The organism is Kribbella sp. CA-247076 (assembly GCF_050942445.1).
Taxonomy (GTDB): domain Bacteria; phylum Actinomycetota; class Actinomycetes; order Propionibacteriales; family Kribbellaceae; genus Kribbella.
The window spans coordinates 6,022,039-6,242,679 of record NZ_CP192051.1; the positions used below are offsets into that span (position 1 = coordinate 6,022,039).

230 protein-coding genes and 3 tRNA genes (2 of these 233 cut by a window edge) are annotated in these 220,641 nt (G+C 69.4%); 92 read left to right on the top strand and 141 right to left on the bottom strand.

All coding sequences use genetic code 11. The features are described from left to right. Nucleotides 1-363, top strand: partial view of a DUF4307 domain-containing protein gene (locus ACQPYZ_RS28420; RefSeq protein WP_433161456.1) — the 3' portion only. The gene continues 111 nt to the left of window position 1, outside the view; only the last 363 of its 474 coding nucleotides appear in the window; its start codon lies off the left edge, out of view; its stop codon occupies nt 361-363. 4 nt (nt 364-367) lie between these two features. Here the strand turns inward: ACQPYZ_RS28420 and ACQPYZ_RS28425 are convergent, their stop codons facing one another. Next, nucleotides 368-1,711, bottom strand: coding sequence for a hypothetical protein (locus ACQPYZ_RS28425; RefSeq protein WP_433161457.1), 1,344 nt, complete (start codon nt 1,709-1,711; stop codon nt 368-370). 321 nt (nt 1,712-2,032) lie between these two features. On the opposite strand from ACQPYZ_RS28425, the gene greA reads away from it, so the two are divergent. Continuing rightward, a complete protein-coding gene (greA, locus tag ACQPYZ_RS28430) occupies nt 2,033-2,545 on the top strand; it encodes a transcription elongation factor GreA (protein WP_433161458.1) in 513 nt (170 codons plus the stop codon). 60 nt (nt 2,546-2,605) lie between these two features. Here greA and ACQPYZ_RS28435 read toward each other — a convergent pair whose 3' ends face one another. From ACQPYZ_RS28435 to ACQPYZ_RS28450, 4 genes are all read right to left on the bottom strand, one after another. Beyond that, nucleotides 2,606-3,046: a VOC family protein gene (locus tag ACQPYZ_RS28435; protein ID WP_433161460.1), complete on the bottom strand. Its 441-nt coding sequence runs from the start codon at nt 3,044-3,046 to the stop codon at nt 2,606-2,608. Beyond that, nucleotides 3,043-3,657, bottom strand: a complete 615-nt coding sequence (locus tag ACQPYZ_RS28440; RefSeq protein ID WP_433161462.1) for a TetR/AcrR family transcriptional regulator — start codon at nt 3,655-3,657, stop codon at nt 3,043-3,045. The genes ACQPYZ_RS28435 and ACQPYZ_RS28440 overlap by 4 nt, the downstream gene beginning before the upstream one ends. A gap of 94 nt (nt 3,658-3,751) precedes the next feature. Continuing rightward, nucleotides 3,752-4,609: an ABC transporter permease gene (locus ACQPYZ_RS28445; RefSeq protein WP_433161464.1), complete on the bottom strand. Its 858-nt coding sequence runs from the start codon at nt 4,607-4,609 to the stop codon at nt 3,752-3,754. Continuing rightward, nucleotides 4,606-5,586 carry an ATP-binding cassette domain-containing protein gene (locus ACQPYZ_RS28450; protein ID WP_433161466.1) on the bottom strand — a complete coding sequence of 327 codons (981 nt, stop codon included), beginning with the start codon at nt 5,584-5,586 and terminating at the stop codon, nt 4,606-4,608. Before ACQPYZ_RS28450 ends, ACQPYZ_RS28445 begins: the two co-directional genes overlap by 4 nt. A gap of 171 nt (nt 5,587-5,757) precedes the next feature. Here ACQPYZ_RS28450 and ACQPYZ_RS28455 point away from each other — a divergent pair, with 171 nt between their 5' ends. Continuing rightward, a complete protein-coding gene (locus tag ACQPYZ_RS28455) occupies nt 5,758-7,008 on the top strand; it encodes an MFS transporter (RefSeq protein WP_433161468.1) in 1,251 nt (416 codons plus the stop codon). Between the two features lie 83 nt (nt 7,009-7,091). Here the strand turns inward: ACQPYZ_RS28455 and ACQPYZ_RS28460 are convergent, their stop codons facing one another. After that, entirely contained in the window at nt 7,092-8,333 is a 1,242-nt protein-coding gene (locus ACQPYZ_RS28460) for a hypothetical protein (protein WP_433161470.1), read from the bottom strand. Between the two features lie 152 nt (nt 8,334-8,485). Further along, a complete protein-coding gene (locus ACQPYZ_RS28465) occupies nt 8,486-9,979 on the bottom strand; it encodes an MFS transporter (protein WP_433161471.1) in 1,494 nt (497 codons plus the stop codon). 88 nt (nt 9,980-10,067) lie between these two features. On the opposite strand from ACQPYZ_RS28465, the gene ACQPYZ_RS28470 reads away from it, so the two are divergent. After that, entirely contained in the window at nt 10,068-10,511 is a 444-nt protein-coding gene (locus tag ACQPYZ_RS28470; protein WP_433161473.1) for a MarR family winged helix-turn-helix transcriptional regulator, read from the top strand. After that, the gene (locus ACQPYZ_RS28475; RefSeq protein ID WP_433161475.1) at nt 10,504-11,538 is read left to right on the top strand and encodes an alpha/beta fold hydrolase; all 1,035 of its coding nucleotides are present in this window, start codon (nt 10,504-10,506) and stop codon (nt 11,536-11,538) included. The genes ACQPYZ_RS28470 and ACQPYZ_RS28475 overlap by 8 nt, the downstream gene beginning before the upstream one ends. Here ACQPYZ_RS28475 and ACQPYZ_RS28480 read toward each other — a convergent pair whose 3' ends face one another. The 11 genes from ACQPYZ_RS28480 to ACQPYZ_RS28530 all read right to left on the bottom strand — a co-directional run bounded on the left by ACQPYZ_RS28480 (nt 11,539) and on the right by ACQPYZ_RS28530 (nt 21,920). Further along, entirely contained in the window at nt 11,539-12,345 is an 807-nt protein-coding gene (locus ACQPYZ_RS28480) for a carbohydrate ABC transporter permease (protein WP_433161477.1), read from the bottom strand. It lies immediately after the preceding gene. Further along, entirely contained in the window at nt 12,342-13,220 is an 879-nt protein-coding gene (locus ACQPYZ_RS28485) for a carbohydrate ABC transporter permease (RefSeq protein WP_433161478.1), read from the bottom strand. The genes ACQPYZ_RS28480 and ACQPYZ_RS28485 overlap by 4 nt, the downstream gene beginning before the upstream one ends. Then, a complete protein-coding gene (locus ACQPYZ_RS28490; protein ID WP_433161481.1) occupies nt 13,217-14,560 on the bottom strand; it encodes an extracellular solute-binding protein in 1,344 nt (447 codons plus the stop codon). Before ACQPYZ_RS28490 ends, ACQPYZ_RS28485 begins: the two co-directional genes overlap by 4 nt. Nucleotides 14,561-14,569: 9 nt before the next feature. Continuing rightward, nucleotides 14,570-15,772 carry a threonine ammonia-lyase gene (ilvA, locus tag ACQPYZ_RS28495; protein WP_433161482.1) on the bottom strand — a complete coding sequence of 401 codons (1,203 nt, stop codon included), beginning with the start codon at nt 15,770-15,772 and terminating at the stop codon, nt 14,570-14,572. A 36-nt stretch (nt 15,773-15,808) separates the two neighbouring features. After that, on the bottom strand, nt 15,809-16,549 hold the full coding sequence (locus ACQPYZ_RS28500) for a hypothetical protein (RefSeq protein ID WP_433161484.1): 741 nt from the start codon (nt 16,547-16,549) through the stop codon (nt 15,809-15,811). Nucleotides 16,550-16,632: 83 nt separating this feature from the next. Then, entirely contained in the window at nt 16,633-17,673 is a 1,041-nt protein-coding gene (locus ACQPYZ_RS28505) for a hypothetical protein (RefSeq protein WP_433161485.1), read from the bottom strand. A gap of 73 nt (nt 17,674-17,746) precedes the next feature. After that, nucleotides 17,747-18,550: an ABC transporter permease gene (locus ACQPYZ_RS28510; protein WP_433161487.1), complete on the bottom strand. Its 804-nt coding sequence runs from the start codon at nt 18,548-18,550 to the stop codon at nt 17,747-17,749. Beyond that, nucleotides 18,550-19,332, bottom strand: a complete 783-nt coding sequence (locus tag ACQPYZ_RS28515; protein ID WP_433161489.1) for an ABC transporter permease — start codon at nt 19,330-19,332, stop codon at nt 18,550-18,552. The genes ACQPYZ_RS28510 and ACQPYZ_RS28515 overlap by 1 nt, the downstream gene beginning before the upstream one ends. Beyond that, complete coding sequence (locus tag ACQPYZ_RS28520) at nt 19,332-20,279, bottom strand: ABC transporter ATP-binding protein (protein WP_433161490.1); 948 nt, start codon at nt 20,277-20,279, stop codon at nt 19,332-19,334. Before ACQPYZ_RS28520 ends, ACQPYZ_RS28515 begins: the two co-directional genes overlap by 1 nt. Before the next feature lie 52 nt (nt 20,280-20,331). Then, nucleotides 20,332-21,060: an SDR family oxidoreductase gene (locus tag ACQPYZ_RS28525; RefSeq protein WP_433161492.1), complete on the bottom strand. Its 729-nt coding sequence runs from the start codon at nt 21,058-21,060 to the stop codon at nt 20,332-20,334. Nucleotides 21,061-21,110: 50 nt separating this feature from the next. After that, a complete protein-coding gene (locus ACQPYZ_RS28530) occupies nt 21,111-21,920 on the bottom strand; it encodes a CPBP family glutamic-type intramembrane protease (protein WP_433161495.1) in 810 nt (269 codons plus the stop codon). Nucleotides 21,921-22,155: 235 nt separating this feature from the next. Here ACQPYZ_RS28530 and ACQPYZ_RS28535 point away from each other — a divergent pair, with 235 nt between their 5' ends. Then, the gene (locus ACQPYZ_RS28535) at nt 22,156-22,737 is read left to right on the top strand and encodes a MarR family winged helix-turn-helix transcriptional regulator (protein WP_433161497.1); all 582 of its coding nucleotides are present in this window, start codon (nt 22,156-22,158) and stop codon (nt 22,735-22,737) included. After that, nucleotides 22,734-24,344 (top strand): MDR family MFS transporter, encoded by a 1,611-nt coding sequence (locus ACQPYZ_RS28540; protein ID WP_433161499.1) that lies wholly within the window; start codon nt 22,734-22,736, stop codon nt 24,342-24,344. Before ACQPYZ_RS28535 ends, ACQPYZ_RS28540 begins: the two co-directional genes overlap by 4 nt. 59 nt (nt 24,345-24,403) lie before the next feature. Here the strand turns inward: ACQPYZ_RS28540 and ACQPYZ_RS28545 are convergent, their stop codons facing one another. Genes ACQPYZ_RS28545 through ACQPYZ_RS28555 form a run of 3 tightly spaced genes read right to left on the bottom strand, consistent with a single transcriptional unit; the run spans nt 24,404 to nt 28,367 of the window. Further along, complete coding sequence (locus tag ACQPYZ_RS28545) at nt 24,404-25,807, bottom strand: AI-2E family transporter (protein WP_433161501.1); 1,404 nt, start codon at nt 25,805-25,807, stop codon at nt 24,404-24,406. 31 nt (nt 25,808-25,838) lie between these two features. Next, nucleotides 25,839-27,209, bottom strand: a complete 1,371-nt coding sequence (locus ACQPYZ_RS28550; protein WP_433161502.1) for a glutamate mutase L — start codon at nt 27,207-27,209, stop codon at nt 25,839-25,841. A gap of 3 nt (nt 27,210-27,212) precedes the next feature. After that, nucleotides 27,213-28,367, bottom strand: a complete 1,155-nt coding sequence (locus ACQPYZ_RS28555; RefSeq protein ID WP_433161503.1) for a cystathionine gamma-synthase — start codon at nt 28,365-28,367, stop codon at nt 27,213-27,215. 243 nt (nt 28,368-28,610) lie between these two features. On the opposite strand from ACQPYZ_RS28555, the gene ACQPYZ_RS28560 reads away from it, so the two are divergent. From ACQPYZ_RS28560 to ACQPYZ_RS28585, 6 genes are all read left to right on the top strand, one after another. Further along, on the top strand, nt 28,611-29,192 hold the full coding sequence (locus tag ACQPYZ_RS28560) for a hypothetical protein (RefSeq protein ID WP_433161504.1): 582 nt from the start codon (nt 28,611-28,613) through the stop codon (nt 29,190-29,192). A gap of 10 nt (nt 29,193-29,202) precedes the next feature. Then, nucleotides 29,203-30,819, top strand: a complete 1,617-nt coding sequence (locus ACQPYZ_RS28565; RefSeq protein WP_433161506.1) for a hypothetical protein — start codon at nt 29,203-29,205, stop codon at nt 30,817-30,819. 138 nt (nt 30,820-30,957) lie between these two features. Continuing rightward, on the top strand, nt 30,958-31,539 hold the full coding sequence (locus ACQPYZ_RS28570) for a hypothetical protein (protein ID WP_433161508.1): 582 nt from the start codon (nt 30,958-30,960) through the stop codon (nt 31,537-31,539). An 11-nt stretch (nt 31,540-31,550) separates the two neighbouring features. Next, a complete protein-coding gene (locus ACQPYZ_RS28575) occupies nt 31,551-32,711 on the top strand; it encodes a hypothetical protein (RefSeq protein WP_433161510.1) in 1,161 nt (386 codons plus the stop codon). Nucleotides 32,712-32,897: 186 nt separating this feature from the next. Beyond that, nucleotides 32,898-33,329 carry an SRPBCC domain-containing protein gene (locus ACQPYZ_RS28580; protein WP_433161511.1) on the top strand — a complete coding sequence of 144 codons (432 nt, stop codon included), beginning with the start codon at nt 32,898-32,900 and terminating at the stop codon, nt 33,327-33,329. After that, on the top strand, nt 33,319-33,675 hold the full coding sequence (locus tag ACQPYZ_RS28585; protein ID WP_433161513.1) for an ArsR/SmtB family transcription factor: 357 nt from the start codon (nt 33,319-33,321) through the stop codon (nt 33,673-33,675). The genes ACQPYZ_RS28580 and ACQPYZ_RS28585 overlap by 11 nt, the downstream gene beginning before the upstream one ends. Before the next feature lie 55 nt (nt 33,676-33,730). Here the strand turns inward: ACQPYZ_RS28585 and ACQPYZ_RS28590 are convergent, their stop codons facing one another. Then, complete coding sequence (locus tag ACQPYZ_RS28590; protein WP_433161514.1) at nt 33,731-34,960, bottom strand: endonuclease/exonuclease/phosphatase family protein; 1,230 nt, start codon at nt 34,958-34,960, stop codon at nt 33,731-33,733. Between the two features lie 103 nt (nt 34,961-35,063). Continuing rightward, nucleotides 35,064-35,666, bottom strand: coding sequence for a TetR/AcrR family transcriptional regulator (locus ACQPYZ_RS28595; RefSeq protein WP_433161516.1), 603 nt, complete (start codon nt 35,664-35,666; stop codon nt 35,064-35,066). A gap of 110 nt (nt 35,667-35,776) precedes the next feature. On the opposite strand from ACQPYZ_RS28595, the gene ACQPYZ_RS28600 reads away from it, so the two are divergent. Then, complete coding sequence (locus tag ACQPYZ_RS28600) at nt 35,777-37,936, top strand: MMPL family transporter (RefSeq protein WP_433161518.1); 2,160 nt, start codon at nt 35,777-35,779, stop codon at nt 37,934-37,936. A gap of 71 nt (nt 37,937-38,007) precedes the next feature. Here ACQPYZ_RS28600 and ACQPYZ_RS28605 read toward each other — a convergent pair whose 3' ends face one another. Continuing rightward, nucleotides 38,008-38,667, bottom strand: a complete 660-nt coding sequence (locus ACQPYZ_RS28605) for a YczE/YyaS/YitT family protein (RefSeq protein WP_433161519.1) — start codon at nt 38,665-38,667, stop codon at nt 38,008-38,010. A 62-nt stretch (nt 38,668-38,729) separates the two neighbouring features. On the opposite strand from ACQPYZ_RS28605, the gene ACQPYZ_RS28610 reads away from it, so the two are divergent. Both ACQPYZ_RS28610 and msrA read left to right on the top strand, forming a co-directional pair. After that, nucleotides 38,730-40,160: a PLP-dependent aminotransferase family protein gene (locus ACQPYZ_RS28610; RefSeq protein ID WP_433161521.1), complete on the top strand. Its 1,431-nt coding sequence runs from the start codon at nt 38,730-38,732 to the stop codon at nt 40,158-40,160. A 185-nt stretch (nt 40,161-40,345) separates the two neighbouring features. Continuing rightward, the gene (gene msrA / locus ACQPYZ_RS28615; RefSeq protein WP_433161522.1) at nt 40,346-40,984 is read left to right on the top strand and encodes a peptide-methionine (S)-S-oxide reductase MsrA; all 639 of its coding nucleotides are present in this window, start codon (nt 40,346-40,348) and stop codon (nt 40,982-40,984) included. 56 nt (nt 40,985-41,040) lie between these two features. Here msrA and ACQPYZ_RS28620 read toward each other — a convergent pair whose 3' ends face one another. Further along, nucleotides 41,041-41,817, bottom strand: a complete 777-nt coding sequence (locus ACQPYZ_RS28620) for a class I SAM-dependent methyltransferase (RefSeq protein WP_433161524.1) — start codon at nt 41,815-41,817, stop codon at nt 41,041-41,043. Nucleotides 41,818-42,073: 256 nt separating this feature from the next. On the opposite strand from ACQPYZ_RS28620, the gene ACQPYZ_RS28625 reads away from it, so the two are divergent. Continuing rightward, on the top strand, nt 42,074-42,838 hold the full coding sequence (locus tag ACQPYZ_RS28625; protein WP_433161525.1) for a hypothetical protein: 765 nt from the start codon (nt 42,074-42,076) through the stop codon (nt 42,836-42,838). Here the strand turns inward: ACQPYZ_RS28625 and ACQPYZ_RS28630 are convergent. Then, on the bottom strand, nt 42,835-43,362 hold the full coding sequence (locus ACQPYZ_RS28630) for a DinB family protein (RefSeq protein WP_433161526.1): 528 nt from the start codon (nt 43,360-43,362) through the stop codon (nt 42,835-42,837). The genes ACQPYZ_RS28625 and ACQPYZ_RS28630 overlap by 4 nt on opposite strands. Nucleotides 43,363-43,452: 90 nt before the next feature. Here ACQPYZ_RS28630 and ACQPYZ_RS28635 point away from each other — a divergent pair, with 90 nt between their 5' ends. Together ACQPYZ_RS28635 and ACQPYZ_RS28640 are read left to right on the top strand one after the other, a co-directional pair. Beyond that, the gene (locus ACQPYZ_RS28635) at nt 43,453-44,277 is read left to right on the top strand and encodes an alpha/beta fold hydrolase (protein ID WP_433161528.1); all 825 of its coding nucleotides are present in this window, start codon (nt 43,453-43,455) and stop codon (nt 44,275-44,277) included. A 9-nt stretch (nt 44,278-44,286) separates the two neighbouring features. Further along, entirely contained in the window at nt 44,287-44,790 is a 504-nt protein-coding gene (locus ACQPYZ_RS28640) for a GNAT family N-acetyltransferase (RefSeq protein ID WP_433161529.1), read from the top strand. Between the two features lie 37 nt (nt 44,791-44,827). On the opposite strand, the gene ACQPYZ_RS28645 is transcribed toward ACQPYZ_RS28640, so the two are convergent. Next, the gene (locus tag ACQPYZ_RS28645) at nt 44,828-46,300 is read right to left on the bottom strand and encodes a M28 family metallopeptidase (protein WP_433161531.1); all 1,473 of its coding nucleotides are present in this window, start codon (nt 46,298-46,300) and stop codon (nt 44,828-44,830) included. A 132-nt stretch (nt 46,301-46,432) separates the two neighbouring features. Here ACQPYZ_RS28645 and ACQPYZ_RS28650 point away from each other — a divergent pair, with 132 nt between their 5' ends. Next, entirely contained in the window at nt 46,433-47,194 is a 762-nt protein-coding gene (locus ACQPYZ_RS28650) for a DinB family protein (RefSeq protein ID WP_433161533.1), read from the top strand. Here ACQPYZ_RS28650 and ACQPYZ_RS28655 read toward each other — a convergent pair. From ACQPYZ_RS28655 to ACQPYZ_RS28670, 4 genes are all read right to left on the bottom strand, one after another. Further along, nucleotides 47,183-48,019, bottom strand: a complete 837-nt coding sequence (locus ACQPYZ_RS28655) for an AAC(3) family N-acetyltransferase (RefSeq protein ID WP_433161535.1) — start codon at nt 48,017-48,019, stop codon at nt 47,183-47,185. The two genes, ACQPYZ_RS28650 and ACQPYZ_RS28655, sit on opposite strands and share 12 nt — an antisense overlap. Nucleotides 48,020-48,127: 108 nt before the next feature. Further along, nucleotides 48,128-48,529, bottom strand: coding sequence for a nuclear transport factor 2 family protein (locus tag ACQPYZ_RS28660; protein WP_433161537.1), 402 nt, complete (start codon nt 48,527-48,529; stop codon nt 48,128-48,130). Next, nucleotides 48,522-49,784, bottom strand: a complete 1,263-nt coding sequence (locus ACQPYZ_RS28665; RefSeq protein WP_433161539.1) for an MFS transporter — start codon at nt 49,782-49,784, stop codon at nt 48,522-48,524. The genes ACQPYZ_RS28660 and ACQPYZ_RS28665 overlap by 8 nt, the downstream gene beginning before the upstream one ends. Nucleotides 49,785-49,877: 93 nt before the next feature. Beyond that, nucleotides 49,878-50,360: an NUDIX domain-containing protein gene (locus ACQPYZ_RS28670; protein WP_433161542.1), complete on the bottom strand. Its 483-nt coding sequence runs from the start codon at nt 50,358-50,360 to the stop codon at nt 49,878-49,880. A gap of 16 nt (nt 50,361-50,376) precedes the next feature. Between ACQPYZ_RS28670 and ACQPYZ_RS28675 the strand changes: the two genes are divergently transcribed. After that, a complete protein-coding gene (locus ACQPYZ_RS28675; RefSeq protein ID WP_433161545.1) occupies nt 50,377-51,150 on the top strand; it encodes a hypothetical protein in 774 nt (257 codons plus the stop codon). On the opposite strand, the gene ACQPYZ_RS28680 is transcribed toward ACQPYZ_RS28675, so the two are convergent. Beyond that, the gene (locus ACQPYZ_RS28680; RefSeq protein ID WP_433161548.1) at nt 51,139-52,539 is read right to left on the bottom strand and encodes an FAD-binding oxidoreductase; all 1,401 of its coding nucleotides are present in this window, start codon (nt 52,537-52,539) and stop codon (nt 51,139-51,141) included. The two genes, ACQPYZ_RS28675 and ACQPYZ_RS28680, sit on opposite strands and share 12 nt — an antisense overlap. A 169-nt stretch (nt 52,540-52,708) precedes the next feature. Here ACQPYZ_RS28680 and ACQPYZ_RS28685 point away from each other — a divergent pair, with 169 nt between their 5' ends. Together ACQPYZ_RS28685 and ACQPYZ_RS28690 are read left to right on the top strand one after the other, a co-directional pair. Beyond that, nucleotides 52,709-53,947, top strand: a complete 1,239-nt coding sequence (locus tag ACQPYZ_RS28685; protein ID WP_433161550.1) for a lactate racemase domain-containing protein — start codon at nt 52,709-52,711, stop codon at nt 53,945-53,947. Between the two features lie 35 nt (nt 53,948-53,982). After that, nucleotides 53,983-55,440: a flavin-containing monooxygenase gene (locus tag ACQPYZ_RS28690; protein WP_433161553.1), complete on the top strand. Its 1,458-nt coding sequence runs from the start codon at nt 53,983-53,985 to the stop codon at nt 55,438-55,440. Between the two features lie 233 nt (nt 55,441-55,673). Here the strand turns inward: ACQPYZ_RS28690 and ACQPYZ_RS28695 are convergent, their stop codons facing one another. Beyond that, the gene (locus ACQPYZ_RS28695) at nt 55,674-57,047 is read right to left on the bottom strand and encodes a cystathionine beta-synthase (RefSeq protein ID WP_433161555.1); all 1,374 of its coding nucleotides are present in this window, start codon (nt 57,045-57,047) and stop codon (nt 55,674-55,676) included. Between the two features lie 77 nt (nt 57,048-57,124). On the opposite strand from ACQPYZ_RS28695, the gene ACQPYZ_RS28700 reads away from it, so the two are divergent. Next, the gene (locus tag ACQPYZ_RS28700) at nt 57,125-58,144 is read left to right on the top strand and encodes an SGNH/GDSL hydrolase family protein (RefSeq protein WP_433161558.1); all 1,020 of its coding nucleotides are present in this window, start codon (nt 57,125-57,127) and stop codon (nt 58,142-58,144) included. Between the two features lie 114 nt (nt 58,145-58,258). Next, nucleotides 58,259-58,489 carry a DUF4287 domain-containing protein gene (locus ACQPYZ_RS28705; protein WP_132148165.1) on the top strand — a complete coding sequence of 77 codons (231 nt, stop codon included), beginning with the start codon at nt 58,259-58,261 and terminating at the stop codon, nt 58,487-58,489. Nucleotides 58,490-58,604: 115 nt separating this feature from the next. On the opposite strand, the gene ACQPYZ_RS28710 is transcribed toward ACQPYZ_RS28705, so the two are convergent. Further along, a complete protein-coding gene (locus ACQPYZ_RS28710) occupies nt 58,605-59,402 on the bottom strand; it encodes an ABC transporter permease subunit (protein ID WP_433161559.1) in 798 nt (265 codons plus the stop codon). Then, nucleotides 59,399-60,118 (bottom strand): ABC transporter ATP-binding protein, encoded by a 720-nt coding sequence (locus ACQPYZ_RS28715; protein WP_433161560.1) that lies wholly within the window; start codon nt 60,116-60,118, stop codon nt 59,399-59,401. The genes ACQPYZ_RS28710 and ACQPYZ_RS28715 overlap by 4 nt, the downstream gene beginning before the upstream one ends. Before the next feature lie 74 nt (nt 60,119-60,192). On the opposite strand from ACQPYZ_RS28715, the gene ACQPYZ_RS28720 reads away from it, so the two are divergent. Next, the gene (locus tag ACQPYZ_RS28720) at nt 60,193-60,741 is read left to right on the top strand and encodes a helix-turn-helix domain-containing protein (protein ID WP_433161561.1); all 549 of its coding nucleotides are present in this window, start codon (nt 60,193-60,195) and stop codon (nt 60,739-60,741) included. A 61-nt stretch (nt 60,742-60,802) separates the two neighbouring features. Here the strand turns inward: ACQPYZ_RS28720 and ACQPYZ_RS28725 are convergent, their stop codons facing one another. After that, the gene (locus tag ACQPYZ_RS28725) at nt 60,803-61,645 is read right to left on the bottom strand and encodes a Bax inhibitor-1/YccA family protein (protein ID WP_433161562.1); all 843 of its coding nucleotides are present in this window, start codon (nt 61,643-61,645) and stop codon (nt 60,803-60,805) included. A gap of 186 nt (nt 61,646-61,831) precedes the next feature. On the opposite strand from ACQPYZ_RS28725, the gene ACQPYZ_RS28730 reads away from it, so the two are divergent. Then, on the top strand, nt 61,832-62,290 hold the full coding sequence (locus ACQPYZ_RS28730; RefSeq protein WP_433161564.1) for an N-acetyltransferase family protein: 459 nt from the start codon (nt 61,832-61,834) through the stop codon (nt 62,288-62,290). Continuing rightward, complete coding sequence (locus ACQPYZ_RS28735; protein ID WP_433161565.1) at nt 62,280-63,020, top strand: class I SAM-dependent DNA methyltransferase; 741 nt, start codon at nt 62,280-62,282, stop codon at nt 63,018-63,020. The genes ACQPYZ_RS28730 and ACQPYZ_RS28735 overlap by 11 nt, the downstream gene beginning before the upstream one ends. On the opposite strand, the gene ACQPYZ_RS28740 is transcribed toward ACQPYZ_RS28735, so the two are convergent. Further along, nucleotides 62,996-63,379, bottom strand: coding sequence for an ester cyclase (locus ACQPYZ_RS28740; protein WP_433161567.1), 384 nt, complete (start codon nt 63,377-63,379; stop codon nt 62,996-62,998). The genes ACQPYZ_RS28735 and ACQPYZ_RS28740 overlap by 25 nt on opposite strands. A gap of 216 nt (nt 63,380-63,595) precedes the next feature. Between ACQPYZ_RS28740 and ACQPYZ_RS28745 the strand changes: the two genes are divergently transcribed. Both ACQPYZ_RS28745 and ACQPYZ_RS28750 read left to right on the top strand, forming a co-directional pair. After that, nucleotides 63,596-64,906: an NAD(P)/FAD-dependent oxidoreductase gene (locus ACQPYZ_RS28745; protein WP_433161569.1), complete on the top strand. Its 1,311-nt coding sequence runs from the start codon at nt 63,596-63,598 to the stop codon at nt 64,904-64,906. Nucleotides 64,907-65,011: 105 nt separating this feature from the next. Continuing rightward, nucleotides 65,012-65,464 (top strand): nitroreductase/quinone reductase family protein, encoded by a 453-nt coding sequence (locus ACQPYZ_RS28750; protein WP_433161571.1) that lies wholly within the window; start codon nt 65,012-65,014, stop codon nt 65,462-65,464. On the opposite strand, the gene ACQPYZ_RS28755 is transcribed toward ACQPYZ_RS28750, so the two are convergent. From ACQPYZ_RS28755 to ACQPYZ_RS28765, 3 genes are read right to left on the bottom strand one after another with little or no spacing between them, the layout of a single operon-like run. Next, complete coding sequence (locus tag ACQPYZ_RS28755; RefSeq protein ID WP_433161573.1) at nt 65,461-65,904, bottom strand: GNAT family N-acetyltransferase; 444 nt, start codon at nt 65,902-65,904, stop codon at nt 65,461-65,463. The two genes, ACQPYZ_RS28750 and ACQPYZ_RS28755, sit on opposite strands and share 4 nt — an antisense overlap. 24 nt (nt 65,905-65,928) lie before the next feature. Then, complete coding sequence (locus ACQPYZ_RS28760; RefSeq protein WP_433161575.1) at nt 65,929-66,588, bottom strand: response regulator; 660 nt, start codon at nt 66,586-66,588, stop codon at nt 65,929-65,931. Continuing rightward, nucleotides 66,585-67,709: a sensor histidine kinase gene (locus ACQPYZ_RS28765; RefSeq protein ID WP_433161578.1), complete on the bottom strand. Its 1,125-nt coding sequence runs from the start codon at nt 67,707-67,709 to the stop codon at nt 66,585-66,587. Before ACQPYZ_RS28765 ends, ACQPYZ_RS28760 begins: the two co-directional genes overlap by 4 nt. Nucleotides 67,710-67,813: 104 nt before the next feature. Here ACQPYZ_RS28765 and ACQPYZ_RS28770 point away from each other — a divergent pair, with 104 nt between their 5' ends. The 3 genes from ACQPYZ_RS28770 to ACQPYZ_RS28780 all read left to right on the top strand — a co-directional run bounded on the left by ACQPYZ_RS28770 (nt 67,814) and on the right by ACQPYZ_RS28780 (nt 69,209). Beyond that, nucleotides 67,814-68,320, top strand: a complete 507-nt coding sequence (locus ACQPYZ_RS28770; protein ID WP_433161579.1) for a glycine cleavage system protein R — start codon at nt 67,814-67,816, stop codon at nt 68,318-68,320. Beyond that, entirely contained in the window at nt 68,317-68,865 is a 549-nt protein-coding gene (def, locus tag ACQPYZ_RS28775; RefSeq protein WP_433161582.1) for a peptide deformylase, read from the top strand. The genes ACQPYZ_RS28770 and def overlap by 4 nt, the downstream gene beginning before the upstream one ends. A gap of 263 nt (nt 68,866-69,128) precedes the next feature. Beyond that, nucleotides 69,129-69,209, top strand: a tRNA-Leu gene (locus tag ACQPYZ_RS28780). A 91-nt stretch (nt 69,210-69,300) separates the two neighbouring features. Here the strand turns inward: ACQPYZ_RS28780 and ACQPYZ_RS28785 are convergent. Continuing rightward, complete coding sequence (locus ACQPYZ_RS28785) at nt 69,301-69,639, bottom strand: tyrosine-type recombinase/integrase (protein ID WP_433161584.1); 339 nt, start codon at nt 69,637-69,639, stop codon at nt 69,301-69,303. Between the two features lie 429 nt (nt 69,640-70,068). On the opposite strand from ACQPYZ_RS28785, the gene ACQPYZ_RS28790 reads away from it, so the two are divergent. Next, nucleotides 70,069-70,491 carry a hypothetical protein gene (locus ACQPYZ_RS28790; protein ID WP_433161586.1) on the top strand — a complete coding sequence of 141 codons (423 nt, stop codon included), beginning with the start codon at nt 70,069-70,071 and terminating at the stop codon, nt 70,489-70,491. Between the two features lie 336 nt (nt 70,492-70,827). On the opposite strand, the gene ACQPYZ_RS28795 is transcribed toward ACQPYZ_RS28790, so the two are convergent. From ACQPYZ_RS28795 to ACQPYZ_RS28820, 6 genes are all read right to left on the bottom strand, one after another. Then, on the bottom strand, nt 70,828-71,331 hold the full coding sequence (locus tag ACQPYZ_RS28795; protein WP_433161589.1) for a DinB family protein: 504 nt from the start codon (nt 71,329-71,331) through the stop codon (nt 70,828-70,830). Nucleotides 71,332-71,423: 92 nt separating this feature from the next. After that, a complete protein-coding gene (locus tag ACQPYZ_RS28800; RefSeq protein WP_433161592.1) occupies nt 71,424-71,879 on the bottom strand; it encodes a hypothetical protein in 456 nt (151 codons plus the stop codon). Between the two features lie 314 nt (nt 71,880-72,193). After that, nucleotides 72,194-73,540 carry an MFS transporter gene (locus ACQPYZ_RS28805; protein WP_433161594.1) on the bottom strand — a complete coding sequence of 449 codons (1,347 nt, stop codon included), beginning with the start codon at nt 73,538-73,540 and terminating at the stop codon, nt 72,194-72,196. Nucleotides 73,541-73,618: 78 nt separating this feature from the next. Then, on the bottom strand, nt 73,619-74,416 hold the full coding sequence (locus ACQPYZ_RS28810; RefSeq protein ID WP_433161596.1) for a class I SAM-dependent methyltransferase: 798 nt from the start codon (nt 74,414-74,416) through the stop codon (nt 73,619-73,621). Between the two features lie 63 nt (nt 74,417-74,479). Continuing rightward, nucleotides 74,480-74,986, bottom strand: coding sequence for a uracil-DNA glycosylase family protein (locus tag ACQPYZ_RS28815; protein ID WP_433161598.1), 507 nt, complete (start codon nt 74,984-74,986; stop codon nt 74,480-74,482). 26 nt (nt 74,987-75,012) lie between these two features. Continuing rightward, nucleotides 75,013-75,615, bottom strand: coding sequence for a TetR/AcrR family transcriptional regulator (locus tag ACQPYZ_RS28820; protein ID WP_433161600.1), 603 nt, complete (start codon nt 75,613-75,615; stop codon nt 75,013-75,015). Nucleotides 75,616-75,681: 66 nt separating this feature from the next. On the opposite strand from ACQPYZ_RS28820, the gene ACQPYZ_RS28825 reads away from it, so the two are divergent. Then, nucleotides 75,682-76,359 carry a molybdopterin-dependent oxidoreductase gene (locus ACQPYZ_RS28825; protein ID WP_433161603.1) on the top strand — a complete coding sequence of 226 codons (678 nt, stop codon included), beginning with the start codon at nt 75,682-75,684 and terminating at the stop codon, nt 76,357-76,359. A gap of 139 nt (nt 76,360-76,498) precedes the next feature. Here the strand turns inward: ACQPYZ_RS28825 and ACQPYZ_RS28830 are convergent, their stop codons facing one another. From ACQPYZ_RS28830 to ACQPYZ_RS28860, 7 genes are all read right to left on the bottom strand, one after another. Further along, on the bottom strand, nt 76,499-77,332 hold the full coding sequence (locus ACQPYZ_RS28830; protein WP_433161605.1) for a uracil-DNA glycosylase: 834 nt from the start codon (nt 77,330-77,332) through the stop codon (nt 76,499-76,501). A gap of 122 nt (nt 77,333-77,454) precedes the next feature. After that, complete coding sequence (locus tag ACQPYZ_RS28835) at nt 77,455-78,372, bottom strand: exopolyphosphatase (RefSeq protein WP_433161607.1); 918 nt, start codon at nt 78,370-78,372, stop codon at nt 77,455-77,457. Between the two features lie 28 nt (nt 78,373-78,400). Next, nucleotides 78,401-78,883: a DUF501 domain-containing protein gene (locus tag ACQPYZ_RS28840; protein WP_433161609.1), complete on the bottom strand. Its 483-nt coding sequence runs from the start codon at nt 78,881-78,883 to the stop codon at nt 78,401-78,403. Beyond that, nucleotides 78,880-79,482 carry an FtsB family cell division protein gene (locus tag ACQPYZ_RS28845; RefSeq protein WP_433161611.1) on the bottom strand — a complete coding sequence of 201 codons (603 nt, stop codon included), beginning with the start codon at nt 79,480-79,482 and terminating at the stop codon, nt 78,880-78,882. Before ACQPYZ_RS28845 ends, ACQPYZ_RS28840 begins: the two co-directional genes overlap by 4 nt. 18 nt (nt 79,483-79,500) lie before the next feature. Further along, on the bottom strand, nt 79,501-80,781 hold the full coding sequence (gene eno, locus ACQPYZ_RS28850; protein ID WP_433161613.1) for a phosphopyruvate hydratase: 1,281 nt from the start codon (nt 80,779-80,781) through the stop codon (nt 79,501-79,503). Between the two features lie 39 nt (nt 80,782-80,820). Further along, entirely contained in the window at nt 80,821-81,366 is a 546-nt protein-coding gene (locus tag ACQPYZ_RS28855) for an RNA 2'-phosphotransferase (RefSeq protein WP_433161615.1), read from the bottom strand. After that, nucleotides 81,363-82,205: a LysR substrate-binding domain-containing protein gene (locus ACQPYZ_RS28860; protein ID WP_433161617.1), complete on the bottom strand. Its 843-nt coding sequence runs from the start codon at nt 82,203-82,205 to the stop codon at nt 81,363-81,365. Before ACQPYZ_RS28860 ends, ACQPYZ_RS28855 begins: the two co-directional genes overlap by 4 nt. Before the next feature lie 69 nt (nt 82,206-82,274). Between ACQPYZ_RS28860 and ACQPYZ_RS28865 the strand changes: the two genes are divergently transcribed. Next, nucleotides 82,275-82,790, top strand: a complete 516-nt coding sequence (locus ACQPYZ_RS28865) for a hypothetical protein (RefSeq protein WP_433161619.1) — start codon at nt 82,275-82,277, stop codon at nt 82,788-82,790. On the opposite strand, the gene ACQPYZ_RS28870 is transcribed toward ACQPYZ_RS28865, so the two are convergent. Then, nucleotides 82,707-83,474, bottom strand: coding sequence for a phosphotransferase enzyme family protein (locus tag ACQPYZ_RS28870; RefSeq protein WP_433161620.1), 768 nt, complete (start codon nt 83,472-83,474; stop codon nt 82,707-82,709). The genes ACQPYZ_RS28865 and ACQPYZ_RS28870 overlap by 84 nt on opposite strands. A 155-nt stretch (nt 83,475-83,629) precedes the next feature. Between ACQPYZ_RS28870 and ACQPYZ_RS28875 the strand changes: the two genes are divergently transcribed. Together ACQPYZ_RS28875 and ACQPYZ_RS28880 are read left to right on the top strand one after the other, a co-directional pair. Beyond that, a complete protein-coding gene (locus ACQPYZ_RS28875) occupies nt 83,630-83,863 on the top strand; it encodes a hypothetical protein (RefSeq protein ID WP_433161622.1) in 234 nt (77 codons plus the stop codon). Nucleotides 83,864-83,949: 86 nt separating this feature from the next. Then, nucleotides 83,950-84,291 (top strand): type II toxin-antitoxin system VapC family toxin, encoded by a 342-nt coding sequence (locus ACQPYZ_RS28880; RefSeq protein ID WP_433161624.1) that lies wholly within the window; start codon nt 83,950-83,952, stop codon nt 84,289-84,291. A 3-nt stretch (nt 84,292-84,294) separates the two neighbouring features. On the opposite strand, the gene ACQPYZ_RS28885 is transcribed toward ACQPYZ_RS28880, so the two are convergent. From ACQPYZ_RS28885 to ACQPYZ_RS28920, 8 genes are all read right to left on the bottom strand, one after another. Then, complete coding sequence (locus ACQPYZ_RS28885) at nt 84,295-85,287, bottom strand: MazG family protein (RefSeq protein ID WP_433161626.1); 993 nt, start codon at nt 85,285-85,287, stop codon at nt 84,295-84,297. A 9-nt stretch (nt 85,288-85,296) separates the two neighbouring features. Further along, complete coding sequence (locus ACQPYZ_RS28890) at nt 85,297-85,926, bottom strand: hypothetical protein (RefSeq protein ID WP_433161627.1); 630 nt, start codon at nt 85,924-85,926, stop codon at nt 85,297-85,299. A 26-nt stretch (nt 85,927-85,952) separates the two neighbouring features. Further along, entirely contained in the window at nt 85,953-89,582 is a 3,630-nt protein-coding gene (mfd, locus tag ACQPYZ_RS28895; protein WP_433161629.1) for a transcription-repair coupling factor, read from the bottom strand. Continuing rightward, the gene (gene pth, locus ACQPYZ_RS28900; protein WP_433161630.1) at nt 89,579-90,154 is read right to left on the bottom strand and encodes an aminoacyl-tRNA hydrolase; all 576 of its coding nucleotides are present in this window, start codon (nt 90,152-90,154) and stop codon (nt 89,579-89,581) included. Before pth ends, mfd begins: the two co-directional genes overlap by 4 nt. 37 nt (nt 90,155-90,191) lie before the next feature. Further along, on the bottom strand, nt 90,192-90,851 hold the full coding sequence (locus ACQPYZ_RS28905) for a 50S ribosomal protein L25/general stress protein Ctc (RefSeq protein ID WP_433161632.1): 660 nt from the start codon (nt 90,849-90,851) through the stop codon (nt 90,192-90,194). A gap of 234 nt (nt 90,852-91,085) precedes the next feature. Beyond that, nucleotides 91,086-91,847, bottom strand: coding sequence for a DUF1932 domain-containing protein (locus ACQPYZ_RS28910; RefSeq protein WP_433161633.1), 762 nt, complete (start codon nt 91,845-91,847; stop codon nt 91,086-91,088). A gap of 22 nt (nt 91,848-91,869) precedes the next feature. Next, nucleotides 91,870-92,511, bottom strand: coding sequence for a response regulator transcription factor (locus ACQPYZ_RS28915; protein ID WP_433161634.1), 642 nt, complete (start codon nt 92,509-92,511; stop codon nt 91,870-91,872). A gap of 25 nt (nt 92,512-92,536) precedes the next feature. Then, entirely contained in the window at nt 92,537-94,432 is a 1,896-nt protein-coding gene (locus ACQPYZ_RS28920) for a sensor histidine kinase (protein ID WP_433161635.1), read from the bottom strand. Between the two features lie 133 nt (nt 94,433-94,565). Here ACQPYZ_RS28920 and ACQPYZ_RS28925 point away from each other — a divergent pair, with 133 nt between their 5' ends. Both ACQPYZ_RS28925 and ACQPYZ_RS28930 read left to right on the top strand, forming a co-directional pair. Next, nucleotides 94,566-95,240, top strand: coding sequence for a hypothetical protein (locus ACQPYZ_RS28925; RefSeq protein ID WP_433161638.1), 675 nt, complete (start codon nt 94,566-94,568; stop codon nt 95,238-95,240). A gap of 73 nt (nt 95,241-95,313) precedes the next feature. Then, on the top strand, nt 95,314-95,793 hold the full coding sequence (locus ACQPYZ_RS28930; RefSeq protein ID WP_433161641.1) for a hypothetical protein: 480 nt from the start codon (nt 95,314-95,316) through the stop codon (nt 95,791-95,793). Between the two features lie 85 nt (nt 95,794-95,878). On the opposite strand, the gene ACQPYZ_RS28935 is transcribed toward ACQPYZ_RS28930, so the two are convergent. The 4 genes from ACQPYZ_RS28935 to ACQPYZ_RS28950 all read right to left on the bottom strand — a co-directional run bounded on the left by ACQPYZ_RS28935 (nt 95,879) and on the right by ACQPYZ_RS28950 (nt 100,332). Beyond that, nucleotides 95,879-96,859, bottom strand: a complete 981-nt coding sequence (locus ACQPYZ_RS28935; protein WP_433161642.1) for a ribose-phosphate diphosphokinase — start codon at nt 96,857-96,859, stop codon at nt 95,879-95,881. A gap of 14 nt (nt 96,860-96,873) precedes the next feature. Then, a complete protein-coding gene (glmU, locus tag ACQPYZ_RS28940; protein WP_433161643.1) occupies nt 96,874-98,364 on the bottom strand; it encodes a bifunctional UDP-N-acetylglucosamine diphosphorylase/glucosamine-1-phosphate N-acetyltransferase GlmU in 1,491 nt (496 codons plus the stop codon). A gap of 193 nt (nt 98,365-98,557) precedes the next feature. Then, complete coding sequence (locus tag ACQPYZ_RS28945) at nt 98,558-99,349, bottom strand: siderophore-interacting protein (RefSeq protein WP_433161645.1); 792 nt, start codon at nt 99,347-99,349, stop codon at nt 98,558-98,560. Continuing rightward, on the bottom strand, nt 99,346-100,332 hold the full coding sequence (locus tag ACQPYZ_RS28950) for an ABC transporter substrate-binding protein (protein WP_433161646.1): 987 nt from the start codon (nt 100,330-100,332) through the stop codon (nt 99,346-99,348). The genes ACQPYZ_RS28945 and ACQPYZ_RS28950 overlap by 4 nt, the downstream gene beginning before the upstream one ends. A gap of 114 nt (nt 100,333-100,446) precedes the next feature. On the opposite strand from ACQPYZ_RS28950, the gene ACQPYZ_RS28955 reads away from it, so the two are divergent. From ACQPYZ_RS28955 to ACQPYZ_RS28965, 3 genes are all read left to right on the top strand, one after another. Beyond that, nucleotides 100,447-101,238, top strand: coding sequence for a helix-turn-helix transcriptional regulator (locus ACQPYZ_RS28955; RefSeq protein WP_433169778.1), 792 nt, complete (start codon nt 100,447-100,449; stop codon nt 101,236-101,238). Nucleotides 101,239-101,268: 30 nt separating this feature from the next. Continuing rightward, a complete protein-coding gene (locus ACQPYZ_RS28960; protein ID WP_433161648.1) occupies nt 101,269-101,595 on the top strand; it encodes a VOC family protein in 327 nt (108 codons plus the stop codon). A 124-nt stretch (nt 101,596-101,719) separates the two neighbouring features. Further along, nucleotides 101,720-102,916 (top strand): epoxide hydrolase family protein, encoded by a 1,197-nt coding sequence (locus tag ACQPYZ_RS28965; RefSeq protein WP_433161649.1) that lies wholly within the window; start codon nt 101,720-101,722, stop codon nt 102,914-102,916. A gap of 200 nt (nt 102,917-103,116) precedes the next feature. On the opposite strand, the gene ACQPYZ_RS28970 is transcribed toward ACQPYZ_RS28965, so the two are convergent. Continuing rightward, on the bottom strand, nt 103,117-103,527 hold the full coding sequence (locus ACQPYZ_RS28970; RefSeq protein WP_433161650.1) for a hypothetical protein: 411 nt from the start codon (nt 103,525-103,527) through the stop codon (nt 103,117-103,119). A gap of 591 nt (nt 103,528-104,118) precedes the next feature. Between ACQPYZ_RS28970 and ACQPYZ_RS28975 the strand changes: the two genes are divergently transcribed. From ACQPYZ_RS28975 to ACQPYZ_RS29000, 6 genes are all read left to right on the top strand, one after another. Beyond that, complete coding sequence (locus tag ACQPYZ_RS28975; protein WP_433161651.1) at nt 104,119-105,120, top strand: acyl-CoA desaturase; 1,002 nt, start codon at nt 104,119-104,121, stop codon at nt 105,118-105,120. A gap of 57 nt (nt 105,121-105,177) precedes the next feature. Then, complete coding sequence (locus ACQPYZ_RS28980) at nt 105,178-105,819, top strand: TetR/AcrR family transcriptional regulator (protein WP_433161654.1); 642 nt, start codon at nt 105,178-105,180, stop codon at nt 105,817-105,819. A 168-nt stretch (nt 105,820-105,987) separates the two neighbouring features. Further along, complete coding sequence (locus tag ACQPYZ_RS28985; protein WP_433161655.1) at nt 105,988-107,172, top strand: sensor histidine kinase; 1,185 nt, start codon at nt 105,988-105,990, stop codon at nt 107,170-107,172. Between the two features lie 68 nt (nt 107,173-107,240). Further along, entirely contained in the window at nt 107,241-107,843 is a 603-nt protein-coding gene (locus ACQPYZ_RS28990) for a response regulator (RefSeq protein WP_433169780.1), read from the top strand. Between the two features lie 99 nt (nt 107,844-107,942). Then, a complete protein-coding gene (locus ACQPYZ_RS28995; protein WP_433161657.1) occupies nt 107,943-108,722 on the top strand; it encodes an ABC transporter ATP-binding protein in 780 nt (259 codons plus the stop codon). A 1-nt stretch (nt 108,723) separates the two neighbouring features. Further along, the gene (locus ACQPYZ_RS29000; RefSeq protein ID WP_433161660.1) at nt 108,724-111,186 is read left to right on the top strand and encodes an ABC transporter permease; all 2,463 of its coding nucleotides are present in this window, start codon (nt 108,724-108,726) and stop codon (nt 111,184-111,186) included. 1 nt (nt 111,187) lies between these two features. Here the strand turns inward: ACQPYZ_RS29000 and ACQPYZ_RS29005 are convergent, their stop codons facing one another. Together ACQPYZ_RS29005 and ACQPYZ_RS29010 are read right to left on the bottom strand one after the other, a co-directional pair. After that, nucleotides 111,188-111,535 (bottom strand): VOC family protein, encoded by a 348-nt coding sequence (locus ACQPYZ_RS29005; protein WP_433161661.1) that lies wholly within the window; start codon nt 111,533-111,535, stop codon nt 111,188-111,190. Next, nucleotides 111,535-112,332 carry a methyltransferase domain-containing protein gene (locus tag ACQPYZ_RS29010; RefSeq protein ID WP_433161662.1) on the bottom strand — a complete coding sequence of 266 codons (798 nt, stop codon included), beginning with the start codon at nt 112,330-112,332 and terminating at the stop codon, nt 111,535-111,537. Before ACQPYZ_RS29010 ends, ACQPYZ_RS29005 begins: the two co-directional genes overlap by 1 nt. 123 nt (nt 112,333-112,455) lie before the next feature. Here ACQPYZ_RS29010 and ACQPYZ_RS29015 point away from each other — a divergent pair, with 123 nt between their 5' ends. Further along, nucleotides 112,456-112,953: a MarR family winged helix-turn-helix transcriptional regulator gene (locus tag ACQPYZ_RS29015; RefSeq protein WP_433161663.1), complete on the top strand. Its 498-nt coding sequence runs from the start codon at nt 112,456-112,458 to the stop codon at nt 112,951-112,953. 552 nt (nt 112,954-113,505) lie between these two features. Here the strand turns inward: ACQPYZ_RS29015 and ACQPYZ_RS29020 are convergent. The 12 genes from ACQPYZ_RS29020 to ACQPYZ_RS29075 form a co-directional block, all read right to left on the bottom strand. After that, a complete protein-coding gene (locus ACQPYZ_RS29020) occupies nt 113,506-115,347 on the bottom strand; it encodes an ABC-F family ATP-binding cassette domain-containing protein (RefSeq protein WP_433161664.1) in 1,842 nt (613 codons plus the stop codon). 638 nt (nt 115,348-115,985) lie between these two features. Beyond that, entirely contained in the window at nt 115,986-116,390 is a 405-nt protein-coding gene (locus ACQPYZ_RS29025) for a hypothetical protein (protein WP_433161665.1), read from the bottom strand. 2 nt (nt 116,391-116,392) lie between these two features. Then, nucleotides 116,393-116,827: a hypothetical protein gene (locus ACQPYZ_RS29030; protein ID WP_433161666.1), complete on the bottom strand. Its 435-nt coding sequence runs from the start codon at nt 116,825-116,827 to the stop codon at nt 116,393-116,395. 182 nt (nt 116,828-117,009) lie between these two features. Further along, nucleotides 117,010-118,344: an RHS repeat-associated core domain-containing protein gene (locus ACQPYZ_RS29035; protein WP_433161668.1), complete on the bottom strand. Its 1,335-nt coding sequence runs from the start codon at nt 118,342-118,344 to the stop codon at nt 117,010-117,012. Between the two features lie 147 nt (nt 118,345-118,491). Next, nucleotides 118,492-118,953, bottom strand: a complete 462-nt coding sequence (locus tag ACQPYZ_RS29040) for a hypothetical protein (RefSeq protein WP_433161670.1) — start codon at nt 118,951-118,953, stop codon at nt 118,492-118,494. Nucleotides 118,954-119,352: 399 nt separating this feature from the next. Continuing rightward, nucleotides 119,353-119,610 carry a hypothetical protein gene (locus ACQPYZ_RS29045; protein ID WP_433161673.1) on the bottom strand — a complete coding sequence of 86 codons (258 nt, stop codon included), beginning with the start codon at nt 119,608-119,610 and terminating at the stop codon, nt 119,353-119,355. A 309-nt stretch (nt 119,611-119,919) separates the two neighbouring features. Then, complete coding sequence (locus tag ACQPYZ_RS29050) at nt 119,920-120,213, bottom strand: hypothetical protein (protein WP_433161674.1); 294 nt, start codon at nt 120,211-120,213, stop codon at nt 119,920-119,922. 369 nt (nt 120,214-120,582) lie between these two features. Then, nucleotides 120,583-121,038, bottom strand: coding sequence for a DUF4265 domain-containing protein (locus ACQPYZ_RS29055; RefSeq protein ID WP_433161676.1), 456 nt, complete (start codon nt 121,036-121,038; stop codon nt 120,583-120,585). A 232-nt stretch (nt 121,039-121,270) separates the two neighbouring features. Then, nucleotides 121,271-121,744 carry a hypothetical protein gene (locus ACQPYZ_RS29060; protein ID WP_433161678.1) on the bottom strand — a complete coding sequence of 158 codons (474 nt, stop codon included), beginning with the start codon at nt 121,742-121,744 and terminating at the stop codon, nt 121,271-121,273. A 349-nt stretch (nt 121,745-122,093) separates the two neighbouring features. Further along, nucleotides 122,094-122,501 (bottom strand): hypothetical protein, encoded by a 408-nt coding sequence (locus ACQPYZ_RS29065; RefSeq protein WP_433161680.1) that lies wholly within the window; start codon nt 122,499-122,501, stop codon nt 122,094-122,096. A 102-nt stretch (nt 122,502-122,603) separates the two neighbouring features. Next, the gene (locus ACQPYZ_RS29070; RefSeq protein ID WP_433161682.1) at nt 122,604-123,191 is read right to left on the bottom strand and encodes an RHS repeat-associated core domain-containing protein; all 588 of its coding nucleotides are present in this window, start codon (nt 123,189-123,191) and stop codon (nt 122,604-122,606) included. 65 nt (nt 123,192-123,256) lie between these two features. Then, nucleotides 123,257-125,155 carry a GTP-binding protein gene (locus tag ACQPYZ_RS29075; protein WP_433161684.1) on the bottom strand — a complete coding sequence of 633 codons (1,899 nt, stop codon included), beginning with the start codon at nt 125,153-125,155 and terminating at the stop codon, nt 123,257-123,259. A 280-nt stretch (nt 125,156-125,435) separates the two neighbouring features. On the opposite strand from ACQPYZ_RS29075, the gene ACQPYZ_RS29080 reads away from it, so the two are divergent. From ACQPYZ_RS29080 to ACQPYZ_RS29090, 3 genes are all read left to right on the top strand, one after another. Then, complete coding sequence (locus ACQPYZ_RS29080; protein ID WP_433161685.1) at nt 125,436-126,761, top strand: hypothetical protein; 1,326 nt, start codon at nt 125,436-125,438, stop codon at nt 126,759-126,761. 162 nt (nt 126,762-126,923) lie between these two features. Continuing rightward, complete coding sequence (locus ACQPYZ_RS29085; protein ID WP_433161686.1) at nt 126,924-128,264, top strand: class I tRNA ligase family protein; 1,341 nt, start codon at nt 126,924-126,926, stop codon at nt 128,262-128,264. Between the two features lies 1 nt (nt 128,265). Continuing rightward, the gene (locus ACQPYZ_RS29090) at nt 128,266-128,631 is read left to right on the top strand and encodes a hypothetical protein (RefSeq protein ID WP_433161687.1); all 366 of its coding nucleotides are present in this window, start codon (nt 128,266-128,268) and stop codon (nt 128,629-128,631) included. On the opposite strand, the gene ACQPYZ_RS29095 is transcribed toward ACQPYZ_RS29090, so the two are convergent. The 11 genes from ACQPYZ_RS29095 to ACQPYZ_RS29145 all read right to left on the bottom strand — a co-directional run bounded on the left by ACQPYZ_RS29095 (nt 128,621) and on the right by ACQPYZ_RS29145 (nt 138,221). Continuing rightward, a complete protein-coding gene (locus ACQPYZ_RS29095) occupies nt 128,621-129,559 on the bottom strand; it encodes a 4-(cytidine 5'-diphospho)-2-C-methyl-D-erythritol kinase (protein WP_433161688.1) in 939 nt (312 codons plus the stop codon). The genes ACQPYZ_RS29090 and ACQPYZ_RS29095 overlap by 11 nt on opposite strands. A gap of 11 nt (nt 129,560-129,570) precedes the next feature. After that, nucleotides 129,571-130,452: a 16S rRNA (adenine(1518)-N(6)/adenine(1519)-N(6))-dimethyltransferase RsmA gene (gene rsmA / locus ACQPYZ_RS29100; protein WP_433161691.1), complete on the bottom strand. Its 882-nt coding sequence runs from the start codon at nt 130,450-130,452 to the stop codon at nt 129,571-129,573. Nucleotides 130,453-130,468: 16 nt separating this feature from the next. Next, nucleotides 130,469-131,602, bottom strand: a complete 1,134-nt coding sequence (locus ACQPYZ_RS29105) for a ubiquitin-like domain-containing protein (protein WP_433161692.1) — start codon at nt 131,600-131,602, stop codon at nt 130,469-130,471. A gap of 218 nt (nt 131,603-131,820) precedes the next feature. Next, on the bottom strand, nt 131,821-132,435 hold the full coding sequence (locus ACQPYZ_RS29110) for a nitroreductase family protein (RefSeq protein ID WP_433161695.1): 615 nt from the start codon (nt 132,433-132,435) through the stop codon (nt 131,821-131,823). Nucleotides 132,436-132,445: 10 nt separating this feature from the next. Further along, nucleotides 132,446-133,360, bottom strand: a complete 915-nt coding sequence (locus tag ACQPYZ_RS29115) for a TatD family hydrolase (protein WP_433161697.1) — start codon at nt 133,358-133,360, stop codon at nt 132,446-132,448. 5 nt (nt 133,361-133,365) lie between these two features. Next, complete coding sequence (locus ACQPYZ_RS29120) at nt 133,366-133,803, bottom strand: SRPBCC domain-containing protein (protein ID WP_433161699.1); 438 nt, start codon at nt 133,801-133,803, stop codon at nt 133,366-133,368. A 66-nt stretch (nt 133,804-133,869) separates the two neighbouring features. Next, nucleotides 133,870-135,624, bottom strand: a complete 1,755-nt coding sequence (metG, locus tag ACQPYZ_RS29125; protein ID WP_433161701.1) for a methionine--tRNA ligase — start codon at nt 135,622-135,624, stop codon at nt 133,870-133,872. A gap of 41 nt (nt 135,625-135,665) precedes the next feature. Further along, entirely contained in the window at nt 135,666-136,964 is a 1,299-nt protein-coding gene (locus ACQPYZ_RS29130; RefSeq protein WP_433161702.1) for an RNA polymerase sigma factor, read from the bottom strand. Nucleotides 136,965-136,966: 2 nt separating this feature from the next. Then, a complete protein-coding gene (locus ACQPYZ_RS29135; RefSeq protein ID WP_433169782.1) occupies nt 136,967-137,347 on the bottom strand; it encodes a YciI family protein in 381 nt (126 codons plus the stop codon). 5 nt (nt 137,348-137,352) lie between these two features. Next, nucleotides 137,353-137,775: a hypothetical protein gene (locus ACQPYZ_RS29140; RefSeq protein ID WP_433161703.1), complete on the bottom strand. Its 423-nt coding sequence runs from the start codon at nt 137,773-137,775 to the stop codon at nt 137,353-137,355. Between the two features lie 29 nt (nt 137,776-137,804). Beyond that, the gene (locus ACQPYZ_RS29145) at nt 137,805-138,221 is read right to left on the bottom strand and encodes a DoxX family protein (RefSeq protein WP_433161705.1); all 417 of its coding nucleotides are present in this window, start codon (nt 138,219-138,221) and stop codon (nt 137,805-137,807) included. 156 nt (nt 138,222-138,377) lie between these two features. On the opposite strand from ACQPYZ_RS29145, the gene sigJ reads away from it, so the two are divergent. The 3 genes from sigJ (at nt 138,378) to ACQPYZ_RS29160 (ending at nt 141,085) form a co-directional block, all read left to right on the top strand. Next, nucleotides 138,378-139,322 (top strand): RNA polymerase sigma factor SigJ, encoded by a 945-nt coding sequence (gene sigJ / locus ACQPYZ_RS29150; protein WP_433161707.1) that lies wholly within the window; start codon nt 138,378-138,380, stop codon nt 139,320-139,322. Nucleotides 139,323-139,415: 93 nt separating this feature from the next. Further along, nucleotides 139,416-140,594 (top strand): NAD(P)/FAD-dependent oxidoreductase, encoded by a 1,179-nt coding sequence (locus tag ACQPYZ_RS29155; RefSeq protein ID WP_433161710.1) that lies wholly within the window; start codon nt 139,416-139,418, stop codon nt 140,592-140,594. Next, nucleotides 140,591-141,085 (top strand): nitroreductase/quinone reductase family protein, encoded by a 495-nt coding sequence (locus ACQPYZ_RS29160; RefSeq protein ID WP_433161711.1) that lies wholly within the window; start codon nt 140,591-140,593, stop codon nt 141,083-141,085. The genes ACQPYZ_RS29155 and ACQPYZ_RS29160 overlap by 4 nt, the downstream gene beginning before the upstream one ends. Nucleotide 141,086: 1 nt before the next feature. Here ACQPYZ_RS29160 and metG (ACQPYZ_RS29165) read toward each other — a convergent pair whose 3' ends face one another. Together metG (ACQPYZ_RS29165) and rsmI are read right to left on the bottom strand one after the other, a co-directional pair. After that, complete coding sequence (gene metG / locus ACQPYZ_RS29165; RefSeq protein ID WP_433161713.1) at nt 141,087-142,652, bottom strand: methionine--tRNA ligase; 1,566 nt, start codon at nt 142,650-142,652, stop codon at nt 141,087-141,089. 29 nt (nt 142,653-142,681) lie between these two features. Then, nucleotides 142,682-143,536 (bottom strand): 16S rRNA (cytidine(1402)-2'-O)-methyltransferase, encoded by an 855-nt coding sequence (gene rsmI / locus ACQPYZ_RS29170; protein ID WP_433161716.1) that lies wholly within the window; start codon nt 143,534-143,536, stop codon nt 142,682-142,684. Nucleotides 143,537-143,719: 183 nt separating this feature from the next. Between rsmI and ACQPYZ_RS29175 the strand changes: the two genes are divergently transcribed. Further along, nucleotides 143,720-145,270, top strand: a complete 1,551-nt coding sequence (locus ACQPYZ_RS29175) for a dolichyl-phosphate-mannose--protein mannosyltransferase (protein WP_433169784.1) — start codon at nt 143,720-143,722, stop codon at nt 145,268-145,270. A gap of 3 nt (nt 145,271-145,273) precedes the next feature. On the opposite strand, the gene ACQPYZ_RS29180 is transcribed toward ACQPYZ_RS29175, so the two are convergent. From ACQPYZ_RS29180 to ACQPYZ_RS29245, 14 genes are all read right to left on the bottom strand, one after another. Continuing rightward, entirely contained in the window at nt 145,274-145,948 is a 675-nt protein-coding gene (locus tag ACQPYZ_RS29180; protein ID WP_433161718.1) for a DUF1707 SHOCT-like domain-containing protein, read from the bottom strand. A 20-nt stretch (nt 145,949-145,968) separates the two neighbouring features. Further along, nucleotides 145,969-147,312 (bottom strand): MFS transporter, encoded by a 1,344-nt coding sequence (locus ACQPYZ_RS29185; RefSeq protein ID WP_433161720.1) that lies wholly within the window; start codon nt 147,310-147,312, stop codon nt 145,969-145,971. Then, nucleotides 147,309-148,118: a Rossmann-like domain-containing protein gene (locus tag ACQPYZ_RS29190; RefSeq protein WP_433161722.1), complete on the bottom strand. Its 810-nt coding sequence runs from the start codon at nt 148,116-148,118 to the stop codon at nt 147,309-147,311. The genes ACQPYZ_RS29185 and ACQPYZ_RS29190 overlap by 4 nt, the downstream gene beginning before the upstream one ends. Beyond that, on the bottom strand, nt 148,115-148,870 hold the full coding sequence (locus ACQPYZ_RS29195; protein ID WP_433161723.1) for a phytanoyl-CoA dioxygenase family protein: 756 nt from the start codon (nt 148,868-148,870) through the stop codon (nt 148,115-148,117). Before ACQPYZ_RS29195 ends, ACQPYZ_RS29190 begins: the two co-directional genes overlap by 4 nt. Before the next feature lie 10 nt (nt 148,871-148,880). Beyond that, nucleotides 148,881-149,939, bottom strand: coding sequence for a pyridoxal-phosphate dependent enzyme (locus ACQPYZ_RS29200; RefSeq protein ID WP_433161725.1), 1,059 nt, complete (start codon nt 149,937-149,939; stop codon nt 148,881-148,883). Then, the gene (locus ACQPYZ_RS29205; protein WP_433161727.1) at nt 149,936-151,480 is read right to left on the bottom strand and encodes an ABC transporter ATP-binding protein; all 1,545 of its coding nucleotides are present in this window, start codon (nt 151,478-151,480) and stop codon (nt 149,936-149,938) included. Before ACQPYZ_RS29205 ends, ACQPYZ_RS29200 begins: the two co-directional genes overlap by 4 nt. Before the next feature lie 47 nt (nt 151,481-151,527). Next, nucleotides 151,528-152,349 carry an ABC transporter permease gene (locus tag ACQPYZ_RS29210; protein ID WP_433161729.1) on the bottom strand — a complete coding sequence of 274 codons (822 nt, stop codon included), beginning with the start codon at nt 152,347-152,349 and terminating at the stop codon, nt 151,528-151,530. Next, nucleotides 152,346-153,284, bottom strand: a complete 939-nt coding sequence (locus ACQPYZ_RS29215) for an ABC transporter permease (protein WP_433161731.1) — start codon at nt 153,282-153,284, stop codon at nt 152,346-152,348. The genes ACQPYZ_RS29210 and ACQPYZ_RS29215 overlap by 4 nt, the downstream gene beginning before the upstream one ends. After that, nucleotides 153,285-154,817 (bottom strand): ABC transporter substrate-binding protein, encoded by a 1,533-nt coding sequence (locus tag ACQPYZ_RS29220; protein WP_433161733.1) that lies wholly within the window; start codon nt 154,815-154,817, stop codon nt 153,285-153,287. 199 nt (nt 154,818-155,016) lie between these two features. Continuing rightward, nucleotides 155,017-155,580, bottom strand: coding sequence for an NADPH-dependent FMN reductase (locus ACQPYZ_RS29225; RefSeq protein WP_433161736.1), 564 nt, complete (start codon nt 155,578-155,580; stop codon nt 155,017-155,019). Nucleotides 155,581-155,690: 110 nt separating this feature from the next. Then, a complete protein-coding gene (locus tag ACQPYZ_RS29230) occupies nt 155,691-156,176 on the bottom strand; it encodes a MarR family winged helix-turn-helix transcriptional regulator (protein ID WP_433161738.1) in 486 nt (161 codons plus the stop codon). Between the two features lie 39 nt (nt 156,177-156,215). After that, nucleotides 156,216-157,253: a copper resistance D family protein gene (locus ACQPYZ_RS29235; RefSeq protein ID WP_433161740.1), complete on the bottom strand. Its 1,038-nt coding sequence runs from the start codon at nt 157,251-157,253 to the stop codon at nt 156,216-156,218. After that, a complete protein-coding gene (locus ACQPYZ_RS29240) occupies nt 157,250-157,762 on the bottom strand; it encodes a copper resistance CopC family protein (RefSeq protein WP_433161742.1) in 513 nt (170 codons plus the stop codon). The genes ACQPYZ_RS29235 and ACQPYZ_RS29240 overlap by 4 nt, the downstream gene beginning before the upstream one ends. A 68-nt stretch (nt 157,763-157,830) precedes the next feature. Beyond that, complete coding sequence (locus tag ACQPYZ_RS29245) at nt 157,831-158,667, bottom strand: alpha/beta fold hydrolase (protein WP_433161744.1); 837 nt, start codon at nt 158,665-158,667, stop codon at nt 157,831-157,833. 39 nt (nt 158,668-158,706) lie between these two features. On the opposite strand from ACQPYZ_RS29245, the gene ACQPYZ_RS29250 reads away from it, so the two are divergent. From ACQPYZ_RS29250 to ACQPYZ_RS29260, 3 genes are read left to right on the top strand one after another with little or no spacing between them, the layout of a single operon-like run. Beyond that, complete coding sequence (locus tag ACQPYZ_RS29250; RefSeq protein ID WP_433161746.1) at nt 158,707-159,549, top strand: ROK family protein; 843 nt, start codon at nt 158,707-158,709, stop codon at nt 159,547-159,549. A gap of 31 nt (nt 159,550-159,580) precedes the next feature. Next, nucleotides 159,581-160,255 carry a pentapeptide repeat-containing protein gene (locus tag ACQPYZ_RS29255; RefSeq protein ID WP_433161749.1) on the top strand — a complete coding sequence of 225 codons (675 nt, stop codon included), beginning with the start codon at nt 159,581-159,583 and terminating at the stop codon, nt 160,253-160,255. Between the two features lie 51 nt (nt 160,256-160,306). Beyond that, nucleotides 160,307-162,523 (top strand): NADP-dependent isocitrate dehydrogenase, encoded by a 2,217-nt coding sequence (locus tag ACQPYZ_RS29260; protein ID WP_433161750.1) that lies wholly within the window; start codon nt 160,307-160,309, stop codon nt 162,521-162,523. Between the two features lie 110 nt (nt 162,524-162,633). On the opposite strand, the gene ACQPYZ_RS29265 is transcribed toward ACQPYZ_RS29260, so the two are convergent. From ACQPYZ_RS29265 to katG, 5 genes are all read right to left on the bottom strand, one after another. Beyond that, complete coding sequence (locus tag ACQPYZ_RS29265; RefSeq protein ID WP_433161752.1) at nt 162,634-163,620, bottom strand: response regulator transcription factor; 987 nt, start codon at nt 163,618-163,620, stop codon at nt 162,634-162,636. A gap of 67 nt (nt 163,621-163,687) precedes the next feature. Continuing rightward, the gene (locus ACQPYZ_RS29270) at nt 163,688-164,497 is read right to left on the bottom strand and encodes a hypothetical protein (RefSeq protein WP_433161754.1); all 810 of its coding nucleotides are present in this window, start codon (nt 164,495-164,497) and stop codon (nt 163,688-163,690) included. A 367-nt stretch (nt 164,498-164,864) separates the two neighbouring features. Then, nucleotides 164,865-166,301, bottom strand: coding sequence for a GuaB1 family IMP dehydrogenase-related protein (locus tag ACQPYZ_RS29275; protein ID WP_433161755.1), 1,437 nt, complete (start codon nt 166,299-166,301; stop codon nt 164,865-164,867). 81 nt (nt 166,302-166,382) lie between these two features. Beyond that, the gene (locus tag ACQPYZ_RS29280; protein WP_433161756.1) at nt 166,383-167,174 is read right to left on the bottom strand and encodes an alpha/beta fold hydrolase; all 792 of its coding nucleotides are present in this window, start codon (nt 167,172-167,174) and stop codon (nt 166,383-166,385) included. Between the two features lie 87 nt (nt 167,175-167,261). Next, entirely contained in the window at nt 167,262-169,481 is a 2,220-nt protein-coding gene (gene katG, locus ACQPYZ_RS29285; protein ID WP_433161759.1) for a catalase/peroxidase HPI, read from the bottom strand. Nucleotides 169,482-169,705: 224 nt separating this feature from the next. Between katG and ACQPYZ_RS29290 the strand changes: the two genes are divergently transcribed. Beyond that, nucleotides 169,706-170,410: a hypothetical protein gene (locus ACQPYZ_RS29290; RefSeq protein ID WP_433161760.1), complete on the top strand. Its 705-nt coding sequence runs from the start codon at nt 169,706-169,708 to the stop codon at nt 170,408-170,410. Nucleotides 170,411-170,688: 278 nt separating this feature from the next. Here ACQPYZ_RS29290 and ACQPYZ_RS29295 read toward each other — a convergent pair. The 8 genes from ACQPYZ_RS29295 to ACQPYZ_RS29330 form a co-directional block, all read right to left on the bottom strand. Next, a tRNA-Ala gene (locus tag ACQPYZ_RS29295) sits at nt 170,689-170,761 on the bottom strand. Between the two features lie 85 nt (nt 170,762-170,846). Beyond that, on the bottom strand, nt 170,847-171,668 hold the full coding sequence (sepX, locus tag ACQPYZ_RS29300) for a divisome protein SepX/GlpR (protein WP_433161762.1): 822 nt from the start codon (nt 171,666-171,668) through the stop codon (nt 170,847-170,849). 98 nt (nt 171,669-171,766) lie between these two features. After that, a complete protein-coding gene (locus ACQPYZ_RS29305; RefSeq protein WP_433161764.1) occupies nt 171,767-172,384 on the bottom strand; it encodes a GNAT family N-acetyltransferase in 618 nt (205 codons plus the stop codon). Next, entirely contained in the window at nt 172,384-172,872 is a 489-nt protein-coding gene (locus ACQPYZ_RS29310; protein WP_433161766.1) for a MogA/MoaB family molybdenum cofactor biosynthesis protein, read from the bottom strand. The genes ACQPYZ_RS29305 and ACQPYZ_RS29310 overlap by 1 nt, the downstream gene beginning before the upstream one ends. After that, nucleotides 172,869-173,297 carry a cyclic pyranopterin monophosphate synthase MoaC gene (gene moaC, locus ACQPYZ_RS29315; RefSeq protein ID WP_433169786.1) on the bottom strand — a complete coding sequence of 143 codons (429 nt, stop codon included), beginning with the start codon at nt 173,295-173,297 and terminating at the stop codon, nt 172,869-172,871. The genes ACQPYZ_RS29310 and moaC overlap by 4 nt, the downstream gene beginning before the upstream one ends. A gap of 140 nt (nt 173,298-173,437) precedes the next feature. Further along, nucleotides 173,438-174,664 (bottom strand): molybdotransferase-like divisome protein Glp, encoded by a 1,227-nt coding sequence (glp, locus tag ACQPYZ_RS29320; RefSeq protein ID WP_433161769.1) that lies wholly within the window; start codon nt 174,662-174,664, stop codon nt 173,438-173,440. A gap of 95 nt (nt 174,665-174,759) precedes the next feature. Continuing rightward, nucleotides 174,760-175,242 (bottom strand): N-acetyltransferase family protein, encoded by a 483-nt coding sequence (locus ACQPYZ_RS29325; protein WP_433161770.1) that lies wholly within the window; start codon nt 175,240-175,242, stop codon nt 174,760-174,762. 14 nt (nt 175,243-175,256) lie between these two features. After that, entirely contained in the window at nt 175,257-176,645 is a 1,389-nt protein-coding gene (locus ACQPYZ_RS29330; RefSeq protein WP_433161772.1) for a UTP--glucose-1-phosphate uridylyltransferase, read from the bottom strand. Nucleotides 176,646-176,711: 66 nt separating this feature from the next. Between ACQPYZ_RS29330 and ACQPYZ_RS29335 the strand changes: the two genes are divergently transcribed. From ACQPYZ_RS29335 to ACQPYZ_RS29345, 3 genes are read left to right on the top strand one after another with little or no spacing between them, the layout of a single operon-like run. Next, nucleotides 176,712-177,278: a 5-formyltetrahydrofolate cyclo-ligase gene (locus ACQPYZ_RS29335; protein ID WP_433161774.1), complete on the top strand. Its 567-nt coding sequence runs from the start codon at nt 176,712-176,714 to the stop codon at nt 177,276-177,278. Beyond that, nucleotides 177,271-178,179 (top strand): aminoglycoside phosphotransferase family protein, encoded by a 909-nt coding sequence (locus ACQPYZ_RS29340; protein WP_433161775.1) that lies wholly within the window; start codon nt 177,271-177,273, stop codon nt 178,177-178,179. The genes ACQPYZ_RS29335 and ACQPYZ_RS29340 overlap by 8 nt, the downstream gene beginning before the upstream one ends. Continuing rightward, nucleotides 178,179-179,243, top strand: coding sequence for a serine hydrolase domain-containing protein (locus tag ACQPYZ_RS29345; RefSeq protein ID WP_433161776.1), 1,065 nt, complete (start codon nt 178,179-178,181; stop codon nt 179,241-179,243). The genes ACQPYZ_RS29340 and ACQPYZ_RS29345 overlap by 1 nt, the downstream gene beginning before the upstream one ends. On the opposite strand, the gene ACQPYZ_RS29350 is transcribed toward ACQPYZ_RS29345, so the two are convergent. Then, complete coding sequence (locus ACQPYZ_RS29350) at nt 179,244-181,781, bottom strand: penicillin acylase family protein (protein WP_433161778.1); 2,538 nt, start codon at nt 181,779-181,781, stop codon at nt 179,244-179,246. A gap of 188 nt (nt 181,782-181,969) precedes the next feature. Here ACQPYZ_RS29350 and ACQPYZ_RS29355 point away from each other — a divergent pair, with 188 nt between their 5' ends. The 4 genes from ACQPYZ_RS29355 (at nt 181,970) to mscL (ending at nt 184,033) form a co-directional block, all read left to right on the top strand. Then, nucleotides 181,970-182,308 carry an FmdB family zinc ribbon protein gene (locus ACQPYZ_RS29355; protein WP_433161780.1) on the top strand — a complete coding sequence of 113 codons (339 nt, stop codon included), beginning with the start codon at nt 181,970-181,972 and terminating at the stop codon, nt 182,306-182,308. Nucleotides 182,309-182,416: 108 nt separating this feature from the next. Next, the gene (locus ACQPYZ_RS29360) at nt 182,417-182,764 is read left to right on the top strand and encodes a YciI family protein (RefSeq protein WP_433161781.1); all 348 of its coding nucleotides are present in this window, start codon (nt 182,417-182,419) and stop codon (nt 182,762-182,764) included. A 141-nt stretch (nt 182,765-182,905) separates the two neighbouring features. Then, nucleotides 182,906-183,526 carry an SAF domain-containing protein gene (locus ACQPYZ_RS29365; protein WP_433161783.1) on the top strand — a complete coding sequence of 207 codons (621 nt, stop codon included), beginning with the start codon at nt 182,906-182,908 and terminating at the stop codon, nt 183,524-183,526. A gap of 78 nt (nt 183,527-183,604) precedes the next feature. After that, nucleotides 183,605-184,033, top strand: a complete 429-nt coding sequence (gene mscL / locus ACQPYZ_RS29370; RefSeq protein ID WP_433161784.1) for a large conductance mechanosensitive channel protein MscL — start codon at nt 183,605-183,607, stop codon at nt 184,031-184,033. Nucleotides 184,034-184,127: 94 nt separating this feature from the next. On the opposite strand, the gene ACQPYZ_RS29375 is transcribed toward mscL, so the two are convergent. From ACQPYZ_RS29375 to ACQPYZ_RS29385, 3 genes are all read right to left on the bottom strand, one after another. Further along, complete coding sequence (locus tag ACQPYZ_RS29375; RefSeq protein WP_433161787.1) at nt 184,128-184,604, bottom strand: GNAT family N-acetyltransferase; 477 nt, start codon at nt 184,602-184,604, stop codon at nt 184,128-184,130. Nucleotides 184,605-184,671: 67 nt separating this feature from the next. Continuing rightward, complete coding sequence (locus ACQPYZ_RS29380) at nt 184,672-184,812, bottom strand: hypothetical protein (protein WP_433161789.1); 141 nt, start codon at nt 184,810-184,812, stop codon at nt 184,672-184,674. Continuing rightward, nucleotides 184,809-185,489 carry a hypothetical protein gene (locus ACQPYZ_RS29385; protein WP_433161791.1) on the bottom strand — a complete coding sequence of 227 codons (681 nt, stop codon included), beginning with the start codon at nt 185,487-185,489 and terminating at the stop codon, nt 184,809-184,811. The genes ACQPYZ_RS29380 and ACQPYZ_RS29385 overlap by 4 nt, the downstream gene beginning before the upstream one ends. Before the next feature lie 174 nt (nt 185,490-185,663). On the opposite strand from ACQPYZ_RS29385, the gene ACQPYZ_RS29390 reads away from it, so the two are divergent. The 5 genes from ACQPYZ_RS29390 (at nt 185,664) to ACQPYZ_RS29410 (ending at nt 190,295) form a co-directional block, all read left to right on the top strand. After that, nucleotides 185,664-186,269, top strand: a complete 606-nt coding sequence (locus tag ACQPYZ_RS29390; protein ID WP_433161793.1) for a hypothetical protein — start codon at nt 185,664-185,666, stop codon at nt 186,267-186,269. A 137-nt stretch (nt 186,270-186,406) separates the two neighbouring features. Continuing rightward, nucleotides 186,407-187,723, top strand: a complete 1,317-nt coding sequence (locus tag ACQPYZ_RS29395) for an alpha/beta hydrolase family protein (protein WP_433161794.1) — start codon at nt 186,407-186,409, stop codon at nt 187,721-187,723. A gap of 92 nt (nt 187,724-187,815) precedes the next feature. After that, nucleotides 187,816-188,295, top strand: coding sequence for a SigE family RNA polymerase sigma factor (locus ACQPYZ_RS29400; RefSeq protein WP_433161797.1), 480 nt, complete (start codon nt 187,816-187,818; stop codon nt 188,293-188,295). 12 nt (nt 188,296-188,307) lie between these two features. After that, nucleotides 188,308-188,910, top strand: a complete 603-nt coding sequence (locus ACQPYZ_RS29405; RefSeq protein ID WP_433161799.1) for an META domain-containing protein — start codon at nt 188,308-188,310, stop codon at nt 188,908-188,910. A gap of 134 nt (nt 188,911-189,044) precedes the next feature. After that, nucleotides 189,045-190,295, top strand: a complete 1,251-nt coding sequence (locus ACQPYZ_RS29410; RefSeq protein ID WP_433161802.1) for a S1 family peptidase — start codon at nt 189,045-189,047, stop codon at nt 190,293-190,295. Nucleotides 190,296-190,300: 5 nt separating this feature from the next. Here ACQPYZ_RS29410 and ACQPYZ_RS29415 read toward each other — a convergent pair whose 3' ends face one another. Continuing rightward, nucleotides 190,301-190,729 carry a DUF1761 domain-containing protein gene (locus ACQPYZ_RS29415; protein WP_433161804.1) on the bottom strand — a complete coding sequence of 143 codons (429 nt, stop codon included), beginning with the start codon at nt 190,727-190,729 and terminating at the stop codon, nt 190,301-190,303. A 118-nt stretch (nt 190,730-190,847) separates the two neighbouring features. Between ACQPYZ_RS29415 and ACQPYZ_RS29420 the strand changes: the two genes are divergently transcribed. Next, nucleotides 190,848-190,920: transfer RNA gene (locus ACQPYZ_RS29420), tRNA-Arg, on the top strand. A gap of 51 nt (nt 190,921-190,971) precedes the next feature. On the opposite strand, the gene ACQPYZ_RS29425 is transcribed toward ACQPYZ_RS29420, so the two are convergent. Then, entirely contained in the window at nt 190,972-192,168 is a 1,197-nt protein-coding gene (locus ACQPYZ_RS29425) for an IS481 family transposase (protein ID WP_433161807.1), read from the bottom strand. A gap of 761 nt (nt 192,169-192,929) precedes the next feature. Next, complete coding sequence (locus ACQPYZ_RS29430; RefSeq protein ID WP_433161808.1) at nt 192,930-193,217, bottom strand: hypothetical protein; 288 nt, start codon at nt 193,215-193,217, stop codon at nt 192,930-192,932. Between the two features lie 261 nt (nt 193,218-193,478). Here ACQPYZ_RS29430 and ACQPYZ_RS29435 point away from each other — a divergent pair, with 261 nt between their 5' ends. The 5 genes from ACQPYZ_RS29435 to ACQPYZ_RS29455 all read left to right on the top strand — a co-directional run bounded on the left by ACQPYZ_RS29435 (nt 193,479) and on the right by ACQPYZ_RS29455 (nt 197,182). Beyond that, nucleotides 193,479-193,781: a GAP family protein gene (locus tag ACQPYZ_RS29435; protein WP_433161809.1), complete on the top strand. Its 303-nt coding sequence runs from the start codon at nt 193,479-193,481 to the stop codon at nt 193,779-193,781. A gap of 415 nt (nt 193,782-194,196) precedes the next feature. Beyond that, nucleotides 194,197-194,586, top strand: coding sequence for a VOC family protein (locus ACQPYZ_RS29440; protein WP_433161811.1), 390 nt, complete (start codon nt 194,197-194,199; stop codon nt 194,584-194,586). Nucleotides 194,587-194,676: 90 nt separating this feature from the next. Then, the gene (locus ACQPYZ_RS29445) at nt 194,677-195,822 is read left to right on the top strand and encodes a 3-keto-5-aminohexanoate cleavage protein (protein ID WP_433161812.1); all 1,146 of its coding nucleotides are present in this window, start codon (nt 194,677-194,679) and stop codon (nt 195,820-195,822) included. 45 nt (nt 195,823-195,867) lie between these two features. Next, the gene (locus ACQPYZ_RS29450; RefSeq protein ID WP_433161813.1) at nt 195,868-196,194 is read left to right on the top strand and encodes a Rieske (2Fe-2S) protein; all 327 of its coding nucleotides are present in this window, start codon (nt 195,868-195,870) and stop codon (nt 196,192-196,194) included. Between the two features lie 556 nt (nt 196,195-196,750). Then, complete coding sequence (locus tag ACQPYZ_RS29455) at nt 196,751-197,182, top strand: YciI family protein (RefSeq protein WP_433161815.1); 432 nt, start codon at nt 196,751-196,753, stop codon at nt 197,180-197,182. 93 nt (nt 197,183-197,275) lie between these two features. Here the strand turns inward: ACQPYZ_RS29455 and ACQPYZ_RS29460 are convergent, their stop codons facing one another. Continuing rightward, nucleotides 197,276-198,742 (bottom strand): MFS transporter, encoded by a 1,467-nt coding sequence (locus tag ACQPYZ_RS29460; protein ID WP_433161816.1) that lies wholly within the window; start codon nt 198,740-198,742, stop codon nt 197,276-197,278. Between the two features lie 86 nt (nt 198,743-198,828). Between ACQPYZ_RS29460 and ACQPYZ_RS29465 the strand changes: the two genes are divergently transcribed. Further along, nucleotides 198,829-199,464, top strand: coding sequence for a TetR/AcrR family transcriptional regulator (locus ACQPYZ_RS29465; protein ID WP_433161818.1), 636 nt, complete (start codon nt 198,829-198,831; stop codon nt 199,462-199,464). Between the two features lie 23 nt (nt 199,465-199,487). On the opposite strand, the gene ACQPYZ_RS29470 is transcribed toward ACQPYZ_RS29465, so the two are convergent. Next, nucleotides 199,488-201,185 carry a S8 family serine peptidase gene (locus ACQPYZ_RS29470; RefSeq protein ID WP_433161819.1) on the bottom strand — a complete coding sequence of 566 codons (1,698 nt, stop codon included), beginning with the start codon at nt 201,183-201,185 and terminating at the stop codon, nt 199,488-199,490. A gap of 145 nt (nt 201,186-201,330) precedes the next feature. Between ACQPYZ_RS29470 and ACQPYZ_RS29475 the strand changes: the two genes are divergently transcribed. Continuing rightward, nucleotides 201,331-202,116 carry an isocitrate lyase/PEP mutase family protein gene (locus ACQPYZ_RS29475; protein WP_433161821.1) on the top strand — a complete coding sequence of 262 codons (786 nt, stop codon included), beginning with the start codon at nt 201,331-201,333 and terminating at the stop codon, nt 202,114-202,116. Between the two features lie 3 nt (nt 202,117-202,119). Here the strand turns inward: ACQPYZ_RS29475 and ACQPYZ_RS29480 are convergent, their stop codons facing one another. Further along, the gene (locus ACQPYZ_RS29480; RefSeq protein ID WP_433161823.1) at nt 202,120-204,879 is read right to left on the bottom strand and encodes a helix-turn-helix transcriptional regulator; all 2,760 of its coding nucleotides are present in this window, start codon (nt 204,877-204,879) and stop codon (nt 202,120-202,122) included. 85 nt (nt 204,880-204,964) lie between these two features. Beyond that, on the bottom strand, nt 204,965-205,204 hold the full coding sequence (locus ACQPYZ_RS29485) for a hypothetical protein (protein ID WP_433161824.1): 240 nt from the start codon (nt 205,202-205,204) through the stop codon (nt 204,965-204,967). Between the two features lie 154 nt (nt 205,205-205,358). Between ACQPYZ_RS29485 and ACQPYZ_RS29490 the strand changes: the two genes are divergently transcribed. Then, the gene (locus tag ACQPYZ_RS29490) at nt 205,359-206,171 is read left to right on the top strand and encodes an alpha/beta hydrolase (protein ID WP_433161826.1); all 813 of its coding nucleotides are present in this window, start codon (nt 205,359-205,361) and stop codon (nt 206,169-206,171) included. A 114-nt stretch (nt 206,172-206,285) separates the two neighbouring features. Here the strand turns inward: ACQPYZ_RS29490 and ACQPYZ_RS29495 are convergent, their stop codons facing one another. Further along, nucleotides 206,286-207,758 (bottom strand): alpha/beta hydrolase, encoded by a 1,473-nt coding sequence (locus tag ACQPYZ_RS29495; RefSeq protein WP_433161827.1) that lies wholly within the window; start codon nt 207,756-207,758, stop codon nt 206,286-206,288. A gap of 348 nt (nt 207,759-208,106) precedes the next feature. Between ACQPYZ_RS29495 and ACQPYZ_RS29500 the strand changes: the two genes are divergently transcribed. The 3 genes from ACQPYZ_RS29500 (at nt 208,107) to ACQPYZ_RS29510 (ending at nt 210,053) form a co-directional block, all read left to right on the top strand. Next, nucleotides 208,107-208,829: an LmeA family phospholipid-binding protein gene (locus ACQPYZ_RS29500; RefSeq protein WP_433161829.1), complete on the top strand. Its 723-nt coding sequence runs from the start codon at nt 208,107-208,109 to the stop codon at nt 208,827-208,829. A gap of 97 nt (nt 208,830-208,926) precedes the next feature. Next, the gene (locus ACQPYZ_RS29505) at nt 208,927-209,601 is read left to right on the top strand and encodes a PadR family transcriptional regulator (protein WP_433161831.1); all 675 of its coding nucleotides are present in this window, start codon (nt 208,927-208,929) and stop codon (nt 209,599-209,601) included. After that, on the top strand, nt 209,598-210,053 hold the full coding sequence (locus tag ACQPYZ_RS29510) for a DUF1707 SHOCT-like domain-containing protein (protein WP_433161834.1): 456 nt from the start codon (nt 209,598-209,600) through the stop codon (nt 210,051-210,053). The genes ACQPYZ_RS29505 and ACQPYZ_RS29510 overlap by 4 nt, the downstream gene beginning before the upstream one ends. Here the strand turns inward: ACQPYZ_RS29510 and ACQPYZ_RS29515 are convergent. Beyond that, the gene (locus ACQPYZ_RS29515; protein ID WP_433161835.1) at nt 210,041-210,430 is read right to left on the bottom strand and encodes a VOC family protein; all 390 of its coding nucleotides are present in this window, start codon (nt 210,428-210,430) and stop codon (nt 210,041-210,043) included. The genes ACQPYZ_RS29510 and ACQPYZ_RS29515 overlap by 13 nt on opposite strands. Before the next feature lie 35 nt (nt 210,431-210,465). Between ACQPYZ_RS29515 and ACQPYZ_RS29520 the strand changes: the two genes are divergently transcribed. The 3 genes from ACQPYZ_RS29520 to ACQPYZ_RS29530 all read left to right on the top strand — a co-directional run bounded on the left by ACQPYZ_RS29520 (nt 210,466) and on the right by ACQPYZ_RS29530 (nt 212,401). Then, on the top strand, nt 210,466-210,852 hold the full coding sequence (locus ACQPYZ_RS29520; protein WP_433161837.1) for a hypothetical protein: 387 nt from the start codon (nt 210,466-210,468) through the stop codon (nt 210,850-210,852). A gap of 104 nt (nt 210,853-210,956) precedes the next feature. Beyond that, a complete protein-coding gene (locus ACQPYZ_RS29525) occupies nt 210,957-211,586 on the top strand; it encodes a dihydrofolate reductase family protein (RefSeq protein WP_433161839.1) in 630 nt (209 codons plus the stop codon). Nucleotides 211,587-211,591: 5 nt separating this feature from the next. Further along, a complete protein-coding gene (locus ACQPYZ_RS29530) occupies nt 211,592-212,401 on the top strand; it encodes a PhzF family phenazine biosynthesis protein (protein ID WP_433169788.1) in 810 nt (269 codons plus the stop codon). An 8-nt stretch (nt 212,402-212,409) separates the two neighbouring features. Here ACQPYZ_RS29530 and ACQPYZ_RS29535 read toward each other — a convergent pair whose 3' ends face one another. Beyond that, a complete protein-coding gene (locus ACQPYZ_RS29535; RefSeq protein WP_433161841.1) occupies nt 212,410-213,465 on the bottom strand; it encodes a lipoate--protein ligase family protein in 1,056 nt (351 codons plus the stop codon). 29 nt (nt 213,466-213,494) lie between these two features. Then, nucleotides 213,495-213,767, bottom strand: a complete 273-nt coding sequence (locus ACQPYZ_RS29540) for a DUF1905 domain-containing protein (protein WP_433161843.1) — start codon at nt 213,765-213,767, stop codon at nt 213,495-213,497. Nucleotides 213,768-213,835: 68 nt separating this feature from the next. Here ACQPYZ_RS29540 and ACQPYZ_RS29545 point away from each other — a divergent pair, with 68 nt between their 5' ends. Then, nucleotides 213,836-214,459 (top strand): hemerythrin domain-containing protein, encoded by a 624-nt coding sequence (locus tag ACQPYZ_RS29545; RefSeq protein ID WP_433161845.1) that lies wholly within the window; start codon nt 213,836-213,838, stop codon nt 214,457-214,459. A gap of 105 nt (nt 214,460-214,564) precedes the next feature. Here the strand turns inward: ACQPYZ_RS29545 and ACQPYZ_RS29550 are convergent, their stop codons facing one another. From ACQPYZ_RS29550 to ACQPYZ_RS29560, 3 genes are all read right to left on the bottom strand, one after another. Continuing rightward, nucleotides 214,565-215,140 carry an adenylate kinase gene (locus tag ACQPYZ_RS29550; RefSeq protein WP_433169790.1) on the bottom strand — a complete coding sequence of 192 codons (576 nt, stop codon included), beginning with the start codon at nt 215,138-215,140 and terminating at the stop codon, nt 214,565-214,567. A gap of 116 nt (nt 215,141-215,256) precedes the next feature. Next, nucleotides 215,257-215,634 (bottom strand): VOC family protein, encoded by a 378-nt coding sequence (locus tag ACQPYZ_RS29555; RefSeq protein WP_433161847.1) that lies wholly within the window; start codon nt 215,632-215,634, stop codon nt 215,257-215,259. Continuing rightward, complete coding sequence (locus ACQPYZ_RS29560) at nt 215,635-216,018, bottom strand: YciI family protein (RefSeq protein WP_433161849.1); 384 nt, start codon at nt 216,016-216,018, stop codon at nt 215,635-215,637. It lies immediately after the preceding gene. 184 nt (nt 216,019-216,202) lie between these two features. Between ACQPYZ_RS29560 and ACQPYZ_RS29565 the strand changes: the two genes are divergently transcribed. The 3 genes from ACQPYZ_RS29565 (at nt 216,203) to ACQPYZ_RS29575 (ending at nt 220,050) form a co-directional block, all read left to right on the top strand. After that, nucleotides 216,203-216,979 (top strand): SDR family oxidoreductase, encoded by a 777-nt coding sequence (locus ACQPYZ_RS29565; RefSeq protein ID WP_433161850.1) that lies wholly within the window; start codon nt 216,203-216,205, stop codon nt 216,977-216,979. Between the two features lie 10 nt (nt 216,980-216,989). Beyond that, a complete protein-coding gene (locus ACQPYZ_RS29570; protein WP_433161852.1) occupies nt 216,990-219,671 on the top strand; it encodes an ATP-binding protein in 2,682 nt (893 codons plus the stop codon). A gap of 85 nt (nt 219,672-219,756) precedes the next feature. Beyond that, nucleotides 219,757-220,050 (top strand): hypothetical protein, encoded by a 294-nt coding sequence (locus tag ACQPYZ_RS29575; protein ID WP_433161855.1) that lies wholly within the window; start codon nt 219,757-219,759, stop codon nt 220,048-220,050. Here the strand turns inward: ACQPYZ_RS29575 and ACQPYZ_RS29580 are convergent. Further along, nucleotides 220,026-220,641, bottom strand: partial view of a DUF3800 domain-containing protein gene (locus tag ACQPYZ_RS29580; RefSeq protein WP_433161856.1) — the 3' portion only. The gene runs 347 nt beyond the window's last position; the window shows 616 of its 963 coding nt (coding positions 348-963); its start codon lies beyond the right edge, outside the window; the stop codon is at nt 220,026-220,028. The two genes, ACQPYZ_RS29575 and ACQPYZ_RS29580, sit on opposite strands and share 25 nt — an antisense overlap.

Below are 220,641 nucleotides of genomic sequence, written 5' to 3' on the forward strand. Positions count from 1 at the left end.
TCGCGCCGCCCGGTGATCATCGGCGTGGTCGCGGTGATCGTGGCCGTCGGGCTGGCGTGGCTGGTCTGGGCCGCCCTCGTGGGGTCGAACCCGCCGGTGACGTCGCGGCTGATCGGCTTCGAGATCACCTCGCCGACGTCCGCGAAGGCGACCGTCGAGATCGACAAGCGCGAATCCACCGAGGCGAGCTGCCGGCTGCAGGCCAAGGCCGCCGACTTCTCCATCGTCGGCGAACTGACCGTCACCGTCCCCGCCGACTCCCCCCGCCACCAAACCCTGACCCCCACCCTCACCACCCAACGCCCAGCCACCTCAGTAGTCCTGATCGGCTGCACCACCCCGGACAGCCCCCGACCGCACTGACGTCTCAGGAAGAGCCGTCGTACTTCTTGATCGCCGCGACAAGTGCGGTCTCGGTGACTTTGAGGTGTTTGCGGATGACCTGTTCCCGGGTTCCGGGGTCGTCGGGGCCCTTCGCGAGGTCGGCGTACAGCGCGTTCAGCGTGGCGAGGCCGTACTTGCTCACCAGATACTCCACGACGATCCAGCTGACGCCGTAGCTGTCCTCGTCGTACTCACCGTGGAAGACACCGTCGATCGGGAGCACCACGAGGGACGGGATCGCCTCGCTCAGTAGCTCCTGACGCCACTCGTCGACCTCGTCCTCGTTCCCACTCTGCTCGGCGAGGCGTTGCTCGACGTACATCGCGAACCCCTCCACGAGCCAGGTCGGTGCCGCGTTCCCCAGCGTCTTGTGGGCCGCGTGCGTGAACTCGTGCGCGAGCAGCATCCGGTCCGACCTGGTCCGCCAGGTCGGGTTGATGACCACCCGGCTGCCGGTGACCTTGAACTCCGTCGCCTCCGGATTCGCCGGCGTGTAGTTCGTTACCGCGACCGCGGCCGCGAGGTGTCCACCGGTCTGCCACTCAGGATCAATCGACCGGCGGTCGGACATCGCGATGACCACGATCCCCGGCACGGCGCGCCGGGCCGCCGACCGCACCGCCGGTAGGGCCGCCTGCGCCTCGCGGGCGAGTCGTTCCCCGTTGGCGCGCTCACCGGCCGGGACGATGACGAGTACGCCGGGTTTGCGTGCCACCTCGATCGCACCGAGGTCCCAGGGCTCGCGGTAGGCGTTGAGATCCGTCTCGGCGGCCAGGTCGTCATCGTCGACCAGGAGCCAGCGGCCGTGGCGTTCCGCGAAGGTGTAACCGAGCGGTACGGCGCGCGGTGCCGGGTCGATGCCGGCGATCTGGACCTGCATGAGGACGCGCACCGCCCGGGCAGTCGGTCCGTGCTGCGGCTGCGGTTCCGGCGCCCAATTGGCGTCGATCTGGTAGCTCACCCGGCTGAGGCCGAGCTTCCGCAGGTTGGAGAACACCAACTGCTCCCGCTGCCGAAGCTTCCGGTTCCCGGGGTCGAGGTCCTGGAGGTACTGCGGAAGCCGGCCGGACAGCACCGCCGAGGCCCTGGCCGTCAGGATGGGGGTGACGGCGGCGGAGAGTTGTTCCTCGGGAGACGGCGCGGAGGCGGTCGCCGTCGGCGTCGTACTCGCTGACCTGTCCGCCTCGCCACCGGACTCCTGCCGGCCGATCACCGCCCACGTCGCCGCCGCGGCCGTCACCGCGAGCACGGCGGCACCTGCGGTCCACAGCGACCGGCGCTTGCCCCGCTTCGTGGATTCGGTCGCCTGCGTCGGCTCGTCTGTCATCGCTGTCCCCCAGCTTGGTGGTCCCCCGCGGCCGGGCAACGACGATCCGGCCGGCAAAGACTACGCCAGGCCGGACGCCCACGCTCGCCGCGAAATGTCCACCATGCGGAAAACTGCAGGTCGAAGGCGGGCGGCAATCGGTTGCCAGCCGGCGGGCGCAGTCTGTGGAAAAACCGGGCGGCAAGCGGTTGCCGACCGTTTGTGGCGGTGGAGAACTGTGGGGTTCTGGGCCGGATCTTGCTAGGCTCGTTGGATTGGTCGCCGTCGACGACGGCGGCCAAGAGCATTTTCTGCCCATCCCACCGACACAAGGAGCAGCCCGTGACGCAGAGGATCGAAGAGGACAGCGTTGTCTGGCTGACGCAGGATGGTTACGACCAGCTGAAGTCCGAGCTCGAGCACCTCAAGGGCCCCGCCCGTGCCGAGATCACCCAGCGCATCAGCGAGGCCAGGGACGAGGGCGACCTCAAGGAGAACGGTGGCTACCACGCCGCCAAGGACGAGCAGGGCAAGATCGAGGCGCGCATCCGGCAGCTGGAGGACATGCTGCGCCGCGCCCGGGTCGGCGAGACCCCGAAGGCCGGCGCGAAGATCGGGCCGGGGATGAAGGTGTCGATCAAGTTCGCCGGTGACGACGACGTCGAGACGTTCCTGCTCGGCTCCCGCGAACTGCTCGCCCTGGACGCGTCGGTCGACATCGACGTGTACTCGCCGCAGTCCCCGCTGGGATCCGCGATCCTCGGGAAGAAGAAGGGCGACAAGGCCACCTACGAGGCCCCCAACGGCAAGGACGTGACCGTAGAGATCGTCAGCGCCGAACCCTTCACCGGCTGACCCACCCCAGCTTCCCAGCGCCCCGGTGGAAATCCACCGGGGCGCTGGTCGTGGTGCCGGTCAGCTCTGGCGTCTGGAAGGCGCGAAGAGTTCCAGCTGGATGTTGTCGTGGTCGCGGAAGACGAGGACAGAGGCGTACGGCTCGTCGGCGATCGGCGACTGGGTCAGGGGCTTGTCGGCGGTGTCGGAGCGGACCACGCCGTGCGCCTCCAGGTGATCCTGCCACTGCTCGAGGTCAGCCCTGCTGCCGACGGCGAAGCCGACGTGGTCGAGGCCGGTGGCGGTCTCCTGGCACAGCCTGCCGTCGTTGCCGTCATGGTGGTGCAGGGCGATCATCAACTGCTGGTCGGCGTCGGCCAGGATGCGGCCGACTCCGCCTTCGTGCGGGATGTCGAGCACCGGTTCGACACCGAACACGTCGCCGTACCACTGGACGCTGGCGTCCAGGTCGGTCACGGTCAGAGCGAGGTGGTGCAAGCTGGGCCGGGTCACGCTGGTCATGGTTCCCCCTTGTTCTCCTGGGTTTTCCCGCTCCTGGTCTGGGCGAGGAACATCCGCGTGACGTCCTCGGCGAGCCGGGTCCACCGGTCGCCACCGGGGTCGTTGGAGATCTGCTGGTCGACCAGACCGGTGGTCACCGCCGTCCAGATGTCGACGTTCCGCGGATCGTGCACGCCGTTGCGTGCGAGGAGTTCGCGGGAGGCGTCAAGAGCCCGCACCGCCAACCCGTAGGACTCCTGCGACGGCCTGAAACCGGGCACCGCGTGCTGGAAGAGCAGCTGATACCGCGGTACGTCGGCGACGCAGAACGCGATGAACGCCCGGATGTCGGCGAGCAGGTCCTGCTCCGGATCGTCCGTCACCGGCAGCGCGGCCTTCAGGTCGAGGAACGCCTGCGCCGCCTGGGCGAACATCGCGTCCAGGATGGCGTTCTTGGACTCGAAGTACGCGTACACCGTCGGCGTGGTGATACCTGCCCGCCGCGCGAGCTCACGCAGCGACAACGCGGCCAGGCCCTGCTCCCCCACCAGCTCCCAGGCGGCGTTCAGGACCGCGGCCCGGGCGTTCTCCCGCCGCGCCTCCCGCCAGTTCGCCGCCGGTTTCTTTAACACAGTTCGAAGTATTTGCACGCCGTACAAATCTTGTCAACGGTTCGGACGTGCGACGGCGGCCGGACGCGAGGTCCGGCCGCCGTGAGTGCTCGCTTCAGTGGCTCGTGGCGCTGCGGTATTTGCGGACTGCGAGGGGGGCGAAGATACCGATGATCACCGCGCACCAGATCAGGGAGAGCCAGACCGGGTGCTGGGCCGGGAAGCCGTCCGGGCTGGCGAACGGGGACGGGTTGCCGAACAGGTGCCGGCAGGCGGCGACGATCGAGGAGATCGGGTTCCACTCCGCCACCGGTTGCAGGCCGCTCGGCAGGTTCGGCGTCGGGACGAAGGCGTTCGACAGGAAGGTCAACGGGAAGAGCCAGATCAGCCCCGCCGAGGCGGCCACCTCCGGGCTGCCGACCGACAGGCCGATCAGCGCACCGACCCACAGCATGGCGAACGCGAACAGCAGCAGGATCCCGAACGCCGCCAGCGCCTGACCGAAGCCGTTGTGCCACCGCCAGCCGACGATGAACCCGCAGACCACCATCACGACCATCACGAACGCGTTGAACACCAGGTCACCGATCACCCGCCCGGCGATCACGCCGGACCGCGCCATCGGCAGCGACCGGAACCGGTCGATCAGCCCCTTCGACATGTCGTCGGCCAGCCCGACACTCGAGGAGGCGACCGCGAACGCCATCGTCTGCGCGAAGATCCCGGACATCAGGAACTCGCGGTACGCCTGCGCCCCGGGGAAGCCGGGGATCGGGATCGCGTTGCCGAACACGTACGCGAACAGCAGCACGAACATGATCGGCTGGATCGTCGCGTAGATCAGCATGTCCGGCGTCCGCGGGATCCGCTTCAGGGTCCGCCACGCCAGCACGCCGGCGTCCGTCACCGCCCGGCCGACCGGATTCACCCGCTCCGGCGCGTCGCCCGGCGTACGCTCGACCGTCGCGCTCATACCAGCTCCTCCTTCTGCTCGGCCTCGTGCCCGGTCAGGGTGAGGAACACGTCGTCCAGCGTCGGCCGCCGCAGCCCGATGTCGGCGATCCGGATGCCGGCCGCGTCGAGGGTGCGGATCACGTCGACCAGCGAGCTCGACCCGCCCGGCGCCGGCACGGTGACCCGCCGGCTGTGCTGGTCCAGCGTGGTCGCGTCCGGGTCGGTGATCCCGAGCGCACCCGTGAGCAGCTCGAGCGCGCGCTCGGCCTCGCCCTGATCGTGGACGACGACCTCGATCCGCTCGCCACCGACCTTCGCCTTGAGCTCGTCCGCCGTACCGCGGGCGATCACCGAACCGTGGTCGACCACCGCGATGCTGTCGGCCAGCTCGTCGGCCTCCTCCAGGTACTGCGTGGTCAGCAGAATCGTCACGCCTTCGCTCACCCGGTCACGGATGATCTGCCACAGGTCGAGGCGACTGCGCGGGTCGAGCCCGGTGGTCGGCTCGTCCAGGAACAGCACCTTCGGGTGCGCGATCAGTGAACCGGCCAGGTCCAGCCGGCGCCGCATGCCGCCGGAGTACGTCTTCAGGATCCGGTCGGCCGCCTCGGTCAGGTCGAAGACCTCCAGCAGCTCCTCGGCCCGTTGTTTCGCCTGCTGGGTGCTCAGCCGGTAGAGCCGGCCGAACATCCACAGGTTCTCCCGGCCGGTGAGCAGCTCGTCGACCGCGGCGTACTGACCGGACAGGCCGACCAGCGACCGGACCGTGTCCGCCTCCTTGACGACGTCGTGCCCGAGCACGCGCGCAGAGCCCTCCTCGGGCTCCATCAGTGTGGTGAGGATCCGGACCGTCGTGGTCTTGCCCGCACCGTTCGGCCCGAGCAGGCCGAGGACACTCCCTTCCGGCACGTCGAGGTCGATCCCGTCGAGTGCCTTCACCGTGTTCTTCCTGGACCTGAACGTCTTCACGAGGCCGGTCGCCTCGATTGCAGCCATGCCGCACGTCCCCCTTCTGGATGTGACGCAGGCCACCATCCTGTCGGAGGCCGCCGACAGTTTCGAGGCTTTTATCCCTGAGCTAACCCTGAGCGTGAAGTTGAGTCCTAAGGACTCAACTTTGTTGACAGTTGAGTCGACAGCGCTCAACTTGGCACCTACGGTCCGGGTATGAGCCCGAGCATCCTGCGCCATCCCGACTTCCGCCGCCTCTGGATCGCGGACCTGCTCAGCCAGCTCGGCACCCGGCTGAGCATGATCGCGATCCCCCTGCTCGCCGTCCTCACCCTCGACGCGACGACGTTCGAGGTCTCCCTGCTACGCACCTGCGAGACGGCTGCCTGGCTGCTGCTCGGCCTGTTCGCCGGCGCCTGGGTCGACCGGGTCCGCTGCCTGCCCGTTCTGGTGTTCGCCGATCTCGGGCGGGCGGTGCTCTTCGGCTCGATCCCGGTCGCCGCCCTGTTCGGCGTACTGACTCTGACGCAGTTGTACGTCGTACTCGTGCTGACCGGGGTCCTGTCCGTGCTCTTCGACGTGGCGCACAGCTCCTACCCACCGCGGTTGCTGGAGCCGGACCAGCTGCTGCCGGGCAACGCCAAGCTGGCCGCCAACCACTCCGTCGGCGCCGTGGTCGGAGCCGGGGCGGGCGGCGTACTCGTCCAGTGGATCGGTGCGGCGGTCACCATCGGGGTGGACGCCCTCAGCTTCCTGTGGTCGGCGATCTGGCTCCGCTCGATCCGTACGCCGGAACCCCGGCCGGTCAAGCCGGAGCGGCCGAACCTGCGACGCGAGATCGCCGACGGCATGCGCTACGTGTTCGGGCACCCGCTGCTGCGGCCGATCGCGCTGAACACCGCGGCCACGATGCTGTTCCAGGCCGCCGCCGGCGCGGTGATGATCGTGTTCCTCGTCCGGGAGATCCACCTGCAGCCGAGCACGATCGGCGTACTGAGCATGATCGGCCTGGCCGGTGCGATCGTCGCGTCCGGCCTGACCGAGAAGATCAGCACCCGGTACGGCGACGCGCGCACCCTGCTCGTGTCGTCGACGGGGATCGGCGTCGCGTTCACGCTGCAGGCGCTGACCGGGCCGGGCTGGCAGGTGAGCTGGTACGTGCTCGCCACCCTGCTCGCGGGCTTCTGCATCATCGTCAGCTACATCCTGCAGGTCAGCATCCGGCAACGCGTCTGCCCGCCGGAGCTGCAGGGCCGAGTCAGCGCCACCATGAGCTTCGTCGGCTGGGGCGCCGCTCCTCTGGGCAGCCTCCTGGGCGGGCTGTTGGGCACGGCCTTCGGCCTGCGCGCCACCCTCTGGATCGCCGGCCTGACCTCACTCGCCGGCACCGCGTTCCTCTATTTCTCCCCGTTCCGCACGCTGCGAACGGTGCCCACCACCGTCAGCCCGACCGAGAGCCGGGGCTGAACACAGCCGACGGGGAGCTTGAACACGTTATTTCGTGTGCAAGCCCCCCACCAGGTGTTCAAGGCCCCGAGAGTCGGCGGGGGTCAGTCGGAGATGATCTGGGCGGTGCCTACGAGGACCTCGACGTCGAGGGCGGCTCGGCCCCGGCCGATTTCCACGTCCTTGGACTGGCCGGTGACGGCGCCGGCCCAGGAGACGCGGCCGAGCTGGGACTCGGTGTGCACGCGTACGTCGGAGCCGCGGCGCAGGTTGACGTTGGCGGCGCCGGACTCGACGCGTACCCGGGACCGGCCCTTGGTGATCTGGGCGTCGAGATTGGCCGAACCCGCCTGAACCAGCAGGTCGATCGGGCCGGCCACGTCGGTGACCTTCGCGGTGCCGGCGGTCACGCGGACCCGGGTCAGACCGGGCAAGCGCTCGGCGTGGACGCTGCCGCCGGTGACCTCGACCTCGACGTGCAGGCTCGGGTTCACCCGGATGGACAGCTCCCTGGCCAGGCCGTTCACGTGCGACTTCAGGTTGGTCGGGTTGCGCAGCATGCTGAACCCGTCGATCGAGACGCCCATGTCGCCCTCGCTGCTGATCGCGAGGGTGTCGCCGTCGCGCTTGATCACGTGCGGTCCGTCCACCGCGACGCCGTTGATCGCCGGTTCGCCGATCAACCGGACGCGGCGTCCGATCGCCCGTACCGTCACCCGCTGGACACCCGCCGGCATCGGCACGTTGCTGTGCTCCTCCTCGACTTCTTCAACCTCCGCGGGCGCCTCGTCCACGACACTGTCCTGCACGTCGCTCTCGCCCACCGGCTCGACGACTACGGCCTCAGGCGCCGACGCCGGCTCGGCAGACTTCGGCGGCTCGGCGGCCGGCGACGGGTCCGCGGTCGGCGACGCCTCGGTGGACGGCGCCGGGTCAGCGGTCGGTGTCGGGTCTGCGGTCGGTGTCGGGGCGGAGGTCGCGGCGGCGTGCCGGCCCGCGGGTGCGGTGTCGGCGGCGTCCGGGGAGTCGACCGCGTCCGCCCAGACGGACGGCGACGGCAGGTCGTCCGCCGACGGCCACCCGGTCTTCCCCGCCGAGTCCGAGCCGGTCTTGTCCTCCGAGTCCGAGTCGGTCGCGTCCGGGGACTGCGATCCGGCGGTCGGCGAGGTCGCGGCGTCAGGCTCTTGAGCGACCGGACCGTCGACCGGTGCGGTCTCGCCCGTCCCGGCCGAGGTCGGCTGGAGGGCGGCGATCAGCGTGGCGCCTTCCGCGGTGGACAGGTGGCCCTTGGCGACCCGGTCGAGGATGTCCCGGACGCGCCGGTCGTAGTCGCTCTCGTTGCTCATGCCCCCAGTCCAGCACCCGGAGGGTCCGAAACCAATCGGGGATCGCCCCGAACCACGACGAACCCACCCTGAACGGACAGCAGTGCGGGCCACCCCGCGGCCCGCACTGCCCGTTCTCTATCACTTCACAGCCCGACGAGGGCTGGTTGTTGTCAGGCGGCCGGAGTCATCTCCTCCTTGGCCAGTTCCTTCTGTACGGCGGCCAGCTCGGCAGCCTCGATCGCCTCGGCCTCCCGCCGGGCCCGCAGACCCCGCAGACCGGTGAGCGCGATCACCAGACCCAGCGCGGAGATGCCGGTGACGACGGCGAGACCTGGCTTGTACGCCGAGAGCATCCCGGCCGTCGTGGTCACGCCGGCCGACTGGCTGCTGATGACGGCGGTCACGATCGCGAGCACGACCGCGCCACCGACCTGGTTGGAGGTGTTGAACAGCCCGGACGCCAGTCCCTGCTCGTGGTCCGGGACGCCGGACACCGCCTGGATGTTCAGCGCCGGGAACCCGATCGCGAACCCGAGGCCGATCAGCATGATGGTCGGGAACACGGTCGAGAAGTACGCCGACTCCGGCCCGATCCGCAGCGACAGCGCGTACCCGGCGACGAACAGCGCCATCGCGGCCACGATCATCGTCTCGGTGCCGATCCGGTCGGCCAGCTTGCCCGCGTTCGGCGACAGCGTCGCCACCAGCAGGCCGGCCGGCAGGAAGGCGAGCGCGGTCTCGAACGACGACCAGCCGAGCAGGTTCTGCAGGTACAGCGTGCCGATCAGCTGGAAGGCGACGTACGCCCCGAAGACCGTCAGGATGGCCAGGTTGGCCCGGCGCAGCGACGCGTTGCGCAGGATCCCGAGCCGGACCAGCGGATGCTTCGACCGCAGCTCGATCGCGACGAACGACGCCAGCAGTACGGCGGCCAGCGCGAACATCCCGATCGTCTGGAACGACACCCAGCCGGCGTGCTCCGCGCCGACGACGGCGTACACCAGTGACAGCATGCCGGCGGTCACGGTGATCGCGCCGGGGACGTCGTACCCGCCGACGGCGTTGTCGCGCGGGCTGTTCGGGATGAGCTTGATCGCGAACAGCAGCACGATCAGGGCGACCGGGCCGGGGGCCAGGAAGGTCCAGCGCCAGCCGACCTCGGTCAGCGCGCCGCCGAGGATCAGGCCCATCGAGAAGCCGCTGGCGGCGCAGGTGGTGAAGATGCTGAGGGCGCGGTTGCGGTCCGGGCCCTCGTGGAAGGTCGTGGTGATGATGGAGAGCGCGGCCGGCGCGGTGAACGCGGCGGCGACGCCCTTGACGAACCGCGCGGCGATGAGCAGTTCGGGGCTGGTGGCCAGTGAGCTCAGCATCGAGACCACGGCGAACACCGCGAGCGCGACCAGGAACACTCGGCGGCGGCCGAGCAGGTCGGCGGCACGCCCGCCGAGCAGCAGCAGGCCGCCGTACCCGAGCACGTAGCCGGTCACGACCCACTGCAGGGAAGAAAGGGGAACGCCCAGGTCGGCGCCGATGGACGGCAGGGACATGCCGACCATGGACACGTCCAGGCCGTCGAGGAAGATCACGCCGCAGACCACCAGAAGCGCGCCCCAGAGGCGCGCGTCCCAGGTCATGCGGGCCGGTGATGTGGTTTGCGTAGTCACGAGGGGAGACTATTCCATGCACGTGCATCTAATGTCTAGGCATTAAATGCGTTTGCATAGATTGCGTATGCATGATAACGTCCCCTCCATGACCGCCACGAAGGTCAGCGCCGGCCCTGGTGAGACCAGCGCTGATGTCAGGGAATGGCGTGAGCTGCTGGCCCGGCACGCCGACCTGACCTGCGCCCTCGACCGGGCCCTGCAGGCGGGTCACGAGCTCGGCATGAGTGAGTACGAGGTGCTCGAGCGGCTCGCCGAGCTGCCCGAACAGTCCGCGAAGGTGCAGACCATCGCGAAGTCGGTGCATCTCAGCCAGAGCGCGTTGTCGCGCGTGATTGGCCGGCTGGAGACCGCGGGTCTGGTCGAGCGGCACATGTGCCCCGAGGACCGTCGCGCCGTGAACGTCCGGCTCACCGAGGCAGGCCTGCGCCGCCAGACCGAGGCCCGGCCGACCCAGCGCCGCGTGCTCGCGGAGCGCCTGCACGCACCACTCGCCAAGACCTGCCAGCCCCTACCATCGGTGGATGGCTGACGAATCGCCCCTGACCGCCGACGAAGCCCGCGAGATCGTCGCGGACCTGCAGCGCATCGTCACGCCGGCCGGCATCCAGGAGAGCTACCAGCTCACAGCCGGAGGCGTCGACCACTGGGTCTACGCCCGCGGCCAGGATCGCTCGAATCCGGTGATCCTCTTCGTGCACGGCGGCCCGGCGTCGCCGCTGGCACCGACGTGGTGGCAGTTCCAGCGGCCGGTCGAGGAGTACTTCACCGTCGTCACGTACGACCAGCGCGGCGCCGGCCGCACCTTGCACACCACCGACCCCGACTCGATCGCGGACACCTTGCGGATCTCGCAGTACGTCGAGGACGCGATCGAGCTCGCCGAGCGGGTCAAGGACCGGTACGGCGTCCGCAAGGTGATCCTGATGGGTCACAGTTGGGGCACCGTGATCGGCATGTCCGCGGCCCTCGCCCGGCCCGACCTGTTCCACGCGTACGTCGGCATCGGCCAGGTGATCAACTCCCGGACGAACGAGGAGCTGTGCTTCCGGTACGCCGTCGACCAGGCCGAACGGCACGGTCACACCGAGGCTCTGGAGGAGCTCGCGTCGATCGCGCCGTACCCGGGCGACGAACCGCTGACCAGGGAGCGGATCATCGTCGCCCGGCGGTGGGCCCAGTACCGGGGCGGCCTGAGCGCCTACCGGGACGACTCGCTCTACTTCTTCCAGGGGCCGCTGCTCTCCCCCGAGTACACGCTGGACGAGACGGACACCATTGCTGAGGGCAACCAGTTCACCCTCGGCCGGGTCCTCGACGAGCTGCTCGAGGTCGACTTCACGGCGGTCACCGAGTTCCCCGTTCCGGTGCTGATGTTCATGGGCCGGCACGACTACACGACGCCGTCGCAGCCGCCCGCCGACTGGATCGACAAGGTCGAGGCGCCGTACAAGCAGGCCGTCTGGTTCGAGAACTCGGCGCATCTCGCGCCCTGGGAGGAGCCGGGCAAGACCCTCGTCAGCCTGTTGACCTACGTACGGCCGCTGGCATTCGACTGATCACTCGCGGACGGCGCCTTCCAGCATGCCGGCGATGAAGTGCCGTTGGAGGAACGCGTAGACGAGGACGACCGGCGTACCGACGATCACCGCGCCGGCGGCGAGCAGGGTGAAGCCGGACGTGTACTGACCGGAGAAGAACGCCAGGCCGAGCGGTGCGGTCCGCAGCGACTCGCTCGTCACCATCACCAGCGGGATGAGGAACTCGTTCCACGTCCACATGAACACCAGCACGACCAGCGTCACCAGCGCGGGCCGGGCCGGTGGCACCAGCACCTGCCACAGCGTCCGCCAACTGCCGGCGCCGTCCAGCCGTGCCGCCTCCACCATCGACCGGGACGCGGACCGGAAGTACGCCCGCATCCAGAAGGTGCCGAAGGCAACGGACTGGGCGACCTGCGGCAACGCGACCGCCCAGAAGGTGTCGGTCAGCCCGAGCGTGCGCAGGTCGAAGTACAGCGGTACGACGATCGCCTCGGTCGGCATCATGATCCCGAGCAGGAACAGGTAGAACAGCACCCCGGCGCCGCGGAACCGCATCGTGCCGAACGCGTACCCGCTGAGAATCGAGAGCAGCACGCTGACCACCACGACCGTCACCGAGACCGCGACACTCATCCGCAGGTAGGTGCCGAAGTGCCCGATCTCCCACGCCTTGCCGAAGTTCGCGAACCCGCTCGACCCGCTGCCCGCGTCGTCACGACCGAGCGCGGCCACCAGGATCGTCACGATCGGCCCGAGCGCGAACAGTCCGAAGACGGCCAGCAGCGCGTAGTTGCCGATCCGCTCGGCCGCCGACGCCCTCACGCAGTGCTCCGATCCGCCAGCCGGTTGACGCCCAACGTGATCACGAAGATCAGCACGGTCAGACAGACCCCAATCGCCGCCGCCGAACCGACCTGCCCAAGCTCGAACGCCCGGTGGTAGACCTCGTACGACGGGACGCTGGTCGAGGTCCCCGGGCCGCCGCTCGTGGTGATGTAGACCAGGTCGAACGTTCGTAGTGCGGCGATCACGGTCAACGTCACCGCGACCGCGATCTCACCGCGGACCGCCGGCAGCACGACCGCGAAGAACTCCGACACCGGCCCGGCACCGTCGAGCCGGGCGGCCTCGTAGCGCTCCCGGGGAATGCGCGACATCCCGGCGAGCAGCAGCACCGTCACCAGCCCGGTCTCGAACCACGTGCCGATCACGCCGACCGCCGGCAGGGCGAACGTGTAGTCCCCGAGCCAGCCGCGGGCGACCCCGTCCAGCCCGACCGCCCGCAGTACGTCGTTCAGCGGGCCGTCGGGCGCGTAGATGTGGCGCCAGGCAACGGCCACCACGACCATCGCAACCACCTGCGGCAGGAACACGATGGTCCGGAAGAACCCGAGCCCGCGTACGCGGGCCCGCTGCAGCACCGAGGCCAGCGCGAGCCCGATCAGCACCGGGAGGACCGCGTAGAACACGATCAGCACCAGCGCGTGCCCGAACGCGGCCCGCAGTCCGGCGTCCCGGACGACGTCCGCGTAGTTGCTCAGGCCGACGAACTTCGCCAGCGTGATCCCGTTCCACTCGAACAGCGACAGGTGCACCGCACGCATCAACGGGTAGAGCAGGAAGGCGCCGTACACGAGCAGCGCCGGCAGGACGTACAGGTACCCGATCCGGCGCGGCTCGCCGGGCGGTGCACTCACTTGCCGGCGAACTTGGCGTAGTCGGCCTCGAGCTTGGCCAGGAACTGCTGCGGGGTCGCCTTCTTCGCGAGCAGGTCCTGCAACGCCGCGCCGATGGTGTCGTACATGGTCGGCGTCGCGTAGTCGAGGTACGGCACCAGGGCCTCCTTGCCGACCGCCGTACCGAAGCTGCTGAAGATGTCACTGGCCAGCCCGGGCGGAGCCTGCTGCTCCGAGGTGTCGGCGATCGGCAGGTTGCCGGTGCTGGTGAGGATCTTCATCGCGTCCGGGCTGGTGATGAAGTTGATGTACGCCGCGGCCGCGTCCGCGTTCTTCGCCTTGCTGGTGATCGCGAACGGCAGCCCGGTCCCACCGGTGACGACCGGCTCGGCATCGGCCTGCTCCCCCGGCGGCAGCATGAAGCCGACCTTGTCACCGAGAGCCTTCTGCAGATCGGCCTGCAGCCAGGTCCCGGCGATCAGGAACACGCCGTTGCCCTTGCCGAAGTCCTGCCAGGCCGGGTCGTATCCCTGTCCGTTGAAGCCCTGGTTGAAGTAGCCCTTGTCCACCCAGGACACGACTGTCTCCGCGGCCTTCGTGTTCTCCGGTGTGTTCCAGGACGCTCCCGGCCGCCCGAACGCCAGCGTGGTGATCTGGTCGGCCGGCACGAACCGGTCCTGCACCGTGCCGAACACGTGGATCGCCGGCCACTTGTCCAGGTTGCCGAACTGCATCGGCACCTCACCGGCCGCCTTCGCCTTGGCCAGCGCGTCCTCGAACTCGGCCCAGGTCTTCGGCGGCTGGACGCCGAGCTTCGCCAGCTTGTCCTTGTTGTAGTAGAGGCCGACGACCTCGCCGACCTGCGGCAGGCCGTAGAGGTTGCCCTCGCCGAAGGTCTTTCCGTCGGCCGAGTAGCGCGAGTACTGCAGGACCGCGCCCGGATACCGGCTGCCCCAGTCGTAGGCCTTCGCCCACTCGTCCATCGGCACCAGCTGACCGGCCTTGACGAACTCGCCCATGTCGGAGCGGCCGTTGTTCGCCTGGACGACGTCCGGCGCGTTGTTGCCGGACAGCGCGAGCCGCAGCGTCGTCTTCAGGTCGTCGAACGACCGCGAGACCCGGTTGACCTTGATGTTCGGGTACTTCGCCTGGAACTGCTTCACCAACTCGGTCATCTGGGCCGCCTGGCCGCCGCGGACCTCCTGGTCCCAGACCGTCAGCTGGACGTCGCCGAGCGCGGCCGCGTCCGTCTTCACCGTGCTCAGCGCACTGCCGCCACCACTCGGGCTGTCGGATCCCGGCGTACAGGCCGCTGCCGTGAGCAACAAAGCTGCCGAGGCAGCGATGATCGTCTTCTTCACAAGGACTCCTCAGTTCAGCGTGTACGTGTACCCGTGGCCGGTCAGACCTGCCAATACCCGTTCACGGTGTTCCTCACCCCGCAGTTCGAGCTGCAGGGCGACCTCGACCTCGTCCAGGTTCAGCGTCTCGGAGATGCGCTCGTGCAGCACCTCGATGATGTTCGCGTCCAGGGCCGCCAGCTCGGTGAGCAGGGTCGCCAGACCGCCCGGGGTGTCCGGGATCCGCACCCGCAACGACAGGTAGCGGCCGGCCGCGGCCATGCCGTGCCTGATCACCCGCATCAGCAGCAGTGGGTCGATGTTGCCACCGGACAGCACGACCACGACCGGCGGCTTGAAGCGGGCCGGCTCGTCCAGTACGGCGGCCACCGCGGCGGCACCGGCCGGCTCGACCACGAGCTTCGCCCGCTCCAGGACCAGCAAGAGGGCCTTCGACAACGAATCCTCGCCGACCGTGCGCATCTCGCCGACGTACTGCTCGATCGCCGCGAACGGCACCTGGCCGGGCAACCCGACCGCGATCCCGTCGGCCATCGTGGACATCTCGTCCAGCTGGACCGGCTCACCGGCCGCGAGCGAAGGCGGGTACGCCGCGGCGCCGGCCGCCTGGACACCGACGACCTCGATCGGCATCCCGTCGCGCTGCAGGGCCGCCGCGATCCCGGCGATCAGACCGCCTCCGCCGGTCGGTACGACGACCGTCCGTACCTGCGGGCACTGCTCGACGATCTCCAGGCCGGTGGTCGCCTGCCCAGCCACGATGTCCTTGTGGTCGAACGGGTGGATCAGCACCGCGCCGGTCTCGGCCTCGAACTCCCGGGCCGCCCGCAGGCAGTCGTCGATCGACGTACCGACGAAGCGGATCTCGGCGCCGTACGCGCGGGTCGCCTTCTCCTTCGGGATCGGTGCGCCGTGCGGCATGAACACGGTCGCCTTGATGCCGAGGAGCTGCGCCGCCAGGGCCACACCCTGCGCGTGGTTGCCCGCGCTCGCCGCGACCACCCCGCGGTTCCGCTCGGCCTTCGACAGCCGGGCCATCCGGACGTACGCCCCGCGCAGCTTGAAGGATCCGGTGCGTTGCAGGTTCTCGCACTTGAGGAACACGTCCCCGCCGACGAGCTCGCTCAGCCAGCGGGAGTACTCCAGCGGCGTCGGCGCCACCACGTCGTGCAGCAGATCCGCCGCGCGGGCGATGTCCTTGGCATCGATCACGCCCTCACACTACGGCTGAGAGCGGTTACGCGCCGGTCATTTCGTGAGGACGGACAGCTGGTTGCGCATCACCCGGCGGACCGGCGGATCGAGGTGGCGGTCCCACTCCGGATGACGCTCACCGCGCAGCAGGGCGTAGTACGCGAGTGCCTCCGACAGCGCCGCCTCGCGCAGGTATCCGCGGGCCAGCGGTTGCTTGCCGCGGCCGTTCGGTCGTGGCCGCCGCTCGTACGCCGCGTTGGCCGCGAAGATCCCGAGTCCGTAGAACACGGTCAGCAGATCCGTCAGCGGCTCGTGGTCGGGCCGGTGCGCGAACGAGATCCGGCCGTCACCCAGCAACAGCTCGTGCCCGGCCTCGTGCGCGAAGATCGCGACCAGCGCGACCGGGTCGGTGGCCAGCGCCGGCGACAGGTGGATCTCGTTGCTCCGGACCCCACGGATCCACCGGCCGGACTGCTCCTTCACCAGCCCCCGGTACGCCGGTCGTCGTACGCCGTCGGCCACCAGGCCGAAGCTGAGCGCGCACTGCCCCGACGGCAGGTCCATCCGCTCCGCGACCCGCGCACACAACTCCTCCGCGGCCGCGAGACCACCGTCGTACCCGGGCGGGATCAGGTCGGGCGGCAGCACGATCGGCCGGAGCAGGACCTCACGCCCGAACTCGCTGATCAGCCAATCCATCGACGACCGGATCCACCGCCGCCGCCCACCCGGCAACCGCTCCCGCGGCGCCTTCAGCTCAGCCCGCCGCCGCAACACCCCGATCGGATTCCTCACCCGCCGAATCATGCCTGTCCGACGCGCCCACAGACCTCCGGGGTTCCCCAACGTCACATTCCACACACGACACGTAACCGGGCTCAGGACCAGTCCAGCAACCGGGAGCGCATCCGCATCCGCGGGGTCAGATCGACCTCGTTGCACCACTCCGGTACGAGCGGGTGCGCCGGATCCAGTTGGTGGCGGCGGAGGCAGTAGTAGGCCAGCGCCTCCGAGAACACCCGCTCGCCCAGGTAGCCGAGGCTGCTGAAGATCCGCTTCTCGCGCACGCGCTCCAGCGCAAGGTTGGTCTGGAAGATCCCGAACCCGTGGAAGACGCCGAACAGATCCACCAGCGCCTCGCGGTCCGGCCGGGTCCGATCGCCGAGACCGCCTCCGTCGAGCACCTCGTGCCCCAGTTCGTGCGCCGCCGCGGCGATCACGGCGGAAGGGTCCGCGAGGAGTTCGGGGCGCAGCAGGATCGCCGTGTGGTCCGGCAACGGATCGCGCAGCGTGGTCCAACAGGCGTTCGTCCCGCTGCCGGGCAGGGTGCCGCGCTCGGCATCGGCCTGGCGCTCCAGTTCCGCCCGCCGATCAGAGTCCTCCTCCGCCAGGATCCGTTGACAGCGCCGGACCTCCAGCCGCAGCTCCCGATCCGACATCGTGCCGATCTCGGGACCGAAGCCGGCCTGCCAGAGCGCGTCGATCTCCGCCTGCGGCATCGAGGCCTCGAGCCTGGTCGTCGCGGCCAGGCGGCGGGTATCGGCGACCGTCGCCGCCTGCTCCGACCCAGGCGGTGGTTCGGAGTCGGCGGCCTCGGTGAGCACCTGGTCGATCAACGTCCGGAGGTTGCGCGCGGCCAGGCTGCGGGCGGCGATCCGGACCTCCGCCATCCGGAAGCTGAACCGGATCCGGTCCGCGGGCACCTCCATCCGCGCGCAGACCTGCAGGCACAGCGCCCGGGCAGCCTCCTCCGAACCGTCGTAGTCCGCGGGAACGAACGTGCTCGGAAGCACTGTCGGCCGCAGCAGAGGTCCGGTCCCGAACTGCTCGACGAGCCATCCCATCGAGTCCTCGATCCACTGCCGGTGCCCACCCGGCAGCTCCATCCGCGGCCCGAGCAGCGCATCGACGCCCGCCATCTTCGTCCGCCACCTTCGCCACACCCCCAGAACGTTCATGCCGGTCCGACGACGGCCACGGCTGCGAAGTTTCCTACTTGAGCAGGAGCTTGCCGAGGCGGCGGGAGGCGACGTACATGCCGAGGGTGCCCATGGCGGCCAGGTAGAGGGCGTTGATCAGCAGGGACCAGCCGACGGCGCCGGTGGTGAAGGCTCGCTCGAGGACGACGCCCTGGTAGAGCGGGGTGATCTCGACCAGCCAGCGGATCGCGGACGGGTAGGTCTCGACCGGGTAGAAGGTGGCCGAGAACAGGAACATCGGGATGATCGCCAGCTGCACGAACTCGAAGTCCTGCCAGCTGCGCATGAACGTGGTCAGCGCCATCCCGGCGCCGGCGAACGCGAACCCGATCAGCACCGAGGCCGGCAGCGCGAGCACCGCCCACCACGACGACACCAACCCCATCCCGAGCATCACCAGGATGAACATCGCCGAGTAGCAGGCCCCGCGCAGCAACGCCCAGGTCACCTCGCCGGTCGCGACGTCCCACGGCCGCAGCGGCGTCGCCAGCATCGAGTCGTAGAGCTTGGCGTACTTCATCCGGAAGAAGATGTTGTACGTCGAGTCGAACACGGCCCCGTTCATCGCCGAGCTGGCCAGCATCGCGGGCGCGACGAAGGCGGCGTACCCGATCGTGGTGCCGTCGGACAGGGTGAAGTCGCCGACCAGCTGGGCGACGCCGACGCCGATCGACAGCAGGTAGAAGACCGGCTCGAAGAAGCCGGACAGGAAGACGATCCAGGACCGGCGGTACATGACGAAGTTGCGCTCGACGATGTGCCGGCCGCCGCCGAGCCGCAGCGGAACCGGGACGACCCGGGTGGTCAGCGTGGCCATCAGCCGACCAACTTCCTCGTGAAGCCGCGGACGGCGAGCCACGTGCCGACCACGAACCAGGCCAGCAGGTAACCGAGGTTGAGCAGCGTCATCCACGGATCGACCGTGCCCAGGCTGAGATCCCGGGACAGCTCGACGCCGTGCCACAACGGGCTGACGTACGCGAGCCACTCGATCCAGTCCGGCAACTGCGACACCGGGAAGAACGCCCCCGAGAACAGGAACGCCGGGACGACGCCGAACCGGAAGATCATCGCGAAGCCGGAGTCGTTCTCCAGCTTGGTCGCGTACGCCGCCACCGGCGCCGCGACCGCCATCCCGACCAGCAGCGCGACCGGCAGCCCGAGCAGACCCAGCGGCGACTCGAGCCCGCCGAACGCGGTGATCACCAGCAGGAACACCAGGCAGGTGCTGGTCACCCGGAAGGCGATGAACGCGAGCTGTCCGTAGACGACGTCCGCCGGCCGCAACGGCGTGGCGATCATCGAGTAATAGAACTTCTGCCACTTCAACCCGCTCATCACCGGGTACGTCGCCTCGCCGACGGCGATCTGCAGTCCGGTCGAGGCGAGCAGGCCGGGAGCGATGTACTGCAGGTAATTCACACCGCCGAGCGCGCCGGTCCCGTTGCTGTCGACGAACGAGCCGAGGCCGATCCCCATCGCGGCCAGATAGAGCAGCGGCAGCAGGAAACTGCTGACCAGCGTGCCCTTCCAGGTGCGTCGGTAGACGGTCAGCCAGTAGTCGAACTGGCGACGGCCGTTCTCCAGGGCGAGCGCCATCAGTCCACCAGCGTCCGGCCGGTGAGCCGCAGGAACACGTCCTCCAGCGTCGAGCGGCGGACCAGCACTGCGGCCGGCTCCAGCCCGCGCTCGTGGACAGCGGCGACCGCATGCTCGCCGTCGTCGGTGTAGAGCAGCAGGCGGTCGGGCAGGACCTCGATCCGCTGGGCGAGGTCCTCGACCTTCTCCGCGAGCGCGTCGTGGTCGGCCAGCATCACGTCCGGACCGAACCGCAGCTCGGTGACCTCACGGGTCGAGTAGTCGCGGATCAGCTGCGCCGGCGACCCCTCGGCCGCGATCAGGCCGCCGTCCATCACCACCAGCCGGTCGCACAACTGCTCGGCCTCGTCCATGTAGTGCGTGGTGATGATGAGGGTGACGCCGGCCTGCTTCAGCCGGAACAGCTTGTCCCACAACAGGTGCCGCGCCTGCGGGTCGAGACCGGTCGTCGGCTCGTCGAGCAGCAGCAGGTCGGGCTTGCTCACCAGCGACCGCGCGATCGTCAGCCGCCGCTTCATCCCGCCGGACAGCTCCTCGACCTTCACGTTCGCCTTCTCGGTGAGCGCGACGAACTCGAGCAGCTCGTCGGCCCGCAGCCGGCACTCCGCCCGGCTGAGACCGAAGTACCGCCCGTAGATGGTCAGGTTCTCCCGGACGGTGAGCTCGGTGTCGAGGGTGTCGTCCTGCGGACACACCCCGAGCCGCGCCCGGATCGACGGGCCCTCGGCCGACGGGTCCCGGCCGAGGATCCGCAGCGTCCCGCCGGTCGCCGGCGAGACCGCGCCGATCATCCGCATCGTCGACGACTTGCCCGCGCCGTTCGGCCCGAGGAAACCGAACGCCTCCCCACGCCACACGTCCAGGTCGATCCCACGGACCGCCTCGAAGTCGCCGTACGACTTCCGCAGCCCGCGAGCATGCACCAAGGCCTCCCGCTGCTCACTCACGAGCCCGACCCTAGACGTATCCCCGGACACTTTCTTGTCGTTTTGAGATCGGTCAGCCGCGACCGACGTAGGGCATGCCCGCCGCCATCACCGTCAGGGTGGGGACGGCGACCGACGTCGGCAGCTGCGCGATCCGCACCACGAAGTCGGCCACGACCTTCGGGTCGAACGTCGGCTCGGCGGCGACCGAGCCGTCCGCCTGGAGCACGCCCTGCGCCATCCGCTCGGTCATCGCGGTGGCCGCGTTGCCGATGTCGATCTGGCACGCGGTGATCCCGTGCGCCCGGCCCTCCAGCTCGAGGCCCTTGGTCAGACCACTGATCGCGTGCTTGCTCGCGGTGTAGGCGATGCCCTGCGGCCGCGGCACGTGCGCCGAGATCGACCCGTTGTTGATGATCCGCCCACCCTTCGGATCCTGCCGCAGCATCAGCGCGAAGGCGGCCTGCGCACACAGGAACGACCCGGTCAGGTTGGTGTCCACCACCCGCCGCCAGTCCGCCTCCGACACGTCCGGTACGGCGGCCGCCGGCGCACCCGTGCCCGCGTTGTTCACCAGTACGTCGATCCGCGCCAGCCCACCGAAGAACGCCCGTACGGCGTCCCCGTCGGCAACGTCGAGCACCGCGTACCCGACCGCCCCGCCCCCGAGACCGGCCGTCTCCTGCAACGTCTCCTCGGTCCGCCCGGTCACGATCACCTCGAACCCGGCCGCCGCCAGCGCGAGCGCCATCTCCCGCCCGAGCCCCGACCCACCCCCGGTCACCACTGCCACCTGCGTCATCCGCACGTCTCCCGCCGCTCGCCGAACCGGCGACCAGCATCGCAGGAAGCTCAGACTGTCGACGCTGTCGGGTAGCGGCGCCAGTACCAACCGACGGCCGCCGCCAACGCCGTCACGACCAGGACTTCAACCCAGACGCCGTTGCCGAGTGGTGGGACCAACTCCCCGGAAAGGTTCCAGGCTGCGTGCACCAGGATCGCCGCCGGCACTCCGCCGCGGAGGCGTTCGGTGACGAACAACATCACGTAGGTCAGCGGGAACAGTGCCAGGAAGAACGTCAGTCCCTCCTGCGTGAACAGGCCGTCGTCGTGCTGGCCGGTCCCGTCGAGGAAGTACAGCGGCACGTGCCAGAGACCCCACGCCGCACCGAGTACGGCGGTGGTCACCAGTTGCCCGTAGTACCGGCGCAGACGGGGCTGGACATAACCACGCCAGCCGAACTCCTCCGCGACCGGGCCCGCCAGGAAGGTGTAGGCCATCGCCCCGAGCAGTCCGCCGGCACCGGCGATCACGTCGGCCGCGTGGTCCGGAAGCTCCGGCAGTCCCCCGGTGAACGTCGTGGTGGCCAGTGGAGCGAGCGCGCCGAGCAGCACCGCGGCGATCGGCCACGTCCACGACCACCTCACGAGCCGGAGACGCGGCTCCCGTCGCCACAGCCACATGACCAACGCGGCCAGCGAGGGCCCGGACGCCGCCAGCGCGAAGACCAGCATCCCAGCGCCTTCGTCGACATCCGCGCCGGCCAAACCCAGGGCTGCCCACGGCAACCAGGTCAGGACCAGACAGATCGCACCGAACTCCAGCAGTCTGCGAACGGCAGTCGCGCCGTCCGTCGTCCGTACGTCGATCGCCGTCAGCATGCTGACAGCCTGGCCGGGGCGTACGGCGTGGGCGAGGGTGCCAGACCGACCATCGACGGTGGTGCCAGGTCCACCCGCGTCACAGAATCCACCGTCCCGACGTCACGTGGACGAGAGCGCGTCCGCTGCTGCGAGCAGTGACCAGCCTGCGACCGGGAGTAAATGAGTGGCAACTCACTTGGCGGTGTTGGAAACTCAATTGCGTGTATCACGCAAGCATGTATATGCTTGCAGCATGCAAGTGAATGACGCGTACTCCCCGCAGACCCCGGTCGAAGGGGTGCTGCACGCGTTCACCCGGGTCGGCCGGCGGCTGAAGGGCAAGCAGCCCGGCGACACGCTGGACCACAGCGCCCACGTGGTCCTGTTCGTGCTGCGCTGCAGCGGTGCGCTCCGGCTGTCCGACCTGGCGAGCCGGATGGAGCTCGACGCGTCCACCGCGAGCCGGCACGTCCGGTCGCTGGAGCAGCTCGGGCTGGTCCGCCGCTCCCCCGACCCCGACGACGGCCGCGCCTTCCGGGTCGAGCTGACCGAGCAGGGCCTCGCGGAGTGGGAAGCCGGCGCCCGCCGCCGGATGGAGCTGCTGACCGCCGCGATGGACGGGTGGTCGGACGACGACATCCGGACGTTCGAGCGGCTGATGACCCGGTTCGCCGACGGTGTCGCGAGCCTGACCGACACCGCCACCGACAACCGCGCCTGGGCCGACAAGGGCTGGGCCGCCGTCGCCCCGCGGATCCGGCCGGCCGCGGAACGCCGTACCGAAGAGGCCGAACGCCGTACCGAAGACGACACCACCCTGGAGAGCACCAGATGAGCACGACCGAGCCCGCCACCCCCGGCGGTGCCGCGCCTGACAGCGTTGCCGATGGCCCGAACTACCTGTCCCACAAGCAGATCCTGGTCGTCCTCGGCGGGCTGATGGCGGGCATGTTCCTGGCGGCGCTCGACCAGAGCATCGTCGGGACCGCGCTGCCGCAGATCGTCAGCGAGTTCAACAGCCTGGACAAGCTGTCCTGGGTGGTCACGGCGTACCTGCTGACCTCGACCGCCTCCACCCCGCTGTGGGGCAAGATCTCCGACCTCTACGGCCGCCGCCCGCTGTTCATCGCGGCGATCGTCACCTTCCTGGCCGGCTCGGTGCTGTCCGCGCTGGCACAGAACATCGAGATGCTGATCGGCTTCCGGGCCGTCCAGGGTCTCGGCGCCGGCGGCCTGATGTCGCTGGCCTTCGCCACCATCGGCGACGTCATCCCGCCGCGCGAGCGCGGGAAGTACATGGGGTACTTCGGCGCCGTCTTCGGCCTGTCCTCGGTGGCCGGCCCGCTGCTCGGCGGCCTGCTCACCGACGGCCCGGGCTGGCGCTGGATCTTCTGGATCAACCTGCCGATCGGCCTGGTCGCCCTGGGCATCGTCGCCGCCGTGCTGAAGCTGCCGCACGTGAAGCGGTCGCACAAGATCGACTACCTCGGCGCCGCGATCATCACCGGCGCGGTCACCACGCTGCTGCTGGCGATCTCCTGGAGCGGTCCGGAGAACGGCTGGGGCGCCGGGACCACGGTCGGCCTGCTGGCCGCGGCCGTCGTCCTGGCCGTCGGCTTCGTGTTCGTCGAGCTGAAGGTGGCCGAGCCGATCATCCCGATGGACCTGTTCAAGGGCCGGATCTTCTCCGGGTACGCCGGGTACGCGTTCCTGCTCGGCTTCGCGATGTTCGGTGCGCTGATCTTCCTGCCGCTGTACCTGCAGGCGGTCAAGGACCTGTCGCCGACCCGGTCCGGCCTGGCCCTGCTGCCGATGATCGTCGGCATCTTCTCCGCCTCCATCCCGAGCGGCCAGCTGATGAGCCGGAACGGCCGGTACAAGGTGTTCCCGATCATCTCCGCCGTGCTGGTCGGCGGCGCGATGGTGCTGCTGTCCACGCTGAGCCTGACCACGCCGTACTGGCAGCTCGCGATCTACATGTTCGTGATGGGCGCCGGCCTGGGCCTGTCGATGCAGATCACCGTCACCGCCGCGCAGAACAGCGTCCCCCGGCAGCACATGGGCAGCGCGACCTCGACGATGACGTTCTTCCGCTCGATGGGCGGCGCGATCGGTACGGCGGTGTACGGCGCCGTGCTGACCGGCCGGCTGAAGGACCACCTGACCGAGATCGTCCCGCACGCCACCCAGTCGATGGTCGACGGGCTGGCCAAGGCGGCGAACAGTGTCGAGGCCCTGCACGCGCTGAAGCCGCCGATGAAGGGCTGGGCGCTCGAGGGCCTGGTCCAGGCGATGGACGACGTGTTCCTGGTCTCCTTGCCGTTCCTGGCGATCGCCCTGGTCATCGCGATCGTCACGCCGGAGCAGCGGCTCGCCGGCCGTTCGGACGACACCAAGCCGGACGAGTCCGTCGAGAGCTCCGCAGCCGCCGCTCTGCACTGACACGCGGCTCGATATGAAGGGCCTCGCCGGGTTCGCCCGGTGAGGCCCTTCGCGTCGGTCTAGCCGTCGACGACCTCGGGTGAGGGACGTCTTCGGCGGGGTAGCTGACGGCGGGGTGGTTCCGGATCGACGTCGTTCCCGGCCAGGTGGTTGACGATGGCGTTCAGCACGGCGGCCGTCGGTACGGCGACCAGCGCGCCGACGATCCCGGCGATGATCACGCCGGTGGCGATCGCCAGGATGATGGCCAGCGGGTGCACGGAGACCGCCCGGCCGAGCAGGAACGGCTGCAGCACGTGCGCCTCGAGCTGCTGGACGCCGATCACCACCGCCAGCATGATGATCGCGACGATCGGACCCTTCGCCACCAGCGCGACCAGGACGGCGACACTGCCGCTGATCAGTGCGCCGACGACCGGGACGAACGCACCGACGAAGACCAGGATCCCGATCGCGCTGACCAGCGGCAGCCCGAGGAACGCGGCGCCGAGGGAGATGCCGATCGCGTCCACCGCGGCGACGATGATGGTGGCGCGGACGAACGCGGTCAGCGAGACCCACGCCTTCCGGCCGGAGGAGTCGGCCTTCTCCCGCGCCTGCCGCGGGAACAGCCGGACCACCCAGGACCAGATCTGGTCGCCCTGGTAGAGGAAGAAGAACAGGCAGAACAGCGCGATGAACAACCCGGCGAACACGTGGGTGGCCGTCGTACCCACCTCGGCCGCGCGCTGACCGAGCGCGCCGCCGGAGGTGACCTGGTCACGCAGCGAGTTGAACGCGTTGGTGATGTCCTGGTCGTCGAGGCCGAAGTTGATCCGGGCCAGGTCGCGGACCTCCTGGACGCCCTCGCCGACCTGGTCCGACAGGGTCTCGAACTGGCTCGCGATCTGCGTGCCGACCAGCGTGAGCAGACCGGCGACGAGGACGATCGTTGCGAGCACGGTGATCCCGGCCGCCGGGCCGCGCGGGATCCGCAGCCGCTGCAGTCCGTTGGTCACCGGCACGAGCAACGCCGTCAGCAGTACGCCGACGGTCACCGGGACGACCACCTCCGACAGGTAGCGCATCCCGTACCCGATCACGAGCACCGCGGCCACGATCACCAGGAACCGCCACGACCAGGCGCTGGCGATCTGCATCGCCGGCGTCACCCCGGTGTCGACCCGTCCGCGCGTGGACGCGACCACGAGATGGTCCTCCGCCGACTGCACGGACCCGCTGGACTCCCGCAGTACGTCGTTGTCCGCCACCGGACTCGGTTGGTCGCCGCCCACACTCGGCACGTCGGCGTCCGGCCCGATCTCCGGCACGTCGGCCTCCCGCTCGTCGCGGGGCGTCCCGTCCCCCCGCTCGTCGGGCGTCCTGTCCTCCCGCTCGTCGCGGGGTGCCGTGTCGTCCCGGCCGGCCGCCACGTCGGCTTCAGACGTGGTCGCCGAGCCGTCATGTCGTCCCGACTCGCTCATCACACCTCCGCAGCGTCCCTTGGTGCTGAGACTAGTGCCCGGCGCGGACCGATCCATGAATACGGGCTGCCAGGCCTTCGGCGGCCGTCGGGTCGAGATCCGCGAGCAGGCCGACGCCTGCGAGGACGTAGTCCTGGTCGACACCGATCGCGGCGCGCTCCGGGACCAGCCAGCCCTCCTCCTGCGCGTTCGCCGCGACCGCCCCGAGGATCCGCGCCGCCACCTCCGGTCCGTTGTGCCGCAGCACTCCCCCGGAGCCGACCAGCAGGTCCACCTCGCGCAGATCCTTCCCGGACCGCTCGACCACCCGTCCGCCCGGCCCGAACACGATCCGCTGCCGGCCCGCATGCCGCCTGAGCGCCACCGTCGCCGCGATCCGCGCCAGCGTCTCGTCGTACGACGCCTCGATCGCGTCGTCCGGCAGGTACGACGGCTCGTCGTGCCGACGTACCGCGGCCCGGCGCAGCGACTCGTCGTCCGGGACCAGGCCGGCCTCGACCCCCGCGGTCACCACGGGCACCGCACTCCATCGCATCCCGAGGTCGCCCTCGACCGTCCGGGTCACCGGATGGGTCGCGACCACCTCCCGCCCAAGGTTGGCGTCCTCCGGGTCGAGCTCGATCACCGAGTGCACGTCCGTCGTCGCCCCGCCGATGTCCACGACCGCCACGTCCCCGTGCAACCCGGCCAGCACCTCGACCCCGCGCAGTACGACGTCCGGCGTCGCGGCCCGGACCATCCGTGCGAAGCCGGGATCCTTCGACAGGTTCTTCCCACCGATCACGTGCCGGAGGAACATCTCCCGGATCGCCGCCCGCGCACCGTCCGGCGCGAACACCCCGATCTCCGGAACGACGTTGTCCGCGAGCACATGCGGTACGCCGGCGGCCGCGAGCGTCTCGTGGATCTCGGCCTGCGCGTCGACGTTGCCCGCGACCACGACCGGACGGCGCCAGCGATAGGTGGCCAGCGTGGTCGCGGCCTTGAGCAGGACGGCCGAGTTCCCGCCGTCGGTGCCGCCGAGCAGGAGGACCACGTCCGGACGGTCCGCGCGCAACGCCTTCAGCGACGTCGGCGTGAGTCCACCGTTGACCACGGCAACGACCCGGCCGCCGCTCGACAACGCGACCCGGCGGCCCGCCTCCGCGGTGACGAGCTCCTCGTTGCCGACGACACCGATCCGCAGACCGCCGCCCGCGCTGGAGCAGGCCAGCACCTCAGCGTCGGCGACCCCGCGATCGGCAGCCTCGAGGAGGGCACGGCAGGCATGCCAGCCGTCCATCACGTCGCTGCCGATGGTGGTGCGGTGCTCGGCCCGGGCGACCAGGTCGCCGGAGCCGGAGTCCACCGCGATCGCCTTGGTGAAGGTCGACCCGAAGTCGACCGCAACCACGAGTGCCACGGATCACGACATCGCGCGGTCGAGGTCCAGCAGCAGGTCGTCGATCGTCTCGATGCCGACGCTCAGCCGGATCAGGTCGGCCGGCACCTCCAGCGGCGTACCCGCGACCGAGGCGTGCGTCATCCGGCCCGGGTGCTCGATCAGCGACTCGACGCCGCCGAGCGACTCGCCCAGGGTGAAGACCTCGGCCTTGTTGCAGATGTCGATCGCCTGCTGCTCGCCGCCCGCGACCCGGAATGACACGATCCCGCCGAACCGCTTCATCTGCTTGGCCGCGGTCTCGCTGCCGGGATGTCCGTCGATCCCGGGGTAGAGCACCTGGGTGACGGAGCCGTGCCGCTGCAGGAACTCGACCACCCGCTCGGCGTTGTCGCTGTGCCGGTCCATCCGGACGCCGAGGGTCTTGATGCCGCGCAGTACCAGCCAGGAGTCGAACGGGCCGGCGACCGCGCCGATCGCGTTCTGGTGGAAGGCGATCGTCTCGGCCAGCTCGGTGTCGCGGACGATCAGCGCACCGCCGACGACGTCGGAGTGCCCACCCATGTACTTCGTCGTCGAGTGCACGACCACGTCCGCGCCGAGCTCCAGCGGCTGCTGCAGGTACGGCGAGGCGAACGTGTTGTCGACGACCAGGAGGGCGCCGGCGTCGTGCGCGAGCTGCGCGACCAGCGCGATGTCGGCGACGTTGAGCAGCGGGTTGGTCGGCGTCTCCAGCCAGACCACCTTCGTTTTCCCCGGACGGATCGCGGCACGGATCGCCTCCGGGTGGGTGACGGCGGCCGGGGTCATCTCGACGCCCCAGGTGCCGAGCACCTTGGCGAACAGCCGGAACGTGCCGCCGTACGCGTCGTCCGGGAACACCACGTGGTCACCCGGCACGCACACGGAGCGGATCAGCGTGTCCTCGGCGGCGAGACCACTGGCGAACGCGAATCCGCGGTTGCCCGCCTCGATCGCGGCGAGACACTCCTCCAGCGCGGTCCGGGTCGGGTTCGCCGACCGGGAGTACTCGTAGCCGTTGCGCAGCCCGCCGACGCCGTCCTGCTTGTAGGTGCTGGTCGCGTAGATCGGCGGCACCACCGAACCGGTGGTGGGGTCGGGCTCGTTCCCGGCGTGGATGGCGAGCGTCTCGAAGCCGTAGTGGTGTTCGGAGTTCACCGGACCAGCGTACGGCCTGGTCTGATCGGCCCGCGCACGCCGTCCACAGCAGGCACCGAGGGCCTGGGTAAGAGATGGATCCAGGTTGTCCACAGTCGCGTCGAACCCCCTGGCATCTGACCCGGCCCGCGCCCTACCGTTGCGGTCAGTGATTGCTGTCGCCGACGCAGGGTAGTCGCCCGGCCCGGCGCAGTAGTTGCCCTGGTCAACGCACGACTCCACGAGGAAGGACGACGGCGCCGGATGAAGACGCAAGCCAGGCCGCTGGACCAGGACGACCTGGCGATGGCGGACCTCGCCGAGGTTCGGGACTGGACCGCAATCGCCGGTCCGGACAACGACGACTCCGGCCCGCAGGTCGTCCGCGCCCTCGTCCACCGGGTGATGTCCCAGACCCCGTGGCGGCCGTGGCCGCTGGAGCCGGGCGAGGTGATCGCGGCCGAGATGGTCTCGTGGGGCTTCACCACTCCCAGGGGTACGACGATGATCGTGTTCGACGGCCTGGTCTTCTCCGACTGCCCGGACAGCGGCTGGTCGGCGTACGAGATCGGTCCGGACGACATCGCCGCCGCCGAGGCCGGGCTCGACCAGCACTGGCCGGAGCACCTCGCGCTCGCGACCCGGCACTGGGGACCGCCGGACTACGTCGGCGACGACAGCAGCCCGACGTTCGCCGACGAGTGGGAGCCGGGCGCCGGCGCCGGGCGGCGGCATCTCGCGGTCTGGCTGCGGCCGGGTGCGCAGATCCACCTGTACAGCAACAAGCCCTCCAAGGACCCGCTGACGACGTCTGTCGGGGTCAACTACGCCGTCTACATCGACTAGGAGACCCCGAATGAGCGAGCCCTCCCAGGAGCCGGGCCGGATCCGCCGCATGTCCAACCGCGTCTCCCGCTGGCGGAACACGCGGCGCGGTACGAAGACGCTCAAGGCCGCCTACGCCCAGGCCGCGCGGGACGCGAAGCGGATGGACCCGGTGGTCCGCGAGCGGATCGGCCGCGCCAACCTGACCAAGGCCGACCTCCAGATGCTCGCGGAGACCCAGGTCGCCGCGCAGTTCGGCGGGCAGCGGTACGGCGATCTGGCGCAGACGGTCGGCCAGGCGGCTGCCGACCGCGTCCCGGGCGGGCGGGCCAACCGGTTCTCCCGGTGGCGAGCCACCCGACGTGGGACGAAGGCGCTCAAGGCGGCGTACGCGCAGGCGGCCAAGGACGTGAAGAAGATGGATCCGGCGGTCCGCGAGTCGATCGGGCGGCACCGGATCACCCGGTCGGACCTGCAGGCGTTGTCGCAGGGGCGGATGGAGGAGGTCTTCCGTCCGGAGGGGCGGCCCGGGTTGTCGCCCCCTGCACAACAACAGGGTTCTGGTCCGGCACAGCAGCATGCCCAGCAGCCTGCCCAGCAGGAGCCGCTCGCCGACCAGATCCGGGCGGCGCAGCTCCAGCTGCAGGCGACCATGCTGCAGAACCAGCAGTTCCAGCTGCAGCTCGAGGCCATCCAGCAGCAGTTGCTGCAGGCCCAACTCGAGGCCCAGCAACGAATGCAGGCCCTGCAGCAACAACTCCGCGAAGCCCAGGAAGCCGCCCAACAGGCCGGCCTGCAAACCCCAGTCCAGCCCGAAGCCCAAACGCCGACCGGCCCCGAAACCCAGACGCCAACCGGCCCTGAAGCCCAGACGCCGACCGGACCCGAGGCACAGACCCCGACTGGACCTGAGGCACAGACGCCCGCTGAGCCCGCGGCGCAAACGCCGACCGGACCCGAGGCACAGGCACCCGCTGAGCCCGCAGCGCAGGCGCCGACCGGACCGGAGGCGCAGACGCCAGCCGGGCCTGAGGCACAAACGCCCGCCGAGCCCGCAGCGCAGACACCGACTGGACCCGAGGCACAGGCGCCGACCGGCCCCGAGGCTCAGGCACCCGCCGAGCTTGCAGCGCAGACACCGGCCGGGCCCGAGGCACAAGTGCCTGTCGAGCCCGCAGCGCAGACGCCGGATGGGCCTGAGGTGCAGGCGCCGGTGCGGTCTGGGGCTCAGGTCGACGTGCGGGGCTCGGGGCAGGTGGACGGACAGGCAGCTGGTCCGGTGCAGCCGGGCGACCAGCGGGCGGCGTGGGTTGCGTCGGGCACCGGTCAGGCGAACCACCAAGCCGTCCAGTACCGCCCGGGCCCGGATGCTCAGCAACCGCGGTCCGACGCGGAGCAGGCAGCCGTGGCCTCCAACGAACAGTGGTCCCCGGACCCGGCCGTCGCGCCCGACCAGTCGGCGCAGAGCCAGGCCGACGTGAAGGGCGACCTCGCGAAGCAGTTCGGCGCGGCGTTCGACGGCCGGACCCCGCCTCGCATCAGCAACGGGGAGCAGTCAGTCCCCGCAGGCGAGCGGCCGGCCGGCAACGAACACCACCGCCAAGCCGGCCAGTCGGCCACCCGGGACACCAAGACCACGGAGCGCTGACCCGAGCGCAGACCGCACAGAACAACTCATCCGACAAAAGCCTCCGGCCGCGGTGATCGACCGGAGCCTGATGAACCCGCCCGGCGCCTACCGTTGCCGACGCGGGGCCTGACACCTACGGAAGGAACAAGCCCGGAGATGAAGACCCAGGAGAGGCCGCTCGACGAGGACGACCTGGCCATGGCCGACCTCGCCGAGATAGCGGACTGGCGACCGATCGCCGGTCCCGACAGCGACGCGTCCGGCCCGGCCGTCGTACGCGCCCTGGTCCAGCGGGTGATGAACGCGACCGACTGGCAGCCGTGGCCGCTCAAGCCGGGGCAGCAGATCGAGCCCGAGCAGGCGTCCTGGGGGTTCACCACCCGGCGCGGTACGACGATGATCGTGTTCGACGGCATGGCGTTCGCCGACGTCCGGAACGCCGGCTGGTGTGCGTACCGGATCACGCCCGACGACATCCCGGCCGCGGAGGCCGGGCTCGACGAGCACTGGCCGGACCACCTGGAGCTGGCCCGCAAGCACTGGGGTGAGCCCGACTACGTCGGTGACGAGAGCAGCCCGACGTTCCTCGACGAGTGGGCCCCGGGCGCGGGCGCCGACCGCCGGCACCTCGCCGTCTGGGTCCGTCCGGGCGCGCAGCTGCAGCTCTTCAGCAACAAGCCGACCAGAGACCCGCTGACCGTTGCGGTGGGTGTCAACTACGCGGTCTACATCGACTAGGAGATCGACAGATGACGACACCACACCAGGGCTCCGCGCTGTGGGAACAGGGCAACTGGGGTCAGGCGATGGGCTGGCTCGCGGACCGCAGCCCCGAGGAGCAGCTCGCGCTGAAGAAGCTGATCGACAAGCAGCTGGAGCCGCCGGGCCGGATCCTCGGTGCGGTACTGCGGGCGCGTGAGGTGGCTCGGCAGACGGTGATCCGGCTGAGCGATGGTGCGCAGCAGCTGGCCAGCCAGGCACGGGAGTTCGGGCAGAACACCGCGACCCGGGCGGGCGAGGCGTGGCAGGCGACGACCAACCGGGCCAACGAGCTCGGGCAGCAGGCGGCGGGTGCTTACCGGACCGGCCGGGACGCGACGGTCGACGCCGCCCGGCAGGCCGCGGTCGCCGCCGACCTGGCGGCCACAGCTGCCACCGAGCGTGTTCAGGCCGCGGGCCGGGCGGTCGCCGAGGGCGCACAGACCGCGGGGCGGGCGGTTGCCGAAGGCGCGCAGACCGCGGGTCGCGCCGTGGCCGACCGTGCTCAGACTGCGGGTCGTGCGGTGGCGGCGGGTGCTCAGACCGTTGCCGAGGGCGCGCAATCTGCGGGCCGTGCGGTCGCGGAAGGTGCCCAGACCGCGGGTCGCGCGGTCGCTCAGGGAACCCAGGCCGCGGGACGAGCGGTGGCGCAGGGTGCGCAGAACACGGGGCGTGCGGTCGTCGACGGCGCTCAGAGCGCCGGTCGCGCGGTCGCGGAGACCGCGAGTCGCGTGACCCGGTGGGCGCAGGACACCCGGCGGTCGTACACCACTCGGCTCGCCAACGCCGCGCGGGCCGGCTACGAGCAGTTCCGGGTGGACCCGGACCTGAACCGGGCGAGCCCCGAGCGCTCCGACATCGACAGCCTGATCGCGCGCGCCCAGCGGATCGCGGACATGGACTCACCGGAGGCGCGCCAGGAGGCGTTCGCCGAGTTCACCCAGACCGCGGAGACCCTCCGCGGCCGCACCGGCGCCGCCGCCGACACCCGCGCCGCCATGGCAGCCGCCGGCACCGGCGTCACCCCGCCCAAGGTCAACCTCACCAAGCCCGACGGCACCCAACCCCAGCAGCAACCCTCCCAAGGCGCCGCGGAACGCACCACCGGCGTCCAAGGCCAAGCCCCCAAGGACCCAGGAATCACCAAGTAGTTCAGCGGTCCTGGACCACCGAGCAGTCCAGCAGTCCCGAAGCACCAACCATCCCGAACGCCGCCGGGCCGACCCGGCGGCGTTCGCTGTTCCGGTCGGCAAGCACCAGAAAGTCGCCCTTGACGCAACCAGCAGGTTGCAATAGATTATTGGGCAACTGAACGGTTGCTACTCATGGAGGTTGTGATGGGGTTTCCTGATCGGATCGAGCGGACGGTGGACATCGCGCACCCGCCGGCGAAGGTGTGGGCGGCATTGACGACGGCCGAGGGGCTCGGGACGTGGTTCGGCAACCAGGCGTCGATCGACCTGCGGCCGGGTGGTTCGGCCGAGATGACGTGGACCAGCGGCGACCACGCGGAGATGCGGATCGAGCGGGTCGAGGAACCGACCGCGTTCGGCTTCACCTGGCACATCTACGGTCTGCCCGCGGAGGACCCACGGCGTACGTACGTCGAGTTCACCCTCGAGCCCGTGGACGCGGGCACCCGGCTGACGGTCGTCGAGACCGGCTTCGCGCAACTGCCGGAGGACGACTACCGCAAGGCGTTCGACGGCAACACGCGGGGCTGGAAGTCCGAGATCGACGAACTGGTCGACTACCTGGATGCAGCCTGACATGCAGTCCGATCCGAGCAAGGCCGACATGGAGGCGGTGGCGGAGCAGGTGTTCGTCGCCCTGGCCGACCCGAGCCGGCGCAGCATCCTCGCCGCGCTGGCGTCGGGCGGTCCGGCGACGGCCACGGACCTGGCGAACCGCCTGCCGATCACCCGGCAGGCGATCGCCAAGCACCTGACGCTGCTCACCGATGCCGGCCTGGTGACCCCCGAGCACGGCGAACGCCGCCGCGTCCGCTTCCGCCTCCATTCGGCGCCGATGCAGGTGGCCCAGCAGTTCCTGGCCGCGATGGCCCGCGACTGGGACAGCCGCCTCGACGCCCTGAAGGACCACCTCGAGCGCTGACGCCAGGTTCACCTCGAGCTCTGACGCCAGGATCAGCTGAGCGCTGACGCCAGGGTCAGCGGTGGCCGGGCACGCGGACGTCGACCCACACGAGCCGGTGGTCGCTGGTCGGGAACGGGAAGACCCCGGTCAGGCGGGACAGCGGATCCGCCTGCACCGGCCAGAACACACCCGCTCCCACCGGCCGCAACTGGCGCGACGGCAGCACGTAGTCGGCGCGCAGGTTCCCTGGCGCCGGGCTGTCCGCGAAGTCCGCGGTGTCGTACTTCGGGTTGCCGCGATGCGATGCGTTCGCGCCACCCTGGAGTACGGCGGCCTCCGCGGCCCCGGCCGACCGCGGCCTCGGGTCGATGATCCGCGGGTGCTCGATCAACTGCTGGATCGAGCCCGGTACGGAGTCGCCGTCGAGCGGATCGCTGTTCTGGTCGCCCGCGATCACGAACGCGCTGCCCGGCCGCAGTCCGCCGTATCGGCCCTTGTCGTCATAGATGTACGACGACCGCTTGCCGGGCTGCACGTAGTCCGCCCAGAACCGGATCTCGTCGTGGTTGCGCCGCCCGTTGCGGTCCTCGGCGCCGTCGAAGGTGGGCGGCGTCGGGTGCGACACCAGGAAGTGCACGGTGCGCTTGCCGACCTTGATCGGCAGGTCCCAGTGGGACTTGCTGGAGAGCCGGAAGACGTCGAGCTCGGCCGGCGAGTACCAGTCGGACGGCGCCGGGGTGGCCGGGTCGTCCGGCAGCAGCGCGCCGGGCATGTCCTTCCACCGGAAGAGCTGGAACGTGCGCACGTGCCGGGTGTCGATCGGGTAGCGCGAGTAGACGGCCATCCCGAACTGGCCCTCGAACGCACCGAAGCCGAAGGCGTCGTCCCCACCGGCGATCTGGCCGTCGTTGTTCAGGTCGAAGCCGCTCGGGATTCCGGTGTTGGACGGCGCGACGTACACGTACGGGTAGTGGATCGGCTTCGCGCCGCCCTGCCCGACGGCGAGGTAGTTGGCCCGGAACAGGTTCGCGGCCTGCCGGTTCGGCACGAAGTCGAACTCGTTGATCAGCAGCACGTCCGGCCGGGTCCGCTGGATCACCTCGGCGACCGCCTTGGCCTGCGCGTTGGTGCCGGTACTCAGGTCCGCGACCAGCTGCCCGGCCGCTCCCCGGTTCAAGCTTGCGTTGTACGTCGCGAACCGCACCGACTCGTGCCCGCCACCAGCCTCCGCCGGCACCACTCCTGCCAGTCCGGCGCCGAGCACCATCCCGAGCGCTACCAGCAACCCGCCTGTTCTCCGCATGACCAACCCCTCCACTGAGCCCGAATGCGGCCAACGCAAGCACCCGGCCGTTTGCCCCACCTGAACGCCAAGTGAACTCTCAACCGCACCCGACGGCTACAGCTCAGGAGGACTCGGTGGTGACCGGGGTGCCGCGGCGGGCGAGGATGGCGGTGGCGGCGTCGAGGAGGACGGCGCGGATCTCGGCGTCGGTGACACCGAGCTCGAGTTCGGTGGACAGGGCGGCACCCACGGTCTCGACCGCGGCGGCGGCCCGGAGGCGGTCGGCCGGGGTCGGGTCCGGGCCGGCCAGCCACAGCTGGAAGCGCCGGCTCTGTGCGATCAGCTGGTCGAGGTCGTCCCCGAACGCGGCCAGTACGGCGGCGATGTCGCGCAGCAGCGTGGGCCCGGTCGACCGGTGCTCGATCACGACGTCGACGTACGCGCCGAGCAGCTCGCGCTCCGCCTCGGGCGACCACGGCAGTTCGTCGGAGCGGCCGAGGACCTGGAAGATGTCGTCCAGGAAGGTGCCGACGATGGCGCGCAGCAGGTCCTGCTTGGACGAGTAGTGGTAGTACAGCGACGCCTTGGTGATGCCGACCCGCTCGGCGATCTCGCGCAGGCTGGTCTTCTCGTACCCCTGGCCGGAGAACAGCTCGACCGCGGCCCGGTGGATCTCCGTCTTGGTGTCCCGGACCCGCTCACGGGGATTCGTCGCCTGCTGCACGTGACCACCCTCTCACTTCTGTTCCGCCGGGGCCCCTCGACGTGCCTACCGACCGGCAGGTAGTCTACCAACCGACCGGCAGGTAGACAGACCCTCAGGAGGGGTTCGGGGTGTTCACCAAACTCGGACGATTCGTCGTCCACAACCCGTGGAAGGTGATCGCCGCCTGGGTGATCGCGGCGATCGCCGTGGCCGCCTTCGCGCCGACGCTCGCCGACGTGACGAACAAGGACCAGGCGGCGTTCCTGCCCGACAAGTACGAGTCGGTGCAGGCGCAGAAGCTGGCCGCGGACGCCTTCGGGCAGACCAACGACGCGACCGCGAGCATCGTGATCAAGCGCGGCGCCGGCGGTGAACTCACGGCGGCCGACCAGGCCAAGGTGTCCGAGCTGGCGACCAAGATCACCGCGGCGAAGATCGAGCGCGTCACCGGCGCCATCACCGGTCCACAGGCGGTCTCGCCGAACAAGCAGGTCCAAATCGTCAGCGTCGGCCTCAAGGGTCTGCCCGACGACCAGGCCGTGCTGGACGCGGTACAGAAGATCCGTGACGTGACCGGCTCGACGTTGTCCGGCAGCGAGCTCGCGTACGGCGTAACCGGGGACGCGGCGTTGTTCCTCGACAACCAGGACGCGTTCGAGAGCGCGTTCGTGGTGGTCGGCATCGCGACCGTCGTACTGATCATCGGACTGTTGCTGGTCATCTACCGCAGCCCGGTCGCGGCGCTGCTGCCGATCCTCACCGTCGGCCTGGTCGCCGCGATCGCGCCCGGCCTGATCGCCCTGGCCGCCAAGGCATTCGACCTGCAGGTGACGCAGGACCTGCAGACCATCCTGACCGTCGTGTTGTACGGCGTCGGGACCGACTACATCCTGTTCCTGCTGTTCCGCTACCGCGAGCGTCTCCGCGCCGGCGAACCGTCGAAACAAGCCCTGGTGAACGCGACCGCGCGGGTCGCCGAGGTCATCGTGTCGGCCGCGGGCGCGATCATCGTCGCCTTCAGCGCGCTGCTGCTCGCCGTCTTCGGCGGGTTCAAGAGCCTCGGCCCGGGGCTGGCGATCGCGGTCGCGGTGATGGCGTTCGCCGCGATCACGCTGATCCCGGCCGTGGTCTCGCTGCTCGGCCCGAAGGTGTTCTGGCCGTCCAAGTCGTGGCAGAAGACGCCGAAGGGCGCGATGTTCAAGCGGTTCGGCCGGTTCACCGCCCGCCGCCCGGCCGTCGTCGCCGTGGTGTCGGGCGGACTGATGGTCGCGCTGGCGCTCGGCGCGCTGGGGATGAAGGTCGACTACGACGCGTTCAGCCAGTTGCCCGACGGCACGGAGTCCGCGCAGGCGGTCAAGGACCTGCAGGCCGGCTTCCCGGCCGGTGCGCTCAACCCGACCACGGTCTACGTCCGCAGCACCGACGGTACGCCGCTCGACCCGGCCGAGCTCACGACGTACGCCGGGAAGCTCGCGAAGGTGGACGGTGTCGGGACCGTCCTCCCGGCCGGCGCGGACGGCAGTCTGGCCCTGCTCAACCAGGACAAGACCGTTGCCCAGATCAACGTGGTGCTGAGCGACGCGCCGTACTCGACCTCGTCGCTAGACCTGGTCGACGGGAAACTGCGGGACGTCGCGCACGCCGAGGCGCCGGACGGGACGACCGCGCTGCTGGGCGGCGTCACCGCCAGCTACACCGACATCCGGGACGCGAACAGCCGGGACCTCTCGGTGATCTTCCCGGTCGCCGGTGGGCTGATCGCGATCATCCTCGCGCTGCTGCTGCGGTCCCTGCTGGCACCGATCGTGCTGATGATCGCGGTGGTGCTGAGCTTCTTCAGCTCGATCGGCGCGACCGTGCTGGTGTTCCAGGGTGCCGCCGGGCACGCGGGGGTGACGTTCTCGCTGCCGATCATGCTGTACCTGTTCGTCGTTGCCATCGGCACCGACTACAACATCCTGATGATCGCCCGGTTGCGGGAGGAGGCCGAGCAGGGCACCGGGCCGCGCGAGGCCGCCGACCTGGCGATCGAACACGGCGGCCCGTCGGTGGCGGCGGCCGGGCTGATCCTGGCCGGGACGTTCTCCTCGCTGATGCTCGCCGGGATGGCGCTGCTCACCGAGATGGGCTTCTCGGTCGCGGCCGGCATCGTGATCTCCGCCTTCCTGATGTCGATCTTCCTCGTCCCCAGCGTCACCGCGCTGCTCGGCGAACGCGCCTGGTGGCCGCGCAAGCTCAAGCGCCGTCACGGCGTGCCTGAAGAGCGACAGCTCGAGCCGATCGGCTGACCCAAGTCCGCAGGCTGAGGGGTCCTGCGAGAAACGAGGTCCCGGGCCACCTGGTCCGGGACCTCGTTTGTTCATGGGGTTTTGAGCCGAACCGTGAAGATCGGCAGCAGCAGGTGAACGAGCGGCCCGATCGCGAGCGCATAGAAGACGGTGCCGACCCCGATCACGCCGCCGAGCAGGAAGCCGATCGCGAGGACGGTCAGCTCGATCGTCGTCCGGACCAGGCGGACGCTGAGTCCGGTACGGCGTACCAGCCCGGTCATCAGGCCGTCGCGCGGACCGGGGCCGAACTGCGCGCCGATGTACAGCGCACCGGCGAGCGCATTGACCACGACGCCCGCGACCATGAAGAGGATCCGCAGCCAGAGCTCGTCCGGCCGGTCGACCGTGGCCAACGTGAGGTCCGTGACCAGGCCGATGACGATCGCGTTGCTGATCGTGCCGAGCCCGGGCCACTGCCGCAGCGGGATCCACGCCAGCAGGACGACGAAGCTCATCGCGATCACCACGGCACCGAAGCTCAGCGGCAGGTGCTGGGTGATCCCGGAGTGCAGGACGTCCCACGGGTCCAGGCCGAGGTTGCCCTGGATCATCAGCCCCATCGAGGCGCCGTACAGGGTCAGGCCGACGTACAGCTGGACGAGGCGACGCGGAAGGTGGCCTGCCTTCAGCTGCTGGACCGGGTTCAGTGCGGCGAGTTGGCGCGGCGGGGCGTCCGAAGTGGCGGTCACGTTCTTCAGTTTGCGGGTAAGTGGCCTGGTCTTCGATAGCCAATTGCGGGATAGTGGACTGCATGAACCTTCCGGCGAGCACCTTGTCCGGTCTGCTGGGCGCGTGGTCGGACGGCGGTGGGCCGGCGTACCGGCTGCTGGCGGAGCGGTTGCGGCTGCTGATCGCGGACGGGCGGATCATGCCCGGGTCGCGCCTGCCGAGTGAGCGTGAGCTGACGGACGCCCTCGGGGTGAGTCGTACGACGGTCGCGTCGGCGTACCGGGAGCTGCGGGACAGCGGCTACCTGCTGTCGCGGCGCGGGTCGGGCAGCGTGACCGCGCTGCCGTCACGGATCGAGCCCGAGCTCGGGCGGCATCACGCGCCGGGAATCGACACCGACGGCCTGTACGACTTCACGTGCGCGGCGCCGAGCGCCGTACCAGGGATTTCGTCGGCGGTGGCGGAGGCGACGGCGGATCTGCCGGTGCACCTGGCGACGCCGGGGTACCACCCGCAGGGGTTGCCGGTCCTGCGGGAGGAGATCGCGGCGGCGTACGAGGAACGCGGGCTGTCGACCTCGCCGGACCAGATCATCGTCACCGCGGGCGCGCTGGCGGCGACGTCGATCGCGGTCCGGGCGTTCACGCAGATCGGGGACCGGGTGCTCACCGAGAGCCCGACCCACCCGAACTCGGTGGACGCGATCCGGCGCAGCGGTTGCCGGGTGGTGGCGGTGCCGATCAGCCCGGGCGGCTGGGACCTTCCGCTGTTGGAGGCGACGATCCGGCAGACGGCGCCGCGGGCGGCCTGGATGGTGGTCGACTTCCAGAATCCGACCGGCTGGCTGATGCCCGCGGCCGACCGGCAGCGGCTCGCGATCGCGTTCGCCCGGGCGCGGACGACGGCGATCGTCGACGAGACGCTGTTCGAGCTGTCGCTGGACGGACAGGAGATGCCGCCGCCGTTCGCGTCGTACGACCCGGCCGGGGTGATCACGGTCGGCTCGGTGAGCAAGTCGTTCTGGGGCGGGCTGCGGATCGGGTGGATGCGAGTGCCGGATCCGCTGATCGCCCGCGTCCTCGACGCGAAGGCGTCGATGGACCTCGGGGCGCCGGTGCTCGATCAGCTGGTGGTCGCGGGGCTGCTCCGGCGGCGGGCCGAGATCCTGCCCGAGCGGCGGCTCGACCTCGCCCGGCGGCGGGACGCGCTGGTCTCGGCGCTGTCGGAGTACCTGCCGTCGTGGCGGTTCCAGCTGCCGGGTGGCGGGTTGTCGCTGTGGTGCGAGCTGCCGGAGCCGGTCGGCTCGTCCCTGGTCGGCGTCGCGCAACGCAACGGCGTACTCCTCGTCGCCGGCTCCCGCTTCTCCCCCGACACCGGCCTCGAGTCCTTCATCCGCCTCCCCTACACCCTCGACCCCAGCGCCCTCCACGACGGCGTCCGCCGGCTGGCCACGTCGTACGCCGGCCTCACCCCCACCCCCGGCCTCCGACGGACCGCCACCATGATCGCCTGACACGGACCGCCAGGCCATCACAATCCACCGACCGGCGAGGGCCTGCGCTGCGGTCGCTCCGGTCGCGGCGATTGTGATGGCCTGGAGGTCCGCCTCCACGTCATCGCGCCGTAATCGGCTGGGGGAAGGTTCACCTCGGCGGGGGCGTTGGGAGACTATGAGAGTCACTTTGCGAGAGGCGTGAGATGTCGTTCTTCAAGCGCAACACAGCCCTGGTCGAGCCCGAGGCCGCTCTGCCCGGCCGGCCGCAGCCCGGTTTCTCCGTGCCGTCGGAGAACATCGTGCTCGGTACGCCGCAGACCGCCGAGGCCCCCGCGGGCTTCGAGGAGGTCTGGTTCGGCACCGGGTGTTTCTGGGGCACCGAGGAGATCTTCTGGCAGCAGCCCGGGGTCTACACGACCGCGGTCGGCTACGCCGGCGGGTACACCCCCAACCCGTCGTACGAGGAGGTCTGCACCGGCGGCACCGGCCACACCGAGGCGGTCCGGATCGTGTACGACCCGGCCAAGACCAGCTTCACCGACCTGCTGAAGGTCTTCTGGGAGACCCACGACCCGACGCAGGGCATGCGGCAGGGCAACGACCTGGGCTCGCAGTACCGGTCGGCGATCTACTACACCACCGACGCCCAGCGCGCCGAGGCCGAGCGCACCCGGGACCTGTACGCCCCGGTCATCGCCGCCCGCGGCTACGACGCCATCACCACCGAGATCGCCCCGGCCACCACCTTCTTCTACGCCGAGGGCTACCACCAGCAGTACCTCCACAAGAACCCCAACGGCTACCGCTGCCACAGCAACACGGGAGTTCCGTTCCCGGCCTGATCCTTCGGCTGACCGAGGGCTCCACCACCAGGTGGGGCCCTCGTGTGCTGTCAGGGTCAGGGGCGCTCGGCCCGGGGGACGCGGCGGGCGAGGTGGGCGTGGAGCTCGGCGTTGAGTTCCACGGTTTCGGGGAGGACCCGGAGGATGCGGCGGAAGACCTCGTCCCGGTCTGCGGGCGGCAGCATTACGTACGCCGAGATCGTCGAGAGGTGCCCGACGTAGTCGTGGGCAGTCATCGTCAGCCGGCGTTCGATGATCACCTGCCGTACGTCGGTGAACCACTCGGAATGCTGGAGCTCCGTGCCGGGCCACTGCATCGGGCGATCCGCGGGCGTGCCGTCGGGCGACGGGACGCCGTCGTCCTCGAGGTACGGCGAACGGGCAGCCCGCACCGCCTCCCTGACGGTCGGGTCGGCCAGCCCGTTCGGTGCACCGAACGAGGCGAACACGCCACCCGGCCGGACGAGGGCAGCCATGCGGTCCCAGCGGCCTTCGGGGTTGGTCCAATGGAGCGCGGCGGCCGAATACACCAGGTCGTACGACGAATCCAGCGGCAGGTCCTCGAAGGCGGCCTGCACGGTGGTGACGTCGGCCGGCAGGTGTTTGCGCAGCTCCGCGAGCATGGCGGCGTCCGGGTCCGTGGCCGTGACGGCGATCCCTCCCTGCGCGAACAGGCGCGTTGCCTTGCCGGTCCCCGCGCCGATCTCGAGGGCGGTCCGGATCGGCTGACCGGCGTACGCCGTCACCAACTCGAGGATTTCCACGGGATACCCGGGCCGGAACCGCTCGTACGCCTCCGCCACCGCCCCGAAGCTCAACGCGCGCGCAACCATGCCGGCATCCTGGCACCTTCCATACCCCCACCGCTCCCCATTTCCGGCGCGGGCGGGGTTATCGTGACTCGTTCTCGGGGGGACCGAGACGCGATGATCCGCTGGAGGGGACCACCCGATGAAGCTGTACCGCCTCATGCTCACCACGGCCTGCGTTGGTTTGTTCGCCGTCGCCGTACCCGGCCCGGCAGTCGGTGCCGGATCGGCGGCTACCGACGCTGCTCGGGCGACCTCGCCAGTCCCTTGCATCAACAGGGTGGTCTGGACCGACCTGGCGAATGATGCGCACGAGGCGGACATCACGGCCCGCAGGCCGCCGGGGGTCGACCAGTACTTTCTGGCCGACTTCGTCTCCGTCCGGGCGATGTCGACCTGGTACATGTCGGTGACCCGCAGCGGTGCGCAGTACTCCTACGGCCTGCTGCTCCAGGGCGGGAACCTGTACCGGCACTCGACGCTGACCGGCACGCGGCGGGTGACGGCGACCAAGCTCGGCAGCGGCTGGACGAGCTTCAAGTCGATCGCCACCTCCAGGTACGGCGCTCCCGCGCCCGCGCCGGCGCATGCGTTCCTGTACGGGCTGAACAGCAACGGCAACCTCTACCGCTACGCGGCGAACGGCACCGGCTACCGGTCCTACGGTGTGTTCGGCGGCTTCAAGAGCTTCAAGACGATGGCCGTGATCAGCGAACTGAGGGCGTACGACACGCTGCTGATGACGACCACCGCCGGCGCGCTGTACTCGATCCGCATTCCCGTCACCGCGACGGCCAAGCCGGTCGTCAGGATGATCCGGAGCGGCGGCTGGTCGTCGTTCGAGTCGCTGCTCGTCGACCGCTGCGGCAGCAACGGCGCCTCGGTCGTGGTCGGGATCGACCACAACACCGACTCCGGCTACCAGTACGGCGTCAGCAGGATGAACGGCACGGCGACCGCGATCGTCTCCTACGGCAAGGTCCCGGTCGTCTTCAACGGCGTCACCCACGCCTCCCGCACCGACAGCCAACTCGAGGGCGACTAACCCATCGACTTCTGGCCGTCGATGGACTCGCGGATGATGTCGGCGTGGCCGGCGTGCTGGGCGGTTTCGGCAGCGATGTGCAGGAAGACCCGGCGGACCGTCCAGAAGACGCCCGGGGGTTGCCACGGTGCGGCCGGGAGTTCGTAGGCCTGGTCGAGGTCGAGGGTGCGGACGAGGTCGTCGGTCGCAGCGGCGACCTTCTCGTACTCCGCGAGTACGCCGGCCAGCGTCTCGGACTCGGTCAGCCGGAACTGGTCCTCCCACTCGGCGATCAGCTCCGGCGTGAACTCGACCTCCTCCGGCACCTCGTCGCCCCCCGCACCCTGCGCGAACTCGGCCCACTTCCTCTCGACCGCACTGACGTGCTTGATCAGCCCGCCGACGGTCAGCGCGCTGACGGTACTGCGCGTGCTCGCCTGCTCGTCCGTCAGACCTTGGGCCGTGTACCGCAGGAAGTGCCGGTGCTTCCCGAGGAAATCGAGGATGTCGGCCCGCTCACCATTCACGCTCTGTTCGCTCGTCATGGTCCGACTCTAAGGGCTAGGGTGGAGTCTGGGGCCGCCCGCCGAATCTGTTGCTGACAAAGGGTTTTCCGTCACCGAGGGGGCACCACCATGGGTACTGTCACGACCAGCGACGGCATCGAGATCTTCTACAAGGACTGGGGCAGCGGTCAGCCGATCGTCTTCAGTCACGGGTGGCCGTTGTCGGCCGACGACTGGGACACCCAGATGCTGTTCTTCCTGCAGCAGGGGTACCGCGTCGTCGCGCACGACCGCCGCGGCCACGGCCGGTCCACCCAGACGGGCGACGGCCACGACATGGACCACTACGCCGACGACCTGGCCGCCGTCGTCGAGCACCTCGACCTGCACGACGCCATCCATGTCGGCCACTCGACCGGCGGCGGCGAGGTCACGCACTACCTGGCCCGGCACGGCGAGAGCCGCGCCGCCAAGGCCGCGCTGCTGTGCGCCGTACCGCCGCTGATGGTCAAGACCGACGCCAACCCCGAAGGCCTGCCCAAGGACGTCTTCGACGACCTGCAGGCGCAACTGGCCGCGAACCGCTCGGAGTTCTACCGCGCGCTGCCCTCCGGACCGTTCTACGGGTTCAACCGGCCCGGCGCGGAGCCCTCGGAGGCGATCATCGCGAACTGGTGGCGCCAGGGCATGATGGGCGGCGCCAAGGCGCACTACGACGGCATCGTCGCCTTCTCCCAGACCGACTTCACCGAGGACCTCAAGAAGATCACCATCCCGGTCCTGGTGATGCATAGCGAGGACGACCAGATCGTCCCGTACGTCGCCTCTGGCCCGAAGTCGGCGGAGTTGCTGAAGAACAGCGTCCTCAAGACCTACACGGATCTCCCGCACGGCATGCCGACCACCCACGCCGACGCGATCAACGCCGAGCTGCTGGAGTTCCTGCGGTCGTAGGATCTGCCCATGGCTGCTGAGTATGCGATCCGGGCGTTGCGGGACGGCGATCCGGAGGTGATGTCGGCTGCGTTCACCGCGATCGGCTGGGACAAGCCGGTGAGCCAGTACGAGAAGTACCTCGAGGAGCAGGAGTCCGGCCTACGTGACGTCCTGGTGGCGACGGTCGACGACGAGTTCGTCGGATACGTGACGGTGTACTGGGAGTCGGCGTACTTCGGTGCGACGCCGGAGATCGCGGACTTCAACGTGCTTCCGCCGTACCGCCGGCGCGGGATCGGCAGCGGCCTGATGGACGCGGCCGAGGCGCGGGTCTCCGAACGGTCGGCGGTCGTCGGCATCGGGGTCGGCCTGTATGCCGACTACGGCACAGCCCAGCGTATGTACGCACGCCGCGGCTACATCCCGGACGGCCGCGGCTTGGTGTACGACAACAAACCGGTCCCGCCCGGCGACACCGTCCGCGTCGACGACTCCGCCTGCCTGATGTTCACCAAGACCCTGCGCGCGTGACAGCCCGGACCACCACGGCCCGGGCTGTCGTCAGGCGCTACGGGATGGAAGTGAGGTTGAAGGCGTAGCGGGCGGTGGAGTCGGCGATGGCGTCGGCGTTGACGTCGAGCGCGGTGAGGTTCGGGTTGGCGAGGGTGTCGCAGGCTTGGTGGTAGCAGACGTCGTACGCGACTCCCGCCGTACCGCCGAACAACGCTGCCTCGGCCGGGGTCTTGATGCCTTCGGCGCCGGTGAAGATGCCGCCGGACGGGATGCCGACCGCGATGAACGGGCCGTAGTCCGAGCGGCCGGTGAAGTCGGTGCCGACGGTGGGCAGGCCTCGGCCGGCGAAGAAGCGCGCCAACTGGCTCTCGATCTGCGCCGATCCGGGCGGGCCGGCCGGTGCGCCGGTGCCGTCGGAGTCGTCGCCGTCGTACAGCATGTAGGCGTAGTTCGGGGAGGCGACCATGTCGAAGTTGAGGTACACCCGGATCCGGTCGCGCTGGGCGTCGGTCAGGCCCTCGACGTACTGGTCGGACCCGAGCAGGCCGACCTCCTCGGCGGCCCAGAAGGCGAACCGCACCTTGTTCTTCACCGGGGCGAAGCCGCCGAGCTGGATCGCGGTCTCGAGGATGGCCGCCGTACCGGAGCCGTTGTCGTTGATCCCCGGTCCCTCCTCGACGCTGTCGAGGTGCGCGCCGACCATGACGACGTTGTTCGGGTCGCCCTTGCGGGTCTCTCCGAGCACGTTGTAGTCGGTGCCGAGCGTCAGCGTGGAGTCGACCTTGAGCCGGACCCGCGTCCCGGGGTTGAAGGCCAGCTCGTGGCCGACGTTGAAGTCGGCGTAGACCATCGGTACGCCGGCCCGCCACTCGCCGAGGTCGAGCGGTTCGGCGTCGGTCCGGGTCGGTTGGCCCTCGTTGAAGACGATGATGCCGCTCGCGCCGGCGAATCCGGCGTTGCGGATCTTCGTCGCGAACGGGCAGGTGCCGCGCTGGATCAACGCGATGTTGCCACGGACGAAGTCGTCGAAGTCCGACATCTCGCAGCCGCTCGTGGACGACGGGAGCGGTGCCGGCGGCAGGGTCAGGTCGACGTTCTGGACCGTCGCGGTGACGTCGCCCGCCGGCGACGGCGTGAAGGTGAAGAAGTCCTGGTTGGGCACGTAAGCCTTGGATGCCGGCGACAGCTGCTCGAGGACCGGCGGGCTGTTCTCCACCCAGTTCTCGACGAAGTTGATCGGGTCGAGCGTGACCTTGTAGCCGGCCAGGCCGAGCCGCAGGGCGACGTACGCGGCCGACAGGTCGTAGCCCTTGGTGCCGACGGCGCGGTTGCCGCCGTTGTGGTCGGCGATCGCCTGCAGGGCGACCATGTGCTTCCTCGCGTTCTGGCCGGTGACCTTCTTGACCAGCTGCTTGGCGTACCTCTCCTCGATCGACGCGGCCGCGGCCGGGACCTGCTGGACGGCGACCAGAGCAACGGCCGCGACGAGACTGACGGCGCCCACGGCGCCACGACGGAACACACGCATGGTTCCCCCACGAGCAGATAGACCGGTTCCCCCAGGCCTTCGCAACTCGCAATCTAATCCAGCCGGTGGCGGGCGGCCAGAGGTCGGAGTTCCGGAAGCTGAGCGTCCGGAACCTGCTCTAGCGTGAGGGCCATGGGATTCATGGACGGAGTGTCGGGGAAGCGACTCGAGAGCGTGGATCTGGCCGGTGCCCTGGTGCGCGACGTCGACCTGCGCGACGCGCGGTTCGAGCAGGTGGTACTGACCGGGGCGAGGATGCGCGGCGTCGAGCTGGAGCACGTGACGATCGACGGCGCCGTCGAGGGCCTGGTCGTCAACGGGGTGGAGGTCTGGCCGTTCGTCGAGGCCGAGCTGGACCGCCGCTACCCGGATCGCGTGAAGATGCGGCCGACCGACCCGGCCGGCTTCCGGACCGCGTGGGACATCCTCGAGCGGCTGTGGGATGAGACGGTCGCGCGGGCCCGGACGCTGCCGCCGGAATTGCTGCACGAGTCGGTCGACGGCGAGTGGTCGTTCATCCAGACCCTGCGCCATCTGGTGTTCGCCACCGACGCGTGGATCGGCCGGGTGATCCTCGGTGATCCGTCGCCGTGGGACCCGCTCGACCTGCCGTTCGACGGGATGGCCGACGTGCCCGGGATCCCCCGTGACCGCACCGCCCGGCCGTCGCTCGACGAAGTACTTGCCCTACGCAAGGATCGGATGGCGATGGTACGGCGCTTTGTCGACAATCTAACCGTCGACAAGCTGAATGCCGACACCACCCCCGTCCCCGAACCTGCCTGGCCCGCCTCCATCAGCTACCCCGTCCGCGACGTCCTCCTCCTCATCCTCAACGAAGAATGGCAACACCGCCTCTACACCGAACGCGACCTGGACGCCTTAACCTCCTGACAGCGCGGCCAGACGCTGGTTGTGGGCTGCTGTGCATCTGCAGGTCGGAGTCGAGCAGAGCAGAGCGGCAGGGTCGGCAAGGATCAGCTCCTGGGCTGCGGCCAGAACAGACTTGATCGGAATCAGGCGAGCTCGGCAGGAGCCGATGTGAGTTTTGCGGGTGGCTGACCGGAGGACAGGTTCGATCAGGTCGAACTCGTGGCTGGCGCCGGAGACGTTCGGGAACTCGGACCACACGCCGTCGCCGGTCTTCGCGTACCGGTAGAAGCGGGAGCGGCCGAGGAGCTGCTCGGCGAGGTGGATGGTCGAGTTCACCGTGTGACCGACGCCCAGGAGAAGTACGTCGCCGTCGAGCCGGCCGAGCTCCTCGATCGGACCGAGCGGCCAGTCGGACCGATATCCCGCGAGTACGTCGTCGGCGGCGGGACCGACCGCGATGTAGGACAGCAGCGGGTGGGCGGTCCGGGTCAGCTCACGGGTCCGCCGGAAGGTCTCGGGAATGCGGCCGAGTCCACGATCGACCGGCAGGTCCAGGCGGAAGGCGGTCGCCCGGGTGAGTTCCTCGCCGAAGGCGCTCCAGGTGGGCGCGGGATCGTAGGCGTTGTGCGGGCGAGCGGTCCCCGGTGGTGCGCTGATCCCGGTCAGCTCCCAGGTCCCGGCCGGCATCAGCACGGTCCCGCAGGTCCCGGTCAGTGCCTCACAGACCGCCTCCGCGCCGCCATCGACGTACCCGAAGGAGCTCAGCGACGAGTGGACGATCACCCCCGACGACCGCGTGAGCCCCAGCCGTCTGAGTCCGTCGCCGATCTCCGCTGTCGTGACCATGGCCGAATACTCTCAGCCCAGCTCCCCTCCTCGCCTGGCATTTCCGAGGTGCGGTGCAGGTGGCCGTTGTCCCGGGCAACCATATGTTGCCCGGGACAACTAGTTGCCTCAGTCGGTGGTTTGGGCGTCGGCGTGGCGGTGGAAGACTTTCCACTCGCCGTTCTCGCGGCGGTAGAGCTGGGTGACGCGGAGGGTGTACTTCCGCGGTTCGCCCTGCCAGCTGGCGGACGTGTGCTCGTAGCCGATCGTGTAGGCGAGGTCGCCGTGGACGTCGGCCGACAGCACCTCGTGCGTGTACGACGTACAGTCCGAGAACGCCTCCTCCAGCCGGCCGAAGATCTCGTCGGCCGCCGCGGCCGTGGTGCCGGTCATCCAGGCGCCGAGCACGGTGACCGGGTCGCGGTCCGACCAGATCGCCCGGCGGGGGCCGGCGTCACCGTTGTGGATCGCCACCTCGGCGTCCCGGAGCCGCGTGGTCACCCAGTCCAGGAAATCCTCTCGCTCAGTCATGGTCTCCTCCCCTCTCCTGACTCGATTGAACGGCGTCCCGGTCGGGAGCACCAGGGATCGCGGTCCCGGCCTCGCGGGAGATCACGACGTACGCCGGGAGCCAGGAGACCGCGATCAAACCCGTTGCCACCAGCAAGGTCACCCGTGGGCCGAAGAACGTGCCCAAGGCCCCGCCGAGCAGCGCGCCCAACGGGAACAGGCCCATCAGGAGGAACCGCATCGTCGCGTTCACCCGGCCGAGCAGCCGCTCGGGCACGATCCGTTGCCGGAGCGTCACCGAGGTGATCGCGTAGACGATCTGCCCGAACTCTCCGATCGCCCCGCCGACGACCAGCAGGACGACGAGCCATCCCGGTTGCGCCAGCGGCCCGACGACGCCGAGGGGTCCGGTCACGGCGAGAGAGAGCCAGATGATCCGCGCGTTTCCGAATCGCCGCGCCAACCGCGGAGTCACCGCCGCGCCGAGCATGGCGGTCACCGAACCGACCGCCAGCACGATCCCGATCCAGCCCGGCGTCAGGCCGAGGGTCCGGACCATGAAGATGAAGCTCACCGCGGACGCGACCGCGAAGGCGAAGTTGTTCACCGCGCTCGTGATCGCGAGGGCCCGGATCAGCCGGTGCCGGGCGACGTACGCGAGCCCCTCCCGGATCTCCGTCCACAACCTCGATTCACCGGCGGGCCGCCGTACCTCCTCGCGGGTCCGGATCGCCAGCAGGGACAGCGCGGACGCGAAGAAGGTGGCCGCCTGGATCAGTACAACGTTCGCCGCGCCGATCGCCGTGACCAGCCAGCCGCCCAGCCCCGGACCGGCGACCTGACCACTCGCCCGGATGGTCTCCATCGCCGAGTTGCCGGTGAGCAGGCGATCCGGGCCGATCACCGTCGGCAGGTAGCTCTGGTAGCCGACGTCGAAGAACACCCGCGCGAACCCGGTCAGCAACGACACCACGACCAGTTGCGTGATCGTCAGTACGCCGGCCAGCGCGGCGACCGGGATCGTCGCCAGCAGGCCGGCGCGGACGAGGTCACTCGCCACCAGGATGCGGCGCCGCCGCCACCGGTCCACCCACGCGCCGGCGGGCAGGCCGATGAGCGCGAACGCGATCGTGCTCGAGGCGGTCACCAGCCCGAGCTCGAACGGGGTGGCGCCCAGAGTGAGCACGGCCAGCAGCGGTATGGCCACGCCACTGATCTGCGCCCCGAACTGACTGGTCGTCTGACCGACCAGCAACCAACGGAAATCCCTTGTCACGACTGCCTCCACAGAACCGGATGGAATCCCACCCGCCTGCAGAATTCGTCGCTAGGGGTGGGGCACGTTACCGGACCTGCGATCCGACGGCAACTACCGCGCCTGGAACGCCCCCGTCGCCCGATAGGCGGCGTACAGCTCCAGCGCCACGCGGGTCGGCGGATGCAACTCCCCCGGCGCCTCCCCGAAGAACCCGGCCTCCGACACCTCCCCCGGATCCGGCGTCAACACCCCACTCCAGCGCCGCGCCTCGAAGCACACGGCGAAGCACTGGAGGACGTCGCCGTTCGGGTAGGTGAGCGTGTGCAGCTCGGCCTCGGACAGCGAGGCGAACGGGACGAGTTCGTCCGCCGCCACCGTGAGGCCGGTCTCCTTGAGGAACTCGCGGGCAGCCGTCGTCCGGAAGCTGTCACCGGGCTCGGCGGCGCCGGCCGGCAGCTCCCAGAGGCCGGTGTCGCGGCTGCGCTGGAACAGGATCCGGTCGTCGCGGTCGATCGCCAGGACCTGTGCGCCCGGCATCAGGAGGAGGCGGGAGCCGACGTCGCGGCGGAGCTGGTGGAGGTAGGAAGCTGTCATGGTGAGAGGGTGAAGCATGGAGTGGATCAGGCGGCGGGCGGGGAGTCTGCTGGCAGTGGGCCTTGTGCTCGGGATCGGCTGGACGGTCGCGGTCACTACGTCGATGCCGAACTGGTTCGATTCGGACGAGGCCTGTGCACTGCGGTTCGGCGGCGCGGACAGTTCGAACGTCGAGGTGCACACGGGCTGGTTCCCGCCGTCGGCGACCTGTGACTTCGGCAACGGGAACGTGCAGGACTACATCTCGCCGACCAGGTCCGCGGTACTTTCCGTCACCGGCGTACTGATCCTCGTCGTCCTGCTAGCCGGCCTGGCCCTGACCGTACGGCGCTTGACCGGCGAGCCGGGTCCGCAACGAACCGCGGACGGGATCGACCTGGCCAAGCGGCGACGGAACCAGCTGACCTTCGGCGCCCTCGACCTGGCGGTCGTCGTCGCCGTCCTGACCGCCGGCAATGCGTTCGCGATCGTCCTCGGCGGCCTCCCGGGTGGGATCCTGTTCGCCCTCGCCACCGCGACCGGGTTGTCGGCGCTGGCCGTCGTACTCGACCGACATCTCGGCCCACTTCCGAGTACGGCGCTCGACAGCCGCCGCCGTGGTACGACGGCCGGCCTGATCGTGTTCGCGGCGATCTTCGCGGCGACCGCGATCACCGGACAGATGCCGTTCTTCCGGCTGTGGGCGGCCCCGCTGGGCGCGATCGCGTACGCCGTCGTGGTCGCCGTCCAGTGGTCCCGCCTACCCCACTACCGACGGGACCACCGGACGACGCATCAGTCAGTCGGCTGAACGCTCCGGCCAACCGGGAAGGATGTTCTGGTTGAGGTGGAACACGTTCTCGGGGTCGAACTCGCACTTGACCCGCGAGAGCCGGTCGTAGTTCTCCTGGCCGAATCCGGCGACCACCCGGTTCTGGCCCTCGTTGCCGATGAAGTTCAGGTACACGTACCCGGTCGCCCACTCCTTCAGATCGGTGCACAGGTCGTGCGACCACTGCCGACTGCGGGCGTCGTCCGCCGGATCCGACCAGAGCCCGAACGGGTGCACCACCCACGCGGCCCGGCGGTGCGGCAACGGCCACTTCTCGGCACCTCGCAGGACGGCCCCACCCCACGGGAGTGCAATCTGCTGCGACGGCGACGGTGCCGGCATGTCCAGCGCGCGGTCGTTGAACGCCTCGACGGCGGCGTCCGGGAACGACGACAGGTGCTCGGCCGACCAGTAGTTGCGGTAGCCGGGCGGATCGTCCATCGCCGAGTTCACGTCGGCGTACGGCATCTCGGCGACGAGCTCGGCGGCCGGCCCGAGCGCGAACATCGGCGCGAAGACGTCCCGCGCCTCCGCCTCGGGACCGGCGTACACCGCCCCGGCCGCGATCACCCGCTCCCCCTGCAGGTGCTCGGGCACGAACGGCTCCGGCGGCCCGGTCAGGAAGAACACACCACCGCCGAGCTCATCGGGGACGCCCGCCTCGATCAGGTCGCGGTACGCGCGGATCACCGCCGTGCCCGCCTCAGCGGGCCACATCAGCAACGCCAACGTTGCCGTCGGCACCTCTTCCAGCCGGAAGGTCAGCGACGTCGCCACCCCGAAGTTCCCGCCGCCGCCGTGCAGGGCCCAGAACAGCTCGGTGTTCTTCGTCTCGTCGGCGATCAGCAGCCGGCCGTCGGCGGTGACCAGCTCGACCGAGATCAGGTTGTCGCAGGCCAACCCGAACCTCCGCTCCAGCCACCCCGATCCGCCGCCGAGCGTCAGCCCGGCCACCCCGGTCGTCGACACCCGGCCGCCCGTGGTCGCCAGCCCGTACGGCTGGCACGCCCGGTCGAAGTCGCCCCAGGTCGCGCCCCCGGCGACCCGGGCGATCCGGCCGTCCGGGTCGACCTGCACACTGTTCATCCGGCGCAGGTCGACCACGAGCCCGCCCTCGGACACCGCCGTACCGGCCACGCCGTGACCGCCGCCGCGGACGGCGATCTCGAGCTCCTGGGCGACGCCGTACTTCACCGCCGCGACCACGTCGGCCGCGGACTCGCACTGCGCGATCATCGCCGGCCGCTTGTCGACCATCCCGTTGAAGACCGTCCGGGCCTGGTCGTACGCCGGATCGCCGGACCGCAGGACGACGCCCCCGAACCCCTCCGGTCTCGCCCCCGCCGGCCGCTCGATCGTGTCGGACATGGTGGAACTCCCCCTCGTCGCCGTTCCCCAGGTGACACGCCCGATCGTGCGCCTGTCCGGCCGAGCCGGTCAACCATTCGATCCCTTGCGTACCAAGGGTTTGCGGTCGGTCACGGCCCGGAGCCGTCCGACCTGTCGTCGCCGTTGCGCGGTCGATAGGGTGGAGTGCATGGACGCGCGACCGGCGGCGGTGATCGGTGGACCGGAGCAGGTGCTGACCGAGGACGAGGTGGTCGGCTTCGTCGGCGACTCGTTGAGCAGTGCGGGGCTGGAGGGCCGGAGCGTCTGCGTGATCGTCCCGGACGCGACCCGCAGCTGCCCGCTCCCGCTGCTGCTGAAGGCGGTGCACCAGGCGCTGTCCGGCCGGGTCTCCAAGCTGACCATCCTGGTTGCCCTGGGCACCCACGCAGAGATGACGCCGGACGAGTTGCGCGTCCACCTCGGCGGTGAGTACGACGGTGTGCTCAATCACGAGTGGTGGAAGCCGGACACGTTCGCCGACCTCGGCACGATCGGCGCGGACCGGGTCGGTGAGATCTCCGGCGAGATGCTGCGCGACGAAGTACCGGTGAAGCTCAACCGGGCCGTGGTCGAGCACGACGTCGCGCTCGTCGTCGGCCCGGTGTTCCCGCACGAGGTGGTCGGCTTCTCCGGCGGCAACAAGTACTTCTTCCCGGGCGTGGCCGGCCAGGAGGTCATCGACTTCTCCCACTGGCTCGGCGCGCTGATCACCAGCGCCGCCATCATCGGTACGCCGGGGACCACACCGGTCCGGGCGTTGATCGACGAGGCCGCCGCGATGATCCCGGCGGAGAAGCTCGCACTGTCCGTGGTCGCCCAGTCGGGCACGGAGGCCCTGCACGCGGTGGCCTTCGGCGACACCATCTCGTCCTGGCGGGCAGCCGCCGAGATCTCCGCGCAGACGCACGTCCGCTACGTCGACCATCCCGTCCAGCGGGTCGTCTCGCTGATGCCGACGAAGTACCAGGACATCTGGACGGCCGCGAAGGGGTTCTACAAGGTCGAGCCGGTCGTCGCCGACGGCGGTGAGGTGATCCTGTACGCCCCGCACGTGACGCAGCTGGCCGCGATGCACCCCGAGATTGAGGAGATCGGCTACCACTGCCGGGACTACTTCCTCGGTCAGTGGGAACGCTTCCGCGACCTCCACTGGGGCGTGCTCGCCCACTCCACCCACCTGCGCGGTTCCGGCACCTGGGACCCGGCGACCGGCGAGCACCTGCGCGTGCACGTCACGCTCGCGACCGGGATCGCGCCCGAGGTCGTCCGCCGGGCGAACCTGGCGCCGCTCGACCCGGCCGACGTCGACCTGACGGCGTACGAGAACGACCCGGACACCCTGGTCATCCCGAACGCCGGCGAGATCCTGTACCGGCTGAAGCACTAGCCGGGCCACGTGACCCGCCGGTAACCTCGGCTGCTATGACACAGGCCGAGGTCGTCGTGGTCGGGTCCGGGTTCGCCGGGTTGTGCATGGCGATCAAGCTGCGCCAGGCCGGCTGCGAGAACTTCGTCGTCCTGGAGAAGGCCGGCGAGCTCGGCGGCACCTGGCGGGACAACACCTATCCAGGCTGCGCCTGCGACATCCCGTCGTACCTCTACTCGTTCTCGTTCGAGCAGAACCCGCACTGGACCCGGATGTTCGCGCCCTGGGACGAGATCCTTGCCTACCTCAAGCACTGCGCGGACAAGTACGGCGTCGCGGAGAAGATCCGGTACGGCGCCGAGGTGACCGAGGCCGTGTTCGACGAGACCACCGGCCGCTGGACCGTGACGGTGAACGACTCGGAGACCATCGAGACCCAGGCCCTCGTCGCCGGCGTCGGCAGCCTGCACCGGCCGAAGCTCCCCGACGTCCCCGGCCTCGACTCCTTCGCGGGTACGGCGTTCCACTCGGCCCGCTGGGATCACGCGCACGACCTGCGCGGACGGAACGTCGCCGTCGTCGGTACCGGCGCCTCGGCGATCCAGTTCGTGCCCCGGATCGCCGCTGAGACCGGGAAGCTGGACGTGTACCAACGGACGGCACCGTGGATCACGCCGAAGCCGGACCGTTCGATCGGCCCGCGGGAACGCCGGCTGCACGAGTGGTTCCCGGCCGGGCAACGGGCGATCCGCGCCGCGGTCTACTGGGGCCTCGAAGGTCGTGGCGTCGGCTTCGCCGGCAACCCGAAGTTGATGAAAGGCCTTGAGCTGCAGGCGAAACGGCATCTGCGCAAGCAGGTCCCGGATCCGGAACTGCGGTCCAAGCTGACGCCGGACTACCAGATCGGCTGCAAGCGGATCCTGATCTCGAACGACTACTACCCGGCCCTCGCCCGACCGAACGTGGACCTCGTCACCACGCCGATCGCCCGGATCACCCCGACCGGCGTGGTCACCGCCGACGGCACCGAGCGGGCCTGCGACACGCTCGTCCTCGGCACCGGGTTCGAGGTGTCGGCCAACCTGACCCGGATGCCGATCCTCGGCAAGGACGGCGTCGACCTGGCCGACCACTGGAAGCGCGCCGGCATCGGCGCCCACCTCGGCATCACCGTCGCCGGCTACCCGAACTTGTTCCTGCTCACCGGCCCGAACACGCTGCTCGGCCACTCCTCGATGGTGTTCATGATCGAGGCCCAGGTCCGCTACGTGATGCAGGCGCTCCACCTGCTCCGGCGGCGCGGGGCGTCGTACGTCGAGGTGCGTGCGGACGCCCAGGACCGGTTCGTCGGCGGGATCCAGGGCGAGCTCGGCGACACCGTCTGGCAGTCCGGCTGCACCAGCTGGTACCTGGACGCGGCCGGGCGGAACTCGACCATCTGGCCCGAGTTCACGGTGTCCTACTGGCGCCGCACCCGCCGCCTCGATCCGGCCGACTTCGTCCTGGTCCACTAAGGGATTCCCGGACTTCCGAAGTAGGAGCGTCGGGGGTTCGCCCTACGACCTTGGGATGAAGGCAAGACCGGTCCTCGGGCCGATGTCCGGACGGCCGCGGCGAAGGATTCTTGAGGTATGGAAATCCTTCAGATCGCCGGAGCAGCGGCCGTCGTGATCGGCATCGTGGTCATGGTCCTGCTCGCCATCGTGCCATCGGTCGTCGACCGGTAAGCAAGACTTCCCGCGGGGAGTCAGCCGACGGACAGGTGGACCAAGAGGTCCTGCCGGGTCAGCACGCCCACCGGCTTGCCGTCGTCCAGCACCATCAGGGCGTCCCGATCCTCGAGCAGTTGCACCGCCTTGGTCACCGGTTCGCCGGCGCCCAGCGACGGCAGGGCCTCGTCCATGTGCTGCTCGACCATGTCCGCCAGCCGGGCCTTGCCGGAGTACAGGGCGTCCATCAACGTCCGCTCCGACACCGCCCCGGCGACCTCGGCCGCCATCACCGGCGGCTCCGCCCGGACCACGGGCATCTGCGAGACGCCGTACTCCCGCAGGATGCCGATCGCCTCGGCGACCGTCTCGTGTGGGTGGGTGTGGACCAGCGGCGGCATGCCGCCGTCCTTCTCGGCCAGGACGTCGCCGAGCGTCGTCCCCTGCCGGGTCTCGGCGAGGAAGCCGTACTGCGCGAGCCAGTCGTCGTTGAAGACCTTCGTCAGGTAGCCGCGGCCGCCGTCCGGCAGCAGGACCACGATCACCGCGTCCGGGTCGTCGAGCTCGTGCGCCAGCCGGATCGCGGCCGCCGCGGCCATCCCCGCGGAGCCGCCGACCAGCATGGCCTCCTCGCGCGCCAGCCGCCGGGTGACCGCGAACGAGTCCGCGTCGGACACCTCGATGATCCGGTCGCAGATGTCGCGGTCGTACGTGTCCGGCCAGAAGTCCTCGCCGACGCCCTCGACCAGGTACGGCCGGCCGGTGCCGCCGGAGTACACCGAGCCCTCCGGGTCGGCGCCGATGATCTGCACCTTCCCGCCGGAGACCTCCTTGAGGTACTTGCCGGTGCCGGTGACCGTGCCGCCGGTGCCCACGCCCGCGACGAAGTGGGTGATCTTCCCCTCGGTCTGCTCCCACAGCTCGGGGCCGGTGGTCTCGTAGTGCGAGCGCGGGTTGTTCTGGTTGGCGTACTGGTTCGGCTTCCAGGCTCCCTCGATCTCACGGACCAGGCGGTCGGAGACGTTGTAGTAGGAGTCCGGGTGCTCGGGCGCCACCGCGGTCGGGCAGACCACGACCTCGGCGCCGTACGCCTTGAGCACGTTGCGCTTGTCCTCGCTGACCTTGTCCGGGCAGACGAAGACGCACTTGTAGCCCTTCTGCTGGGCCACCATCGCCAGCCCGACGCCGGTGTTGCCGGAGGTCGGCTCGACGATCGTGCCGCCCGGCTTGAGCTCGCCGGAGGCCTCGGCCGCCTCGACCATCCGGACCGCGATCCGGTCCTTCACCGAGCCGCCGGGATTGAAGTACTCGACCTTGGCGAGCACCAGCGGTTTGGCGCCGTCCGTGGTCCTACCCAGCTTGACCAGCGGGGTGTTGCCGACGAGGTCCAGGAGAGAGTCTGCGTAACGCACATCTTTACTGTAGTGATACGTCCGTCTTTCCCCTATTTTCACTTGCGTCGCCGTAACAGCGTGTAATCCTTGGTCTTATGAGTAGAGCCCGGGCAGCCAAGAAGCTGGCCCAGGCCGCTGCTTTCGGGGGCGGGGGACTCGGACTCATCGGTGCCACGTTGTACGGCGTACTCACCGTCGAGGCGGAGTACGCGAAGCGCGCGATCGGGCCGATGCGTTACTACCCGACTCCGGGCAACGGCCTGTACGGCCGGTATCCAGGACATCCGATCACGTTCGCGATCCTCGGCGACTCCAGCGCGGCCGGTTACGGCACCGAGTCGCCGGACGAGACCCCCGGCGTGCTGCTCGCGTCCGGGCTCGCCGAGCTGGCCCGGCGGCCGGTCCGGCTGGTCGACGTGGCGAAGACCGGAGCGCGGTCGACCGAGCTGGCCGCCCAGGTCGACGCCGCCCTGCAGGCCGGGCCGCAGGTGGCGGTGATCCTGATCGGCGCCAACGACGTGAAGTCGAAGATGCCGCCGTCGACGTCCGTCCGGCTGCTCTCGGCCGCGGTCCGCAGGTTGCGGGCCGCGCACTGTGAGGTGGTGGTCGGCACCTGCCCGGACCTGGGCGTGGTCCGGTCGATCATGCCGCCGCTGCGGCAGGTCGCCCGGTCCTGGAGCCGCCGGCTGGCCGCCGCCCAGACCATCGCAGTGGTCGAGGCAGGCGGCCGAACTGTCTCCCTCGGCTCGCTGCTCGGCGAGGTGTTCCGGACCAACCCGTCGATGTGGGGCCGGGACAACTTCCACCCCTCGGCCATCGGGTACGCCGCCGCGTCCGCCGCGCTGCTGCCGTCCGTCGCGGCCGCGACGGGGGTCGGGCCGGAGTCGTTCGTCCACCCCGAGTCGTTCCGCGGCGAGGCGATCCTGCCGATCGCGGAGGCCGCCGTCCAGGCGGCCAAGACGGCCGGCACCGAGGTCGCGGCCACCGAGGTCGCCGGCCGCGAACGCGGACCGCGCGGACGCTGGGCCGCGCTGCGGCACCGGCGCCGGCACCCGAAGGCCGAGGTCGAGCGGATCGACGAGGAATCCTCGGACGCGCTTCCCGTCGGCCGGTAGTTCCTCGGGTCGCGCGTCCGCTGAGCACGACTTTCATGACGAGAGTCTTGCCTAGCGACGGCTGCGTGGTGCACAGTCGATAACTACGCGGTACCCCGATGACGGGAGGCGACGATGGGCTTGAACCACTCCGAGGAGACGCACCAGCGTCTGGTGGAGAAGGTGCCCAGGTGCACCGGACGCGAGATGACCGAGTGGTTCCAGCTGATGAACGACGGACCGTCGTTCCTGCGCTTCGACGACAGAGTGAGATGGCTTTCCAGCGAGTACGCCCTCGCGCACGGGCACGCGACCGCCATCGTCCACGAGTACGACCTGGTCCGGGCGCACCGGCGAATGGGCTGACGAGCCGAACGGAGAGACCCAAGACGACCTGCCCCCTCAGGTGGAGGGGCAGGTCTTCTCCATTCCCAGCCCTGGCAGGCGTCGAGCACGCTCTTCGCCGCGCCGCGGGCCGGTCTCAGGTGAGGTCGCGGCGGAGTGGGACGAGGGCGGCGACGACGGACGAGAAGGCGCAGTACGCGAGCAGGATGAGCGCGCCGCCGGCCGGCGACATCGATGCCGGTCCGCTCGTGGACATCTCCGCCGCGACGGTGTCGGTCAGGAAGGTGAACGCCGTCAGCGAGGCCGTCGCGCCGCCCGGAAGGTAGGCGTAGATCGCGTTCAGGCCCGGGATGATCATCAGCACGTACTCGAGGAAATAGAAGTAGCCGAGGACGATGCCGACGGCAACTAGTTGGTTGTGGGCCAGCGCCCCGATCGCCACGCCGAGGACGACGTACACCGCCGCGGCCACCGCCAGCTTCGCCAGCAGCACGAGCAACTCCGCCGGTGCGATCGTCAGGCTGATCCCGCGGACGGCCGCCGCGCCCACCAACGCGAGCGCCGAGGCGCCGGACGCGATCACGCCGTACACCAGACCTGACAGCCCGTAGACGATCAGCTTCGCCAGCAGCACGCGTCTACGCTGCGGCACCGCCAGGAAGGTGGTCCCGATGGTGCGGTGCCGGTACTCGCTGGTCACCGCGATCGTGCCCAGCAGCGCGGGCACGAACAACATCAGGCCGCCGATCCCGACGGTGATCCCGGCGCCTTCGGGAGTGTCGATCCCGGGCATCGGCGGAGTCGCGTTCTCCGGACCGGTCAGGCTCAGGATCCCGGTCAGGCCGCCGCCCGAGAGGACTGCCGCGAGCAGCACCCAGCGCGGCAGCCGGACCGACCACAGCCGGGTGAACTCACCACGGATCAGCTGCATCATGCGGTCGGCTCCTTCGCGGTCAGGGCGAGGAACGCTTCTTCGAGCGTCCCGCCGTGCTCGGTGAAGTCCGGCAGCGAGCCGGACCAGGCGATGCGCCCGTGGTCGATCAGGACGAGGTCGTCGATGCTGTACTGCAACTCGGTCAGCACATGGCTGGAGACCAGCACCGTCCGTCCCGAGGCGGCGAAGTCACGCAGGAACGTGCGGAGCCAGACGATTCCGGCTGGGTCGAGACCGTTCGACGGCTCGTCCAGGACGAGTACGCCGGGGTCTCCCAGCAAGGCCGTGGCCAGGGCGAGTCGCTGCCGCATGCCGGTCGAGAATCCCTTCACCCGCCGGTCGGCGTACCCACCCAGGTCGACCGCGTCGATCACCCGGTCGACCCGCTCGCGGGGATGCCCACCGAGATCACCGAAGGTCCGCAGGTGCCCGCGAGCGGTCGCGGCAGGATGGGCCGCCGCGATGTCGAGCACGGCGCCTACCGTGCCCGTCGGCGCAGCGAGATCCCGGTACGGCGTCTCGCCGAAGGACGCGATCCCGCGGTCGGGCCGGGTCAGCCCCAGCAGCATCCGCAGGGTGGTCGACTTGCCCGCGCCGTTCGGCCCGACGAACCCGGTCACCCGGCCGGCCTCGGCGGTGAAGGTCGCGTCCACCACGGCCTCCACCGAGCCGAACCTCTTGGCCAGCCCGGACACCCGGATCGGCAGTCCACTCATAGCGCCCTCTCCCGACTATCATCAGTGCAACTGTGAGAACATTATCAGAGTGATAATAATAGTGGGAGGACGTCGTGCCAAAGAGAACGCCGGTGGCGGACGTGGTGATGCATCCGGTCCGACTGCGGATCATCCAGCAACTCGGCGGGCGCGAGCTGACCACCGCCCAGCTGCGCCAGGCGCTACCGGACGTCACCCAGGCGACCCTCTACCGGCACATCGCGGCTCTGGTCGAGGCCGAGATCCTCTCCGTGGTCGCCGAACGGAAGGTGCGCGGAACGACCGAACGCACGCTCGCGGTGGGGTCGCGGCTCGCGGTGGCCGACCTGGACGAGCTCCGTGCGATGGACGACGGTCAACTTCGCAGCGCATTCCTCGCCTTCCTCGGTCAGGTCGGCGAGCACTTCGACCGGTTCCTGGCCAGTGGCGACCCCGGGCTCCGGGACTTCCTCGGGTTCCACCTGTCTGCGCTGTACGTCACCGCCGAGGACCTGCCCAAGATCCAGGCCGCCCTGGTCGAAGTCCTCGGGCCGTACCAGACCGAGCCGAAGGACGGCCGCCAACGGGTGGCCCTCGCCACCGCGTTGATCCCCGAGCCACCGTTGCCCGACGATCCGAGCTGAGCCCGGGAACGCCGAAGGGCCGGCCCACGGTGGGCCGGCCCTTCGGGTTGTGCGCTTGGTGTCAGTCGCCGCCGCGCAGGATCGCGAGGATGCGGAGCAGGTTCCAGTACAGCCAGACCAGGGTGACGGTCAGGCCGAACGCGGCCCGCCAGGCCTCGTTCTGCGGGGCGCCGTGCTTCACACCCTGCTCGATCATGTCGAAGTCGAGGATCAGGTTGAACACCGCCAGGCCGGCGCCGAGCGCGGCGAACAGCAGCCCCATCGGGCCGAAGCCGCCGATCCCGGAGTTGAAGCCGAACAGGCTGGCGACGAAGTTGATCAGGATCACGCCGGCGAAGCCCATGGTGGCGATGATGACCATCTTGGTGAACCGCGGCGTCACCTTGATCGCGAAGTACTTGTACGTCGCGAGCGTCAGACCGGCCGTGACCATGGTCGCGAGCACCGCCTGCACGACGATCCCGTTGTCGTTGACCAAGCGGGCGATGAACTCGCTGCCGATCCCGAGGAACACGCCCTCGGCGGCGGCGTACACCATCACCAGCGCGGGGTTGACCTTGCGGGAGAAGGAGAGCACCAGGCCGAGCGCGAACGCCAGCAGGGCACCACCCAGGAACGCGGGGGTGACCAGGGTGTCCGGCACCATGTACCAGGCGATCGCGGCGAACAGCACCACAACGCCGAGGGTGGCGGCGGTCCGGACGATGACGTCGTCCATCGTCATGGGGCGGCTTCCGGCCGGCGCGCCTTGGTACTGCTGGGGCGGCATACCGGGTCCGCCGTACTGGCCGGGCTGCTGACCGTAAGGACCCGGCTGACCGTACGGAGCGGCCCCGGGGTAGGCCTGGCCCTGGCCAGGCGCGAACGCACTCGACCGGTTCAGGACCGGGTTACTGCTCTGCATGTCATTCCTCCTGATGACCCACATCCGGGGCCGTACAGAGATACTACGGTTCCACCCTTAACAACGTCTGAGAATCAACCCCCTGTTCCCCAACCGCAACCCCAACCCGGCAACCGGTTGCACAACCCAACCACCCCCCGAAAACCCGTGGTGAGCGACGGGTCGGCCTGCGTACCTTGGGCAGTCATGGCTGAGCCTCACAGGATCCGCCCGGCGACCCCGGATGACGTGACCTTCCTCGCCGACGTGTCGTTGGCGACGACACGGCGACGGCCTGCCGACTTCGACGAGGACGGCTGGCGCGCCGGGTTCGCCGAATGGACGATCGAGACGCTGACGGACACCTCGGTCGTCGAGCTGTCCGGCGTACGCATCGGCCGGCTGCGGGTTCGGCGTACTGCGGAGGTCGTCGAGCTGTGCGGGATCCAACTGCATCCCGACGTGCAGGACCGCGGGATCGGTACGGCGATCATCCGGAGACTGCAGGCCGAGGCGGCGGCGAGCGGCGTACCGCTGGAGCTTGGGGTGGAGAAGGACAACGCGGACGCGCAGCGTCTGTACGAGCGGCTCGGATTCACGCGGATCGGCGAGTCGGAGGCTGAGTTCAAGCTGCGGTGGTCGAGAGGTGAGGGACATGCAGGGTGAGATTTGGGGCGTGGAGACCGCTCGGCGGTATGACACGCCGGGTGTGGGGATGTTTGCGGCGGAGGTGTTGGGGCCGACGGTTGAGCGGCTGGCTGGGTTGGCGGGGGACGGGCGGGCGCTCGAGTTCGCGATCGGGACCGGGCGGGTCGCCGTACCGCTGTCGGAACGCGTCCCGGTCGCCGGCATCGAGTTGTCCACCGCGATGATCGACCAGCTGCGGACCAAGGCCGACGAGGACACCGTCCCGGTGGTCGTCGGCGACATGGCGACCACGCGGGCGCCGGGCGAGTTCAGCCTCGTCTACCTGGTGTTCAACACGATCTCGAACCTGCTCACCCAGGCCGAGCAGGTCGAGTGCTTCCGCAACGCCGCCCGCCACCTCTCCCCCGGCGGCCGCTTCGTCATCGAGCTCTGGGTCCCCGAGCTCCGCCACCTCCCGCCCGGCCTGCCGGCGACCGTCGGCATCGCGGATCCCGGCTACATCCTGCTCGACACGTACGACGTACTGAACCAGCACGTCGTCTCCCACCACTTCCGCTTCGCCGACAAAGGCACCCAGGCCGAGCTGTTCCGCAGCCCCCACCGCTACATCTGGCCCGCCGAGCTCGACCTGATGGCTCAACTGGCCGGCTTCGAGCTCGAGTCCCGGCACGCCGACTGGCAAGGCGCCGACTTCACCGCCGACTCCCCCTCCCACGTCTCGGTCTACCGTCTGACTCCCACAAGCTGAAGGTGTACGGCGGAGTCGAGGTCACCCCACGTCTCGACGATCTTGCCGTTGGCTGTGCGGTAGACGGCAAACTCCTGCGCGGTGATGGCGCGACCGGTCTGCGACAGCCCGAGGAACTCGCCTGAGTGCGTGCCGGTGTCGATCAGGTGGGCGGAGATCCAGTCGCCGTCGACCAGCAGGTGCTGCAGGTCCCAGTGGTAGTCGGGGAACGCCTCGACCACCGACCGCAGTCCGGCGATGTACTGCTCGAGGCCGGTCGGCGCTCCGTTGACCCGGACGGCCTCGTCGACGAACTCGCCGAGATCCTCGAAGCGGTGCTGATTGCAGCGCTCGATGTAGCGCCGGTAGAAGTCCTTCATCGCCCCATCGTCGCAGTCCGCACGGTCTTGCGGTTGTGTCTCACCGCTCGGTGAATCGGCTCCCCGGGCGCACCATGGATCCATGGACGGATCCCTCCGGAGAGGGAGTGTTTCGATGGGTGAGATCACTCGCGAGAGGGTTTGTGAAAGTTTTCACGAGTGCAGTAACCTGAAGTAGACATGAAGTCGGAGCTCCACTCAGGGAGAGTGAACCGCATGACAGCCCAGGTGCCGCACATCCTCGTCGTCGGAGGCGGCTACGTCGGGATGTACACGGCGTACGGCCTGCGCAAGGCCGCGCGCAGAGGCAAGGTCCGGGTCACCGTGGTGGACCCGCGATCGGTGATGACGTACCAGCCGTTCCTGCCCGAGGCGGCGGCCGGCTCGGTGGAGCCGCGGCACGTGGTGGTGCCGCTGCGTAAGACCCTCAAGGGCTGCCGGGTGGTCACCGGCCGGGTGACCGGGATCGACCACGCGAACAAGGTCGCCAAGGTGATGCCCGAGGAGGGCCCGGAGTACGAACTGGCCTACGACCAGGTCGTGGTCGCGCTCGGCTCGATCGCCCGCACGCTGCCGATCCCCGGCCTGGCCGAGGAGGCCACCGGGTTCAAGAACGTCGAGGAGGCGATCGCGCTCCGCAACAAGGTGCTGGACCGGCTGGACGTCGCCTCGTCCCAGCCCGACCCGGCGCTGCGCAAGTCCGCGCTGACCTTCGTCTTCGTCGGTGGCGGGTACGCCGGGGTGGAGGCGTTCGCGGAGCTCGAGGACATGGCCCGCTACGCCACTCGGTACTACGACAACATCGACCCGGACGACATGCGCTGGGTGCTGGTGGAGGCGACCGGCCGGATCCTGCCGGAGGTCGGCGAGGAGCTCGGCAAGTACACCGTCGACCAGCTCCGCAAGCGCAACATGGACATCAAGCTGGAGACCCGGCTGGAGTCCTGCGAGAAGGGCCGGGTCATCCTCAGCGACGGCGAGGAGTTCGACGCCGACACGATCGTCTGGACCGCCGGCGTGAAGGCGAACCCGGCGCTCGCCGCGACCGACTTCCCGCTGGACGAGCGCGGCCGGGTCAAGTGCCTGGCGAACCTGCGGATCGAGGGGGTCGCCGACGCGTGGTCGGCCGGCGACAACGCCGCCGTACCCGATCTGACCAGCGAGCAACCCGGCGTGTACTGCGCCCCGAACGCGCAGCACGCGGTCCGGCAGGCCCACCGGCTGGCCGAGAACATCCTGCTCGTGGTCGACGGCAAGAAGCCGGTGGACTACAAGCACAAGTACGTCGGCTCGGTCGCGAGCCTCGGCCTGCACAAGGGTGTCGCCCAGCTGTACGGCGTGAAGGTCAAGGGCTGGCCGGCGTGGTTCCTGCACCGGACCTACCACGTCTCCCGAGTGCCCACCTTCAACCGGAAGGCCCGCGTCATCCTCGACTGGACGCTCGCGCTGTTCTTCCGCCGCGAGGTGACGTCCCTCGGCAGCCTGCAAATGCCGAACGAGGAGTTCCGCCGCGCAACGCGGTCATGACCCTGAACCGACCCTGAAATCACCGGTCCCGGCCTGTGAGTCTCTGGCTGGGACCGGTGCGGTCTGCGACGCTGGTCCGACCATCGGCCGATTCATGGGGGGACCATGAGTGAGGGGAATGCGTGGCTGCCACCGCGCTGGGTCATCCGGTTGGCGTGGAAGGTTCATCGCGCCATCTACAGGGTCAGCGGCGGTCGTCTCGGTCTGTCGCTGCCGAGGGACAAGCGCTACGGCACCCTGCGCCTGACCGCGACCGGCCGGCGCACGGGTCAGCCGCGTAGCGTGCTGCTCGGGTACTACGTCGACGGCCCGAACCTGGTCACGATGGCGATGAACGGCTGGGGCGAACCGGAGCCCGCGTGGTGGCTGAACCTGCAGGCGAACCCGAAGGCCGAGGCTGTGCTCGCCGACGGGTCACGTCCGGTCCGCGGCCGCGCCGCTGTCGGCGAGGAGCGCGAGCGGTTGTGGGCGCGCTGGCAGGAGATCGACAGGAACCTCGACGAGTACGCCGCCCGGCGCACCAAGACGACCGCGGTCGTCGTCCTGGAACCGCGCTAGGACACGTGCTGGTTGCGTGACAGCGACTTGAACATGTGCACGTCCTCGTGGCCGCCTGGGATGCCGTGGGTCCGGCCGGTCTCGACGTACCCGTGCCGCTGGTAGAAACCGGGTGCCTGGAAGGTGAAGGACGAGACCGCGATCCGGTCGCAGCCGCGCCGCCGGGCCTCCGCCTCGGCAGCGAGCAGGATCTTGCTGCCCCAGCCGTCCTTGCGGCTGTCCTCGCGGATCCACACCATGTCGATCCCGCACAGACCACCCCAGGTCCAGGCGGCCAGTCCGCCGACCAGTTCACCGTCGTCGTCGGTCACCTTGACCGAGAACGCGCCGCGGTCGTCGGCTCCGGTCGCAGCGGTGTTGAAGCTGTCCAGTTCGTCACTCAGCCGCTGCTCGAGCTCGCGATCCTGATTGCCGACAATCAGATTGTTGTCCCTGGTCACGCCGCCGAGTATGCCAACCGCCGGCTACTCGTGCAGCAGCCCGGCGTCGTGCACGATCAGGGCGATCTGGACGCGGTTGTTCAGGTCGAGCTTGGTGAGGATGCGCGAGACGTGCGTCTTCACCGTCGGGACGCTGAGATAGAGGGTCGCGCTGATCTCGGCGTTCGACTTGCCTTCGCCGACCGCCACGGCGATCTCGCGCTCGCGGTCGTTCAGCTGCGCCAGCCGGTCGAGCGCCTTCGTCTTGCGCTGGTCCCGGCCGGACGCCGCGACCCGGGTCATCAGCTGCTTGGTCACGGCCGGCGACAACACCGGTTGCCCGGCGGCCACCCGCCGTACCGAGTCGACGATCTCGGCCGGCGGGGTGTCCTTCAGGACGAATCCGGCCGCGCCGGCGCGGAGCGCGCGCAGTACGTGCTCGTCGGCGTCGAACGTGGTCAGGATGACGATCTCGGGCGCGTTCGGACGGCGTCGTACCGACTCGGTCGCGGTCAGGCCGTCGGTGCCGGGCATGCGGATGTCCATCAGGACCACGTCGGGAGCAAGCCGGTCGATCAGGCCTTGTACGCCGGTACCGTCGCCGGCCTCGCCGACCACCCGGATGTCCGGGGCGCCCCCGAGCATCATCTTCAGCCCGGCGCGCAGCAGCGGATCGTCGTCGACGATCAGAACCCGAATGGTCATGCCGGCCACGGTAACCAAGCGAAGAGCCGGAACTCACCTTCAGGGGTCCGGCCGTGTTCGAGCCGGCCGTCGACGAGCGCGGCGCGTTCGGCCAGTCCCAGCAGCCCTTTCCCGTCGCCGCGCCGGCGGTTCGGCGCCGGGTTGCGGACCTCCACGGACAATCCGTTGCCCGGGGCACCGGTCACGCTGATCCGGACCGCCTCGCCGGGCGCGTGCTTGAGCGCATTGGTCAGCCCCTCCTGCACGATCCGGTACGCCGTCCGCCCGACGTGCTCCGGCAGCGCGCCGGGAGCATCCAGGACCAGCTCGACCGGCAGACCCGCGTCGCGCGACCCCTCGACCAGCACGGGCAGGTCGGCGAACGTCGGCTGCGGGAGCTCTCCGACCGGCGCCCGCAGTACGCCGATCACCTCCCGCAGATCCTGCAACGCCTGATGCGCACTGGCCCGGATGACCTCGGCCGCCCCGGCGACCTCCTCCGTGGACGCGTCCGGCCGGTACGCGAGCGCGCCGGCGTGCACGCTGAGCAGCGACAGCCGATGCCCGAGTACGTCGTGCATCTCGCGAGCGATCTCCTCACGAGCCCGGAGCTGGGCCTGCTCCGCCTGCAGCTTGGCGACGATCTCGGCCCGGTCGGCACGGTCGCGCAGCGTCTGCAGGAGCTGGCGGCGGGAGCGGATGTACAAACCCCACGCCATCAGCGCGATGTAGATCGCGATGGCCGCCACGACGAGGGCCTCGGTCTCGGTCTTGTGCCGCACCTGGACGTAGAACGCCAGGCTCACCGCGTTCACCAGGAAAATGATCAGGGTGGTCCGCAGCCGGCAGTGGATGGCCACGGTCAGGATGAGGACGATCCCGGCCCCGCCGGCGGTATCCGAGAAGATGCCGATCACGGCCGACAGCAACGCCAGCTGGACCGGCCAGCGGCGCCGGAACCACAGCGTCAGGCACAGAATCATCCCGAAGGCGAAGTCGAACGCGAGCAGCTGCGGGCTCACCGGGTCCCTGCTGCCGTCCTCGAACAGGAGGATCCCGACGAACACCGCGACGACGAAGACGAGCGAGTCCACGATCCAGTCGCGCCGGCTGCGGCGCGGACGGCGTACGGACTCGGTCATGGCACGAATGTAGCGGTGCGTAAGCGTTCCCCGGGGGTTTCGCGGCTGTCCGGATACCGAAGTCGGATTCATCGGCTACTTAGGTCAACGGTAGGTTGCCGGGCATGAGTCAGCTCGCAGTCACCGTCATCGGACCCGACCGCCCGGGCATCATCGCGGACGTCACCGAGGCGCTGGCCGGTACCGGAGTCAACCTCGAGGACTCCACCATGACGCTGCTGCGCGGCCACTTCGCGATGATGATCGTCTGCTCCGGGCCGTTCGAGGAGGTCAAGCAGGCCGTCGAGCCGCTGCGCGGGGAGCTGGTGATCACGGTCCGTAAGGTCGGCCCCGAACACGAGCACGCACCGATCGGCCCGTCGTACCTGCTGAGCGTTCACGGTGCCGACCGGCCCGGGATCGTGGCCGCGGTCACCCGGATGATCGCCACCGCGGGCGGGACGATCACCGACCTGACCACCCGGCTGAGCGGGGAGCTGTACGTGCTGACCGCCGAGGTCGAGCTGCCGCTCACCGCCGAGCTGGAGATGCTGACGCGCGCGTTGGAGATCACCGCCGACGAGCTCGGCGTCGGCGTCACCCTGCGCTCGGCGGAGAGCGACGAGCTGTGACAGTGATCACCGGCTGGTCCCCCGCCGACCTCGGCGTCGAGGGCGCCGTACTGGAGGTCCTGCGGGCGCCACACCCGGTCCTGGCCACCGAAGGCGCGACCGTGGACCCACTCGACCCGGCGACCATCCAGCTCGCCGCCGACCTGGTCGCCACGATGCGGGTGTCGCCCGGGTGCGTGGGGCTGGCGGCGCCGCAGGTCGGCGTGGCGGCGCAGATGTTCTCGCTTGACGTCACCGATCACCCGAAGACACGGACCTGCCATGGAGTGTTCGTGCTGTGCAACGCGGTGGTCGTCGAGGCGTCGCGGCAGGAGAAGGGCCGCGAGGGCTGCATGTCCGTCCCCGACTTCACCGGCGACGTCAAACGCGCCACCCGGCTCACGGTGACCGGCACCCTGCCCGGTACGACGGACGAGGTCACCATCACCACCGACGCCTTCGAAGCCCGAGCCCTCCAACACGAAATAGACCACTGCAACGGCAACCTCTTCCTCGACCGAGTAGCCGGAGCCCACGCCATCTACCCCCGCAAGGTCTACAAGTAGCCGGCCTGGGGGTCCCCCTCGCAGCCTGCTCCGCGCGCTCCTCCGTCGCGAGCTCCGCCGGCAGCCCCACCCACCCTGTCGCGCTCACGCTGCTCGCTGTCCTGCTCGCGGCGCTCGCCGTACGCTCGCGGGGTGCGCTCGCTCCGCTCGCGGCGCGCTCGCGCTGCTCGCTCAGCGACGGCGGCGTGGTCGGCGGCTGCTGTGGACCCCTGAGAACCCCACCCGCGCTCGTCTTTGCTTGTAAGGTCAGTGCTTGCCGACCAGCCCGGGTGGCGGAACGGCAGACGCAGCGAGCTTAAACCTCGCGGCCGAAAGGCATACGGGTTCGAATCCCGTCCCGGGCACAGGCCACTCTGACCGGCAGGTATTACGAACCGTGACATAGCGGAGACTTACCTATCGCCGCGTTAGTTGCACACCTAGTTGCAACCGTCATCACGACCACAGCGCCTCCCCCATGTGCTCGGCCGCGTCCCGAGTCAGCTTGTCCCGTACATGCGCATAGCGCCTTACCACCGCAAGAGAGGCATCCCCGAGAATCTCCTGACTCACGCTGATGTCTACTACTTCCAGGAGCAACGTGGCGGCGGTATGGCGAGCATCGTGAGGCCTCGCGTCCTGCACGCCAATGAGCGACCGCATGGATTCGAACTCGGCCAGTAGCGCCGAAGCTTGATCGGCCGGGCCCCCGCTAATCCGCGAAGACCAGATCGCAGTCCCCCCACGCGGCGCTAACTGCCAGAAGCTCAATAGCTTGAGTAGCGCGGTGGGCATGGAGTTGCTCGGTCAATGGAGCGGGAATGGGAACCAAACGCAGCTCTTACCCTTGGGCTTCCGCAAGACCCATTCGCCACGTGACGAGCAGGGTGAGCATAAGCGGCTGGAAATGTTTATCTCAGGCTGGCCTGCCTAGTGACGCAACATGTTGCCGATTGTGGATGCCCAATGCGCTTTGAAGGTCGGCAGCTAACAGACTTCAGACAGCAGCCGCCTGCCCGAGTCAGGCTGACCAGCACCGGATCGGCGGGCCCTGCGGCTGGGACCAGCTGGGCGCAATTCCGGTTGCAGTTCGATCGCGTTCGGCCGGGTCCGGCCGGGTCATCCGGGCGGGCGGCCAAGGCGACCTGGACCCTCGCGTATCACTCCGGACGCTGGCAGGTCGAGCTCGGACCTCGCAGCCGAACACCTGCGAGACTCTGTCCCGTGGCCAAGTGGCGTCGAAGCACCATCCGTGCGTGGACATATCCGTTCGGCGAACGGTCATGGACAGATGTTCGCTCGTTTCTGGGTGGCATGGCCGCCCTGGATTCGAACTTCCAGTACCTGATCGACGTGGTCGACAGCGTGCTCGACTCGGGAGCAAGCGAGCATCTCGCCGTAGGCACGGCGATGCATGACCTCATGGTCACGCCTCATCCCGTCGATCCACCAGTAAGTGATCTGGTCGTCGTGCGAGCTCCCAGTTCGCTCAGACCGGCCGCAGCTGCCGGGCATGTTCGCATCGAGCGTCTCTCCGGGTCCGGTCGCAATGACTCGATTGACCGACCGTCCTCGGAGGCTGTTCCGCTGTTCTGGCGCTTCGTCATCGAGAAGTACGGCATCAGGCCGCCTGATCGCTCTGCCTGAGGCGCCCGTCCCGGAGGCCGCTTCGTAATGGGAGAATTTCGGGAGCCGATACCTGGTCAGAACACCCATCAACTAGGTCAAACGCGCCGCAATTAGGAATGCTCGGATACCTTGCGCACAAGGGATCCAGCCGTAGCGCCCAAGCCGTAGCGCGGCCGTCGCCCATGGCGTGGAAGTGGTCAGCCAGTTGCACCGGTGGGTGCAGTTCGCGGCGATCCGCTGGGTTCGGAGAGATGAACTAGCCACAAACGAGCGTGGCGCGACCTGTGCCGAACCTCCCTCGACAGGGGTCGGTCGAACTCCGGTCGACACGTCTCTTGACGCGCGCTGGGCAGCTCAGATTCCGCGGGAGCCGTCGAGTGTCTCGCGGATGATGTCCGCGTGGCCGGCATGGCGCGCGGTCTCTTCGATCATGTGGAACATCACGTACCGCAGGTTGCACTTGATGATGTCCGTACGCGCACAGATGCTGTCGAGATCCATGGAAGCTGCGATGGAGCGGGACTGCTCGATCTGCTCGCGGTACTTCTCTATCCAGTCGTCCACCGTATCCTGGTCACTGACCATGAAGGTGGTGTCGTTCTGCCCTCTGACGGTAGGCCAGTCCTCACCTGAGTCGCGTCCGCCCATGACCACCTGAAACCAGCGGCGCTCCCAGGTCGTTGCATGCTTCACGAGGCCCAGAAGCGACAAAGAACTCGCGGTCGGGGTTTGCCGCGCCGTTGCGTCATCGACCCCTTGGATCTTCCTGATCAGGCCCTCTCGCTGGGCATCCAGGAAGTTCGCCAGGGCGGCACGCTCCGAGGTGAGGCAGAACTGCTCGTTCTCGTCACTGGACACTGGCCGATCCTAGTGGGCATTCCATGGTGGGGAACGCCAACGGCGTCATCTGGGATCTCCGACCCGCACTGGACGAAACCTGAGGTCGGCAGCTATCGGAGAGTCCGCTGCCAAGACTGCTCTTGGCTGGGATCCAGCGGCACCAGAGGGATTGTGCTCAGGTAATGATGAGCGAACTCGACCAGTTGGGAGGGCGCGATATCGGGGAGGTCGTGAAAGTCCGGCCTGCTCAGGTCGAGTGTGTAAGCACCCGCTGAACGATCCTTCAGCACAGAGAACACGATGCATCGGTAGAAGTCGTCACCGTCAGTTCCAAACACGGCAACGTAGTGGTCGCCGAGGTCGTCGCGATGCTCCTCCAGCCATTCCGGACGACCGGTGGCGCTGAGCCCCGGCGTGCGCGCAGCCTTCTCCATGAGTCCTTTGAGGACCTCGGTCGATATGACCTTGATGTCGCCGGCGTGATCCATTTCGCCCCAAGGCAACCGACGGCCATCAATCTTCGGCCACCGGCGAACTCGCCCGCGCCATCCGAAGAGCAGATTCATAGCAGGACGGTACAGGCGCACGGGCCGCGGACGACACGCCAGAGCCTCGCCACCACGCGTGAGAACTTGCGCGTCCAGATGGGGAATTGACGGAGGCGACCGACCTGGGTGTACCCCCGTTCAGCGGGCCGGGCCCGGGAGAGATTCGATGAGGTACGACGTCATCGTCGTACTTCGCTCCATCAGTCCACACGTTCGCGAGCTCTCGAGTCGATGCGAGAGGTTTGGAAGGCCAACAGCCGGTCAGGACGCCATTGGATGCTTCAAAACCATCTAAGCCGCACGCAGCAGATTTGCCGCGGTGTAGCAGCAGTTCAGTTGCGAGGGTGATTGCGTCCCGCGACACCTCTCTGAGCCTCATTGGTTGCGAACTGCTGCGGCTCGGGGTCTGGGAGTTGGCGGAGGGTTCGTAGGGGGCTGAGGAGGGCGACGGCGGTGCTGGTCAGCATGATGAGGCTGCTGATGACCAGGGTGGCTCGGAATCCGAGCAGGGCGCCGAGGGTGCCGCCGAGGAGTGCGCCGATCGGCTGCATTCCGTGGACCAGGAAGCGCCAGGTCGCCTGGGTGCGGGCGAGAAGTTCTGGAGGGATCAGGATCTGGCGGATGGTCTGCTGGTTGATCCCGTACAGCGCCGGGCCCCAGCCGCGGAGGAGTTGCGCGACGATCACAACCGCCAACACCAACGCGGTCGGTCCTCCGGCGGCGGCCATCACCAGCCCGGCCAGACTCGACAGCGTTGTGCCGAGGATGAAGGCGGGCCCGTTGCCGAGCCGACCAGTGATCTGCACGCCGACGGTGGCGCCGATGATTCCGGCGAACCCGGCCACGGCGATGACCACGCCGACCAGGGCAGCCGACAAGCCGAGATCACGGACCAGGAACAGCACCACGATCACCACCTGCATCTGACCAGCCAAAGCGCCTACAGTGGCGGCGATCGTGGTCGCGCGCAGCGCGGGCTGTTCCAGCGCTGCCCGTACGCCGACCCAGATGCCCCCGAACAGCGACTCTTTGGCCGGAGCGACGGCAGTCGATCGGCCCGCGACGGTGATCCGCGCCTTTGAGATGGCCGACACCAGGTACGACGCCGCGTCGACAGCGATCGCTATCGGGGCAGTGAGGAGCTGGACCAGGACGCCGCCGAGAGCGCTGCCGCTGGTGGCGACGACGGAGTTGCTGAGCGCGAACGCGCTGTTGGCCGCGAGCAGTTCGCGGCGGGGAACCAGGATCGGCGCGAACGACTGGGCCGCGATCACGGAGAACAGGCTGCACGCTCCGGTGACGAGCACGACGACGTACAACTGCCACATCTGCAACAGTCCCGTCGCGGCCAGAATCGGCACGGCTGTCAGGGCGGCGGCGGCCAACAGGTCAGCACCGACAATGACGCTGCGGTACGACAGCCGGTCTACCCACACCCCGGCCGGCAGCCCAAGGACGAGGTGCGGCAGGAACGCGACCGCTCCCAGCAAGCCCATTTGTACGGGCGACGCACCGAGCACCAGGACCGCGGTCAAGGGCAACGCAACGGTCGTCACGCTCGATCCCAGTAGAGAGATCGAGTCGCCGCCGAACAACCGCCGGAAATCCCGATGATCGACCAAGACACGCCACTGGACCTTCACCGCTCCCAGTAAACCCTGCACCGCCGCAGTCGACACGAAGCGTCCGAGGCGTCGCAGGAATCAGGCAGTATCGCCGAGCTGCCCGGCGGCTGACAGGAGATTGCAAGAAGGCCGTCAGTCGCTGACGATCGGCGTCTGTGTCGGCTTGGTTGCTTTGATTGCGTAGTACGCCGGTAGCTGTGACGCGCTTACGCCGAGGCCGTCGTAGATTTCTGGTGCCGGCGCCTCGAAGAAGGCGGTCAATTGGAGACCGGCATTGATGAGTGCCATGACGACGTCGCTCGCCGGCCAGACGAAGGCCGAGAACGGCGGTGGTTTGGTCTGCCCGCGGGCACCCACCGGGCGCTTCGCGTCGTCGGTGTCCGCCCTTGGTGTGGAACGTCCGAAGTAGTCGCCTGCCACGGCGAGCTGGTTGTCTCCGCGGACCGCGAGGACCTCCCAGATCGGATGGTGATCACACATCAACACCGATCCACCGGGCCGAAGACGTTCTGCCAGGATGCGCGCGAACTCGTTGAGATCCGGGACCCAACAGACGGCACCCCAGCTCAAGTAGATGAGATCGAGCTTCACTAGGTCCACCGGCAGATCGAACATGTCGGCCTGGCGAAACTCGGCTGCGATTCCTGTCTCGGTGGCCTTTCGTTCGGCCATCTCGATCGCCACGTCCGAGATGTCGATCCCGATCGCCGTTGCTCCGAGCGTCGCCCAGGACAACACCTGATCGCCGCACGAACACGCGAGGTGCAGGACCCGCTTGTCCTTGACGTCACCGACGAGGTCCAGTTCGAATTGCTCGAGCGCCAGGCCGCCGTTCCTGAAGAAGTCGGCCGGCTCACCTCGACGCATCGGCGCGATGAGGTTCCAACTGGTGCGGTTAGCCTCTGTAATTCGCTGGATGGAGGACGCCATGCCCGTCAACCTATCCGGCCTCCCAACGTTCGTGACAACTGCTTTTGCATCGGGTCGACAGTGTCAGATTCCTGCGATTGATTTGGCTTGGGTCAGGACGGTGTCGAGCATTTGTTGGGTGAGTTTGCCGGTGAAGGTGTTTTGTTGGCTGGGGTGGTAGGAGCCGATGACGGTGATTGGGCCGTGGGGTGTGTCCAGCGGGTGTTCGACGGCGTGGCCGAAGCGGGGGCGGGGGACGTGGGCGCCGGTGGCTGATAGGGCGGTGAGGAGGGCGTCGTAGCCGAACTTGCCCGGGCAGACGATGGCTCGGGTGGTGGGGAGGGACAGTTCCAGTTCGCGGCGGAACCAGGGGGCGCAGGTGTCGCGTTCGGCGGCGGTTGGCTTGTTGGCGGGTGGGGCGCAGCGGACGGCGGCGATCATGCGGGTGGCGATGAGACGGAGGCCGTCGCCGGCGTGTTCGCTGGTGGGCTGGTTGGCGAGGCCGACCCGGTGGAGGGCGGCGAACAGCCAGTCGCCGGAGCGGTCGCCGGTGAAGACGCGGCCGGTACGGTTGCTGCCGTTCCCGGGCACACGTGGATCGACCTGCGCACCAAAGTTCAGGTGGTCGCCGCTCGTACGCCGCGGAGGACGACGTCGAGGACTGCGTCGGACTCGGCGCGGGCGGTCTCTGGGTTGGCGGCTCGGGCGATGTAGAGGGCTGAGCCATAGAGGCCGCCGAGTGCGACGTGTGCCAAGGGGTCGAGTGCGACTCCGGGTAGCGCGCCGCTGTTGACCAGGGGTGTCAGCACAGTTCGCAGCATCGGGAGTTCGACACCTTCCGTGCCGCTGTCCCAGGCGCGTGCGGCCAGTACGGTCACACTGTCGATGATCACGATCCGCCTGAACGCGGGTTGGAGGCAGGCGTCGAGGAACGCGGAGAGGCCGGCTCGTACTGCGGCCCACGGATCCGTCTCGGCCAGGGCCGCGGCCATCACCGCCTCTGCGGTCTCCTCCAGCACGACGTCGTAGACCGCCTTGAACAGTGCATCCTTACCACTGAAGTGGTGGTAGAGCGCACCTTTCGCGAGACCTGCGCGCTGGACGATGTCATCCATGGCGGTCGCCCGGTAGCCCTGCTCGACGAACCGCTCGCGCGCGATCCCGAGCAGCAGCTCCCGGGTCGCCTCCGCCTGCCGTTCCCGAAGCCTCTTGACAGTCACCAAGCAAGCATAAAGACTGACTGCAAGTCGGTGACCGACCGTCGGTCGGTGAAGGAGGTTCTGACAGTGCCACTTCCACCCGGTCAACGAAGCGTCGAGGGGTTCCCGCGATTCGGCACGCACCTGCATCGGCCGCCGCCCGTGGTGCCGGACGATCCGGTGATCGCGATCGGCGGCGTCGTACAGAAGCCGCTGGACGTGCGGCTGCCGGAACTCGCCACACTGCCGCGACGCGAGCTCGTCGCCGACTTTCACTGCGTCTCCGGCTGGACGGCGACCGACCTGCGGTGGGAAGGGGTTCGGTTCGCCGACTTCTTTAGCGCCTGGGTTGAGCCCGCGCTCGACGCGGAGGCCTCCGTCAGCCACCTGGCGTTCGTGGGCCTGGACGGAGTCAGCTCCGTGGTCGAACTCCAAGACGCGCTGGCCGACGACGTCCTGCTTGCGGATCGGGTCAACGGGAATCCACTCGGCGGCGACCACGGAGCGCCGATCCGGCTGGTCAGTCCTGCGCAGTACGGCTACATGAGCATCAAGCACTTGTGCCGGGTCGAGGTGTACTCCGCCCTGCCGGTACATCGCCTCGATCGGAGCATCGCCGGCCGCCTGATCGAGGGGCATCCCCGTGCGCGGGTCTGGCACGAGGAGCGCCACGGCCACATTCCGGGATGGCTGATCCGGCCGTTCTACCGTCCGCTGATCCGCCCCATCCGCGCCCTCTGCGCGAAGGGAATCCAAGACCGATGAGCATCCGTACGGCGTGCCGCCGAGAGTGAACGTCTCACGCCATGGGCGGGCGGTTCGCAGCGGCTCATCCGTTGACTGGTTCTCCCGTCCCAGCGGGTGACGAGAAAGCGTGCATGTCGAGGGTCGGTCGCTGACCGATTCAGGGGACGCCGGCGATCGACTTCGCGCGGGTCAGGACGGTGTCCAGCATTTGTTGGGTGAGTTTGCCGGTGAAGGTGTTTTGTTGGCTGGGGTGGTAGGAGCCGATGACGGTGATCGGGCCGTGGGGGGTTTGCAGCGGGTGTTCGACGGCGTGGCCGAAGGGTGGGCGGGGGCGGGGGACCTGGGCGCCGGTGGCTGCTAGCGCGTTCAGGAGGGCGTCGTAGCCGAACTTGCCGAGGCAGACGATGGCTCGGGTGGTGGGGAGGGACAGTTCCAGTTCGCGGCGGAACCAGGGGGCGCAGGTGTCGCGTTCGATGGGGGTTGGTTTGTTGGCGGGTGGGGCGCAGCGGACGGCGGCGATCATGCGGGTGGCGATGAGGTGGAGGCCGTCGCCGGCGTGTTCGCTGGTGGGCTGGTTGGCGAGGCCGACTCGGTGCAGGGCGGCGAACAGCCAGTCGCCGGAGCGGTCGCCGGTGAACACCCGCCCGGTGCGGTTGCCGCCGTGCGCCGCGGGGGCGAGGCCGGCGATGAGGATGCGTGGTTCGGCGGCGCCCCAGCCCGCGATCGGGCGCCCCCAGTACGGCTGGTCCACGAATGACTTCCGCTTGCTTAAGGCAACATCTTCCCGCCATTCCACGAGCCGCGGGCAGGCCCGGCAGACCGAGACTCGGGCCTCCAGCTCGGCCAGGTCCGCGGTCGCAGCCAGGTCGACCACTTCGGAGGCGTCGTGAGCCACCGGAGTACGACGTACGGCGGGGTCCTCCGGCCAGCCCGTACCTGGTGGGACCGGGCTCTCGAACAACTCCCCCGTCAACGGATGCGGCAGCTTCACCCCTTCAGCCTAGAGACCCGCCGACGCTGAGGACGTCCAGGCCATCACAATCGGGCCCGTCGGCCGGCGGGCACGCTCGACGACGGCGAGCGGGCGTCGTTGTGATGGCCTGGCGGTCCGGGTCAGCCGAGGGAGAGGGCGACGCCGTCGAGGATGTCGTGTTCGGAGACGAGCACTTCGTCCACGGCCATCCGGTCGTACAACCGCTGCAATATCAGCGCACCGGCGCCGATAACGTCGACTCGGCCCGGGTGGATCGCGCGTACGGCGGAGCGGTCGGCGCGCGTGGAGGAGGTCAGCCAGGTCGTTGTGTCGCGCAACCTCGGACCGGAGATGCGGGCGTGGTGGACCTGGGTGCGGTCGTACTCGGGGAGGTCGAGGGCAATGGCGGCGACTGTAGTGACGGTGCCGGCGACACCGACCAGCGCACGGGCTTCGGCGATCGGGACGGTGGTGCCGTCGAGGAGAGCGTCGATGTCTTTGGCAATTGCGGCGAGCTCGGCCGGTGAGGTCGGGTCTGTGGTGACGTGGCGCTCGGTCAGGCGGACCGAGCCGATGTCGAGGGACTCGGCGGCGCGTACGCCGGTGGTGTCGCCGAGGACGAGCTCGGTGGAGCCGCCGCCGATGTCGGCGACGAGATAAGGCCCGGGGACGTGGAGTGCCACGAGACCGCTCGTCGCGCCGCGGAAGGTCAGTGAGGCTTCCTCGGCGCCGGAGATGATGTCCGGCTCGACGCCGAAGCGCTCGCGGATGCCGGCGAAGAAGACGTCCCGGTTTCGCACGTCGCGCGCGGCCGAGGTTGCGACGAATCGGGTCCGGGTCGCGCCGGCAGCGCGGATCGCGGCGGCGAAGTCGTCGGAGGCGGAGAAGACGCGGTCCAGGGCTTCCGGGGCGAAGGCGCCAGTGGCGTCCACACCTTGGCCGAGACGCACGATCGTCATCCGCCGGTCCACCTCGCGCAGCGACCCGTCGACGAGGTCGGCGATCAGCAGGCGGATCGAGTTCGTGCCACAGTCGACGGCGGCGACCCGGTCAGACACAGGGCCCCGGTCAGACACAGCGACTCGATCAGACACAGGGACCTCGGCGGCCCCAGTCATCCAGGGCTTCGAGGGTTTCGTCGCCCAGCGGGTTGACGCCAGGGCCGGCGGCGAGGGAGTGGCCGGCCAGGACGTGCAGGCATTTGACGCGAGTGGGCATGCCACCGGCAGTGATGCCGGCGATCTCGTCGACGTGTTCGATCGACTCGCGGTGAGCGAGATAGGAGTCGTGGGCGGCGCGGTAGCGGGCGGCCAGGTCCTCGTCGGTGGCCAGGCGGTCGGTCATCTCCTTCATCACGCCCTCGGCCTCGAGCGTGCCGATCGCGGACGCGAGTCGCGGACACGTCACGTAGTACGTCGTCGGGAACGGCGTACCGTCCGGCAGCCGGGGCTCGGTCTCGACCACGTCGGGCAGGCCGCAACTGCACCGGTGGGCCACGGACCGGATGCCGCGCGGGGTCCGGCCCAGTTGTTTCTCGACTGCTTCGATATCCGCGGGACTGACGCTCACCGGGTCACCTTAGGCGACGGCGTCAGGATCGGCTTCGGTGTCGGCTTGGTCGGCTTCGGCGTCGACGGGACCGCGGGCTCGCCGGCGCCCTCGACACTCCCCCACAGCTTCGTGTACCAGGTCGGCTGCTGCTCGTCGGCGGCCGCGTCCGACGGGGTCGACGGCTCCGGCGGGGCGCCGACCGGCTTCCCGTCCGCGCCGATCACGCGGTAGCCGACCTCACCCGGCATCACCCAGCCGAGCCGCTGCCGGGCCTGCGCCTTCACGTACGCGTCGTCGTCCCACCGGGCGATCTCGTCGTTCAGCTCCGCGACCCGCTTCTCCCGGTCGCGGATCTCCTGCTGCAGCGCGGTGATCTGCTGGTGCTGGTCGAACCACACCCGCAGGCTCTGCGCGTACGACACGATCAGCGCACCGAGCACGAGCAGCACGACGGCGGCCCGGCCTGTGAGGTTGCGTGAGCCCCTCGTCCGCGCCGGGGCGGGCGACGCCGCCGTACGGCGTTTCGGCTGCTCGCCCCGCCGGGACGGTGGACGCGACTGGGTCCGGCTCGACGGACGCGAGCCGGGGCGTGCACCGGATTCCCGACGGGACGGCATACCGAACCTCCGAAAGGGTCAGCCCTGGTACCGCGGGAAGGCCGAGCGACCGGCGTACGTCGCCGCGTCGTCGAGCTCCTCCTCGATCCGGAGCAGCTGGTTGTACTTCGCGGTCCGGTCGGACCGAGCCGGAGCGCCGGACTTGATCTGACCGCAGTTGGTGGCGACCGCGAGGTCGGCGATCGTGGTGTCCTCGGTCTCGCCGGAGCGGTGGCTCATCATGCAGGTGAACCCGTTGCGGTGGGCCAGGTCGACGGCGTCCAGGGTCTCGGTCAGCGAGCCGATCTGGTTCACCTTCACCAGCAGCGAGTTCGCCGCCTTCTCGGTGATGCCGCGCTGCAGCCGCTCGACGTTGGTGACGAACAGGTCGTCGCCGACGATCTGGATCTTGTCACCGAGCTGGGCCGACAGGTTGATCCAGCCGGACCAGTCCTCCTCGTTCAGCGGGTCCTCGATCGAGACGATCGGGTACGACGCGACCAGGTCGGCGTAGTACGCGATCATCTCGTCGGCCGACTTCTTGCCGCCCTCGAACGCGTACACGCCGTCGGTGTGGAACTCGCTCGCGGCCACGTCCATCGCCAGCGCGATGTCCGTGCCGAGCTTCAGGCCGGTCTTCTCGACCGCGACCGCGATCAGGTCGAGAGCCTCGCGGTTGCTGGCCAGGTTCGGCGCGAAGCCGCCCTCGTCACCGAGGCCGGTGGACAGGCCGCGCTCCTTCAGCACCGCCTTCAGCGCGTGGTAGACGCCCGCACCCTGCATCAGCGCCTCGCCGTAGGTGGCGGCGCCGATCGGGGCGATCATGAACTCCTGCACGTCGACGTTGCTGTCCGCGTGCGCGCCGCCGTTGAGGATGTTCATCATCGGCACCGGGAGCACGTGCGCGTTCGGGCCGCCGACGTACCGGAACAGCGGGAGGCCGGTCGACTCAGCGGCCGCCTTGGCGACGGCGAGGCTGACGCCGAGGATGGCGTTCGCGCCCAGCTTGGCCTTGTTCGGCGAGCCGTCCAGGTCCAGCAGGGCCTGGTCGATCAGCCGCTGCTCGTGGACGTCGTACCCGACGATCTCCTTGTCGATGTCCTCGAGGATGGCGGTGACCGCCTTCTGGACACCCTTGCCGCCGTACCGGGCCTTGTCGCCGTCCCGCAGCTCGACGGCCTCGAACTGGCCGGTGGACGCGCCCGACGGCACCGCGGCCCGGGCGACGGTGTCGTCGTCGAGGAGAACCTCGACCTCGACAGTGGGGTTGCCGCGCGAGTCGAGGATCTCGCGGGCGCCGACGGCCTCGATGGTGGCCACATTGACTCCCAAGTTCTCGATGACGAATCGGTTCTGAGCCTAGCTGGCAGACCAGCGGGCAGGGTGGACCGCGTCGGCCTCCACAATCGCACCCGGCGGCACGAACCGCGTCAGTAACACTCCGTTGGGAGCCCGATGGACGCTCAGATCGGCCGGATCCACACCCAGCAAGACTTCCACGGCCGATCGACGCCCCACCGGACTGTCCTTCGCCGGCGCCAGATGGACATGCGTACGCCGTCCCGGCAGCAGCCCGTGGCGCCTGATCCCGTCCACCGCCCGGTACGTCGTCCCGTGCCAGAGCAGGTCGTCGGGGTGGACCCGTTCCCAACTGTTCTCCAAGGCTTCACGTGTCACCGGCATCCCGTCCAGCGAGTGCCCCTGACACGCGCGGATCCGGTCCCCGTCGACCTGCAGCCGCTGCTTGTCGTTCTGCTCGACCGCGAGATCCAGCGCCCGACGGTCCATCCCGAGCAGGCGCAGAACGTCGTCGATCAGCGCCCACCCGTCCGCACTCATCGTGAGACCGCGCTCACCTGCCGTATGCCGCAGCAGCCAGGAGACCCGTCGGCTGTCCCTGCTCACAGCAACATCCCCTTCAACTCGTCCACCCGCTCCCCCGGGTCCCCGCGCGTCACGACGTAGTACCGCACCGGCGGCAGGTCCTTCACCGGGATCCGGCGTACGGCGCTCGTCACCCGGACGGACCCGTTGACCACGGCCGGACCCACTCCTAGACGGACGAAGTGGACCAGCAGTTCCCACCCTTCCGCCTCGACCGCGACGGACCACCGGAGGCCCTGGTCCAGCATGCTCCGCTCGAGTTGTTGCCGGTGCGGCCGGCCCTTCGGCGGTACGACGAGCGCCTCGTCCTCCAGGTCCTTCAGCCGGACGCTCCGCCGATCGGCCAGGCGGTGGTCGGCACGGGTGATCAAGGTCTGCGGGTACTGCGCCAGCAGCGTGCACTCGAGGTCGTCCGGCGGGACGGTCAGCGCGGTCACGCCGAGATCCGCGGCTCCTTCGCGTACGGCGCGCAGCGTTTCGCCGGCATCGCCGGTGCGCAACCGCAGCTCGCGGTCTCGGGCCAGGTACCGCCGGAGTGGGTCGCCGAGCAGGTAGAGGTAGCTGCCCGATCCCGCGATCAGGACGAGCGGTCTGGGCGGTGCGGCGTCCAGGGAGCCCAGGAAGTCGGCGGCTCGGTCCCTCGTCTCGTTGGCGAACGCAGCGAGCCGTTCCCCGGCGTCGGTCAGGCGGAGGAGCCGGCCGTGCTTGGTGTAGAGCGGCTTGCCGAGGCGGGCTTCCAGCTTCCGGATGCGGGTGTGCAGGGCCGGTTGACTGACGTGCAGTTCCTCGGCCGCGCGGGTGAAGTTCCGGTGCTCGGCGAACACCGCGAACGCTGCCAGATCCTCCGCGACCAGTTCCATCGAATCAAACTATAGCTATCAGGCCGAATACTAGTTCTGCTGAAGTCACGCCGCCGCCAGCATGGAAGCATGAACAGATTGGGAATCGACATCGGCCGGGTCATCATCAACGGGACGTCGGGCCCCGGTGACACGTCGTTCTTCGCCGGCGACTACGCGGCGATGCTGCGGACACCCGCCGTACCCGGAGCCTTCGAGGCGATCGCGCGACTCGTGCCGTTGTTCGAGGAGGCGCGGTTGATCTCGAAGTGCGGGCCGCGAGTGCAGGGGCGATCGCTGGAGTGGTTGCGGCACCACCGGTTCTTCGAGCGGACGGGGATTGCCGAGGGCAACGTCCGCTTCTGCCTGCAGCGGCCACAGAAGGCGATCCACTGCGCCGACCTGGGCATCACGCACTTCGTCGACGACAAACCGGACGTGATCGCCGCGATCACGCCGGTCGTCCCGTACCGCTACCTCTTCACGAACTGGCGTGACACCGAGGCGGCGATCCGCCGGGACCTACAGGCCGAAGGCGCGACGGGCGTCGTCGAGGCCCTTCCGGTTCTCGGCCGGGTCGGCGATCCCGGTCAGCACGTCGTTTGAACACCGCCACGCGAAGTACCCGGCCTGCACGGCGTACCGAACCTGCAGAAACGCGTCCAGCCCACCCTCGACCTCGGCCCGCAACTCCGGCCGCTCGTCGAGGTACGCCGGGACGACGTCGGCCGGCCCACCGACGTACATGACCGCCGACGCAAGGTCGTACAACACCGGCCCGTGCATCGCCGCACCCCAGTCGATCAACCCGACAACCCCGTCAGCCTGCCGCAAGAACGCATCCGACGCCGGATCCCCGTGCAACCACGCCCACGTCAACGGCCCAAGCCGCCGTACGCCGCCCATCGCCCCCTCGACCGCCGGCCGAATCCAGGGCTCCAGGCCCAGCCACGGCTCGAAGAAGTGCAGGAACTGGAGCCAGTCGTCCACCTCGCCCGGAGCCGTGCCCGAGGCGACATGAACGCGACCCAACACCGAGCCGACCACGGCCGCGTCGGCGTCGGTCAGTGGAACGCCGTCGACGAACTCGAGTACGCCGACCAGTCGGCCGTCGTACTCCTCGACCACCCGCCGGGCAGAACTGAGCACCGGCCGCCCGGTCACGAACCCCGCATCAGCCAGCCGAGCCGCCAACTCGAGCCCCGGCCCGAACCCCTGGTCGCGCGCCTCCACCGCCTTGACGACAACCCGCCGCCCATCCCCCTCGGCAACCCAGGTAGCCGACCCCATCCCACCCACCAACCGCTCAACCCTCGCCGGCTTCCACGACCAACGCTCGGCCAAGAGTCCAGAAATCTCCACCGGCCCCACCCTGCCAGCCTTCGAGTCGGTGGGCACCTGGATTTGACTGGGCGAACGATCCCACCAACGGTAGGATCGACGTCATGAGCGAGCCGGCGCACACCGACAAGCTGAGCGTCACGATCCCGTCGGACGTGGCTGCCGAGCTGCGTTCCCGCGCCGGTCGGGGCAACGTCTCCGCCTACGTCACCGATGCCTTGATCCGGCAACTGGAACACGACCGGCTCGGCGACCTGCTGTCCGAGCTCGCCGAGACTCACGGACCCGTGACCGAGGAGGAACTGGCCCGCGCCAGGGCGGAGTGGCCACATCCGTGAGCCCGCGCAAACGCACCAGACCAACGCCGCAGGGATCTCTGGTACTCGACAACGAAGGGCTGTCGAGAGCGGCCACGGACCGCTCGATGTACGTACGTCTCCACGCCGCGTACGCCGACGGCCGCCGGGTCGTCACCTCCGCCGCGATCCTGGCCGAGGCGCTGCGGGGCACGCAGCGCGACGCGGGGGTGTACCGCGTCCTGCAAGGAGTCGTCGTCGAGCCCGTCAGCCGCGCTGTGGGTGAGCGGGCCGGCCAGTTGATCGGCGAAGCCAGGCTGGGTTCGGGTCAGGCCGTCGACGCGATCCTGGTCGCCACCGCTCTGGCGGAAGCAGGTCCGGTGGTCATCGCGACCTCGGATCCGGGAGACCTCAAGGCGTTGGTCGGCGACGAGAAGCGGATCGTCGTGGTGGCGGCCGATCGACTCTGACCGTCAGTCGCCCGCGCTCTCGGCGGTGCGGATCTCGGTGCTCAGGTGCTGGACGGCGGTGCGGAGGGCTTGTTCGGCGTCGATGCCTTGGGTGCGTGCCTCCTGGACGAGTTGCAGGAGCTGGGCGCCCAGGCGGTCGAGGTCGGAGTCTCCGGCGGGAACAGGCAGCTCGGCCGGGAGGACCTTGGCGGCGCGGCCGAGGACCTTGTCGGCGAGGGCCAGGGCCGGCAGGGCCAGCGGGATGCCTTCGAGGACCGAGGTGCGTTGTTTCTCGGCGGCCTTGATGGTTTCCCAGTTGGCTTCGACGGCGGCGGCGTCGGCCGCGTCGACGGTGCCGAAGACGTGTGGGTGGCGGCGGACGAGCTTCTCGACGATGTCGCCGGCCACGTCGTCGATCGAGTAGCCCTCGTCCGGGTGCTCCTCGGCGATCCGGGAGTGGAACGCGACCTGGAGGAGCAGGTCGCCGAGCTCCTCGCGGAGGTGGGCGCGGTCGCCGGTGTCGATCGCCTCGAGGGTCTCGTACGTCTCCTCGAGCAGGTACTTCGCCAGGCTCTCGTGCGTCTGCTCCTGGTCCCACGGGCAGTTCCGGCGCAGCCGGTCCATCACCCGGACCAGGTCGATCAGCCGCGCGCCCGGTACGTCGTACGACCCGTGCAGGACCTCCACGTCGTACGGCGGACGTGGCTCGCGGCTCACCTGGTCGGCGACGACCCGGAGCAACCCTGGTTCGCCGTCCTCGCCCACCAGCCAGGCGACCTGCTTGCCGTCGGCGGCCGCCGCGGACAGCCACGCCCAGTGCGCGGCGACGTCACCCTCGACCTGGGTGACGACGAGCCCGGAGCCGACCAGCGCCTGCACGTCCGGGCGGAGGTCGGCGGCCCCGATGTGGTCGGCCTCGGCGAACGCCTGCCAGGCCGCGCGGGTGAGCAGGCCCGGCGCCACCCGGGGGCTGGTCAGGACGACCTTGATCGCACCGACCGCGGTGTCACCAGGCATGGACCGGCGTCAGCCCTGCGGCTGCGGCTGCTGGGCGGCCTGCTCGGCGGCTTCGCGCTTGGCCTTGGCCTGCGCGGACTCCTCGGACAGCGAGCCGGAGATCTTGCTGTCGATCCGGCCGTCGGTCCATTGGCCGAACCGCGGTGAGATCTCGACCTTCACGTCCTTCGAGGCGTCCCGGACAGCCTGCAGACCGGCCTGCTGGGCGGTCTGCACCTTCGGGTCCTTGACCCCGGTGCCGCCGCCGAGCTTGATCGTCGCCACCGCGGCCTGGGCCACCTGGCGGAGGAAGTCCCGCGCGACCGGGTCGGACTCGAACTTGGCGAACGCCGTCGGGTCGTTGACCACCAGCTTGGCCGCCTCGGCGGCCTCGGCGTCGCTGACCGTGATCGAGCGCTGCTTGCTGACCTCGGCGACCAGGGCGTTGTTCACCAGCTCGCCCAGCGCGACCGTGTTGTTGAAGTCCTGCCCGAGTGCGGTGCTGACCGCCCGAGAGGTGGTGTCGACGTCACCGACGCTGATCTCGCTCGTGCCGACCACGGCCGCCGCTCCCGGGTGCGTCCCCGCCGCGCAGCCGCCGACCAGCAGCACCGACGCCACTGCCGCTCCGATGGCCCGAAGCCGTCGCCCTCTGCTCACCGAATCTCCTCGCATAGTTCTGAGTCTCACGCCGGAACTCCGACCGGCTCGGCGATCACGTCGTCAATCAACCGGGTGCACCACTGCAGCAGCTCCTGGTCGCGGAGCGGCTGACCGGCGACCGGCCGGGTGGCAGGTCTCGGCACCAGGATCGTACGCAGTTGCGGCTTCACCAGACTCTTCGGGTACAGCCTGTTCAGCCGGAGCACCTTCGAATCGGGCAGCTCGACCGGCCCGAACCGGATCAGGTTGCCCTGCAGGGTGACGTCGTGCAGACCGGCCCGGCGGGCGTGGTTGCGGAACTTCGCCACCTCGACCAGGTTCAGCACCGGCTGCGGGATGTCGCCGTACCGGTCGTGCAGCTCCTCGACCAGCTCGGCGATGCCCGCCTCGTCGCGGACGGCGGCCAGCCGCTGGTACATCTCCAGCCGGAGCCGCTGCGACGGGATGTAGTCGTGCGGCAGGTGGGCGTCGATCGGCAACTCGATCTTCACCTCGGGCTCCTCCGCCTGGGTGTCGCCGCGGTACTCCGCGACCGCCTCGCCGACCAGCCGGACGTACAGGTCGAAGCCGACGTCGGCGATGTGGCCGGACTGCTCGCCGCCGAGCAGGTTGCCGGCGCCGCGGATCTCCAGGTCCTTCATCGCGACCGCCATACCGCCGCCCAGGTCCGCGTGCTGCGCGATCGTCGCCAGCCGGTCGTGGGCGGTCTCGGTCAGCGGCTTCTCCGGCGGGAAGAAGAAGTACGCGTACGCCCGCTCGCGGCCACGGCCCACCCGGCCGCGGAGCTGGTGCAGCTGGGACAGGCCGAGCAGGTCGGACCGCTCGACGATCATCGTGTTCGCGTTCGAGATGTCGATCCCGGACTCGACGATCGTCGTACAGACGATCACGTCGGAGCGCTTCTCCCAGAAGTCCTGGATGACCTGCTCGAGGGTGTGCTCATTCATCTGCCCGTGGGCGACCGACACCCGCGCCTCGGGCACGAGCTGGCGGATCCGGGCGGCCGCCTTCTCGATCGTGTTCACCCGGTTGTGGACGACGAAGACCTGACCCTCGCGGAGCAGCTCGCGCCGGATCGCGGCGGTCACCTGGCCCTCGTCGTACGCGCCGACGAAGGTGAGCACCGGGTGCCGCTCCTCCGGCGGAGTGGCGATCGTGGACATCTCCCGGATGCCGGTGATCGACATCTCCAGCGTCCGCGGGATCGGCGTCGCCGACATCGTCAGTACGTCGACCGCCGTCCGCAACCGCTTCAGCTGCTCCTTGTGCTCGACACCGAACCGCTGCTCCTCGTCGACGATCACCAGGCCGAGATCCTTGAACTGCATCTCGCCCGACAGCAGCCGGTGGGTGCCGATGACGACGTCCACCGACCCGTCGGCCAGCCCGTCCAGGGCGGCCTTGGCCTCCTTGTCGGTCTGGAACCGCGACAGCGGCGCGACGTTCACCGGGAAGGCGGCGTACCGCTCGGCGAAGGTCGCGTAGTGCTGCTGGACGAGCAGTGTCGTGGGCACCAGTACGGCGACCTGCTTGCCGTCCTGGACCGCCTTGAAGGCCGCGCGGACGGCGATCTCGGTCTTGCCGTAGCCGACGTCGCCGCAGACGATCCGGTCCATCGGGGTGATGCGTTCCATGTCGTGCTTGACGTCGTCGATGGTGGCCAGCTGGTCCGGCGTCTCCACGAACGGGAACGCGTCCTCGAGCTCACGCTGCCACGGGGTGTCCTTGGCGAACGCGTGCCCCTTGGTCGCCTGCCGGGCGGCGTACAGCTTGATCAGCTCGCCGGCGATCTGCCGGACCGCCTTGCGGGCGCGGCCCTTGCGCTTGGCCCAGTCGCTGCCGCCCATCTTGTCCAGGCTCGGCTGCTCGCCGCCGACGTACCGGGTGACCTGGTCGAGCTGGTCGGTCGGCACGTACAGCCGGTCGCCGGGCTGGCCGCGCTTGCTCGGGGCGAACTCGATGACGACGTACTCGCGGGTGGCCTTCTGGGCGCCGGTGCCGACGGTCCGCTGCATCATCTCGACGTACCGGCCGACGCCGTGCTGCTCGTGCACGACGTAGTCGCCGGGCTGCAGCTCCAGCGGATCGATCGTCTTCTTGCGGCGCGAAGGCATCCGCTGCTGCGACCGCCGGTCGGCCATCGACCGCTGGCCGGCCAGGTCGTTCTCGGTCAGTACGGCGAACTTGATGCCGTCGGCAATGAATCCGTGATCGAGCTGGCCCTGGGAGATCAGCACGACGCCGGGCTCGGGGATTTCCTCGATGCCCTCGACCACGCGAGCCGGCAGCTCGGCCTCGGAGAACACCTCGGCCAGCCGCTGGGCCGGGCCGTGGCCCTCGGTCACGCAGACGACCCGCCAGCCGTCCCGCAGCCAGCCGCGGACGTCCTCGACGGCGGCCGCGGTCTCGCCGCGGTACGCCGCCACCTCGTGCGCGGCGACGATCCGGCTCCGGACCGCACCCGCGTCCGGGTCGATGTCGAACGCCACCCGCTCGCCCATCGAGTCGCGCACCTCGGGCGCGTCCGTCGGCGCGGCCGCGAACGGCGACAGGCTCCACCACGCCAGGCCCTTGCCGAGCGCGTGCTCACGGACGTCACCCAGCGACATGTACGCCGCCGCGCCCAGGTCGATCGGCGCCTCGCCACCACCCGCGGCGGCCGCCCAGGACGCCTCCAGGAACTCCTGGCTGGTCGCGACCAGGTCGTGCGCCCGGGCCCGGACGCGCTCGGGGTCGCTGACGACGACGTGCGTACCGGCCGGCATCAGGTCGACCAGCAACTCCATGTCATCGACGAGCACCGGCGCCAGCGACTCCATGCCCTCGACCGCATGACCTTCGGCCAGCTTCTCGAACAGCTCGGCGAGCTCCGGGTGCTCCTTCGCCAGTACGGCGGCGCGCGACCGGACCTCGTCCGTCAGCAGCAGCTCGCGGCACGGCGGCGCCCACAGGCCGTGCTCGGCGATCTCCAGCGACCGCTGGTCGGCGACCGCGAAGTACCGGATCTCCTCGACGTCGTCACCGAAGAAGTCGACCCGCAGCGGATGCTCCTCGGTCGGCGGGAAGACGTCGATGATGCCGCCGCGGACCGCGAACTCACCGCGCCGCTCGACCAGGTCGACCCGGTGGTACGCCGCGCCGGACAACTGCTCGACGACGTCCTCGAGCTCGACCGTGTCGCCGACGTGCAACTGCACCGGCTTCAGGTCCGCCAGCCCGGCGACCTGCGGCTGCAGCACGGACCGCACCGGCGCGACCAGGATGCTGATCGGCCCGGTGGTCTCGTCCGACGGATCCGGGTGCACGAGGCGCCGCAGTACGGCGAGGCGCCGGCCGACCGTGTCCGACCGGGGCGAGAGCCGCTCGTGCGGCAGGGTCTCCCACGCCGGGTAGTAGGCGACGGTCGAGGAGTCGGCGACCAGGCACTGCAGGGCCTCGGTCAGCTCCTCGGCCTCGCGGAAGGTCGCGGTCACCGCGAGCACCGGGCGGCCGGCACCGACCCGCTCGGACGCGAGTGCGGCCAGCAGGACCGGGCGGATCGGGCCCGGCGTACTCAGGTCGAGGGCCGTGACCTCGTCGCCCCGGGCGTCGCGGACCGCCTCGGCCACCACCGGATCGGTGACGAGGGTGTCGACCAGACCGCCGAGTTTCACGAGTTGTACTTCCCTTGGGTTTCTTCGAGACCGTCGGTGAGCAGCGACTCCACCGCGTCCGCCGTCCGGTCCACCGCGAACGGCAGGTCCTTGCGCTCGGTCGAGGAGAACTCGTTCAGGACGAAGTCGGCGGGGTTCTGCCGGCCCGGCGGACGACCCACACCGAACCGGACCCGATAGTACTCACCGGTGCCCAGCGACTTCCGGAGCGACTTGAGCCCGTTGTGGCCGTTGTCGCCGCCGCCGAACTTGGCCCGCAGGACGCCGAAGTCGATGTCCAGCTCGTCGTGCACCACGACCAGCCCGGCCGGCTCGACCTTGAAGAACTTCAGCAGCCCGGACACCGGACCGCCGGACTCGTTCATGTACGACCGGGGCTTGGCCAGCACGGTCCGGATCCCACTGATCCGGGTCTCGATCACCTCGGCCCGGACCTGCTTGTGCTGCTTCCACTTGCTGCCCGTGCGCGCGGCCAGCTCGTCGGCGACCAGGTGGCCGACGTTGTGCCGGGTGCGGGCATAGGAAGGGCCGGGATTCCCCAGTCCGACGACCAACCACACGTCGTCCGCCACGGATCCCGGCCCTCCTGAAGGTTCTGTCGCGGGAAGACTACTCCGCCGCGGCGGCGACCGGCTCCTCGGCCGGAGCCTCGTCGGTCTCTTCCTTCTCGTCCTTCTCGATCCCGGCCTCGGCCTCGGCCTCGGACAGCTCGGCCTCGAGCTGCTCCGCGGTCTGCTGGGCGGTCACGTTGACGATCAGGGTCTCCGGCTCGATCGCCAGCGTCGTACCGGAGGGCAGCGTGATGTCGGAGGCGTGGATCTGCGCGCCGACCTCGAGGCCCTCGACGGACACGGTGACGCCGTCCGGAATGTGGGTCGCCTCGGCCTCGACCAGGATGGTCGGGTGCTCCAGCACGACCAGGGTGTCGCTCACGGCCTCGCCCTCGAGGTGGACGGCGATGTCCACCTGGACCTTCTCGCCGCGCTTCACGATGACCAGGTCGACGTGCTCGATGAAGCCCTTCAGCGGGTCACGCTGCACCTGCTTCGGCAGGGCCAGGTGGCTCTCGCCGCCCTCGACCTCGATCAGCAGCAGGGCGTTGGCGGTCTTCAGGGCCAGCATGGTGTCGTGGCCGGGCAGCGTGATGTGCACCGGGTCACTGCCGTGGCCGTACAGGACTGCGGGAACCTTGTTGTCCCGGCGGATTCGGCGGGCAGCACCCTTGCCGAACTCCGTGCGCGATTCGGCTTGGATCTTGACCTCGGCCACGAGATGAACTCCTTGAAAGCGTTGCGGTGATCGGTTGTCTAGTGGAACTCGGCTGCGGCCTCAGCGGGCGCTTTGTGACCCCGGAGAAGGCGTCAGGCAACGAACCACCGCGTCGATCACGGAGCCGCGCCCAACAGTTCTCGGGGGGCGTCCCTCGCCGAGGCAACCAAAACAGTCTACCCACCACCCCGCCCAGACAGGAAATCCGTTCTGCCGGGGCCGATCACCGCGATCTCAGGCGAGTTTGGTCCAGACCAGTCGGAGGGCTCGGGCCGCATCGCCTTCCAGGCCGGCGTCGTCGAGGGTCTCGGCGAGCTCGTCGAACTCGGGGCCCCAGCGCCAGGCGACGCGGCGGAGCTGGTCGGGCAGGGACGGGTCCTGCAACGAGCCGGCGTCGCCGCGCACCTGCTGGGCGGTCAGCGCGTCGGTGACGCCGTACTTCTCCGCCAGCTGGAAGGCGAGCACGGCGAGCGCCGCCTTGCCCTTGTTGTAAAGCGCGTACGACGACTTCGCCGCGCTGGCCGCCCCCGGCAGGTCGCCGACGACCATCGGCGTGACCGCGGTGCCGGCCCACAGCTCGGCCGCCTGCTGCGCGGCCGACCCGGACAGCATCAGGTGCGTCGGGCTCGGGCCGCCCGTCGGCGGCGGGCCGATCACGCCCGCGTCCACGAACGTCGCCCGGCCGAGCGCCTCCTGCGCCTCCCGCAGCGACTTCGGTGACAGCGGGTTCGCCTCGATGTACAGCCCGTCGAACCCGGCCTTCCCCACCTGGACGGCGATGTCGACGGCACCCTGCGGAGCACACGAGCACAGGACCACCTCGGCCGCACCGACCGCCTCGGCGAACGGCGTACCGATCAGGCCGGCGTCGTCCGCGCGCGCCGTACTCTCCGGACTCCGCCCCTCCGGCACCCAGTGCACCTCGTGGCCCGCGGCAACCAATTCCGCCGCCAGCTTCGAACCCATCGCCCCCGGATGAAACACCGCGATCCGCATCGAGCCGTCCTCCTCAGCGCCGTCAGTGCTCCCCAAGATAGGCGAGGACGGCGAGGACTCGGCGGTGTTGTTCGGCGTTGGTGTGCAGGCCGAGTTTGGACAGGATGCTGCCGACGTGGGTCTCGACGGTGCGTTCGGTGAGGAAGAGGCGGCGGCCGATGCCGACGTTCGTGCAGCCCTCGGCCATCAGTGCGAGGACCTCGCGTTCGCGCGGGGTGAGCGGCGTGAGGCGGTCGTCGGCGCGTTGACGGCCGAGGAGGCGGCCGACGACCTCGGGGTCGAGGGCGGAGCCGCCGGCCGCGACCCGGTCGAGGGCGTCCAGGAACTCGTCGACCGCGAGCACGCGGTCCTTCAGCAGGTAGCCGAACCGGCCGGTCGCCACCAGGTCGACCGAGTGCCGGGTCTCGATGTGCTGGGACAGCAGGACGATCGCGAGGCCCGGGTTCAGCATCCGGAGGCGGCGGGCGGCGCGGGCGCCGTCGTCGGTCTGGTCGGGCGGCATCCGGATGTCGATCACCGCCAGGTCGGGCTCGGTCTCCGCGACCACTGTCATCAGCGCCGGGGCGTCCGGTGCGAGGCCGACGATCTCGTGGCCGGCGTCGGCCAGCAACCGCGCCAGCCCCTCCCGGAACAACGCCGAGTCCTCGCCGATCACGATCCGCATCGCCAGCCCCCGTCCACCCTCGTTCTCACGCCGACGATCCGCATGGCAGCACCGCCTCGACCGTCGTACCGCGGCCGGCCGGGCTGCGGAGGTCCAGCGAACCGCCGATCGCGGCCACCCGATCCAGAAGGCCGCTCAGCCCCGAGCCCGGCCGCGGCGTCGCGCCACCGCAGCCGTCGTCCTCGACCAGCACGGTTACCCGATCGGCCGACTGGGAGACGCGGACAGCGATCGAGGTCGCGTTCGCGTACTTCGCCGCGTTCGTGACCGCCTCGGCCGCGACGAAGTACGCCGTCGTCGCGAGGTCCTCCGGCAGCTCGGCCGGAATCTGCAGCCGGACCGGGATCGGCAGTTTCTGTGTGATCGCACTCAGCGCGGCGTGCAACCCGTCGTCGAGGCTGGTCGGCCGCAGCCCATGCGCGATCTGCCGCAACTCGGCCACCGCGGTCGCCAGCTCCGCGACCCCTTGGTCCAGCAGCCCGTCCACGTCGACCGACCCGTCGTGCAAGTGCCGCTGGGCCAGCCGCATCGCCATCCCGAGCGAGACGAGGCGCTGCTGGGCGCCGTCGTGCAGATCCCGCTCCAACCGCCTCCGCTCCGCATCACCCGCCTGCACGAGCCGGGCCCGGCTCGCCTCCACCTCCCGCAACGCACCGGCCAACTCGGCCCGCAACCGCGTCACCTCGACCAGACTGGCCGCCCCGGCCGCCACAGCCTTCAGTACGGCGGGACTGGTCGAATCCGACCCGAGTACGCCGATCTGCACACCACCCAGCATCACCGGGACGAGCTGTTGCCCGCTGACCGGCGTACCGGCGGCGTCGACGAATCCGGACGCGCCCGGGACCAGCAGACCGACGCGGAGACCCGGATCGCGGAGAGCGGTGCGCAGGGCGGACTCCAGCTCCTCCGGCTGCGCCTGCTCGGTGTGAATCCGTCGCTGCAGATCCTCGATCGCCTGCAGGGCCGCGCGACGCGGCGGATAGAGCCGGCGGTCGACTGTGCGCTGGAGCTGTGCCCGGAGTGGTGAGAGCACCAGCGCACAGACGGCTGTGGCTGCGGCAGCCACGACTGCCGAGTCTCGGCCGAGCACTAGTCCGAGTGACACGGCTGCGACCGCGTACGTGCCCAGGAGGACGACCATGACGACGCCGTACGTGACCGTGTCAGCCAGCACCCGGTCTACGTCGTACAGGTCGTGCCGGAGCATCGCGACCGCGACGGAGGCCGGGAGGGAGACCAGCACGATCACGCCGAAGACGGTCGCGACAATGCCGGAGTCGCCGGTGACCACGATCTCGGCGAGGCAGACGAACGGGTAGAGCACCGCGGCCAGTCCGGTGATCGACAGCCACTTGAGCTGGGCGCGGACTGTGCCGGTTGATCGGCGATACCGGACGAATACCGACACCGCCGACGCGAGGCAGGCGGCTAGGAAGCCGAAGAACGCGACTTCCCGCAGCACCTGGAGGAGGAGCGGCAGCGTGGTGAAGGCGGCCAGGAACTGCTGCGCCAGGCACAACAGCACGAGGACCGGCGGGAGTGGTCGCCACAGGGCTCGGCCGTTCGGGAAGTAGAGCAGCAGCAGGCTGATCGCGGCGAGCAGCCACCATCCGCTCTCCTCGAGCCAGGCGACGACCCGATCGTCCAGCGGTACGCCGTCGGCGCTGTAGTAGACGTCGCGGGCAGTCAGGGAGACGACGATCGCGCCGATCCAGGTGAGGATCGCTCCGACGACGGCCTCGCGTCGGCTGACCACCAGGCCGAGCACCGCGACGGCGGTCCCGATGACGGCGAGGCCGAGGAAGTTCCGCAGCGTGTGCGGACCGGTGCCGTACGCGATCAGCAGCCAGGAGCCTCCCGCCAGCATCACCAGGACGAGCAGGAAGGTACCGAGCGCGAGCCATCGCGGCCACCGCATGTCGTCAGAGTAAGTCCGCCGTACGCCGTCCGGCTCCGAGCCAGCACGGAGACCGGCTCCGTGTCCGCTTCGATGTGCCGGGCCGGCCGACCGTCGTTTGCTGAGGTCGTCAGCTCATCTTGCGGAGGACACCATGACGACCCAGACAGCTCCCAGCCCGACTGCCACCGACCACGTGACCCAACGCCGGATCGGGATCGTCGCCCTGGTCCTCGCGCTGACCGCGATCGTGGCCGTGCCCGGCGGACTCCTCTGGCCTCAGCCGGCCGCGGGCGGCGAGACCTACGCGTACGGCGACATCCAGCCGGTTCGCGACCTGTGGTGGGGCCTGCTGGTCACGCTCAGCGCCGCGCTCGTACTCAACGTGCCCGCCCAGGCGCTGCTGACCACGATGCTCGTTCGTCGCCGAGGCGCGGCCTGGGCGACCACGGGCGCCGTGGTCATGTGGATCGGCACCGCGCTGTACGCCGTCGGCGGCGCCGGTTGGGCGGCGGCGTACTACTTCGCCACCGCACCGGGCGTCGACCCGACGGTGATCGAGCGGATCAACGACGACGCGGCGCACGTGTTCGGCCTGATGATCCCCGGCGCGCTGCTGGTTGCCGTCGGCACCGTGATCCAGGTGGTCGGCCTATGGCGTTCACACGCCGTACCGCGGTGGATCCCCCTGCTGTGGCTGACGATCGTCGCCACGTTCGTCGTCCCTGGCAACGGCCTCGCCGGCCTCCTCACCGCCCTGCCGATGACAGCCGCATCCCTCGGTACGGCGTACTACGCGTGGCGGACCGTCACCCCTCGTCGTCGATGACCCCGAACCGTTGCCACCACCCCCGACCGGGTGCAGCGTGGAGGAAACAGCGGATCTCTGGGGAGGGACTCCAATGAGCGAGAACGCAGTGGGGCGCCGCCAGGCGCTGAGGGGTGCAGGCATCGCCGCGGGAGGCGTGGCGATCGCGGGACTGGCGACCGCTACGCCGGCCGCGGCCGACAGTGACGACGGGCTGTCGGGCAGCTGGCTGTGCCGCCGGCAGGACGACGGCTCGACCGAGACGGTCCGGCTGGTGCTGAGCTTCGCCGCGGGAGGCGTGTTCGTGTCCCACGACATCAGCCCGGCGTTGCCGCCGTTCACCGGGACGTGGTCGCGGCACGGCAAGTCGTTCCAGGCGACGTTCTGGAGCGGCTTCGCGGGCGAGGAAGGCCCGGGATCGGTCGGGCCGACGATCCGGGTGCGGCTCAGGGGATCCCTGTCCCGCGGCCGGATCTCAGGGACCTACCGGATCACGGTGTTCGCGCCGAACAGCGAGACCGAGGTGCTGGATTCCGGCACCGGGACGGTGAGCGGCCGCCGGATCAGCGCCTGATAGCGCCCGCGGGCCGACCGCGGGCGCCCGGCGTCCGCCGGTCAGACGCTCGGCGTCTGCCGGTCAAGCGCTCGGCGTCTGCGGGTCAGGCGCGGCCGTCGAAGAGGCTGGTGACCGAGCCGTCCTCGAAGACCTCGCGGATGGCCCGGCTGATCAGCGGTGCGATCGACAGCTCGGTGAGCTTGTCGAACCGGCGGTCCTCGGCGATCGGCAGCGTGTTGGTGACGATCACCTCGCTGGCCTGGCAGTTCTTCAGCCGGTCCACCGCGGGGCCGGACAGGATCGCGTGCGTCGCGGCGATCACCACGTCCGCCGCGCCGCCGGCGTACAGCGCGTCGGCCGCCTTGGTGATCGTGCCGGCGGTGTCGATCATGTCGTCGACCAGGATGCAGACCCGGTCCTTGACCTCACCGACGACCCGGTTCGCCACCGTCTCGTTCGGCCGGTCGATGTCGCGGGTCTTGTGGATGAAGGCCAGCGGTACGCCGTTCAGCCGCGCCGACCACTGCTCGGCCACCTTGATCCGGCCGGCGTCCGGCGACACCACGGCCAGCTGCTGGTCGCCGTACTTCTCGTGCACGTAGTCGCTCAGGATCGGCAGTGCCATCAGGTGGTCCACCGGGCCGTCGAAGAACCCCTGGATCTGCGAGGTGTGCAGGTCGACGCAGATCAGCCGGTTCGCGCCGGCGGTCTTGAACAGGTCGGCCATCAGCCGGGCCGAGATCGGCTCCCGGCCGCGGTGCTTCTTGTCCTGCCGGGCGTACCCGTAGAACGGCAGCACCACGGTGATCCGCTTGGCCGACGCCCGCTTCAGCGCGTCGACCATGATCAGCTGCTCCATGATCCACTCGTTGATCGGCGAGGTGTGGCTCTGGATCACGAACGCGTCGCTGCCCCGGACCGACTCCTCGAACCGGACGTAGATCTCGCCGTTGGCGAAGTCGTACGCCGCCGTCGGCACCAGGCCGGCGCCGAGCTGCTCGGCGACCTCCTCGGCCAGACCGGGGTGAGCCCGGCCGGAGAACACCATCAGGTTCTTCTCGGTGGTTCGCTTCATCCCGCTCATGGCCCGGCCTCCCGTTACGCCTTCTCGCCAGTGTCGCCCACGGAACCTTCGTCCGTCTGCGCTCCGGCGCCGGTCTCCGCGGCCAGCGCCTCCTCGGCCGCCGCGGCGGTCTTCGTGCCGGCCCGCTTGCGCGCGACCCAGCCCTTGATGTTGCGCTGGCGGGCGCGCGCGACCGCGATCTCGCCCGGGCCGACGTCCTCGGTCAGCGCCGTACCGGCGGCCAGGTACGCACCGTCGGCGATCGTCCGCGGCGCGACCAGCACCGAGTTGCTGCCGATGAAGGAGTGCTTGCCGACATGCGTCGGGTGCTTCGCGACCCCGTCGTAGTTGGCGAAGATCGTGCCGGCGCCGATGTTCGCGCCCTCGCCGATCGTCGCGTCCCCGGCGTACGTCAGGTGCGGAACCTTCGCGCCGTCGCCGATGCTGGTGTTCTTGGTCTCGACGAAGGTGCCGATCTTGCCCTTCACGCCGACGCTGGTGCCGGGGCGGAGGTAGGCGAACGGACCGACGGAGGCCTGCGGGCCGATCTCGGAGTCCGACCCGTGTGCCCGGATGATCGTGGCCCCGGCGCCGACGCGTACGTCGGTCAGCGTGGTGTCCGGGCCGATCGTGGCGCCTTCGTCGACGACCGTCGCGCCGTGGAGCTGGGTGTTCGGCAGCAGCGTGACGTCGCGGGCCAGCTGGACCGTCTGGTCGACCCAGGTCGTGTTCGGGTCGACGATCGTGACACCCGCGCGCATCAGCCGGTCGAGGGTACGGCGGTTGAGCTCGGCACGGAGCGCGGCCAGCTGGACCCGGTCGTTCACGCCCTCGGTCTGCATCGCGTCGTCGGTCACGTACGCGCCGACCCGCTTGCCGTCCCGCTTGGCGATCGCCAGGACGTCGGTCAGGTACAGCTCGCCCTGCGCGTTGTCGGTCGTGATCCGGCTCAGCCCGTCGCGCAGCGTGGCCGCGTCGAACACGTAGATCCCGGCGTTGATCTCGTCGATCTGCCGCTGCTCCGGCGTCGCGTCCTTGTGCTCGACGATCCCGGCCACGGTGCCGTCCTCGCCCGGGATGATCCGCCCGTAGCCGGTCGGGTCGGGGACACGCGCGGTCAGCACGGTCACCGCGTTGCCCTGCTTGTCGTGCTCGGCGACGAGCTCCTGCAGCGTTGCGGCCGCCAGCAGCGGCACGTCACCCGACGTGACCACGACCGAGCCGTCGAAGTCCTCCGGTACGGCGGTCAGCCCGGCACGGACCGCGTCGCCGGTGCCCAGCTGCTGCTCCTGGACGGCGGTCTTCACCGCCGGGTCGACCTCACGCAGATGGGTCTCGACCAGCTCGCGGCCGTTGCCGACCACGACCACCAGGTGCTGCGGCGCGAGCACCCGCGCGGCGACCACGGCGTGCCCGACGAGACTGCGCCCGCCGATCTCGTGCAACACCTTCGGGGTCGCCGATTTCATCCGGGTTCCCAGACCGGCGGCCATGATCACGACCGCCGCGGGACGATGGGAAGTCACGCGGTCTTCTCCTCGAGTTCCCTGCGAGTTCTTCAACAAGTATCAGCACAGGCCCTCGCGGCGTGCATCGACGACCGGGGTGCCCGCGCAAGCGTACTTGCTCTCCCCACCACCCCCCGCACCCACCCGCAGTCCCCACGTGACCGGTCTCACTCCCGCCAATCCCGGGAATCACCCCGGCCGGCCGCCGTACTCAGTCCTCGTCGAGGTCGGCGACGCCTTGCTTCCAGTAGCCGCGGATGACGGACGGGAAGCGGTTCTTGGACCAGGCGCGGAGGGGCCGGATGCCGTCCGCCTCGCCGGCGGCGAAGAGGAAGGTGTCGTCCGGCAGGGACAGTGCCATCACCTCGGCGGCCAGGGAGCCGCGGGGAACCCAGCGGATCTTCACACCGGTTCGCTCGGCGAGCGGATAGTCCGACTCGTCGGCATGGTCGAACTCCACCACGACATCCGCAGAGGCATCGCCCGGCCCCTCGTCGAGCCACCGCGCCACCGCGGGTAGGCCGGTCGGGTCCACCGCGAAGACGTAGTGCGGGTAGGTGTACGGAAACGCCTTCGCGCCCGGCGGTCCCGCGATCGCGACCTCGTCGCCCAGCTCCAGCGCCTCGGCCCACGGTGCCGCGAGTCCACCGGCGTGGACGACGAAGTCGAGGTCGAGCCGCGTCCCGTCGTACCGGCGGACCGTGTAGCTGCGCGTCGGCGGCAGCGGTTTCGGCCAGTCGAGCATCTGCCGGTCGTTCGGGACCGGCAGCCGGTGCGTTCCGTCCGGCTCCGGGAAGACGATCTTGACGTGGTCGTCGCAGTGGTACGAGTGGAACCCGGCCAGCTCCGGCCCGGCCAGCGTCACCCGCAGCATGTGCGGGGTCAGGTACTCCTTCGCGACCACCGCGACCGTCCGCATGCCGATCGGGTACGGGATCCGGCCGACGCCGTCGCCGGACCGGTGGATCTCCTCGACCCGCTCCCGCGGGTTGTCCCGGTTCATCGGGTCAGCAGCGGCGCGAGCGCCTGGTCGAGGGCGTCCAGCGTGAGCTGCGCGGACTCGTACGTCGACGCCTGCGTGTAACGGATCCCGTACGCCCGCCCGGCCTTCACCGCCGGCAGCGCCTTCCACAGCGGCGAGTTCATCACGAACTGCACGGCCGGCCCCACGCTGCCGTCCGGCTCGAGCGTGTACGTGATCACCTCCGCGTCCCGCAGGTCGGTGGGCAGCAGCTCGATCGACACCTGCTCGGACACCGCGAGCGACCCCTCCCCCGGCTTCTTCACCTGGCCGTAGTACTTCACCCCGATGTCCTCGGCGATGTTGGTCCCCCAGGAGCCGCCGAACTCCCGCATGAAGTTGCCCTTGGCAACCTGCCCGTACCCGCCGACGTGCGCGAACCTCGTGTCCGCCAGCACCGCCGCGTACTTCGCCTTCAGCTCGCCGGCCTTCTTCTCGTACGCCGTTCTGGCCTGGTCGAACGTCTCCAGCCGCCCGGCCGCGTCCGACTGCCGCCGGGACAGCTCCCGCCACGCCTTCGGCACGGTCGGCCCGATCGCGACCACCGGCGCGATCGCCTTCAGCCGGTCCAGGTCGATGTCGTCGAGCACCGGCGTCGGGACGCCGATCACGATCAGGTCCGGCTTCGCGAGCGCGATCTTCTCGTAGTTCGTCTCGTCCGCGGTCTCACCGGCGACCTTCTCCAGCTCGTCGTACGTCGCCTTGTCCTGCGCCGACATCATCGGCACGGACCGCTGGAAGAGCGAGATGCCGACCAGTTCGGCGTCCGCCTCGATCAGCGCCGGGACGGCGTACCCCGTCGCCACCACCCGGCGCGGATCCTTCGGGATCGTGACGTCGCCGTTGTCCGCGGCGAACACCCGGGTCTCACCGGCGACCGGCTCCGGGTCGGACGAGCCGCAGGCGGCCAGCGCGGCCAGCAGGCTCCCGGTGACGACGAGTGCACCGAATCGGCGCAAGGACATGATGCTCAGGCCTTCCCACACAGCGATCAGAACGAAGTTAGGCTAGCCTTACCTGCAGTACGTCGATAGCGCGCAGCGGACCCCGGCTGTCGCAGGGAGGACACCTTGAGCCTGGTGACCGTGTTCGGCACGGACCCGGAGACGTGCGACGAGTTCGGGTACGGCCTGGGCACCCCCGGCGGGATCCTCGTGCTGCGCTATCTGGCCCGTGCCGCGCTGGAGTTCGGCTCGAGCCGGCAGGACTGGCTGCACCAGCTGTACTGGTCACCGGACGGCGTGATGTCGGCGTCGTACCAGAGCAGCACGGAGTTCGTCGGCGCCGGCGAGGCGGTCTGGGTGCATCGCGCGGTCAGCCACGCCCTGTACAGCAAGGCTGCCGGGTCGAGCCGCCACACGGTGTACCGGATCTGTCTGCGTGAGGTCCCCGACGGACTGACCGGGCTGCGGATCGGGACGGTCGCCGTACCTCCTGCCGTCGCGGACGCGATCCGGTCGCTCACCATGCGCGGGCTCGCGGAGGCGGACGGGCTCGAGTTGCGCGCGCGAGTGATGAGCGGGCTGGGCGAACCGGTCCGCGACATCACGGATCCGTCCGGCAACGGCAACGGATTCGCGCTGCGCGTCGCCCGGGCGCTCACGCACGACCCGGCCGATCCCACCGGGCTGGACGAGTGGGCCGCCCGGTTGCACGTCAGCGCGAAGACGTTGCAGCGGGACTTCCAGCGCCAGTTCGGACAGTCGTTCACGTCGTGGCGGTCTGGTCTCCGGTTGCGGGCGTCACTGGTTCTGCTCGACACCTACCCGGTCTCCGAGGTCGCCCACCGCGTCGGGTACTCGAGCCCGTCGGCGTACATCGCCGCCTTCCGCCGCGCCTACGGTCGCACCCCCGGCCGGGGCGCGGACTGACATCATGGGTACCCCCGGAAGGAGACCGACATGAGCCTGACCCTCGGCGCGATCGTGCTCAACGTGCCGGCGACCGGACCCGCCGCCGAGTTCTGGCAGCAGGCTCTGGGATACGACGCCTCGGACAGCAACCCCGACTTCCTCGTCCCGAGGTCCGGCCCACCGACCCGCCTCCACCTGGACGAGACCGACCGGACCCACCTGGATCTGTGGGTCTCCGACGGCTCCACCCTCGAGGCCGAGGTGGAGCGCCTCGTCACCCTCGGCGCCCGCCGGATCGAGTGGACCTACCCACCCGACGCCGACTTCGTCGTCCTCGCCGCCCCGGACGGCACGGTCTTCTGCATCATCGGGTAGCCCCGCGCCCCGGGTGAGGTGCGCGCGGGAAACACGGGAGCGGACCAGGGGATTCGACCGGGGCCAGGTGGTGCTCGACGGGACCAGGCTGGTGCGTAACCCACCGCCGCGCCAAGGAGGCGTCATGAGTACCACCGTCGACACCGCGACCGACATCCAGTCGTTCCACCTCGAGGTTCCCCAGGAGCAGCTCGACGACCTGCGCCGGCGGATCGAGGCGACCCGCTGGCCCACCAAGGAACTCGTCACCGACCGCTCGCAGGGCGTGCAGCAGGCGACGCTGCAGGCGCTCGCCCGCTACTGGGCGACCGACTACGACTGGCGCCGGTGCGAGGCCCGCCTGAACGCGCTGCCGCAGTTCACCACCGAGATCAACGGGGTCCGGATCCACTTCATCCACGTCCGGTCGCAGCACGAGGACGCGCTGCCGCTGATCATGACCCACGGCTGGCCCGGCTCGGTCATCGAACTGCTCGACACCATCGGCCCGCTCACCGACCCGACCGCGCACGGCGGCCGGGCCGAGGACGCGTTCCACCTCGTGCTGCCGTCACTGCCCGGGTACGGGTTCTCCGGGCAACCGACCGAGCTCGGCTGGGAGAACGGCCGGATCGCCGACACCTGGGCGAAGCTGATGGCCCGCCTCGGCTACACCCGGTACGTCGCCCAGGGCGGCGACGTCGGCGCCGCCGTCGCGGACTCGATGGGCCGCCACGGCTCCGAAGGACTGGCCGGCATCCACGTCAACCTGCTCGCGACCGCGCTGGGCGTCGTCCACCTGCTGCCGTCCGAGACCGAGGAGGAACGCGCCGCGCACGCCGCGCTGAAGACGTTCACCACCGACGGTTTCGGCTACTTCCTCGAGCAGTCCACCCGGCCGCAGACGATCGGCTACTCGCTGCTGGACTCGCCCGTCGGCCTCGCGGCCTGGATGCTCGACCACGACACCGACAGCTACTACAAGATCTCCCGAGCGTTCGTCGACGACGACCCCGTCGGCGGCCTCACCAAGGAGAGCATCGTCGACAACATCACGACGTACTGGCTGACCGGCACCGGCGCCTCCGCCGCCCGCTGGTACTGGGAGTTCGGCCAGTTCCTCGCCGCGGTCGGCGACCAGGCCCCGCCCCCGGTCCAGGTCCCCGTCGCCTTCACCACCTTCCCCGGCGAAATCTGGGCCGCCCCCCGCAGCTGGGCCGAGACGGTGTACCCAGGCCTCGCCTACTTCAACGAAGTCCCCCAGGGCGGCCACTTCGCCGCCTGGGAAGAGCCAACCCTCTTCGCCACCGAAGTCCGCGCCGCCTTCGCCCCGCTGCGCTGACAGACCGCCGCCCGGCCGGATACGTGGTCGCATACCTGTACGACTTCATCGAGGAGGCAGCCGGCGGTGGCACCGTCAACGCCGGCCGCCCCGGGTCCTGTTAGCAAGTAACCAGTTAGGAAGTGCGGCCGATGCCCTCTGTCCCCCGGGACTTCTAGGCTCGAAGCACGACCCCGCTCGGCCAAGCCGGGTGCGCTCGTTCAAGACTCAGAGAGCCCGCTCGCCTGGAATATCCGATCTTGGCCTGTGCACGAGACGACGTGCATTGCGGCTGTGTCTACGAAACCTCCACCGACGTCGACCTCGTCGCCCAAGCGGGCAGCCGTCTGCCCCGTTGCATCAACCAGGGCAACCTCGCCATCACGGATCGCGACGCTCCAGCGTGGCGGCCAAGCGACGTCGACGTCGACCAGCCTGTCGCCGACGCTGACCAGCCTGTCGCCGGTGCGGACTACAGTGCCGACGGCCATGCGAACTACCAGGCAGTTTGTCGAAGGATCGATCTCGAGTGTTCCGATCAACCGAGCGTGCAGTGCGATGGTCGGAACTTCACGTTGAACAGTGAGGCCGGGCAACCGACCACCGTGCTGCGGCCCCTTCGCGCTGATCAACTGACCTTCTCCACAAGTCCCGAATTTCGTACCTGTCGATGACCGGGTCGTCCTGATCCGTAGCAACAGGCTGCCCCGCATCGGACTCGACCACCAGACCTGCCCCGTCGATCAGACGCACGTTCACGCCACCTTGCTCTTGACGGCCGGTGTGCCGGTCCATGTGGTCGCGGAGCGACTGAGCCATGCCGACCCGGCTACTACGCTCCGCGTTAACGCGGAGCGTCATCCGCAAGCACGCTGACGAGGTTGCCAACACCTTTGTTGCTGCGATCGACGGAACAGCTCCCCCGACCCCAGCGCGGCCGACAGAGAAGCGGACGAGTAGCGGCGTGTTAGCAAATCCGTTGGCAAACCCCCGGCTCAGAAGGCTCCGAGCCGGGGGTTTTGCGCTGCTCCCCCGCCTGGTTTCGATCCAGGTCTTCGAGATTCAAAGTCTCGCGGGCTGCCGAGTACCCCACGGGGGATCGTGGTCGCCGGGACAGTTTGCCATGGCGTAGGGCGAGGGACACGCTGAGGGGTTCCTTACCTACGGCTCCGTAGGTTACGGTGGCGTAGGTAAGCAGTCCTCCAGCCGAGGGAATTCACGCTATGACTCCTCCCGCCGTTGCCGCACCGGAGGCGCCCACCCGCGCCCAGCAGGCCGACGAGTTCGACGTCGACACCGGAACGCTCGGGGGTGAGCAGAAGCGCCCGTGGGAACAGGTGGCGCTGGCGTTGTTCATCGGTATTCCGTTCCTCGCCGTGCTCGCCGCCGTACCGATCGCCTGGGGCGGGTTCCTGGGCTGGCGCGACGTGGTGCTGGCGGTGGTGTTCTACACGATCGCCGGCCACGGCATCTCGATCGGATTCCACCGGCTGTTCACGCACAAGTCGTTCAAGCCGAACCGGCCGCTGAAGTACGTGCTGGCGATCGCCGGCTCGCTGGCGATCGAGGGCCCGGTGATCCGCTGGGTGGCCGACCATCGCAAGCACCACAAGTTCTCCGACCGCGACGGCGACCCGCACAGCCCTTGGAAGTACGGCACCAGCCTCGGCGCGCTGACCAAGGGCTTCCTGCACGCGCACATCGGCTGGCTGTTCGACACCGAGCAGACCCCGCAACGGCAGTACGCACCGGACCTGCTGCGGGACAAGGACATCGTCAGGGTGTCGCGGATGTTCCCGTTCCTGGTGGTGGTCTCGCTGCTGCTCCCGGCCGTCATCGGCGGGCTGTGGTCATGGTCGATCGAGGGCGCGCTGACCGCGTTCTTCTGGGCCAGCCTGGTCCGGATCGCGCTGCTGCACCACGTCACCTGGTCGATCAACTCGATCTGCCACACGATCGGCGACCGGCCGTTCAAGAGCCGGGACAAGTCCGGCAACGTGTGGTGGCTGGCGATCCTGAGCCAGGGCGAGTCGTGGCACAACCTGCACCACTCGGACCCGACCTGCGCGCGGCACGGCGTGCTGAAGGGCCAGCTCGACACGTCGGCGCGGTGTATCTGGTTCTTCGAGAAGCGCGGCTGGGTGACCGACGTCCGCTGGCCGGTCAAGGAGCGCCTGGAGGCGCGCCGGGTCGACGCGGCCACCCGGACCCTGAAGGCTGCCTGACAGGAAAACGTCCACCGGCAACACCGAAGTACGGCATGATGCTGACGTGATCTCGACGTGACGGAACCCAAACCGCGGCGGTCCGGCCGGATCCGGATGACGAGTGCCGAACGTCGCGAACAACTCATCACCATCGCCCGCGGCCTGTTCGCCCAGAAGGGGTACGAGGCGACGTCGGTGGAGGAGATCGCGGCGCGCGCCGAGGTCTCCAAGCCGGTCGTGTACGAGCACTTCGGTGGCAAGGAGGGCCTGTACGCCGTGGTCGTGGACCGCGAGGTCCGGGCACTGCTCGACGGCGTGACCCAGTCGCTCACCGCGGGACGGGCGCACGAGCTCGTCGAGCAGGCCGCGCTCGCCCTGCTCGACTACATCGAGAACAACTCCGACGGCTTCCGGATCCTGGTCCGCGACTCGCCGGTCGGGTCGTCGAGCGGCTCGTTCATCTCGATCCTGAGCGACGTCGGCACCCGGGTCGAGCACATCCTGGCCGAGGAGTTCAAGCGCCGCGGCCTGGACCCGAAGAACGCGCCGATGTACGCGCAGATGCTGGTCGGCATGGTCGCGCTCACCGGCCAGTGGTGGCTGGACGCCCGCAAGCCGAAGAAGCCGGACGTCGCCGCCCACCTGGTCAACCTCGCCTGGAACGGCCTGTCCGGCCTCGAGGCCAAACCCACCCTGTCGACCCGCCCGCACAAGTGAGGGACCGAAGGACAGGAGGTACGGCGCCCTCGCGCCTCCCGCTGAGCGTGGTTCCGCCTGCTGACCGGACTTAGTGGACGTATATGTCCTGTCGTTAGACCCCGGTAGCACCCGACATCCGCCCGCGGCATGACCTCCGTCGCCGCGGTTCGCCGTACCCTGGCCCGCATGACGGGGATCCTGACCGCGCGGCCCGTGCCTGCCCGCAGCAAGGCGTTCGACCTGCTGCTCGCCGGCGGTCTGTGCATGACCGCCGGCCTCCTCGGCATCGCGCAGGCCGGGATCGTGGGCGTCCTCGGCTTCGGCATGCTGGTCCCGCTCGTCTGGCGCCGGACCCATCCCGAGCTGGTGCTGTTCGGCGTCTCCGGAGTCGCCACGTTCCAGTGGCTGATCGGCGCGGACCTGATGCCGGCCAACGTCGGCCTGCTGGTCGCGCTCTACGCGATCTCGGTGTACGGCGAGGTCCGCTACAGCCGGATCGCGCTGGGCATCGGCGGTCTCGGCGTCCTGATGGCGGTCTCGCGCTACTGGTCGAGCTCGGACTGGAAGCAGCAGGTCACCATGATGGTTGCCCTGGGCGCCCTCGTCTTCGGCGTCTGGGCCATCGGCGAACGCCGCCGCACCCGAGGCCTGTACGTCGTTCAACTCGAGGAGCGGGCCGCCCAACTCGAACGCGACCGCGACCGCGAGGCCAAGCTGGCCGTCTCGAACGAACGCACCCGGATCGCCCGGGAGATCCACGACGTGGTGGCGCACGGCCTGTCGATCATGATCGTCCAGGCCGACGGCGGGCTGTACGCCGCGGACCAGTCGCCGGAGCAGGCGAAGAAGGCCCTGGCCACCATCGGCGACACCGGGCGCGCGAGCCTGACCGAGATGCGCAAGATGCTCGGCCTGCTCAAGCAGGACGAGCAGCGCGAGCTCGACCCGAACCAGCCGCGTCCACAGCCCGGGGTGTCGAGCCTGCCCGAGCTGATCGACAACGTCCGCGACGCCGGCCTGACCGTCGAGTACGACGTGACCGGCGAGCCGCGCGAACTGCCCGCGCTGCTCGGCCTGACGGCGTACCGGATCGTGCAGGAGGGGCTGACGAACACGCTGAAACACGCCGGGCCGGGTGCGCGCACCTCCGTCCGGCTGGACTTCGGCCGCGAGATGCTGACCGTGGTGGTCACCGACGACGGCCGCGGGGCCGGGGTCGCGCCCAGCACGGATCCGGGTCACGGCCTGGTCGGGATGCGGCAGCGCGCCTCGATCTCCGGCGGTACGGTGAACGCCGGACCGAAGGCGGGCGGCGGTTACGAGGTGATCGCCAAGCTCCCGTACCACCTGCCGACCGGAGGCGAGCAGTGACCGAACAGACCGACGTGATCAGGGTCTTCCTGGTGGACGACCAGGAGCTGGTCAGAGCGGGCTTCACGATGCTGGTGGACTCCCAGCCGGACATGCGCGTGGTCGGCCAGGCCGGTGACGGCGGCGAGGCGGTGGAGAAGATCCAGGTGACCGGCTGCGACGTCGTGCTGATGGATGTCCGGATGCCACGGCTGGACGGGGTCGAGGCCACCCGCCAGGTCCAGTCGTTGCCGCAGGCCCCGAAGGTGATCGTGCTGACCACCTTCGACCTGGACGAGTACGCGTTCGCCGCGATCAAGGCCGGCGCGGCCGGCTTCCTGCTCAAGAACACGCCGCCGGCCGACCTGCTGTCGGCGATCCGCCAGGTGTACTCCGGTGACGCCGTGGTCTCCCCGAGTACGACGAAACGCCTGCTGGAGCACTTCGCCGGAGCTCTCCCGGACGCCGGGGTGGAGCGGCCGGACCTGGCCGAGCTGACCGCCCGCGAACGCGAGGTCCTGGTCGAGGTGGCCCGCGGTCTGTCGAACACCGAGATCGCCCAGCTGTTCACGTTGTCCGAGGCAACGGTCAAGACGCACATCGGCCGGATCCTGGCCAAGACCGGCCTGCGCGACCGGGTCGCGCTGGTCGTCCTCGGCTACGAAACGGGCCTGGTGAAACCGACCAAGTAATACCCAGGGACTACGCCAACTGCAGCCCGCAGTCCGACGAGAGCTCGCCGCGAGATCACTAACTTCTTGGACAACGACAAGTAGCGACCAAGGAGTGACATGAGTTTGCAGACCGGTGATCTTGCGGTGGGGCGGCTGCCGCAGGACGGCGAGCCGCGGACGGCGATCCGGGCGCACGAGCTGCGCAAGGTGTACGGGCAGGGCGACACCGCGGTGGCCGCGCTCGACGGCGTGTCGGTCGACTTCGGCGTCGGCCGGTACACCGCGATCATGGGCCCGTCCGGTTCGGGCAAGTCGACGCTGATGCACTGTCTCGCCGGCCTGGACACGCCGACCAGCGGGCAGGTGCTGCTCGGCGAGACCGAGCTCACCCGGCTGCCCGACGCCGAGCTGACCCGGATCCGCCGGGACCGGGTCGGCTTCGTGTTCCAGTCGTTCAACCTGCTTCCGATGCTGTCCGCGAAGGACAACATCCTGCTGCCGCTCGAGCTCGGCAACCGCAAGCCCGACCAGCAGTGGCTGACGACGCTGGTCGACGTACTCGGCCTGCAGGACCGGCTCACGCACCGGCCGTCGGAGCTGTCCGGCGGTCAGCAGCAGCGGGTCGCGGTGGCCCGGGCGCTCGTCGGCCGGCCGGAGGTCGTGTTCGCGGACGAGCCCACCGGCAACCTCGACTCCCGGTCGGGTGCCGAGGTGCTCGGCTTCCTGCGCCGGTCGGTCCGCGAGTTCGGCCAGACGGTGGTCATGGTCACCCACGACCCGCTGGCCGCGTCGTACGCCGACCGCGTGGTGATGCTTGCCGACGGCAAGCTCGCCGGCGAGCTGCTCGAGCCGACCCCGGAGACCGTTCTCGACGCGCTCCGGCAGCTGGGGGCCTGAGGTGCGACGCTCCATCCTGTCCTCGCTGCGCGCCCACCTGGGCCGCCTGGTCGCCGCCTGCCTGGCGATCGTCCTCGGCGTCGGCTTCGGCACCCTGGCCCTGACCGCGCACTCGTCCGCGTCGAACGGCGTCGACACCACGATCGGCGCGCAGTACCGCGGCGTCGACGCGGTCGTCTACCCGCAGAACGCCGAGATCACCCCGGCCGACCTGGCCAAGCTGCAGAAGCTGCCGCAGGCCGCGTCGGTGGTCAGCTACACGACGACGTACCTGACGGCCTCGTTCCCCGACCTGGTCCGTCCAGCCGGGCTGGGGGTCGACGCGCTGTACGACACCACCCGGATCGCCGGCCCCGGTACGTCGTCCGGTCGCCTGCCGACCGCGACGAACGAGATCGCGCTGCCGGCCAAGCTCGCCGCCGAACACGGGGTCGCGGTCGGGCAGACGCTGCGGATCAACGCCTACACCGGCAAGTCCTGGAACGTCACTGTGGTCGGCCTGCTCGACGACGCGAACCACGTCGGTCCCGCATCCGCGGTCGTCACCCCGGCCGCGCTGAAGATCTTCGAACCCGATGCCTTCGTCCGGGCGGTCGGGATCGCCGGCCAGGCCGGTGTCGACCAGGAGTCGCTCGCTTCGGCGGCCCGGGCCGTCGTCCCCGGCGACTTGCAGGTGTTCACCGGTGAGGGCTGGATCGAGCACGAGGTGCAGGGCTTCACGAACGGCATCGACGTCCTCGGCGGGGTGCTCGGCATGTTCGCCGTGATCGCGCTGTTCGTCGCCTGCCTGGTGATCGGCAACACCTTCACGATCGTGATCGCCCAGCGGACCCGAGAGATGGCGCTGTTGCGCTGCGTCGGCGCGTCCCGCAAGCAGGTGTTCACGTCCGTGCTCGCCGAGGCGTCGGTTGTCGGCGTAGTCGCGTCCGCGATCGGAGTGGTGTTCGGGGTCGCGCTGTCGGCGCTGGTGCTCGCACTGGCCCGCGAGTTCGACTGGGGCCTGCCGCCCGTGCCGCTGCACCTGGACGTGCGCTCGCTGCTGATCCCGCTGGCGCTGGGCACCGTGGCCACGATCGCGGCGGCCGTGATCCCCGCCCGCCGGGCGACCAAGGTCGCTCCGCTCGCCGCGCTCCGGCCGGAGGCCGCCCCGGCGGCGGCGTCGAAGGCCGGCATCGTCCGGTTGATTCTCGGCTTCCTGCTGCTGGCGGGCGGCGGACTGCTGCTGGCCGTCGGCGCGGCCTCTCACCAGGTGCTGGTCGGAGTCGCGGGCGGGGTGGTCTCGTTCCTCGGCGTCCTGGCGATCGGCTCGCTGCTGGTGCCCGCGCTGATCCGCCTACTCGGCGCGCTGCCGGCCCGCGGCGGCGGCGTCCCGGCGCGGATCGCGGTCGCGAACGCCGTACGGAATCCGAAGCGTACGGCGGCCACGACGTCGGCGCTGTTGATCGGGGTGACGCTGATCAGCCTGACCTGTGTCGGGATCGCGTCGGTGCGGAAGACCTTCGACGTGTCGATGGACAGCCAGTACCCGGTCGACATCATGGTTGCCACCTACAACGAGAAGATGCCGGCCGGTGCCGCGCAGCAACTGCGCGAGATCAAGGGCGTCACCCAGGTCGTGCCGGTCAGCCAGGTGCGGGTCAAGGCCGGCGACGAGGAGGTGCCGGTGACCGGGATCGACCAGGCCGCGGCCGGATCGGTCATCCACAACCCGGCGCTGGCCGCGCAGCTCACGCCCGGGAACGCCCTGATCGACCCGCGGACGATGAACATGCTCGAGCTCGAGGACGGCAGCCAGGTGACGGTCGTCGCCGGTCAGCAGAAGCTGACCCTGACCGCGCACCGGGCGGTCGGACTGGATCCGGTGACGATCACCTCCGCCGATCTGCGCAAGCTGTCCGCGACCGCACCGGTGAGCGGTTTCTGGCTGGCCTCGGATCCGAAGGCGAACGGCTCGGACGTCATCGAGGCGGTCGAGCAGTCCATCCCGACCGTCAAGGAGCTCTCGGTCGACGGTGGCCTGCCGGAGCGGAGCAGCTACACCGAGGTCTTCGACGTCCTGCTGATCATCGGCGTCGGACTGCTCGGGGTGTCGGTGCTGATCGCGCTCGTCGGCGTCGGCAACACGCTCAGCCTGTCGGTGCTCGAACGCACCCGGGAGAACGCGCTGCTGCGGGCGATGGGCCTGACCCGCCGCCAGTTGCGCGGCATGCTGGCGGTCGAGTCGTTGCTGATGGCCCTCGTCGCCGCCGGTCTCGGGATCGCGCTCGGCCTGATCTACGGCTGGACCGGCACGAGCGCGCTGATGGGTGGCCAGACGGTCGACGGCAGCGTCGAGTACGCCGTACCCGTAAGCCTGCTCGTGGTCATCGCCGCGGTCGCCGCCGTGGCCGGTCTGCTCGCTTCGGTCCTGCCGGCCCGGCGGGCGGCCAAGGTGGCACCCGCCGGAGCGCTCGCGGCGGAGTAGCTCAGACGAGCTCGACCCTGTTCCCGTGGCCGTCGGCGGTGTGGAACCGCCGGCGGCCCGGGATCGTCTCGTTGTCCCAGGTCACCGGGAAGCCCAGCGCCTCCAGCCGCGAGGCCAGCGCGTCCAGGTCTTCGACGGCGAACGCCGGATGCGCCTTCTTCGCCGGCCGGAAGTCCTGCTCGACTCCGACGTGGACCTCCGCCGTACCCTCCCGGAACCAGCAGCCGCCCCGCGCCCGCAGCAGCGGCGGCTTCTCCACCTCGGTCATCCCGAGCGCGTCCCGGTAGAACGCCCGGGCAACGTCCTCGCCGCCGGGCGGGCACGACACCTGCACGTGATCGAGCCGCATCACGCCTCCTTCCGTGCCGTCTTGTGGGCCACGGCGAAGATCCGCCGGAACGGCAGCAGCGTGCCGTAGTCGCGTTGCGGATAGACCTCCGCGAGCCGAGCGCCGTACTCGTCCTCGAACCGCTGCCGCAGCTCGTCCGGCAGAGACTGCAGCACCGGCCGCGCGCCCGTCCCCTTCACCCACTCGAGTACGGCGTTGTCGCCTTGCAGTAGGTGGTAATACGTCGTCTCCCACGCGTCGACGACACAGCCCTCGGCGCTGAGCGCGTCGACGTACACGTCCGGGGCCGGCACCTCCGCGCGGAGCGACGCGTTCCTCGCGTACTGCGCGTACGGCTCGGTCGCGGCCAGGTCGCGCAGGATCGAGTGCGACGGAGCGTTGCCGTTGCCGGGAATCTGGATCGCCAGCCACCCGCCGGGCTTCAGCGCGCGGACGAAGCCGGGCAGCAGGTCGAGTTGCCCCGGGATCCACTGCAGGACGGCGTTCGTGACGATCACGTCGAGCGAGCCGGGCTCGGCGGACCACTCCAGCAGGTCGCCGAGCTCGAACGTGAGCTGGTCGTCGGCGTACTGCCGGGCGGCCTCGATCATCGGCGGCGAGCTGTCGATCCCGCGGATGGTGGCGTCCGGCCAGAGGTCCCGCAGCGACGCGGTCAGGCTGCCGGGACCACAGCCGAGGTCGACGACCGTGCGGACGTCGTCCGCCCGGATCCGGCCGACCAGATCCGCGAACGGGCGGCCGCGCTCCTCGGCGTACGTGCCGTACTGCTGCGGGCTCCACACCGGTGACGTGCGCATGCTGGCTGCCTCTCTGACGGTCAGGCTCGGGAACCTGCCTCCGGGATTTATCTTGATGTCGAGATACTCTAGCGCTGCGAGTTGTCTTGATGTCAAGAGTCTTGATGGCGTAATCTCGACCGCATGGAAGACGAGGTCGATCGGCTGCTCGAGGCCTGGCGCCGGGAGCGCCCCGACCTCGACGTGACGCCGATGGAGGTGCTGTCGCGGGTCAGCCGGCTCGCCCGGCACCTGGACCGCGCCCGCAGCCAGGCGTTCGAGACCCACGGCCTGGAGTCCTGGGAGTTCGACGTCCTGGCGGCCCTGCGGCGCGCCGGAGCGCCGTACCAACTCTCCCCCGGCCGGCTGCTGAAGGAAACCCTGGTCACCTCGGGCACGATGACGAACCGCGTCGACCGGCTGGCCGCCCGCGGCCTGGTCGAGCGGCTCCCCGATCCGGCCGACCGGCGGGGCGTGCTGGTCCAGTTGACCGACGCCGGGCGGGACGCGGTCGACGCCGCGATGGCCGACCTGCTGGCCCACGAGCGCAGACTGCTCGGCTCGATCAGCGAGCGCGACCAGGCCAGGATCGCGCGCGTCCTGCGGGAGCTGGTCCGGCCGTTCGACCTCGAAAAGCACTGACATTCTTCAGGCCGCGGACAAAGTCCCGGGAATTGTGCCGGAATTATCCGAAAAGACGGCCCGTCACTTCGGGGTGATCCCGATCGTTGCTAGTTGCAACGAGATCGTGAGACTGCTGTAGCGGGCGGCTATCGACACTGAGTGAGCAGGACTACTAGGGTCCTGACTGTCAGTGGTCAACCGATCACGAAACGTTAGAACACAGTGACTTCGGCGGCAAGAGGTGGTCCGCCGAAAGCGGTCGCGCGGTGTCCGGGGCTCGGGGCCCGAACAACGCCGGCCCGCACGGGGCCCGCTCACCCGGTGGTCGCGGTGCGCCCTCCGAATCACAGGGGATCGGAGGGTGCACCGCGATCCTGTTCTGTTTCCACATGTTTTCCACAGGCATTACGCGCTGGGTGATTCACTATTCAAACGGTTGATTTGGCGCCGGGTCATTCAGTGCATTCGAGCGCTGGTCATTCGGCGCGTTCGGGCGCCGGTCATCGGGCGCCGGTCATCGGGCGCCGGTCATCGGGCGCCGGTCATCGGGCGCTGGTCATCGGGCGCTGGTCATTCGGCGCGTTCGGCGGCGTCGAACCAGGCGGTCTCGAGCTCGGCCCGTTCGTCGGCGAGCTTGCGCAGCTCGGTGTCCAGCTCGGCCAGCCGCGCGTAGTTGCTCGCGTTCGCGGCCAGCTGGTCGTGCAGCTTGGCCTCGGTCTCGGTCAGCTTCGCCAGTTGGCGCTCGATCCGGTTCAGTTCCTTCTTCGCCGCCCGGGCCGCCGCCGCGTCGACCACCGGCTCGTCGGGTGCGCTCGCCGTACCACTCGTCGCCGTACCGGTCGCTGTGCCGGTCGTCGTTGTGCCGGTCCCCGGGCCGGTCGCCGCGGTCGTCGTACGGCGTGGAGCGGTGCCGCTGAGCTCGTCGATGTACTGGTCGACGCCGCGAGGCAGGTGGCGGACCCGGCCGTCGCCCATGATCGCGTACACCATGTCGCTGACCCGCTCGAGGAAGTAGCGGTCGTGGGTGACGGTGACGACCACGCCCGGCCAGCTGTCGAGGAAGTCCTCGAGCACGGTGAGCGTCTCGACGTCCAGATCGTTGGTCGGCTCGTCGAGGATGAGCACATTCGGCTCGTCCAGCAGGATCCGCAGCAGCTGCAGCCGACGCCGCTCACCACCGGACAGGTCGGAGATCCGCGTCGTCAACTTGTCCCCGCTGAACCCGAACCGCTCCAGCAGTTGCGACGACGTCAGCTCACCACCCCGGCCGGCGAGTGCCGCCGTACGACGGATGTCGGTGATGTGCTGCAGGACGGTCGCCGTACCGTCAACCTCCTCGAGGGTCTGCGACAGGCTGGCGACCCGGACGGTCTTGCCCTGCTTCACGACCCCGCGGTCGGGCGGCAGCTGACCGGTGAGGACCCTGAGGAACGTCGTCTTGCCGGCGCCGTTCGGACCGAGCAGCCCGATCCGGTCGGCCGGGCCGAGCCGGAACGTCACGTGGTCGAGCATGACCCGGTCGCCGAAGCTCAGGCTGACATCCTCGGCGTCGAACACGTCCTTGCCGAGGCGAGCCGTCGCCAACTGGGACAGCGCGAGCTGGTCGCGGGGTGGCGGCTCGTTCTCGATCAGGGCGTTGGCCGCGTCGATGCGGAACTTCGGCTTGCTGGTGCGGGCGGGCGCCCCACGACGCAACCAGGCGAGCTCTTTCTTCAGCAGGTTCTGCCGCTTCGCCTCGGTCACCTGGGCCGTGCGAGCACGCTCCGCCTTGGCCAGGACGTAGGCGGCGTACCCACCGTCGTACGACGTGACGCGGCCGCCCTGGACCTCCCAGGTCTCGGTGCAGACCGCGTCGAGGAACCAGCGGTCGTGCGTGACGACGATCAGCGCGCTGGCCCGGTCGACGACGTGCGCGGCCAGCCAGTTGACCGCCTCGATGTCCAGGTGGTTGGTCGGCTCGTCCAGGATCAGCAGGTCGACCTCGGTGAGCAGCAGTCGGGCGAGGGAGGCCCGCCGACGTTCGCCACCGCTCAGGGTGCCGATCAGCGCCTGGTGGTCCACGCCGCCGAGCAAGTGCTCCATCACCGAACGCGCCCGCGGATCCGCCGCCCAGGTGTAGGTCTCTCGGTCGCCGAGCACCGCGTGCAGCACCGTCTGCTCGGGATCGAGGTCGTCGGTTTGGCCCAGATACCCGACCCGAAGGTCGCGATTGTGGGTGATCCGCCCGCTGTCCGGCTCCTCCCGCCGAGCCAGCAACTGCAACAGCGTCGACTTCCCGTCGCCGTTGCGCCCGACCACCCCAACCCGCTCACCCCGGCCGACGCCGAGGCTCACCGAGTCCAGAAGCGTCCGAGTCCCGAAGCCCTTCGAAACAGCTTCCAGGTTGACCAAATTACCCACAGAACCAGCCATATCGCGCCCACACTATCCGACCCCCCACCACCCCCGACCGTCCACGTGCCGGATCCCTCCCGGCTCAACCGCCTTGGTCCCGGTGACCCACGACCTTCTGGAAGTCGACCACGCGAGCAGGGCCTACCGCGCCCATACATCGCTGGACCGATCCGTGATCCTGAACACCACGACGACGACCCGGCGCCAGCATTGTCGGCCGGCGAGTCGAACGAAATCTAAGTGCCCGCTTTCGCCGTATCCTCCGTGCTCCCGGGCTTCCTCGTCCTGTCCAACCTCGATGGACGGCAGCATTGATGGAGTCAAAGGCTCGCCCGAGCGAACTGCGCGCACTCAGGAGATGCGATGTCCAAGACCTCGGGACATGGCTTCTTGATGGCGGCGGGGACCGAAATATTTGACTCAGCCGCACTGAAAACGTCGCCTCCACAAGACGTGGCTCTCGATCGTCGGCCACAGTCTTGGTCTATCAATGACCGGACCCGCCGAGATGAACTCAACCAAGTGCTCGCCGTACCGTAAGGCGCTTCCGTCGAGCACCTGACAACTCGACCAATCGACCGCCTGAATCGCGACTTTTGCGACGCTCAACTTCCCTCTTCATACGCCTTGGGTTCGGCGACTCCGACAAACGATTGCTACCTTCGAGCATCAATGTCTTCGTCAAGGAACGCTCTTGCAGCATTCCTAATCGGCACCCGACTCCACCACCACGGAGAGTTCGACGGCGCGGCGACTGGCAGGCTACCCGGCACCGTGCTATCACGGTAGCGGAAATCCAGATCATCAAGGACCGGATAGAGTCGACCCCGAAGCGAGCTCTCAAGCGCCCGGAAACTCGCATCAACATCATCGCGCATGCTATACGCACTCTCGAATTCATCAAGCGTCAATAATTCGCCACGCTCAACCTCCACCACCCATTGGCGCCATGTAGCCAACTCCTGCGCGAACGGCAACGCGTCACCATTGCGTCGAAACGAATCGAGGTGCGTGCTCTCGCCGGCAGTGAACCCGATGTCGCTCCAAGATACCTTTTCCATGGCTACCTCTGCTCCCAGCGACCCTTCGATTCCGTGACCGCGGTACTTCTCCAGGGCTGATTCTTGTTAAGCATGATTGTCCGATTCCGCTTTTCGTCCCGGACCCATGGACCTGCATTTCCTGGCTTCACTGGAGCGGCTGGGTCCTGCAACACTTCCTGAATCTCCTTTGCAAGTTCACCTGGCTTCTTTTCGCCAAATCGGTCCTCAGGGACATGACCCTCGACCAACTGACCCAACTCCTCCGGCGAAAATCCGGTCTCATCCTCGATCCCGTGAGGGTCAACGGCCTCGCCGCTTTCCCCGTCCCATGCATCGTTGTGCAAGATCCCGTTGATCAGGACACCCACCGCGATGATTATCCCACCAACGCCAGCGGCAGCGATTGCCCCCTTCCCTGAACCGCCGGCACCCGCCAAGAGGCGTCCGCCGGTCATTTCTCCTCCCCATCCCCCGATCGCTGGTGGACTGCCTGGGCGTCCACATTTGCAGACCTCGGGCGCCTGGAAGGAGTGGAGCCAGTTGTGGCCGCCGGTGTTGGCGACGCTGTCGATGACGGAGCCGACTTGGTTGAGGGCGTTTTGGTGCTGCTGGTCGGACCAGGCGCTGGTTTCGTTGGTCAGGTCGTCTCCGGCGCCGACGACGGTGGCTGGTTGGGTGGGTGCGACCGGGCACAGGGCGGGGTTGCCGTTGGCGCAGGACGGGTTGCCTGGGGGTGGGTGAGGGACGTTCTTGGCTTCGTGCTCAAGTTCCTTTCGTTCCTTGATGACCTTCTTGTTGAGCTGACACTGGGCGTCGCAGACCGGCGGCGGTGGCGGCTTGGGTTGGCAGGACTGCGTCTTGCACGGAGGCTTCGGGTCACAGTTCCTGCACGGGGGCTTCGGGTCGCAGTCCCGTTCTGGCACCCGCCGCAATCACCCGTCTCCTGGCAGCCGCCAGGCGGGGGCGGAGGCGGCGGCGGTGGCTTCGGAGGCTTCGGTGGATCGCAGACCAGTTCCCTGATCGGGAAGTCACCGTTCCAATCGATCACCTTCCCGATCGGCTTGCAGTTCCCACCGCCGCCGGGGTCGTGGAACATCCGGCCGTCGGGGTCGTGGAAGGTGAGCGGGTTGGCGCCTGCGTAGGCGTAGAGGTTGGAGCGGGTCGACGGTACGCCGGCGTCGTAGGTGATGGTGTCTCGGGAGGTGAAGGTGCCGGTGCCGGGGTTGTACCAGCGGGCGCCTTGGTTGACGTCTCCGGAGCGGGGGTCGGTCCAGTCGCCCTGGTAGCCGACGCGGTACTTCAACCCCGAAGCGTTCGTGGAGTTGCCGAACGGGTCGAAGGTCCGGGTGTCGGGCAGGCCGGCGGCCAGGGTGGTGTCGGCGGGGTCGAAACCGGCCACGATGTCGCCGTGCCGGTCGGCCAGGACGAGACGTTTGGTGGTCTCGTACCCGACCGACAACAACCCGTCCGACGCGGAGCGGCCGAAGAACTGGGTTCCGTCGGAGACGACCTCATCGCTGAAACCGTCGTAGCGCATTCGCGCCGTGCCGGCCTGGACCGGCCGATCGAGAGCGTCATAGGTGAAGTCGCGGTCGGACCGGGTGATCATCCGATCGAACGCATCGAAGCCGAACGCCTCGGTCGTGGTCCCGGTCGTCTTGGACAGCAGGGCACCGCGGGGTGAGTAGGTGTAGGTGGAGGTGCCGTCGTTCAGCAGCCGGTTACGTTCGTCGTACGACGCCAGCTTCGTGCCCGCCTTGACCCGGTTGCTGTTCGCGTCCCAGCCGTACTCGGTGGTGGTCGATCCCTTCGTCCAGGACGTCAACCGGCCGAGTTGGTCGTAGACGTAAGTGTTGTTGCCGGCACCGGCGACGCCGGTTGTGTTCTTGGCGGTGACGTTGTTGTCGGCGTCGTAGCCATAGGTGATCGACGACACCGACGTCATCCCGGCCTTCAGGACGTCAGAGTTCATCCGCCCGAAGGCTTCGTAGCCTCCGAGCTGACCTGCTGGCACGTAGTCGCCAAGCGCCTTGACAGCCGCAACTGCCTGAGAGTTGATTGCGTAGTTGTAGACCGCTTCCCCGTTGCCCTCGCCCGCTCGCCCGGCCCCACTGTCGAGTTAAAGACTCGCCCGAGCGATCTGCGCGTGCGCAGGTGATGCGATGTCCAAGACCTCCAGGGATGCCTCCGTGACGGCTGCAGGGCCTGCGATGGCCTCCCGTACCAGCAACCAGCCTCCGGCGACAGCCTGCTCGAGGCATCGCTTCCCAAGATCGTCCGCTCGATACCTTGCGGCTTGAATCAAATGGAACAGCAGGTCCAGTACAGCGATTCGTACATGTTGAGGACGCTCATCGACCAGAGAAGCGAGCAACACCGAGATAACTGGCTCAGCCGAACTGAAAACGTCGTCTTGCACAAAGACGTGGTTTTCCATCGTCGCCCACAGTCTCGGTCTCTCTTCGACCGGAGCCGCCGAGATGAACTCAGCCAGGTGATCGCGCAACCGCGATGCGCTTCCGTCGAGCACCTGGTAACTCGACCAATCCACCGCCCGAATGGCGACGTCTGCGACGGTCAACCTTCCCTCCTCATCGACCCCAAGCTCCGCCTGAGTCAGCGCTTGTACCTGGCGGAAACAGGGACGGGGGGTACTTCGGCTGACACTGCACACACACGTTGATCGGCTGCCAGGTCAATTCTCCTGTGCCTGCATCCCGGCGCCACCCAAACGGCCGACTCATCTGCCTGCCTGGTGCGATGCCCTGGGCTACATCCTCGGCGTGCATCCCACCGGGGCGACCGCAAGACTCACGTGACCAGACGCGATCCAGCCGCCTTGGCTTGCTCCGGCACCGGCGTCCGGTATGCCGCGGCCGGGCCGGATAGGCGTGCGATCAGGGGTGCCAAGGGTCCACTCTCTTGAGTTCCGGGCCCAGCAGGTCTCGGAGTTCCGATCCAGGCTGCCCAGAGTCGGGAATCATCTCGACCCGTTGACGGCGATAAGTCCACAGACGCCCTCGGGACCACGCGCGTACTCGCGTTCCAGCCAATCGAGGACCGACTGACAGATCTCGGGATCAGTCTTCCGGTGACCGACGAGCCAACGAACGACGTCGGCCATGACGAGAGGCGGCAGCAGCTCGCCCTCGTTGTCCTGAAGGTGTTCCGCCAGGACGGGCATGAGCTCGCGGCCCGCATCAATGAGCCCGCCGACGGCGACGGTACTCGCCGTCATCCGACACCTCCCAGCACGAGGGACATCTCGTCGACAAGACTCTGGGCGACCAGCCGGTCGCAGGGTCGGCATCTTGATTGCGTCGCAACCAGCTGTTCAGCTCTCTGAGAGTCTCCTGCCCGTGATCGGACGCATACGGCCTCCGGTCGGAACGCCTGTGGCTGATTCGCTTCGGATCGCGTCCATAATCGTGCCGTTGCCAACTCGGTCCGGACTCGTATGCCGTCGACCGTGCCGCCGGTGAAGCCGAGTCCTGTCAGCGCGAGGCCGGTCCGGCGCTGCCGGCAAGACCGTACAGTCGACCTCTCCTCAGCCACGACGCTCCCGCCGTACGAGAACGATCCAGCGCACGCCGTCGGTTGGCGAGATCTCATGCTCGTTCCGAATCTCGCGCATCGACTCGACAGCGACCTCATCGCCGACCAGAGTCTCGAGTCCGTTGACGATTTCGCCGATCCCGGCTTCGTCCTCTTCAGTGATCTCCGAGAGTTGAAACCGAAGTCGGATCCGTGACCCATGCACCTCGACTCCCACAGCAAGGGCATGCAGTGGAAGCTGTCCGAGCGACGCCTGCACCGCCTGCGCGACAATGTAGTTTCCCATACACGCGCCTGTCCTGGGTTCTCTGGCGTTGGCAGGCTCACGGCGTCCGTGTGGGGTTATAGGGAACAACGCTTGGCGAGGTTCCTTCGATCAAGAACACGTCCGTGGGCTGGCTCGGGAAGCCTGCACCTGGGTTGTGGTTGAAGCCGGCAACGTTCCCGGACCGCACCACGATGTCACCATCGCGCTTCACGCCGAGCACAGTAGCCCGCCTATTGTGGAAGTCATCGAGCACATGGTACGTCGTCCACGACGCTGACGTATCCATCACCGCCGGAGCCTGACATGATCCACGCTGGTAGGCGTCCTATCTACAAGCGCGTGATGTCCCGGACTCGAGTGCACCGACTCCGCGCTGCATCGGAATGGTCACGTGGTCTTACCCGTCTCGTACATCAAACGACCTAGGTCCTCTTGTTCCTGCAAGTAGTCCGCGATCGGTTGAGCTGTCGCCTGATCGGGCGCATCGACGGCTAGCAGGTTCTCAGAGGACCACTCGACGAGACCACCCAGCCCAGTCAGGTGTTCGACAATCTCCGCAGTAGGGTGCTCGGAGCGCCCGAAATAGACTCGGAAGACAGAGCGCCCGGATCCCTTCGTCACGCGCCTCACCATGTAACTCGCGTCAACCTCGACGACATCGCCAAGCGCCAAGTCGTACGCGAAGAACGGTATACAACACAATTCGTAGTGGAGATCGTCGATACAGCGCGCCCACAGTTGCTCGGTGCTCACTCCGCTCTGTCCTGGCTCGATCCGAGTCGCGATCACGAAGTTCGAGCGATCACGCCAGACCGGCTCCCGGTGGACCGCTTCGCTGTTCATCACGGACCTACCACCAAGGCGAAGGTCAAGGGTCCCAAGAACACCGGCCGATCATACCGGCTCAAATGCCTTGACGCACTAAACAACACAGACTCGCGGGTCAGCGCATCCCCCAACAAACCCTCTCAGGTGATCCAACTCAGGCCACGCACTTTGACTGCAGCACTAATCACGAGCTATTGAAGCCTTAGACCGATGCTGCTCGCGGCGGCATAGTCCGCCCTTCGCGGACCTATTCCGACAGGCGAAGTTCGAATTCGAGAGCCGTAAAATCCGGTGCTCCTGGACCATCACTGCACCGAAATCGATAGATGCCGTCGGCCTGGGCGTCGACCAGCATCCCCGCATTTCCTATCCAGGCATCTCTTTGTCCGAATTTTCCTCGCCAGCAGTTCCACACCCGAAGGATGGAGTCGGACGCTCCGCCAGCTCTGATGTTCATCTCAGGAGGAGCTACGTCCATCCAAAGCACCATTCCGGCGTTCATGGCTCCGTTGAGCTCCAGTTGACCATCGTCGATCTCAACGCAAATCCCCTGAACTGGCTCACGGCCGTCAGACTTCACTCGGAGGCCGACGTCTACCTGGCGTGCGCCAAGCTTCAGCCCATAGGCCAGGTACACGGTGGAGCCGTTGAATTCAACCGGCTTACCCGCGGAGGCTTTAAATAGCCCCTCAAGTCTAGGCATAGAGCTTTCTGTGGTCATTTGCAAATACTACCAAGTAGTCGAAATGGATCTATCAGTGCATGCGTGTCGGCCACCGAGGCGCGGGTAACGTTTCGCCCGCACGCCATGGAACGGGTTCATGGCTCAGTTCCTTAGATTCAGCCCTGCCGGTCTCAGATTCATTCCCCTAGGATGCGAGCCCGTTCTTCATCCGCGAGACGTTCTGCTGACCCCACTGACTTGCGGCGTTCGGCTCAGCAGCCTCATTCTTCCAAAAAGCGTTTTCGCATCATCGACATCGACGGCGGTTCCCCGTTGCGTCCGGGGGCCGAGTAGTCATCACCAGCCCTCTCCACCGGTGTACTTGTCCTCGTCAACGTCTGGACTGTCACCGACCCAGCACGTCGTCGGGATCGAGCCCGAGCCGATGAAGGTCACCTGCCACTCGGGAAATGAACCCACGGCAGCTACTTTCGACCTCAGTCCAACTGAGGGGTGACGACGACACACCGGGGGCAAAGACTGACTCGATGGTCCATCCCGCGGCATTTTTCCGCACGGCAATTGACCCAACTTCCTCGTACGACATCGAGTCGAACTCGAAGTCGCTCCGGTCTGGATCATCCAGCCAGATGAACAGATTCCGTGCGAACTCCACCACGGGGAAGGCCGGCTCGTCGTAGATCGTCAACGCACCGTCAATCACGCGAAGGTGACCATCGAGGGAAACCAAGTAGTCAGCTTGGGTCGCGCCGCTGAGCTCGTCAGCATTCAAGCGGCTGTATGTGATCTCCACTTCGTTCACCTTACGTTGACAGGGAAGGCGTTAATGACGCGGCCGTCGTCGCTCACGATCACGCGGATGTTGGTCTGCCCCTTTGTCCCGACGATGCGGCCGTTAGGAACGATCGCTCCAAAAGGACCGTCGAGCCAGTTCGGTAGGACCTGAACCCCGTTCGCCTGGAGGCGGGCTTCGGGTCGCAGTCCCGTTTCTGGCACCCGCCGCAATCACCCTTCTTGTGGCAGCCGCCAGGCGGGGCGGAGGCGGTGGCTTCGGAGGCTTCGGTGGATCGCAGACCAGTTCCCTGATCGGGAAGTCACCGTTCCAATCGATCGCCCTCCCGATCGGCTTGCAGTTCCCACCGCCGCCGGCGTCGTGAAACATCTGACCGTCGGGGTCGTGGAAGGTGAGCGGGTTGGCGCCGGCGTAGGCGTAGAGGTTGGGGCGGGTGCACGGTACGCCGGCGTCGTAGGTCATGGTGTCTCGGGAGGTGAAGGTGCCGGTGCCTGGGTTGTACCAGCGGGCGGCTTGGTTGACGTCTCCGGTGCGAGGGTCGGTCCAGTCGCCTTGGTAACCGACGCGGTACCCCTTGAGTCGCGACCGTCGACCCAAACCGCGCGAGAACGCTCCCGTTCTCGTACGCCTTCTTGTTCTTATATACCTCCCAATGGTCCTCGTGGAGCATGTCGTGCTCCCAAACCTCACCAATGACCTTGTTGCGCTTGCGCTTTGTGCCGCGGACAGGCTCGAAGAGGTCAGTAACGCCCGGGTCAGGTTTGGTTGAGGTGGAGGAGGTATTGCTTTGGGTTGAGGGGGTTGCCGTCGGTTCGGGGGCGGGTGGGGGGTGGGGGTGGCGCGGGGGTGTAGGTGGTGGTTGTGGGGGTGAGGATGCCTTCGCCGTGGGTGAGGCCGGGGAGGTGGGTTTCGAAGGGGTGGGTGGTGGCGGCGGGGAGGGTGCCTTCGAGGTGGGCGTGGTCGGGGTGGAGGGTGGTCTGTTCGACGACGGCTCGGGACTCGGCCAACGCGGACAGGACCCGGGAGAGCGAGTCCGGGGGTACGTCGAGCTCGAAGTGGTTGACGGGTTCGAGGACGGTGGTGCCGGCCTCGGCCACAGCTTGCAGGAGGACTACGGGGACGAGGCGGCGGAAGTCGGCGGCCACAGTCGTCGGGGAGCTGTAGCCGGTGTGGGTCACGGTCACGCAGATGTCCGGAATCTCCCAGCCGTAAAGGCCTTGTTGCAAGGTCAACCGGACGGTTTCCTCGATCGCAGTGTGGAACGCGCGCGGGAGCGCGCCGACCTCGGACTCGACGCGGTAGTCGACGCCCTCGTCCGCCGGGGCGACCCGGAAGCCGACCGTCGCGACCCAAGGGTTGTCAGGGGCACCCATTTCCCGGTACGCCGAGCCGACGCCGGTCAACCGCTCGACATGGATCGGCGACGTCTCGCTGAAGTGGACGGTCAGGCCGTACTCGCTCTCCAGCAGCGACGCGATGACCTCCTTCTGCACCTCGCCGTACAGGCTGACGGTGATGTCGTCGGCCTTGCGGACCTGGATCAGCGGGTCCTGCTCGGCGAGCTGCGTCAGTGCCTGGAACAGCTTCACCCGGTCCCGCGCGCTGACCACGGTCTCGAGCGTCGGCGGTGCGAACAACCGCCCGACACCGTCCGCACGCTCACCCAACTGATCGCCGATCCGCACCTCCTTCAACCCCCGCAGGGTGACGATCTGGCCGGCCTCGGCACGATCCACGCTCACCCTCGATCCACGCACGAACAGCTCGACAGCGGTCGGACGAGCCTGGTACGACGGACCAGCCGCCGGGTGCACGTCGACGTACGACCGCGCCGGCAGGGATCCGGAGAACACCCGCGCGGACGCGATCTTCTGCCCGGCCGCACCCCGCTCAACCTTGAAAACCCTTGCCTGCAAAGGATCCGCGGAAGAGCCATCGGCACGCGGCAACCACGCCTGAATGCCGGAAATCACTTCGTCCACCCCGACACCGGTCATCGCCGACCCGAAATACACCGGATGGACCTGCGCCGCCCCGACCTGTCGTCGCAGCTCGGCACGGTAGTCCTCGACATCCAGGGCGTCATCCAAATAGCGCGCCAGAAACGCATCGTTGCGCTCGGCAAGCAGTTCACCTAGCACCTTGCCAGGCAGGGGAAACGGCGCGAACCGGGCTGCCCGGGTCCCGAGCTCGGTCACCGATCCCATGGGTACGGCGGCGGTTGTCAACAATCGGCCGATGTCGGCCAGCAGGTCGTCGTACCGGGCACCCAGGCGGTCGATCTTGTTCACGAACAGCAGGGTGGGGATGCGCAGGCGCTGCAGCGTACGCATCAGCAGGCGGGTCTGGACCTGGACGCCCTCCACCGCCGAGATCACCAGCACCGCGCCGTCCAGCACGGACAGCGCGCGTTCCACCTCGGCGATGAAGTCCGAGTGCCCGGGGGTGTCGATCAGGTTGACGGTCAGGTCGCCCAGCTCGAACGACACCACCGCCGACCGGATGGTGATCCCGCGCCGGCGCTCGAGCTCCATCGAGTCGGTCTGGGTGTTCCCGTCGTCGACCCGGCCGACCCGGTCGATGACTCCGGCGGCGTGCAGCAGCCGCTCGGTCAGGCTGGTCTTACCGGCGTCGACATGCGCCACAATGCCCATCGTCAGAGAGTTCAAGAGTCCTCGCGAATACGTCGAAGCGATCAGTGGTGCTGAGGTCGATCACTCCGCGGCGCATCCCGGTCTCCGTCCATCCGTCGAGGGCATGGGCAAACGCTTGGATGGTAACGCTGCCCCGGAATTGCCCGCCACTGATTTTCGGTGAGCCCTTTCAGCGGCCGATCGTCGGCGATTAGCCTGCCGCCCACGGCCGCCCGGGTCTCGTTACTACTTCGCGGAACGAGACGTCTGGGGCGGTCACTGGGGAGGACAAGGAGTTCTCATGTCATTGACGGACGATTATCTCGCCGCCGCCACCACCCGAGGTCCGAAGCCGAGCGCGATCCGCGCGGCCGTGGCACCTCAACTCGACGCCACCGGCTACATGGGCCGCTGTCTCAGCCGGCCAGCCTTCCTGGAGGCGGAGGAGTACCACCAGCTCGCCGGTGATCTCGATCTACTGCACTCCGCGCTGACCCGCATCCCCGAGCGACTCTTCGGCGGCGACCTCGGCGCGTTCGCGCTGGCGGTCGGGCTGACGCAGGAGCAGGCCGACGCCGTGGTGCGCGGCCGGGGTACGGCGCCCAGCCGGTTCGCCCGCGCGGACATGTACAAGGACGGCGACGGCTTCCACCTGCTCGAGATCAACATGGGCAGCACCGCCGGCGGTGTCGACAATCCGATTCTCAACAAGGCGATGCTGGAGCTGCCGTTCATCGCGGAGTTCGTCGAGCAGCACGGGCTCGACTACACCGAGACGATGGAGGAGGTCGTCCGGACGATCCTGACCGAGGCGAAGGTGCCGACCGGCGTCCGGCCGACGATGGCGATCGCGGACTTCCCGGACAGCTACCCGGACCTGGAACGCCAGCTGCACAAGATCGGCGCGATGCTGGCGCCGATGGGGATCGACGCGCTGCCCTGTCCGGTGGACGCGCTGGAGTACAAGGACGAGAAGGTCTGGCTGGGCGACCGGCCGATCGACATCGTCTTCCGGCTGTTCATGATCGAGGACCTGCTCAAGCCGGGCGCGGTCGCGATGCTCGAGCCGGTCCTGCAGGCGTCCGAACGCGGCCACGTCGCGATCTTCACCCCGCTCGACGCCGAGCTGTACGGGAGCAAGGGCTGCCTCGCGCTGCTGTCCGACGAGGCCTACCGGGACCGCTACTCCGCCGACGAACTGGCGGCACTCGACCGGATCCTGCCGTGGACGCGGATGGTCCGCCGCGGACAGGTGACCGTCGACGGCCGGAAGACCGACCTGCTCGAGTACGCCGTCGCCGCCCGCGAGGAGCTGGTCCTCAAGCCGACCTCGCTGCACGGCGGGGACGGCGTACTGCTCGGCTGGCGGACCGACGCGGACACCTGGGCGGCCGGGCTGGACGCGGCGATGGACCAGCCGTGGGTCCTCCAGCGACGGGTCCACCCGGTGCCGGAGACCTTCCCGACCGACGACGGCGAGGAGGAGTGGCTGCTCACCTGGGGCGCGTTCCTGGTCAGCCACGGCCTGGGCGGTTTCTGGGTCCGCGGCTCGCAGGAGCTCGACGGCGGCATCGTCAACATCGCCACCGGCGCGACCGCCGGCTGCTGCTTCTTCCGTACCTCGTAGTCAAACGCTCGCTTGGCCCACCAGTCGGAGAACCCCTTGAAAACAAGGGTTTTCAGGCTGGTGGGCAGGCAGCGAGAGGAGTAAGGTCGCGGGCTGTGACCGGCCCGGTGAGGCGAGTTACCGGGCCGGACGCCGTACCGCCGCCCACGGTAGGAGTCCTTCATGCCCGCAGGTCTGACCGTTGTGATCGTCCCTCCCGCCACAGCGAACGGGCCCTTGCACGTGGGGCACCTGTCCGGTCCGTACCTGGCCGCGGACATCGCGGCCCGGGCGGCACGGGCGCGCGGCGAGCGGGTGGTGACGACCGCCGGCTTCGACGTCCACCAGAACTGGGTGCTGACCCGCGCCGAGGACGAGGGCGTCGACGTCGACAAGCTGGCCGCCGCGTACCGGGACGAGATCGTCAACGCACTGGATGCCGCCAGAATCCGGTACGACGTCTTTCTCGACCCACAGAGCGAGGCGTACCGGCGCGGCGTCACCACCCTGGCCGCCGACCTCACCGAGGCCGGCCGGTTTCCCCTGCGCAAGCTGACGTTGCTGGCCTGCCGTGACTGCGGTCGCACCCTGCACCAGTCGTACGTCGCCGGCGTCTGCGCATGGTGTGGATCGGACGCGGCCGGCGGCGGCTGCGAAGGTTGCGGCGGGTACACCGCCGCGGACAACCTGCTCGACCCGCGCTGCAACCGCTGCGGTGGTGAGCCACGACCGTTCCAGGCGAAGGTCCCGGTGCTGTCGATGGAGGACTACCGCCAGGAGCTGATCGAGATCTGGTTGCGCGCCGAGCTCCCCGACCGCGCGCGCCGGCTCGTCACGCACTACCTCGAGCGGCGGCTGCCCGACGTACCGATCGCGTATCCGACCAACTGGGGTCTCGCCGGCACCGGGCCGCATGAAGGGCTCCGGCTGGAGGTGTACGCCGAGGTCGGCCTGTCCACGGTGTACGGCGTCGCGCAGTCGATCCGGCCGGGAGCGATCGGACTGGAGGAGACATCGCAGGCGTGGTCCGAGGTCGGCTCGTTGTGGCACTTCAACGGGATCGACAACGGGTTCTACTTCGCGCTGTTCTGGCCGGCGGTCTACCTGGCCTGCGGGGTGCCGCCGGAGGCGATCGGCGGGGCGCAGGTGAACGAGTTCTACACGCTCGACGGGGAGAAGTTCTCGACCAGCCGCGACCACGCGATCTGGGCGAACGACTTCCTGCACGAGGAGGACGTCGACATCGTCCGGCTCTACCTCGCCTGGGACCGGCCGGATCGCTATCCCAGTGACTTCACGTTGTCGGCGTACCGGGAGTTCGAGGCGTATGTCCGTCCGTTGCTCGACGGCGTGGGACGCTCCGCGCTGCCCGCCGTACTCGCCGAGGCCGACGTCCGGCGCGGTGCCGCGGCGTTGCGGCCGCGCGGGTTCGACCCGGCGCTGGCGGTCCGGTCGGTGCTCACCGGGCTGGCCGCGAGTACGCCGGAGGCCGAGATGCTGCTGTCGGTCCTGACGGGGCGGTGACATGGAGGTCCCGAACTACGACGGCCGGATCTTCCGCCCGGTCGGCAACCCGCCGGACGCGCCGACCGGCCGCTACCACCAGAACGGCAAGCTGATCTGGGCCGAGTTCGGCGGCGGCCGCCTGTACTTCGGCCGCCTGGTCGGCACCTGTGACGACGCCGGCACGATCACCGCGACCTACTGCCAGCTCGCCACCGACGGCACCGCGACCGCCGGCAAGCTCACCAGCATCCCCTCCTGGACTGCCGACGGCACCCTCACCCTCACCGAGCACTACCACCGCCTCGACGGCGCCACCGGCACCTCGATCATCGAAGAGGTCCACCCCTCCCTAGCCCCACCACCCCCGGATTCGCTCAGCGGTTGACGGTGGCGGGGAGGATTCGGGCGCCGGGGACGGGGCCTTCGGCTTGGCGGACCATGCGGCAGAGGCCGGACTCGGCGAGCTCGACGGCCAGGTCGACGGCGCTGCGGCTGTCGGCGGCGAGGAACAGGCAGGTGGGGCCGGAGCCGGAGATCTGGGCGGCCAGGGCACCCTGATCGAGGCCGAACTGGAGGGTGTCGCCGAGCTCGGGGCGCAGCGACAACGCGGCCGCCTGGAGGTCGTTGCTGAGAGCAACCGCGAGGGCGCCGGGCTGGCCGGACAGCAGGGCGGACAACAGCTCCGGCCGGACCTGCGGCGCCTCGACCCGGCGGAGCGGGCGGAGGCGGTCCAGCTCGCCGTACACGGCCGGCGTGGACAGTCCGCCCTCGGCGATCGCGAACACCCAGTGGAACGTCCCGCGGGACATCACCTCGGTCACCTGCTCGCCGCGGCCGTGGCCGAGCGCGGTGTGACCGACCAGGCAGAACGGTACGTCGCTGCCGAGGTCGCCGGCGAGCTGCTGCAACTCGGTCTGCGACAACTGCAGACCCCACAGCCGGTTGCACGCCACCAGAGTCGCTGCCGCGTCAGTCGAACCGCCCGCCATCCCGCCCGCGACCGGGATCGTCTTCCGGATGGTCAGCGCGACGCCTTCCTCCACGTCGTACTCCGCCTGCAGCAGCCGCGCCGCCCGCACCGCCAGGTTGGTCTCGTCCGTCGGTACGTCGGCCGCGAAGTCGCCGACCACCTCCACCGAGATCGCGGCGTCGTCGTTCCGGACGACGGCATTCACGTCGTCGTACAGGGCAACGGCCTGGTAGACCGTGGCGACGGGGTGGAATCCGTCCGGGCGCGGCGGACCGACCGACAGACCGAGATTGATCTTGGCCGGCGACCGCACCGTGACCTCAGCAGAAGGTGGCACCCGCACAGGCTAGGGCATCAGGCAGTGCGGGCTGCGTCGGCGAGCGCGGCGAACTCGGTGATGCCGAGCATCTCGCCGCGGAGGCGGGCGTCGATGCCCGTCCGCCGGAAGACCTCGTCCAGGCGGTCGCGGTCGGGCAGCCAGCGCGCCAGTGCGGACCGGATCGTCTTGCGCCGTTGGGAGAACGCGGCCTCGATCACCGCGAAGACCTCCTCCCGACTCGCTGACGTGGAAGGTGGTTCGCGGCGTTCGAACGCGACCAGGCCGGAGTCGACGTTCGGCGCCGGCCAGAACACGGTCCGCCCGATCGGCCCGGCGCGGCGGACGTCGGCGTACCAAGCCGCCTTCGCCGACGGTACGCCGTACGTGCGTGAACCGGGCGCGGCCGCGAGCCGGTCGGCGACCTCGGACTGCACCATCACCAGCCCGTGCCGCAGCGAGTCGTACACCTCGAGCAGATGCAGCAGCACCGGGACGGCGACGTTGTACGGCAGGTTGGCCACACACGCGGTCGGAGCACCGATCTCGGCGGGCCCGACGTCCATCGCGTCGGCCTCGATCACGGTCAGCCGATCGGCCTGCCCCGGCGCGTACGACGCGATCGTCGACGGCAGCGCGGACGCGAGCAGCGGATCGATCTCGACCGCGGTCACGCGATGCCCCGCGGCCAGCAGCGCCAGCGTCAGCGAGCCGAGCCCGGGACCGACCTCCAGCACCGTCTCCCCGGCCTCGTCGAGCGCGGCCGCCCGGACGATCCGGCGGACCGTGTTCGGGTCGATGACGAAGTTCTGCCCGCGCTGCTTGGTCGGGCGCACCCCGAGCGAAGCGGCCAGTGAACGCACATCAGCCGGACCGAGAAGCCTCGGTCCGGCTGATGTGGATGAATCAGCGCTGCTCACACAGCACAGTGTCGCACTACGCGCGCTTCCCGCAGACCGGCCAGTCGCCGTAGCCGCCCCGCGCCGCCCGGACCTTCTCGGCGATCGCGATCTGCTGCGCCTTGCTGGCCAAGTGGGCGTTCTCGGCGTAGGCGTCACCGCCGTACGCGACCCAGGTCTGGTGGCTGAACTGGAGGCCGCCGTAGTACCCGTTGCCGGTGTTGATCGACCAGTTGCCGCCCGACTCGCACTCGGCGATCCGGTCCCACGCGCTGGTGTCGCCGACCGGCGGCTCGACGTCGGAGGTCGGCTTCTCCTCTTCCTCCGGCTTCGGCTTCGGCTTGGTGCCGACGGCGACCTTCGCGTCCACCGGCACCGAGACGACCTTGCTGGTGACCACCTTGGTGGCCGACAGCTTGCCGTCGAGGTAGGTGTACAGGTACGTGATCGACTTCTCGCCGGCCTTGCCCGCCGCGGTGGTCTTCTTGGTCCCCTCGAGCAGGGTGGCCGACTCGGTCTCGTCGGTGCCGAACGCGATCGCCTCGGTCTTGGTGACCTTCTTCAGGTCGACCTTGACGTAGCCGATCTTGTTGACGCCGGGCTTGAGCGCGGTGGCCGGCGCCGGGCTGATCCGGTCGTCCTTGTCCCAGACGATCTTCGCCGCGGTGAGCGCCTCACCGACGGTCCCGGCCATCGACTTGACCGTCGCGACCTTGCCCTGGCGGACGATCTGCACGGTCTTCGGGGTCTTGACGACGAGCTCCAGCCCCTCGCGCCCGATAGGCGCGCTCCGGCTGGTGGAGAAGACGGCCGCGGTGTCGTACCGCAGACCGAGGTCCGCGAGCGCCTCGTTGACGCTGTCGGCGGTGGTCCAGAACGACTTCTTGACGCCGTCGGCGTTGACGGTCAGCTGGCGACCGTACTGCACCGCGATCTCCTGGCCGTCCTTGAGCTTCGAGTCCGGACCCGGCGCCACGACATCGTGCTCGCCGACCTGGATCTTCTCGGCCTTCAGGGCGTCCGCCACGGTGGAGCCGAAGGTGTGCACCTTCTGCACCTGGCCGTCGACGGAGAGACTGACGGTCTTGCTCTTGCTGGCATAGGCCACGGAGCCGCCCGCGACAGCGAACGCGGCCGTCGCACCGACGGCCACGATGATGGACTTACGCACTAACGCTCCCAGGTAGGGCTACCCGGGCACGGGGCTGGACAGTACTGGCGCGGGCCGCGAATGCCGGGAGAACAGGGCCCGGAAACCACGGTTCACGCCGAGGGGCGTACTGCCCGGAACCTTCCCCGATCCCGGCCAACATCACGAGACAGTAACGAAGAAGTTCCGGAAGCGCCAATCCTCTCGTCGGCGAGTCGCGAAAAGGTGTAATGGCCCGATCACACCTCGTGACGGCCCCAGTGCCCCCGATGGACCACGTCCGCCGTACCGCGGCGGCCGCGTTTGAGCGACGGCGACCGCTTGTCCGGGGCCCGGTAGCCGACCGAGAGCAGGCCGATCAGGTCGAACCCGGCCGGCACGCCGAACTCCTGGTAGAGCTTGCCGACCTTGTCCGCGGGAGGCCCGAAGAAGCAGGCTCCCAGGCCTTCGTCGACCACCGTCTGCAGCATCAGCAGGACCGCCATCCCGGTGTCGACGTACCAGTACGGCGCCGTCCACCGGGACTCGTCGCGATCGGTCCAGCCCTTGTCCGGCTCGGTGTAGCGATCGAGGTACGCGTCCTTGTGCGCGAAGGCCAGGATCAGCAGCGGCGCCCGGCGCAGTCCCGTGATCCATTCCACATACTTCTCGTCCACCTCGGCGCCCGCGATCCCCCAGTACCGCTCCCGGTCGTCGCCCTCGAGGGTCAGGAACGCCCAGCCCTGGCTGAAGCCGCCGGACGGCGCGTGCAGCCCGTTCTCCAGAATGCGTTCCCGGATCTCCGCCGGCACCGGGCGGTCGGGGTCGTAGTTGCGGACCATCCGGCGCCGCCGGACCACCTCACTGAACTCCATGAGGCCTTGTCTACCAGGCGCCGCCGAAAGCCCTGTTCGCGTTGGTGTTCAGCGCCTCGCACAGCTCCGGGACCGAGATGTTCAGTACGCCGGCCATCTTCCGGACCGTGTGCGGGATCAGGTACGACGCGTTCGGCTGACCGCGGTGCGGGGACGGCGTCAGGTACGGCGCGTCGGTCTCGACCAGCACGCGGTCGAGCGGCGTCACCGCCAGCGCGTCCCGCAGCGACTGGGCGTTCTTGAACGTCACCACGCCGGCGAAGCTCAGGAACGCCCCGCGGTTCACGCAGGCGCGGGCGAACTCGGTGTCGCCGGAGAAGCAGTGCATCACCACCCGGTCCGGAATCCCTTCGGTGTCGAGGATCCGGAGGATGTCGTCGTGCGCGTCCCGGTCGTGGATCATCAGCGTCTTGTCCAGCCGCTTGGCCAGGTCGATGTGCGCGGCGAACGACTCGTGCTGCGCGGCCCGGCCGTCCTCACCGGTGCGGAAGTAGTCCAGCCCGGTCTCCCCGATGACCCGGACCTTGTCCGAGCTCTTCGCCAGTTGCTCGATCTCGGCGAGCGCGCTGTCCAGCCCGCCGGCGGCCTTCAGCTTGGGCGCTTCGTTCGGGTGCAGGGCGACGCCGGCGACCACGCTCTTGTACTGCTCGGCGGCCTCGACCGCCCAGAGCGCGCCGGGCAGGTCGCAACCCACCTGGACGATCCTGGTGACGCCGACCGACGAGGCCAGCTTGATCGCGTCCGCGGGGCTCAGCCAGGCGCCGTCCTCGCCGTCGGCGATGTCGAGATGGCAGTGCGCGTCGACCACGTTCATCGGCAGCGGGTCGGGCACCGCCGGGCGGGTCCGGTCCCGCGAGCGGCCGTCCTCCCCGATGGCGGCCCGCTCGCGGGTCGGCCGGTCGACCTCCACACCATCAGCAGACATACGCCCTAGGTTACTGACTGCGCCTCGGCCGTTTCCTTGACCTTGGCCACCAGCTGCTCCCACATGCCGCGCGAGTGCGCCGCCTCCTCCTCGCTGGCGTTGTTGTCCTGCGTCAGCGACAGGTGCGTGGACGTCCCGTGGCTGTCCAGCCGGTAGGTCAGCGTGTGGTAGTTCTCCGGTACGTCGGGCTGCCCGCTCAACGGACTGAAATGCGTCACCTTCAGCAGCCGGCCGGGATCGACCTCGAGGATCTCACCGCGATCCTCGTACGCCTTGCCGTCGTACTCGCCGCTCCAGGTGATCGGACTGCCGGGTCGCCAGTCGGTCTTCACCTCGGCACCGAACCAGATCTGCCGAAGCTCGTCCGGATCGGTCAGCACCTCCCACACCCGTGCGGGCGAGGCCGCGATATCGGTCTCCGCCGTGGCCAGGAAGTTCGTCATCGTCCTCAGCTCCTCTCTGCCCCCGACGGTAGGACCGGTGTCCGCCCACGGTCTTGTAGAAACGCGTCACTCGAGGCGCGCGAGCTCCTCGTCGACCACCTCCGGCGCCAGCTTGGTGAAGATCGGGGTCGGCGGCCGCACCGGCGTTCCGGGAACGATCGGCTCCTGCGCCCAGCGTGGTTGGCCGGAGTAGTCGCCGGTGATGACCGGGTACGCCGGACCGCCGTCGAGGTCGTCCACCTCCCGGATCTCCGGCTGTGGCAGGAAGGGCGCCGTACCGCCGAGGGCCTGGTGGACGCGTTCGGCCGAGTGCGGCAGGAACGGTGCGAGCAGACGGTTGCTGTCGGCCACCACCTGCGCGGCGACGTGCAGGACGGTGGCCTTCCGCTCGGGGTCGGCCTCCTTCCACGGCGCCTGCTGGGAGAGGTACTGGTTCGCCTCGGCGGCGTTGTGCATGGCCGCCTCGATCGCGCGCTTCAGCCGCTGGTGGCGGAGGTGGTCGCCGACGGTGCCGAAGGCCTCCTTGCTGGCGGCAAGCAGTTCGTGGTCGGCGGTGGTGAGCTGTCCGGCGGCCGGGATCGCGCCGACGTTCTTCGCGATCATCGACGCGGTCCGGTTCACCAGGTTGCCCCAGGTGCTGACCAGCTCGTCGTTGTTCCGCCGGACGAACTCGGCCCAGGTGAAGTCGGTGTCCTGGGTCTCGGGTCCGGCCACCGAGATGAAGTACCGCAGGGCGTCCGGGCCGTAGCGTTCCAGGACGTCGCGGACGTAGATCACCACCGACCGGGACGACGAGAACTTCCGGCCCTCCATGGTGAGGAACTCGCTGCTGACCACCTCGGTCGGCAGGTTCAGCGCGCCGTACTCGCCGGGTGAGTGGTTGTGGCCGAGAAGCTCGGCCGGCCAGATCTGCGCGTGGAAGGTGATGTTGTCCTTGCCCATGAAGTAGTACGACTGCGCCTCCGGGTCGCACCACCACTTCCGCCAGGCGTCCGGGTCGCCGGTCCGGCGGGCCCACTCGATACTCGCCGACAGGTAGCCGATGACCGCGTCGAACCAGACGTACAGCCGCTTGTTCGGGTTGTCCTCCCAGCCCGGCAGCGGGACCGGGATCCCCCAGTCGATGTCGCGGGTCATCGCCCGCGGCCGGACGTCGTCGAGCAGGTTGAGCGCGAACTTCAGCACGTTCGGCCGCCAGCCGGTGCGGGTCTGCAACCAGGAGCCGAGCGCGTCCGCGAGCGCCGGCAGGTCGAGGAAGAAGTGCTCGGTCTCGACGAAGACCGGCGTCTCGCCGTTGATCCGGCTGTGCGGGTTGCGCAGGTCGATCGCGTCCAGCTGGTTGCCGCAGTTGTCGCACTGGTCGCCACGCGCGGCGTGGTACCGGCAGATCGGGCAGGTGCCCTCGATGTAGCGGTCCGGCAGGGTCCGCCCGGTCGACGGCGAGATCGCGCCCATGGTCGCCCTGGGGACGAGATATCCGTTGCGGTGAACGATTCTGAACAGCTCCTGCGCGACCGCGTAGTGGTTGCGGGTCGTCGTCCGGGTGAACAGGTCGTACGACAACCCGAGTCCGTGCAGGTCCTCGACGATCACCCGGTTGTACCGGTCCGCCAGCTCCCGCGGTGGGACGCCCTCCTGCTCGGCCTGCACCAGGATCGGCGTCCCGTGCTCGTCCGTCCCGGACACCATCAGCACGTCGTGACCGGCCATCCGCAGGTACCGGCTGAACACGTCCGAAGGTACGCCGAACCCCGACACGTGCCCGATGTGCCGCGGCCCGTTCGCGTACGGCCACGCCACCGCGGAGAGGATGCTGGTCATACCGCCGACTGTAGAAGTCAGGTCGGCTCGAGGCGACGGCTTTACGGCTCAGCGGGCAACTGGGCGGCGCGGGTACGTAGGTAGCGCTGCTCCGGTGCGCTGGTGGTGCGCTTCGCGGCTTCGGCGTACGCCGCGCGGGCGGCTGCATAGTCACCGGACTGCTCAAGCAGATGGGCGCGGACCGCGGCCAGCCGGTGATGGCCGGCCAGCTTCGGGTCCGCGGTCAGCGCGTCGAGGCGTTCGAGGCCGGCGGCCGGTCCACGCAGCATCGCCACGGCGACCGCGGCGTTGAGCCTGGCCATCGGGTCGGCGGAGACCCGCACGAGTACGTCGTACAGCGCGACGATCTGCCGCCAGTCGGTGTCGGCGAACCGGTCGGACTCGGCATGGACGGCGGCGATCGCGGCCTGCAGCTGGTACGGCCCGGGCTTGCGACGCGGCAGGACCTCCTCGAGCAGGCCGATCCCCTCGGCGATCATCGACCGGTCCCACCGCGTCCGGTCCTGCTCGGCGAGCGGAATCAGGTCGCCGGTCGGACCGGTCCGGGCCGTCCGGCGGGCGTGCGTCAGCAGCATCAGGGCCAGCAGGCCACCCACCTCCGGCTCGTCGGGGAGCTTGGCCCGGAGCATCCGGGTGAGCCGGATCGCCTCGGACGCGAGCTCGACCCGTTGGAGCGTCTCGCCCGACGAGGCGGTGTAGCCCTCGTTGAAGATCAGGTACAGCACCTGCATGACCACGTCGAGCCGGCGTTGGCGTTCCGGTCCCGCGGGCAGCCGGAATCTCGCCCCCGACTGCTGGATCCGTTGCTTGGCCCGGCTGATCCGCTGGGCGACGGTGGCCTCGGGAAGCAGCAGGGCGCGGGCGATCTCGGCCGTCGTCAGACCACCGACCGCTCGGAGCGTCAGGGTCAGCTGGCTGGCCGGCTGCACGTCCGGGTGGCAGCAGAGGAACAGGACGACCAGCGTGTCGTCCTGCTCGGTCGCGCTCCCGTCACGGTCGGCGGGCGGACCGAGCAGGTCGTCGGGCAGTTGCCGGGTCGCGTCCAGCTGCTCCCGCCGCCGCCGGGCCTGCTCGCTGCGCAGCAGGTCGGTCATCCGGCGGACCGCGACCGTCGTCAGCCAGGCCGCCGGGTTCGGTGGGATCCCGTCGGCCGGCCACCCGGTGGCCGCGGCCAGCAGGGCCTCCTGGACCGCGTCCTCGGCGACGTCGAACCGGCCGAACCGGCGGGTGACGGCAGCGAGGACCCGCGGCGCGTGCTCGCGCAGCAGGTCCTCGATGCGTCCGTCGGCCGCGTTAACGGCTGTGTCGTCGGCTGCGTCGTCCGCAAGGTCCGGGCCCACCGTCACATCTCCTGGCCGCCCTGCTCCATCACCGGCCGCAGCTCGACCCGGGTCTGGACCAGCGCCGAGAACCGCGCGGCCAGCTCGACCGCCCGGTCGTGCGACTCGACGTCGATGATCCCGAATCCGGCCAGCACCTCCTTGGCCTCGGCGTACGGGCCGTCCGAGGCGACCGGGCGGCCGTCGGCGATCTCGATCGTCATCGTGTGCGACGGGTCCGCCAGCCCGAAGCCGGTGACCAGCTCGCCGTTCGCGGCCAGCTCGGCGTAGAACTCGCCCATCGCCTGGAAGTGCGCGTCCACCTCCTCCTGCGACCAGGTGGCCTCGCGGCCGCCCAGGCCCAGCGTGTCCCAGGCCGACTCGTCCCCGAAGGTCATGATCATGTACTTCACCGGTCGTCACCGCCCTTACGCGTCATGGTCGACTCGTAGCCGCCGCCGGGCCACTGCCAGGCGCCGGTGTTGACGGTGAAGCCGGCGTCGAACTCGCCCACGAACTTCGCCGGCGAGTCCGGCCCGCCGAACCAGATCGTCAACGTGCTGCCGGCCAGTTCGTACGTGTACTCCAGGATCTTGCCGTTGGTCCCGAAGAAGTGGGACCGGAGTCTACCGGTGCCGGAGTCCAGGCCGATGTACTCGATTCCGCGACCCTCGTCGCCGAGCTCGATCCGCTGGACGATGAAGTTGCGGCCGTCGAACCACTCGTAGCTGACGGTTCCTTCGTGGCCCTGGCCGCTGACGGTCCACTCGCCGATCAGCGGGGCCAGGCTCTGCAGGGCTTCTGCCGGTGACTTGCCGTTGTTCTCGGACATCGTATTTCTCCTCAGGGTTTTCAGCGCTGTCAGCGGCGGACGAAGGCAGTGAGTTGGGTACGGCGGCCGACGGCCACGACGGCCGCCAGGACTCCGAAGACCAACGGCATGACCGGGGCGATGCCGAGGACGAAGACGTTGGTGACGACCGCGCCGGCCATCAGCGCGACCAGTCCGGTCGCGGCCAGACCGCTGAGCCGGGGAACCAGCAGGCCGATCCCGCCGGCGATCTCCAGGACGCCGACCAGCAGCCGCAGCCACTGCCCCGCGCCGATGTCGTCGAACAGCGTCACCATCTGCTCGCTGCCGGCCAGCTTGCTCGCGCCACCGGCGAGGAACTGCGCCGCCAGGGCCACCTGGGTGACGACGAGGGCCACCTTCCGCACCCGGCCCGGACGGGCGGCGGTCGCGGGGCGGTCGGTCGAACGGATGTCGAGGTAAGTCATGATCTGCTCCGAATGTCGAGGTGTGCGTTCACCCCGTCATCGGAACCGCCCGGCTGTTCTCGACAGCCGGTCGGAAATTCCCCGAAGTTTTTTCTGGGCCGTCCGGCGGCACGACGTTCACCCCGGCGTCCCGGGGTTGCGGGCTACGGTTGACGCATGTCCTTGACTGTCAGCGACGTCGACCTGTTCGAGGCCGCCCGGCCCCGGCTCGGGGCCATCGCCTACCGCCTGCTCGGTGCGGCGAGCGAGGCCGAGGACGCCGTACAGGAGACCTTCCTGCGCTGGCAGGCGGCGGATCGCGAGCGGATCGAGGTTCCCGAGGCGTGGCTGACCAAGGTGCTCACGAACCTGTGCCTCAACCAGCTCACCTCGGCACGAGCTCGCCGGGAGACCTACGTCGGCGAGTGGCTGCCCGAGCCGCTGCTGGCCGGCGACCCGCTGCTCGGTCCGGCCGACACCGTCGAGCAGCGTGAGTCGGTGTCGATCGCCGTCCTCACCCTGATGGAGCGACTGACGCCGAACGAGCGGGCGGTCTACGTACTGCGGGAGGCGTTCGACTACCCGCACCGCGAGATCGCCGAGATCCTCGACCTCACCGAAGCGTCCAGCCAGCAGATCTTCCACCGGGCGAAGAAGCACCTGGCCGCCGGACGGACGCGGACAGCGGTCGACGAGTCCGCGGCCCGGCGCATCGTCGAGGAGTTCCTCGCCGCCGCGACCAGCGGCCGCACCGAGCCGCTGGTGAAACTGCTGACCGGCGACGCGATCGCGATCGGCGACGGCGGCGGCACGGTTCCGGCCAAGGCCACGCCGTACACCGGTGCCCTCGCGGTCGCGAAGTTCCTGCGCGGTCTCTTCAAGCCCGCCGAGCACAAGCGGGCGCTGATCGGCGGCCGGCCCGACCTGTACGCCGGAGTCGCGAACGGCGAGCCCGCGGTCGTCGTCCTGCTGGACGGCCAGGTCGTCGGCGTGATGGTGCTCGAGGTCACCGCCGACGGGATCACCGCCGTCCGCAGCGCGGTCAACCCCGACAAACTCGCCCGCGCGACCGCCCGCTGGAACTCCGCCGACCACGGCGAACCACTGCTGCGGGCGTGGTGAGCACGGTGTGACCTGCTTCATAGCTCGGACGTGTCAGTAATCCGGGGTCCGTCCGGTTCAGGACGCGACCCCACGCAGACAGGAGCCCCGGATATGAAGCACCACATCGTCGTCCTCGGCGCCGGCTACACCGGTGCCATCGCCGCGGGCCGTCTGGCCCGGCGACTGCACCCCGGCGACGTCCGCATCACCCTCGTCAACGCCGAGCCCGACTTCGTCGAGCGGGTCCGGATGCACCAGCTCGCGACCGGCCAGGAGCTCACGCCGCGCCCGCTGGACGCGATGTTCGCGGGCACCGGCGTCGAACTGCGCGTCACCCGGGTGACCGGCGTCGACGTCGATCGCAAGACCGTCACCCTCGCCGACAGCGCGGACGAACTGACGTACGACACGTTGGTGTACGCGCTCGGCAGCCGCTGGAACGACCACGGCGTACCCGGGGCCGCCGAGGACGCCCACCAGATCGCGAGCCGGGCGGGGGCGCTGGAACTGCGCGAACATCTGGCCGGCCTGGCTGCGGGTCAGCCGGTGACGGTGGTCGGCGGCGGCCTGACCGGGATCGAGGCGGCGACCGAGTTCGCCGAGGCTCGGCCCGATCTGAAGGTGTCGCTGGTGGCGAGCGGCGGGCTGGGCGACTGGGTGTCGCCGAAGGCGCAGGCGCACCTGCGGAAGGTCTTCGCCGGCCTCGGCATCACCGTGCGCGAGCACACCGAGATCGCCCGGGTGGAGCCCGGCGCGGTCGTCACCCGCGACGGCACGGTCCTCCCGTCGGCGGCGACGGTCTGGACCGCGGGGTTCGCCGTACATCCGATCGCGGCGGCGACCTCGCTCGAGACCACCGCGACCGGCCAGATCGTGGTCGACGACCTGATGGCCTCGGTCTCGCACCCCGACGTGTACGCCGTCGGCGACGCGGCCTACGCGATGGGCGACACCGGCAAGCCGCTGCGGATGTCCTGCGCCACGGGCACCCCGGCCGCGTGGCAGGCGAGCGGTGCGATCGTCGCCCGACTGACCGGGGCGAAGCGCCGGAACGCGCCGCTGCGCTACTTCAACCAGTGCATCAGCCTCGGCCGCAAAGAGGGCCTCATCCAGTACGTGACCGCCGACGACCAGACCCTGAGCTTCTCACTCCGCGGCCGCGCAGCCGCCGTCTACAAGGAACTCGTCTGCAAGAGCGCAGCCTGGGGCGTCACCAACCCGATGCTCGGCCTCCCCACCCGCCGCCGCCGCGTGACGCGCCTGCCGGCGGCGGATAGCGTGATCATGTGAAGTCCTACCGGCAGGCCGCGGTCTTCCATCGGGCGGTGCGCTGGACCGCGTCGACCCGGCCGATGGCCCGGCTGTACGGCGTGATCCAGCAACCGCTCGACCAGCTCGTCTATCGCGCGAGCCAGGGCCGGACGACCGCGACAGCGTGGCTCGCCGGGATCAAGGTCACCATGCTGACCACGACCGGTGCGCGGACCGGCCTGCCCCGGACGGTCCCCGTGCTGGGGGTGCCCGACGGATCGGAGATCATCGTAATCGCCTCCAACTACGGCCGGCCGCATCACCCGGCGTGGTACCACAATCTGCGGGGCGACCCGCACGCGACGATCCTGGTCGACGGCGTACGGACCGAGGTCGTCGCCCACGAGTTGCACGGCGCGGACCGCGACCGGGACTACCGCCGCGCCGAAGAGCTGTTCCCCGGCTTCAGCCACTACGGCCGCTGGGCCTCACACCGCACAATCCCGGTCCTGCGGCTGCGACCCCGCTAGCTCAGGACTCCTCGAGGCGCGGGAACAGCGGGTCGCCCTTGGTCAGTACGGCGCCGGCCGGGAGCTGGCCCCAGGTGCCGGCGTCCTGGACCCGCTGGTCGGGCAGCGCGCCGAGCTTGTCCTCGGCGCCGAGCAACGTCCACAGCTTCGCGGACGTCTTCGGCATCGTCGGGTTGTGCAGTACGGCGACCGCCCGCAGCGCCTCGGCCGCCGAGTACAGGATCGTGGCCAGCCGGTCCCGCCGGGACTCGTCCTTCGCAACCTTCCACGGCTCCTGCTCGGTCACGTACCCGTTGATCGCACCGACCAGGTCGTTGATCGCCGCCAGCGCGTCGTGGAACGCCAGCGTGTCCAGCGCCTTGTCGGCGGTCGCCACCGTCTGCGCGAGCTTGTCCGCGAGCGCCTGCTCGGCCGGGCCGTGGTCCGTCGGCTCCGGCAGCGCGCCGTCGAAGTACTTGCCGACCATGGCCGCGATCCGGCTGGCCAGGTTGCCCAGGCCGTTGGCGAGCTCGGAGGTGTAGACCGCGCTCAGGTGCTCCCATGAGAACGAGCCGTCCGAGCCGAACTGGATCGTCCGCAGGAAGTAGTACCGGAAGGCGTCGGAGCCGAAGTGGTCGGTGATCTCGTGCGGCGCGATCGCGGTCAGCTTGGACTTGCTCATCTTCTCGCCGCCGACCAGCAGCCAGCCGTGCGCGAACACCTGCCGCGGCACCGCGACCTCGGCGGCCATCAGCATGGCCGGCCAGATCACCGCGTGGAACCGGAGGATGTCCTTGCCGACCAGGTGGACGTCGACCGGCCACAGCTGCTCGAACCGCTCCGGGTCGGTGCCGTACCCGGCCGCGGTCACGTAGTTCAGCAGCGCGTCGATCCAGACGTAGAGGACGTGGTCCTCGTCCCACGGGACCGGGATACCCCAGTCGAACGTCGACCGCGTGATCGACAGGTCCTGCAGGCCCTGCTTGACGAACGCGATCACCTCGTTGCGCGCGCTCGCGGGCGCCACGAAGTCGGGCTGCGACTCGTACAGCTCGAGCAGCTTGTCGGCGTACGCCGAGAGCCGGAAGAAGTAGTTCGTCTCGGACACCGTCTCCAGCTCGGTGCCGTGGATCATGCAGCGCTGGGTGCCGTCCTCGTCGACCCGGATGTCGGCGGGCAGCTTGAACTCCTCGCAGCCGACGCAGTACAGGCCCTCGTACTCGCCCTTGTAGACGTCGCCCTTGTCGTACAGCCGCTGCCAGAACTCGCGGACCCGCTCGGTGTGCCGCTGCTCGGTGGTCCGGATGAAGTCGTCGTACGCGATGTCGACGTCCACCCAGGCCGGCTTCCAGGCCTCCTCGACCAGCTTGTCGGTCCACTCCTTCGGCGTCATGCCCTGGGCCTGCGCGCTGCGCATCACCTTCTCGCCGTGCTCGTCGGTCCCGGTCAGGTACCACTTCCGCTCGCCGCGCTGGGCGTGCCACCGGGTGAGGACGTCCCCGGCCACCGTCGTGTACGCGCTGCCGATGTGCGGCGCCGCGGTGACGTAGTAGATCGGGGTGGTGACGTAATAGGCCTTCTCGGACATGCCATAAAGAGTAGTGCCGCGCGCCAGTGCTACCGACCAGGGTCCCGGGCGGCGAGCACGGCGTCGTACACGGTCCGTTTGGGGACGTTGAAGCGCTTGGCGACGTCCGCGATGGCCTGCTTCCGGGGCGTCCCCGCCTCCTCGTCGACCGCGACCTCGGCCGCCAGCTTTTCCGGGGTCATCGTCCGGTCCGGGTCCGCACCGGCCACGACCACCGTGATCTCGCCGCGGACGCCGGCGGCGGACCAGGCGACGAGCTCGTCGAACGGGCCGCGCTTCACCTCTTCGTACGTCTTGGTCAGCTCCCGGCAGACCGCCGCCCGCCGGTCCGAGCCGAAGGCGTCGCCCATGGCCTCCAGGGACTGGGTCAACCGGTGCGGCGCCTCGAAGAAGACCATCGTCCGGGGCTCGTCCTTCAGCTCGGTCAACCGGCGGGCCCGCTCCCCGGGCTTGCGCGGCAGGAAGCCTTCGAAGGTGAACCGGTCCACCGGAAGCCCGGACAGCGCCAGCGCGGTCAGCACGGCCGACGGCCCGGGTACGGCGGTGACGTCCACGCCGGCCTCGATCGCCGCGGCCACCAATCGGTATCCGGGATCCGAGACGCTCGGCATCCCCGCGTCCGTCACCACGACCACGGTCTGCCCCGCGGTCAGCGCCGCCAGCAGCTCCGGCGTCCGCTCCCGCTCGTTCCCCTCGAAGTAACTGACCACCCGCCCCCGCGGCGCGATCCCCAACTCCCCCGTCAACCGCCGCAACCGCCGCGTATCCTCGGCCGCCACCACATCGGCCTCCCCCAACACCCTCCCCAGCCGAGGCGACGCATCGGACACGTCCCCAATAGGACTCCCCGCCAACACCAATCGCCCGCTCACGGGCCCCATCATCGCAGCCTGCGACGACACGGCCCGGCGCAGTGCTACTCCGGGCTCCGTACCATGGCGGGCGTGACTGCTGTGATCGAGGACGGGGCTGCTCGGCGGGTGGATGGCGCCGAGGGGCGGGACGCGCTCGGGCGGGATGTGCTCGGGCGGCGGCTGCCACCGCTCAAGGAGCGGCTGTACCCGCCGATGCCGAGGGACTTCGAGGGCGGCTGGATCGCGACCCTGGCGATCACCGCGCTGGCCGGGTTCCTGCGGTTCTGGCACCTCGGCGACCCGGTGAAGTTCGTCTTCGACGAGACGTACTACGCCAAGGACGCGTTCAGCCTGCTCAAGTTCGGCTACGCGCGGCAGTTCATCGACCAGCCGGAGGGCGCCGCGGACAAGGCGATCCTGGCCGGCAACCTGGACGTCTTCAAGGACACCCCGAGCCTGACCGTGCACCCCGAGGTCGGCAAGTGGATGATCGCCGGCGGCGAGCAGCTGTTCGGGATGAACACGTTCGGCTGGCGGTTCATGCCGGCCCTGTTCGGCACCCTGACCGTGCTGCTGCTGATCCGGACCGTACGGCGGATGACCCGGTCCACCCTGATCGGCTGCATCGCCGGCCTGCTGCTCGCGGTCGACGGCCTGCACTTCGTCATGTCCCGGGTCGCGCTGCTCGACATCTTCCTGGCGTTCTGGCTGGTCGCCGCGATCTCGTGTCTGGTCGCCGACCGCGACTGGACCAGGCGGCGGCACGCGGACTCACTCGACACGCCGACGCCCGACGGCGAGCGCCGTACCCTCGGCCGCTGGCTGCTCATCCGGCCGTGGCGGATCGCGGCCGGCGTGTGCTTCGGGCTCGCGCTCGGGACCAAGTGGTCCGCGGTCTGGGTGATCGCCGGCTTCGGCATCCTCGTGTTCGCCTGGGACTTCGGGGCCCGGCGGGCGCTCGGCGTACGGCACGCGTTCGTGAAGTCGGCGCTGGTGGACGGCATCCCGGCGTTCCTCAGCATCGTGTTCGTCGCGCTCGTCACCTACACCGCGACCTGGACCGGCTGGTTGCTCAACGACAACGCGTACGACCACGACTACGCCTCCAAGAACCCGGCGCACGGCGTGATGCAGGTGGTCCCGGACGACTTCCGGTCACTGATCCACTACCACCAGGAAGTGCTCGCGTTCCACACCGGCGACTACATCAACAACGCCACTCACCCGTACGCCTCGAACCCGGCCGGCTGGCCGATCATCGCGCGCCCGATCGGGTTCGACGCGGTCAACGACATCAAGCCGGGTACGGCGGGCTGCGACGCGCCGGCCGGGACGAACTGCCTGTCGGTGATCTCCGCCCTCGGCACCCCGCTGCTGTGGTGGGGCGGCGCGCTGGCGCTGATCGCCGCGCTGGTCTTCTGGATAGGCCAGCGGGACTGGCGGTTCGGCATCCCGATCGTCGGCTACGTCACCTGCTGGGTGCCGTGGTTCGCGTTCGACGACCGGCCGATCTTCTTCTTCTACGCGGTCACGATGGTCCCGTTCACGGTGATGGCGCTGGCGCTCGTCCTCGGGAAGATTCTCGGCCCGGCGCGGACCGGCCGCGGCCCGGCGAGCCCACGCCGGCTGATCGGCAGCGCGGTCGTCGGCGCGTTCGTGGTCCTGGTCGTGCTGAACTTCGCCTACATCTGGCCGATCCTGACCGACGAGGTCCTGCCGCACCCCGAATGGCTCAGCCGGATGTGGTTCAAGTCCTGGATCTAAGAATCAGCAGTGGCCGAGTTGGCCGTGGCCGCCCTGGTTCTTGAAGCGCTTCTTGTGGCGCTTGGAGGAGACCTGACCGCCGACGCCGCCGAACAGCGCCAGCCCCTTGACGACGACCACCGGCGCGTTCGGGTCGGGTGAGTCGCCGCCCCGGGCGCCGAAGCCGCCGAAAATGCCGACGCCCTGGTTGCGGACCTCGATCGCGTCCGGGACGGTCAGGTCGATGCCGCCGAACACGGCGAACGCCCAGATCGTCACCTCGCGGCCCTCGAACACCGCGTCGGTCATGTCCAGGTCGTGCCCGCCGAAGATCGCGACCGCGTTGGTCCGCCGCTTGACCCGCCACCGGCCCTTCCGCTCGCCGCCGCCGAAGATCGCGAACAGCGTGTCGAAGCTGTCCGACGGGTTGGCCGGCTCCTCGATCGGGACCGGGCTGTTGGACGGCGCGGCGGTCGGCGCCGGCATCGCCTGCTGAGGTACGACGAGATCCTGCGTGATCGGCTCCAGCTCGCCCAGGGTGCGCGCCTGCAGGGTCTGCTCGAGCCGATCGGCGTGCTCGTCCTGCGTCAACCGGCCGGACATCAGCGCGTACCGCAGTACGTCGACCACGCGGTCGCGATCGGTGTCGGACGCGCGCAGATGTGCGTGCGGGTGCGGGCGGTCGGGCAGGTTCTCCATAAGACGGAAGAATAAACCCCTCAGCGGCGAACCCGCAGTGAGAAAAGGACCGCTATCAGGGTGATCGACGCGAAAGTCAGGGCGGTGCCGGGGTATCCACCGAGGCCCAGGCCGAGCCCGCCGAGCGCGGCGCCGAGGAAGGTGCCGAGGCTCATCCCGGCGGCGTTGATGCTCAGCGCCGAACCGCGGAGGTCGCCACTGCGGCGGACGAGCAGTGTGGTGACGCAAGCGGCGACCGTGGCGTGGCTGGCGCCCATCAGCGCGGTGAGCAGCAGGGTCAGTGGAAGGGTCGGTGAGAAGTAGAACCCCGACACGGTGGTGAGCGCGACTGCGAGGCCGATCAGGAGCATCTTCTCCGGGCCGATCCACGGGCGCTCGAGCGCGATGTAGCGGCCGGCCAACAGGTTGCCGACGAAGAACGAGGCCCCGCTGAGCGACCAGACCAGCGCGAACCAGCCCGGCGCGAGCTCGAACTTCTCGTCGTAGAACGCGGCCAGGTAGGCGAGGTAACCCATGAACGCGGCGGTCCGCAGCATGGCGACCACCAGCAGCGGGAGGGCACCGGGGATGCGGGCTAGCTCGCGGTACGTCGCCAGATAGCTCATCCGTCCGCCCCCGTCCGCCCGCAGCGGTGCCTTCCGTCCGCGGCCGCGGACGAAGAAGGCCGTCGAGAGTGCGAGCGAGACTGCCGACGCGGCGAGCAGGTTGCCGCGCCAGCCCCAGAGCAGCCCGGGTACGGCGAGGACGGGGGCGGCCAGCATCGCCATCGCCGACGTGGTCGCGGAGACCAGCGTCGCCGCCCGCCCGGCGGCGGCCGGGGTCGCGAAGCGGTCGGCCGCCGCGGCACCGATCGACGGCGCGAGGATCGAGGTCGAGGCGCCAATCAGCAGGCAGAACGCGGCCAGCGCGAACACGTTGCCCACGGCACCCAACGCGGCCGAGATGCCCAGCAGGGCCAGCCCACCGGCGGCAACCAGCTCGCGGGCGATCCGGTCGATCAGCGGTGCCAGCGCGAACCCGACGATCAACGCCGCGAGACCACCGAGCCCCCGCAGCCCGCCGATCTCCGCCACCTTCCCGCCGGCCGCGCCTGCGATCGGCACCAGGTACATCCCGAACACGGTGAACGGGATCAGGCTCACCGCTGAGGCCAGGAGGAACGGCCACAACCGCCGAGCCATCCGCCAGTCCCCCGGCACCTCCGCGACCGCGCTGCGCGCGGCCGCGGAGGTGGAGCTGGTGGAGCCGGCGCCCTGCGTGGTTGCGGAGTTCGCGCCTGGACGCGGCTGGGTGGCCGGGTGCGACGGGACGGCCGGGGTCGGGCCTGGGTGGAGGTCGGGGGGTGAGTTGTGGGTGCTGCTCATGGGGCCGTCCTGTAGCGGTAGAGGCTGCTCGGGCGGGAGCTGAACTGGGAGAAGGGGAACGGTTCGGCGGAGAGGGCGGTGACGCCGGCGCCGAGGAAGGACCGGATCACGGCGCTTCCGGTCTGAGCATAGACGACCAGTGATTTCGCTTGCTCACGGCAACGATCGAGGAGGACGTCGAACGTCCCGTTGGACAACGTCATTCCGGTGGCGACGACCGCGTCGGCGTCGTCGACAACGGCCGTCATGTCGCGGGAAACCGGCAGTCCGGACGCGGTCTCGCGCAGATTGAAGTCACACGGCAGGCAGACCCCACCTCGCGCGGTGATCGCGTCGACCAGCGGGTTCACCACCCCGATCAGCGCCACCTTGGTGCCCTCAGCAACATCCAGCAGCCCGGCGACGGCGGCGTCCCGGGCCCGTGCGCGGACGTCCGGCGTACCGGCAGGAAGCACGATCTCCTCGGCCACCGGCGACGCATGGTGCGGCTCGAGGGCGGCGAGATAGGCGTCCAGCGCCGCGATCCGCACCGGCAAGGCCGCGTCCGACCGCAGTACGTCGTCCAGCGTGAGCCCGGACGTGTCCGCGCAGTACGACGGGTCGAGCTCACCCGCCTCGAAGGAGCAGGCACCGAACACCTCGCCGACCCGGAGCAGGACGTAGTAGTTCCGGTAGGTCACGTCCACACCGGGCAGGCGGGTGGTGTGGTGGAGCCAGAAGGCCGACGTGACGGACAGCTCGGCCGGGGGTACGCCGAGGGAACCGTCGAGGACGGAGGAGGTGAGGTCGGCCACGGAAGCGGTCATGGCAGATCGGCCAGCCTTTCGGGGTCGTAGGTCAGGGCGGACAACTCTGGACGACCCGCGGGCTGGAAGCAGTACAGCAGGGAGCGGCGGTCGGACGGGGTCCGGTTCGGCGCCGAGCGGTGCACCATCAGCCCGGGGAACATGAGGACCGACCCGGCCGGCGCCTCGACCACCACTGCGCGGGACGCGTCGACGGCGAGCGGATCCACCAGCAGGCCGGTCGGGTCCCGCGGGTCCCGGCGGACCGGGCCCTCCGCGGGACTCCCCGGAATCACCGTCATCGCGCCGTTCGCGACGGTGTTGTCGTCGAGCATCACGATCGCGGTCGCGATGTCGTACGCCGCCTCACCGGCGCAGCAGTACCAGTACGGGAAGTCCTGGTGCCAGGCGAACTCCGAACCGACCCCGGCCCGCTTGAAGTTGAGCTTGGCCACGAACCGCCCGGCCGGCGCGCCGATCAGCGAGCCCATCGGCCCGGTCAGCCGCGGCTCGTCCCACAACTCCTCCAGCGCCGGATGCAACTGCGACACCGGCGACAGGCTGCGGACCGCCTTGCCGGTCAGGCCGGGCTCCCAGTGGATTGTTGTCCCGCGCACCTTCTCCAGCCGGTGCCCGTCCGGCCAGACCGTGACGTCGGTCTCGCCGGACTCGGCGGCGGACACGACCTCCGCGTGCACCTGCTCGACCACGCCGCGCAACCGGTCGACCTCGGTTGCCGTGAACAACTCCGGAAGCACCACATACCCCGTCATCTCACCCACATTAATGCGACGGGGTCGCAGTTGGTAACTCGTCGGCGCGGACCAGCGCCGACTCCCGCCGGTCCCAGGACATCGCCGACCACGGCACGGCGAGCTCGTCCAGCGAGCCGATCTCCCGCGGCCGCATCGACGCCATCGGCCGCGCCTCGGCATGCCGGGCGAACGCCGACTCGACGTACCGCGTGCCGGTGTCGGCGGCGAGGAAGACGTGCTTGCGGCTGCTGTCGCAGTTGTGCTCCCACAGCGCCGACAGGTACGCCGCCCCCGCGGACAACCCGGCGAAGACCCCGGAGGTCCGGAGCAGGTCGACCGCCGCGGACATCGCGTACTCGAACGAGACCCAGTGCATCCGGTCGTACAACTCGTGCCGCACGTTCCGGAACTCGATCGAGCTGCCGATCCCGGCGATGATCATCTCCGGGTCCTGGGTGTGGCCGGCGCCGAACGTGATGCTGCCGAACGGCTGCACGCCGACCAGGTTCACGTCCCGCCCGCGGTTGCGCAGGTACTCCGCGATCGCGCCGGTCGACGCCCCGGTGCCGACCCCGCCGACAAGGCACAGCGGCCCGGTCGGCACGAGATCGTCCACCATGTCCGCGACCGCGCCGTACCCGAGGTAGTGGATGTCGTCGTGGTACTGCCGCATCCAGTGGTACGTCGGGTTGTCGCGCAGGATCTCGCCGATCCGCCGAACCCGGAGGTTCTGGTCCAGTTGCAGGTTGTTCGAGGACGGCACCTGCTCGACGGTCGCGCCGAGGATCTCCAACTGGATCTTCAGCGTCCGGTCGACCGTGGTCGAGCCGACGATATGGCACCTCATCCCGTACCGGTGGCAGGCCAGCGCGAGCGCGTGCGCGTAGATCCCGCTCGAGCTGTCGATCAGCGTGTCGCCGGGGTGGACGACCCCGGTCTCCAGCAGATGGCGTACGGCGCCGAGCGCGGAGTACACCTTCATCGTCTCGAACCGCAGGCAGATCAGGTCGTCACCGGATTCGACCGCGACCCGGATCGGGTCCGGGTCCTTGATCGCCTCCGCCAGGTGGTCGTGCAGTCGCGTCATCGGCGCGGTTCGCTCCTCGTGTCGGGGGTGAGCACGGGCGGAGAGTGGGGGGATCGCCGGCCGATCCGGGCGGCCGCCACCAGCCGCCGGGTGAGCTCGTCCCGCGGTCCGGACATGACGGTCGCAGGCGGGCCCTGCTCGATCACCCGGCCGGCGTCGATCACCAGCACGTGGTCGGCCACGGCCGCGACCAGACCGAGGTCGTGGCCGATCCAGACCAGCGCGGTGCCGCGGTCCTTGAGCTCGGCGAGCAGTTGGACGACGAGCGTCGTACCGCGGTCGTCGAGAGCGGTGGTGATCTCGTCGCAGATCAGTACGTCGGGCTGCGCGAGCAGCGCCCGGGCGAGGGCGGCTCGTTGCAGCTCGCCACCGGACAGCCTGCTCGGCGGGCGGGCCGCGGTGATCGCCGAGACGCCGAGCCGGGCCAGTGTGGCGACCGCTTCGGCGTTGGCGTCGATTGTCGACAATCCTCGCAGGCGCTGGGCCGTCCGGGCGACCTGTTCGTCGACGCGGCGGCGTTCGTCGAAGGAGCCCCGGACTTCCTGCCAGACGTACTGGACCCGCCGGTTCTGCTCCGGCGACCGCTTGCGCAGGACGGGCAGGGCCTCGCCGTCGAGGAGGATCCGGCCGGTGAAGCGCTCGTGCAGACCGGCCAGACAGCGGGCGAGCGTGGTCTTGCCGCTGCCGGAGCGGCCGACGACACCGACGCACTGCCCCGGCCGGACGGCGAGATCGACGTCCCGCAGGATCGGGTCACGACCGCGAGGCCGGAGCGACGCGGACAGCTTCATTGCCTGAAGCAACGGCTTGGCCGGTGGCGGTGTGCCTGCGGACGGCAGCTCGAGTGTCGCCGGCAGGATATCGGCTCCACCGGTCTCGATCACCTGACCGGCGGAGAGGACGACGACGTGCTCGGCGAGCGCGCGGACGAGGTCGAGGTCGTGGCTGAGCAGCAGGATCCCCAGCCCGCTGCGAGCCAGGTCCTCGAGTTCGGTGACGAGTTGCAGGCGGGTGATCGAGTCCAGACCGGTGCTGGGTTCGTCGAGTACCAGCACCTTGGGTCGGCAGGTCAGCGCCTGCGCCATCGCGATCCGCTGACGCTGTCCGCCGGAGAACTGGTGCGGGAACCGCCGCAGGGTCACCCGATCGCCTGGCAACTGCGCCGCCCTGAGCGCCTCCTGAACGACCGGCTCACCCGGGTGGTGCAGCTTCTCCAACTCTCGGAGCGTGGCTCCGATCCGGCGGGCGGGGTTGAGCGCACTGCCGGGATGTTGCGGCATGTAGGCGACGACGCGTCCGCGCAGACTCGGCGCCGCAGCCGTAGGCCCATTGCCGTCGACAACTACCTGGCCGTCGACCTCGACGTCGCCGGCGAGTTGTACGCCGTTGCCGTGCTCACCGAGCAGCGCGAGCGCGGAGGTGGTCTTGCCCGACCCCGAGGCGCCGACCAGCGCGGTCACCTGGCCCGGCCAGACCTCGAAGGAGACGTTGTCGACGAGAATCGACGACCCGGCAGTCGCGGCCAGCCCACGCACTCGCACGACGGGCGCTCCCGCCGCGCGAGCAGCTCCGGAGGTGTCGGCGGCGCTCATCGGGTGGCCTCGACCAGGCGGCGGGAGCGGTGGACCAGGCGGTCGGCCAGCAGGTTGAATCCCAGCGTGAACGACACCAGCATCAGTGCCGGCGCGACCACCGCCCACGGCTGGAGTAGGAGGCCCTCGCGGTTGCGGGAGACGCTCACTGCCCAATCGGGGGCGGTCGGGCTCAGGCCGAGGCCGAGGAAGTTCACCGACGCGACCAGGAAGACGGCCAAGGTGATCCGGGTGCCGATATCGGCGGCGACCGGGCCGAGGACGGCGCGGCCGACGTACCCGAGGTGGATGCCGAACCAGCTCTCCCGCTGCATCCGAAGAGCCTCGACCACGGGTCCGCTGGCCGCGTCGAGCGCCGCCGCGCGGACCAGGCGGGCGACGGTCGGAACGTTGACCATGGCAACCGCAAGCGTGATCGCCACCGCCGACGCCTGCCGACTGACGGCCACCACGCTGATCACCAGCAGGGACGGCAGCGGCAGCAGGACGTCCAGCGGCCGGATCAACGCCTCGTCCAGCCAGCGGTGCCGGGTCGAGGCCGCGATCAGGCCGATCAGCCCGCCGACGAGATAGGCGATGAGCACCGCACCGAGGGCCATCCCGAGTGCCGTCCGGCCGCCGGTCAGCAGGAGTTGCAGCACATCTCGGCCCAGACCATCGGTTCCCAGCGCACCCTGTGAGTCGTAGGGCATCCCGGGCCGCGAGTCCAACGGCACCAGCGGCCCGAGGACGGCGACGACGAGCGGCACGAGAACCAGCGCCGCGGACACCGCGAGCGGCAAGCGCGCCATCACACCGGATCGGCTGCGGCGTCTCATCGGAGGAGCTCCGTGCGCGGGACGAGGCGGTTGCAGACCAGGTCGGCGCCGAGATTGATCACCAGTGCGGCGACCGCGAGTACGAGCGTCAGCCCCTGCACCACCGGGACGTCTCGCGTCTCGACGCCGTCCACCAGCGCGGTCGCGATGCCCGGGATGGCGAAGATCGCCTCCACGACGAGGACTCCACCCAGCAAGGTGTCCCCGGTCCGCGCCAGCTCCTGCACCCCCGGTACGGCGGCGTTCGGCAGCACGTGCCGCAGCAGCAACCGCCGCCGCGGCACCCCGAGCCGTCGAGCCTGTACGACGTACTCCGCCTGGAGTGCCGTGATCGTGCCGGCCCGGACCTGGCGGGAGAGCAGGCAGACCGTCCGCCCGAACAGTACGGCGACCGGCAGCACCAGCAGCACCGGGTTGGCGAGCAGATCACCACCGATCCACGTCGCCGGCAGCCAGCCCAACTGGAGGGAGAACACCGTCACCAGAACCACCGCGATCACGAAGTCCGGGATCGCGCTCAGCGCCAGCGTGACGGAGGTGATCGCCCGGTCCAGCCGGCCGTTCTCCCGGGTGCCCATCACGATGCCCAGGGCAACGGCCAGCGGAACTACGACCACGAGCGTAGCCAGGGTGAGCACCAGGGTCGCGCCGACCGAGTTCTTCACGATGTCGACCACCGGTCCGCCGCTGATCAGCGACGTACCGAGGTCGCCGGTCAGGACGTTGCCGAACCACTGCGTGAACCGTTCGACCGCGGGCTGGTCGAGGCCGAGCTCGACGCGCAGTCGTTCGATTTGCTCGGGAGTCAGCGTCTCGGTGAACCGCAGCTCGGCCGCGTCCCCGGGCAGCAGTGCCGTCAGCACGAAGACGAGCACGGACAGGACGGCGAGCTGGACGACGGCGAGCGCGGCGCGCTGCGCGGCGTACGACCGCATTCAGGCCAGCCACACCTTGTCGAACCGGCCCTGGTCCAAGGTGTTCGGCGGCGCCGCCTGCACGCCCTGCACCTTCGCCGACACCGCGACCAGGTAGTCGGGCAGTCCCCAGGCGAGGATGCCGCCGTCGTCCCGGATCGTCGTCTGCAGCTCGCCGTACTTCGCCGACCGCGCCTGCTCGTCGGTCAGCACCTGCGCGGCCGCAAACGCGGCGTCGAACTCCGGCCGGCGCCACGCGGTGGCGTTGAACGCCGACTTCGACAGCAGCCGGTCGCTGATGTACTGCGGGATCGTCATCGCACCGGACCGGTGGTTGCCGATCACACCCTTGGTGAGCAGGTCCTTGTGGTACGTCTGCGGACTGCCGGTGGTGACCTTGAGTTTCACGCCCGCCTCGGCGACCTGCTCGGCGAACAGCGTCGCCGACTCCACGAACCCGGCCGCGGCGTCGGCGGTGAAGATTTCGATCTCCTTGTTCACCAGGCCGGCCTTCTTCAGCAGCGCCTTCGCCTCCTCGACGTTGCGCTCACGCTGCGGCAGGCCGTCGGGGTAGTACTGGTAACCCTTGCCGAAGAGGTCGTTGCCGACGGCACCACGGCCGGCGAGCACCACGTCGACCAGCCGCTGCCGGTCGGCGAGCAGCTTGAACGCCATCCGGACGTCCGGGTTGTCGAACGGCGGGCGGTCGCACTTCATCGCGAACGCCTGCATCGTGCTGCCCTTCGCCGCGACGATCCGGACCGTCTTGCCGGCTTCGGCCGTCCGGGCGAAGGTTGCGGTCATGTCGTTGGCGTACTCGGCCTGTCCACTCTGTACGGCGTTCGCCCGGGCCTCGACGTCGGCCGACAGGAGGTGCAGTTCGTCGATCCGGGCCGGGCCGTCCCAGTAGTCGTCGAACCGCTTCGCCACCATCGAACGGCCGGCCTCGAAGGAGACGAACCGGAACGCGCCGGTGCCGACCGGCGTGGTCGGGTCCGTGAACCCCTTGCGGACGATCTGCGTGCCGATCCCGGCCAGCACGGCCGGGAACTCGGCGTTCGGCACCGACAGCGTGAGCTCGACGGTGCGCGGGTCGACGGCCCGGCTGCGGCGCAGGTCGACGACCGCCAACTGTGCCTGGGCCACCCGCTCCGGGACCTTCGGATCGGCGGCCCGGGCCAAGCTGTAGAGCACGTCCTCGCTGGTCAGCTTGGCGCCGTCGTGGAAGGTCGCGTCCCGGAGGGTGAACCGCCAGGTGACCGCCTGCGCGTCACTCTCCCACTTCTCCGCCAGCCGCGGCACCGGCTTCAGATCCGGGCCGAGCTCGACCAGCTTCTCGTACATCGCCTTGTGCCGGGCGATGTCGACGAACAGGCTCTGGAGGTGCGGGTCCAGGACCTCTTTCGCTCCGCCGCCGGCGTACACGGCCCGCAGCCGCCCGCCCTGGGTGGGCTGGGCGGCTGCCTGGCCGTCACCGCCGCATCCGGTCAGGGCGGCCAGTCCGAGTCCACCGGCCAACCCCAGGAAGCCTCGCCTGTTCAGAGCGTCGGACATGCGCGTTTCCTTCACGGTAGAGGTCCCGACGGCACCAGCCGCCGTCGGTGAGGATCCTGCCGTTACTGAAAATCGTTGTCAAATTCAGCGCGCATCCGAAGACGACGGACTCATTCTTTCCGCCTGACCCGGGCCACGGCGCTCCGTGACGGCGTGTCACCGCCACCTACCTCCGGGTACCGGGAGTGACGCCCGTGGATCAGGCGGCGGTGCGGACGGTCGCGAGGGCGTTGCTCCAGCTGACGACCTGGTCGAGCATCGCGTGCAGGGCCGGCTCCTGGTGATCGCCGGGGGTGAATTTGCTGTAGTTCTTGAAGTCCGTCGCCAGCGAGAGCGTGACCTGGTTGCGGACGTCGGCCACCTTCAGCTCACCCATCACCAGCCGCAGGTGCTCGACCGCGCGGGCCCCGCCGACGGCGCCGTAGCTGACGAAGCCGGCCGCCTTGTCGTTCCACTCCTTGAACAGGAAGTCGATCGCGTTCTTCAGCGCGCCGGAGGTGGAGTGGTTGTACTCCGGGGTGACGAAGACGAACCCGTCGAAGCTGTCGATCGTCCGCGCCCAGGCCAGCGTGTGCGGCTGGGTGTACTGACCCATCGACGGCGGGATCGCCTCGTCCAGGTGCGGCAACCGGTAGTCGGCGATGTCGATCAGCTCGAACTCGGCGTCACCGCGCTGCTTGGCGAGGTCCAGCACCCAGCGGGCGACGGCTTCGCCGTTTCGGCCGGGGCGGGTGCTACCGAGGATGATCGCGATCTTGGGCATGACAGTTCCTTCGGAAGTGAGGGGAGCCAGCAGGCTGTTTGGTGATACATCACCAAAATAGCGATCTGAGGTGACATGTCAACTCAAGGGTGGTTACGGGCGCCCCGCGCTTACTCGTCGCAGTCCGCGGGCGCGCACGGGTCCGCGGGGATGTTCGCGACGATGCGGTCGAACACGGCGGTCAACTGGTCCTGCTCCGCGCGGCTCAGGTGGTCGAAGAAGTACGTCCGGACGGCGTCGACGTGGTCCGGCGCGGCCGCCTCGATGGCGTTGCGGCCCAGGTCGGTCAGCCGGACCATCGAGCCCCGGGCGTCGGACACGCACTCCTCACGGCAGACCAGCCCGCGCTTCTCCATCCGGCTGACCTGGTGCGACAACCGGCTGCGCTCCCAGCCGACCGATGCGCCGAGGTCGCGGGTCCGCAGTACGCCGTCCTCGGCGACGGACAGGGGGTGCAGCAGGGCGTAGTCCGCGCCGGACAGGCCGGAGTTGCCGATCAGCCGGCTCTCCAGCGCGCGCATCAACTCACGGTGGGCGTCACGGTACGACTGCCACAGCCGCGCCTCGCGCGCGTCCAGCCACCGTGCTTCCGTCACCCGGCCATCATACGGACTTCTGTTGACATATCACCGAGCTCACGGCGTCCGCGACAGGGCGACGGCCAGTCCGACCGTCCCGGCCATGATCAGCAACTCGACCACCGCCAGGCGCCGGAACGCCCCAGGACGACCGGCCGCCAACTCCCGCACCGTCGTTCTGCGATGCCACCAGCCGACCGTGACGAGGACCGCGAACGCGACCGTCTTGGCGAAGACCAGGGCACCGTACCCGCTGGTCACCCACTGCGTGATCAGCCCCCAACCGTCCTCCCGGCTGCCGAGGTGGATCTCCCCCGTCAGCAACCCGGTGACCGCCATCGCGATCGCGCAGACCAGCGCCAGCTTGCTGAACCGCTCGACCGCGTGCCGGTCCCGGGCATAGCGCAGTACGCCGCCGAGACCGCCGATCCACGCGGTCGCCGCGAAGACGTGCACGACCAGAGAACTGGTCGCCAGGACCGACCAGAATCCGGTGCGTTCGATCGCGCCGTGTCCGGTCAGCAACGGGCCGGTCAGCGCGGCCGCGGTCAGCACCAACGCGACCCGGGCGCCCCGGACTGTCCGGCAACCGCTGAGCACCACCGCCAGGATCGCCGTGAGTACGACGGCGACCGCGAGCGCCCGCACCTGGGCGAGCTCCCCGGCCGCGGACGCGTGGTCGGCGAGATGGGCCAACGGCATGCCGAGGATCACCGCCGCGGACGTGATCAGCCCGCCGATGCTCGCCACCGCCCAGACCCCGGCCGCCACCGCGCCGTCCTGGCAGGCCCGCAACGCGCGAGCACCGAGCGTCCCATCGGTTGCCGATAGCAACAGTACGGCGGCCAGCAGCGCGCCTCCGGTCGCGATCGCGGCCGCGTCGGCGACGAAGCGCAGTACCGGAACCGCCCAGGAGGCAGGCATTCCGGCGCTGACGAAGCCCTCCGGTGGACGCTGCGGCGCGCCGTCGGCAGCGACCAGAGCAACCGTCATCACCACGATGCCGACGGCAAGCAGCGCGGCTGCGAGCACCCACGCCGAGCGCCGGCCGTCGACCTGCCGGGCGCTCACCGAGCCGGTCGGGCCAGTGGTCATTCCGTCGCGGGACGGCGACGGACGATCACCACGGCCAGGGCGACGACGACCAGCATGATGAGGCCCATGGCGACGATGGTCACCGTGTTCGAGTTGCCCTGGGCGCCGGTCGGCCCGGTCCCGGCCGGCTGGTCCGGCGGGTGACCGTCATGGGTCACGGTGAACGCCGCGGTGACCATGATCGGGTGGCCGTCGGCCGACACCACCCGGGCGTCGACCTGGTACCGGCCGGCCTCGACCATCGCACCGACCCGCTGGGTCACCTCCTTGTCGTCCACCTGGACGTCACCGGTGGCGACGTTCTTCCCGCTGGGTGACTTCACCTCGACCCGGGTGCCATTGGCGCCGATCGGTTCGCTGAAGGTCAGCACGACTCTGGTCGGGGGCGCGGCCATCGACGCACCGTCGGCCGGCGTCATCGACTCGAGCTTGGCGTGCGCCGCCGCCGGCCCGATGGAGACCACCAGGCCGAGCAGTGAGACCGTCAGGACGGCGATCAACCGGCGCACGGTACCTAGTGTGCCTCCAGGGACCGCGGATGGCGCTCTGTTTCCCGCCGGCATGCCAGTCCCCTCGATCACGTCACGCTGCGGACGAACCCGACGACGGCGTCGCGGAAGGCCTCGGGTTCCTCGAGGTGCGCGAAGTGCCCACTTTCGGCGAAGACATTCAGCTCGGCGCCGGGAATTCCGCCGGCCAGCTCGCGGGCCGAGTTCTCCGGGCAGATGAAGTCGGCCACGCCGACCAGCACCAGGGCCGGTACGCCGATCTCGCCGAGCCGGCCGCGGACGTCCCAGCGCGTGTCCTTCCGGTTCGGGTCGACGGTGATGTCGATCGTCTTCCCCCACTCGGTCAGCCGGCCCTCGATCGCCTCGAAGTCCTTGAAGTACGCGGGCAACAGCCGCCGCATCACGTCCAGCTGCTCCTCGCGGCCGGCCGGCTGGTCCTGCCAGGCCTGCAGGACCTGGGCGGACACCGGGTCGCCGGGCGGCCGGCGGGCGACGTACGCCTGGAGGTTGCGGTACGCCTGCTCCCCGAGCTCGGGTCCGTTGAACGCCATTCCGTCGTACACGACGATCCCGGCCAGCCGGTCCGGGTGGTCCAGCGCGGTCTGGACGGCGACGAACCCGCCGTGCGAGTGGCCGAGCAGGACGACCTTCGACTCGCCGAGGTGCCGGACCAGCCGGTCGACGAAGGAGGCGTACCGCTCCACCGAGTAGTCGCCGTCCGGGAGGAGGCCGGAATTCCCGGTGCCGGGCGGCTCGACGTACACCATCGTCAAGTGCTCCTCGAGCTCCGGGAGCCGGAGGTAGGGCCAGTGGATGCCGGGTCCGCCGGGGTGGACCAGGCACACCGGGCCGGAGCCGTGGACGTGGTAGCTGAGCCGGACGCCGTCGACCATGAGTTCGTGCACGTCCGAAGTCTGCCAGGTGACTCCTGACATGATGACCCGATGGACGTAGCGGTGCTGGAGATCGGGGGCAGCCACGTGACGGCGGCGGTGGTGTCGTCAGGCACCTGGGCCGTGGACGTGGTGGAGCGGGCGGACCTGGAGTCGCGGAAGGCGGCCGAGGTCGTGCTCGACCAGTTGGCGGCCGCGGCCCGGAAGTTGCCGTTGGCAAACGGGTTGGCGGTGGCGCTGCCCGGTCCGTTCGACTTCGCGACCGGCGTCGCGTGGTACCGCGGACAGGGCAAGTTCGACCACCTCTACGGCTACAACGTCGGCGAGCGGCTGCGCGACCTGCTCGACCTCGAGCAGATCCTGTTCATGAACGACGCCGAGGCGTTCGCGGTCGGCGAGTGGACGGCCGGGAAGGTCCGCGGGGTGGACCGCTGCGTCGGCGTCACCATCGGCACCGGCATCGGTACGGCGTTCCTCGCCGACGGCCGCGTGGTGCGCGAGGGCGAAACCGTGCCGCCGGGCGGTGAGCTCTACAAGACGTCGTACGACGGGAAGCCGTTGGAGGACTGGATCTCCGCGCGGGCGATCCTGCGGGCGTACTTCGACCGGACCGGGACGGAGGAGCCGGAGATCGGGGTCAAGGAGATCGCGGACCGGGCCCGGGAAGGCGCCGACGACGCGCGGGACGTGCTGCTGGACGCGTTCGGCGTACTGGCGGCGGCGCTGACACCGTGGCTGGAGCGGTTCGGGGTGACGAAGGTGGTGCTGGGCGGGTCGATCTCGGGGGCGTTCGACATCGTGCGGGAGGTGTTCGACTTCGAGGTCGCGGCGACCGAGGACACCGAGCACTCGGCCCTGATCGGCGCCGCCGCGCACTACGTCCGGACGCGCTGAACTGTCGGCAGGCCTGGTTACGGTCAGCTGTATGAAGATCGCCGTACCCCGGCTGCGCGCCCAGCTCGATCCCGCCTCGCCCACGCCGGACGACCTCGACGACGAGGCGCGGCTGCTCGAGCTCGCGCTGACGGACGTCGACCTGACCGACCTCGAAGCCGAGCACGTGGAGCTCAGCGGCTGCCGGCTGACCCGCTGCAAGCTGGCCGGTTCGGATCTGGACAAGCTGATCCTGGTCGACTCGGAGCTGGACCGGTGCGACCTCGCGAACGCCCGCTGGGCCGACGCCGCCCTCACCCGGGTCGCCGTCGCCTCGTCCCGGTTGACCGGGTTCGCCGGGCCGGGCGCGAGCTTCCAGCACGTCACCGTCCGCGACACCGTGCTGGACTTCGCGTCGTTCCGGTTCGCGAGGTTCGTCAAGGTCGAGTTCAGCGACTGCCGGCTGCAGAGCGCGGACTTCGTCTCCGCCGACCTGACCGGGGCGGTCTTCCGCCGCTGCGACTTCACCGGGGCGGAGTTCTCCCAGGTCAAGGCGCGGGGCGCGGTGTTCGTCGACTGCACCTGGGACGCCGCCCGCGGCCTCACCGCCCTGGCCGGCGCGACCGTGGCCGCGGCCTCCCCGATCGACACCCTGACCTTCACCTCGGCAGTCACCGCCGCGACCGGCATCACGCTCGCGCACCCGGACGATCTTGACGGAGCGTGAGTCTGCCCACGTGGCGGCCGGGCGGGCCGGGGCGCCCATTAGGGTGGGCCTGTGACTGACTCGACGATCATCTACACCCACACCGACGAGGCTCCGGCGCTCGCCACGTACTCGTTCCTCCCTGTCATCCAGGCGTACGCCGGTCAGGCCGGTGTCGGCGTGGAGACCCGGGACATCTCACTCGCGGGCCGGATCATCGCCGGGTTCGCGGAGTACCTGAAGGACGACCAGCGGATCGCCGACGCGCTGACCGAGCTCGGTGAGCTGGCCAAGACGCCGCAGGCGAACATCATCAAGCTGCCGAACATCTCCGCCTCGATCCCGCAGCTGAAGGCCGCGATCGCCGAGCTGCAGGCCCAGGGCTACGCGCTGCCGGAGTACCCGGACGAGCCGGCGACCGACGAGGAGCGCGACATCCGCGCCCGGTACGACAAGGTCAAGGGTTCCGCGGTGAACCCGGTGCTGCGCGAGGGCAACTCCGACCGCCGCGCGCCCGCCTCGGTGAAGAACTACGCCAAGGCGCACCCGCACCGGATGGGTTCGTGGACCGCCGAGTCGAAGACCAACGTCGCGACCATGGACGCCGACGACTTCCGCTCGACCGAGAAGTCCACCGTGATCGAGTCCGACGGCACGCTGCGGATCGAGCTCGTCGGCGACGACGGCACCACCACCGTGCTGCGCGACTCCGTGCCGGTGCTCGCCGGTGAGGTCGTCGACGCCTCCGTCATGCACGTGGCCGCGCTGCGCGAGTTCCTGACCGCGCAGGTCGCCCGGGCGAAGGCCGAGGGCGTGCTGTTCTCGCTCCACCTGAAGGCCACCATGATGAAGGTCTCCGACCCGATCGTGTTCGGCCACGCGGTCCGCGCGTTCTTCCCGAAGACGTTCGCGCAGTACGGCGACGTCCTCGCCGAGGCCAGCCTGACCCCGAACGACGGGCTCGGCGGCATCCTCAGCGGGATCGCCTCGCTGCCGCAGGGTGCCGAGATCAAGGCCTCGTTCGACGCGGAGCTGGCCGACGGCCCGGCGCTGGCGATGGTCGCCTCGGACAAGGGCATCACCAACCTGCACGTCCCGTCGGACGTGATCGTCGACGCGTCGATGCCGGCGATGATCCGCACGTCGGGCCACATGTGGGGCCCGGACGGCGAGGAGCACGACACCCTCGCGGTCCTGCCGGACCACAGCTACGCCGGGATCTACCAGGTCGTCCTGGACGACTGCCGGGCGAACGGCGCCTTCGACCCGGCCACGATGGGCTCGGTGCCGAACGTCGGCCTGATGGCGCAGAAGGCCGAGGAGTACGGCAGCCACGACAAGACCTTCGAGGTGCAGACGACCGGGACCGTCCGGCTGGTCGACGAGGCCGGGAACGCCGTCCTCGAGCAGACCGTGTCGGCCGGCGACATCTTCCGCGCCTGCCAGACCAAGGACGCCCCGATCCAGGACTGGGTCAAGCTGGCCGTCAACCGGGCCCGGGCGACCGGCGACCCGGCGGTGTTCTGGCTGGACGAGACCCGCGCGCACGACGCCAACCTGATCGGCAAGGTCCAGGAGTACCTGTTCCAGCACGACACCGAGGGCCTGGACATCCGCATCCTGGCGCCGGTGGAGGCGATCGCGTTCTCGCTGGAGCGAATCCGCCGCGGCGAGAACACCATCTCGGTGACCGGCAACGTGCTGCGGGACTACCTGACCGACCTGTTCCCGATCCTCGAGCTCGGCACCAGCGCGAAGATGCTGTCGATCGTCCCGCTGATGGCCGGCGGCGGGCTGTTCGAGACCGGCGCCGGCGGTTCGGCGCCCAAGCACGTGCAGCAGCTGGTCAAGGAGAACTACCTGCGCTGGGACAGCCTGGGCGAGTTCTTCGCGCTGGCCGCGAGCTTCGAGCACCTGGCCCAGGCGACCGGCAACGCCCGCGCGCAGATCCTCGCCGACACCCTGGACCGGGCGACCGCGACGTTCCTCGAGGAGGACAAGTCGCCGACCCGCCGCGTCGGTGGGATCGACAACCGCGGCAGCCACTTCTACCTGTCGCTGTACTGGGCGCAGGAGCTGGCGAAGCAGACCGACGACGCCGAGCTGGCCAAGGCGTTCGCCCAGCTCGCCGAGACCCTGGCGACCAACGAGCAGACGATCGTCGACGAGCTGCTCGCCGTCCAGGGCAACCCGGTCGACCTCGGCGGCTACTACCAGCCCGACCCCGCCAAGGCCGCCGCCGTGATGCGCCCCTCCAAAACCTGGAACGACGCCCTCGCGTCGCTCTGACTCGCTGCAGTTCGACAGGAGGTGTCCGGCCGGCGGCGCGATCGCACGCGTACGCCCGGCCGGATGCAGCCGTAGCAGGCGTATATGTCCTGTCGATCTGCACCGATCGGTCAGCGGGCCAGGTACTTGCGGACGTCGTCGGCGACCTGGGCCCGGTTGGCCATGCCGTACTTGCGCAGGATCGCGCTGAGGTGCGTCTTGACCGTGTTCAGGCTGATGCCGAGCTCGGCTGACAACTGGTCGTTGTCCAGGCCGTCGACGAGGCGGACCGCGACCCCCTGCTGAGCCTTGGTCAGGCTGGCGAACCGGCGCTCCGGGCCCTCGTCGGTCTCCATCAGCATCTCGATCAGCTCGGACTGGATGTGCTCGGTGGCGTCGATGATCCGGGTCAGATGTCCCCGGACGGCCGCGGTCACCTCGGCCTCGCCCATCGCCTCGACCGCGATCTCCCGGATCGACCCGACCCGGTGGGCGAGGTACTCCATCACGTGGTCCGACGTCAGCGTGTTCGGTGCCACGTCCCCGGCCGGCAACCGCCGCAGCGCGTCCCGGTCCTCGCCTTCCCGGGTCAGCACCCGCTCCACCACGCCGGACAACCACTCGAACGCCCGGACCGCGTTGTCGTCGTAGCTGTCCGGCTGGTAGCTCTGCATCGACAGCATCCCGAAGACCTGCGGCCCGCCGTCCTTCGCCGGCCGGAAGATCGGCACCGTGACCGCGTCCTCCGACCGCCGCCCGACGTTCCCGATCGGTACGCCGGCATGCAGCGCGGCACCGCCGTCGTAGGCGAACCGGTACGTCTGCCGGTGGTTCAGCAGCCAGGCGGTCTGCCCGTTCGGCCCGAAGATGTGCGTGTCCGGGGCGACGTACTGCCCGTCGTCGTACCCGTAGGGGTAGCGGACCCGGCTGCTGCCCTGCAGGAAGCCGACGAAGAAGGTGTCGACGCGGGCGATCTTGCCGGCCACCACCCGGACGTAGTCGTACAGGCCGTAGTGGTCGGCCCGGAACAACGCCTCGATCTTGTGGTACGCCTCGCGCAGGATGATCGCGGTCTCGGCATCAACCCGCAGCGGGGCGGCTGCTTGGTCTCCCTGCACGACACCGGCTCCCTGCTGCTGTATCGATCACCCGACTATGCCGCCGTACGACGACCGTTGCCAAGGGCTAATCGGTGAGTCTGGACCAGGACGGTTCGTCGATCCACAGGGACTCGCGGTCGACGTACGGGCGGAGCAGCGCACTCACTTCGGTGTCGTCGGCACCTTTCAACTGGTCGGAGGCGATCTTGCGGGCGACGCCGGCGAGGAAGTCGGCCACCTGCACTCGCTGGTCCGTGAACGAGTCGACCTGTTCGAGCCCGGCGAAGCCGGGGGCCGATCGCCGGAGGGTGAACACGCGCTCGGGCGAGAGCGTGGTCTGCCGGTCATGGGCGATCGCGACCGGCCGCCCGTCGCTCCCCCAGTGCTCGACCGCGCGCACGATCGCCGGGATCAACGGGTCGAGCGGTGAGACGACCGGCTGCTCGTCGCGGAACGTGGTCCGGAGGAAGTCGTTCGCCGCGACCAGGAACGCTTCGCCGTCCGCGGTACGCCGGGCAGCGTCGTACAGGAACCTGGTCCGCGAGGGACTCGCACCGAGGTAGGTGACGAGCCCGGAGGCCAGGAAGTAGGTCTTGTCGACCAGGAACACCTGCGCGTTGCCGAGCAGCGGACCGTCCGGACCGAGCAACCACAGCAAGACCGAACGGTGTTTCGACCGGAGCAGGTGGTTCGCCTTGTACATGGTCGCCGGCGACCGGATCCGCAGCCGCAACTCGGTGATGCAGTCGGCCGCGGTCTGCTCGTCGATCCGCACGCTCGCGTGCGCGAACACGTCGGTCACCCCGCCGACCAGCTTCTCGCCCTCGTACCCGGACTCGTCGCAGCTGATCTCGAGAGCCGCGGGCAGGGACTCCGTCCTCGCCGCGTCCGTCACGCCCCGACTCTCTCACCGGAGCGGGTCGGACGCACACGATTACTGTCCGCGAACAGCAGTTGCGGGTGGTGGTTCCGAGTTCCCGAGTCGCCCTCCCAAGCCTCGGCCGAACTCTCCGCCACCACCCGCAACCACGGTTCGGAACGCCTGGCTGTGAGCCCCCGCATCGCTCGATCCCACGCCCCCTGCGAGATCGGCGACCCCCCGACGGTGTCCTCGGCGTTCTTTCCTCCACCCCGTTGACTACACAGTGCCACCTTCCCCGGCGACCTGCCTATCGCCCGGGGCATGAGATTGTTGGGCGTTCAACCTCACCCCGGGAATGAGACGCTCCGTAGTCGTTTACGCAACTGTCCCGGAGCGTTAATCACCAACTGGTGTCGAGCGGCTTGCCTTCGGTGTAGCCGGCCGCGGTCTGCAGACCGACGACAGCGCGCTCGTGGAACTCCGCGAGGTTGGCTGCCCCGACGTACGTGCAGGAGCTGCGGATCCCGGACACGATCGAGTCGAGCACGTCCTCCACACTCGGCCGCTCCGGGTCGAGGTACATCCGCGCGGTCGAGATGCCCTCGCCGAAGAAGCTCTTCCGGGCGCGCTGGAACGGCGTGTCGTCGGCCGTCCGCGACCGGACCGCCCGCGCCGACGCCATCCCGAAGCTCTCCTTGTAGATCCGGCCGTCGCTGTCGCGGTGCGGATCGCCGGGCGACTCGTACGTCCCGGCGAACCACGAGCCGATCATCACGCTCGACGCCCCGGCCGCCAAGGCGAGCGCGACGTCGCGCGGATGCCGTACGCCGCCGTCCGCCCAGACGTGCTTGCCGAGCTGCCGGGCCCGCTCCGCGCACTCCAGGACGGCGGAGAACTGCGGCCGGCCCACGGCGGTCTGCATCCGCGTCGTACACATGGCCCCCGGGCCGACGCCGACCTTCACGATGTCGGCCCCGGCGGCGACCAGGTCGCTGACGCCCTCGGCGGTGACCACGTTCCCGGCCACGACGGGCACCGTCGGGCCGAGACTGCGGACCTGTCCGAGCACCTCGATCATCCGCTCCTGGTGACCGTGCGCGGTGTCGATCACGAGGACGTCGATGCCGACGTCGAGCAACGCCTTCGCCTTCTGCTCGGCATCGCCGTTGATCCCGATCGCGGCGGCCACCCGGAGCTTCCCGTTCGCGTCGACGGCCGGCTCGTACAGGGTCGCCCGGAGCGCCCGCTGGCGGGTGAGGATGCCGACGATCGTGCCGTCGCCGTCCACGACCGGGGCCAGGCGATGCCGGCCGCCGTGCAGCAGGTCGAACGCGCGCTCGGCGTCCATCCCGGCCGGCAGCGTCAGCAACTCCCGGGACATGACCGCGTCCAACTGGGTGAACCGGTCGGCGCCGGCACAGTCGGCCTCGGTGACCACGCCGACCGGACGGCCGTCGTCGACCACGATGACGGCGTTGTGGCCGCGCTTGGGCAGCAGGTTCAACGCCTCGCCGACGGTCCCGGTCGGCGGCAGTACCAGCGCGGTGTCGTGCACGGTGTGCCGTTGCTTGATCCAGGCAACCACCTCGGCGACCACGTCGACCGGGATGTCCTGCGGGATCACCGCCAGCCCGCCACAGCGTGCGATCGTCTCCGCCATCCGCCGCCCGGACACGGCGGTCATGTTCGCCGCGACGATCGGGATCGACGTACCGCTGCCGTCACTGGTCGACAGATCCACATCCAACCGCGACGCGACCCCGGACCGATTCGGCACCAGGAACACGTCACTGAACGTCAGGTCCCCAGCAGGCTCACGATCATGATGGAAGCGCACGGCAATCTCCTCCAGAACAGGGCGGGGACCCCGCCAGCCTGACACGCCCCACCGGCGGGAACAAGCAGACCTGTCTCGCGGTCAGGTGAGGAACTTCATGATCTCGGCGGTGAATGCGGGCGCGAGCATCGTGCCGCCGTGGCCCTTGCCCGGCACCCGCACCGCCTGCGCATCCGGCAGTGCCGCCAGCATCTCGGCGACGTACGTCGGTGGGCAGTTGACGTCGCGCTCACCGGCGATCAGGAGCGTCGGCGCGTGGATCGAGGGCAGCCGGTCGGCGAGATCGGCGTCGAGAACGGCGCGCAAGGCAACGACCGCGTCGTGCGGATCCCACGAGCGTCCGGCGCCCGCCGGGCCTGCAAGCCAGGCCAGCGCGCCGACCACGGTCCTGCCCAACGGGTTCTCCACCGCACCGCGGGCGAGCGCCGCTACCGCCGCCCGTGGTCGTCCGGCCTCCGCTGCGCGCACGAAGTTCGCGCACGTGGCCTGCTCCGCCGGAGTCAGCCGATGCGCGAGTCCGCCGACGACCAGACGCCGTACCAGTTGAGGACGGTCCGCCGCCAACGCCAGCGAGACCAGGGCACCGTGCGAATAGCCCAGTACGTCGACGGGCTCGGTGAACCTCTCCTGGATCGCGGCGGCCGCATCACCAGCGAGGTCGGCCACAGTTGCACCCGCGGCGAGTCCTTCCTTCCGGTTGATCCAGTAGACCCGGAAGTGCCGAGCGAGACCGGCGACGGCGCGCAGCGACGCCTTCTGCTGCCAGCCCTCGAGTGGCTTGTTGTGGATGCCGAACGGCGGCAGATATACCAGCGGCGGACCGTCGCCGACCGCCATGTACCAGGTGCCCGCGAGCCGACCACTTTCAGTCATGACGGCCGAGTCTTCCAGACGACCGCGGACCGGCTCCCCCGCGGTGGTGCTGAGAGAGCCGGTCTGCGTGCCGTGCCGGTGGTGCGGTCAGCGGAGGTCGAAGCGGTCGAGCTCCATGACCTTGGTCCAGGCGGCGGCGAAGTCCTGGACGAACTTCTCCTTGGCGTCGTCGCTCGCGTAGACCTCGGCGACCGCGCGCAGTTCGGAGTTCGAGCCGAAGACCAGGTCGGCGCGGGTCCCGGTCCACTTGACCACACCGGACGCGTCGCGGGCCTCGAACGTCGTCGCCTCGTCGTCGGTCGCGGTCCACTCGACGCCCAGGTCGAGCAGGTTGGCGAAGAAGTCGTTCGTCAACGAGCCTGGGGCGTCGGTGAAGACGCCGAGCTGGGAACCGTCGTAATTCGCTCCGAGGACCCGCAGACCGCCGACCAGGACGGTCATCTCCGGCGCGCTCAGGTTGAGCAGGTTCGCCTTGTCCACCAGCAGGTACTCGGCCGGCAGCCGGTTGCCCTTGCCGTAGTAGTTGCGGAACCCGTCCGCGACCGGCTCGAGCGCGGCGAACGAGTCGACGTCGGTCTGCTCCAGGGTCGCGTCCACCCGGCCGGGCGTGAAGCCGACCTGGACGTCGTACCCGGCGTTCCGGGCAGCCACCTCGACTCCCGTCGTACCCGCGAGCACGATCAGGTCGGCCAGTGAGACCTGCCGGCCACCGGCCGCGTTGAATGACTTCTGGATGTCCTCGAGGGTCCGCAGTACGACGGCCAGCTCGGCCGGGTTGTTGACCTCCCAGTCGTTCTGCGGCTCGAAGCGGATCCGCGCACCGTTCGCGCCGCCGCGCTTGTCGCTGTTGCGGTACGACGACGCGGCCGCCCACGCGGTCGAGACGAGCTGCGCGACCGACAATCCGGACGCGGCGATCTGCGCCTTCAGCGCGTCGATGTCGGCGGCGTCGATCACCTCGCCCTCGCGGGCCGGCAGCGGGTCCTGCCAGATCAGCGTCTCGCTCGGGACCTCCGGGCCGAGGTAGCGCACGACCGGGCCCATGTCGCGGTGGGTCAGCTTGTACCAGGCCCGGGCGAACGCGTCCGCGAACTCGTCCGGGTTCTCCAGGAAGCGGCGTGAGATCTGCTCGTAGATCGGGTCGAAGCGCAGCGACAGGTCCGTGGTCAGCATCGTCGGCTTCTGCTTCTTCGCCGGGTTGTACGCGTCCGGGACGATCTCCCCGGCGTCCTTCGCCACCCACTGGTGCGCGCCGGCCGGGCTCTTCGTCAGCTCCCACTCGTACCCGAAGAGGATCTCGAAGAAGTCGTTGGTCCACTGCGTCGGCTTCGTCGTCCAGGTGACCTCGAGGCCGCTGGTGATCGCGTCCTTGCCCTTGCCGGTGCCGTACGTGCTCTTCCAGCCCAGGCCCTGCGCCTCGATCGGCGCACCCTCCGGCTCCACGCCGACGTGGTCGGCCGGGCCGGCACCGTGGGTCTTGCCGAACGTGTGCCCGCCGGCGATCAGCGCGACCGTCTCCTCGTCGTTCATCGCCATCCGGCCGAACGTCTCGCGGATGTCGCGGGCCGCGGCGACCGGGTCCGGGTTGCCGTTCGGGCCCTCCGGGTTCACGTAGATCAGGCCCATCTGGACCGCGCCCAGTGGGCTCTCCAGGTCGCGGTCACCGGTGTACCGCTCGTCGCCCAGCCAGGTCGTCTCCGGACCCCAGTAGACGTCCTCGTCCGGCTCCCACACGTCCGCGCGACCACCGGCGTACCCGAAGGTCTTGAAGCCCATCGTCTCCAGTGCGACGTTGCCGGTCAGGATCATCAGGTCGGCCCAGGAAATCTTCTGGCCGTACTTCTTCTTCACCGGCCACAGCAGCCGCCGGGCCTTGTCCAGGTTCCCGTTGTCCGGCCAGCTGTTCAGCGGCGCGAACCGCTGCTGGCCCGCGCCCGCCCCGCCGCGGCCGTCGCTGATCCGGTACGTGCCCGCGCTGTGCCAGGCCATCCGGATCATCAGCGGGCCGTAGTTGCCGAAGTCGGCCGGCCACCAGTCCTGCGACGTGGTCAGCACCTCGGCGATGTCCCGCTTCACCGCCGCCAGATCGAGGGTCGCGAACTCGGCGGCGTAGTCGAAGTCCTCACCGAGCGGGTTCGCGACCGCCGGGTTCTTCGCCAGGATTTTCAGGTTCAGCCGCTCCGGCCACCAGCCCCGGTTGCCGCCACCCTGCGTCGGGTGCGGCGCCCGGGTCCCGTGCGCGACCGGGCACTGCCCCTGGCTCTCCGTGCTCGCTTCCGCCGGCAGCGGCGGGTGGTTCTCAGACATTCGATCCCTTCCACACTGGACGTTCCAGGAAGTCATGAACAGCGTTCGGCGAGCACCCCGGCACATAGTTGCCCAAAGCCCCGATCCCCACCATCGCCCGCATCCTCCCACCCTTTTCTGGAACCAGTCAAGATTACCTTCCAGAACACCCTTCGCTCGACGTAACGATCTGGCCTTCCGTTCCCGCCCTCTGGACGGCCCAGCTACCGACTGTCACTCTCACCATGAACACCGAACCGTGGGGGGACGGTGGGAAACAGGGGGATGAGATGTCGAACGACAAGGTGCAATGGCCAGGCAAGGCGGTCAACGCCGACGGCGACGACCTGAGCGGTCCGGTGCAGCAGTTCCTCCGCGATCTGCGGCTGCTGGAGAAGAAGACCGACGTCGCCAACATTTTCGGTACACCCGCGAGTCTGCAGGTGATCACCGCCGGCGCCACGAGTCTGGGCAAGGTCTGGCCGTCGATCGTCGCGGCCATCGGCGGCGGCAGCGCGATTCTGACTGGATTGATGGGGTTCGGCGTCGGTCCGGACGACGCCAACGTCGTGCAGCGTGCAGCCTTCACGGTGTCGGCCTCGTTGCTGGCGTCATCTGTCGCCATCGCCATCGCCATCATGGTGCGAGCCGACGTCAACGCCCGCTCGACCGCCTCCGCCGCCCAGTTCGAAGCCAGGGCGGCGGTGACAACCGCGATCCTCTCGAGCTCACAGTTCGGCCGACCCGTCGCGGCAACGCCTGCACCTCAACCGGACTACATGCTCAGGACCGACAACGACGAGTGGCTCCCCGTCCTCGGCTTCAGGTTGCTCGACGGTGGCGTCGTTGCCGACGTCGGACGAAGCGCCCCCGTCCTAGCCACCAACTTCGCCGCCATCATCCCGACGAACAGCTGGCACACGTCCCTGAATGGTTCCGGAGGGAGCTGACACCAACAGGATTCCCGATCACCCGAACCGGCTGCGCATCCCGAGCGCAGCCCCCGGAGTGCGCGCAGCAAGCCGCGCGCACGCGACGGAGGAGCGGGCGTAGCGGCGGCGAGACAGTGACCACGAGCCGCGGCAACCACAGATCTCCTGATGAAGCGGCGGCAGCCGCGTGAGAGGGGGCGGGTGGGAGCGCCCGGCGAGCACGCGACGGAGGAGCGCGCGTAGCGGGCGCGTGGGAAAACTAAAGGCCGGTCCAGTGGACCGGCCTTGTACTTGGGTGGAGCTGAGGGGATTCGAACCCCTGGCCTCTTCGTTGCGAACGAAGCGCGCTACCAACTGCGCCACAGCCCCGAGCTGATCGCCTGGTTTCCCTGGCGACCGCGAAACTCTAACACGCTCATGGTCGCGGACCGAAACCGAGGTTGTCGAGCGGGTTTCAGTCGCCGACCGCGCGCTTGATCTCCGGCTCCTCGGCCGCGGCCGGGGGTGGGGACTCGATGACGAGCGGGGTCTCCGCGGGGTCCGTCGTACGGGCGCTGGAGAAGACCTCGTCGTCGGACAGCGAGATCGTCCGGACGGTGCGGTCCGGGGCCTTCTCCTTCAGGACGTACGTCGGCAGCGTGACCGGCACCGGGTCCCACAGGCCCTCGGAGGCGGCGGGCTCGGCCGGGACCGGAGGAGCCGCGGGGAGCTTGACCTCGATGGTCGGCTCCTGGTCCGGGGACGGAGCGGGCGCGGGCTTGCCGGCCGGGCCGCGGTCGTGGCGGGCCTTGGCGCGAGCCCGGCGCTCGGCGGCGAGCCGGGCACGCTCGCGCGCCTGGCGCCGCAGCTGCACCCGCGTCAGGACGACGAACGCGACGATCAGCGACCCCGGGATCGCGACCGTCCACCACAGCAGGATCTCGAGGCCGGCCAGCGCGGTCACCGACAACAGCGAAAGGGTCAGGAGCGACAGGACCCGCCGGCGGCGCATGGCGGCCACCCGGCGGGCGCGGTTGGGGACGTACCGCCTCGACGGCGGCGGCAGATCCTCGTCCGCCACTCCAGGCGCAGGGGGTACGACGGCCGACGGCAGACCGGCCGGGCGGACGACGTACCGCGACCGCGACTGTGGATCGCCCTGCCGGGCGAGCACGCGCGCCTCGGACGAGGCCACCGGCGGGCGCCGGGCCTCCTCGTTCCGCTTGAGCATCATCGGGACGAGGTAGGCGGCCCACGCGGCGACGATCGCCACATAGATCAGCCCTGTCGTCCCCATGCGACGACGCTAAGACCCAGCGAGGTTCAGATGAGGCATGTCTGTCGGTGTGTCGCAAGAAGACTCGTGTGACTGATGTGAATAGCGACGCTCCGTGATCAACCCAGTCGCGCTACGAGACCGGGCCCGACCTCCTCGATGTTGAGGGCGAAGATCCGGTGGTCGCGCCAATCGCCGTCGATGTGCAGAAACCGCGGCCGCTCGCCCTCGTACCGGAAGCCGAGTTTCTCGACCACTCGCAGACTCGCCTTGTTCTCGGGGCGGATCGCGACCTCGATCCGGTGCAGGCCGAGGCTGAACCAGCAGTGGTCGGCGGCCATCGCGACCGCGGTCGGCACGATCCCGCGGCCGGCGTACTGCTCGTCGACCCAGTAGCCGAGGTTGGCCCAGCGCGCGGACCCGTAGGTGATGCCGGACACCGTCAGCTGTCCGACGAGCGGCCACTTCGACCGCGAGCCGACACCGGCCGCACCGCCGTACGTGATGACGAACGGCAGCATCCGGCCGTACCGCGCCTGCCGGTTCCAGTCGCGGGCCATCGCGCGGAAGGTGCGCGCACCGTCCTCCGCACCCGGCGGCTGGGTCGCGTCCCACGGCCGCAGCCAACTCACGTTCCGCTGACGCGCGGCCGCCCACTCGGCACCGTCGCCGGCTTTGAGCGGTCGGAGCGCGACCTGCCCGTGCCGGAGTTCGACGGGCCAGCGGACGATCGCCATCAGTCGTGGTCCGTCCGGACGTGGTCACCGCCGCGGACCTGCTCGACCGCGTGCCGGAGCAGCGGTTGCAACACGGCCAGTCCGTCCTTCACGCCGCCGCGCGAACCGGGCAGATTCACGATGACCGTCGTCCCCGCGACGCCGGCGAGACCGCGGGACAGGGCGGCCGTCGGTACGCCGTTCGCGACGCCGTACGCCCGGATCGACTCGGCGATCCCGGGGACGACGCGGTCGAGCAGACCGGCGGTCTGTTCGGGGGTCTGGTCGGTCGGTGAGATCCCGGTCCCGCCCGTCGTCACGATCACGTCGTACGCCGCCTCGACACCGGCACGCAACGCCGAGCCGACCGGCGCGCCGTCCGGGACGACCTGCGGACCGGACACCTCGAAGCCCCACTCGGCCAACTCCGCGGCGATCAGCGGACCGGTCGTATCGGTGTAGACACCGGCGGCGGCCCGATTGGAGACACTGACGACGAGGGCTCTCACGGCCGCTCCCAGTGCCCGGTCTTGCCGCCTTCTTTCAACTCGACCCGGACGTCGGAGAGCACTGCCGCCGGGTCCAGGGCCTTGACCATGTCGATCACCGCGAGGCCGGCGACCGCGACGGCGGTGAGCGCCTCCATCTCCACGCCGGTGCGGTCGGTGGTCTTCACCTGCGCCCGGATGAGGACGGCGTCGTCGGCGACCTCGAGGTCGACCTTCGCGCCGGTGATCGCGATCGGGTGGCAGAGCGGGATCAGGTCGGGCGTCCGCTTGGCGCCCATGATGCCGGCGATCCGCGCGACGCCGAGCGCGTCACCCTTGGGTACGCCGTCGCCGCGCAACGCCGCGACCACCTCGGCCGACACGAGAACCTTGCCGCTGGCAACAGCCCGGCGGTCGCCGGACGCCTTGGCCGACACGTCGACCATCCGCGCCGCCCCGGTCTCGTCGACGTGGGTCAACCCACCACCCGCAGCCGCCGCGTCGTCCGGCGTCGCATCGGGGTCGGCCGGTGCATCGGGGTCGGCCGGGGTCGCCGCGGGGTCGGCGGCCGTGTCCGGGTCCTGCGTCATCCCGTCTCCTCGTCCAGCAGCAAGAGCTCCACCTGGTCGCCGGCCCGGACCGAGGTCACGTCCTCGGGCACCACGATCAGCGCGTTCGAGCGGCTCAGCCCGCCGAGCAGGTGTGAGCCGTGCCCGCCGACTGTACTGGCCATCCAGCCCTGATCGCCGGAGGTGGCCGAGGCCCGGACGAACTGCCGCTTTCCGGCCGGCGAGTTGAAGCTGTCCAGCGTCACCCCGTGCACCGGCTGCCGGCGGTACGGCATCTGCCCCATCAGCTTGCGCAACGCGGGCCGGACGAACACCTCGAAGGACACGTACGCCGACACCGGGTTCCCGGGCAGCGTGAACACCGGCACCTCGTCCTCACCGAGTACGCCGAACCCCTGCGGCTTCCCCGGCTGCATCGCGACCTGCGGGAAGTCGACCGTGCCGGTCTTCGACAGGACCTCCTTGACCACGTCGTACGCGCCCATGCTGACCCCACCGGTGGTGATCACCAAGTCGGCCCGGACGAGCTGGTCGGACAGCGTGTCCATGATCCGCTTCGGGTCGTCGCCGACGATGCCGACGCGGTACACCACGGCCCCGGCCTGCCGGGCCGCCGCGGCCAGCGTGTAGCTGTTCGAGTCGTAGATCTGCCCCTCACCCAGCTTGCTGCCCGGCTCACGCAACTCGGCCCCGGTCGACACCACCACGACCCGCGGCCGCGGGCGCGCCTTCACGCGAGACCGGCCGACAGCAGCGAGTACGGCGATCTGTCGCGGCCCCAGCACGGTGTCCTGGTCGAGGACCTTCTCCCCCGCCCGGACGTCCTCACCGGCCCGCCGCACGGACGCCCCGAGCGCGGGCTGCTGCGCGATCTGCACGTTCGCCGTCCCACCGTCGGTCCACTCCACCGGTACGACGCTGTCGGCGCCCCGCGGCATCGGCGCGCCGGTCATGATGCGGACGCACGTCCCCGGCGTGACCACGATCGGCTCGACCCGGCCGGCCGCGATCTCACCGACCACGGGCAGCGTGACCGGGTCGTCCTGCGACGCCGCGTCGAGGTCACCGGCTTGAACGGCGTACCCGTCCATCGCGGAGTTGTCGAACCCCGGCAGGCTCACCCCCGAGACGACGTCCTCGCAGAGCACCAGCCCGACGGCCTCCATCAACGGCTGCTCGAACGCCGGCAGCGCCCGCACTCTCCCCAGCACGACTTCCAGATGCTCATCCACACTCCGTCTCACGCCCCGACCCTAATCCGTGCAGAACGACAGGAGGTAGTTGCCACCTCGGTCAGGCGCCACGCTCCCGGCAGCTCCGGCAGCCGCCGGCCAGGGCACTACCTCCTGTCGGTCGGTACCCCTTCACCGTGATCCCCCCAAGTCATCCGTATATCCGGCGCCTTCTCCTCGTTGCCGGCACCGTCGGTACGGCGGACCTCGGTGAAGCCGTGGCGCAGGTAGAAGGACTGTGCGCGGGTGTTGGACTGGAAGGTCCAGAGCGCAAGCCCGCCCGGGCGGAGGTCCTTCGCCAGGTCGACCAGGGTCGAGCCGATCCCCAGCCCGGCGGCGTCCGGGTCGACGTACAACTGGTCGAGGTCGTCGCCGTCGAGGGTGAGGACCGCGACGATCCGGCCGTCGTCCAGCGCGACCCAGGTCTGGGCGTCCGGCAGCAGCACCTCGGCGAACCAGGTGGCGACCTCGTCGGCGGTGTGGATCGCGGGCGGCAGCAGATCCGGGTACGCGTGCCGCGAGCGCCACCACAGCCGGGCCGCCTCGTCGGTGTCGTACGGCTCCAGCGGCCGGATCAGCAGCTCGTCCATTCCCCCAGCCCTTGTCAGCCCTCGAGGACGGCGCCGTCCTCGATCAGCCGACGGTCCCCCTCGTCCGCGGCGACCTCGACGTCGCCGACCACCACCACATCCTTGCCGAAGGCAACGTCACCGCGCACCTCGAGCCGGTCGGCCCGGACCAGCGACGGGGGCCCGGCCGGGAACCGGGCCTCGAAGTCGGCCAGGATCTTGAAGTACTCCGGGTCCAGGTCGACGTACGGCTCGTCGCCCTCGTGGGTCGTGGTCAGGTCGCCGGACTCGGTCAGCTCGTACACGTCGGACCGCAGCACGAGCAGGTCGTTCGTCGTCTTCACCGGCTTGAACCGGCTGCGGTCGACCAGCACGGCCTGCGACCCCTCGAACGTCTCGATCGCGGTGCCCATCCCCGTCTCCAGCTGGATCACCTTCGGCGACGAGGGGTCCGCCGGGTCGACGGTCTTCTTGTTGACGATGATCGGCAGCCCGAGGACGCCGTCGTGGCCGGCCATCAGCTCGGCCAGCCGGTCGAGGTCGATCCACAGGTTATTGGTGTTGAACGTCGTGTGCCGGGTGATGTCCTGGAAGTGCTTGGTGTCCTCGTCGGCGACCTGGGCGGAGTCGCGCAGGATCAGCCGGCCGTCGGACTTGCGCACCGCGACGTGCCCGCCCTTGCGGTCGGACCGGGTCCGCCGGCAGACCTCCATCCCGAACGGTACGTCGTGCTCGGCCATCCAGGCCGCGATCCGGGCGTCCGGGGTGGCGCCGAGGTTGTCGGCGTTCGAGACGAACGCGTGCCGGAACCCGCGCTCCCGCAGCGCGTCCAGGGTGCCGGAGGCAACCAACGCGGTGAACAGGTCGCCGTGGCCGGGCGGGCACCAGGCCAGCTCCGGGTCCGCCGGCCACTCGGCCGGGGTCAGGTCGTCGGCGAGCAGCTTGGGCTCCATGTTCTGCAGGAAGTCCAGCGGTACGCCGTCGACCGGGAGGCCGTCGTACTCGCCGAGGATCTGCAGGGACTCCTCCTTGGTGCGGAAGGAGTTCATCAGCACCAGCGGTAGCGGTACGTCGTACTCCTGCCGGGTGCTCAGGATCTGCCGCGCGATGATGTCCAGGAAGCTGAGGCCGTCCTTGACCGGCAGTGCGGACTTGGGCCCGGTCACGCCCATCGACGTGCCGAGGCCGCCGTTGAGCTTGATCACGACCGTCTCGGCCAGCGCGGCGCGCATCGCCTCCGGGTCGGTGTCGAGGTGGTCCAGCTGTGGCAGGTCCCCCACCGGCTCGATGTCGTCCTCGCGGATCGTGCCCTGCTGACCGGACTCGAGCAGCCGGTAGTAGTGCGTGAAGACCCGGATGGCGACGTCGGCAGCGCCGGCCGCGCGCATCTTCTCCTGCGCTTGTCGTAGACCTGCCTCACTCATGTCACAACCCTAGGGGACGCCGCGTATTCACCGTGTTATCCGCGTCACGCCGCTTACGATCGGGCTGTGTTCCCGTCCAAGGCCGCGGCGCGGCAGTACCTGCTCAGTGCCCGCAGAGCTCGCCCGCACACGGGCGATCTGCTGGCCACCGTGCAGGCGCAGCCGGCGGTGCGGTCGGCCCGGCGGGTCGCGCTGTACGTGTCGATGGGTGCGGAGCCGCAGACCGGCGCGCTGATCGACTGGCTGCTCGCCACCGACCGTGACGTGCTGCTGCCGATCCTGTACGCCGACAACGACCTCGGCTGGGGCATCGCCCCGGGTGCGGCCGATCTGGTGCCGGGCCGGCGAGGCATGTCCGAGCCACCCGTCGATCTGGGCCCGGAGGCGATCGCGACCGCCGATCTGGTCATTTGCCCGGCCGTGGCGGTCGCACGCGACGGAGTACGCCTGGGACGCGGTGGCGGCTCGTACGACCGGGCGCTGGCCCGCGTCAGCCCGAGTACGCCGGTCTGGGCGGCGGTGTACGACGCGGAAATCGTCGAAGCGCTGCCCGCGGACAGCCACGACCGACCGGTGGACGCGGCGCTCACGCCGAACCGGTTGGTCGTCCTGAGAAGATCGCAGGATGACTGAGAACGCCGTACGAGCCGCCGCAACAGCCGCACGAAGCCTGGGTCTGACCGTCACGGACCCGACCGTGCTGTACGACGCGTTCTCCGTAGTGGTCCACCTCAAGCCGTCGCCCGTGGTCGCACGGGTCCCGATCACCCTGCCGGACCACCTGATGGAGCCCGACGTCGCCGAGCGACGGCAGCAGCGCGAGCTGGACGTGGCGGCGTGGATCGCCGAGCTGGGCAAGCCGGTGGTCCCGCCGAGCCCGCTGGTTCCGCTCGAGCCGGTGCGGCAGGACGGGTTCTCGATGACGTTCTGGGAGTACGTCGAGCAGGACATGTCGGCCGAGATCGACTACGTGGCCAACACCGCCCGGGCCGCCGAGCTGCACGCCGTACTCGCGGACTACCCGAAGGACCTGCCGTGGATGACGCCGCTGCTCGCGGTGCCGTCCACCCTCGCGGACCTGGAGGCAGTGCCCGGTCTGCTCGAGCAGGCGGACGTGGACCGGGCGCGGGCCGAGTGGGACGTGTTGGGGCCGCTGCTGACGAGCCGGGCCGAGTTCGAGGCGGTCTTCCCGTCGGCGACCATCCAGGCGATCCACGGCGACGCACCGTCGTACAACGTGATCCCCACGGCGGACGCCGTACTGTGGTCCGACTTCGAGGACACCACGCTCGGTCCGCCGGAGTGGGACATGGCTGGGTTCGGCCCGGAGCTCGTCACCGTCTACAACACGGCGGCGGCAGCCCTCGGCCGGCCTCTGCTGGACGAGCGCGTGCAGAGCGTGATGGACACCGCCCGAGTGCTGCAGCTCATCGTCTGCACTCCCCTGGTGCCGCGCCTGCCCGCTCTGGCGGACGGCATCCGCATGTTCGTCGGGCAGTGGCGGGACACTCCGTTCGCTGGTGGACTGGGCTGATGCTCAGCTCGTACGTCGACGCCGGCGTCCTGCCCGGCCTGGTGTCACTGGTGAGTCACGCCGACGAGACGCGGATCGAGGTGCACGGCAACACCGCCTTCGACGGTCCGCCGATGGAGCGGGACAGCCTGTTCCGGGTCGCGTCCTTCACCAAGCCGATCGTGGCGGCCGCGGCGATGATCCTGGTCGACGAGCTCCGGCTGTCGATGGACCGGCCCGTCGACGACTTCCTGCCCGAACTGACCGGCCCGCAGGTTCTGCGGCGACCGGACGGCGGGCTCGACGACACGGTCGCCGCGGAGCGGCCCATCACGCTCCGGGATCTGCTGACCTTCCGGCTGGGGCTCGGGGAGTCGGACAACCCGGCGATCCGGCAGCGGGAGGACGAGCTCGGGCTGCGGACGTTCGGTCCGCCGGTGCCGCGGACCGCGTTGGAGCCGGACGAGTGGATGCGCCGGTTCGGCACGCTGCCGTTGCAGTACCAACCGGGTGAGCGGTGGATGTACTCGACCGGCTCGCACGTGCTCGGCGTACTGATCGCACGGGTCACCGGGCAGCCGCTGGAGGAGTTCCTGCGGGAGAGGCTGTTCGAGCCGCTCGGGATGCGTGACACCGGGTTCACCGCGTCGGACCCCGCGCGGCTGACCACGGCGTACGTCGGCGACGACGTACTGGACCCGGCCGCGACGAGCCAGTGGCTCGAGCCGCCGTCGTTCCCGGACGCGAGTGGTGGGCTGATCTCGACCGTGGACGACTTCCACGCGTTCGCCCGGATGCTGCTCGCGGGTGGCGATGGCATCCTGTCACCGGCCGCCGTCACGGAGATGACCACGGACCACCTGACGCCGGCCCAACGTACGGCGGCCGCCGACTTCCTCGGCCCGGACACCGGGTGGGGCTACGGCCTGTCGGTCAGCAGTGATCGCTACGGCTGGGCCGGTGGGCTGGGCACGCTCTGGTCGACCATGCCCGCCGACCAGACGATCTCGATCCTGCTCACCCAGCGGGCGCTGTGGACCTGGCCGGAGGACCTGTTCGCGGAGGCGAGTGCCCCAGCCTGGTGACTAGGGCTGGGGTTTCGTGAAGGTGACAGTGTGCTCGCGGGCGGCCTCGACAGCTCCTCTGGTGTAGGCCCATTGCAGCGTCTCGCCGCGCACCCACAGCTCGGTCTGGTCGGTGTAGTTGGACGAGAACGCGTGCCCGGACACACCGGTCAGGTTGATCCACCGGGACTGGTCGAAGTCGGCCAGGTCCACCACCATCCGCATCGACGGCGTCGCGGTGACCCGGTAGCCCTTCGAGGCGTCCCACGCGGTCGCGTTGACGATCGAGGAGCCGCCGCCCAGCTCGTACGGACCGCGGTTGAACAACCGGTCGACCATGCCGATGCCGGAGTTGCCGAGCGTCTGGTTGGTCAGCGTGAGCTTGTGCAGCTGACCCCACTTCCAGTTCTCCGGATCGCGGGCCATCTTCTGGGTGATCTCCTGCCGCGCGTCGACCAGCGACTCCCGGAGGATGTCGTCCCGGCTCTCGTGCTGCGGCGTGCGGATGTCGTCCCACCAGCTGCTGTTCGGCTGGCTCAGCAGAGTGTGGATCACCTCGAACCAGCGCGAGCCGCCGTCCGGCCAGGCGCTCTCCGGGAGCTGGTCGTGGAAGGTCAGCGCGAGCACGTTGCGCCAGGTCACGTTGAAGTACGCCGCCGCCGCGGAGTCGGCCGGCTGGGTGAAGTCCCAGTCCTTGAGGGTGTCCTGGCCCTGACGCTCGAAGTCGTCGTCGATGCTGATCTGGAGCAGGTAGGGCACCAGCTTCTCGGCGGCGCGGTTCTTGGTGTCCAGCTGGATCGACGCCATCGCGTTCGCGTCCAGCTTCCCGGCGGCCTTGATCCGGTCGAGGATCTGCTGCGACCGGTAGCCGTAGTCCCAGTCGTTGGTCAGGTAGTACGTGTACGTGCGCGGCACCACCGCCTGGTTCGCGGTGACGATGATCCCGTCCGCGGGGTCGTACTCGGTCGGCAGCGCGTCGAACGGGACGTACCCGGCCCAGTGGTACTTCGGGTCCCAGCCCGGCACCGGCCAGTCGCCCCGGCCCGTCTTCCGGATCGGGATCAGCCCGGGCGCCTGGTAGCCGATGTGGCCGGCGGTGTCGGCGTACACGAGGTTTTGTGAGGGGACCTGGAACTGCTGCGCGGCGGCGCGGAACTGGGTCCAGTTCTGCGCGCGGTTGATCGCGAACAGGGCGTCGGCGGTGCGGCCCGGGTTCAGCGCGGTCCACTGGATGGCGACGCCGTACGCCGTCTGGTGCTTGCCCTGCTTCGCGGCCAGCTCACCGGCCTCGCGCTGGTCCTTGCCGACGTCGGAGATGAGCGGACCGTGCCGGGTCTCGCGGACGGTGATCTTCACCGGCTCGTCCTGGCCGGCGACCTTGAACGTCTCCTCCCGGGTCGCCATCGCGCGCCACTTGTTGTTGTAGAGCACGTTGTCGCCGTCGATGCGCTCGAGGTACAGGTCGGTGACGTCCGGGTCGAGGTTGGTGAAACCCCAGGAGATCGCGTTGTTGTGGCCGATCACCACACCCGGCAGGCCGGAGAAGCCGAAGCCCGAGACGTCGTACGGACAGCCGCGGCTGACGGTGTTGCAGTGCAGGCCGACCTGGGTCCAGATGCCCGGCATGGTCGCGCCGAGGTGCGGGTCGTTGGCCAGCAGCGGCTTGCCGGTGGTGGTGTGGTCGCCGGAGACGACCCACGAGTTCGACCCGATGCCGTCACCGCGGCCGAGCAGTTGCGGCAGGCCCTTGGCGACCTTGTCGACGGTGTCGAGTGAGGCGAGCAGCTCCTTGGTCAGCATCCCGCGCCGGGCCTCGGTCGCGATCGGCGCGGTGGTGAACCTGCCGCCGCGGACGGATCCGGTGGCCATGATCGGCTCGTTCCGCTCGTACGGGTACGGCGGGTAGAGGCTCTCGATGTTGCGGGACGAGTACGACGCGAGCAGCTTCGTCCGGGTGAGCTCCTCGTCCATGTTGCCGCCGAGGTCCCACGCCATCGCCTTCAGCCAGGCCAGCGAGTCCGCCGCGGTCCACGGCTCCGGGACGTAGTCCGGCCCGGTCAGGTCCTGCAGTCCCAGCACGGCGTACTCGAGGCTGAGGCCGGAACCGGTGTTCGTCTTCAGGTAGGCGTTCACGCCACGGGCGTAGTCGTCCAGGTACTGCCGGGTGGACGGGCTGAGCAGGCCGAGCTCCTTCTCCGCGACCCGGCGCCAGCCGAGGGTGCGGACGAACTTGTCGGTCTCCAGCGCGTCGGCGCCGAAGAGCTCCGCCAGCCGGCCCGACGTCACGTGCCGGCGGAAGTCCATCTCGAAGAACCGGTCCTGCGCGTGCACATACCCCTGCGCGGCGAACAGGTCGCTCGGGGTGTCCGCATAGATCTGCGGGATGCCGTTGCCGTCCCGGACCACCTCGACGTCGCCGTCGAGCCCGGTCAGCTCGATCGTCCCGTCGTACGTCGGGAAGGAGTGGCGGACGACGAAGACGACGGTTCCCGCGATCACCACGAGGACCGTGGCGAGGGCGATTCCGCTGATGATGACGACTCGTAGCAGGCGACGCACGGACCCAACCGTAGAGAATCCGGGCGCGCGCCCCAAATGGGGTCCCGGACAACTTTGCGTTGCTCTGCGTCCGGTGACCATCGACGCTGCGTCGAGGTGTCCCACGCCCGAGTTGGAATAGTTCGGCCCGCTGGCGCATTATTAGCAGTCGAGTAGTAGGAGTGCCAACGGCCTGAAGGGAACGAACCGTGCCGACGTACCAGTACCAGTGCACCGACTGTGGTGAGGCGCTCGAGGTGCGGCAGAGCTTCACGGATGACGCGCTGACCGTCTGCCCCGCCTGCCAGGGCTCCCTGCGCAAGGTCTTCAACGCCGTCGGCGTCGTCTTCAAGGGCTCCGGCTTCTACCGGACCGACAGCCGCGACTCGGGCAAGAGCTCGACGGCCGCGAAGTCCGACTCCTCGGCCAAGTCCGACTCCTCCAGCTCCGCCTCGAAGTCCGACTCCAGCTCCTCGAGCTCGTCCTCGACCTCCACCACCACGTCGAGCAGCACCTCCTCGTCGAGCTCCAGCTCCAGCGCCGCCTGACCCGGACCGGGCAGAATTCGTCCTGGCACCCTGTCGGATCCGGCACCGGCCGTTCGTAGCAGGGGTGAGAGGCGACCGCAGCGGCCGCCGGGGACAAGGAGTGATGAGATGACGCTGTACCTGATCTCGTTCGAGGACGGCGCGATGGACGTCACGGAGGAGGAGCTGCCCGCCGTGGCCGAGACCTCGCACGCCGTGGTCCAGGAGGCCAAGGACGCCGGCGTGTTCGTCTTCACCGGCGGGCTCGACTACCGCAAGCCGCACGCGCTCGTGGGCACCGACGGGATGATCACCGACGGCCCCTACCCGGAGAGCAAGGAGCTCATCGGCGGCATCTTCGTCATCGACGTGCCGACCTGGGACGACGCGCTGAAGTGGGCCGCCAAGGTCGCGGTCGCCTGCCGGTGTGCCCAGGACGTCCGCGAGTTCTTCCCGTTCCGCCGGACCGACTTCTGACCCCTTCCCGGGCTGACGGGCACGGCTACCCGGGTGGCCGTGCTCGGCTGACCGGGTGGTCGAGCACGGCAGCGCGGGTGGCCGTGCTCGCCTGTGGACAACTCGGCGGGCGGACCGCGGGAAACTCGTACTTTCTCTGGCATGAGAATCCCTTCCGTTGTTCGTGATCTGGTGCGTGCCGCCCGCTGGCACCGTCGGCTGCTGGCCGGCGTGGCCGCGGCCGCCGCCGTGTACTTCGGCCTCGTCGCCCTGTCCCCACCCCCGCCACCGACCGTCCCGGTGCTCGCCGCCGCGCGAGACCTCACCGGCGGAGCCGTGCCCGCCGACGCCGATCTCCGCACGGTCGACCTCCCGCCGGACGCCGTGCCCGACGGCGCGCTGACACCGGGCGCCGACCTCACCGCACGCGTCCTCAGCGGCCCGGTCAGATCCGGCGAGCCGTTGACCGATGCCCGCTTCCTGACACCGGTCGCCGTACCACCCGGCTCACTCGCCTACCCCTTCCGCATCGACGACGCCGACATCAGTGCCCTCCTCCGCGTCGGCGACCACCTGAACCTGTACGCCGCCACCAGTACGTCGGCCGAGTCCGCACACCTGCTCGCCCGAGCGGTCCGCGTCGTCGCCCTCCCCACAAGCCCGCGTACGACGACCGCCGGCGCCCTGGTCGTGGTCGCGACCACCCCCGCCGTCGCCGGCCGCCTGGCCCAGGCCACCGCGAACTCGAGAATCACCGTCGCGCTGACGCCGGACACAAGCTGATCACTTATCGGACACAACCGACCACGATGAGTGCTGCTGCGGCGTGCTTTCTCGCGCTGGCGAATCCGGAGTCCTACGTTGACGGGGAACATCACCCGCTACGTGGAGGCACCCTCAATGCTCAAGGGCTTCAAAGAGTTCATCATGCGCGGCAACGTCGTCGACCTCGCGGTCGCCGTCGTCATCGGCGCGGCGTTCGGTCAGATCGTCAACGCGTTGGTGAACGGCCTGATCAACCCACTGGTCGCGGCGATCTTCGGCAAGGCGGACATCAGCAAGGTTTGGACCTTCACCCTCAACGAGGCTGAGTTCTCGATCGGCATCATCCTGCAGGCCACGCTCAACTTCCTGTTCGTCGCGGCCGCGGTCTACTTCTTCATCGTGATGCCGCTGAACAAGCTGGCCGAACGCCGCGCCCGCGGCGCCGAGCCGGAGCCCACGCCGTTGACCACCGACCAGCAGCTGCTCACCGAGATCCGCGACTCCCTGCAACGCGACCGCCCCTGACTCAACTGAGGGAGCGGGCGGCCAAACCTCACCTTGAGCTCGCCAACCCACCCGCCCGCTCCCCTGCACCCCGACCCAGCGTCCGGCCTGGCTGTCAGCCGGAGTAGCGCATCCAGCGGTACGGGATCGGCTGGGCGGCGTTCCACTCGTCCATCTCCTGCTGGGAGACGTCCACGAAGCCGACATCCAGGTAGGTCTTGATCGCGATCGCGTTGTCCGGCCGCACCCGCAAGAAGATGTCCGGATGCCCGGCAGCGACGGCCGGCTTCAGCAACGCACGAACCAGTTCCGCCCCGATCCCCCGCCCGCGCCGAGCCGGGTCGACGATGATGCGGGCCAGCTCGACCTCGTCCTCCTCGTCGTCGAGCCACACCTCGCCGTACCCCACCGGCGTCTCGCCGTCGAAGTACAGGTACGACTGGATGTCCGGATCGACCGTCCGCCAGCTCCCGATCAGCTCAGCGGGAAACGGGTACTCGTTGCGCCCACACAACAACCCGACCTCCTGCGCCGTCCCGGCCCACCCCGCGACCAAGCGCCCGTACTCGTCCGAGAACCCCCGAAGCTCCATGCCCCGGATTCTCCGACAGTCTGAAGACCCCCGCCACGCACTTCAGTCCCACGACAGACCAAAGGGTTCACTCGTGGTGCGGGGGGACCTCGCGGAGGATTCGGTCGTCGTCGTCGGAGCCGAAGTCGTTGTCGCCCCAGGTGCGTGGGTCGTCGTCGCGGGTCTGCTCGGGCAGCAGCGGCTCGTCGTCCTCGTACGGGCTCGTCATGGCTCCAGATTACCGAGCCGTCGCGGCTCCCCGGTATCCAACTCGTCGTGAACAACCGCCGGCGGGAGCTGCTGCCCGACGGCAGCCTCGACCAGCGGCGCGATCCCCGGTTCGCCTTGCCAGCGGTCGTTTCCGAGCACGCACCACGCGGTCAGCACGGACAGCGTCGGCGTCGCCAGTCCGGCCAGCCGGAGCGGTTCGGCGTTCTGGAACCCGAAGGTGATCGTCCAGTTCGCCGGATCGGGATAGAACTCCTGCACCGCGCTGTAGTAGAAGCTCAACCAGCCCCGCTGCGGCAGCATGCACAGCAGCCGGTAGTTGGTCGCGACGGTCGGCACTTCCTGCAGGTCGCGCCACATCAGCTGCATGTCCCGCTTGGCCGCCGCCTTCCGGCTCGCGTTGACGGCCACGTTCGCCGCCATCATCCCGAGCACGAGGCCCGGCTTGCCGACGAACACCCCGCCGCTGTGCGTGTATCGGCCGCTGCCGCCGTACAGCCGGGCGTAGTGCGCCGGGGTGTTCACGTACGCGGTCTCACCCGGCTCGAGGACGAGTCCGTACATGGTGAGTGGTTGCGGGGTGTTACCGGCCATCAGCCAGCGAGCCCAGTCGATGCCGAGCTGCCACTCCTCGCGCTCGCGCCGCGCGGTCGCCTCGTCGTTCTTCTTCCGGCCCACGGCAGAACATCGTAATCAGGACCGAACAGCGCGTGCACGTTACAGGTGTGCCTCGGTTGCCGAACGATCCGGCGGCGTGACCGGAACGACGCGCCGCCGTGATGCTCCCGGCACGCGCGACGAGACCCCGGTCGACCATCATGGGTGGCCTCGCCAACCCGGAAGGACCGAGTCGTGAGTGCATTACGGACACGGGGCCTGATCGGTGCGACGCTCGTCGTGGCTGTCCTCGGAGTCACCGCCGCCTGCGGTGACGAGACCGCCACGCCACCGCCCGCCGCCCAGCCCACCCAATCGCCGACCACCCCCGGCACGACCCCGTCGTCGCCCACCCCCAGCGGCACCCCGAGCATGAACTGTCCCGACACCATCGCGGCAGTGCGCGCGGCCACCGACAAGGCCGTCTGGGGCAAGGGCGCGGCCAAGTCGCTGTTCCAGCCCGTCAGCGTGACCATCTGCCAGTACGACGCCAAGGCGTCCGGGCAGGACTACGCGACCATCGACACCCAACGCAGCAGCAAGCAGGCCACCGACCTGTTCGCGCTGGTCAACGCGTCGAAGCCGGTGGCCAAGAAGCCGGGCTTCTGCACCAAGGAGCTCGGCCCGACCTACGTGCTGCGATTCACCGACAACGACCGCGGCGTGCTGTCCTTCACCGCGGAGGCCTACGGCTGCCGTCGCCTGGTGGCGACCTCCCTGGAAGGGCAGGGCAAGCCCGGCGAGCTGCCGGCTCCGCGTCAGGTGTCACCCGAGCTGATCAAGTCGCTCGGCCTGCGCTGACCCTGCGCCGGACGCGCCCCCCGAAGCCGTCCGGACCGGGGTCACCCGCGCCTGCCTTGCGGGTCCCTCCCTGGGGTCGACCCGCAAGGCAGGTAGCGGCACCGCGGTGATGTGTTGGAAGCTGCACCATGCGACTGATGCGGCTTCTGGGCGCCCTGCTGCTCGCCTGCACGGCCTGCTCCACGCCGGCGTCACCGGATTCGGCGAATTCAGCGGACACCCCGAAGCGCACACTCCCCTGCGTTGCCGGCTTCACCTGTACGACGCTCAGCGTCCCGCTCGGCGTGGACGACCAGACGCTCGAGCTGACCGTCGCCGCGGCAGACAACGTCGACGCACCGCGCGGCGTTCTGCTGATGCTCACCGGCGGCCCGGGCCAGCCAGGTGTACCGCTGCTGCCCCGCGTCCGCCAGAACATCCATCCGGACGTACTGCGTGAGTACCGGCTCGTCATGTTCGACCAGCGCGGCACCGGCTCGACCGGCATCAACTGCACCTCTCTGCAGACAGCCATCGGTGGCTCCGACTTCCTGACCGCCCCCGCCGGGACAGTCGAGGACTGCGCGCAGCGGATCGGCCCCGGGATCGGCCATTACGGCACGCCGGACACGGTCGAAGACATCGAGCGTCTGCGTCAGCACCTGGGCGTCGAGCGGCTGACGTTGAACGGTACGTCGTACGGGAGCTTCACGGCCGCGCAGTACGGGCTGAAGTATCCGGATCGGGTCGCGTCGCTCGTGCTCGACTCGGTGGTCCCGCACAAGGGCTTCGACCCGTTCGGCGCGGACCTGATGGCTGCGACCGGCGGCGTACTCAAGGCCGCCTGCCGTCAGGACCCGGCGTGTACGACGGACCCGGTCGCGGACCTCGCGTGGCTGGTGGAGAACGGTTCGGTCGACGGCACCGAGCTGATGGAGAGCCTGTCGATCTCCAGCCTCAACAGCGTCAACCCGTCGCTCGAGGGAGTCCCCGCGACCCTCAACGCCGCCCGCGACGGCGACGACGCGCGCCTCAAGGAGTTCCTCCAGACAGTGAGCAGCCGACGCATCAGGTACGACGAACTGTCGGCCGGACTGCACCTGGCCACGCTGTGCTCCGACCTCCGCATCCCGTGGACCGGCGGCAAGACCGAAGCCCTGGAGACGGCCGTACGACGCCTGGACCCGAAGCGGCTGTACCCGTACGACCTGGAGACCGCCCGCCGGCAACTGATCGTCGACGGCTGCCTGCGATGGCCGGCGACGCGGATGTCGACGTACCCGGACTCGGATCAGTTGTTGCCGAAGACCCTCATCCTGCACGGCAGCAACGACCTGTTCTGCCCGGTGGAATGGGCGGAGTGGGAGAAGGCGCATGCGCGCTCGGCCCAATTGGTCGTCATCCCGGGCAGCGGGCACGGCGTGCAGCGGGATCCCCGTGGGCGGGAGGCGGCGCGGACGTTCCTGCTCGGCTGAGACCCAACTGTGTGTGAATGATTGCAGCACCCTGGGCGACTCGATGCGTCTAATAGATGTGAGGTGTTGTACGCCCAGCCGGGGAGTGGCGAGTGGAGTTCGAGGAGTACGTGTCCGCACGCGGACAGGAACTGGTGCGGCTCGGTTTCACCGTCTCGGGCGACTACCAGCGAGCGGAAGACCTGGCCCAGATCGCGCTGATGCAGGCGTTCCGGTCGTGGCGGAAGGTGCGGAAGGCGGACGACCCGCACCACTACGTCCGGCGGATCCTGATCAACGCGTACCTGTCGATGACCCGGCGGCGGTCGTTCGCCGAGGCACCGACGGCCGAGATCGACCCGCAGCGCACGGTGCCCGATCCCGCCACCGACATCGTGAACTCCGACGACCTCTGGCGAGCGCTCGCCGGGTTGTCGGCCAGGGAGAGGGTCGTGCTGGTCCTGCGCTACTACCAGGATCTCGACGACCGCACGATCGCCGATGTGCTCGGCATCAAACCGTCCTCCGTGCGGGCGACCGCCAGCCGGGCGCTGGCCACCTTGCGGAAGACCAGGCAGTCCCACCACGTGTGATGAGAGGTTGTCGTGAGCAACACCGATCTCAAGGATGAACTGCGCGGAACCTTCGACCGGGCCGCGGCCTCGGTGCCGCCGGCCACCGGCCTGACCGAGCGCGCGACCACGAGTGCCCGGCAGGCCCAGCGCCGTACCTGGATCGTCTCCGGTGCCGCGGCCGTGGCGGTCGCCGCAGTCGCGGTCGTCGGGTTCAGCCTCGGTGGGCGGGACGCGACCGTGCAACCGCCGGTGGCAGGCGGTCAGAGCCCGGCCGGGTCGACCTCGGCCCAGGCGCCGCCGTCCGCCGCGACCGTGGCCGGAACGTGGCGGGTCGTGCAGATGGCCGGTCTGACCACCTTGACGGCCGAGCGGCCGGACGACCCTGTGATCGAGTTCAAACCGGACGGAACGTGGACCGGCTCGGACGGCTGCAACGGACTGTCGGGGACGTACACGATCGGTCAGCGCGGCGAGTTCACCGCGAAGGCCGGGCCGCAGCGGCTGATCGGGTGCGACAACGTGCCGCACACCGCCGTACTGCAGGGCGCCAAGCGGATCACGCTCGAGACCGACACGCTGAAGTTCTTCGCTGCCGACGGGCGTGAACTTGCGAGCTACGCTCGCGCACGGTAGTCAAATCTGCTCGCTGAGGGTGATCGAGGCTTGACTCAACGCAGCTCTTGACCGGACGATAGGTGCGGCCGTCCACCGATCTGGGGAGCTAAGTGCGACTCTCAGTTACCGTCCCGCTGCTCACATTCGGCTCAATGTCACTCGTCGCGGTCGGCCTCACGGCCACCGCCGTGCCGGACGCACCGGCCGTCGAGGCGGCGTGCTCACACGGGCAGCCGAGTACGAGTTCGGTCCAGTCCCAGCGGTTGGCGCAACCGACGTCCGCGTCGGATCCGCGCCCACTCGGCGAGGCCCTGGGCGATGGGATCAGCATCGCCGTACGGTCGCTCGAGCCGCTGGACGCGACCGGCCGGCCGACGTCGGGCCTGCCGTACGGGCTGAGCCAGGGCGTTATCGGCGTGGTCGGCTCCGCGTCGACCGGTTACAAGGTGGTCGTCGACAACTCGGTGATCGACACCCGCCGGTACGAGGCAGCAATGGCCCGCAACGTCCCCGCGGCCGGCAAGCCGATGGTCCGCCTCGAGCGCAGTTGCCGGTCGGCGCAGGAGATCGGCGAGGCCTGGAAGGCGGTCGGCGCCCGCTCCTGGTCGGCCGACGCTCGCGGTACGACGTTCGTCGCCGACCTGGACCCGGTCAGCGAGGACATCGTGGTCGAGTACGACAAGGCGTCGACGTCGGCCGCGTCTCTGGACGGTCTGCGCGCGCTGTCCGGCGTACGACTCGTCGAGAGCTCGCTCGCACGGACCTCCCGGCTCAACGACACCCCGAAGGGCGGTCATTGGGGCGGTGCCCGGATCACGTCGGCGTCGAAGAACTGCACCGCCGGCTTCTCCGTCGTACGGCGTTCCAGCGGCCAGCGCGGGTCCGTGACCGCCGGTCACTGCGGCGGCGTCGGGACCCAGTGGAAGTCGGGCTCGCACTACTACGGCACCACCTCGGTCCGGACGAACTACCCCGACTACGACCAGGCGCTGCTCACCGGCAGCACGTACGGGGCGAAGATGTGGACCGACGGCCCCGGCGACTCCGCCAACACCCGCACGGTCAAGGGCGGCGCCGACCCCGGCGTCGGCACGATCGTCTGCCAGTCCGGCAGCTTCAGTACGTCGCTCTGCGGCCTCACGGTCCGCTCGACGTCAGCGAAGTACTGCGACACCGACGGCTGCACGACGTACGTGATCCGCGCGACCCGCGGTGGCAAGATCGCCATCATCGGCGGCGACTCCGGCGGCCCGCTCTACACCGGCCGCGGTTCCACCGGGGCGCTGATCCGCGGCACCACCTTCGCCGGCTCCGGCTGCGCCTCCTCCCGCTGCACCACCCTCTACGCCGAGCGCTACGCCTCGATCTCCGGCCACCTCGGCGTCTCCGCCCTGACCGGCTGACGCCGTCAGGTCCACACCGCGAGGATCACCGCGGCAACGAGCAGACTGACGATGTGGTAGCCGGCGGTGATGCCGATCCACGTCTGCGGCTTGGGTTTGCGCGGATCGAAGAACCCGGTGACGAACAACGCCGGCGCGACGATGCCCACCCCGACCACGAGCCCCACCACGACCCCCTCACCGAAGGTGTCCGTACTCGTTGCCTCCGACACCATCGCCAACCCGATCGTCGAGATCAGGCAGGTCAGCGCCGGTACGACGTACATCTTGGCCGGCGTGGCCTGCGCCGCGTCGGCCTCGGTCCACCCGATCGCCTCCTGCCACTGCTTGCCAAAGGCAACCGGCGCGTACCACAGCCCGCCGATCCCGAAGTACACGACCGCGGCCACCACCACCGCCAGCCAGTTCAGATCTCCCAGCACACCGAAGCTCATGGCCCCTCCCCCACGCTCACTCCCCTAGCCGCAGCGTGCGCGCCCCCACCCCCCACTGTCCACACCCGCCACCGAACCGTAACCACCCCACCGTCCGCTAGGCTGTCCCCGTCTGTCCGCCCCCGTAGCTCAGGGGATAGAGCGTCGGTTTCCTAAACCGTGCGTCGCAGGTTCGAATCCTGCCGGGGGCACCGTGTGATGTCTCAAGACATCCCGGACAGGTGAACCCACGATTCGTGGGTTCACCTGCTTCTTTTGGGGGCAGGTCCGGGTGGTCTGCCGGTGGGCTGGTAGTCGCGGGTGGGGTCGAGGACCAGTTCGCGTAGCAGTTCGCCGGTGGCGGCGTCGACGACCCGGATCTGGAGGTCGTGGATGAGCAGGATGACGTGGGTTCGGGCGTGGGTTCGGCCGATGCCGATGTGGTGGAGGCGGCCGTTGACCCGCAGGGTGACCACGCCGGTGTGGTCGACCCGGTCGGCGCGGACCCGGTGGTGAACCTCGCCGGCCCGGTCGCCGGTGGGGGTGGCTTTGGGGCGGGCGGTGTAGGCGGCCGCCGGGGTGCAGCGGTGCGGCAGGGACCGATGCGGGCGGCGGTGGTTGTACTCGTCCACGAACTGGTCGAGCAGGGTCTGCAGGTCGGCGATCGTGGCGGGCTGGGCGGGTTGGGCCCGCAGCCACTTCTTCAGGGTCTGCTGGAACCGCTCCACCTTCCCGCAGGTGGTCGGGTGGTTCGGGCGGGAGTTCTTCTGCACGATGTTCAGCTTGCGTAGCTCGGTCTCCAGGCCGTTGCGGCCGCCCTTCCCGCCCGACAACCGGGTCGTGTAGACCATGCCGTTATCGGTCAACGTGGAGGCCGGGATCCCGTACCGCGCAACGGTTTCGCGGAACGTCGTGACCACAGTCTGCCCGGTGATCCGCCGGTGCGCGGTGACATGCAGAGCCAGCCGGGAGTGGTCGTCCAGCCAGCTGATGACTTCGACATCGCGGCCGTCGGCGAGGCGGTAGTGGGTGAAGTCGGACTGCCAGCACTCGTTCGGCTGTTCGGCGGCGAACCGCAGGTACGACGACCTCGGCCGCTTCCCCGGAGCCGGTGTCACCGCGCCCGCCCGGGTCAGGATCCGGTGGATCGTCGCCCGCGACACCACCGTGGCGTGATGGTGGCGCAGGTGCCAGCCGATGGTGTCTGCCCCGGCGTCCAGGCCGGCCTCCGCGAGCTGTTTGCGCAGCCGCAGTACCAGCTCCACCGTCACACCCGGCGTCGCCCGCGGCGAGCTCTTCGGCCGCCGCGACCGCGGCTCGAACGCCGCCTCCCCCTCGGCCCGCCACCGCGCCAGCAACTCATACACCCACGACCGGGCCACCCCGTACTGCGCGACCACCTCAGCAACAGGCCGCTTCTCCACCACCACAGCCATGATCACCAACCGGGCCTTCGACATCCCAGAGCATCAACAACCCGTCCGGCATCACCTGCGACACCAGTCCGGCATGTCGTGAGACACCCGTCCGGTATGTCCTGAACCACAACACTGCCGGGGGCACCGATGTGATGTCTCAAAACATAGGCAACACCCGAACCTACGATTCGTGGGTTCGGGTGTTGGTCGTTTGGGGTGTTTGGGTGGGGGTCCTAGAGGCCTTCCGGTTGCCTCGTAGTCCTTGGTGGGGTCGAGGGTGAGTTCTCTGGGGAGTTCGCCGGCGGCGGCGTGACGACCCTGATGTCGAGGTCGTGGACGAGGAGGAGGACGTGGGTTCGGGCGTGGGTTCGCCCGACGCCGATGTGGTGCAGTCGGCCGTTGACCCGCAGCGTGACCACGCCGGTGTCGTCGGTACGGTCGGTGCGGACCCGGTGATGGACCTCGCCTGTGCGGTCGGTGCTCGGGCCGGCTTTGGGGCGGGCGGTGTAGGCGGCCGCCGGGGTGGCGTGGTGCGGCAGGGACCGGTGAGGTCCACGCCAGTCGGGTGCGCAGAGTCTGGTTCTAGCGACGCTCAATCAACGTGTCAGCTTGGTAGAGGCCGTCGTCTCCGATGGTTTGGCGCCCAGGATCGGCGCTGATCGGAGTGATGGTGATGTCGTAGTCCTCGCTAGGTTCCCAAACGACTGCGTCGTAGTGGATGGTGCGACCGCGTGCGAGGACGCGGATGAGGTGAAGGCCTGGACTGGTCGGCGTGTGAACCGAGTACGCCGGATTCTCCCCCATCAACGGGGCGAGGTAGAGCGCACCCCTATAGGAATTGCAATCTGCTCACCGATCTCCCAGTGATCGCTCGCCGTCGCGAGGTCCGGAAGCGGCTCGTCTCTGACTCGAACAGTTACGTTGACCGGACCATCAGCGCAGCCAGTGCGGATGATCACCGCGGTCGGAATCTCTGGATCTAGTGCGAGCACGGGTCCTGCGGTCGAGAGATCGAGGATCGGGCTGGCGTCTCCTACCACCAGCAGAAACTGGTGGTAGGAGACCTCGACCTGGTAGGTGGACTCGGTCACTACGCAAACTTTATCTGGAACGGGTCGTGGGCCAGCATGCGCTCGTCCCGGTAGAAGTTCACCAAGTATGCGCCTGCTGACTGGTTGTGGCCGCTGATGATGAAGCAACGACTGAAGCCGCTTGAACCGGTCCGCTCCGGATCCGGCATCTGACAACCTGGGAAGCTGCGCGGGGTCGGGTCTCCCCCGATGTAGGCACCCTCGTACGTGCTGCGGAACGGGTGCCCTGTTCAGGTTGTACAACAGTCGGCCGGCGCGGGGGTGGTGCTGTCGGCGGCGAATCCGAAGAGTGCACTGCTCGCGGTCGGCGCTGCGGCAGCGAGCGCGCAGACCGGAATCTCTGGTGGCGAGCAGGCGATCGCCTACGTGGTCTTCGCTGTGATCGCCACTGTCGGCGTCGCGGCTCCCGTCGCCATCTACGTCGGGTTAGGCGAGCGCGCCGGCCCGATCCTCGACGAGCTCAGGGTGTGGTTGGGCCGCAACAATGCCGTGATCATGGCGGTGCTGTGCCTCATCATCGGGGCGAGGTTCGTCGGCGACGCGATCTCCGGATTCAGCACCTAGCCGGCCACCAAGCTCGGTGGTGGAGATGAGTGGCCGTCAGCCGAGTTGGCCATTGCATGTGGCGGGCCAGGATGTGACCCGGCGTGTTGTGCGCCCCGCCAGAGGTGTTCGCTGGCCGTCGATATCGGGCTGGCCATGGCCTCGGCGGTTGGACGACCTCGGTCGTACTGCTCGGCGCGCCGCAATCGCTTCACCTGGCACATTCTCGCCGCCGGCCTTGATGGGTGGCCGCCGCACATCACCCAACGTGGATGATGCCTGCACCCAGCAACAACGGCGAGATTGGTGATCGAAGGATCAAGATCGTCGGCCGTCGTGGGCGATGCCATGGTGCGGCATGGTTCGTGGTGGGTGGCGACCATCCAGGAGAACACTGGCTGATGACTCCCGGGCGACCGAAGGAGGGCACGCAAGCGTGGCGGATACTGTGACGCACTTCGAGATTTATGCCGAGGACCCCGCGAACCTCGTCGAGTTTTACCGGGCACTCTTCTCGTGGACGATCGACAAGGCACCCGGGATCGACTACTGGCAGATTCAAACCGGTGGAGGCGGCCAAGGCATCCGCGGAGGGTTGACGCATCGCCCAATCGAAGGGCCCCGTAGCTGGGTGCATTACGTGACGGTCGAGGCGCTCGACGAGGCGGTCACTCAGGTGGAGGGCTTGGGTGGAACCGTTGTACGCACCAAAGCCGCGGTGCCGAAGAACGGCTGGTACGCCGTGATGGCGGACCCTGAGGGAAACATCTTCGCTTTGTGGCAGCACGACCGGAACGCAATGCCACCGCTCGACCCCGAGGAATGATGTCGCAACCACCCGTGGACGCCGACGCACGACCATACAAAAGGCTTATGCGCCGACACTCGATTGGCGCGCCTAGGAAGGAGCGACAGGATGTACTACACCGATGATGCTCTCTATCCGGAGAACATGCGCCCCCTCGTCATCACAGCGGCGCCCTACGCGCCGTCCTGGATCCCAGGAGACGCGGCGGACATCGCGGTCACGTGGGACGAGCAAGTGCAGGCGGCCGTGGATTGCTACAACGCCGGCGCCACAGTGCTGCACGTGCACGTCCGGAACCCGGCAACCGGACGGCTGTCGACAGACTTCGACCAGTTCAACTATTTCCTTGGACGGCTCAAGGAGGCCGTGCCGGAGATGATCCTCCAGGTCGGCGGCTCGATCTCGTTCGCGCCCAAGGGTGAGGGTCAGAAGGCCGCCTGGCTTGACTACGACACGCGGCACATGCTCACCGAGCTCGACCCGAAGCCTGAGACGGTCACCGTCGCGATCGGGACTTGCATGATGGACCTGACGCAGATGTGGACCCCCGACGATGTGAAGGGAACGCATCTTGAAGATCCGAGGAGATTGGCCGCCTGGGCAGGCATGTACACCGATGCCGGTCCTGCGTTCTACCTGGAGCACCTGAAGCGCCTGATCGCCAATGGCATCCAGCCCTACTTTCCTTTGGCGCACGTGCACCAGCTCGAGATCGTGGAGCGTCTGATTCGCAAGGGCGTATACATGGGTCCGTTAAACCTGGCGATCGGTACCTATGGCGGGGGCGGCTGCGGCCACAATCCGTTCGATTGGATGGAGTTCATCCGTCGCACCCCGCAGGGTGCGGTGCTCTCGTTCTGGGCGGGAATGCGTATCAACGCGGTGGCCCAACCGCTCGCGATCATCATGGGCCAGAACGTGCGTGTCGGCAACGAGGACAACCTGTGGAACAGCAAGCGGGAGCGGATCACCACAGTCGGGCAGATCGAGTCGGTTGTGCGGTTGTCGGAGCAATTCGGGCGCAAGGTCGCGACCACCGATGAGGCGCGCGAGATCATGAAAATTGGCGTCTGGTACGACAGCATCGAGCAGACGCTCAGAGAACTCGGATTGCCGCCCAACCGCGCGGAGGGCGAGCCCGGCTTCATGGTCTGGCCGACCGACGGGAGAAACCATGTCGCCGAGGTCATGTCCGATTCGCATGCGATGGCCTACTGCATGGTTCCACCCCAAGAGGTGGAGGCACCCGCGTAGCTCTCGAACGAAGCGCTGAGGACGGTAGAACGAGGAGGGACATCCGTGGCCGAGTTCATCGATGCTGGAAGAGTGGACGAGCTCCCTCCCGGGAGAGGTACGTCGGTGACCGTGGCGGGGCGGGACGTGGCGCTCTTCAACGTCGACGGCACGATTTACGCGATGGAGGACTCGTGTCTTCACCAAGGCTCCTCGCTGGGAATGAGCGAGCTACAGGGACACGTTGTGACTTGTCGCGGGCACGGTTGGCGGTACAACGTGACCACTGGGGCGATACTCCATGCCCCGGATGTCGGCGTGGACACGTACCCGGTGAAAGTGGTGGAAGGACGAATCCTCATCGCATTCGGCGAGCAGCAGGCGGCACCGTGACCCACTAGTGCCGCGAAAGGTCGCGAACGCGTCGATCGGCAACGCACTCGGGCGCTGCCGTAAGTCTGACGTTCGGGCAGATCGCTGCTCGGCTCGCCGTATGTCCGGTGGCGTCGGCAACAAGCATCAAGTGCGTCGTTAGCGCCGGCCACAGTCTCGAGTTACCGATGAGCGTCCCGCCGGGGCGTAGGCGCTACTCTCACCTTCCTGGCTCGTCAGTTCAGCGGGGAACGGCCTGGGAACGAAGGGACGTCGAATAGAGTCAGCTGGAGTCGAGTCCGGCCGAACTGGTGATGGCTCGGTACGCCTGGAAGGGTGCATGTCGGCACGGCGCGTCGGTTTCCTAAACCGTGCGTCGCAGGTTCGAATCCTGCCGGGGGCACCGATTGAAACCGCAGGTCGGCGCCGGCTTCTGCCGGGTACCAGCGGTGGTCACTAGCCTGGTCCAGATCTGATGAAGTGTCGGCGGGATTTCTTGGCGGTGTCGATCTGGGGGGTGCTTGTTCGACCTGTGGGGCGGGGACCGAGACGCGGTCCGCTGGACGAGGAGAGCGCGATGGCGAAGTACATGCTGATCATGCGGGGCACCGATGAGACGAATGCCGCGATGATGGCGTCGATCGACGAGGCGATGGCCGCGACCCGCCGGTTCATCGGGGAGATGGTCGAGGCTGGCGTTCTGATCGCGGCCGAAGGGCTGGACGATCCTGGTCAGGGTGTCGTGGTCGACATCACCGGCGCGGCACCGGTGGTCACGGACGGGCCGTACGGCGAGACCAAGGAACTGTTCGGCGGCTACTTCCTGATCGGCGTCGCCTCCAAGCAGGAGGCGGTCGAGTGGGCCAAGCGGGTCCCGGCGGTCCCCGGGGCCAGGATCGAGGTCCGTCGCGTCGCCGAGAGCGACGAGGTCCCCCAGATCAGCCCACAGGCCGAGCCGAAGAGCGACGCCCAGGCCACGCTTCAGAGCAACGCTCGGGTCAGGAGCTAGAGCGACGTCGATGACGGGCGCCGGAACAGCGACTAGAGCTGGCATCGGACGTCCGCCTCGAGGCACCCGACGGGTGCCTCGAGGCGGACGGTGTCAGTGCTCCGTGCCGACTCGGGCGGTCTTGGGGAGGAGGTAGCCGGCGGTGAAGGCGAGGAGGATGGCTGCGAGGGTGGCTAGGAGGGCGGTTTGGGTGCCGTCGAGGGCGGCTGCGGCTCGGGTTGCCGGGGTGGCGTGGGAGACCTTGCCCATGAAGATGGTGCCGATGACCGCGATGCCGAGGGCGATGCCGACCTGCTCGAGTGAGCCCAGCAGGCCCGTGGCCGAGCCGACCTCCTCGTCGCGAACGCCGCTCAGGATGATGTCGAAGAGCGGGACGAAGACCATCCCCATGCCCGCGCCGCCGATCAGGTTGGGTACGACGAGGTCCCAGTGCCCGACGTCCAGGCCGGTCAGCGTGAGTACGGCGTACAGGCCGGTCAGGCCGACCGCCATCAGTGCGAGGCCGACGTGGAGCAGCTTGCGACCGTACTTCTGCATCGTCATCCCGGAGACCGCCGAGCCGATCAGCGCGCCGAAGGCCCAGGGCGCCATCGCCAGGCTGGCGTGGATCGGGGTGTAGCCGAGGCCGACCTGGAGGAACATGCCCAGGACGAAGGTGCCGGCCATCGCACCGAAGAAGACGACCGCGAAGAACACACCGGACAGGTACGCGCGGCTGCGGAGCAACCGGGGCTCGACCAGCGGGGTCACGCCGCCACGCCGCCGACGGGACTGGTACACGCCGAACCCCGCGAGCAGCGGCACCGAGGCGACCAGCAGCGCCTTCGACCACACCGGCCAGCCGAGCTCGTGGCCCTGGACCAGCGGGTAGACCAGCGCGACCAGGCCGGCGCCGGCGATCAGCAGCCCGGGGACGTCCAGCGAGACCCGGCCGGCCGTGGGCTTCGTGTTCGGCAGGTACTTCGCCGCGATCGCGAAGGTGAAGATGCCGACCGGGATGTTCACCAGGAAGATCGCTCGCCAGCCGGTGCCCAGCAGGTCCGCGTCAAGCAGCGTGCCGCCGACGATCGGGCCGATCACCGCTGACAGCCCCATCACCGGACCGAAGAACCCGAACGCCTTCGCCCGCTCCCCCGGCTCGAACAGATCCCGCGCCAGACCGAAGCCCTGCGGCAGCATGACCGCGGCGAACGCGCCCTGCGCGACCCGCGCGGCGATCAGCATCTCCGGCGACACCGCCAGGCCGCAGAGGAACGACGTCACGGTGAACCCGGCGACGCCGATCAGCAGCGCCTGCTTCCGCCCGACCAGGTCGCCGAGGCGGCCGCCGACGAGGAGCAGGACGGCCAGCGCCATCGTGTAGCCGGCGGCCATCCACTGCAGGCTCGCGTAGGAGCCGCCGAGGTCGGCGCGGATCGCGGGCGCCGCGACGTTCATCACGGTCGAGTCGAGCAGGTCCATCACCGACGCGGTGATGACCGCGGAGAAGGCGAGCCAGCGCCGCGGGGCGACCTCACGGACGGTGGCTGTACTGCGGGGGAGCTCTACGACTGCGGTCATCATCGACTCCAACTCAAACGGAACGAAATGTTCTGTTCCAACTCTAGCGGAACGGAGCATTCCGTTCAAGTGGTAGGCTGGGTGACATGGCGAAAGCTCTCAGTGGCCGGCAGGCGCAGGCGGCCCGCAACGACGAAGTGATCCTGGCCGCGGCCAGGGCGGTGTTCATCGCCGATCCCGGCGCCCCGATCTCCGCGGTCGCCGAGCGGGCCGGCGTCGGGATCAGCGCGCTCTACCGGCGGTACGCGAGCAAGGAGGAGCTGCTCCGCAAGCTCTGCAGCGACGGGCTCGCCCGCTACATCGAGGAGTCGGAGAAGGCGCTGGCCGACGACCGTGAGCCGTGGGTCGCGTTCGGCGCGTTCCTGCACGCGCTCGTCGACGCCGACACCAACTCGCTGACCCAGCGGCTGGCGGGGACGTTCACCCCGACGCCGGACCTCTGGCAGGACGCGGCCCGCGCGGGCGAGCTGAACCGGGCGATCTACGCGCGGACGAAGGAGTACCTCCGCCCGGGGATCGTGGTCGAGGACTTCGGGATGATCCTGGAGCAGATCACGTCGATCAAGCTCGGCGACGAAGCCCGCACGAACCAGCTCCGGCACCGGTACCTGACGCTGATGCTGGAGGCGATGCGCCGGCCCGCGGAAGAGCCGGGCGGCGGCCCGGAGCTTCCCGGACCGCCGCCCAGCGGTGACGAACTGACCGACCGCTGGCGAGCCTGACCAGCGGCTCGCCCCGGCTCGAACTAGTAGCGGGTCACCGCCGCGTACGCGTCGACGATGCCGTGACCGTAGAAGCCGTTGAAGTTCCGCGTGCCCTCACAGAGCGCGTTGAACTCGTCCGACCGCCCTTCGTTGGTGTAGGTCTGCAGCGGCGGGTTCGGGCAGGCCCGGGGCTGCGCGGAGTCCATCAGGATCCGGCCGACCTTGTCCGGGTCCATCCCGAAGTCGCCGCGTCCCTTCTTCTTGCCGTACTCGCTGACGATCAGCGCGGCGACACCGGTCGCGTGCGGTGACGCCATCGACGTACCTTGCAGCACGTAGTAGTAACCGCACTTGGTGAAGTCGGTGACGCCGGCCGGGCACTGCTTCTGCGCGCCGGCCGCGAGTCCGGTCGGCGTGATGTTGCCAGCGGCATCGACATAGCCGGCGGCCTGCAGGGCGTTCACCGGGTACGTCGACAGGATCAAGTTCTCATTGGTCCGGTGCTGCGGCGTCCCGAAGTAGTCGCGGAACCAGCCACCCGGCGCCGAGACCTCGATCTGCTCGAGGCCGTAGTTGGAGTAGTCGGCCTTCTTCGTCGACGGTCCGAGCGCCGACACCCCGATCACGTGCGGGCCCTCGACCGGCAGGTCGAAGCAGGTCGCGTTGTCGATCGTCCGCGGGTATGCCGTCCCCGGCGGGAAGTCGGGGCTGCTGGCATCGGGCCGCGGCTTGCCGAGGTCCTCGTGGTTGTTGCCGAGCGAACCGACGAGCGTGACGCCCTTGCGGTCCGCGTAGTTCAGCGCCCGGGTCATCGCCCGGATCGTGGTGCGCTGCTCGGCCTGCGCCTCCGGGCTGTCGGCCGGGTTGTTGATGCAGTTGTACAGCCACGGGTCGACGTAGAAGGACATGTTGACCACGTCGAGCCCGACGTCACCGGCGTACGTCAGCGCGTCCGTGACCGGGCCGAGGAACACGTAGCCGCTGTCCTGGCCGCCGCGGATCTGCACGAGCGTGACCTTCGGCGCGACGCCGGAGACACCGAGACCGTTGACCGCGGCACCGATCGTCCCGGCCACGTGGGTGCCGTGACCGCTGTCGTCCCAGCCGACCGGGTCGACACAGCCGCGGAACTCGCAGGTGCCGTCGATCTCCGGGATGTCCGGGGCGAAGTTGCGGGACAGCTTCCAGTCGAAGTTCGGCGCGATGTCGGGGTTGCGGGCGTCGATGCCCGAGTCGAGCACGCCGACCTTGACCGACTTCTTCCCCGGCTGGACCGTACGCGCGAGGTCGGAGCGGACCATCCGCAAACCCCACAACTGCCCGTCGAGCGGGTCCATCCCGACGGTCTTCTTCGCCGACCGGCCCTTGCCGGTCCCGCCGTTCTCGCGCTCGACGGTGTTCCGCTGCTTCTGCTGCGGTACGGCGCCGATCGGCCGGCTGCGGGCCGCGCCCTCGACCGCGCTCGACGCGGACACGCGGGTGACGAACCCGGACGCGGCCGCCCGCACGGTCAGTGTGCCGAGGCGCGCGTTCTCCTTGACCACCACGCCGCCGGCGGCCTTGACCGCGGCGATCGCCTGGTTGCGGTCCGCTCCGACCTCGAGCAGGACCAGGTACTCGGTGTCTCCCCCAGTAACTCCCGTGCTGCCGGCACCGGCTGTGGCCGGTACGGCGAGCGTGGCCGCGACCAGGGCGAACGCCCCGGCCACCGCGCACAGACTTCTCCGGACGTCTCTCACGAGCGGATCCCCTCCCTGAGTGAGTGTGACGGGCTCACGGTAGGTCGGCGTACGGCGACCGAGAAGGGGACGACGTTGTCAGATTTCCGCCAACGGATGCCGGCTGCCTTGTTGGCGGGGAGCGATCGGACTTAGGTTCCGGAACATGACGGATACCCAGGTCTCAGAACTGCAGGGACGGTGTGAGCTGCTGCGGTCGCTGCATCGCCCCGGTGATCCGCTGCTGCTCCCGAACGTCTGGGACGCCGCCTCGGCGAAGGCCGTGGTCGCGGCGGGATATCCCGTGGTCGCGACCAGCAGTGGGGCCGTTGCCGCCGGGCTCGGCTACGAGGACAACGAGGGTGCACCGGCGGACGAGATGCTCGCCGCGGCGGCCCGGATCGTCCGGGCGGTCGACGTGCCAGTCACGATGGACGCGGAGGCCGGGTACGGCATGGAGCCGGCGGATCTCGTGGCCGCGCTGCGGACCGTCGGCGCGGCCGGCTGCAACCTCGAGGACACCGACCACCGCGCCGGCGGCATCCGTGCTGCCGACCGGCAGGCCAACCGGCTGGCCGAGGTACGCCGGGCCGCGGCGGCGGCCGACTACCCGCTCGTGATCAACGCCCGGATCGACGTGTTCCTGGGACCGCTCATCGCCGACGCCGACGCTGACGAGCTCGCGCAGCACGTGCCGGAGGCGATCGAGCGCGCGACGGCGTACCTCGAGGCAGGCGCGGACTGCGTGTATCCGATCGGGCTGTGGGAGGCCGGCGCGCTCCGCCGGTTCGTCACGGAGGTGAACGGCCCGGTCAACGTCGTCCGGCTGCCGCCGACGCCTTCGACGGCCGAGCTGGCGGCGCTCGGCGTGGCGCGGGTCAGCTGGGGCCCGTTCCTGCACCAGGCTGCGATGGACCGCTTCGCGGAGGAGCTCGCGTCGCTGCGGGAGTGACGTTCAGGCGGACTCGAGACGGCTCAGCGGCAGGTGGCCGAGCTCCTTGCGCGAGGTGATCTCGAGCTTCGCGAACACCTTCCGCAGGTGCCAGTCCACGGTGTGCCGGCTGATGTACAGCTCGGCGCCGATCTCCGGGTTCGACAGGCCGTCCCGCGCGAGCCGTGCGATCTGGGCCTCCTGGCTGGTGAGCAGGGCGCGGGTCTGGTCGCCGGCCTTCTGCGCCGCGCCGCCGGCGGCAAGCAGCTCCCGCGACGCACGGTCGGCGTACGCCTCGGCTCCGAGCGGGCTGAACAGGTCGTGCGCGGCGCGGAGCTGTTCGCGTGCGTCGACGCGCCGGTTCGCACGGCGCAACCATTCGCCGTACAAGAGGCGCGCGCGGCCGAGATGGATGGTGATGCGCGTCCGTCCGAGGCGCTCGATCGCCTCCTGGTAAAGGGCTTCAGCGGCCGGGCCCTCGGTCAGCAGGGCGCGCGACCAGGCCTGTACGCCGAGTGCCCAGTCTGTTCCGGCGGCGCTCGTTCGTGCCTGCAGACGTCGCAGCGCGGCCTCGGCCTCGTTCCGGGTGCCGCTCTTGGCCGCCGCCTCGATCAGCTCCACCAGGGCGAGGCCGCAGATGCCCAGGTCGTCGTACTCACAGGCCTGTCGGGCCGCGGTCAGGGCCTCGTCGTGGCGCCCGTGCGCGTTGTACGCCAGCGCGGTCACGTATCCCGCACCGCCGATCCATCGCGCCTCGCCACGCGTGGTCACGTCGTCGAGCTCGACCCGGAAGCTCTCGAGCAGGGCAGTCGGATCCGCGCCACGGACCGCGGCGAGCACCATCGGCGGATAGTTCACGGCCGCGCCACCGGTCGCGTCGGAGATCGCCTCGCCCTCCTGCATCAACGCCGACGCCGCGGCGAACTCGCCGGCGTACACGTGCACGAGGGAGCGGTAGCCGAGGGCCAGCGGCAGCAGGGTGAGCGCTCCGGACTCACGGCACAACCGGACCGCCTGAGTGGCCAGCTCGTACCACTTCTGGTCGTCCCACAGGTCGCCCGCGACGAGCCACGGCAGCCAGAACCAGCGCAGTACGTCGTTCTCGTCGGCCCCGGTGAACGCTTCCAGCGCACGCCGCAGCGGCGCGACGCCGGCGACGTAGCCGTCGATGAACCGGGTCGCCAATCCGTCCAGGAGAAGGTCGTTCGGCCGCAGCACGGCTCGTGCCGACAACGCCGTGCGCGCGGCGGCGGCCACGTCGTACGAACTCACCGCGCCATGGAGGCGGCCGGCGTAGATGGTGGCGCCGAGCGCTTCGAGGTAGGTGTCGCGCGCTGCCTCGACGTCGTACGACGCGAGCTTCTCGGCCGCGGCGAGCAACTCCGGCGGAGCGTCGACGCCACGGTTGAGCCGGAACACGATCTGGGCCCGCAGGCGGGCGATCATCGCGTGACCGAGGTCGTCCATCGGGTAGCCCTCGGACACCGTCAGCAGCGTGGTCGCGGCGTCGAACGCGCCGGACTCGAATCTCGCCCGGGCCGCGGCGAGGATACGCCGTCCCCGATCGCCCGGATCCGGAGTCAGCTCGGCGGCCCGTTCGAGGAAGGCCGCGGCGGCCGCGATGCCGCCGCGAGCCCGGGCGCGACCGGCGGAGCGTTCCAGCTGGTCGGCGACCGACTCATCCAGGCCCGACGTCGCGTACCCGCGGTGCCAGGCGCGTCGATCGGGTTCCCGGTCGGGGTCGATCGCAGCGGCCAGCGCACCGTGCACTCTCTGCCGGTCGCTCACGGACGCCGACCGATAGACCGCCGACCGCACCAACGGATGACGGAACCGGACATGGGCGTCGAGCTCGATCAGCCCCGCGGCCTGTGCCGGCTCCGCTGCGTCGAGCCCTACCCCGAGCAGAGAGGCCGACCGCCACAGCAGCGCCACATCTCCCATCGGCTCGGCCGCTGCGGTCAGCATGAGCTGCCGGGTGTCGTCCGGCAGCGACTCGATCTGTCGCCGGAAGCTCTTCTCGATCTGGGTCACGAGCGGCGCCGCGTCCGGGAGCTGGAAACCGCCGGCCAGCTCGGCGGGCGTCAGTCCCCGGGGAAGCTCGAGCAGCGCGAGCGGGTTGCCTCGCGACTCCGCGATGACCCGATCCCGGACCTTCTCGTCCAGGCGCCCGGGCCAGGCCGCGTCGAGGAGCGCGCGGGCATCCACGTCCCTGAGCCCTCGGAGCGTCAGCTCCGGCAGCCCGGCCAGCTCCCGCGCCTCACCGGGTTGCCGTACGGCGAGCACCAGTCCGACCGACTCGGCCATCAGCCGCCGGGCAACGAAGGCGATCGTGAGCACGGAGGCGCGATCCAGCCACTGGACGTCGTCGACCACGCAGATCAGGGGCTGTTCCTCCGCGGCCTCGGCGAGTAGACCGAGTACGGCGAGGCCGACGACGAAACGGTCGGCGGGGACCTTCGCGCTGAGGCCGAACGCCGTGTCGAGCGCATCCCGTTGCGGCGCGGGCAACCGATCCTTCAGCCGGAGCAGGGGCGCGCACAGCTGATGCAGGCCGGCGTAGGCGAGCTCCTTCTCGTACTCGACGCCGGCGACCTGCACGACCCGGCAACCGGATGCGCCGCGGGCGGCGTACCCGAGCAGCGCGGACTTCCCGACGCCGGCCTCACCGCGGATGACGAGCGCGCGGCTGCGACCTTTGCGCACGTTCTCCAGGAGTCGATCCAGAGCCCGGCACTCCGCGTGCCGACCGCGCAACCCGTGCCGGGGATCCTCGGTCGACATGCCATCGGACGCTACAACGCCCACCGGACACTGCCAATCCGTTTGATCTCCGCCACAGTCCGTGTCCGCCCGCGCGGGTGCGCGGTCAGTGCGCCTTTCCGGTGTCGGACCACCGCTGGAAGAGATCGACCTGCGCGTCGGGCCAGGCACGGTCGCACGGCATCGTGCCGGCCCGGAGGCGGGCGAGGATCGCGTCGGCGTGCCGGCTGACGTCGTCGTACGACCAGAGATCGAAGTGACTGAGCATCGAGTCCCGGTCGAGGTCGCGGAACAGTGGCTTGATGTCCGCCTCGAAGCCAGTCGGATCGCTGTGATCGTCGGTCATGACTCCTCCTGGCGCGTCGGCGGGCCGATCTTTCCTGAGCGGATCGTAACCCGGGAATCCCGTCGCCGGGCCGCCGCTGTCACACCTGTGCGGGCTGGCTGGTCGAAGGGGTGTTAGTCAACGAATCGTCTGTCCGTTCGAAAGGACGCCCCTCATGAAGACCATCGTTCTCGTCCACGGATTCTGGGTGACCCCGCGCAGTTGGGAACACTGGATCGACCGCTACCAGCGGGCCGGCTACAACGTGATCGCGCCCGCCTACCCAGGGTTCGAGGTCGAGGTCGAGGCCCTCAACGCCGACCCGACCCCGGTCGAGGAAGTGACCGCTCCGGCGATCATCTCCCACCTGGAGGCGGTGATCGGAGCGCTCGACGAGCCGCCGATCATCATCGGCCACTCGGCCGGCGGTGCGTTCACCCAGGTCCTGCTGGACCACGGACTCGGCGTCGCGGGGGTCGCGATCAACTCGGCGGCGACCGAGGGTGTGCGGGTCGCGCCGCTGTCCCAGATCAAGGCGTCGTTCCCGGTGCTGAAGAGCCCGGCGAACCGGCACAAGGCCATCCCTCTGACACCCGAGCAGTGGAAGTACACGTTCGCCAACACCTTCACCGAGGAGGAGGCGCTCGCGGCGTACCGCCGGTACCACGTGCCCGCGTCCGGGCGGATCTTCTGGAACAGCCTGCTGGCGAACTTCCAGCCCGGCCCGCAGGACGTCCACGTCGACTACCACAACGACGACCGGCCGCCGCTGCTGTTCATCTCCGGCGGCGAGGACCACCTGATGCCACCGAGCGTGCAGCGGTCGAACGCCAAGCACTACAAGTCGTCGAAGACCGTCACCGAGGTCAAGCAGTTCGACGGCATGGCCCACCTGATGCCCGCGCAGCAGGGCTGGGAAGAGGTCGCCGACTACGCCCTGTCCTGGGCAGTCCAGCACGCCGGCTGGCCGGCCCCCGCCGGCGCCTGACCACCGGGCCGGGTACGACGTACCTCAGCCCGGCCGGGTACGACGTACCTCAGCCCGGCCGGGTACGACGTACCTCGGGCCGGGCCGGGGTCTGAGGTCCGTCAGGGCCGTCGTTCACCTCGGGCCGCTGGGCGTGGCGGTCCAGGTGGGGGGCAGGCCGACCAGTGGCGTCGTCCGTTGCCGGGCCTGGGTTGCCGTGGTCAGGAAGGGGTTCGGGTTGGCCGGGCAGACCTTGCCTCTGGGTGGCAGGGTCTGGGTGAGCAGGTAGGTGTCGACGTGCTCGGTGACGCACTGGTTGCGGCCGTACGCCGTATGCCCCCAACCGGCGTACGACAGCAGGCGGCTGTTGCGGAGAAGGCGGTCGCTGGCCACCGCGCCGGCGTAGTCGGTGACGCCGTCGAAGTAGTTGCCCACCACCAGCACCGGCGAGGACGTCCGGGCCGTCCACGGGCCGGTGTAGCGGTCGGCGTTGACGGGCCAGTTCGCACAGCCGGCGTTGCCCCACCACCACAGCGGGCCGAACCGCGATCCGGCGCGGGCGTACCGGTCGATCGCGAGCCAGGACGCGAAGGCCTTCGGGTACTGCGTGTCGGCGCACTGGTTGCCGTAGTACGCGTCGAGCCCGTTCGGGTAGTCGGCCTCGCGGCTGTTCGGCGTGAGCTTGTCGATCAGCGCCGTACGCGCCCGGACCGCGGCGGCAGCGGCCGCGTCGCTGCCCAGGGCCGCGTCCGCCAGGAAGTCGAAGAACGCCGCCGCCCCCTCGGGACCACCCCAGCTCTCGGGCGCGTACATCGCACCGACGGCGTCCGAGATCAGGAAGTCATAGGTGTACTGCGTCCCGTCGGGGAGCTCGAGCGGGTCGCGTTCGAGGCTTCTCGCCAGTCGCTCCCAGCGCTTCGCCGAGCCACCGGGGGTCCAGAAAGCGCACTCGGTCCGCGCGACGTCGCACAGCCTGAGGAACTCGTCGAACTCCTCCTGCGTGGCGACCCGGTCGGACTTGATCTGCCAGCCGCTCGACCACAGGCGCGGATCGAGTACGCCGTCGATCACCAGCGCCCGCACGTTGTTCGGGAACAGGTTGGCGTAGGTGTTGCCGAGATAGCTGCCGTAGGAGAACCCGAGATACGTCAACCGCCGGTCGCCGACGGCCCGGCGCAGCAGGTCGAGGTCACGGGCGACGTCGGCGGTATTCATGTGCGCGGCGATCTTCTGGCGGTCGTCGAGGCATTCGCGCGCGAGGCCGGCGTACGTGCTGAAGTACGGGCGGTACTGATCCTTGCGGTAGGGGAAGACGGGCTGCCCCGCGAAGTACTCGCCGAGCTCCTCCTCGGAGTCGAAGCAGTGCAACGGGTCCGAGGCGCCGACGCCGCGAGGGTCGAATCCGACCACGTCGAAGCGGCCGTCGAGCTGAGTGCCGAGGAACTCACCGAATCCGTCCACGACCAACTCGACACCGGATCCGCCCGGACCGCCCGGGTTGACGAAGACGGTGCCGATCCGGTGGCTGGTGTCCGTCGCGCGGAAGCGGGCGAGCGCGAGCTCGGTCGTCCCGTCGGACGGCCGGTCGTAGTCGAGCGGGACGGTCACGGTCGCACAGTCGTACGTCGGATGCCCCGCGCACGGTGCCCACTTGATCCCCGGCCCAGCCGCGGCTGCCGGTTCCGCAGCCGCGGTCGTGACACCGACCGTAGGAACGAGCAGGCCGACCACCAACAGGATGCGCGCCCACCCACCTGTTAAACCCCGGATCGCCATGACCAGCCCTCCCCCACCGACGGCAACACCTCCTGAAACCGTAGGCCCGCCCCACCCCGCACCGCCAGATCCGAGGGAGGTGTTGCGGGCGCGGCGTGCGGCGGAAGAGCAGGCGAGGGCCGGTCCTCGGTGTGGCCTAGGCTGTGCGTCCTGACGGGGTGGCGGCGAGGAAGGGCTGGGATGGGTTCGAGGAGACCGCGGCGCTGGTTGCGGCGGCTGGTGGTCACGGTGGTGGTCCTGGGGTGCCTGGTCGTCGGGGCCGACCGGGCGGCCGCGTGGGTGGCCGAGGACCGGCTGGCGACGATGGCGGCCGACGAGGCGGCGAAGTACGACGTACAGGCCGCGGACACCAGCGTGGAGATCGGCGGGTTCGGGTTCCTTCCGCAGGTGGTGCGGGAGGAGTTCTCGACGGTCACGCTGACCATGCGGCAGCCGACGTTCTCGTCGGTCCCGGCCGAGGACCTGGTCGTCACGATGGACACGGTGCACGTCCCGCGGGCGCTGGTGACCGGCGGTTCCGGCACGGCGGTCACGATCGACTCGACCGAAATGAAACTCCGGTTGTCGCCGGCCGAGCTGACCAAGCTGGCGGCGCGGGCGACCAACCTGGAGAACCTGGGGCTGAGCATCGTCGACGGCAGGCTGCACGCGAAACTGTCGGTCCGCGGCCGGGAGGTGGACGCAACGCTGAGCCCGAAGGTCGAGCAGGGTCGCATCGTCCTGGCCGTCGACCAACTCTCGGACTCGATCCCCTCCGTCATCCGCACCACGGTCTCCCGGCTGCTCGCGCGCGGAATCACCCTGCCCGAGATGCCGTTCGGCGCGTCCCTGAAACAGGTCGCCGTCGAAGGCAACTCCGTCGTCCTGGTAGCGACCGCCGACAACCTCCAATTCGCCGGCTGACCACACGGAGAAATTCCCGGCTCGAGCGCCTTGGGTGGCGATGGGTCGCGATATATCGTTGATGTATCGCATCTTCACCTGAGGGACGGTGGTCGGGATGACCGGATCGACGTACGCCGCGGGGTGGCCCTGGCAGCACTTGGCGCGGCACTGTTCAGCTTTCGACGACATCAAGGACGAGTTGCGCGCGGCGATGACCGGGGGCCGCCGGACGCATCACGGGCACAACCCGTTCGGGGCGCAGTGGGGCATGTTCGGCGGGCAGATGTTCGGGCCGCCGTTCGGGCCGCCGCCGCGCTGGCGCGGGCCGAAGGCGCGCCGCGGGGACGTCCGCGCCGCGATCCTCGCGGTGCTCGCGGAGCAGCCGATGAACGGCTACCAGATCATCCAGGAGATCGCCGAGCGCAGCGGCGGCGGGTGGAAGCCGAGCCCGGGCTCGATCTACCCGACCCTGCAGCAGCTCGAGGACGAGGGCCTGGTCACCGCCGACGCCGAGGTCGGCCGGCGGACCTTCACCCTGACCGACGAGGGGCGGGCGTACGTCGCCGCGCACGCGGACGAGGTGTCCGCGCCGTGGGAGGCGATGAGCGCGCCGTCCGGCGACGACGAGAACGGGCTCAAGCCGATGCTCGGCCAGGTGGCGACCGCCATGTGGCAGATCCTCGCGACCGGTACGCCGGAGCAGCAGGCGCGGGCCAAGGACGCGGTGTCCGAGCTGCGGCGCAAGCTGTACGGCATCCTCGCCGACGACGACCAGCAGGACCGGTCATGAGCTCGTACCTCCCAGAGCGCCGCGGCCCGGTCCGGATCGGCGACGCCGAACGCGACCAGGCCGTGGCCGTGCTCAGCGACCACTTCGTCGCCGGCCGGCTGACCCAGGAGGAGTTCGAGGAGCGCAGCGAGCAGGCGACCAGGGCGCGGTACGCCGACGACCTCGACCCGCTCTTCGGCGACCTCCCGGACCCGGCCGAGCTGCAACTCGCGCAGGGCCCGTGGTCACCGCCGGGGAAGGCGGCCACGCGACCACTGAGGCAACGACAGCGGCAAGGTCCGCCGCCGTTCGTGATGCTGGCGCCGATCCTGATGATCGGTCTCATCGTCACGTCGATCGCGCTGACCGCCCCGTGGCTGCTGTGGGGCCTGTTCTGGATCGCGTTGTTCAGCGGAGCCCATCGCCGCCACCACGGCTGGCAGCACCATCACCAGCCTCCTCACCGCCGCTGACGGCCTCGCGCCCGCGGGATCTCCTGCGCGAACTCCACCACGAACCCGTCCGGGTCGGCGACGTGCACCGTCCGGTGGCCCCACGGACGGTCGGCCGGCCCGCTGAGCACGGTCACGCCCTGAGCCGCGAGGCGCTCGGCGCACGCGTCGACGTCCTCGACCACGAGCACGATCTCCGCCGCCGGCCCGGGCGTGACCGGCCGCCCGGTCAGCCATTCCGCCCGCCGGCGCTCGTACAACGCGAACCGCGTGCCGTCGGTGCCGAACTCGGCGTACCCGGCGTCGGTGAACTTGTACGGCAACCCGATCACGTCCCGGTAGAACGCCACCGAGGCGTCGAGGTCGTCGACGTACAGGATCACGTAACCGAGCTCCACATCCCCATTGTCGGTGCCGCCGCGTAGTCTCGGCGGTGAGGGAGAGGAGGACCGGGGTGTACGAGGGCGCGTTGATCCTGGAGAGCCTGCGCGTCGGCACCGAGCTGACCGAGATCCCGCTGGTGGTGCGCAAGCTCAGCCGGTACGACGTGAGCAGTGCGACGACCGCCCAGCCGCCGGTGTGGTCGGTGCTGGAGTTCGAGGTGGAGGACTGGCACGCCGAGACGCTGTCGCGGGAGCTCGCGGCCACGCTGGACGCGCCGGGGTGGTACGCCGACTTCCACAACGCCCGCGAGATCTTCGTCGTGTTCCCCGGGCGCGTGTTCCGGTACCGGCGCGGCGACGCGGCGGCCCGGGCGGACGCCCAGGCGTTCGGGCGCGAGCTGGGAATCCCCGAGCCACAGCTGGATTGGACCGAGTAGCCGCTGGATCGGATCGAGTAGCCGTTGGATTCAGCCGAGCAGCGATGTCAAAGCCGGTGCGTTGGCTCCGACCGACAGGTGCAAGCACACCCTGAGGAGGAGACATGGCGAAGGTTCGGGTCCACAACTACACGATCACGCTCGACGGCTTCGGCGCCGGGGTGAACCAGCGGATGGATGCACCGTTCGGCGACAACGTCGAGGGCCTGCACGACTGGATGTTCGCGGCGCAGGAGGACAAGGCGGCCGGCAAGGGCGGCATCGACGCGGAGCGGGTCGGTCGCTGGGAGGAGGGCATCGGCGCGACGATCATGGGGCGGAACATGTTCGGCCCGGTGCGCGGTCCGTGGCCGGACGAGTCGTGGACGGGCTGGTGGGGCGACAACCCGCCGTACCACCACGACGTCTTCGTGCACACTCACTATCCGCGCGAGCCGATCACGATGGCGGGTGGGACGACGTTCCACCTCACCGACGAGCCGGTCGAGACCGTGCTGGACCGGGCGTTCACGGCGGCCGGCGGTCAGGACGTGATCATCGCCGGTGGCGCCGCGACCATCCAGCAGTACCTGCGGGCCGGCCTGATCGACGAGCTCTACCTAGTGCGGGTCCCGCTGCTGGCCGGCGCCGGCGAGCGCCTGTTCGACAACGTCGCCGACGCCCTGCCACATTACAAGGTGACCGAAATGGTCAGCTCCTCCGCTGCAACCCACATCGTAATGAGGAAACGTTGACCGAAGTGCTCCGCTACGCCGCCTTCACTACCGACCCAGCCGGCGGTAACCCGGCTGGGGTCGTCCTTGACGCCAGCGGACTCGACGACGCTGCCATGCAGGCGATCGCGGCCGAGCTCGGCTACTCCGAGACCGCATTCGTTACCGGAAAGTACGCAGTGCGGTACTTCTCCCCAAAGGCGGAAGTTCCGTTCTGCGGGCACGCTACAGTGGCGACCGCGGTCGCGCTGGCGGAGCGGATCGGCCCGGGACAACTGAACTTCTCCACACTCGCCGGGCAGGTTGCTGTCACTGTGGACGAATTGCTGCGGGCGACGCTGACGAGCGTCGAGCCATACGTCGAGGAAATCGGCGACGTCAGCGAGGTGCTGGACATCCTCGCCTGGCAGGCCGATCAGCTCGATCCCGCGTTACCGCCGGCCATAGCGTACGCCGGTGCGCGGCATCTGGTTCTAAGTACGTTGACGCGGCAACGTCTCGCGCAGCTCGACTACGACTTCGACCGGCTGCTCGCCTTCATGCTCGAGCGCGATCTCACGACGCTGCAGTTGGTCTGGCGGGAATCCGCGAACACATTCCACGTCCGGGACCCGTTTCCGGTCGGAGGTGTTGTCGAGGATCCGGCGACTGGCGCGGCGGCGGCCGCGTTCGGCGCTTATCTACGAGAGCTCGGTGCCGTGCAGGCACCCGTCACACTCACGCTGCACCAGGGTGACGACCTGGGCAGGCCGAGCCTGATTGAGGTCGAGCTCCGGGCAGAGGATAACCGGGTGCGGGTGAGCGGCAACGCCGTATCGATCGCGGAGCCCGGTTAGCCAACCGGTCAGGGGACGCGGGTGAGCCAGTCCTCGGTGCCGAACTTGGTGCGCACGCGCTCCTCGGCCAGGGCGACGGTGGCCGGATCGATCGTGCCGGGGGTGAGTCCGTAGCGGTTCGCGAATGAGCGGATCATGCGGTCGATCACCTCGGCGCGGTCGAGACCGGTCTGACTGCGCAGCGGGTCGACGCGCTTGTTGGCGCTCGTGGTGCCCTTGTCGGACAGCTTCTCCCGGCCGATCCGCAGGACCTCGAGCATCTTCGCGGCGTCCATGTCATAGGCCATCGTCACGTGGTGCAGCACGGCGCCGCCGGCCAGCCGCTTCTGCGCGGCGCCGGCGATCTTGCCCGCCGGCGAGGTGATGTCGTTGATCGGCTGGTACGTCGCCGCGATGCCGAGCTCGTTGAGCGCACCGATCACCCAGTCGTCCAGGAACGCGTACGACTCGACGAACGACAACCCGGACACCAGCGACTCGGGCACGTAGAGCGAGTACGTGATGGTGTTGCCGGGCTCGACGAACATGGCTCCGCCGCCGCTGATCCGGCGTACGACGGTGACGTCGTGCTTGGCGGCGCCGTCCAGGTCGACCTCGTTGCCCAGCGACTGGAAGCTGCCGATGATGACCGAGTTCGACGCCCACTCCCACACGCGCAGCGTCGGCGGTCGCTCACCGGAGCCGACCTGCTCGGTCAGCACCTCGTCGAGCGCCATCTGCAACGCCGGCTCCCGCGGTACGTCGTGCACGAACTCCCACTCGTGGTCGCGCCACCCGGTCGCCCCGGTCAGCGCCCGGCGGACCGCGACCGCCACCGCCTCGGGCGAGAATCCGAGCATCTCGACGCCGTCACCCAGTACGCCGCGGACGCGAGCGGCCACCTGAGCCGCCGGGGTCGCCACCGGCAGACCGGCGAGCGCGCCGTTGATCCGCTCGAGCGCGTCGTCCGGCTCCAGGAAGAAGTCCCCACTGATCTGCGCCCGCCGCACGTGCTCGTCGACCACGTCCAGATCGGCGACGACCAACTTCCCACCGGGCACCTTGTACTCACCATGCATATCCATGGACAACTTGCCTGGGGAAGTAAATGTTCCTAGGGCTCGAGCGCCAGCCTGACCTCGTCCCCGACGGACGCACCGGCCGCTTTCAGCGCGGCTTTGCTGACGCCCACACAGAAACCACCGCCGGCGACCAGCATCGTGCTCCCGGTGAAGTCGGCGCCGTTCATCGTCCCGTGCACCCGTCGCTGTTTGCGCCCGCCCAACTCCGGCACGCGATCAGCCGGTACGTCGACGACCGCCAGGCCACCGGGCTTGTCATCGTTCCAGCGCCGGACCGTGCCGGAGAATTCGACGGATGTGCCCACAACCCCTCCAGGGCCGACCCCTGCCGTTTCCAGGGCTTTTCAGCCTACACTCCGAAACCATGGGGGAAATGAGTATGAACAAGGCGATCCACGCCGCATTCCGGCGGGATCTGCAGCGATTCATCGACGCACTCGAGCGGTTTCCGGCGGGGGATCGGCAGCGGGCGGAGCAACTGGCGACGGCCTGGGCCAACTTCGACGTGCAACTGACCAACCATCACGAAGGCGAGCACGAGATCGCCTGGCCGGCGCTGCAGTCGATCGGCGTCAGCCACGACCTGCTCACCCAGATGGACGCCGAGCACGACACCATGGCGGCGGCCCTGACCGCGACCCGGAGCGCGCTCGCGACGTTGCGGCGTACGGCGAGTGCCGAGGACGCGACCGCCGCGCTGACCGCGATGCGGGAGTTGCAGCGGGTCACGGTGCTGCACCTGGATCACGAGGAGGCCGAGATCGAGGCGGTGTACCTGAAGAACAAGGATTCCGACGCGATGAAGGCGATGGGCCGGCAGTTCGCCAAGGTCAGCCCGTCGCAGGGCGGCACGTTCTTCGCGTGGGTCACCGACGGCGCGGGCCCGGAGGAGCTCAGCGCGGTCACCAGCGGGATCCCCAAGCCCGTGTTCACTGTCATCACCGGCCTCTTCGGCCGCACCTACCGCAAGACGGTGGCCCCGGTCTGGCGCACCTGATCACTCAGGCCTGGCTGGGCGCAGTCGAGCCCTCGGCCGGGTTGTTCCAGGGGTCACTCGGCCGGGTGTGGTGAAGGGGTCACTCGGCCGGGGGTGGTGCAGGGGTCACTCGGCCGGGGTGGGGGCGCCTGCTGACTCGGCCGGGACTAGGACGCCGGCGACGTGCAGGACGCGGTGCCGGACCTCGTGGATCTCGCCGTTGCCGTCGATCTCCCGGAGGAGGCCGCGGTCGTCGTACACGCTGATCAGCGGGACCGTCTGGTCGGCGTACACCTGGAGGCGGCGCCGGATGACGTCCTCGGTGTCGTCGGAACGGCGCTCGGTCTCGGCCCGCCGGAGCAGGCGCCGGACCAGGGCCTCCTGGTCGACCCGCAGGACGACGACCGCGTCCACACCGCGGATGTCGTCCAGGACGGCGACCTGGTCGAGCGTGCGCGGGTAGCCGTCGAGGAGGAAGCCCGCGCCGCAGTCGTCGGCGGCGAGGCGCTCGCGCACCATCGCGTTGGTGACCTCGTCCGGGACGTACTCGCCGGCGTCCAGGTATCGCTGTGCGGTCCGGCCCAGGTCGGTCCCGGCGGCGACCTGGGCGCGGAAGATGTCGCCGGTCGAGACGACCGGCACGCCGAGACGGCCGGCGAGGTGCGCGGCATGGGTGCCCTTGCCGGCTCCGGGCGGTCCCATCAGGACGACGGTCGTCACGGTCTGCGCTCCTGACTCTCGGTAAGTTCACCAGAGTAAGAGGATTTCCGCCGTCGCGGTACGGCGTACATCACCTCGCCGGCGGGGCCTCGGTCACATCATTCGTCCACCGGATCCCACGTGGACAGGCAGAACGGGTGCCCGGCGGGGTCCGCGAAGACCAGGCAGTGGTCGTCGTTCGCCTGGCGGGCGTACCGGGTCGCCCCGGCGGCGAGCACCCTCGCCTCGGTCGCGGCCAGGTCGTCGACGGTGAAGTCGAGGTGCATCTGGATCGGCGTCCCCGGATCCGGCCAGGTCGGCGGCACGTGGGCCGGGTCGGTCTGGAAGTCGATCCGGCCGTTCGGCCCGGTGACGGTCGCCCAGACCGGGTCGACGTACACGATCGTCCCGCCGGTGATCTCGGCGTAGAAGCGGGCGAGCGCGGTGGCGTCGGGGCAGTTCAGCGTCGGCGACGCGAGCCGGATCCGGTCGGACACCTACATCACCGGCCGGAGCTCGATGACGTCACCGGGGCCGGCGAACTTCGCCGCGATCTCCTCGGCCCGCTCCCGGGTGGCGAAGTCGAACACGAAGAACCCGGCCAGTTGCTCCTTCGCCTCGGCGTACGGCCCGTCGGTGCTGACCGGCCGTCCGCCGGGCCACTTCCCCTCCCAGCGGTACACGCTCGACGACGCCGGGTCGTCGAGCGCCTCCGCGGTCAGGAACTCCCCCGACGCCTGCAGTTCGGCGAGCAACTCGTCGAACTCCTTGTACATCTGCTGCCGCTGGTCGACCGGGATCGTCCGGCCCACCTCGGTGTGGTCCACGGTCGGATGTCCCCACGGCTGCGGGTTCGAGTGGATCAAGATCACGTACTTCACAACGTCCTCCTGTGGTGTGTGCCGCTGTTCGCTGGAGACGTCGTACTCCCCGCGCCACCCTCGACATTCTGCCGGGAGGTGACGCCCGCCACACCGGTCACACGGTCCGGCCGGGGCCCGTCAGAGACATGAGGGGCCCGGGACGTGGGCCCACGGAACACGAGTGGAGGCTGTAGTGCGCACGATGCTGGTGACTGGTGGGACCGGAACGCTCGGGCGGCAGGTGGTGCCGTTGGTGCAGGCGGCCGGCTGGAAGGTCCGGGTGCTGAGCCGGCACGCGAAGGACCGCGGCGACGGCGTCGAGTACGTCGCGGCCGACCTGCTGCACGGTGAAAACCTCGACGCCGCGGTGGCGGGCATCGACGTGGTCATGCACCTGGCCGGTGGTCCCAAGGGTGACGACATCGGCACCCGGAACCTGGTGCGAGCGGCCGAGCGGGCCCGGGTGCAGCACCTGGTACACATCTCGGTGACGGCGGTGGACCAGTTGCCGTTCACCTACTTCAAGGCGAAGCTCGGCGCCGAGCAGGCCGTACGGGCGTCGTCCGTGCCCTGGACCGTCGTCCGCGCCGCCCAGTTCCACGACTTCGCCCTGAAGACGGTGCAGGCGATGGCGAAGCTGCCGGTGCTGCCGGTGCCGGGCGGTCTGCGGTTCCAGCCGGTGGACGCGCGGGACGTGGCCGAGCGGCTGGTAGAGCTGGCTCTCGGCGAGCCGGCCGGTCTCGTGCCCGACCTGGTCGGTCCGAAGGTCTACAGCGTCGGCGAGCTCGCTCGTGACTACCTGAAGGCGACCGGCAAGCACCGGCTGTCGATCCCGGTCCGGGTGCCCGGCAAGGCCGGCAAGGTGTACCGCGCCGGCGGCAACCTGACCCTCACCGGCGCCGACCACGGCACCCGCACCTGGGAGGACTTCCTGGCCGCGCAGACCCGCGGGACTTCCGCCACGACGCTCGCGGAGTGATGCTTGCCCCATGGCGATGGTGGGGCGCCGGGGGGAGCTGCGGGCGCTGCGCGCGTGGGTGGACGAGGCTCGTGCGGGACACGGGCGGCTCGTGCTGTGCACCGGCGAGGCCGGGATCGGCAAGACCCGGCTGGCGCAGGAAGTCGCCGGCCTGGCGCTCGCGCAGGGAGCCGCGGTCGTCTGGGGCCGCTGCGTCGAGACCGAAGGCGCGCCGGCCTACTGGCCCTGGCGGCAGGTACTGCGATCACTCGGCCTGGACGCGGACCGGATCCTCACCGGCGACGACCGGTTCCAGCTCTTCGAGCAGGTGACCGACCAGGTACGGCGGGCCGCCGGCGACCGTGGCCTGGTCCTCATCCTGGACGACATCCACCGCGGTGACGAACCGTCCCTGCTGGTCCTGCGGCAGCTCGCCGGCCACCTCACCACGCTGCCGATTCTGATCCTCGCCACCGCCCGCGAAACCACCCGTCTCGGGGACCTGTCGGCCGCCGAACGGCTCGACCTGCACGCTCTGTCCGCCACCGAGGTCGCCGAGCAGTTGTCCCCGGCAACGACAGATCCGGGGCTGACGGCAACGGTTCACGAGATCACCGGCGGCAACCCGCTGTTCGTCCGCGAGCTCACCCGGGCGATCACCGACGGCTCCTGGGATCCGGGCCGGCCACCGCCACGCTCGGTCCGGGACATCGTCCGCGGCCGGCTCGACCGGGCCTCCGACGACTGCCGTCGACTGGTCCAGGCGGCCGCGATCGTCGGCCGCGACTTCCGGCTGCGGACAGTTGCCGCGACGCTGCAACGACCGGTCGACGACTGCCTGCCGCTGGTCGACGAGGCGACGGATCTGGGCTTCCTGGAACGCGTCGACGACTTCCGGTTCGTGCACGCCCTCACCCGGGACGCGGTCGAAGCATCCCTCACCACCACCGAACGGATGCGACTTCACCAGGCGGTAGCGGCCGCACTGGAGGACGACCCCGGCGAACATGTGGCCGCGATCGCCAGTCATCACGCGTTCCTCGCGCAGTACGGCGACGGTACGAGCGCGCGGCGGTGGATCGTGCGCGCCGCCGAGGACGCCGTACAACGGCTGGCTTACGAGGAAGGGGTCCGGCTCTACCGGCAGGCGTTGTCGACCCGGCCGCTCGCCGCGGACGAGTGCTGCCGGCTGTTGATTGCCTTGGGCAAGGCGGCGTACCTGGCGGGTGAGCTGCAGGAATGCTGTGCTGCGGCGGTCGAGGCGACCGCGGTGGCGCAGACTCCTGAGCAGACGGCCGAGGCGGCGCTGGTCCTCGAAGCGGTCCCGGACCCGACGATCAACGCAACGGCGAAGCGACTGTGTGAAGACGCACTCGCCTGGGATGCCGGACCCGCGCTGCGAGCGCGGTTGCTCGCGCTGCGCAGCCACCTCGCCTTCTACGACGGTGAGCAGTCGCGCCTCGACGCCCTCAGTTCCGAGGCGTTGGCCCTGGCCCGATCGTCCGGGGACGACCGAGCCCTGGCCGATGCCCTGCGGGCCCGGCAGGAAGCCTGCCCGGGACCGGCCGGTCGCGCCGAACGCCTGGACCTCGCGGCCGAGATGCTCGCGCTCGCACAGCGGACCAGCGACGCGCGCTCGGAGATGTGGGGCGAGATCTGGCGCCTCGACGCGCTGATCGAGAGCGGCCGCCTGGCCGCCGCGGCCGAGGAACTCCCCCGGCTCGGGGTCGCCGTCGACCGCCTCGGCGGACCGGTCGCCGCCTGGCATCACGACCGGATCGCCGCCTGTGTCGCCCAGGCCCGCGGACAGTACGCCGATGCCGCGGCGCTCGGCCGGCGGGGGTTCGACCGGATGCGCCCGATCGAGCGCGCGCCGGCGACCGGGGCCTACTTCGCGCTGCAGTTGGCATTTGCGGGACACCTCAGCGTCACCGACGAGATGCGCCAGTTTGCCGAACAGCCGTTCCAGCCACCGCCACGGTTCGTCACGCTGTCCCTGCTGTCCCGCGCTTTGTTGCTGCTGCGCACCGACTCGCCCGAGCGGGCCGCGGCGTTGTACCGGCAGGCAGGCCCGATCGACTCGTGGTCGTTGCCCGCGTTCTTCGTGCTGCCGGCGTACGTGTACGCGGCCCTGGTCTGCTGCGGCCTCGGCCGGTACGACGACCTAGCCGTACTGCTGGACCGGTTGCAGCCGTTTCGCGGGGAGCATGCCGTCGGCAACGGGGTCGCCTACATGGGCCCGGCGGAGCTGGCGATCGGCCGGGCCGCGGCCGCGCTCGGCCGGCTGGACGCCGCCGTCGAGGAGCTGACCACGGCGGTAGGGCTGGCCGAGGCCGCCGGAGCGACCGGGTTCGCGGCCGAGGCGCAGTACCACCTGGCCTGGACGCTGTTCACCCGCGATCGGCCGGGTGATCGCGATCGGGCCCGGCCGGTCGCGACCGAGTCCGCGCGGCTGGCGGATGCGCTCGGCATGACGGCGTACACCGAGCGGACCGCCGTACTGGTCGCCCGCTTGAACGGAAGCGAGGCGGACGGGCTGAGCGCTCGGGAGCTCGAGGTCGCCGGGCTGGTCGCCGAGGGGCTGACGAACCGGCAGATCGCCGCCCGGCTGGTGATCTCGGAACGGACCGCGCAGAACCACGTCCAGCACATCCTCACCAAGCTCGGCTTCTCCACCCGCAGCCAGATCGCGGCGTGGTCCAGCCGCCGATGAGTACCCCGAATGAGTGATCTGGCGGATTCCCTGTCGCGACCGGATCCCTAGCGTGATCGGTGCAGGCACTCATCGAGGAGGAATCATGCAGTGGATCGCAGTCGCCACCCCGCCGTTCGCGGCGGTCGAGCAGTTCGACCAGGTGCTCGCGCAGCTCGGCGAGGACGAGGTCGAGGGCATGGAGGCGCGGTACGTCGGTACGACGGCCGACGGGCTCCGCGTGGTCACGCTCTGGGAGTCCAAGGAGCACGCCGACCGCTTCTTCGCCGACCGCCTCGGCCCCGCCCTCGCCGCGGTGCTCGGCCCCGAACCCGCCGGCCGCCCGGAGATCCTCGGCATCGAGGTCGCCCGCAGCTACACCCGCCAGCCGGTCGGCTGACGAACCGCGGTGGGCGGGTCGAGGGAGGGTGGCCCGCCCACGAGGTAGGGCCGGAGCAGCCGGCTCGGCCGGTGGTGCAGGCGGCTCGGACCGTGGTGCAGGCGGCGGGCGATGCCGGCGAGCAGGTCGGCCACCTGGACCCGCGGATCCCGGCGTGAGTCGACCTGGGTCACGGTCAGCAGCGGCGGTGGTGCCGGGAACGCGGCTCCGGCCAGGTACGTGCGCAGCCGGGCGAGCCGATGCCGGGTGAGCGCGCTCTGCTCGTCGTGGACGACGGCGACCGACCGGTGGCTGGCGCTCCAGAACAGGGCGGTCTCGGCCAGCGCGGGCACCAGCGGCTCGAGCGGCGGCGGGATCGCCGGATCGTCGTCGATCAAGCGCAGCAGCACGCCTTCCACGTGTGCTCGCGTCAGCGTCCGCAGCGCGGGTACGGACGGCATCGTGGCGAAGAAGCGGTCGATCACCACGTGGTCGAGAAGCTTCAGCCGCTTCGTCCGCGTCATCGTGATGAACGCGTCCAGGAACTCGGTCCGGCCGGGTGCCCGGTAGATCGCCAGCGCGGAGTCGTAGTGATCACGGTCCAGGCTCAGG

Bases quoted from the DNA above. Each gene is read 5' to 3' on its own strand.
- ACQPYZ_RS28425 (WP_433161457.1), bottom strand. From the start codon at position 1,711: ATGACAGACGAGCCGACGCAGGCGACCGAATCCACGAAGCGGGGCAAG.
- ACQPYZ_RS28435 (WP_433161460.1), bottom strand. From the start codon at position 3,046: ATGACCAGCGTGACCCGGCCCAGCTTGCACCACCTCGCTCTGACCGTG.
- ACQPYZ_RS28445 (WP_433161464.1), bottom strand. From the start codon at position 4,609: ATGAGCGCGACGGTCGAGCGTACGCCGGGCGACGCGCCGGAGCGGGTG.
- ACQPYZ_RS28450 (WP_433161466.1), bottom strand. From the start codon at position 5,586: ATGGCTGCAATCGAGGCGACCGGCCTCGTGAAGACGTTCAGGTCCAGG.
- ACQPYZ_RS28455 (WP_433161468.1), top strand. From the start codon at position 5,758: ATGAGCCCGAGCATCCTGCGCCATCCCGACTTCCGCCGCCTCTGGATC.
- ACQPYZ_RS28460 (WP_433161470.1), bottom strand. From the start codon at position 8,333: ATGAGCAACGAGAGCGACTACGACCGGCGCGTCCGGGACATCCTCGAC.
- ACQPYZ_RS28470 (WP_433161473.1), top strand. From the start codon at position 10,068: ATGACCGCCACGAAGGTCAGCGCCGGCCCTGGTGAGACCAGCGCTGAT.
- ACQPYZ_RS28475 (WP_433161475.1), top strand. From the start codon at position 10,504: ATGGCTGACGAATCGCCCCTGACCGCCGACGAAGCCCGCGAGATCGTC.
- ACQPYZ_RS28505 (WP_433161485.1), bottom strand. From the start codon at position 17,673: ATGGCGGGCGTCGATGCGCTGCTCGGGCCGCGGATGGAGCTGCCGGGT.
- ACQPYZ_RS28510 (WP_433161487.1), bottom strand. From the start codon at position 18,550: ATGGCCACGCTGACCACCCGGGTCGTCCCGGTTCCGCTGCGGCTCGGC.
- ACQPYZ_RS28515 (WP_433161489.1), bottom strand. From the start codon at position 19,332: ATGGCGCTCGCCCTGGAGAACGGCCGTCGCCAGTTCGACTACTGGCTG.
- ACQPYZ_RS28525 (WP_433161492.1), bottom strand. From the start codon at position 21,060: ATGACGCAGGTGGCAGTGGTGACCGGGGGTGGGTCGGGGCTCGGGCGG.
- ACQPYZ_RS28530 (WP_433161495.1), bottom strand. From the start codon at position 21,920: ATGCTGACGGCGATCGACGTACGGACGACGGACGGCGCGACTGCCGTT.
- ACQPYZ_RS28535 (WP_433161497.1), top strand. From the start codon at position 22,156: ATGCAAGTGAATGACGCGTACTCCCCGCAGACCCCGGTCGAAGGGGTG.
- ACQPYZ_RS28540 (WP_433161499.1), top strand. From the start codon at position 22,734: ATGAGCACGACCGAGCCCGCCACCCCCGGCGGTGCCGCGCCTGACAGC.
- ACQPYZ_RS28545 (WP_433161501.1), bottom strand. From the start codon at position 25,807: ATGAGCGAGTCGGGACGACATGACGGCTCGGCGACCACGTCTGAAGCC.
- ACQPYZ_RS28560 (WP_433161504.1), top strand. From the start codon at position 28,611: ATGAAGACGCAAGCCAGGCCGCTGGACCAGGACGACCTGGCGATGGCG.
- ACQPYZ_RS28565 (WP_433161506.1), top strand. From the start codon at position 29,203: ATGAGCGAGCCCTCCCAGGAGCCGGGCCGGATCCGCCGCATGTCCAAC.
- ACQPYZ_RS28570 (WP_433161508.1), top strand. From the start codon at position 30,958: ATGAAGACCCAGGAGAGGCCGCTCGACGAGGACGACCTGGCCATGGCC.
- ACQPYZ_RS28575 (WP_433161510.1), top strand. From the start codon at position 31,551: ATGACGACACCACACCAGGGCTCCGCGCTGTGGGAACAGGGCAACTGG.
- ACQPYZ_RS28580 (WP_433161511.1), top strand. From the start codon at position 32,898: ATGGGGTTTCCTGATCGGATCGAGCGGACGGTGGACATCGCGCACCCG.
- ACQPYZ_RS28585 (WP_433161513.1), top strand. From the start codon at position 33,319: ATGCAGCCTGACATGCAGTCCGATCCGAGCAAGGCCGACATGGAGGCG.
- ACQPYZ_RS28590 (WP_433161514.1), bottom strand. From the start codon at position 34,960: ATGCGGAGAACAGGCGGGTTGCTGGTAGCGCTCGGGATGGTGCTCGGC.
- ACQPYZ_RS28610 (WP_433161521.1), top strand. From the start codon at position 38,730: ATGAACCTTCCGGCGAGCACCTTGTCCGGTCTGCTGGGCGCGTGGTCG.
- msrA (WP_433161522.1), top strand. From the start codon at position 40,346: ATGTCGTTCTTCAAGCGCAACACAGCCCTGGTCGAGCCCGAGGCCGCT.
- ACQPYZ_RS28620 (WP_433161524.1), bottom strand. From the start codon at position 41,817: ATGGTTGCGCGCGCGTTGAGCTTCGGGGCGGTGGCGGAGGCGTACGAG.
- ACQPYZ_RS28630 (WP_433161526.1), bottom strand. From the start codon at position 43,362: ATGACGAGCGAACAGAGCGTGAATGGTGAGCGGGCCGACATCCTCGAT.
- ACQPYZ_RS28635 (WP_433161528.1), top strand. From the start codon at position 43,453: ATGGGTACTGTCACGACCAGCGACGGCATCGAGATCTTCTACAAGGAC.
- ACQPYZ_RS28640 (WP_433161529.1), top strand. From the start codon at position 44,287: ATGGCTGCTGAGTATGCGATCCGGGCGTTGCGGGACGGCGATCCGGAG.
- ACQPYZ_RS28645 (WP_433161531.1), bottom strand. From the start codon at position 46,300: ATGCGTGTGTTCCGTCGTGGCGCCGTGGGCGCCGTCAGTCTCGTCGCG.
- ACQPYZ_RS28650 (WP_433161533.1), top strand. From the start codon at position 46,433: ATGGGATTCATGGACGGAGTGTCGGGGAAGCGACTCGAGAGCGTGGAT.
- ACQPYZ_RS28655 (WP_433161535.1), bottom strand. From the start codon at position 48,019: ATGGTCACGACAGCGGAGATCGGCGACGGACTCAGACGGCTGGGGCTC.
- ACQPYZ_RS28660 (WP_433161537.1), bottom strand. From the start codon at position 48,529: ATGACTGAGCGAGAGGATTTCCTGGACTGGGTGACCACGCGGCTCCGG.
- ACQPYZ_RS28670 (WP_433161542.1), bottom strand. From the start codon at position 50,360: ATGACAGCTTCCTACCTCCACCAGCTCCGCCGCGACGTCGGCTCCCGC.
- ACQPYZ_RS28675 (WP_433161545.1), top strand. From the start codon at position 50,377: ATGGAGTGGATCAGGCGGCGGGCGGGGAGTCTGCTGGCAGTGGGCCTT.
- ACQPYZ_RS28680 (WP_433161548.1), bottom strand. From the start codon at position 52,539: ATGTCCGACACGATCGAGCGGCCGGCGGGGGCGAGACCGGAGGGGTTC.
- ACQPYZ_RS28685 (WP_433161550.1), top strand. From the start codon at position 52,709: ATGGACGCGCGACCGGCGGCGGTGATCGGTGGACCGGAGCAGGTGCTG.
- ACQPYZ_RS28690 (WP_433161553.1), top strand. From the start codon at position 53,983: ATGACACAGGCCGAGGTCGTCGTGGTCGGGTCCGGGTTCGCCGGGTTG.
- ACQPYZ_RS28700 (WP_433161558.1), top strand. From the start codon at position 57,125: ATGAGTAGAGCCCGGGCAGCCAAGAAGCTGGCCCAGGCCGCTGCTTTC.
- ACQPYZ_RS28705 (WP_132148165.1), top strand. From the start codon at position 58,259: ATGGGCTTGAACCACTCCGAGGAGACGCACCAGCGTCTGGTGGAGAAG.
- ACQPYZ_RS28710 (WP_433161559.1), bottom strand. From the start codon at position 59,402: ATGATGCAGCTGATCCGTGGTGAGTTCACCCGGCTGTGGTCGGTCCGG.
- ACQPYZ_RS28715 (WP_433161560.1), bottom strand. From the start codon at position 60,118: ATGAGTGGACTGCCGATCCGGGTGTCCGGGCTGGCCAAGAGGTTCGGC.
- ACQPYZ_RS28725 (WP_433161562.1), bottom strand. From the start codon at position 61,645: ATGCAGAGCAGTAACCCGGTCCTGAACCGGTCGAGTGCGTTCGCGCCT.
- ACQPYZ_RS28730 (WP_433161564.1), top strand. From the start codon at position 61,832: ATGGCTGAGCCTCACAGGATCCGCCCGGCGACCCCGGATGACGTGACC.
- ACQPYZ_RS28735 (WP_433161565.1), top strand. From the start codon at position 62,280: ATGCAGGGTGAGATTTGGGGCGTGGAGACCGCTCGGCGGTATGACACG.
- ACQPYZ_RS28740 (WP_433161567.1), bottom strand. From the start codon at position 63,379: ATGAAGGACTTCTACCGGCGCTACATCGAGCGCTGCAATCAGCACCGC.
- ACQPYZ_RS28745 (WP_433161569.1), top strand. From the start codon at position 63,596: ATGACAGCCCAGGTGCCGCACATCCTCGTCGTCGGAGGCGGCTACGTC.
- ACQPYZ_RS28750 (WP_433161571.1), top strand. From the start codon at position 65,012: ATGAGTGAGGGGAATGCGTGGCTGCCACCGCGCTGGGTCATCCGGTTG.
- ACQPYZ_RS28760 (WP_433161575.1), bottom strand. From the start codon at position 66,588: ATGACCATTCGGGTTCTGATCGTCGACGACGATCCGCTGCTGCGCGCC.
- ACQPYZ_RS28765 (WP_433161578.1), bottom strand. From the start codon at position 67,709: ATGACCGAGTCCGTACGCCGTCCGCGCCGCAGCCGGCGCGACTGGATC.
- ACQPYZ_RS28770 (WP_433161579.1), top strand. From the start codon at position 67,814: ATGAGTCAGCTCGCAGTCACCGTCATCGGACCCGACCGCCCGGGCATC.
- ACQPYZ_RS28785 (WP_433161584.1), bottom strand. From the start codon at position 69,639: ATGCCCACCGCGCTACTCAAGCTATTGAGCTTCTGGCAGTTAGCGCCG.
- ACQPYZ_RS28800 (WP_433161592.1), bottom strand. From the start codon at position 71,879: ATGAATCTGCTCTTCGGATGGCGCGGGCGAGTTCGCCGGTGGCCGAAG.
- ACQPYZ_RS28810 (WP_433161596.1), bottom strand. From the start codon at position 74,416: ATGGCGTCCTCCATCCAGCGAATTACAGAGGCTAACCGCACCAGTTGG.
- ACQPYZ_RS28845 (WP_433161611.1), bottom strand. From the start codon at position 79,482: ATGCCGTCCCGTCGGGAATCCGGTGCACGCCCCGGCTCGCGTCCGTCG.
- ACQPYZ_RS28860 (WP_433161617.1), bottom strand. From the start codon at position 82,205: ATGGAACTGGTCGCGGAGGATCTGGCAGCGTTCGCGGTGTTCGCCGAG.
- ACQPYZ_RS28865 (WP_433161619.1), top strand. From the start codon at position 82,275: ATGAACAGATTGGGAATCGACATCGGCCGGGTCATCATCAACGGGACG.
- ACQPYZ_RS28870 (WP_433161620.1), bottom strand. From the start codon at position 83,474: ATGGGGTCGGCTACCTGGGTTGCCGAGGGGGATGGGCGGCGGGTTGTC.
- ACQPYZ_RS28875 (WP_433161622.1), top strand. From the start codon at position 83,630: ATGAGCGAGCCGGCGCACACCGACAAGCTGAGCGTCACGATCCCGTCG.
- ACQPYZ_RS28880 (WP_433161624.1), top strand. From the start codon at position 83,950: ATGTACGTACGTCTCCACGCCGCGTACGCCGACGGCCGCCGGGTCGTC.
- ACQPYZ_RS28885 (WP_433161626.1), bottom strand. From the start codon at position 85,287: ATGCCTGGTGACACCGCGGTCGGTGCGATCAAGGTCGTCCTGACCAGC.
- ACQPYZ_RS28910 (WP_433161633.1), bottom strand. From the start codon at position 91,847: ATGCGGATCGCGGTGTTTCATCCGGGGGCGATGGGTTCGAAGCTGGCG.
- ACQPYZ_RS28915 (WP_433161634.1), bottom strand. From the start codon at position 92,511: ATGCGGATCGTGATCGGCGAGGACTCGGCGTTGTTCCGGGAGGGGCTG.
- ACQPYZ_RS28920 (WP_433161635.1), bottom strand. From the start codon at position 94,432: ATGCGGTGGCCGCGATGGCTCGCGCTCGGTACCTTCCTGCTCGTCCTG.
- ACQPYZ_RS28925 (WP_433161638.1), top strand. From the start codon at position 94,566: ATGACGACCCAGACAGCTCCCAGCCCGACTGCCACCGACCACGTGACC.
- ACQPYZ_RS28930 (WP_433161641.1), top strand. From the start codon at position 95,314: ATGAGCGAGAACGCAGTGGGGCGCCGCCAGGCGCTGAGGGGTGCAGGC.
- ACQPYZ_RS28935 (WP_433161642.1), bottom strand. From the start codon at position 96,859: ATGAGCGGGATGAAGCGAACCACCGAGAAGAACCTGATGGTGTTCTCC.
- ACQPYZ_RS28945 (WP_433161645.1), bottom strand. From the start codon at position 99,349: ATGAACCGGGACAACCCGCGGGAGCGGGTCGAGGAGATCCACCGGTCC.
- ACQPYZ_RS28950 (WP_433161646.1), bottom strand. From the start codon at position 100,332: ATGTCCTTGCGCCGATTCGGTGCACTCGTCGTCACCGGGAGCCTGCTG.
- ACQPYZ_RS28960 (WP_433161648.1), top strand. From the start codon at position 101,269: ATGAGCCTGACCCTCGGCGCGATCGTGCTCAACGTGCCGGCGACCGGA.
- ACQPYZ_RS28965 (WP_433161649.1), top strand. From the start codon at position 101,720: ATGAGTACCACCGTCGACACCGCGACCGACATCCAGTCGTTCCACCTC.
- ACQPYZ_RS28975 (WP_433161651.1), top strand. From the start codon at position 104,119: ATGACTCCTCCCGCCGTTGCCGCACCGGAGGCGCCCACCCGCGCCCAG.
- ACQPYZ_RS28985 (WP_433161655.1), top strand. From the start codon at position 105,988: ATGACGGGGATCCTGACCGCGCGGCCCGTGCCTGCCCGCAGCAAGGCG.
- ACQPYZ_RS28990 (WP_433169780.1), top strand. From the start codon at position 107,241: ATGCTGGTGGACTCCCAGCCGGACATGCGCGTGGTCGGCCAGGCCGGT.
- ACQPYZ_RS28995 (WP_433161657.1), top strand. From the start codon at position 107,943: ATGAGTTTGCAGACCGGTGATCTTGCGGTGGGGCGGCTGCCGCAGGAC.
- ACQPYZ_RS29005 (WP_433161661.1), bottom strand. From the start codon at position 111,535: ATGCGGCTCGATCACGTGCAGGTGTCGTGCCCGCCCGGCGGCGAGGAC.
- ACQPYZ_RS29010 (WP_433161662.1), bottom strand. From the start codon at position 112,332: ATGCGCACGTCACCGGTGTGGAGCCCGCAGCAGTACGGCACGTACGCC.
- ACQPYZ_RS29015 (WP_433161663.1), top strand. From the start codon at position 112,456: ATGGAAGACGAGGTCGATCGGCTGCTCGAGGCCTGGCGCCGGGAGCGC.
- ACQPYZ_RS29020 (WP_433161664.1), bottom strand. From the start codon at position 115,347: ATGGCTGGTTCTGTGGGTAATTTGGTCAACCTGGAAGCTGTTTCGAAG.
- ACQPYZ_RS29025 (WP_433161665.1), bottom strand. From the start codon at position 116,390: ATGGAAAAGGTATCTTGGAGCGACATCGGGTTCACTGCCGGCGAGAGC.
- ACQPYZ_RS29030 (WP_433161666.1), bottom strand. From the start codon at position 116,827: ATGACCGGCGGACGCCTCTTGGCGGGTGCCGGCGGTTCAGGGAAGGGG.
- ACQPYZ_RS29035 (WP_433161668.1), bottom strand. From the start codon at position 118,344: ATGAACTCTGACGTCCTGAAGGCCGGGATGACGTCGGTGTCGTCGATC.
- ACQPYZ_RS29045 (WP_433161673.1), bottom strand. From the start codon at position 119,610: ATGACGGCGAGTACCGTCGCCGTCGGCGGGCTCATTGATGCGGGCCGC.
- ACQPYZ_RS29050 (WP_433161674.1), bottom strand. From the start codon at position 120,213: ATGGGAAACTACATTGTCGCGCAGGCGGTGCAGGCGTCGCTCGGACAG.
- ACQPYZ_RS29055 (WP_433161676.1), bottom strand. From the start codon at position 121,038: ATGAACAGCGAAGCGGTCCACCGGGAGCCGGTCTGGCGTGATCGCTCG.
- ACQPYZ_RS29060 (WP_433161678.1), bottom strand. From the start codon at position 121,744: ATGACCACAGAAAGCTCTATGCCTAGACTTGAGGGGCTATTTAAAGCC.
- ACQPYZ_RS29075 (WP_433161684.1), bottom strand. From the start codon at position 125,155: ATGGGCATTGTGGCGCATGTCGACGCCGGTAAGACCAGCCTGACCGAG.
- ACQPYZ_RS29080 (WP_433161685.1), top strand. From the start codon at position 125,436: ATGTCATTGACGGACGATTATCTCGCCGCCGCCACCACCCGAGGTCCG.
- ACQPYZ_RS29085 (WP_433161686.1), top strand. From the start codon at position 126,924: ATGCCCGCAGGTCTGACCGTTGTGATCGTCCCTCCCGCCACAGCGAAC.
- ACQPYZ_RS29090 (WP_433161687.1), top strand. From the start codon at position 128,266: ATGGAGGTCCCGAACTACGACGGCCGGATCTTCCGCCCGGTCGGCAAC.
- ACQPYZ_RS29110 (WP_433161695.1), bottom strand. From the start codon at position 132,435: ATGGAGTTCAGTGAGGTGGTCCGGCGGCGCCGGATGGTCCGCAACTAC.
- ACQPYZ_RS29115 (WP_433161697.1), bottom strand. From the start codon at position 133,360: ATGTCTGCTGATGGTGTGGAGGTCGACCGGCCGACCCGCGAGCGGGCC.
- ACQPYZ_RS29120 (WP_433161699.1), bottom strand. From the start codon at position 133,803: ATGACGAACTTCCTGGCCACGGCGGAGACCGATATCGCGGCCTCGCCC.
- metG (WP_433161701.1), bottom strand. From the start codon at position 135,624: ATGACCAGCATCCTCTCCGCGGTGGCGTGGCCGTACGCGAACGGGCCG.
- ACQPYZ_RS29135 (WP_433169782.1), bottom strand. From the start codon at position 137,347: ATGATCATGACCTTCGGGGACGAGTCGGCCTGGGACACGCTGGGCCTG.
- ACQPYZ_RS29140 (WP_433161703.1), bottom strand. From the start codon at position 137,775: ATGTCCGAGAACAACGGCAAGTCACCGGCAGAAGCCCTGCAGAGCCTG.
- ACQPYZ_RS29145 (WP_433161705.1), bottom strand. From the start codon at position 138,221: ATGACTTACCTCGACATCCGTTCGACCGACCGCCCCGCGACCGCCGCC.
- sigJ (WP_433161707.1), top strand. From the start codon at position 138,378: ATGTCCTTGACTGTCAGCGACGTCGACCTGTTCGAGGCCGCCCGGCCC.
- ACQPYZ_RS29155 (WP_433161710.1), top strand. From the start codon at position 139,416: ATGAAGCACCACATCGTCGTCCTCGGCGCCGGCTACACCGGTGCCATC.
- metG (WP_433161713.1), bottom strand. From the start codon at position 142,652: ATGTCCGAGAAGGCCTATTACGTCACCACCCCGATCTACTACGTCACC.
- rsmI (WP_433161716.1), bottom strand. From the start codon at position 143,536: ATGATGGGGCCCGTGAGCGGGCGATTGGTGTTGGCGGGGAGTCCTATT.
- ACQPYZ_RS29175 (WP_433169784.1), top strand. From the start codon at position 143,720: ATGCCGAGGGACTTCGAGGGCGGCTGGATCGCGACCCTGGCGATCACC.
- ACQPYZ_RS29180 (WP_433161718.1), bottom strand. From the start codon at position 145,948: ATGGAGAACCTGCCCGACCGCCCGCACCCGCACGCACATCTGCGCGCG.
- ACQPYZ_RS29185 (WP_433161720.1), bottom strand. From the start codon at position 147,312: ATGAGCAGCACCCACAACTCACCCCCCGACCTCCACCCAGGCCCGACC.
- ACQPYZ_RS29190 (WP_433161722.1), bottom strand. From the start codon at position 148,118: ATGACCGCTTCCGTGGCCGACCTCACCTCCTCCGTCCTCGACGGTTCC.
- ACQPYZ_RS29195 (WP_433161723.1), bottom strand. From the start codon at position 148,870: ATGACGGGGTATGTGGTGCTTCCGGAGTTGTTCACGGCAACCGAGGTC.
- ACQPYZ_RS29200 (WP_433161725.1), bottom strand. From the start codon at position 149,939: ATGACGCGACTGCACGACCACCTGGCGGAGGCGATCAAGGACCCGGAC.
- ACQPYZ_RS29210 (WP_433161729.1), bottom strand. From the start codon at position 152,349: ATGAGACGCCGCAGCCGATCCGGTGTGATGGCGCGCTTGCCGCTCGCG.
- ACQPYZ_RS29215 (WP_433161731.1), bottom strand. From the start codon at position 153,284: ATGCGGTCGTACGCCGCGCAGCGCGCCGCGCTCGCCGTCGTCCAGCTC.
- ACQPYZ_RS29220 (WP_433161733.1), bottom strand. From the start codon at position 154,817: ATGTCCGACGCTCTGAACAGGCGAGGCTTCCTGGGGTTGGCCGGTGGA.
- ACQPYZ_RS29225 (WP_433161736.1), bottom strand. From the start codon at position 155,580: ATGCCCAAGATCGCGATCATCCTCGGTAGCACCCGCCCCGGCCGAAAC.
- ACQPYZ_RS29235 (WP_433161740.1), bottom strand. From the start codon at position 157,253: ATGACCACTGGCCCGACCGGCTCGGTGAGCGCCCGGCAGGTCGACGGC.
- ACQPYZ_RS29250 (WP_433161746.1), top strand. From the start codon at position 158,707: ATGGACGTAGCGGTGCTGGAGATCGGGGGCAGCCACGTGACGGCGGCG.
- ACQPYZ_RS29255 (WP_433161749.1), top strand. From the start codon at position 159,581: ATGAAGATCGCCGTACCCCGGCTGCGCGCCCAGCTCGATCCCGCCTCG.
- ACQPYZ_RS29280 (WP_433161756.1), bottom strand. From the start codon at position 167,174: ATGACTGAAAGTGGTCGGCTCGCGGGCACCTGGTACATGGCGGTCGGC.
- katG (WP_433161759.1), bottom strand. From the start codon at position 169,481: ATGTCTGAGAACCACCCGCCGCTGCCGGCGGAAGCGAGCACGGAGAGC.
- ACQPYZ_RS29290 (WP_433161760.1), top strand. From the start codon at position 169,706: ATGAACACCGAACCGTGGGGGGACGGTGGGAAACAGGGGGATGAGATG.
- sepX (WP_433161762.1), bottom strand. From the start codon at position 171,668: ATGGGGACGACAGGGCTGATCTATGTGGCGATCGTCGCCGCGTGGGCC.
- ACQPYZ_RS29305 (WP_433161764.1), bottom strand. From the start codon at position 172,384: ATGGCGATCGTCCGCTGGCCCGTCGAACTCCGGCACGGGCAGGTCGCG.
- moaC (WP_433169786.1), bottom strand. From the start codon at position 173,297: ATGGTCGACGTGTCGGCCAAGGCGTCCGGCGACCGCCGGGCTGTTGCC.
- ACQPYZ_RS29325 (WP_433161770.1), bottom strand. From the start codon at position 175,242: ATGGACGAGCTGCTGATCCGGCCGCTGGAGCCGTACGACACCGACGAG.
- ACQPYZ_RS29330 (WP_433161772.1), bottom strand. From the start codon at position 176,645: ATGAGTGAGGCAGGTCTACGACAAGCGCAGGAGAAGATGCGCGCGGCC.
- ACQPYZ_RS29340 (WP_433161775.1), top strand. From the start codon at position 177,271: ATGACTGAGAACGCCGTACGAGCCGCCGCAACAGCCGCACGAAGCCTG.
- ACQPYZ_RS29345 (WP_433161776.1), top strand. From the start codon at position 178,179: ATGCTCAGCTCGTACGTCGACGCCGGCGTCCTGCCCGGCCTGGTGTCA.
- ACQPYZ_RS29360 (WP_433161781.1), top strand. From the start codon at position 182,417: ATGACGCTGTACCTGATCTCGTTCGAGGACGGCGCGATGGACGTCACG.
- ACQPYZ_RS29365 (WP_433161783.1), top strand. From the start codon at position 182,906: ATGAGAATCCCTTCCGTTGTTCGTGATCTGGTGCGTGCCGCCCGCTGG.
- ACQPYZ_RS29375 (WP_433161787.1), bottom strand. From the start codon at position 184,604: ATGGAGCTTCGGGGGTTCTCGGACGAGTACGGGCGCTTGGTCGCGGGG.
- ACQPYZ_RS29380 (WP_433161789.1), bottom strand. From the start codon at position 184,812: ATGACGAGCCCGTACGAGGACGACGAGCCGCTGCTGCCCGAGCAGACC.
- ACQPYZ_RS29395 (WP_433161794.1), top strand. From the start codon at position 186,407: ATGCGGCTTCTGGGCGCCCTGCTGCTCGCCTGCACGGCCTGCTCCACG.
- ACQPYZ_RS29410 (WP_433161802.1), top strand. From the start codon at position 189,045: ATGTCACTCGTCGCGGTCGGCCTCACGGCCACCGCCGTGCCGGACGCA.
- ACQPYZ_RS29415 (WP_433161804.1), bottom strand. From the start codon at position 190,729: ATGAGCTTCGGTGTGCTGGGAGATCTGAACTGGCTGGCGGTGGTGGTG.
- ACQPYZ_RS29425 (WP_433161807.1), bottom strand. From the start codon at position 192,168: ATGTCGAAGGCCCGGTTGGTGATCATGGCTGTGGTGGTGGAGAAGCGG.
- ACQPYZ_RS29445 (WP_433161812.1), top strand. From the start codon at position 194,677: ATGTACTACACCGATGATGCTCTCTATCCGGAGAACATGCGCCCCCTC.
- ACQPYZ_RS29455 (WP_433161815.1), top strand. From the start codon at position 196,751: ATGGCGAAGTACATGCTGATCATGCGGGGCACCGATGAGACGAATGCC.
- ACQPYZ_RS29460 (WP_433161816.1), bottom strand. From the start codon at position 198,742: ATGACCGCAGTCGTAGAGCTCCCCCGCAGTACAGCCACCGTCCGTGAG.
- ACQPYZ_RS29465 (WP_433161818.1), top strand. From the start codon at position 198,829: ATGGCGAAAGCTCTCAGTGGCCGGCAGGCGCAGGCGGCCCGCAACGAC.
- ACQPYZ_RS29475 (WP_433161821.1), top strand. From the start codon at position 201,331: ATGACGGATACCCAGGTCTCAGAACTGCAGGGACGGTGTGAGCTGCTG.
- ACQPYZ_RS29480 (WP_433161823.1), bottom strand. From the start codon at position 204,879: ATGTCGACCGAGGATCCCCGGCACGGGTTGCGCGGTCGGCACGCGGAG.
- ACQPYZ_RS29485 (WP_433161824.1), bottom strand. From the start codon at position 205,204: ATGACCGACGATCACAGCGATCCGACTGGCTTCGAGGCGGACATCAAG.
- ACQPYZ_RS29490 (WP_433161826.1), top strand. From the start codon at position 205,359: ATGAAGACCATCGTTCTCGTCCACGGATTCTGGGTGACCCCGCGCAGT.
- ACQPYZ_RS29500 (WP_433161829.1), top strand. From the start codon at position 208,107: ATGGGTTCGAGGAGACCGCGGCGCTGGTTGCGGCGGCTGGTGGTCACG.
- ACQPYZ_RS29505 (WP_433161831.1), top strand. From the start codon at position 208,927: ATGACCGGATCGACGTACGCCGCGGGGTGGCCCTGGCAGCACTTGGCG.
- ACQPYZ_RS29510 (WP_433161834.1), top strand. From the start codon at position 209,598: ATGAGCTCGTACCTCCCAGAGCGCCGCGGCCCGGTCCGGATCGGCGAC.
- ACQPYZ_RS29525 (WP_433161839.1), top strand. From the start codon at position 210,957: ATGGCGAAGGTTCGGGTCCACAACTACACGATCACGCTCGACGGCTTC.
- ACQPYZ_RS29535 (WP_433161841.1), bottom strand. From the start codon at position 213,465: ATGGATATGCATGGTGAGTACAAGGTGCCCGGTGGGAAGTTGGTCGTC.
- ACQPYZ_RS29545 (WP_433161845.1), top strand. From the start codon at position 213,836: ATGAGTATGAACAAGGCGATCCACGCCGCATTCCGGCGGGATCTGCAG.
- ACQPYZ_RS29550 (WP_433169790.1), bottom strand. From the start codon at position 215,140: ATGGGACCGCCCGGAGCCGGCAAGGGCACCCATGCCGCGCACCTCGCC.
- ACQPYZ_RS29565 (WP_433161850.1), top strand. From the start codon at position 216,203: ATGCTGGTGACTGGTGGGACCGGAACGCTCGGGCGGCAGGTGGTGCCG.
- ACQPYZ_RS29570 (WP_433161852.1), top strand. From the start codon at position 216,990: ATGGCGATGGTGGGGCGCCGGGGGGAGCTGCGGGCGCTGCGCGCGTGG.
- ACQPYZ_RS29575 (WP_433161855.1), top strand. From the start codon at position 219,757: ATGCAGTGGATCGCAGTCGCCACCCCGCCGTTCGCGGCGGTCGAGCAG.